The sequence below is a fragment of the Paenibacillus phytohabitans genome (genome assembly GCF_013141775.1).
GTDB lineage: Bacteria > Bacillota > Bacilli > Paenibacillales > Paenibacillaceae > Paenibacillus_AQ > Paenibacillus_AQ phytohabitans.
The window spans coordinates 1-230686 of record NZ_WHOB01000016.1 but is presented as its reverse complement, the minus strand read 5'-3'; the positions used below and the strand labels follow the sequence as shown (position 1 = coordinate 230686).

Annotated in this window: 219 protein-coding genes and 3 riboswitches (1 of these 222 cut by a window edge); of the genes, 169 read left to right on the top strand and 50 right to left on the bottom strand. The window is 51.4% G+C overall.

Annotated features, from left to right (window positions below):
• The 8 genes from GC101_RS02735 to GC101_RS02700 form a co-directional block, all read left to right on the top strand.
• Positions 1-97, top strand: the 3' portion of a protein-coding gene (locus GC101_RS02735; RefSeq protein ID WP_081972130.1) for a nicotinate phosphoribosyltransferase. The gene continues 1355 nt to the left of window position 1, outside the view; only the last 97 of its 1452 coding nucleotides appear in the window; its start codon lies off the left edge, out of view; the stop codon is at positions 95-97.
• 399 nt (positions 98-496) lie between these two features.
• Positions 497-1726 (top strand): family 8 glycosyl hydrolase, encoded by a 1230-nt coding sequence (locus tag GC101_RS02730; RefSeq protein WP_171716000.1) that lies wholly within the window; start codon positions 497-499, stop codon positions 1724-1726.
• Between the two features lie 419 nt (positions 1727-2145).
• Positions 2146-3156, top strand: coding sequence for a 2-oxoacid:acceptor oxidoreductase family protein (locus GC101_RS02725; protein WP_042137960.1), 1011 nt, complete (start codon positions 2146-2148; stop codon positions 3154-3156).
• Between the two features lie 26 nt (positions 3157-3182).
• A complete protein-coding gene (locus tag GC101_RS02720; RefSeq protein ID WP_171715999.1) occupies positions 3183-5489 on the top strand; it encodes a thiamine pyrophosphate-dependent enzyme in 2307 nt (768 codons plus the stop codon).
• 151 nt (positions 5490-5640) lie between these two features.
• Positions 5641-6666 (top strand): ROK family transcriptional regulator, encoded by a 1026-nt coding sequence (locus GC101_RS02715; protein ID WP_171715998.1) that lies wholly within the window; start codon positions 5641-5643, stop codon positions 6664-6666.
• Between the two features lie 12 nt (positions 6667-6678).
• The gene (locus GC101_RS02710) at positions 6679-7887 is read left to right on the top strand and encodes an MFS transporter (RefSeq protein ID WP_171715997.1); all 1209 of its coding nucleotides are present in this window, start codon (positions 6679-6681) and stop codon (positions 7885-7887) included.
• Complete coding sequence (locus tag GC101_RS02705; protein WP_171715996.1) at positions 7887-8486, top strand: DUF1349 domain-containing protein; 600 nt, start codon at positions 7887-7889, stop codon at positions 8484-8486. Before GC101_RS02710 ends, GC101_RS02705 begins: the two co-directional genes overlap by 1 nt.
• A gap of 127 nt (positions 8487-8613) precedes the next feature.
• A complete protein-coding gene (locus GC101_RS02700; RefSeq protein WP_171715995.1) occupies positions 8614-9135 on the top strand; it encodes a hypothetical protein in 522 nt (173 codons plus the stop codon).
• A gap of 128 nt (positions 9136-9263) precedes the next feature.
• On the opposite strand, the gene GC101_RS02695 is transcribed toward GC101_RS02700, so the two are convergent.
• A complete protein-coding gene (locus tag GC101_RS02695) occupies positions 9264-9479 on the bottom strand; it encodes a hypothetical protein (protein ID WP_171715994.1) in 216 nt (71 codons plus the stop codon).
• 115 nt (positions 9480-9594) lie between these two features.
• Positions 9595-10110 carry a MogA/MoaB family molybdenum cofactor biosynthesis protein gene (locus GC101_RS02690; RefSeq protein ID WP_171715993.1) on the bottom strand — a complete coding sequence of 172 codons (516 nt, stop codon included), beginning with the start codon at positions 10108-10110 and terminating at the stop codon, positions 9595-9597.
• Between the two features lie 182 nt (positions 10111-10292).
• Here GC101_RS02690 and GC101_RS02685 point away from each other — a divergent pair, with 182 nt between their 5' ends.
• The 5 genes from GC101_RS02685 (at position 10293) to GC101_RS02665 (ending at position 14343) form a co-directional block, all read left to right on the top strand.
• Positions 10293-11303, top strand: a complete 1011-nt coding sequence (locus GC101_RS02685; protein WP_171715992.1) for a CobW family GTP-binding protein — start codon at positions 10293-10295, stop codon at positions 11301-11303.
• 93 nt (positions 11304-11396) lie between these two features.
• Positions 11397-11744: a four-helix bundle copper-binding protein gene (locus GC101_RS02680; RefSeq protein WP_039304665.1), complete on the top strand. Its 348-nt coding sequence runs from the start codon at positions 11397-11399 to the stop codon at positions 11742-11744.
• Between the two features lie 213 nt (positions 11745-11957).
• Positions 11958-12923: an ATP-binding cassette domain-containing protein gene (locus GC101_RS02675; protein ID WP_171715991.1), complete on the top strand. Its 966-nt coding sequence runs from the start codon at positions 11958-11960 to the stop codon at positions 12921-12923.
• A complete protein-coding gene (locus GC101_RS02670) occupies positions 12920-13630 on the top strand; it encodes a hypothetical protein (protein WP_171715990.1) in 711 nt (236 codons plus the stop codon). Before GC101_RS02675 ends, GC101_RS02670 begins: the two co-directional genes overlap by 4 nt.
• A gap of 248 nt (positions 13631-13878) precedes the next feature.
• Entirely contained in the window at positions 13879-14343 is a 465-nt protein-coding gene (locus tag GC101_RS02665; RefSeq protein ID WP_042137943.1) for a hypothetical protein, read from the top strand.
• An 86-nt stretch (positions 14344-14429) separates the two neighbouring features.
• Here the strand turns inward: GC101_RS02665 and GC101_RS02660 are convergent, their stop codons facing one another.
• The 3 genes from GC101_RS02660 to GC101_RS02650 form a co-directional block, all read right to left on the bottom strand.
• Positions 14430-15686 (bottom strand): winged helix-turn-helix domain-containing protein, encoded by a 1257-nt coding sequence (locus GC101_RS02660; protein ID WP_246354134.1) that lies wholly within the window; start codon positions 15684-15686, stop codon positions 14430-14432.
• A 142-nt stretch (positions 15687-15828) separates the two neighbouring features.
• Positions 15829-17925, bottom strand: coding sequence for an ABC transporter ATP-binding protein (locus GC101_RS02655; RefSeq protein WP_171715988.1), 2097 nt, complete (start codon positions 17923-17925; stop codon positions 15829-15831).
• 68 nt (positions 17926-17993) lie between these two features.
• Positions 17994-19742, bottom strand: a complete 1749-nt coding sequence (locus GC101_RS02650) for an ABC transporter ATP-binding protein (RefSeq protein ID WP_171715987.1) — start codon at positions 19740-19742, stop codon at positions 17994-17996.
• A 480-nt stretch (positions 19743-20222) separates the two neighbouring features.
• Here GC101_RS02650 and GC101_RS02645 point away from each other — a divergent pair, with 480 nt between their 5' ends.
• On the top strand, positions 20223-20540 hold the full coding sequence (locus GC101_RS02645) for a HesB/YadR/YfhF family protein (RefSeq protein WP_171715986.1): 318 nt from the start codon (positions 20223-20225) through the stop codon (positions 20538-20540).
• A gap of 128 nt (positions 20541-20668) precedes the next feature.
• On the opposite strand, the gene GC101_RS02640 is transcribed toward GC101_RS02645, so the two are convergent.
• On the bottom strand, positions 20669-21184 hold the full coding sequence (locus GC101_RS02640) for a hypothetical protein (RefSeq protein WP_039304650.1): 516 nt from the start codon (positions 21182-21184) through the stop codon (positions 20669-20671).
• 120 nt (positions 21185-21304) lie between these two features.
• Here GC101_RS02640 and GC101_RS02635 point away from each other — a divergent pair, with 120 nt between their 5' ends.
• On the top strand, positions 21305-23053 hold the full coding sequence (locus GC101_RS02635; protein WP_343049561.1) for an ABC transporter ATP-binding protein: 1749 nt from the start codon (positions 21305-21307) through the stop codon (positions 23051-23053).
• 109 nt (positions 23054-23162) lie between these two features.
• On the opposite strand, the gene GC101_RS02630 is transcribed toward GC101_RS02635, so the two are convergent.
• On the bottom strand, positions 23163-23606 hold the full coding sequence (locus GC101_RS02630) for a DUF441 domain-containing protein (RefSeq protein ID WP_042236951.1): 444 nt from the start codon (positions 23604-23606) through the stop codon (positions 23163-23165).
• A 20-nt stretch (positions 23607-23626) separates the two neighbouring features.
• Positions 23627-24610 carry a YpdA family putative bacillithiol disulfide reductase gene (locus GC101_RS02625; protein WP_171715985.1) on the bottom strand — a complete coding sequence of 328 codons (984 nt, stop codon included), beginning with the start codon at positions 24608-24610 and terminating at the stop codon, positions 23627-23629.
• 219 nt (positions 24611-24829) lie between these two features.
• On the opposite strand from GC101_RS02625, the gene GC101_RS02620 reads away from it, so the two are divergent.
• From GC101_RS02620 to rsgA, 4 genes are all read left to right on the top strand, one after another.
• The gene (locus GC101_RS02620) at positions 24830-25426 is read left to right on the top strand and encodes a DUF2087 domain-containing protein (RefSeq protein WP_039304641.1); all 597 of its coding nucleotides are present in this window, start codon (positions 24830-24832) and stop codon (positions 25424-25426) included.
• Positions 25427-25546: 120 nt separating this feature from the next.
• On the top strand, positions 25547-26005 hold the full coding sequence (locus tag GC101_RS02615) for a DUF3939 domain-containing protein (RefSeq protein WP_171715984.1): 459 nt from the start codon (positions 25547-25549) through the stop codon (positions 26003-26005).
• Between the two features lie 153 nt (positions 26006-26158).
• Positions 26159-26830 carry an HAD family hydrolase gene (locus GC101_RS02610; RefSeq protein ID WP_171715983.1) on the top strand — a complete coding sequence of 224 codons (672 nt, stop codon included), beginning with the start codon at positions 26159-26161 and terminating at the stop codon, positions 26828-26830.
• Positions 26831-27595: 765 nt separating this feature from the next.
• On the top strand, positions 27596-28687 hold the full coding sequence (gene rsgA / locus GC101_RS02605) for a ribosome small subunit-dependent GTPase A (protein ID WP_171715982.1): 1092 nt from the start codon (positions 27596-27598) through the stop codon (positions 28685-28687).
• A gap of 196 nt (positions 28688-28883) precedes the next feature.
• Here rsgA and GC101_RS02600 read toward each other — a convergent pair whose 3' ends face one another.
• Positions 28884-29510 carry an FMN-dependent NADH-azoreductase gene (locus GC101_RS02600; protein ID WP_039310081.1) on the bottom strand — a complete coding sequence of 209 codons (627 nt, stop codon included), beginning with the start codon at positions 29508-29510 and terminating at the stop codon, positions 28884-28886.
• 329 nt (positions 29511-29839) lie between these two features.
• Here GC101_RS02600 and GC101_RS02595 point away from each other — a divergent pair, with 329 nt between their 5' ends.
• A complete protein-coding gene (locus tag GC101_RS02595) occupies positions 29840-29977 on the top strand; it encodes a hypothetical protein (protein WP_171715981.1) in 138 nt (45 codons plus the stop codon).
• 139 nt (positions 29978-30116) lie between these two features.
• Here the strand turns inward: GC101_RS02595 and GC101_RS02590 are convergent, their stop codons facing one another.
• Complete coding sequence (locus GC101_RS02590; RefSeq protein WP_039310083.1) at positions 30117-30356, bottom strand: hypothetical protein; 240 nt, start codon at positions 30354-30356, stop codon at positions 30117-30119.
• Between the two features lie 181 nt (positions 30357-30537).
• On the opposite strand from GC101_RS02590, the gene GC101_RS02585 reads away from it, so the two are divergent.
• On the top strand, positions 30538-31206 hold the full coding sequence (locus GC101_RS02585; protein WP_171715980.1) for a hypothetical protein: 669 nt from the start codon (positions 30538-30540) through the stop codon (positions 31204-31206).
• Here GC101_RS02585 and GC101_RS02580 read toward each other — a convergent pair.
• A complete protein-coding gene (locus tag GC101_RS02580) occupies positions 31181-32938 on the bottom strand; it encodes an alpha-amylase family glycosyl hydrolase (RefSeq protein ID WP_246354133.1) in 1758 nt (585 codons plus the stop codon). The genes GC101_RS02585 and GC101_RS02580 overlap by 26 nt on opposite strands.
• A 390-nt stretch (positions 32939-33328) precedes the next feature.
• Between GC101_RS02580 and GC101_RS02575 the strand changes: the two genes are divergently transcribed.
• The 7 genes from GC101_RS02575 to GC101_RS02545 all read left to right on the top strand — a co-directional run bounded on the left by GC101_RS02575 (position 33329) and on the right by GC101_RS02545 (position 40940).
• Complete coding sequence (locus tag GC101_RS02575; protein ID WP_171715979.1) at positions 33329-34336, top strand: ABC transporter substrate-binding protein; 1008 nt, start codon at positions 33329-33331, stop codon at positions 34334-34336.
• An 83-nt stretch (positions 34337-34419) separates the two neighbouring features.
• Positions 34420-35199: an ABC transporter ATP-binding protein gene (locus GC101_RS02570; RefSeq protein WP_039310093.1), complete on the top strand. Its 780-nt coding sequence runs from the start codon at positions 34420-34422 to the stop codon at positions 35197-35199.
• 80 nt (positions 35200-35279) lie between these two features.
• A complete protein-coding gene (locus GC101_RS02565) occupies positions 35280-36032 on the top strand; it encodes an ABC transporter permease (protein ID WP_373604804.1) in 753 nt (250 codons plus the stop codon).
• Between the two features lie 94 nt (positions 36033-36126).
• Entirely contained in the window at positions 36127-37116 is a 990-nt protein-coding gene (locus tag GC101_RS02560; protein ID WP_076242991.1) for an aromatic acid exporter family protein, read from the top strand.
• Positions 37117-37331: 215 nt separating this feature from the next.
• On the top strand, positions 37332-38354 hold the full coding sequence (locus GC101_RS02555) for an HD-GYP domain-containing protein (protein WP_171715978.1): 1023 nt from the start codon (positions 37332-37334) through the stop codon (positions 38352-38354).
• A 245-nt stretch (positions 38355-38599) separates the two neighbouring features.
• Complete coding sequence (locus GC101_RS02550; RefSeq protein ID WP_039310097.1) at positions 38600-39157, top strand: outer spore coat protein CotE; 558 nt, start codon at positions 38600-38602, stop codon at positions 39155-39157.
• 232 nt (positions 39158-39389) lie between these two features.
• Positions 39390-40940, top strand: coding sequence for a putative amidoligase domain-containing protein (locus GC101_RS02545; protein WP_171715977.1), 1551 nt, complete (start codon positions 39390-39392; stop codon positions 40938-40940).
• Between the two features lie 548 nt (positions 40941-41488).
• Here GC101_RS02545 and GC101_RS36695 read toward each other — a convergent pair.
• Positions 41489-42286: a GNAT family N-acetyltransferase gene (locus GC101_RS36695; RefSeq protein ID WP_171715976.1), complete on the bottom strand. Its 798-nt coding sequence runs from the start codon at positions 42284-42286 to the stop codon at positions 41489-41491.
• Between the two features lie 265 nt (positions 42287-42551).
• On the opposite strand from GC101_RS36695, the gene mutS reads away from it, so the two are divergent.
• The 15 genes from mutS to glnA all read left to right on the top strand — a co-directional run bounded on the left by mutS (position 42552) and on the right by glnA (position 61058).
• A complete protein-coding gene (mutS, locus tag GC101_RS02535; protein ID WP_171715975.1) occupies positions 42552-45293 on the top strand; it encodes a DNA mismatch repair protein MutS in 2742 nt (913 codons plus the stop codon).
• Between the two features lie 107 nt (positions 45294-45400).
• Positions 45401-47533, top strand: coding sequence for a DNA mismatch repair endonuclease MutL (mutL, locus tag GC101_RS02530; protein WP_171715974.1), 2133 nt, complete (start codon positions 45401-45403; stop codon positions 47531-47533).
• 42 nt (positions 47534-47575) lie between these two features.
• On the top strand, positions 47576-48361 hold the full coding sequence (locus tag GC101_RS02525; protein ID WP_171715973.1) for a class I SAM-dependent methyltransferase: 786 nt from the start codon (positions 47576-47578) through the stop codon (positions 48359-48361).
• Positions 48345-49301 (top strand): tRNA (adenosine(37)-N6)-dimethylallyltransferase MiaA, encoded by a 957-nt coding sequence (gene miaA, locus GC101_RS02520; protein ID WP_171715972.1) that lies wholly within the window; start codon positions 48345-48347, stop codon positions 49299-49301. The genes GC101_RS02525 and miaA overlap by 17 nt, the downstream gene beginning before the upstream one ends.
• 161 nt (positions 49302-49462) lie before the next feature.
• Entirely contained in the window at positions 49463-49615 is a 153-nt protein-coding gene (locus GC101_RS02515; RefSeq protein WP_171715971.1) for a hypothetical protein, read from the top strand.
• A gap of 274 nt (positions 49616-49889) precedes the next feature.
• On the top strand, positions 49890-50129 hold the full coding sequence (hfq, locus tag GC101_RS02510; RefSeq protein ID WP_039299258.1) for an RNA chaperone Hfq: 240 nt from the start codon (positions 49890-49892) through the stop codon (positions 50127-50129).
• A gap of 139 nt (positions 50130-50268) precedes the next feature.
• On the top strand, positions 50269-52908 hold the full coding sequence (locus tag GC101_RS02505; protein ID WP_171715970.1) for a PBP1A family penicillin-binding protein: 2640 nt from the start codon (positions 50269-50271) through the stop codon (positions 52906-52908).
• A gap of 177 nt (positions 52909-53085) precedes the next feature.
• Positions 53086-53640 (top strand): ribonuclease FAU-1 family protein, encoded by a 555-nt coding sequence (locus GC101_RS02500; RefSeq protein ID WP_039299253.1) that lies wholly within the window; start codon positions 53086-53088, stop codon positions 53638-53640.
• A gap of 2 nt (positions 53641-53642) precedes the next feature.
• Positions 53643-54299, top strand: coding sequence for a YdcF family protein (locus GC101_RS02495; RefSeq protein WP_171715969.1), 657 nt, complete (start codon positions 53643-53645; stop codon positions 54297-54299).
• 90 nt (positions 54300-54389) lie between these two features.
• Positions 54390-55361: an AAA family ATPase gene (locus GC101_RS02490; protein WP_171715968.1), complete on the top strand. Its 972-nt coding sequence runs from the start codon at positions 54390-54392 to the stop codon at positions 55359-55361.
• A gap of 35 nt (positions 55362-55396) precedes the next feature.
• Positions 55397-56686, top strand: a complete 1290-nt coding sequence (hflX, locus tag GC101_RS02485) for a GTPase HflX (RefSeq protein ID WP_171715967.1) — start codon at positions 55397-55399, stop codon at positions 56684-56686.
• Positions 56687-56871: 185 nt separating this feature from the next.
• Positions 56872-58125: a methionine gamma-lyase family protein gene (locus tag GC101_RS02480; RefSeq protein ID WP_171715966.1), complete on the top strand. Its 1254-nt coding sequence runs from the start codon at positions 56872-56874 to the stop codon at positions 58123-58125.
• Positions 58126-58474: 349 nt separating this feature from the next.
• The gene (locus GC101_RS02475; RefSeq protein ID WP_171715965.1) at positions 58475-59011 is read left to right on the top strand and encodes a P-loop nucleotide/nucleoside kinase family protein; all 537 of its coding nucleotides are present in this window, start codon (positions 58475-58477) and stop codon (positions 59009-59011) included.
• A 278-nt stretch (positions 59012-59289) separates the two neighbouring features.
• Positions 59290-59700 carry a MerR family transcriptional regulator gene (locus GC101_RS02470; RefSeq protein WP_019910684.1) on the top strand — a complete coding sequence of 137 codons (411 nt, stop codon included), beginning with the start codon at positions 59290-59292 and terminating at the stop codon, positions 59698-59700.
• A gap of 29 nt (positions 59701-59729) precedes the next feature.
• Positions 59730-61058, top strand: coding sequence for a type I glutamate--ammonia ligase (glnA, locus tag GC101_RS02465; RefSeq protein WP_039299225.1), 1329 nt, complete (start codon positions 59730-59732; stop codon positions 61056-61058).
• Positions 61059-61149: 91 nt separating this feature from the next.
• On the opposite strand, the gene GC101_RS36860 is transcribed toward glnA, so the two are convergent.
• Positions 61150-61407 carry a DNA-directed RNA polymerase subunit alpha C-terminal domain-containing protein gene (locus tag GC101_RS36860; protein WP_425497131.1) on the bottom strand — a complete coding sequence of 86 codons (258 nt, stop codon included), beginning with the start codon at positions 61405-61407 and terminating at the stop codon, positions 61150-61152.
• Between the two features lie 552 nt (positions 61408-61959).
• On the opposite strand from GC101_RS36860, the gene GC101_RS02455 reads away from it, so the two are divergent.
• From GC101_RS02455 to GC101_RS02430, 6 genes are all read left to right on the top strand, one after another.
• Positions 61960-62136 carry a hypothetical protein gene (locus GC101_RS02455; protein WP_171715963.1) on the top strand — a complete coding sequence of 59 codons (177 nt, stop codon included), beginning with the start codon at positions 61960-61962 and terminating at the stop codon, positions 62134-62136.
• A gap of 15 nt (positions 62137-62151) precedes the next feature.
• A complete protein-coding gene (locus GC101_RS02450) occupies positions 62152-62511 on the top strand; it encodes a hypothetical protein (protein WP_171715962.1) in 360 nt (119 codons plus the stop codon).
• A 104-nt stretch (positions 62512-62615) separates the two neighbouring features.
• A complete protein-coding gene (locus GC101_RS02445) occupies positions 62616-62840 on the top strand; it encodes a hypothetical protein (RefSeq protein WP_305954185.1) in 225 nt (74 codons plus the stop codon).
• A 53-nt stretch (positions 62841-62893) separates the two neighbouring features.
• Positions 62894-63079 carry a hypothetical protein gene (locus GC101_RS02440; protein WP_039299211.1) on the top strand — a complete coding sequence of 62 codons (186 nt, stop codon included), beginning with the start codon at positions 62894-62896 and terminating at the stop codon, positions 63077-63079.
• An 80-nt stretch (positions 63080-63159) separates the two neighbouring features.
• Positions 63160-63381: a hypothetical protein gene (locus GC101_RS02435; protein ID WP_144026006.1), complete on the top strand. Its 222-nt coding sequence runs from the start codon at positions 63160-63162 to the stop codon at positions 63379-63381.
• A gap of 188 nt (positions 63382-63569) precedes the next feature.
• Positions 63570-64127 carry a hypothetical protein gene (locus GC101_RS02430; RefSeq protein ID WP_171715961.1) on the top strand — a complete coding sequence of 186 codons (558 nt, stop codon included), beginning with the start codon at positions 63570-63572 and terminating at the stop codon, positions 64125-64127.
• An 86-nt stretch (positions 64128-64213) separates the two neighbouring features.
• Here the strand turns inward: GC101_RS02430 and GC101_RS02425 are convergent, their stop codons facing one another.
• On the bottom strand, positions 64214-64552 hold the full coding sequence (locus GC101_RS02425) for a L,D-transpeptidase (protein ID WP_171715960.1): 339 nt from the start codon (positions 64550-64552) through the stop codon (positions 64214-64216).
• A 194-nt stretch (positions 64553-64746) separates the two neighbouring features.
• On the bottom strand, positions 64747-65373 hold the full coding sequence (gene lexA / locus GC101_RS02420; protein ID WP_039299199.1) for a transcriptional repressor LexA: 627 nt from the start codon (positions 65371-65373) through the stop codon (positions 64747-64749).
• 196 nt (positions 65374-65569) lie between these two features.
• Between lexA and GC101_RS02415 the strand changes: the two genes are divergently transcribed.
• The 19 genes from GC101_RS02415 to GC101_RS36690 all read left to right on the top strand — a co-directional run bounded on the left by GC101_RS02415 (position 65570) and on the right by GC101_RS36690 (position 84119).
• Positions 65570-65983 (top strand): LysM peptidoglycan-binding domain-containing protein, encoded by a 414-nt coding sequence (locus GC101_RS02415; RefSeq protein ID WP_042137878.1) that lies wholly within the window; start codon positions 65570-65572, stop codon positions 65981-65983.
• A 110-nt stretch (positions 65984-66093) separates the two neighbouring features.
• Entirely contained in the window at positions 66094-66303 is a 210-nt protein-coding gene (locus GC101_RS02410; protein ID WP_171715959.1) for a DUF896 domain-containing protein, read from the top strand.
• Between the two features lie 47 nt (positions 66304-66350).
• Positions 66351-66878 carry a hypothetical protein gene (locus GC101_RS02405; RefSeq protein ID WP_171715958.1) on the top strand — a complete coding sequence of 176 codons (528 nt, stop codon included), beginning with the start codon at positions 66351-66353 and terminating at the stop codon, positions 66876-66878.
• A 34-nt stretch (positions 66879-66912) separates the two neighbouring features.
• Positions 66913-67698: an HAD family hydrolase gene (locus GC101_RS02400; RefSeq protein ID WP_171715957.1), complete on the top strand. Its 786-nt coding sequence runs from the start codon at positions 66913-66915 to the stop codon at positions 67696-67698.
• Between the two features lie 226 nt (positions 67699-67924).
• Complete coding sequence (locus GC101_RS02395) at positions 67925-68347, top strand: FixH family protein (RefSeq protein WP_171715956.1); 423 nt, start codon at positions 67925-67927, stop codon at positions 68345-68347.
• Positions 68348-68525: 178 nt separating this feature from the next.
• Entirely contained in the window at positions 68526-71903 is a 3378-nt protein-coding gene (gene metH / locus GC101_RS02390) for a methionine synthase (protein ID WP_216626446.1), read from the top strand.
• A 227-nt stretch (positions 71904-72130) separates the two neighbouring features.
• Positions 72131-73081, top strand: coding sequence for a ribonuclease Z (gene rnz / locus GC101_RS02385; RefSeq protein WP_171715954.1), 951 nt, complete (start codon positions 72131-72133; stop codon positions 73079-73081).
• Positions 73082-73375: 294 nt separating this feature from the next.
• Positions 73376-74164, top strand: a complete 789-nt coding sequence (locus tag GC101_RS02380) for a TIGR01457 family HAD-type hydrolase (RefSeq protein ID WP_171715953.1) — start codon at positions 73376-73378, stop codon at positions 74162-74164.
• A gap of 45 nt (positions 74165-74209) precedes the next feature.
• Positions 74210-75025 (top strand): Fpg/Nei family DNA glycosylase, encoded by an 816-nt coding sequence (locus GC101_RS02375; protein ID WP_076243008.1) that lies wholly within the window; start codon positions 74210-74212, stop codon positions 75023-75025.
• The gene (locus GC101_RS02370) at positions 75015-75872 is read left to right on the top strand and encodes a deoxyribonuclease IV (protein ID WP_171715952.1); all 858 of its coding nucleotides are present in this window, start codon (positions 75015-75017) and stop codon (positions 75870-75872) included. Before GC101_RS02375 ends, GC101_RS02370 begins: the two co-directional genes overlap by 11 nt.
• On the top strand, positions 75872-76213 hold the full coding sequence (locus tag GC101_RS02365; protein WP_216626445.1) for a cyclic-phosphate processing receiver domain-containing protein: 342 nt from the start codon (positions 75872-75874) through the stop codon (positions 76211-76213). Before GC101_RS02370 ends, GC101_RS02365 begins: the two co-directional genes overlap by 1 nt.
• Positions 76210-76533, top strand: a complete 324-nt coding sequence (locus GC101_RS02360) for a thioredoxin family protein (RefSeq protein ID WP_171715950.1) — start codon at positions 76210-76212, stop codon at positions 76531-76533. Before GC101_RS02365 ends, GC101_RS02360 begins: the two co-directional genes overlap by 4 nt.
• Complete coding sequence (locus tag GC101_RS02355; protein ID WP_171715949.1) at positions 76533-77315, top strand: ABC transporter ATP-binding protein; 783 nt, start codon at positions 76533-76535, stop codon at positions 77313-77315. Before GC101_RS02360 ends, GC101_RS02355 begins: the two co-directional genes overlap by 1 nt.
• Positions 77316-77347: 32 nt before the next feature.
• Complete coding sequence (locus tag GC101_RS02350; protein WP_171716273.1) at positions 77348-78379, top strand: SAM-dependent methyltransferase; 1032 nt, start codon at positions 77348-77350, stop codon at positions 78377-78379.
• A 117-nt stretch (positions 78380-78496) separates the two neighbouring features.
• Positions 78497-80026 (top strand): serine/threonine-protein kinase, encoded by a 1530-nt coding sequence (locus GC101_RS02345; protein ID WP_171715948.1) that lies wholly within the window; start codon positions 78497-78499, stop codon positions 80024-80026.
• Between the two features lie 145 nt (positions 80027-80171).
• Positions 80172-81728, top strand: coding sequence for an ABC-F family ATP-binding cassette domain-containing protein (locus GC101_RS02340; RefSeq protein WP_171715947.1), 1557 nt, complete (start codon positions 80172-80174; stop codon positions 81726-81728).
• Positions 81729-81842: 114 nt separating this feature from the next.
• Positions 81843-82913 (top strand): ThiF family adenylyltransferase, encoded by a 1071-nt coding sequence (locus GC101_RS02335; protein WP_171715946.1) that lies wholly within the window; start codon positions 81843-81845, stop codon positions 82911-82913.
• Between the two features lie 15 nt (positions 82914-82928).
• Positions 82929-83231: a Dabb family protein gene (locus tag GC101_RS02330; RefSeq protein WP_171715945.1), complete on the top strand. Its 303-nt coding sequence runs from the start codon at positions 82929-82931 to the stop codon at positions 83229-83231.
• Between the two features lie 129 nt (positions 83232-83360).
• On the top strand, positions 83361-84119 hold the full coding sequence (locus GC101_RS36690; RefSeq protein ID WP_171715944.1) for a winged helix-turn-helix domain-containing protein: 759 nt from the start codon (positions 83361-83363) through the stop codon (positions 84117-84119).
• A 103-nt stretch (positions 84120-84222) separates the two neighbouring features.
• Here GC101_RS36690 and GC101_RS02320 read toward each other — a convergent pair whose 3' ends face one another.
• Complete coding sequence (locus tag GC101_RS02320) at positions 84223-84762, bottom strand: C40 family peptidase (RefSeq protein ID WP_171715943.1); 540 nt, start codon at positions 84760-84762, stop codon at positions 84223-84225.
• A gap of 282 nt (positions 84763-85044) precedes the next feature.
• Positions 85045-85686: a thiamine diphosphokinase gene (locus tag GC101_RS02315; protein WP_171715942.1), complete on the bottom strand. Its 642-nt coding sequence runs from the start codon at positions 85684-85686 to the stop codon at positions 85045-85047.
• 168 nt (positions 85687-85854) lie between these two features.
• Between GC101_RS02315 and GC101_RS02310 the strand changes: the two genes are divergently transcribed.
• Positions 85855-86328: a low molecular weight phosphotyrosine protein phosphatase gene (locus GC101_RS02310; RefSeq protein WP_171716272.1), complete on the top strand. Its 474-nt coding sequence runs from the start codon at positions 85855-85857 to the stop codon at positions 86326-86328.
• A 135-nt stretch (positions 86329-86463) separates the two neighbouring features.
• On the opposite strand, the gene GC101_RS02305 is transcribed toward GC101_RS02310, so the two are convergent.
• The gene (locus GC101_RS02305) at positions 86464-87195 is read right to left on the bottom strand and encodes an alpha/beta hydrolase (RefSeq protein WP_042137844.1); all 732 of its coding nucleotides are present in this window, start codon (positions 87193-87195) and stop codon (positions 86464-86466) included.
• Between the two features lie 265 nt (positions 87196-87460).
• Between GC101_RS02305 and pdhA the strand changes: the two genes are divergently transcribed.
• The 7 genes from pdhA to GC101_RS02270 all read left to right on the top strand — a co-directional run bounded on the left by pdhA (position 87461) and on the right by GC101_RS02270 (position 95964).
• Positions 87461-88528, top strand: a complete 1068-nt coding sequence (gene pdhA / locus GC101_RS02300) for a pyruvate dehydrogenase (acetyl-transferring) E1 component subunit alpha (protein ID WP_039299153.1) — start codon at positions 87461-87463, stop codon at positions 88526-88528.
• A gap of 15 nt (positions 88529-88543) precedes the next feature.
• A complete protein-coding gene (locus GC101_RS02295; RefSeq protein ID WP_042137842.1) occupies positions 88544-89521 on the top strand; it encodes an alpha-ketoacid dehydrogenase subunit beta in 978 nt (325 codons plus the stop codon).
• 108 nt (positions 89522-89629) lie between these two features.
• Positions 89630-91282 carry a 2-oxo acid dehydrogenase subunit E2 gene (locus GC101_RS02290; RefSeq protein WP_171715941.1) on the top strand — a complete coding sequence of 551 codons (1653 nt, stop codon included), beginning with the start codon at positions 89630-89632 and terminating at the stop codon, positions 91280-91282.
• A 3-nt stretch (positions 91283-91285) separates the two neighbouring features.
• Complete coding sequence (gene lpdA, locus GC101_RS02285; protein ID WP_039299144.1) at positions 91286-92698, top strand: dihydrolipoyl dehydrogenase; 1413 nt, start codon at positions 91286-91288, stop codon at positions 92696-92698.
• Positions 92699-92904: 206 nt separating this feature from the next.
• On the top strand, positions 92905-93699 hold the full coding sequence (thyA, locus tag GC101_RS02280; protein WP_042137834.1) for a thymidylate synthase: 795 nt from the start codon (positions 92905-92907) through the stop codon (positions 93697-93699).
• 49 nt (positions 93700-93748) lie between these two features.
• The gene (locus GC101_RS02275; RefSeq protein WP_171715940.1) at positions 93749-94240 is read left to right on the top strand and encodes a dihydrofolate reductase; all 492 of its coding nucleotides are present in this window, start codon (positions 93749-93751) and stop codon (positions 94238-94240) included.
• A gap of 236 nt (positions 94241-94476) precedes the next feature.
• On the top strand, positions 94477-95964 hold the full coding sequence (locus GC101_RS02270; RefSeq protein WP_042137832.1) for a glutamate synthase subunit beta: 1488 nt from the start codon (positions 94477-94479) through the stop codon (positions 95962-95964).
• A gap of 119 nt (positions 95965-96083) precedes the next feature.
• Here the strand turns inward: GC101_RS02270 and GC101_RS02265 are convergent, their stop codons facing one another.
• Positions 96084-98084, bottom strand: coding sequence for a methyl-accepting chemotaxis protein (locus GC101_RS02265; RefSeq protein ID WP_171715939.1), 2001 nt, complete (start codon positions 98082-98084; stop codon positions 96084-96086).
• A gap of 580 nt (positions 98085-98664) precedes the next feature.
• Here GC101_RS02265 and GC101_RS02260 point away from each other — a divergent pair.
• On the top strand, positions 98665-100368 hold the full coding sequence (locus GC101_RS02260) for a proline--tRNA ligase (protein WP_171715938.1): 1704 nt from the start codon (positions 98665-98667) through the stop codon (positions 100366-100368).
• 715 nt (positions 100369-101083) lie between these two features.
• On the top strand, positions 101084-103351 hold the full coding sequence (locus GC101_RS02255; RefSeq protein WP_171715937.1) for a type IA DNA topoisomerase: 2268 nt from the start codon (positions 101084-101086) through the stop codon (positions 103349-103351).
• Positions 103352-103428: 77 nt separating this feature from the next.
• Here the strand turns inward: GC101_RS02255 and GC101_RS02250 are convergent, their stop codons facing one another.
• The 3 genes from GC101_RS02250 to GC101_RS02240 form a co-directional block, all read right to left on the bottom strand.
• Positions 103429-104172, bottom strand: coding sequence for a DsbA family protein (locus tag GC101_RS02250; protein WP_171715936.1), 744 nt, complete (start codon positions 104170-104172; stop codon positions 103429-103431).
• 85 nt (positions 104173-104257) lie between these two features.
• Positions 104258-105010, bottom strand: coding sequence for an HAD family hydrolase (locus tag GC101_RS02245; protein ID WP_042137820.1), 753 nt, complete (start codon positions 105008-105010; stop codon positions 104258-104260).
• Positions 105011-105133: 123 nt separating this feature from the next.
• The gene (locus GC101_RS02240; RefSeq protein ID WP_171716271.1) at positions 105134-106051 is read right to left on the bottom strand and encodes an ArsR/SmtB family transcription factor; all 918 of its coding nucleotides are present in this window, start codon (positions 106049-106051) and stop codon (positions 105134-105136) included.
• Positions 106052-106233: 182 nt separating this feature from the next.
• Here GC101_RS02240 and GC101_RS02235 point away from each other — a divergent pair, with 182 nt between their 5' ends.
• The 6 genes from GC101_RS02235 (at position 106234) to GC101_RS02210 (ending at position 112684) form a co-directional block, all read left to right on the top strand.
• Positions 106234-107370 (top strand): MFS transporter, encoded by a 1137-nt coding sequence (locus tag GC101_RS02235; protein WP_171716270.1) that lies wholly within the window; start codon positions 106234-106236, stop codon positions 107368-107370.
• An 89-nt stretch (positions 107371-107459) separates the two neighbouring features.
• Positions 107460-108185 carry a phosphonate ABC transporter ATP-binding protein gene (locus GC101_RS02230; protein WP_039299118.1) on the top strand — a complete coding sequence of 242 codons (726 nt, stop codon included), beginning with the start codon at positions 107460-107462 and terminating at the stop codon, positions 108183-108185.
• 36 nt (positions 108186-108221) lie between these two features.
• Complete coding sequence (locus GC101_RS02225; RefSeq protein ID WP_216626424.1) at positions 108222-109508, top strand: hypothetical protein; 1287 nt, start codon at positions 108222-108224, stop codon at positions 109506-109508.
• Positions 109501-110199, top strand: a complete 699-nt coding sequence (locus tag GC101_RS02220) for a response regulator transcription factor (RefSeq protein WP_039299112.1) — start codon at positions 109501-109503, stop codon at positions 110197-110199. Before GC101_RS02225 ends, GC101_RS02220 begins: the two co-directional genes overlap by 8 nt.
• Positions 110196-111602 (top strand): sensor histidine kinase, encoded by a 1407-nt coding sequence (locus GC101_RS02215; RefSeq protein ID WP_171716269.1) that lies wholly within the window; start codon positions 110196-110198, stop codon positions 111600-111602. The genes GC101_RS02220 and GC101_RS02215 overlap by 4 nt, the downstream gene beginning before the upstream one ends.
• Positions 111599-112684 (top strand): GNAT family N-acetyltransferase, encoded by a 1086-nt coding sequence (locus GC101_RS02210; protein WP_171715935.1) that lies wholly within the window; start codon positions 111599-111601, stop codon positions 112682-112684. The genes GC101_RS02215 and GC101_RS02210 overlap by 4 nt, the downstream gene beginning before the upstream one ends.
• A 92-nt stretch (positions 112685-112776) precedes the next feature.
• Here GC101_RS02210 and GC101_RS02205 read toward each other — a convergent pair whose 3' ends face one another.
• Positions 112777-114000, bottom strand: coding sequence for a glucose-1-phosphate adenylyltransferase (locus GC101_RS02205; RefSeq protein WP_171715934.1), 1224 nt, complete (start codon positions 113998-114000; stop codon positions 112777-112779).
• Between the two features lie 218 nt (positions 114001-114218).
• Here GC101_RS02205 and glgB point away from each other — a divergent pair, with 218 nt between their 5' ends.
• Positions 114219-116138, top strand: coding sequence for a 1,4-alpha-glucan branching protein GlgB (gene glgB, locus GC101_RS02200; RefSeq protein WP_171715933.1), 1920 nt, complete (start codon positions 114219-114221; stop codon positions 116136-116138).
• Between the two features lie 30 nt (positions 116139-116168).
• Positions 116169-117605, top strand: coding sequence for a glycogen synthase GlgA (gene glgA / locus GC101_RS02195; RefSeq protein ID WP_171715932.1), 1437 nt, complete (start codon positions 116169-116171; stop codon positions 117603-117605).
• A gap of 63 nt (positions 117606-117668) precedes the next feature.
• Here the strand turns inward: glgA and GC101_RS02190 are convergent, their stop codons facing one another.
• Together GC101_RS02190 and GC101_RS02185 are read right to left on the bottom strand one after the other, a co-directional pair.
• Complete coding sequence (locus GC101_RS02190) at positions 117669-118040, bottom strand: nuclear transport factor 2-like protein (RefSeq protein ID WP_171715931.1); 372 nt, start codon at positions 118038-118040, stop codon at positions 117669-117671.
• A 161-nt stretch (positions 118041-118201) separates the two neighbouring features.
• The gene (locus GC101_RS02185) at positions 118202-119947 is read right to left on the bottom strand and encodes an alpha-glycosidase (RefSeq protein ID WP_171715930.1); all 1746 of its coding nucleotides are present in this window, start codon (positions 119945-119947) and stop codon (positions 118202-118204) included.
• Positions 119948-120316: 369 nt separating this feature from the next.
• On the opposite strand from GC101_RS02185, the gene GC101_RS02180 reads away from it, so the two are divergent.
• The 4 genes from GC101_RS02180 to GC101_RS02165 all read left to right on the top strand — a co-directional run bounded on the left by GC101_RS02180 (position 120317) and on the right by GC101_RS02165 (position 124292).
• Positions 120317-121132: a transporter substrate-binding domain-containing protein gene (locus GC101_RS02180; RefSeq protein WP_171715929.1), complete on the top strand. Its 816-nt coding sequence runs from the start codon at positions 120317-120319 to the stop codon at positions 121130-121132.
• A 136-nt stretch (positions 121133-121268) separates the two neighbouring features.
• Positions 121269-121928 carry an amino acid ABC transporter permease gene (locus GC101_RS02175; RefSeq protein ID WP_171715928.1) on the top strand — a complete coding sequence of 220 codons (660 nt, stop codon included), beginning with the start codon at positions 121269-121271 and terminating at the stop codon, positions 121926-121928.
• Positions 121915-122637: an amino acid ABC transporter ATP-binding protein gene (locus tag GC101_RS02170; RefSeq protein ID WP_039299084.1), complete on the top strand. Its 723-nt coding sequence runs from the start codon at positions 121915-121917 to the stop codon at positions 122635-122637. The genes GC101_RS02175 and GC101_RS02170 overlap by 14 nt, the downstream gene beginning before the upstream one ends.
• Positions 122638-122765: 128 nt before the next feature.
• The gene (locus GC101_RS02165) at positions 122766-124292 is read left to right on the top strand and encodes a Ppx/GppA phosphatase family protein (protein WP_042137803.1); all 1527 of its coding nucleotides are present in this window, start codon (positions 122766-122768) and stop codon (positions 124290-124292) included.
• Here the strand turns inward: GC101_RS02165 and ppk1 are convergent.
• On the bottom strand, positions 124240-126360 hold the full coding sequence (gene ppk1, locus GC101_RS02160) for a polyphosphate kinase 1 (RefSeq protein ID WP_042137801.1): 2121 nt from the start codon (positions 126358-126360) through the stop codon (positions 124240-124242). The two genes, GC101_RS02165 and ppk1, sit on opposite strands and share 53 nt — an antisense overlap.
• A 391-nt stretch (positions 126361-126751) precedes the next feature.
• Between ppk1 and GC101_RS02155 the strand changes: the two genes are divergently transcribed.
• On the top strand, positions 126752-127429 hold the full coding sequence (locus GC101_RS02155; RefSeq protein WP_039299072.1) for a 3D domain-containing protein: 678 nt from the start codon (positions 126752-126754) through the stop codon (positions 127427-127429).
• A gap of 157 nt (positions 127430-127586) precedes the next feature.
• On the opposite strand, the gene GC101_RS02150 is transcribed toward GC101_RS02155, so the two are convergent.
• On the bottom strand, positions 127587-128447 hold the full coding sequence (locus GC101_RS02150; protein ID WP_171715927.1) for a polysaccharide deacetylase family protein: 861 nt from the start codon (positions 128445-128447) through the stop codon (positions 127587-127589).
• A gap of 193 nt (positions 128448-128640) precedes the next feature.
• On the opposite strand from GC101_RS02150, the gene GC101_RS02145 reads away from it, so the two are divergent.
• From GC101_RS02145 to GC101_RS02105, 9 genes are all read left to right on the top strand, one after another.
• Positions 128641-129681: an NADH:flavin oxidoreductase/NADH oxidase gene (locus GC101_RS02145; RefSeq protein WP_171715926.1), complete on the top strand. Its 1041-nt coding sequence runs from the start codon at positions 128641-128643 to the stop codon at positions 129679-129681.
• 86 nt (positions 129682-129767) lie between these two features.
• Positions 129768-130472: a dihydroorotate dehydrogenase electron transfer subunit gene (locus GC101_RS02140; RefSeq protein ID WP_042137793.1), complete on the top strand. Its 705-nt coding sequence runs from the start codon at positions 129768-129770 to the stop codon at positions 130470-130472.
• Complete coding sequence (locus tag GC101_RS02135; protein WP_042137792.1) at positions 130465-131397, top strand: dihydroorotate dehydrogenase; 933 nt, start codon at positions 130465-130467, stop codon at positions 131395-131397. Before GC101_RS02140 ends, GC101_RS02135 begins: the two co-directional genes overlap by 8 nt.
• A gap of 97 nt (positions 131398-131494) precedes the next feature.
• Positions 131495-131833 (top strand): prenylated flavin chaperone LpdD, encoded by a 339-nt coding sequence (gene lpdD, locus GC101_RS02130; protein ID WP_171715925.1) that lies wholly within the window; start codon positions 131495-131497, stop codon positions 131831-131833.
• A gap of 80 nt (positions 131834-131913) precedes the next feature.
• Positions 131914-132582, top strand: a complete 669-nt coding sequence (locus GC101_RS02125; protein ID WP_171715924.1) for a PspA/IM30 family protein — start codon at positions 131914-131916, stop codon at positions 132580-132582.
• Between the two features lie 126 nt (positions 132583-132708).
• Entirely contained in the window at positions 132709-133119 is a 411-nt protein-coding gene (locus GC101_RS02120; protein ID WP_171715923.1) for a DUF350 domain-containing protein, read from the top strand.
• Positions 133120-133285: 166 nt separating this feature from the next.
• Positions 133286-133792 carry a DUF4178 domain-containing protein gene (locus GC101_RS02115; RefSeq protein WP_039299317.1) on the top strand — a complete coding sequence of 169 codons (507 nt, stop codon included), beginning with the start codon at positions 133286-133288 and terminating at the stop codon, positions 133790-133792.
• Between the two features lie 212 nt (positions 133793-134004).
• On the top strand, positions 134005-135297 hold the full coding sequence (locus tag GC101_RS02110) for a molybdopterin molybdotransferase MoeA (protein WP_171715922.1): 1293 nt from the start codon (positions 134005-134007) through the stop codon (positions 135295-135297).
• 523 nt (positions 135298-135820) lie between these two features.
• Positions 135821-136294, top strand: coding sequence for a hypothetical protein (locus GC101_RS02105; protein WP_171715921.1), 474 nt, complete (start codon positions 135821-135823; stop codon positions 136292-136294).
• 243 nt (positions 136295-136537) lie between these two features.
• Here the strand turns inward: GC101_RS02105 and GC101_RS02100 are convergent, their stop codons facing one another.
• Positions 136538-137416 (bottom strand): pentapeptide repeat-containing protein, encoded by an 879-nt coding sequence (locus tag GC101_RS02100; RefSeq protein WP_171715920.1) that lies wholly within the window; start codon positions 137414-137416, stop codon positions 136538-136540.
• 60 nt (positions 137417-137476) lie between these two features.
• Complete coding sequence (xerS, locus tag GC101_RS02095; protein WP_171716268.1) at positions 137477-138571, bottom strand: tyrosine recombinase XerS; 1095 nt, start codon at positions 138569-138571, stop codon at positions 137477-137479.
• Positions 138572-138741: 170 nt separating this feature from the next.
• Here xerS and GC101_RS02090 point away from each other — a divergent pair, with 170 nt between their 5' ends.
• From GC101_RS02090 to GC101_RS02065, 6 genes are all read left to right on the top strand, one after another.
• Positions 138742-139251: a GNAT family N-acetyltransferase gene (locus tag GC101_RS02090; RefSeq protein WP_039299018.1), complete on the top strand. Its 510-nt coding sequence runs from the start codon at positions 138742-138744 to the stop codon at positions 139249-139251.
• A gap of 105 nt (positions 139252-139356) precedes the next feature.
• A complete protein-coding gene (locus GC101_RS02085; protein ID WP_171715919.1) occupies positions 139357-140409 on the top strand; it encodes a hypothetical protein in 1053 nt (350 codons plus the stop codon).
• Between the two features lie 81 nt (positions 140410-140490).
• Complete coding sequence (locus tag GC101_RS02080; RefSeq protein ID WP_171715918.1) at positions 140491-140892, top strand: RrF2 family transcriptional regulator; 402 nt, start codon at positions 140491-140493, stop codon at positions 140890-140892.
• A gap of 109 nt (positions 140893-141001) precedes the next feature.
• On the top strand, positions 141002-141655 hold the full coding sequence (locus GC101_RS02075) for an MBL fold metallo-hydrolase (protein WP_171715917.1): 654 nt from the start codon (positions 141002-141004) through the stop codon (positions 141653-141655).
• Between the two features lie 24 nt (positions 141656-141679).
• Positions 141680-142786, top strand: coding sequence for an AbrB family transcriptional regulator (locus GC101_RS02070; protein ID WP_171715916.1), 1107 nt, complete (start codon positions 141680-141682; stop codon positions 142784-142786).
• Between the two features lie 348 nt (positions 142787-143134).
• Positions 143135-143226, top strand: a riboswitch (cyclic di-GMP riboswitch).
• 103 nt (positions 143227-143329) lie between these two features.
• Positions 143330-145177: a flagellar assembly protein A gene (locus GC101_RS02065; RefSeq protein ID WP_171715915.1), complete on the top strand. Its 1848-nt coding sequence runs from the start codon at positions 143330-143332 to the stop codon at positions 145175-145177.
• 351 nt (positions 145178-145528) lie between these two features.
• Here the strand turns inward: GC101_RS02065 and GC101_RS02060 are convergent, their stop codons facing one another.
• Positions 145529-146500 carry a Gfo/Idh/MocA family protein gene (locus GC101_RS02060; protein WP_171715914.1) on the bottom strand — a complete coding sequence of 324 codons (972 nt, stop codon included), beginning with the start codon at positions 146498-146500 and terminating at the stop codon, positions 145529-145531.
• A gap of 102 nt (positions 146501-146602) precedes the next feature.
• Between GC101_RS02060 and GC101_RS02055 the strand changes: the two genes are divergently transcribed.
• The gene (locus GC101_RS02055; RefSeq protein ID WP_171715913.1) at positions 146603-147559 is read left to right on the top strand and encodes a helix-turn-helix transcriptional regulator; all 957 of its coding nucleotides are present in this window, start codon (positions 146603-146605) and stop codon (positions 147557-147559) included.
• Positions 147560-147739: 180 nt separating this feature from the next.
• Here the strand turns inward: GC101_RS02055 and GC101_RS02050 are convergent, their stop codons facing one another.
• Entirely contained in the window at positions 147740-148981 is a 1242-nt protein-coding gene (locus GC101_RS02050) for an MDR family MFS transporter (protein ID WP_171715912.1), read from the bottom strand.
• Between the two features lie 142 nt (positions 148982-149123).
• Between GC101_RS02050 and GC101_RS02045 the strand changes: the two genes are divergently transcribed.
• Complete coding sequence (locus tag GC101_RS02045; RefSeq protein WP_171715911.1) at positions 149124-150899, top strand: ABC transporter substrate-binding protein; 1776 nt, start codon at positions 149124-149126, stop codon at positions 150897-150899.
• A gap of 142 nt (positions 150900-151041) precedes the next feature.
• Positions 151042-152028, top strand: a complete 987-nt coding sequence (locus tag GC101_RS02040) for a cation diffusion facilitator family transporter (protein ID WP_171715910.1) — start codon at positions 151042-151044, stop codon at positions 152026-152028.
• A gap of 106 nt (positions 152029-152134) precedes the next feature.
• Here GC101_RS02040 and GC101_RS02035 read toward each other — a convergent pair whose 3' ends face one another.
• Complete coding sequence (locus GC101_RS02035) at positions 152135-152308, bottom strand: hypothetical protein (RefSeq protein WP_171715909.1); 174 nt, start codon at positions 152306-152308, stop codon at positions 152135-152137.
• 353 nt (positions 152309-152661) lie between these two features.
• Between GC101_RS02035 and GC101_RS02030 the strand changes: the two genes are divergently transcribed.
• The gene (locus GC101_RS02030) at positions 152662-153882 is read left to right on the top strand and encodes an aminotransferase class I/II-fold pyridoxal phosphate-dependent enzyme (protein WP_171715908.1); all 1221 of its coding nucleotides are present in this window, start codon (positions 152662-152664) and stop codon (positions 153880-153882) included.
• Between the two features lie 12 nt (positions 153883-153894).
• Here GC101_RS02030 and GC101_RS02025 read toward each other — a convergent pair whose 3' ends face one another.
• Positions 153895-155223, bottom strand: a complete 1329-nt coding sequence (locus tag GC101_RS02025; RefSeq protein WP_171715907.1) for an outer membrane protein assembly factor BamB family protein — start codon at positions 155221-155223, stop codon at positions 153895-153897.
• Positions 155224-155458: 235 nt separating this feature from the next.
• Here GC101_RS02025 and GC101_RS02020 point away from each other — a divergent pair, with 235 nt between their 5' ends.
• On the top strand, positions 155459-155815 hold the full coding sequence (locus GC101_RS02020) for a hypothetical protein (RefSeq protein WP_171715906.1): 357 nt from the start codon (positions 155459-155461) through the stop codon (positions 155813-155815).
• A 127-nt stretch (positions 155816-155942) separates the two neighbouring features.
• On the opposite strand, the gene GC101_RS02015 is transcribed toward GC101_RS02020, so the two are convergent.
• Together GC101_RS02015 and GC101_RS02010 are read right to left on the bottom strand one after the other, a co-directional pair.
• On the bottom strand, positions 155943-156893 hold the full coding sequence (locus tag GC101_RS02015) for an alpha/beta hydrolase (RefSeq protein ID WP_171715905.1): 951 nt from the start codon (positions 156891-156893) through the stop codon (positions 155943-155945).
• 188 nt (positions 156894-157081) lie between these two features.
• Positions 157082-158398 (bottom strand): APC family permease, encoded by a 1317-nt coding sequence (locus GC101_RS02010; protein ID WP_171715904.1) that lies wholly within the window; start codon positions 158396-158398, stop codon positions 157082-157084.
• 117 nt (positions 158399-158515) lie between these two features.
• Here GC101_RS02010 and GC101_RS02005 point away from each other — a divergent pair, with 117 nt between their 5' ends.
• Together GC101_RS02005 and GC101_RS02000 are read left to right on the top strand one after the other, a co-directional pair.
• Positions 158516-159430, top strand: coding sequence for a LysR family transcriptional regulator (locus GC101_RS02005; protein WP_171715903.1), 915 nt, complete (start codon positions 158516-158518; stop codon positions 159428-159430).
• The gene (locus GC101_RS02000) at positions 159427-160359 is read left to right on the top strand and encodes a tyrosine-type recombinase/integrase (RefSeq protein WP_171715902.1); all 933 of its coding nucleotides are present in this window, start codon (positions 159427-159429) and stop codon (positions 160357-160359) included. Before GC101_RS02005 ends, GC101_RS02000 begins: the two co-directional genes overlap by 4 nt.
• 370 nt (positions 160360-160729) lie before the next feature.
• Here GC101_RS02000 and GC101_RS01995 read toward each other — a convergent pair whose 3' ends face one another.
• The gene (locus GC101_RS01995) at positions 160730-161653 is read right to left on the bottom strand and encodes an L-lactate dehydrogenase (RefSeq protein WP_039298976.1); all 924 of its coding nucleotides are present in this window, start codon (positions 161651-161653) and stop codon (positions 160730-160732) included.
• Positions 161654-161920: 267 nt separating this feature from the next.
• Between GC101_RS01995 and bcaP the strand changes: the two genes are divergently transcribed.
• From bcaP to murB, 17 genes are all read left to right on the top strand, one after another.
• Complete coding sequence (bcaP, locus tag GC101_RS01990; RefSeq protein WP_171715901.1) at positions 161921-163306, top strand: branched-chain amino acid transporter BcaP; 1386 nt, start codon at positions 161921-161923, stop codon at positions 163304-163306.
• Positions 163307-163334: 28 nt separating this feature from the next.
• Positions 163335-164627: a WD40/YVTN/BNR-like repeat-containing protein gene (locus GC101_RS01985; protein ID WP_171715900.1), complete on the top strand. Its 1293-nt coding sequence runs from the start codon at positions 163335-163337 to the stop codon at positions 164625-164627.
• Between the two features lie 215 nt (positions 164628-164842).
• Complete coding sequence (locus tag GC101_RS01980) at positions 164843-165019, top strand: hypothetical protein (RefSeq protein WP_171715899.1); 177 nt, start codon at positions 164843-164845, stop codon at positions 165017-165019.
• Positions 165020-165246: 227 nt separating this feature from the next.
• Entirely contained in the window at positions 165247-165639 is a 393-nt protein-coding gene (locus GC101_RS01975; protein ID WP_171715898.1) for a DUF2500 domain-containing protein, read from the top strand.
• A 288-nt stretch (positions 165640-165927) separates the two neighbouring features.
• Positions 165928-166350, top strand: coding sequence for a cell wall hydrolase (locus GC101_RS01970; RefSeq protein ID WP_042137747.1), 423 nt, complete (start codon positions 165928-165930; stop codon positions 166348-166350).
• Positions 166351-166529: 179 nt separating this feature from the next.
• Positions 166530-166943 carry a spore coat protein GerQ gene (gene gerQ, locus GC101_RS01965; RefSeq protein WP_246354154.1) on the top strand — a complete coding sequence of 138 codons (414 nt, stop codon included), beginning with the start codon at positions 166530-166532 and terminating at the stop codon, positions 166941-166943.
• A 313-nt stretch (positions 166944-167256) separates the two neighbouring features.
• Positions 167257-168573 carry a hemolysin family protein gene (locus tag GC101_RS01960; RefSeq protein ID WP_171715897.1) on the top strand — a complete coding sequence of 439 codons (1317 nt, stop codon included), beginning with the start codon at positions 167257-167259 and terminating at the stop codon, positions 168571-168573.
• 203 nt (positions 168574-168776) lie between these two features.
• Entirely contained in the window at positions 168777-170696 is a 1920-nt protein-coding gene (locus GC101_RS01955) for an ATP-binding protein (RefSeq protein WP_171715896.1), read from the top strand.
• Between the two features lie 93 nt (positions 170697-170789).
• Entirely contained in the window at positions 170790-171545 is a 756-nt protein-coding gene (locus GC101_RS01950; RefSeq protein ID WP_171715895.1) for a DsbA family protein, read from the top strand.
• Positions 171542-171976: a disulfide oxidoreductase gene (locus tag GC101_RS01945; RefSeq protein WP_039298958.1), complete on the top strand. Its 435-nt coding sequence runs from the start codon at positions 171542-171544 to the stop codon at positions 171974-171976. Before GC101_RS01950 ends, GC101_RS01945 begins: the two co-directional genes overlap by 4 nt.
• Before the next feature lie 226 nt (positions 171977-172202).
• Positions 172203-172362, top strand: a riboswitch (cyclic di-AMP (ydaO/yuaA leader).
• A 128-nt stretch (positions 172363-172490) separates the two neighbouring features.
• Positions 172491-174308: an APC family permease gene (locus tag GC101_RS01940; protein WP_042137741.1), complete on the top strand. Its 1818-nt coding sequence runs from the start codon at positions 172491-172493 to the stop codon at positions 174306-174308.
• Positions 174309-174506: 198 nt separating this feature from the next.
• Positions 174507-175520: an ABC transporter substrate-binding protein gene (locus GC101_RS01935; RefSeq protein WP_246354132.1), complete on the top strand. Its 1014-nt coding sequence runs from the start codon at positions 174507-174509 to the stop codon at positions 175518-175520.
• Between the two features lie 220 nt (positions 175521-175740).
• Positions 175741-176799, top strand: a complete 1059-nt coding sequence (locus GC101_RS01930) for a FecCD family ABC transporter permease (protein ID WP_171715894.1) — start codon at positions 175741-175743, stop codon at positions 176797-176799.
• The gene (locus GC101_RS01925) at positions 176799-177833 is read left to right on the top strand and encodes a FecCD family ABC transporter permease (RefSeq protein ID WP_171715893.1); all 1035 of its coding nucleotides are present in this window, start codon (positions 176799-176801) and stop codon (positions 177831-177833) included. The genes GC101_RS01930 and GC101_RS01925 overlap by 1 nt, the downstream gene beginning before the upstream one ends.
• A gap of 57 nt (positions 177834-177890) precedes the next feature.
• Complete coding sequence (locus GC101_RS01920) at positions 177891-178697, top strand: ABC transporter ATP-binding protein (protein ID WP_039298947.1); 807 nt, start codon at positions 177891-177893, stop codon at positions 178695-178697.
• Between the two features lie 42 nt (positions 178698-178739).
• The gene (locus GC101_RS01915) at positions 178740-179549 is read left to right on the top strand and encodes a (2Fe-2S)-binding protein (RefSeq protein ID WP_171715892.1); all 810 of its coding nucleotides are present in this window, start codon (positions 178740-178742) and stop codon (positions 179547-179549) included.
• A gap of 169 nt (positions 179550-179718) precedes the next feature.
• Positions 179719-180633, top strand: a complete 915-nt coding sequence (gene murB / locus GC101_RS01910) for a UDP-N-acetylmuramate dehydrogenase (protein ID WP_171715891.1) — start codon at positions 179719-179721, stop codon at positions 180631-180633.
• 137 nt (positions 180634-180770) lie between these two features.
• Here murB and ymzB read toward each other — a convergent pair whose 3' ends face one another.
• Positions 180771-181106, bottom strand: a complete 336-nt coding sequence (gene ymzB / locus GC101_RS01905; RefSeq protein ID WP_171715890.1) for a protein YmzB — start codon at positions 181104-181106, stop codon at positions 180771-180773.
• Positions 181107-181350: 244 nt separating this feature from the next.
• Here ymzB and GC101_RS01900 point away from each other — a divergent pair, with 244 nt between their 5' ends.
• From GC101_RS01900 to GC101_RS01850, 11 genes are all read left to right on the top strand, one after another.
• The gene (locus tag GC101_RS01900) at positions 181351-182091 is read left to right on the top strand and encodes a ZIP family metal transporter (protein WP_171715889.1); all 741 of its coding nucleotides are present in this window, start codon (positions 181351-181353) and stop codon (positions 182089-182091) included.
• Between the two features lie 90 nt (positions 182092-182181).
• Positions 182182-182225, top strand: a riboswitch (PreQ1 riboswitch).
• Positions 182226-182400: 175 nt separating this feature from the next.
• Positions 182401-182901 carry a preQ(1) synthase gene (gene queF, locus GC101_RS01895; RefSeq protein WP_039298937.1) on the top strand — a complete coding sequence of 167 codons (501 nt, stop codon included), beginning with the start codon at positions 182401-182403 and terminating at the stop codon, positions 182899-182901.
• 40 nt (positions 182902-182941) lie between these two features.
• Positions 182942-183604, top strand: a complete 663-nt coding sequence (queC, locus tag GC101_RS01890; protein WP_171715888.1) for a 7-cyano-7-deazaguanine synthase QueC — start codon at positions 182942-182944, stop codon at positions 183602-183604.
• Positions 183604-184086 (top strand): 6-carboxytetrahydropterin synthase QueD, encoded by a 483-nt coding sequence (gene queD / locus GC101_RS01885; RefSeq protein WP_171715887.1) that lies wholly within the window; start codon positions 183604-183606, stop codon positions 184084-184086. The genes queC and queD overlap by 1 nt, the downstream gene beginning before the upstream one ends.
• The gene (queE, locus tag GC101_RS01880) at positions 184079-184801 is read left to right on the top strand and encodes a 7-carboxy-7-deazaguanine synthase QueE (RefSeq protein ID WP_171715886.1); all 723 of its coding nucleotides are present in this window, start codon (positions 184079-184081) and stop codon (positions 184799-184801) included. Before queD ends, queE begins: the two co-directional genes overlap by 8 nt.
• Positions 184802-185017: 216 nt before the next feature.
• Complete coding sequence (locus GC101_RS01875) at positions 185018-185179, top strand: hypothetical protein (RefSeq protein ID WP_167549552.1); 162 nt, start codon at positions 185018-185020, stop codon at positions 185177-185179.
• Between the two features lie 188 nt (positions 185180-185367).
• Positions 185368-185895 (top strand): cysteine hydrolase family protein, encoded by a 528-nt coding sequence (locus tag GC101_RS01870; protein WP_246354131.1) that lies wholly within the window; start codon positions 185368-185370, stop codon positions 185893-185895.
• Positions 185892-186710: a VanW family protein gene (locus GC101_RS01865; RefSeq protein ID WP_171715885.1), complete on the top strand. Its 819-nt coding sequence runs from the start codon at positions 185892-185894 to the stop codon at positions 186708-186710. The genes GC101_RS01870 and GC101_RS01865 overlap by 4 nt, the downstream gene beginning before the upstream one ends.
• Positions 186711-186799: 89 nt before the next feature.
• Positions 186800-187936 carry a zinc-dependent alcohol dehydrogenase gene (locus tag GC101_RS01860; protein WP_171715884.1) on the top strand — a complete coding sequence of 379 codons (1137 nt, stop codon included), beginning with the start codon at positions 186800-186802 and terminating at the stop codon, positions 187934-187936.
• A gap of 157 nt (positions 187937-188093) precedes the next feature.
• The gene (locus tag GC101_RS01855) at positions 188094-189008 is read left to right on the top strand and encodes a DMT family transporter (protein ID WP_171715883.1); all 915 of its coding nucleotides are present in this window, start codon (positions 188094-188096) and stop codon (positions 189006-189008) included.
• Positions 189009-189073: 65 nt separating this feature from the next.
• Positions 189074-189910 (top strand): class I SAM-dependent methyltransferase, encoded by an 837-nt coding sequence (locus GC101_RS01850; RefSeq protein ID WP_171715882.1) that lies wholly within the window; start codon positions 189074-189076, stop codon positions 189908-189910.
• 450 nt (positions 189911-190360) lie between these two features.
• Here GC101_RS01850 and GC101_RS01845 read toward each other — a convergent pair whose 3' ends face one another.
• Positions 190361-191290, bottom strand: a complete 930-nt coding sequence (locus GC101_RS01845; protein WP_171715881.1) for a LysR family transcriptional regulator — start codon at positions 191288-191290, stop codon at positions 190361-190363.
• A 260-nt stretch (positions 191291-191550) separates the two neighbouring features.
• Between GC101_RS01845 and GC101_RS01840 the strand changes: the two genes are divergently transcribed.
• From GC101_RS01840 to GC101_RS01800, 9 genes are all read left to right on the top strand, one after another.
• Complete coding sequence (locus GC101_RS01840; protein ID WP_042137717.1) at positions 191551-192498, top strand: phosphate ABC transporter substrate-binding protein PstS family protein; 948 nt, start codon at positions 191551-191553, stop codon at positions 192496-192498.
• Between the two features lie 99 nt (positions 192499-192597).
• The gene (gene pstC / locus GC101_RS01835; protein WP_171715880.1) at positions 192598-193500 is read left to right on the top strand and encodes a phosphate ABC transporter permease subunit PstC; all 903 of its coding nucleotides are present in this window, start codon (positions 192598-192600) and stop codon (positions 193498-193500) included.
• Positions 193497-194393 (top strand): phosphate ABC transporter permease PstA, encoded by an 897-nt coding sequence (gene pstA, locus GC101_RS01830; RefSeq protein WP_042137714.1) that lies wholly within the window; start codon positions 193497-193499, stop codon positions 194391-194393. The genes pstC and pstA overlap by 4 nt, the downstream gene beginning before the upstream one ends.
• Positions 194394-194488: 95 nt before the next feature.
• Complete coding sequence (pstB, locus tag GC101_RS01825) at positions 194489-195265, top strand: phosphate ABC transporter ATP-binding protein PstB (protein ID WP_039298903.1); 777 nt, start codon at positions 194489-194491, stop codon at positions 195263-195265.
• A 151-nt stretch (positions 195266-195416) separates the two neighbouring features.
• Positions 195417-195626 carry a helix-turn-helix transcriptional regulator gene (locus GC101_RS01820; protein ID WP_343049551.1) on the top strand — a complete coding sequence of 70 codons (210 nt, stop codon included), beginning with the start codon at positions 195417-195419 and terminating at the stop codon, positions 195624-195626.
• The gene (locus GC101_RS01815; protein WP_171715879.1) at positions 195623-196096 is read left to right on the top strand and encodes a DUF6773 family protein; all 474 of its coding nucleotides are present in this window, start codon (positions 195623-195625) and stop codon (positions 196094-196096) included. Before GC101_RS01820 ends, GC101_RS01815 begins: the two co-directional genes overlap by 4 nt.
• Before the next feature lie 133 nt (positions 196097-196229).
• A complete protein-coding gene (locus tag GC101_RS01810) occupies positions 196230-196955 on the top strand; it encodes an MBL fold metallo-hydrolase (protein WP_171715878.1) in 726 nt (241 codons plus the stop codon).
• Entirely contained in the window at positions 196948-197532 is a 585-nt protein-coding gene (locus GC101_RS01805) for a TetR/AcrR family transcriptional regulator (protein ID WP_171715877.1), read from the top strand. The genes GC101_RS01810 and GC101_RS01805 overlap by 8 nt, the downstream gene beginning before the upstream one ends.
• A gap of 24 nt (positions 197533-197556) precedes the next feature.
• On the top strand, positions 197557-198249 hold the full coding sequence (locus tag GC101_RS01800) for an AlkZ-related protein (protein ID WP_171715876.1): 693 nt from the start codon (positions 197557-197559) through the stop codon (positions 198247-198249).
• A 179-nt stretch (positions 198250-198428) separates the two neighbouring features.
• On the opposite strand, the gene GC101_RS01795 is transcribed toward GC101_RS01800, so the two are convergent.
• The 3 genes from GC101_RS01795 to GC101_RS01785 form a co-directional block, all read right to left on the bottom strand.
• A complete protein-coding gene (locus tag GC101_RS01795; protein ID WP_156118649.1) occupies positions 198429-198602 on the bottom strand; it encodes a hypothetical protein in 174 nt (57 codons plus the stop codon).
• 442 nt (positions 198603-199044) lie between these two features.
• Positions 199045-200274 (bottom strand): aminopeptidase, encoded by a 1230-nt coding sequence (locus tag GC101_RS01790; RefSeq protein WP_171715875.1) that lies wholly within the window; start codon positions 200272-200274, stop codon positions 199045-199047.
• A 53-nt stretch (positions 200275-200327) separates the two neighbouring features.
• A complete protein-coding gene (locus tag GC101_RS01785; RefSeq protein ID WP_171715874.1) occupies positions 200328-201566 on the bottom strand; it encodes an aminopeptidase in 1239 nt (412 codons plus the stop codon).
• A gap of 166 nt (positions 201567-201732) precedes the next feature.
• On the opposite strand from GC101_RS01785, the gene GC101_RS01780 reads away from it, so the two are divergent.
• Positions 201733-202014 (top strand): hypothetical protein, encoded by a 282-nt coding sequence (locus tag GC101_RS01780; protein ID WP_039298880.1) that lies wholly within the window; start codon positions 201733-201735, stop codon positions 202012-202014.
• Positions 202015-202147: 133 nt separating this feature from the next.
• On the opposite strand, the gene GC101_RS01775 is transcribed toward GC101_RS01780, so the two are convergent.
• A complete protein-coding gene (locus tag GC101_RS01775; protein WP_042236724.1) occupies positions 202148-203494 on the bottom strand; it encodes a TrkH family potassium uptake protein in 1347 nt (448 codons plus the stop codon).
• A gap of 150 nt (positions 203495-203644) precedes the next feature.
• Here GC101_RS01775 and GC101_RS01770 point away from each other — a divergent pair, with 150 nt between their 5' ends.
• The 3 genes from GC101_RS01770 to GC101_RS01760 are packed head-to-tail and all read left to right on the top strand — an operon-like array spanning position 203645 to position 205032.
• Positions 203645-204004 carry a VOC family protein gene (locus GC101_RS01770; RefSeq protein WP_042137700.1) on the top strand — a complete coding sequence of 120 codons (360 nt, stop codon included), beginning with the start codon at positions 203645-203647 and terminating at the stop codon, positions 204002-204004.
• 58 nt (positions 204005-204062) lie between these two features.
• On the top strand, positions 204063-204497 hold the full coding sequence (locus tag GC101_RS01765) for a GNAT family N-acetyltransferase (protein WP_171715873.1): 435 nt from the start codon (positions 204063-204065) through the stop codon (positions 204495-204497).
• A gap of 16 nt (positions 204498-204513) precedes the next feature.
• Entirely contained in the window at positions 204514-205032 is a 519-nt protein-coding gene (locus tag GC101_RS01760) for a GNAT family N-acetyltransferase (RefSeq protein WP_083442545.1), read from the top strand.
• Positions 205033-205142: 110 nt separating this feature from the next.
• Here GC101_RS01760 and GC101_RS01755 read toward each other — a convergent pair whose 3' ends face one another.
• Positions 205143-206465, bottom strand: coding sequence for a hemolysin family protein (locus GC101_RS01755; RefSeq protein WP_171715872.1), 1323 nt, complete (start codon positions 206463-206465; stop codon positions 205143-205145).
• Positions 206466-206580: 115 nt separating this feature from the next.
• On the opposite strand from GC101_RS01755, the gene GC101_RS01750 reads away from it, so the two are divergent.
• From GC101_RS01750 to GC101_RS01730, 5 genes are all read left to right on the top strand, one after another.
• Complete coding sequence (locus GC101_RS01750) at positions 206581-207342, top strand: DUF1836 domain-containing protein (protein ID WP_171715871.1); 762 nt, start codon at positions 206581-206583, stop codon at positions 207340-207342.
• 82 nt (positions 207343-207424) lie between these two features.
• Complete coding sequence (locus GC101_RS01745; RefSeq protein WP_171716262.1) at positions 207425-208636, top strand: MFS transporter; 1212 nt, start codon at positions 207425-207427, stop codon at positions 208634-208636.
• A gap of 493 nt (positions 208637-209129) precedes the next feature.
• The gene (locus GC101_RS01740) at positions 209130-210761 is read left to right on the top strand and encodes a TerB N-terminal domain-containing protein (protein ID WP_171715870.1); all 1632 of its coding nucleotides are present in this window, start codon (positions 209130-209132) and stop codon (positions 210759-210761) included.
• A gap of 8 nt (positions 210762-210769) precedes the next feature.
• A complete protein-coding gene (locus tag GC101_RS01735; RefSeq protein ID WP_171715869.1) occupies positions 210770-212089 on the top strand; it encodes an ATP-binding protein in 1320 nt (439 codons plus the stop codon).
• Positions 212086-214287 carry a DEAD/DEAH box helicase gene (locus GC101_RS01730; protein WP_171715868.1) on the top strand — a complete coding sequence of 734 codons (2202 nt, stop codon included), beginning with the start codon at positions 212086-212088 and terminating at the stop codon, positions 214285-214287. Before GC101_RS01735 ends, GC101_RS01730 begins: the two co-directional genes overlap by 4 nt.
• Positions 214288-214512: 225 nt before the next feature.
• On the opposite strand, the gene GC101_RS01725 is transcribed toward GC101_RS01730, so the two are convergent.
• Positions 214513-215823 carry an amidohydrolase family protein gene (locus tag GC101_RS01725; protein ID WP_171716261.1) on the bottom strand — a complete coding sequence of 437 codons (1311 nt, stop codon included), beginning with the start codon at positions 215821-215823 and terminating at the stop codon, positions 214513-214515.
• Between the two features lie 165 nt (positions 215824-215988).
• Here GC101_RS01725 and GC101_RS01720 point away from each other — a divergent pair, with 165 nt between their 5' ends.
• From GC101_RS01720 to GC101_RS01690, 8 genes are all read left to right on the top strand, one after another.
• Positions 215989-216420 carry a MarR family winged helix-turn-helix transcriptional regulator gene (locus GC101_RS01720; RefSeq protein ID WP_042137690.1) on the top strand — a complete coding sequence of 144 codons (432 nt, stop codon included), beginning with the start codon at positions 215989-215991 and terminating at the stop codon, positions 216418-216420.
• Between the two features lie 320 nt (positions 216421-216740).
• Positions 216741-216890 (top strand): hypothetical protein, encoded by a 150-nt coding sequence (locus GC101_RS35935; protein WP_246354130.1) that lies wholly within the window; start codon positions 216741-216743, stop codon positions 216888-216890.
• Between the two features lie 23 nt (positions 216891-216913).
• Entirely contained in the window at positions 216914-217081 is a 168-nt protein-coding gene (locus GC101_RS35930) for an N-acetyltransferase (RefSeq protein ID WP_343049584.1), read from the top strand.
• 117 nt (positions 217082-217198) lie between these two features.
• On the top strand, positions 217199-218572 hold the full coding sequence (locus GC101_RS01710) for an extracellular solute-binding protein (protein WP_171715867.1): 1374 nt from the start codon (positions 217199-217201) through the stop codon (positions 218570-218572).
• Between the two features lie 162 nt (positions 218573-218734).
• Entirely contained in the window at positions 218735-219625 is an 891-nt protein-coding gene (locus GC101_RS01705; RefSeq protein WP_039301056.1) for a carbohydrate ABC transporter permease, read from the top strand.
• 18 nt (positions 219626-219643) lie between these two features.
• Positions 219644-220468, top strand: a complete 825-nt coding sequence (locus GC101_RS01700; protein WP_039301053.1) for a carbohydrate ABC transporter permease — start codon at positions 219644-219646, stop codon at positions 220466-220468.
• 93 nt (positions 220469-220561) lie between these two features.
• Positions 220562-222340, top strand: coding sequence for a cache domain-containing sensor histidine kinase (locus GC101_RS01695; protein ID WP_171715866.1), 1779 nt, complete (start codon positions 220562-220564; stop codon positions 222338-222340).
• Positions 222337-223548, top strand: coding sequence for a response regulator (locus GC101_RS01690; protein ID WP_171715865.1), 1212 nt, complete (start codon positions 222337-222339; stop codon positions 223546-223548). Before GC101_RS01695 ends, GC101_RS01690 begins: the two co-directional genes overlap by 4 nt.
• A gap of 61 nt (positions 223549-223609) precedes the next feature.
• Here the strand turns inward: GC101_RS01690 and GC101_RS01685 are convergent, their stop codons facing one another.
• The 4 genes from GC101_RS01685 to GC101_RS01670 form a co-directional block, all read right to left on the bottom strand.
• The gene (locus GC101_RS01685) at positions 223610-223873 is read right to left on the bottom strand and encodes a DUF4190 domain-containing protein (protein ID WP_425497129.1); all 264 of its coding nucleotides are present in this window, start codon (positions 223871-223873) and stop codon (positions 223610-223612) included.
• An 84-nt stretch (positions 223874-223957) separates the two neighbouring features.
• Positions 223958-224782 (bottom strand): GNAT family N-acetyltransferase, encoded by an 825-nt coding sequence (locus GC101_RS01680; protein ID WP_171715864.1) that lies wholly within the window; start codon positions 224780-224782, stop codon positions 223958-223960.
• 1 nt (position 224783) lies between these two features.
• Entirely contained in the window at positions 224784-225560 is a 777-nt protein-coding gene (gene murI / locus GC101_RS01675) for a glutamate racemase (RefSeq protein ID WP_171715863.1), read from the bottom strand.
• 211 nt (positions 225561-225771) lie between these two features.
• Complete coding sequence (locus GC101_RS01670; RefSeq protein WP_179093454.1) at positions 225772-225942, bottom strand: hypothetical protein; 171 nt, start codon at positions 225940-225942, stop codon at positions 225772-225774.
• A gap of 247 nt (positions 225943-226189) precedes the next feature.
• On the opposite strand from GC101_RS01670, the gene GC101_RS01665 reads away from it, so the two are divergent.
• Entirely contained in the window at positions 226190-226642 is a 453-nt protein-coding gene (locus GC101_RS01665) for a GrpB family protein (RefSeq protein WP_246354129.1), read from the top strand.
• Here the strand turns inward: GC101_RS01665 and GC101_RS01660 are convergent.
• Positions 226602-227762 carry a C45 family autoproteolytic acyltransferase/hydrolase gene (locus tag GC101_RS01660; RefSeq protein ID WP_171715862.1) on the bottom strand — a complete coding sequence of 387 codons (1161 nt, stop codon included), beginning with the start codon at positions 227760-227762 and terminating at the stop codon, positions 226602-226604. The two genes, GC101_RS01665 and GC101_RS01660, sit on opposite strands and share 41 nt — an antisense overlap.
• Before the next feature lie 588 nt (positions 227763-228350).
• Between GC101_RS01660 and GC101_RS01655 the strand changes: the two genes are divergently transcribed.
• The gene (locus tag GC101_RS01655) at positions 228351-229787 is read left to right on the top strand and encodes a DNA cytosine methyltransferase (protein WP_425497128.1); all 1437 of its coding nucleotides are present in this window, start codon (positions 228351-228353) and stop codon (positions 229785-229787) included.
• Positions 229788-230280: 493 nt separating this feature from the next.
• Here GC101_RS01655 and GC101_RS01650 read toward each other — a convergent pair whose 3' ends face one another.
• Positions 230281-230565, bottom strand: coding sequence for a phosphatidylinositol kinase (locus GC101_RS01650; protein WP_076243070.1), 285 nt, complete (start codon positions 230563-230565; stop codon positions 230281-230283).
• Between the last annotated feature and the right edge of the window lie 121 nt (positions 230566-230686).

Below are 230686 nucleotides of genomic sequence, written 5' to 3'. Positions count from 1 at the left end.
GCTGAACCCTGAAGTATTCCGCGTGAATCTCAGCGAGCAGCTGTGGAACCGCAAGCAGCAGCTGATTGCGGAGCATATGATGCCGGATGTGGAATAGCCTGATCGCAACAGAAGCATAGACTTATTAATACTTAGCCCTCTCAGTTGGTGGATAATCCACGACCGGGAGGGCTTTTTGCCGGGGCGAGGGCAGAATGGGAAAAGACAGGCAGGCTCATACCCCTGCCCCTGCGTATATCTTCATAGACGCGTAATACGCAGGACCATATGCTCATTGACACGAACTCTCTGGAATAATATATTAAATATGTTCTTAAATACAATTTTTACAGGAATGATATTTTTTTGGGGCTAAAGTTAAAGCGCTTTAACTTTAGCCCGGCAGACAGATGGGCGGATACTCTATGTGAGGGGGTGAACTTTTCCTAAGGCAGTTCGTTTGTGATTGCAATGGATTCGAAGCCATATCCACCAAATCATGAGGAGTGAATGCGTTATGAATAAGCAAGGGAAACGCAAGCTGCACTGGAAAAGTCTGATGCTTCTTTGTCTGGCGCTCTTTATCCTGCCTGCCGGGTCCGCTTTCGCTGCAGTGAATAAACCGTTCCCGCAGCATACGACTTATACGGCCGGAACCATCAAACCGAATAATGTCACGCAGACGGTTATGGATAATGCGGTTAAGACCAAATGGGATGCCTGGAAAGGCGCTTATCTCAAACCGGCAGGAACAGGCAAATATTATGTCAAATATAATTCAGACGGGGAGACCGTCTCCGAAGCGCATGGCTACGGCATGCTGTTCACTGTTCTGATGGCCGGTTACGACACCAATGCGCAGACGTACTATAACGGACTCTACAATTATTACACAGCACATCCAAGCTCCATCAATCCTTATCTGATGTCCTGGAAACAGAACAGCAGCTTCCAGAATATCGAAGGCGAGGATTCCGCAACGGACGGTGATATGGATATTGCGTACTCGCTGCTGTTGGCTCACAGACAATGGGGCAGCAGTGGAACAGTCAACTATCTGCAGGCAGCAACCAGCATCATTAATGCAATCATGGATAATGAGATCAATCAGACCCAGTGGACCATTCGCCTGGGGGACTGGGCAAACAGCGGTTCATACAATACAGCAACCCGTCCTTCCGATTTCATGCTCAGCCATTTGAAGGCCTTCCAGTCCGCTACCGGCGATGCCCGCTGGCAGAATGTAACGGATAAGACCTATACGATTATTAACAGCCTATATACCGGTTATAGCTCTTCCACCGGCCTGTTGCCAGATTTCGTAGTCTACTCCAGTAACACCTATAAACCGGCCGCAGCGAATTTCCTGGAGGATGCCAACGACGGCAATTATAACTACAACTCATGCCGCACACCATGGCGGATTACCACCGATTATTTGCTCACAGGCGATAACCGCGCCTTGTCCCAGCTGAACCAGCTGAACAGCTGGATCAAGACCAAGGTAAGCAGTACTCCGGGCAATATCAAAGACGGCTACAAGCTGAACGGAACCACCTTTGGCAGCTACAACAACGGCGCGTTCTATGCTCCGTTCGGTGTAAGCGCAATGACCTCATCAGGGAACCAGAGCTGGCTGAATTCACTCTGGAGCCATACGTCAGGCAGTGCGGCAGAGGATTATTATGAAGACAGCATCAAGCTGTTCTCCATGATCGTGATGTCCGGCAACTGGTGGACTTACTAAACGGAAGTGATTTTTAATTCACTCCTAAGACGAAACCTAAGGTGTCCATCACCAAGGGTTTCGTCTTTTTTATACCGGGCGCCTGTGACATTTATCATGAAATCTGTGATAAATTTAACATCTTAATTTTTAATTTTATTGCTAAATTAAGGGTGACATTGGTTCCACATCATCCTTGGGAAAACGCGGAATTACACACAATTTTCACAATTTGTCGTTTTTATGGCAGATTACCTTCTATTGAAGTAACGCCGCGCTGTCGCGTATAAAGAAATCCATTGAAATCCATAAAGAATTGTGATTCCCAAAGCGTGGATAATGCAAGATATGTCACTTCGCGGCTTGCAATTTCAAGTTACAATCGTTGAAAAAGTCAAAAGGATGTTATTCTTCTTGACACTAAGAAAGGGGTTATGTCGGTGGTACAATTGCCAAAAGTAAATGAGCTCGGCTTCTTTGAGATTCGTCTCGAATCTATTGGGGGCCTGGGAGCGAACCTTGCCGGTAAAATGCTTGCGGAAGCGGGTGTAGTCGGCGCAGGACTCAATGGCGTCAGTTTTTCATCGTATGGTTCGGAGAAGAAGGGGTCGGCGGTTAAAGCTCATATCCGTTTCTGCGATATGGACACTCATATCCGTGATACCTCCCCGGTAGAGCGTCCGCATGTTGTCGGTGTTTTTCACGAAGCGCTTGCCAAGACCGTTAACGTAACCAGCGGAATTCATGAACACAGTACCGTTCTTGTGAACTCGGCCAAGACGCCGGAAGAACTCAAAGAACTGCTGAAGATGAAGGCCGGTACGATTGCAGTAATCGATGCCACCAGCATCGCACTGAAAGAGAAGAACCGGGTGAACATGGCGATGCTAGGCGCGCTGTTCCGGCTCTGTCCGTTCCTGGATACTGATATTATGAAGGGCGTTATTGAGAAATCGCTCGGCAAGAAATATCCGCAGGCGGTCCAGTCGGCCATTACGACCTTTGACCGTGGTTATAATGAAGTGAAATTCATGCATTTCGAGCTCGCTGCTGGCGATAGCATGCCGGTGTATGTCCGCTCCGATATTTCCGCTCTCGGCTACGAGACTCAGCCGATAGGCGGCACCATCACGAACCCGGGCGGCAGTTTCCTGAAGAACCTCAGCATCTCCCGTTCCGGTATGCTTCCGGTCTATGAGAATGAGTCCTGTATCAATTGCGCACAGTGTGACACGGTATGTCCGGATCAATGCTTCGTCTGGGAAGAGCGGCTGGACCGTAAGGGCCGTTCGCAGATGTTCCTGCTCGGCATTGACTATCAATATTGCAAAGGCTGCCTGAAATGCATCGGCGCCTGCCCGACCTCGGCGCTCTCCAGCACCCGGGAGAAGGAAGGCTATGCGGACAGCCATACCGTGAAGCATACGTTTGATCTGGTTACTCAAGTCTAAATTTCGGAAGAAAGGTGGAATGAATTGTGGCTATTGATTATGAAAAAGAAGTAGGCTCCGCCAAAGTGGAGCAGAAATTCCTATATGAATCCGGCAATGAAATGGCTGCTTATGCCGCCCATCAGATTAACTATCATGTTATGGGGTATTTCCCGATCTCCCCGTCAACGGAGGTTGCCCAGTTCCTCGATACCATGAAAGCCAGCGGACAGCATGATATTATGCTGGTGCCTTCCGACGGCGAGCACAGCTCCGCAGGGATCTGTTATGGCGCTTCGACAGCAGGCGGCCGCGTGTTCAATGCTACCAGCGCGCAAGGGTATATGTTCATGCTGGAGCAGCTGCCTGTACAAGCAGGTACGCGGATGCCTATGGTCATGAACCTGATCTGCCGTTCGATCTCGGGTCCGCTGAATATTCACGGTGACCATTCCGACTTGTATTTCGCCCTTAACACCGGCTGGCCGATTCTGATGTGCCGTGATCCGCAGTCCGTATATGATATGAACCTGATGGCATTGAAGCTTGCGGAGCATGCCAAGGTACGCCTTCCGGTAATGGTTGCTTCTGACGGTTATTTCACGTCCCACCAGAAGCGCCGTGTGCAGGCTTTTGCCCACCGCGAAGATGTTCACAAGTTCGTAGGCGAGCAGCCGCCAGTTGGCTTCACAGATACGCTGGACCGCAATAACCCTGTTACTGTAGGTCCTTATATGAACGAACCGGATTATATCAACAACCGTTATCAGCAGTCGGTAGCCATGTACAATGCCGGTGAAGTGTTTGAAGAGATCGCAGCGGAATTCGCTGTGCTGACAGGCCGCCATTATGGGGTGATTGAGCAGTACCGGATGGAGGATGCCGATGTGGCCGTATTCCTGATGAACTCCGCTTCGGAGATTATCAAGGATGTAGTCGACCAGCTGCGTCTGCAAGGAATCAAAGCGGGAGCGATCTCCCCGAACATGATCCGCCCGTTCCCGCAGAAGCAGATTGCTGAAGCGCTGAAGAACGTCAAAGCCATCACTGTCGGTGACCGTGCGGATTCCGTCGGCGGCCACGGCGGCAACATGGTTAACGAAATCAAGGCTGCACTGTTCACATACGGCAACACGACCACTAAGGTAATCAGCCGCATCTACGGACTAGGCGGTAAAGACTTCTATGCTGAAGACGGCCATCATTTCTTCCAGCTCGCAATGGATGCAGTAGTAGCAGACCGCGTAGAAGTGCCGTTTGATTACTACGGCCACAATCCGGGAGCTCCGGAGAATGCGCCGAAGCGCCTGCTGAAGCCGATGAACTTTGATCTGTTGAAGACCGGCCTGATTACGGTGAACAAGAATGAAGAAACAGGTAAGCTGGCCGTGAAGATTCCGCCGATCCGCTCTCTGATGAAGAAGCCAAGACGCTTGTCTCCGGGACATGGCGCATGTCCGGGCTGTGGTATTTTCTCCGGCCTTGAGCTGTTCTTCAAAGGTATTGAAGGGGATATCGTAGCGCTGTATCACACCGGCTGTGCCATGGTTACAACTACCGGCTATCCTTATTCGTCACATAAATCAACGTTCATCCACAACCTCTTCCAGAACGGTGCAGCTACGCTGTCCGGTGTGGTTGAAATGTTCTGGGAACGCAAACGCCGCGGCGAGCTGGACGGCCTGGGCCTGCAGGATGACTTCACCTTCGTTATGGTAACGGGTGACGGCGGTATGGACATTGGTATGGGTCCGGCGATCGGCGCTGCACTGCGCGGCCACAAGATGATCATCGTGGAATACGATAACGAAGGTTACATGAATACTGGTGCACAGCAGTCCTATTCCACACCGCTCGGACACCGTACTTCGACTTCGAGCATCGGCAAAACCCAGCAGGGTAAGCTGACCCAGCATAAGGATACTGCGCAGATTATGGCTGCGACCAATATTCCTTATGTCTTCACCGGCTGTGAAGCTTACCCGCAGGATCTGCTGAAGAAGGCTGCGAAGGCCCAGTGGTATGCTCAGAATGAAGGTCTCGTCTATGGCAAGATTCTGATCGCCTGTCCGCTTAACTGGATGAGTGAAGACAAAGACGGTACAGATATCGTCTCCCTGGCTGTTGAGTCCTGCTTCTTCCCGCTCTATGAAGTAGAGCAGGGCATGACCAACATCACGTATAACCCGGAAGACAAGGAGAAACGGATCGAAGTCTCCGCCTGGCTGAAGACTATGGGCAAAACCCGCCATCTGCTGAAGCCGGAGAACGAGCCTGCGCTGCGCAGCTTCGAGAATGAGGTACAGCGCCGCTGGAGCCGTCTCAAAGCCAAACATGAGCATCCGGATTTGTAAGGGTTAGCCTAAGCACCACTATAATTAGCAATCGTTCCTATCCGCCCGGCAGAGATTCTCTGCCGGGCTATTCAACATTTTAATAATTTTTTCAAAATAACCATTTATTAAAACACTTTATTAAAGTATTATTATAACGAGGTGAAAGCAGATGCAGAAGATTGGCGGCAATGCGTTAGTCATTCGCGAAGTGAATATGAACCTGGTGCGGCAGGTGCTGAAGGAACACGGGCAGGCAACCAAACGGCAGATTGCCGGAGTTAGCGGCCTTAGTGTCGTTACAGTGGGCACTGTGCTGCAGCTATTGGAAGCGCAGAATGAGGTGCTGGCTGGAGCACAGGTGTCCTCCAGCGGAGGGAGGCCTGCACAGCAATACATATACAATGACGAGTATGCCCTGGCGCTGATTCTGTTCACGCATGAAGAGCAGGATGTGATCTACATTCACAGAACGGTTGTTACGCTGACCGGACGTACACTGTTTGAGGATAATACAGCGGTCTCAGGCGTCGATTTGGCGGCCTTTGAAGCGGTGATTGACAGCTCGCTGCAGATGTACCCCCTGATACAGGCTATCGGTCTGGGCCTGCCGGGTGCGGAAGTAGAAGGCCTAATGGTTGTATCCGATTACGAAGCCTTGCGCGGTGTTCCGGTGGCAGAGCATTTCCGGCAGCGGTACGGCAAACCTGTAGTGATCGAGAACGATGTCAACGCTGCCGTGATTGGCTATTGCCGAAGGATGAAGGAGGAGACAGCTTCAGTTGTCTATTTGTATTTTCCGGACCGCTTCGCTCCGGGAGCCGGCATATTTATAGGAGGCAAGCTGTATAAGGGGAAACGCGGCTTCGCCGGAGAGGTAGCCAACATTCCGCTCGGCATTGCCTGGGGAGATGGCGGACTGATTGCTTCTTTTGAGGCACTTACGGATGCAATTGCCAAGCTGGCGGCTGCTGTCAGCAGTGTGCTGAATCCGGATGTTGTTGTGCTGTACGGCAGCTTCCTGAAGGAAGAGCATCTTCTATCCGTGGAGAAGAAATGCAGCGCCTCGCTGCCTTATCCTGCAATTCCAAGGGTGAGAATGTCAGACGATTTTGCCGCAGATTACATTCAGGGCATGATTGTGCAGACGCTGGGCACTTTGGAACAAAGACTGTATTTGACTAAAATAGAAGGTTAGGCGGGGTACGATATGGCAACGGTATTCTTGATCATTATTTATATGGCATTTATCAGCTTAGGTCTGCCGGACTCCATGCTGGGAGCGGCCTGGCCGATCATGAGGCTGGATTATGGGGCGCCGGTTGAGACAGCAGGACTGCTCTCCATGATTGTAGTTGCGGGGACGATTATTTCTAGTTTAGCCAGCAGTGCCGTGCTGAAACGGCTGGGTACGGGGATGGTTACTTTTATCAGCGTGGCTGTGACGGCTCTGGCCTTGCTCGGCTTCTCTTACTCTTCTTCCGTAGTTTGGCTGGCTGTGCTGGCCTTGCCGCTGGGGCTGGGAGCCGGTTCTATCGATACAGGGCTGAACAATTATGTGGCTACCCACTATAAGGCGCATCATATGAGCTGGCTGCACTGCTTCTGGGGCATCGGGGCGATGCTCGGACCAATTATTATGTCGCGTTATATCGCTGGAGGTGATTCCTGGAGATCGGGATACTTCACTGTCAGCATGATTCAGTTTGCGCTTGTGGTGCTGCTGTTTATCAGTCTGCCGCTATGGAAAAGGGCAGGTAAGAGCAGCAGTCCGCAGGCTGAGAACGTCAGGAACGAGCCAGAGACGGTAATGGCAGCGGAGGCTGCTTCCGGCAATGTGCTGCGGATCAAAGGCGTGAAGCTGGCGATGATTACCTTCCTGTTCTATTGTGGAGTGGAAGCCACGGTAGGACTCTGGGGCAGCAGCTATCTGGTTAATGTCAAGGGTGTCTCAGCAGCAACTGCTGCTGGCTGGGTGTCATTGTATTACGGTGGTATTACGGCCGGGCGGCTGATTACCGGGTTTATTACCTTCCGGTTCAGCAACAAGGAGCTCATCCGCGGCGGGCTGGCAATATCCATGCTGGGTGCGCTGGTGCTGGCTTTACCGCTTCCGGCGGTCTTTTCACTGGTTGCTTTTATCCTGATTGGACTGGGGTCGGCACCGATCTTCCCCTGTATGCTGCATGAGACACCGGCCCGGTTCGGACAAGCGAACTCCCAGAAAATTATGGGCTATCAGATGGCTCTGGCCTATACCGGCGGAGCTTTTCTGCCCCCGCTTCTGGGCTGGGTGGCGGCGCGCAGCAGCTTTATGATTCTTCCGCTGGTGATGATCGGGTATATTATTGTTATGATTCTAAGCTCTGAGCAGATCAACAGTATGATGAAAAAACGGAAAGAAGAGGTGAGCCTGTAATGAGAATAGTAGCGTGGCAGGATGGAGTATGGAGTAACGAACCGGTGTCCAGCAGAGTTGTAGCAGGAGCACTTGTGGCGGAAGCTGCAGAAGGCAGTGATTATTGGCAAAAAACGATGTACGGCTTCCAGCATGACAACGGGCACGCCTTGCTCGCACCCTGGGAGGATGCGGAAGCTATGGAGGTCAGCTTTTCGCTGGACGGGTTCACAGAGCTATATGATCAGGCAGGCATTATGCTGTGGCATAGTGAGGAAGTCTGGATCAAAGCCGGCATTGAGCTGAATGATGGTATTCCGCATGTGGGCGCCGTTGTGACCGATGGCTACTCCGACTGGTCGCTGTCACCTGTTCCGGAATGGACGGGTGAGGTGATCACCCTCCGGGCTTCGCGGATGAAGGATGCCGTAATCCTCAGAGCCAGAACGGAGAATCATCCCTGGAGGACGATCCGGGTCGCCCGTTTTCAGTATGAGACCGGGAAGCAGGCAGGACCCTTCCTGTGTGCCCCCACCCGGCCGGGATTTCAGGTAACCTTTACACGGTGGACTGCTTCAGCTCCTGATACCGATGTGCATACGGACCCGCCGGTACGTTAATCTCCCGGTGCACGGATTCATTCCAGCAATTTGCGGTAAGACAATCGGCTCTTTGCATACTTTTCACGTACTCAGCCATCCTATACCCAACAGGAAGAATCTGAGTGTTTGTGAAGGGGGAATAGTTATGAAGCGCCGATTAGCAGGTATGCTGGCTGCGGTATTGACTGCAGGAACACTGCTCGCAGGCTGCTCCGGGGAGCAGAACAAGAAGGAAGCGGGAAGCTACACGATGCAAGCGTATCAGGACGGGACAATGCTGGCTTACTCGCAGGGGAAAGGGCTGGACGGCCGGTTCCGCAAGGAGATGCGGCAGGCTTTTGCCAATGAACAGCTTGCGCTGACCGATGAGAAGTTCACAGAAGACAACCGCGGAAATACCAGCTACCAGTACCTGATCAACAGCCAGCCCGCGCAGAATATCACGCTGCATGTATTCACCAGCCGCCCTGAGCGGGTGGGCCGGATTACGGATTGGTACGGTGGTATGCAGCTGGCGGAGACGTCCGGGGCGAGAACAGAGGTCTATAACAAGGATAATACTTCTCTGGTGTATACCTCCATGGGCAAAGAGAAGGGGAAGTATTCGAAGAAGGTAAAGGACCTGTTTAGCGGACTTCTGGAGCACTTGGGAACACACGCTCATTAAAAGATAGGCATCCGATCACCATAGGCCATTCATGACCAGCACAAAAAAGGCAGACCAGCCCGCGCGCTTCAATTAGAAACGCGGTGGGCAGGTCTGCCTTTTACAGTTAACGTTATAGTACGAGAGTTCTATCTTCTTCTGCCGCGCATAATTCCGGAAATACCGCACATTTCATCCCGGACGGAATAAGTGTAGATATGCTGCGGGACCGGAACACAGTGATGGCGCCGTACCACTTCAACATGGTGGACTACCTGGACTACCTGGGGATGATAGTAATCTTCATATACGACCTCTGTAGGGTCAGTAACTGTTTGAACAGGGCATTTTGGACAATTTCTCATTACATTCAGCTCCTTCGCGATTGGACTTATGCCAGTATACGCGCTGTACAGGGGCCTGCTTGTTCATTTGTCCATATTCCCGATAAATGGGCGTATGACTATCCGGTACTCCTGATCAGGAACGTTTGTAGATTTCACGCATCACATGCCGCAGTTCGGGAAGGATCAGCCGTTCCATGGCAAGCTTGATTGCACCAGTGGAGCCGGGCATCGAGAATACTGCCGTACTGCCGATCGTGCCGGCAATAGCCCGGCTAAGCATGGCGGCAGAGCCGATATCTTCCGTGAAGCTAAGCAGCCGGAAAATCTCCCCGAAACCCGGAAGCGATTTGTCAAGCAGTGAAGCAACCGCCTCATAAGTCGTATCGCGGGGCGAAATGCCTGTCCCTCCAGTCAGCAGTACGGCTTCAATGCCGGAATGGACGGAGCTTTTGTAGACCAGCTCGCGGATATCCTCATAATCATCCTTGACGATCGTGCGGCCGGTAACAATGTATCCCGCTTCCTCCAGCATATTCTGGATCAGCGGGCCGCCGGTGTCCGTCTCCAGGGTCCGGGTGTCTGAGACCGTAATGATATAACAAGCTACTGAATCGGGGGCTTCACGCCGGTGTTCTTCTACGGAGGTCATGCGAACCAGCTCCTTTTGTCTGTAATGAACGGCTTCTAACCCCCATGATAGGGGATGGAGGAGGCAAAGACAAGTTCGTGCCGGACAGGCAGAAGCGCCGGAAGGGGGCAGCTGTCTTGCACAGAGGCAGGCAATGTAGTACACTCGCTACCATAACTGATTTTTGCGGGGAGCGAGTGAACTTGGAACAGTCATTACCAGTTTATATATTGTCGGGATTCCTCGGCAGCGGCAAGACTACATTACTGCAGCGGCTGCTGGAGCATTGGAAGACGCAAGGCCTCCGGCCGGCGGTCATCATGAATGAGCTTGGCGAGGTCAACTTGGATGGTCTGCTGGTAGAGCAGTCTGTGCCGATGGCCGAGATGCTGGGCGGGTGTATCTGCTGCACAAGCAGGGGCGATTTAAGTACAGAACTGACCACTCTGGTCAAAAAAGAATCACCGGATGTAGTCGTCATTGAAGCGACTGGCGCAGCTAATCCGCTGGAGATTGTCGATGCGGTTACCGAAACCTCGCTGTATCAGCAGGTGGAGCTGAAGGGGCTGATAACAGTCGTTGATGCCGCTCATCTCCTGGAGCTGTACCGTTCCCAGCAGGGGGCTACCTACCGCCTCATGCAGGAGCAGATCCGCTGCGCATCCGTGCTTATTCTGAATAAGACAGACCGGATCAGTGCAGAAGAGGCTGAAGAGATCACGGTTGTGCTGCGCAAATGGAATGCGTATGCAGAGATAATGCCCGCTGTACGCTGTGAGCTGGAGCCGGAAGCCCTGCTCGGCAATATCGGTGGAGTCTATTCGGAAGAACGTGGTGTAACAGAAGAGAATGAGCATAGTGAACAGGATGGAGATGCCAGGCAGATGCATGCTTCGCACGATCATGTGATGGCGTACACGCATTATTTCAAGAATCCCGTGAACAGCGAGGCCTTCGAACGGTTTGTTAAGGAATTGCCGCGTGACGTCTACCGGGCCAAGGGGATTGTATCCTTTAACGATACCTCCAGCCGGTTTCTGTTTCAATATGCCTACAGGGAAGCGGATTTCATGAAAATCACCCCCCAGGGCGAGGTACCTGATGTCGCCGTATTTATCGGTGAACATTTCTCCTCCAGCGAACTGCGCACGGAGCTTCTGCGGCTGGAGAAACGTCTGCTGGCAAGACCGGCTGCCGTCAAAAGAAGCCTGTAATACCTTCCCCTGAAGCCGGGGGATTGGTTCGTTCCTTTTCTTGCAGGTTAATACATAGGCATACCCTATAATAATTGCAGGAGGTTTAAGGCTATGACCCGAATTCAATATCAGGAATGCATTGATGCTTGTATGAAATGTATGGATGCCTGTAACTATAGCTATGTCTCAAGCCTGAAAGAATATGATTTGGCAGCACTAAGGGAGACCATCCAGCTTGACCGCGAATGTGCTGACATGTGTTCTTTCGCTATCCAGGCAATGACCCGGCAGAGCCCGTTCGTGGTGGAGATTCTCCGGTTATGTGCTGATATCTGTGAGCGCTGTGCGGATGCGAGCAGCAGACATGAGCATATACACTGCCAGAAATGCATCGATGCCTGCCGCAGTGCGGCAATGGCCTGCAGACTGGTAAGCGGAGCTGTTGAGGTATACGCATAATACAGATTTAAGCACTTCCTTATATAAAAGCAGGGGCCAGACAGGTGCGGGAATCATTCTGCACGGTTCTGGCTTTTTTGTATCCGATATTCAGTAATCTGCGAAATCCAACAGGAGAAAAGGAGACTTCCGGCGAATGTAGTAAAAAGAGAACTTTGGCTGTGATTCCATGCGGCCTGTGTCCTAGCGTTAATTGAAGGAGGCTTTAAGCGAATGTTCCTTCAGAGTACAGACAGAATTCATATGCCGGAAGATGCGGATGCACCGCCGCTTATTACACTCACCCGGGGAGCCAAGCGGTATCGAGGCCGCCCGGTTCTTCATGACATATCGATGATTGTCCGCCCTGGCACGGCCACGGCGCTCATCGGCCGGAACGGCTCCGGCAAGAGTACACTGCTCTCCATTCTCGCGGGACTGCTGAGGCTGTCCTCCGGTGAACTTACATACGGCCGTCAAGGGCTGACTACGGGTTATGCGCCCGAAGCGTTTCCGGGACTGAAATTAACAGCGGAAGATTATCTGCACGACATGGGCCGTATTGCTGGGCTCTCCAGGGCGGCAGCGGTATCTAGGGTGAGCGAACTTCTGGCTATCTTTAAGCTGGGAGCGTCCCGCAGCCATCCCTTGGCAGGCTTCTCCAAGGGCATGCTGCAGAAGGTCAATCTGATCCAGAGCCTGCTGATCCGTCCGCAGCTTCTGCTGCTGGACGAGCCCATGTCCGGGCTGGATCTTCCGGCGCAGCATATGCTGACCGAACTGCTGCAGGAGCTGAAGTCGGAAGGGACGGCACTGGTCTTCTCCGTGCACGAGCCCCAGACCGTAGAAGCTCTGGCGGATGCCGTGTATGTGCTGCAGGAAGGGCGGATTATCCGGACAATCCACGGAGCAGAGAACCTGCGGACGGTGCCGTCAGTACATATCGTCTACACAGACCTTCCGCCAGTGGAACAACAGGCGGTAATGGCGTTGCCTGGAGTGCTCCATATGCTGCCGGTGCCGGATTCTGCAGGTGCAGCCTGTACAGGATTGACTGTAGAGCAGAAGATGTCGGATACTTGCCTGCAGCAGATTCTTGCCGCAGGCGGTTCAATTATTTCGGTTGAACGTCTCGGGGGCTTAAGCGGTATAACAGAGTGGATGGACCCGAAGGAAGAGAACGGGAGTGGACGCGGGTGAAGGCTCTCATCGGATATTTTTTGCGCAGCTACAGTGTCTCCCAGCGGTATTTCGGTCCGGTTGCCGGCATCATTATAGCCGTGTTAATCTTGTATTCCTATAAGCCTAATCCTGTAATGAACAGCTACTCTGCTACGGCAGTCTTTCTATTTGTAGCCTGCTGCTGGCTGGGGTTAAGCTTTCTGAATCATGAGCATGCGGTACAGAAGCAGGTGGTTATTGTCCAGCTCCGCAGTGCCCGCCGCTACAGTATCGGCGGTATACTTACATTGGGTCTGCTCACCTTGCTGCTGGACCTCTTCATTGTCATCTATCCGGTGTTGACCGGGAGTTTCAATGAACCGGCCGGGCTGGACCGGATCCTGCTTGCTTTTACCGGACATGCTCTACTTGGTATGTTGGGTATTGCGGTCTCCCTGTACCTGCAGTCCTCTTGGGTGTCCAGAACCAGTTACGCCGCCGGCTTGATGCTGATCACCATCATTATGTCCATCAGCGCCAGCAAGGTTGCTGAGCTGGTACCAGGACCTGTTGTTCCGGTCCTGCTGCCGCCCGTATTTCCGGTGATGGATGCAATGATGAATGCGGATACGCTGCCGGTGCCGACCCTGCTTGGCGCCTATGCCCACGCGCTGGTATACATAATATTGCTGACCGGATTCTACATTTACCGCTCCGGCCGCATGGACTATAACAAAATAACATGAGCTGAATCCTTTGAACCTGAAGATTTACAGTTTGGAAAAAGTGACGGAGGAGATATTTGGAACTGTAGGAGCGATAGCGTCCGCCTTTGTCTACGGATTTCCACCGCGAACAGCGGTTAAATTCGAGAAATCTGTAGACGGGCAGCGGCAGGAAGTCCAAATATTCTCTGCAGTAACGGTCATTCCAAAATAGAAATAAAGTTTCAATCTATACAGCTCAAATAAACAGATCAGGAACGGGAGGAAAGATGAAGGATACACAAGTACCGGAGAGTGAACAATCCAAAGAGCTATTTGCTTATTTCGGGCTGGCCGTTTATTATTGCCAGGCGCTGGAGCAGCAATTGACCAATCTGCTGCTGCTGACCAAGCTGTCACAGGGCAAAACGCCAACCGATGCAGAGATATCAGAATTGTATCAACGCAAGCTTAGCAATTCACTCGGCCAGCTCATCAAAGAAATCCAGCATCACTTTCCATTCTCGGAGGAAGAAACGAGCCAGCTGCAGGCGGTATGGAAAGAACGCAACCACATTGTCCATGATTATTTCAAGGAACGGATTCAGGAAACGTTCACACCGGCGGGACGGGCCCATATGATCCGCGAATTGAAGCGGTTCAAGAACAAGGCGAGCAGACTGGAGATTAAGCTGCAGGGCTATTGTACGGAGATGTACAGCAAGCTGGGGCTTGAGGAAGAGCATATCAAGTAATGCCATCCTATCAGTTCATACCAAAGAGACTCACTCTTTATGCAGAAAAACCCTGCGGATAAGAGGAGTCTCTTTACGTTGTGAAGTTATTGTGGAGAGGACAACGCGGATTCCAGCTCCTGCAGCCCGCAGGACTGGACAGTTTCCGGCGTAAACTGGATACCGGACGCTCCGGTTGAGCGGGCAAGTGAAGTGAGGGCCTTGACGAGTGCGGGAAGCATGCCCGGAACAAGCGATTCTCCGGTTTCCCACCACCAGCGGACAATGGTAAGAATTCCGCTCTTCTTATTCATCACTGGTTCAAGCCGGGCGATAAAGCGGTCGCCATATAGAAGGGGAAGTACGTAATAACCGTATTCCCGCTCAAGCACCGGCTTGTATACCTCCCAGCGGTAATGGAAGCCGAAGAGCTGGCGGATCAGCTCTCTGTCCCACAGCAGGTTGTCGAGCGGAGCCAGCGCCGCTGCGAATGTAATCTCTTGTGTGCCAGTGCCTGTATCAGCGGCATCATCCAGCCGCAGTACCGCTTCCAGCTCCGGGGCATCTATTGTCCGCATATACAGCGGGAGCTTGATGCCCTCGACCCGTACCTCGCGGAGCTTATCGCTTAGCAGCAGGCGCTGCACGGCTGCAGTCCGCTCCTTGCTCTTCAGGCCGGAGATTCCGAGCCAGCCGTCCCCGGATTTGTTCCATTGCAGACCGATGCTGCCGATCCGTCTCAGTACATACCAGTCATGGTGCTGATCCATAGTTACATTCGGATCGCTTGCACTGAGCAGTCCGGCCGGCAGCAGCTTAGCCGTAAAGTCATAATAACGGCGGGTATGCACCCGGTGGTGAATAGAGAGCTCTCCCCAGAAATACATGCTCTCCATCGCTGCCCGGGATAGTCTCGCCGGAGCCCAGGACCAGTCGATCTTCTCTTTGCTCTCCAGATCGAGTGAAGAGAGCGGACCCCGCGAGTTCAGCTCCTCACGGACATGGGTGACCATGGCAGCCATGGCTTCATTGTCCTGATGCCTGGCGGCGGCTTCTCTGCGCCTCTGGAAATAAGGCCAGTCCTCTGTGCAGTAGATCGACATATTCTTGTCCCAGCCGTCAATCAGCAGCCTGTCCTTATAGAGCAGCTCCGTGGCCATTTCCGGCCGGAATCCCGGTAGTCTGGCCTGCAGCACAAGCTCATGATTATGTCCGGCGATGCTGAGCGGATCATATTGGATACAGCCCACGTGGCGGACGAACCCGTGGATGCTCATCTTGCCCTCCTTCAGTCCTCCCGTGACCAGCCGCTGGTGACGCAGCAGGAACAGCCGGGCTTGCCGCTTGCTCAGACTATAGGTCATCAAGTCCTTCACCCCATCCGTATGTATTGCTTTCCATTATACGGAACAAATGTTCTGAACTCAAGCGAAAGAACCCCCCTGAAGCTTCTACAGCATCAGGGGGGCTTGTTAATCAGCAGAGAGGCTGGCTGATCCTCAAAGATTAAATCTGCTCCAGTGACGGACGCAGTCCGGCAGCGGAAGTGGAAGAGGTGACAGCGCCGGAGGCAGGTGCCTCCGCACCGTTACCGGCCCCGGCACCCAGCTGAAGCTGATACATGCGGAAGTAACGTCCGCCCAGCGCCATCAGCTCATCATGGCTGCCCCGTTCAACAATCTCGCCCCGGTGCAGCACCAGAATCTGGTCTGCGCTGCGGATGGTGGACAGCCGGTGGGCAATGATGAATGTAGTCCGGCCTTTCTTCAGCACCTCCAGCGCCTGCTGGATGATGCTCTCCGTTTCGGTATCAATGTTGGAGGTCGCTTCATCCAGAATCAGGATCGCCGGATCGAACGACAACGCTCTGGCGAAGGAGATCAGCTGCCGCTGGCCGGCGGACAATGTGCTGCCTTTCTCAATTACCGGTTCGTCGAAGCCTTGCGGCAGATGGGACAGCAATTTGTCAGCCCCTACTTCACGCAGGGCACGCTCTACACGTTCCCGGCTGATGCGTTCATCCCCGAGACTGACATTCGAGGCAATCGTTCCGGTGAAGAGGTAAGGGTCCTGCAGCACAATGCCCATATGGCTGCGCAGCCACTGTTTCGGCAGATCCTTGACCTCCTGGCCGTCAATAGTGATGCTTCCGGTTTGCGGATCATAGAAGCGGAACAGCAGATTGATGATCGAGCTTTTGCCCGAGCCGGTATGACCGACCAGAGCAACAGTCTCACCCGGACGCGCTTCGAAGGAGATATCGCGCAGGACGAAGTCTTTTTTGTAGGCGAAGGATACATCCTTGAAGACAACATCACCTTTATAACGCGGCATCGAACCGTCGGTTACCGGCTCTCCAGGCTCATCCATCAGTGTGAAGACGCGCCCTGCGGATACCATCGAGCTGTCGAGGTTCGCCAGCTGGTTGACCATCCCTGTAATTGGCTGGAACATCCGTCCCAGTACATCGACGAAGGCGTAAAGGACGCCCAGAGAGACGAAGGTTGAACCGTCAAGACTGCCGAAGCCGAAGTACCACAGCACGAGCACGAAGGAGAGACTGCGCAGGGAGTTCACCAGGTTGTGGGACGTGAAGGCATTCAGGTTAAGCATTTTGTTCTGGTATTTCAGATAATCATCATTCAGCTGTTCGAATTCCGCACTACTCTGCTTCTGGCGGCGGAAGATCCGGATAATGGACATCCCTTGAATGGATTCATTGATAATGGCATTGATCTCACTAAGGCGTGAGCGGATGATCGTATTGTATTTCGTTGCAATCTTGCGGTAGAGCACAATCCAGACAATGATAATCGGTACGATGAACAAGCTGACAAGACCCAGCTTGATGTCCAATAGGAAAAGCGCAACATATACACCGGTGATATTAATAATCCCTGTTGCGAAGTTGGACAATACGGCAATGAACAGATCCTTGACCGCTTCCGTATCATTGGTGACCCGGGACACCACCTTGCCCGCAGGCAGATTATCGAAGAAATGCACCGGGAGACGCTGGATATGCGCATACACGTCCGTCCGCAGCTTGCGGATGACCTGGTTAGCTGATGATTGCAGCCAGTAGGTTTTGCCGAACTCCGCAATTATGGAGATGACCAGGAACATGGCGTATAGAGCGACCAGTTTATAAATCCCGGGGAACTCTGGTTTGTAAAATGAAAACAGGTCATCAGCCGACAGTCTGACGGCCGGATAGACCGTCGCCTGGTCGCCATATTGGATGCGCAGGTTCCCGTCCGAGAAACTCCGTTCGCCTTCAGTCTGGGCTACAGCTTCATTAATGAAATAGAAGCTTCTGCCAGCCTGAAGCAGGCGGATCTCCTGGCCTTTGACTTCATCTGCGGCAAACCGGTCACCGCGCTTGTAATAGTTGTTGTTATATTCAGCAGCATCTTCAGGCGAAGCAGTCTCGAAATAAGGCTTCTCAATCGCGAGCAGGTGATTGTCAATCATACTCTTGGCGATGAAAGGCCCCGCCAGCTCAGCCGCTACCCCGATGGTGAGGAGCAGAAGGGCTGCTATGAATGTTTTTTTGGCAGTCAGTGCGTACTGCAGCAGACGTTTGCCTGTACTCTGTGTCAACGGTGACACCTCCTATATTTCAGAACATTAGAATGGATATGATACACGTAAAAACGTATTTTTTGGGGTTATTCATTCGTCAGGTTATTCTCAACCTGCTGACGGTCGAACTGCTCACGGTACCAGCCGTTCAATTCAAGCAGCTCCTGGTGGGTACCCCGCTCCGTAATATGTCCTCCGTCCAGCACCACGATCAGATCGGCGTGTTCAATAGCCGAGAGGCGGTGGGTGGAGATGAGCGTGGTTTTACCGCTGCGCTCTTCACGGATGTTCTCGATGATCTTGGCTTCCGTCCGCGCGTCAACAGCAGACAGTGCATCATCCAGAATCAGAATATCCGGATTAGAGATGAAGGCTCTGGAGATCGAGACCCGCTGCTTCTGTCCTCCGGACAGGGAAACACCGCGTTCGCCAACCATCGTGTCGAGCCCGTCGGACAAGGTGCCGAGGTCATTCTGGAATGCTGCAGCCGTTATAGCCTGCATGATACGCTCATCACTGGCACCGGAATAACCGAACTGGATATTCTCGCGCACCGATTTGGAGAACAGAATCTGCTCCTGCGGTACATAACCCATCCAGCTGTGCAGCTGATCCAGGGCAATCTGCCCGATCGGAACACCTGAGATCAATATCTCACCCTGGCCGGTCGGATATTCATGCAGCAGCTGTTTCAGCAGGGTCGATTTGCCGCTGCCGGTCCGTCCAACTACACCGAGTGTCTGGCCCTGCGACAAGGAAAGGCTGACTCCGCTCAGGTTGTCGATGGTTGAGGTCGGATAGCGGAAGGTCACATCCTTCAGTTCAATAGATGACGGATGTTCTACCGGTGTTGGATGAGGAATATCCTGCACATCAGGTTTGGCATGCAGTGTCTCATCAATCCGCTCCAGCGAGGCGCCGCCGCGCTGCATAATGTTAATCAGCTCGCCGATGGCGAACATCGGCCAGACAATCATGCCGAGATACATATTGAAGGAGACGAGATCTCCAAGTGTGATCTGATTGCGGAAGACCAGATAGATTCCGTAGGTCAGCGCAATAATATAACTGAGGCCTACGCAAAAGCGGATCGTCGGCTCGAAGAAAGCATCGACCCGGGCTACGGCCATATTCTTGCGGTATACATCTTCGGTGATATCAGAGAAACGCTTCTCATCCTGGCGTTCCTGCACATAGGCACGGATAACGCGGATACCGGATACGGATTCGAGCACCTGATCGTTCATGTCACCGAAAGCATCCTGCGCCAGACTGTAGCGGTCGTGAATGGCTTTGCCGTAGAAGACCATAGCTATCGCGATTAGAGGAAGCGGGATAACTGCGGCAAGTGTCAGCTTCCAGCTGACCAGGAACCCCATGGCGAACAGCACTACTGTCAGATAGACTGTCGAATCGACGAGGGTCAGCATACCAAAGCCTACGGTAGCCGATACCGCACGGATATCATTGGTGGCCCGGGCCATCAGATCACCGGTGCGGTTACGTTCGAAGAAAGCCGGTGTCATCGTCATGAGATGATTCATGAAGCGCGAGCGCAGCAGGCGCTCCACCAGGTTTGAACCTCCGAACAGCTTGTGCATCCATATGTAGGTGATCCAGTAAATAATCAGCAGCATGAGCACGATCATGCCAATATATTTCATCAGTGAACCTGCAGTAATGGAGCCGCTGACAATATCGTCAATGGCGTTACCGAGGAGACGGGGAGGCAGCAATTCAAGCACACCTACCACAATTAGCAGTATAAGGCCAATAGCATAGCGCCTTTTTTCCCGGCGGAAGAACCAGCCGAGATCGCGGAGAACGGAGAACAAGGGAAATCCCTTCCTTTCGTGTTGAGAATGTTGTTTGCCGGCTTGGTAAGGAAATTGTGGGGCTTCAGGACAATGGATAACTCTCTCAAAGCATGCAAAAAAGCGTACCATCCGAAAACGGATGATACGCCTGTCATTTACGACTATCATGTCCACGGTGCTTGTCGCAGCACAGAGACATGGAAGAGAATTGCTTAGCCTGAATTCATACGGTACGCGTAACACGCATGATACTCAGGAATTATCCATTACTCGGGCTGCTTCGGTATTCAGTTGTGTGGATTTGCCGACAATAGTTAGGAAATATGCTGGAACAATAGTAAACACCGCGCTCACCCTTTCTTTGATTTGGTAATAACTTGAAGACGCTTCGTTATGTTCCGAGTTTATCATCCCCCTTCAAGAATTGTCAAATGTAATTTTGAACAAATTGCGAATAAGCTGTATGATAAAATAAACTTAATCGGGAGGAGTGGAGAGATGAACATGTTAATTAGCCCGGAAGCTGCCGCCTGGTTCAAGAGAGAGCTGAGCCTCCAGAATGGAGCGTATGTCCGTTTGTTTCCCCGGTATAGCTCAGGGGGAGGACTGCATCCCGGATTCTCGCTGGGAATCGCTACAGAACCGCCGGGCCGTCCCGCTGTTCAGTTCGAGCAGGGAAGCCTTATTTTCTATATGGAAGAGCAGGATCTGTGGTACATGGAGGGGTATAGCCTGTCGATTGTCTATTCGGAGGCTGAGGATGATATCGAATATAAGTATGAGTCTGTGCCGGTCGCCGGAGGGGTAAAGGAATAACCCGGAAGTGAGGAATGCTGCAGGCCCCGTTACGGTGAAAGATGTCAAAATCCCTTGCCAAGTGGCAAGGGATTTTACGTGAGAACGCATAGCGGCTAGGCATTCTGCCTACATCATCAGCTGCGGCTTCAGGGTGAGCTGCGGAAGGTTTCTTCTTCCATCGCGAACTCGAAATCATCAATATCAAACACCTGTACCGGCACTCCGCCTTCGATGATACGCTGAATCAGCTCGAACTGGTCGGTGAGAATCGGTACCTGCTCACGCTGGGAGGCCAGCAGCAGCTCCGTCTCGATTGGATCAAAGGTTTCCCCGTAGGAAGCGTTGTCGAGGCTGTTGATGATGGTAATCTGCGCCTGTCCGCCGAGCAGAATGCCGGAGCTTTTGGCCCACGGGACATTGAGGCAGCGGTTGATCTTCTTGGAATTGAGCGGTTCCTCGAAATAGTTGATCAGCTCGCGGATTCTCAGCTTCACATGCTGGTCATCGTCAGCGTGGCTCATCACCGGCTCATCACTGTCCCGTAGTTCGTACAATTCCATAATAGTAGTGTAAGGCACTATATATTCTACAGGGCTCCGCGGTGCGAGAAGCTGGCCGTAAATCGCCATCATGACGGCTTCCGTCACAAATTGTCTGGGCATCATTATCCTCCTGGATTTCAGGTACTGCGATCGTAACTAATAAAATTATAAAAACACTGCGGAGCGCAAATGTCAACAGTGTCCGGGTAAACCAATTAACGGGAAAGGGCGTAAAAGGCTGTGAAACAATGGAAATCTTATTATACCTTCGTACGGCCTTACATGAAATGGATTGTGCTCACATTAATTATCGGGATGATCAAATTCAGTATTCCGCTGACGCTGCCGATGATTTTGAAGTATGTAGTAGATGATCTGCTGGGCAATCCTGCGTTAACCATTGCTGACCGGGTGTCCAAGCTGATGATCGTGCTCAGCGGCGCATTTGTGCTGTTCGTGATTATCAGAGGTCCGGTAGAGTATTACCGCCAGTATTTTGCCCAGCTGATTACAAGTAAGATCCTCTTCGATATGCGCAATAAGCTGTATGGACATATGCAGCGCCTGTCGCTGCGTTATTACCAGAATACCAAAGTGGGCGAGGCGATCTCCAGATTTATTAACGATGTGGAGCAGTCGAAGAATCTGGTTGAGGTCGGAATGATGAACGTCTGGCTGGACATGTTCACCCTGCTCTTTGCACTCGGGTTCATGTTCTTCCTGAATCCGGTGCTGGCGCTGGTCTCGATTGCGATTCTGCCGTTGTACGGCATTGCTGTGAATACCCTCTATAAGCGGCTTAAGGTGCTCACGAAGGACCGGTCCCAGGCGCTCGCGGTCATTCAGGGCTATCTGCATGAACGGATTCAGGGGATTGCGGTGATCCGCAGCTTCACTATGGAACGGGTGGACCAGCAGCAGTTCAAGGACATTAACGGCCGATTTCTGGAAAAAGCGATGGCGCAAACGCGCTGGAACGCTTTTACCTTCGCTATTATCAATACTTTGACGGATATCGCACCGCTCCTCGTCATTGGATACGGGGGATACCAGGTGATCCAGGGGAATCTGACTCTGGGAACCTTCGTAGCCTTCTTCGGATATCTGGACAGGATGTATGCACCGCTCCGCCGCCTGATTAATTCCTCGACTGTGCTGACCCAGGCTTCTGCTTCGCTGGAGCGGGTGATGGAGCTGATGAATGAGCCTTATGATATCGTAGACGCCCCTGGGGCGAAGCCGCTGCTGGCGCCCGCAGGAGAGATTGAATTCAGCGGAGTATGGTTCAAGTATAACGATGAGAACGAGTGGGTGCTGCGCGATATTAATCTGCGTATTGCTCCGGGGCAGACGGTGGCTTTTGTCGGGATGAGCGGGGGCGGCAAGTCCTCGCTGATCAGCCTGATTCCGCGGTTCTACGATATCAGTGAAGGCAGCCTGCGGATGGACGGGCAGGATATCAGAGGGCTGACCCAGGAGAGTCTGCGCAAGGCAGTGGGCATGGTGCTGCAGGATAACTTCCTGTTCAGCGGCTCCGTGCGGGATAATATTCTGTTCGGCAATCCGCAGGCAGGGGAGCAGGAGGTCATTGCAGCGGCGGTGTCAGCTAATGCCCATGATTTCATCATGCAGCTGCCGGAAGGCTATGATACGGAGGTGGGAGAGCGCGGAGTGAAGCTGTCCGGAGGCCAGAAGCAGAGAGTGGCGATAGCGCGCGTATTCCTGAAGGACCCCAAAGTGCTGATTCTGGACGAAGCCACCTCGGCGCTGGATCTTGAATCAGAGCATCTGATTCAGCAGTCGCTGCAGGCCCTCTCCTCAGAACGGACCACACTGATTGTGGCTCACAGACTGTCTACCATAACCTATGCCGATCAGATTGTTGTGCTGGAGAACGGGGCCGTTACTGAACGCGGAACCCATGAACAGCTGATGGCGCTGGAGGGCAGCTATGCACGCCTGTTCAATGTGCAGCGGCTGGATGGATAACAGGGTCTTCCAAGCGCCAGTAGGGCGCAACTTATTAGGCAGGACAACAACAGGCTGCATACTCACCCGATTAGGTGAAGATGCAGCCTGTTTTATCTTTGCGGCGGGTTCAGATCCGTCCAATCAGCAGGGACAGGATACCAGCGGCAATTAGCGGACCAACCGGGACACCTTTGAAAAAAGCGACGCCGATGACGGTGCCAATCAGCAGCCCGGCCACAATGGTCGGCTGGCTGCCCATAAGCACCGCGCCGCGTCCGCCGAGATAGGCGACGAGTATCCCGATGCCGATTGCGGCCAGAGATTTCCAGTGCAGGAACGATTGCCCGATCGTCTGCAGCGAGATTTTACCGCTGGCCAGCGGTGTCATCACTCCGATGGTGAGGATGATGATGCCGACGGTAAGCCCGTATTTCTCCAGCCAGGGAAAAGCCTGCTGCAGGCCCAGCACCCGGATCAGCAGCAGAACGACCATGGCAATCGTGACCGGAGAATTGCTGCTGATGATCCCCAGTGCGGCCAGACCCAGCAGCAGTAACGAGGTCATATCCATAGCTTAGAAGCACTCCTTCTCTAAGAAAGCCTTTTGCTTATAATATGATCGGCAATCAGTTTGCCGTGACCCCGTCCGCTCTCGATGAATACCTCATTGGCATTCCGTCCGGAGGCGATAACGCCAGCGACATAGATACCGGGAATATTGCTCTCCATCGTAGAAGGATTGAAGGCAGGTTTATCCAGGGAGTCATCCATTAACACACCTGCCGAGGCCAGCAGGGTTCGGCTCGGACGGAAGCCAGTCATGGCAAGGACGAAGTCATTATCAATGATGCGGGTCTCCCCGCTGCCTGCCGTGACGACTGCAGAAGACGGGGTGATTTCCGTTACCCGTGACTCCAGATGGAGCGTAATGTTCCCTTTCTGGACCATGCTCTCAAAAATCGGACGCACCCATGGCTTAATATTCTCCGAAATACTGCTTCCACGGTAGACCATATCCACCTTGGCACCGACCCGGATGAGCTCCAGAGCGGCATCAACCGCCGAGTTGCTTCCCCCGATGACGGCAACCTTCATGCCGGAATACGGATGGGCTTCACCGAAATAATGGGTTACTTTGGATAGCTCTTCCCCGGGAATCCCGATCATATTCGGCTGGTCGAAATAACCGGTTGAAATGACTACATTCGCGGCGCTATGGTGCTGCTCTTCTCCGCGCTTGTTGCGTGTATGTACGATGAAGCTGCCATCCTCCTGCGGCAGAACGGACAGTGCCTCCTCATAGGCGGCGATGTCGAGGCCATGCTGCGCGGCAGCGCGGCGGTAATAGACCAGGGCTTCATGGCGGTATGGCTTGTCGTTCGGGGAGGTGAAGGGCACATCTCCGATTTCAAGCAGCGGGGTTGTACTGAAGAACTGCATATTCGTCGGATACAGATAAATAGAATGGACAATAAAGTTCTTTTCAATGATCAGGCTGGAGAGCCCCTGGCGCTGGCATTCTATAGCTGCAGACAGTCCGCAGGGACCCGCACCGATAATAATTACGTCTTTCATAATAGCTGCATCCTTTCGGGTAAGTATTCTTTTCAGTAAATGGTACCTTATATTTTAGATTTTTGCCATTCCCCGGTGTTTCCAGTAACAAGAGCATTGCTCAAACGTTGAAAAAGGTATATAATTAGATATATATCTAAACGCAATGCAGCAGATAAGATATGTATTTTCATACAACAGCGTTTATGAATGTTCAAATGTCTATAGGAGTGTGTTCCGATGCAGTTAGATAAAATTGTTGCTTACCATAAAGCGTTGTCCGATCCGACCCGGCTGCGGATTCTGCTGCTTTTGTCCAAAGGCGAGGTTCACGGGCATGCGCTGGCCGAGAAGCTGAACCTGTCACAGCCCACCGTTACCCATCATGCCGCCAAACTGCGCGAAGCTGCGCTGATCATGGAGCGCAGAGACAAGAATACCGTATATTTCAAGCTGAATCCTGAGTTTATTCAGGCAGGCTCAGAGGCCTCGCTGAAATTTATTTTTGCCAAGGGGGTGGAAGAGATGGAGGAAGAGTCGCCGGAGAGCAGCCTGAAGGAATCGGTGCTGCGTAATTTTTTTGCCAAGGACGGACGCCTGCGGCAGATTCCCGCACAGTATAAGAAGAAGCTGATCGCCCTGCAGTATATGGTGGAGAAGCTGGAGCCGGGTGTAGTCTATTCCGAAAAAGAGATCAATGAATTCATCAAGCCGTTTCACGAGGATTATGCGACGATCCGCCGGGAGTTCATTATGCATCAATTCATGTACCGGGAGAACGAGAAGTATGAGCTGAATCCGCCGGAGTTGTGGACTCACTGGGAAAATGTCAAATAATGATCTAATAAATGGGGATTTTGTGTGACAAGTTCGAATCTGCTGATTAAATGTTTGAATAACGAATAAAATGGAATTGTAAGCGTTATCTGACATAAACTTCGAAAGGAGACTTTCAGTATGATATTCAAACGCGCCAAAAAAAATATGCCGTCTGTTCATCTCACCGTTACCTTGCCGCAGATCAAGCAGGCTGTTAGGCAATTTGAAGAAGATATGCCTGCGCCGATTAACCGCACTGCTCTGATTATGGAAGATAAAAGTATTGATCTAAACCGGCTTAAACGATATTTGGGCGGGGTCCCGCAACAGAAGTTCTATATGTCCCGCGAAACCTTTGAAATCTTTGAGGAAGCTGACAAGCTGGTACCGTATTATCTCGACATGGTGCAGTCGGCTGTAGATAACTATATCAGTGACACGGGCAAGCTCCCGCTGCTTGAAGATGCCTGGCTGCCAGAAGTTCATTACCGGCTGCTCTCCACGGAACGTTATCTCAAGGAAACGCCGCCGTTCCCGCTTTACATTACGGAAGAGGAAATGATGCTTACGCATCGCGCAGAGCATTTTGAACCTTAAGTGTCCCGGACCTGATCTGAAAATAGAGGCCATCCTGTGAAAGAAGCGTTTGTTCTTCTTAACAGAATGGTCTTTTCTTTGTTCCCTGGTGCATAGTACAATGGATTTCTGATGTGGGATCATTGAAATTGATGAAATAAGGGGAACGAAAGAATGAAGGAAGTACAAGCCTTACTGTTTGACCTCGACAATACGCTGATGGACCGTGATCAGACCTTCCGCAGCTTTAGCATGAAATTCGTGCAGGATTTCCTCGGACACCTGAATGAGGATGAAGCCGGCCGGGTGGTTGAAGATATGATTATCAGAGATGCCGACGGCTACCGTGATAAGGATGGCTTCTTTGCAGAACTAAGCGAAATTCTCCCTTGGCAGACAGAGCGGTCGGCAGAGGACATCCGGAAATACTACGACGAAACCTATATACACCACGGGGCAATCATGAAGCATGCAGTGGAGACACTGGAATATTGCCAAGGCCGCGGCTATCCGCTGGGACTGGTAACGAATGGCAGCAGGGATATTCAATATGGCAAAATTGATCTGCTCGGCCTGCGCCCCTACTTCCGTACTATCGTAATTTCCGGTGAAGTCGGAATCAGCAAACCGGACCCGCAGATTTATCGGCTGGCCTTGGAACGTCTGGGTTCAACGGCAGACCGGACCCTGTTCATAGGGGACCATCCGGTGAATGATATCTGGGGGGCAGTCCGGGCCGGAATGGATACCATCTGGCTGAAGCGTAACCATGCCTGGGATGACTCGCTGAACGTGCAGCCGATTGCCACCATTCATGAGCTGAATGAGCTAGAAGGCATTATTTAATTAGATTATGTTAAAAAATTCAAGAGAGCCTGTTGACAAACAGCTGGCAGCGCGTTTATCATAACAGCATATTAGTTCGGAAGGAGACGATGTCAAATGACAGTTTATACCGTGTTATCAGGATCAGTTGCAACTGTTGTGGATACGTGTCTTCCGGGAACAGCGGCTGTGGAATAAGATTCCCAGCTTAGCAGGTAAGCTCTAACATGCCTTTTAGAGCCGCCGGGAACCGTATCGGTTCCGGCGGCTTTTTTGCGTGCATAGCCAGATGTATATTCATGCGCTTGAATATATCCTGGTCTGCGGCACGCACAGAAACCTGAGGCAACTCTCTTTGTACGAGGGGAGTGCTTCAGCTTTTGGTTTGGATTCCGCCGCCGGAGCCTTTGGGTTCCGGCGGTTTTTTTGTTGAAACAGCAGCCGTTATATGTTGCATGCTGTCAATGATGCTGCTGTGCTAAAAGGATTGGAAGGGGTACAAACTCCCGGAGATATACGTGAATGATTAAGCAGGCTAGTGAAGCTATTGGTTTAGAATTGAATATTTGAGAAATGAGAAGGAGTGACGGAGGGGGATTTTGGGCTGGAGGAGCGGTAGCGTTCGCCTTTAGGTTTGGATTTCCTCCGTGAACACGGTGTTAAATCATGAAATCCAAACCTAACAGCGGCCGGAAGCCCAAATATCCACCGCAGTGGCGACTGATCCTAAAACTCAAAAAGGCAATATTTAAAGCTTAATACGTAACAATAACCAGGAGGAAATGAATGAATATCGAACAGTATGGCTGGAACGATGAATGGAAAAGTAAGTGGACAGATAAGCTGCAGCAGCTCGAGGCCAGGGTACTTGAGCCGGGCCGGATTGTCGGTGATTTCGGCAGCAAGTACCGGGTCATCGCAAGCACGGGAGAGATCTGGGGAGAGTTATCCGGCAAGCTCAGACATACCTTGACCGGGTCCGGTGATTATCCGGCGGTTGGCGACTGGGTGGCTCTGGCCATGCAGGACGGCGGGGAGCATGCCGTGATTCATGGCGTCCTGCCCCGCCGCAGCGTAATTTCGCGCAAGGTGGCAGGGGTTACCCAAGAGGAACAAATCGTTGCCTCCAACGTCGATACCCTGTTCCTGGTCAGCGCCTTGAACGATGATTTCAATGTACGGCGGATGGAGCGGTATCTGATTATGGCCTGGAACAGCGGGGCGAATCCGGTAATTCTGCTGACCAAGGCAGATCTCTGTGCCGATGCGGCGGATAAAATTGCCGAGATGCAGCAGGCGGCTCCCGGGGTAGCTGTACATGCGGTCAGCGCGCTGCTCGGCGATGGGCGGGAGGAGCTGCTGCCCTATATCGGCCGCGGTCAGACCGTGGCCCTGACGGGTTCCTCCGGCTGCGGCAAATCAACGATGGTTAACTGGCTCAGCGGACAGAATCTGCAGCTTACCCAGGATATCCGGGAAGGAGACAGCCGCGGGCGGCATACGACCACACACCGTGAGCTGTTTGTCCTGCCGGACGGCGGCATCATTGTCGATACGCCGGGGATGCGTGAGCTGCAGCTGTGGGAAGATGAGGGAGGCCTGGATCTGGCCTTCGGTGACATCAGCTCGCTCGCGGCAGACTGCCGCTTCAGTGACTGCCGCCATGTGCGGGAGGAAGGCTGCGCGGTGCTTGAGGCAGTAGCAAACGGTGCACTGGATGAGAAACGGCTGCTTAATTACCGCAAGACGCAGAAGGAAGTGCAGTTCCAGAACAGCAAGGAAGTGAAGCAGAAACGTAAAACCGTAGCTGCTTCCTCAAAAAGCACACCTCCGCGTGCCAAAGGCAACAGCTGGCAGCGGGTATTGGAAGAGTATTAACCTCTCCGCGGAGCACAAAAAGAGGCCCTGCAGCTGACGTATCAGCTGCAGGGCCTCTTCCTGTAGGGTCCGGCGGGTGTCCAGGAGGATGCACCGGCGGAGCTATATATAAATAAAAGTCCGGTTGATGTTATAGCAGATGCCTGATAAAAGTGCGGAGCTCTAAAGGTGAAACCGGACTTTTAACGCTGGCGGATTAGAACGATGCAGCTGCAGTTTTTGCCAGTTGCAGACCGGTAGCGATAATTTCAGCGGATTTCTGCGGGTTCTGGTTGTGTCCTTCAACGATAACTTGTGTAGTTTCCTTGAAGCCCCAGAAGTTCAGGTTACCCATGATGAAGTTAACAGCCATTTCAGCACTTGCAGCAGGGCCTTCAGAGTACACGCCGCCTCTGGCGTTCAGTACAGCTGCTTTTTTGCCTGTCAGCAATCCTACAGGACCTTCAGCAGTATACTTGAAGGTTGTGCCGGCCTGGTTCAGGTAATCGATGTAAGTGTGCAGTACGGCCGGAACAGTCATGTTCCAGAGCGGGAAGGCGAATACCACTTTGTCAGCGGCCAGGAACTGGTCCAGATATTTCTTAACAAGAGCGGCGCCGGCAGCTTCTTCAGGAGTTGCCTCGAAGCCTTGTGCTGCTTTGTATACGCCTGTGATCAGCGTGTTATCGTAGTAAGGAAGTTGTTCAGCGAACAAATCCAGTTCAGTAACTTCATCCTGCGGATGGGATTCTTTGTAGCTCGCCAGGAACTCATTATAGAGCTGAACACTTACAGATTGCTCGGCTGGGCGGTTATTTGCTTTGATAAACAGGACATTAGACATTATGATTTCTCCTTAAATATATATTTAATATTAACTATAGATAATATAGCATTTAATAAATTGTTTGTAAATATCCGTCGGATAAAATTTTTATTTTGCCGACACAAACAGGCTGTTTTTTGCACAGATACCATATCTCCTGATGAAGGAATCCAATCGCAGAAGAACCGTCAATATGTAGTAAGACTAATTTTGCAGCTGTTTGCAGCAGTGATATTGGCTGGTTTAAGCCATCCGGGACCCGGTTATATAGGTGTTACAAGGAGACAAGGAAATGATTTCCTCTCCCTACAACGGGATTCTGATCCCATTCCAAAGGAGCGATTGACATGTCCATTGACCGTTTCATTATTAAGAAATTGGACAACTGTCACGAAGAGCATACCCGGCGCAACCTGGTGAAGTTGTTCAAGCTGCGGATTCAAAAGGCCGAGAAAGAAGAGAAACGGAATCTCAGGATTGGCTGAGGCAAAGCATACCCTGATCATACAGTTAACACGCATTATATAAAGAGGGCACATTCCTGGACTGCAGGCGTGTGCTTTTTTGTATGGTGTTCTCCGGGGCTGTATCATGCATATATTCCGGCAAAAAAATATCCCTCTATTAATAGAGGGATAAAGCCAGTGAATCATTTTCACTATAACTGTGCAATATAGCTTCTGAGCCTTTAATTTCGATACTGATTAGAGAATTCAAACATTTCTGCAGGGCGTTTTTTCCCTTTTGAATTTTGAGCTCCAGTGTGCTGTTAAGCAGTCGAAGTACTTTTTGGGTAGGCTGTTTGTTTTCTGTTGTGAAATATACTGGTACAAGCTTGTTCTGAAATGTGATGAGCATTCTCATTTTGAAATCACCTCGCTAAAAGTATTTCATGGTATTGATCTTACCCTGCATTTCTTAATTTTACCTTAAAATTAGCTTATGATAACATAAAGATTGCAAGTTTTATAGTTTTACCGTTTTTTGAAAGCCACTCATTGACAATAAATTTCAGATTTATGGGAATAGGGAAGGATATATGGATGTGAAAACTCAAGATGTAATCTGTTTAGCACAGTTTCTGTTCCCCGGTGAAACAGAGCGGAAAGTGGTGGCGGATATTCTGCAGACAGTCTCTGGCGCAGTAGGGATTTGCAGGGTGAAGTACATGGAAGGCGAAACTTCGCAGGATGTATGCATGCAAATACATAAAGATAAAATAGTTGTTACCGGTATACTGGAAGAAGACCCCTTCGGTTATGAATTGAAGGAGCCTAATGAGATGAAGCGGGCCTGTTATTATCTTTTTAATTGCTTTGAATATGCAGAGACCCGTATGGTGTCTGTTCCGGCACTCTTCCTGTCCAGAAGCAGGTATGAGGAGATTAAACAACAAGCAGGGTCCTGCAGTTTGTGTATGCTGGCTGAGTACCTGGGAGAGGAAACGGGTGATTTGGCCAGTTCAACTGAACTGGCCAAGGTTATGTTAGGCCCGGAAATGACCGGAGAATTGCGGTTATGCTCCCGTGCCGGCAGCGGCTGGAGCCTTCAGCATGCTTCATATTTTGAGAACGCTTCTGGCGGCTGGCTCCTGCGGATGAGCGCCGAGCCCGCGCGGGACTATCTGATCGCCGCTCCGCTCACGAAGGCGGAGCTGTGCTGCGCCTTTTATGAGTGGGTCATGCATTCTACTCCGATTTGTACTCCAGAATAACTGTTGTGTAAGCAGGAAGCGTGAGTCCGCTGCTGCCGAGTGCGGCCTTGCCGCCAACTGACCGGAGGATACCAGCGTATGTAATGCCTCCAGTTCCGCTATGAAGCTGCATCGTCTGTGCCGATCCCGTTAAGTTATGAATAACAAGGACCTGCTGTCCGGCGGTTATCCGTTCATAAGCCATAATTCCCCCGTTCCCGGAAGGGTAATCACGTATGTCCCCGTCTCGCAGGGCCGGCACCTCTTCCCGCAGCTGAATAAGCTCGCGGTAGCGCACCAGCAGTGAATCCCTGCGTTTTTGCTGGCTCTCTACATCGGCCCCGGGATTCGCAGCGTTATTGCTGCCCGGCTCCCACGAAGTCTGACCTGCATCCCCTCCGTCCGGCGTCCATTTCATGGGCTCGCGGATGCCTTCATCCGGCTTCACACCCAGCAGCCCGATCTCTTCCCCATAATAGATAAATGGATTACCCGGCAGGGTCAGCAGCATAGCTGCCGCCATTGCGGCATGATCTGGATGATTCTCGAGCTGGCTCATGACCCTGTTCTGATCATGATTGGTCAGGAAAATCGCATCTGTGAAAGCACCGCCTGAGATTTGCGAATACAGTTTGTATGTCCGTTCCAGGGTGAACGCGGCTCCGCTGTCCTTCTCCGTTTGAGCCGAATGGACCAGCGTTTCAGCAAGCCCGAAGTTAAATCCGGAATTGAAGGCCTGATCTAGATAGGCCCCTACGGATACAGCGGAATTCTCCCAGACCTCACCCACGATATAAGCCTGCGGATTCACCCCGTTCATGGCTGTGCGGAATTCCTGCCACCAGGCTACATTCTTGGCTGTTGTCGCCGTACTTTTGTCCGAAAGAAGATCCTCATAAATATGCTTTGCAGCATCCAGACGGAACCCGTCGACGCCTTGTTCCAGCCAATAGGTACCGATGCTCTTCATTTCCCGGCGGACCTCAGGATTATCGAAGTTGAGATCCGGCATTCCCTCCCAGAAAGTCCCCATATAGTGGCTTCCCCGCAGAGTATGCCACGGACTGCCGCTGCCGGCAGCACTGGTTCCACTGACCGGGCGCTTCTGATCTTCGGCCCAGATATACCAGCTGCGGTATGGGCTGCCTGGATCCCTGGCTGAATCCACAAACCAGGGATGAGCCTTGGACGTATGGTTCACTACCAGATCCATAATTACCTTGATGCCCCGTTTATGTGCCTCCTTGATCAGTGTCTGCATATCTTCGAGTGTTCCATAGTCCGGGTTAATACTCCGGTAATCGGTTACATCATACCCGTGATAGCTGGGCGAGGGGTTAACCGGCATCAGCCATATTCCTCCTACACCGAGATCCTCATGGGTCCCCGGGTCGCCGTCATTCAAATAATCCAGTTTCTCCGTGATCCCCTGCAGATCACCGATACCATCCCCGTCTGAATCGTAGAAGGAGCGGACGAATATTTCATAAAATACGGTGGAAGGCTGCTCGTCTACAGCTGCCTTCGGATTAGCGCCAGGTTGTACAGCGCTGTTGTTCTGTATCCCTGCCCTTGATTGCGGTTCTGTACTGTGAATGGGGGAGGAAGGTTGTGACGATGAGACACCCGCAGCATGATTTCCGCCTGTGCTCTCAGTACTGCTGCAACCGGCCAGCAGCACCGCAGCCAGGCCAGTGATTGCTAAGGCATGCAGCATACGGGTTGTTGGCATAACTGATGAAGAACGAGACATAGGATTAAAACTCCTTTCAGGCATTCAGGATATTTTGCTTCATTAAATATGTAACTTCGTAAGCGCTTTATTGCTATATCTTATTGGAAACTCCACATTAGGTAAAACGTTTGCACAACCTTAATATGGAGAGATACATCCATAGGAGCGGTTTTGGCCAAAGAAATATTGAGTTATCGCTTTAATGCTTTGTTTTAGTCTGTTTTATTACCTGTTATGAGCATTCGATTAATCCCTATCCGGAAAATCGGCCGAAAATATATACAAATCGCTTTTTAGAACGCAGATTTTTTTGTGCAAACGATAGCAATACAGGTCTTTAACCTTTCGGCGGGCAACCGCATATGCATAGAGCAAGGGCGAAAGACCCGGGAAGAAAGGAGAATGAAGATGAATCTCAAGAAAAAACTGTCATTGTCGCTCCTGATGATTGTCACGTGTTTCGCAGTACTCGCCGGGTGTGGCGGTGATTCGGCTGTAGTGAAGGTGAAGATCGGTGAGGTTACCCGATCCGTGTTCTACGCGCCGGAGTATGTGGCGTTGTCCCAGAATTTCTTCAAGGATGAAGGGCTGGATGTCGAGCTGCAGACCATACCGGGCGGGGATAAAACGATGACGGCGCTGCTCTCCGGTGCTATAGATGTAGCGCTGGTCGGTTCGGAAACTTCGATTTATGTGTATCAGCAGGGGGCGGATGACCCTGTGATCAATTTTGCCCAGCTCACGCAGCGGGATGGAACATTCTTATTTGCACGTACACCGGATAGTGCTTTCACATGGGACAAAGTTAAAGGGTCCACTTTCCTGGGTCAAAGGCAAGGCGGCATGCCGCAAATGGCCGGCGCATTTACCCTCCTGAACAAGGGGATTGATACCGCCAGTGATCTGACGCTGATTCAGAATATTGATTTTGCCAATATTGCCGGCGCCTTTGCTTCCGGGACAGGGGATTATGTGCAGCTGTTTGAACCGCAGGCATCGATCTTCGAGAGTGAAGGAAGGGGCCAGGTTGTCGCTTCATTTGGCGTAGAGAGCGGTTATCTCCCTTATACCGTGTTCATGTCCAAGGAGAGCTACATCAGCAAAAACAAAGACACGGTGCAGAAATTCACCAATGCCATCCAGCGTGCACAATTGTGGGTGAAGGATCATAGCGCGGAAGAAATCGCTGATGCGGTTATGCCTTATTTTGATAAAACGGACCGTAATATTGTCGTCTCCGCCATCAGCCGCTATAAGGATCAGGACACCTATGCGGTAAACCCGGTAATTGATGATAAGGAATGGAACAATCTGCTTGACGTGATCAACAACGCCGGTGAGCTGAAGGAACGTGTCCCTTCGGGCAAGATTGTGGATAATACTTTTGCCGAAAAAGCGGAGAGCAGCATTAAGTAAGATGTGGATGCTTACGAAGCGAGTTTTGCTGCAGAGAAGAATCGAAGATGTGATTTTTACGCAAAACTTTTAGGAGGGCTGATATGCTTCCAGTAGTGGAGTTGAAGGAAATCACGCACGCCTATCTGGGAGACCGCGAGGCTTCGCTTGCGATCGAGGATTTCAATCTCAGCGTGGGCCAGGGTGAGTTCGTCAGCCTCGTCGGGCCCAGCGGCTGCGGCAAGACGACGCTGCTGTCGATCATTGCCGGGCTGCTGCGGCCCTCGCGGGGCGAAGTTCTGCTCAGCGGACGCTCTGCGGCTGGGCCGTCTCCTGAAGTAGGCTATATGCTGCAGCAGGATTATCTGTTTCCCTGGAGGAGCATTCAGGATAATGCACTGCTTGGCCTGGAGCTGACCGGAAGGCTGGATGAAGAGTCGCGCAGCAAAACCCTGCAGCTGCTGGCCGATATGGGGCTTGCGGGCAAGGAGCTTGCCTTTCCGGCTCAGCTCTCGGGCGGAATGCGCCAGCGAGTCGCTCTGGTGCGGACGCTGGCGACAGATCCCGGCCTGCTGCTGCTGGATGAACCGTTCTCCGCGCTGGATTACCAGATTAAGCTGCAGCTGGAGGATCTGGTCTCGGAGACGCTGATGCGCCGGGGAACAACGGCTATTCTGGTTACCCACGACCTGTCTGAGGCAATCGCTGTCAGCAGCCGGGTCATTCTGCTCCAGCGGAATCCGGGAAGGATCCGCAGGATTTTTCAGGTTCCGGAAGCCATCCGCAGTACCCCGCCGCTGTATGCGCGGGACTTGCCCGGATTCGCGGAGCTTTTTCATGAAGTGTGGAAGGAAATGGAGCTGGCAGGGAGGGAAGGCGTGTGAAGACGGAATTGCCCGCAGAAGTGGCGGCCTCCCGTGCACTTTGGCTGGAACAAAAGCATGCGGACTACAGGAAGAAGAAGCTGCGCCGCAAGACTCAGGTTCTGATCGTAAGAAGCAGTATCCTGATCCTGTTCTTTGTGCTCTGGGAAGCGGGGGCCAGGCTGGGCTGGATTGATGAACTGCTCTTCAGCTACCCGACGAAAGTGTTCCGGCAAATTTGGGATGACATGGTCAGCGGCAGTCTTTGGCCGCATCTGGGGATGACTGTAGGAGAGACAGTAGTCGGGTTTATTCTCGGAACCCTGCTTGGGACGCTGCTGGCTGTGATCATCTGGTGGTCGCCTTTTCTGTCTGCCGTACTTGATCCTTATATGGTCGTATTCAACAGTATGCCGAAGGTGGCGCTGGGTCCGATCTTCATTGTTATGTTCGGCGCCGGGTTCACCGCGATTGTGGTCACCACGTTATCCATTACGGTGATTATTACCACTCTGGTGGTGTACAACAGCTTTTGCAGTGTGGACCCGAATCTGGTTAAGGTTGTCCGTTCATTCGGCGCTTCCAGAGTACAGGAATTCAACAAGGTGATTCTTCCGGCGTCCTTCCCTACGGTGGTCTCCACGCTGAAGGTGAATGTCGGGATGTCATGGGTCGGAGTCATTGTAGGGGAATTTCTGGTGGCCAAATCGGGGCTGGGTTATCTGATTATCTATGGCTTTCAGGTGTTCAATTTCACGCTCGTCATGTCCAGTCTGCTTATTATCGCCGCGGTGGCTACAGCCATGTATCAGCTGGTTGTATATGTGGAGAAGCTGTTATTGTCGCGGAGGTAGAATAATGTAATATTGTGTCTCCCGGCAAAATCTTGTACCATGACTATATCTTTACCTGAATATTGAAGCTGAACTTTGTAGGAGAGGTATTAACATGGGATTTCGTATTATCAAAACGGCGGCTGCAACTCTGCTGTCCATTCTGCTGGCAGCCGCCGCAGGTATTCCCAATGCGCAAAGCGCGGGACTGCTGGCCATTCTCGGGGTGGAAACAACGCGCAAAAGGAGTCTCCGCACGATCACGGCACGCTTCTTCGCCTCGCTGGTGGGACTCTTTTTGGGCTGTATTCTCTTTTTCACCCTGGGCTTTCATTATTGGGTTCTTGGACTGTATGTACTGTTCGGCTTCCCGCTTATCGTCAAATCCGGCTTCAAAGAGGGGATTGTCACCAGCTCCGTTATTGTGTTCCGTGTTTTTGGACAAGCTGACATTACCGTTCACATCCTGCTGCAGCAGATTGAGCTGCTGATTATCGGCCTGGGTTCGGCCGGACTCGTCAACTTCATCTATATGCCGCAGACCGGAGACATGATTGCCGGTATCCGCAAAGAGGTGGACGGCTATTTCTCGGTTATCTTCCGGCAGATTGCCAGAACCCTGCGTGATCCCGCTTATGTATGGGACGGAAAGGAACTGATCGGAGCCGGTGAAGCGGTGCAGAAGGGTCTGACCGCGGCTTCAAGGGAGATGGAGAATCATGTGATCCATCCGGATGAAGCCTGGAATGTGTACTTCTACATGCGCAAGGAGCAGCTGGAGTCAATCCAGAATATGATGCAGCTTCTCTCTCAGGTATACCGCCAGCTGCCGCATGGTGATATGGTTGCGGAGCTGTTCGATCAGCTTAGCGGCGATGTGCTGGCCGAGGAATATACCGGCCGGACCGAGAAGCTGCTGGATGATCTGCAGCAGGAGTTTCAGCAGATGGAGCTCCCGGATTCCCGTGAGGTATTCGAGATCCGCTCCGCTATTCTGCAGTTATGCCGGGAGCTTGCGCTCTATCTCAAAATTGCCAAACGCTATAAAAGTCCGGTCGATCCGAGACCGGTGAAGGACAAGCTGCCCGCAAAGGGAAATGCTTGAGCAGGAAGGTAAATATGTCTCAGGTATTAACATTACGGTGTGAATTAACGATAAGATATATAAGCACTTAAAGTGAGCTTATCTCTATAGTTATGTTCATTTTCTGTTCGGGACAGAGAAACACATTTCAGGATAAGATTGTAGATGAGGCCGCGAAGCTTCCAATTACAGCAGCGGTTCACTCCGGTGGACGGCTGCACTGGCAGGTGAGGAACATGAACAACAGCAATGAACAATATATCGGCAAACAGCTTGCAGCCAACCTTTTTAATCATAGCGGTGTGTTTGTTCTGCCGGCGATGACCTTATTAAGCGGGGAACATATCCGGCTGATCTCCCAGCACAAGATCCTCCTGGAGCCGCATGATGTCCTTCAGGTGGACAACGCGGCATTCTATCAGCTGGCCGTGGATGACTGCACAGCAGCGATGGAGAGCATTTTTGACCAGCTCCGCTATACCAAGACCAAAAGGCTGCCGATGATAGAGCTCAGAAATGAAGTCATTCCTTTTATCCAGCAGGTAAGTGAGAAGAACGATTTCTACGGAATATTGGCTGCACTGCAGTCCAAGGATGATTATACATACAGGCATAATGTTGCGGTTGGTATTATCTCCACGCTGCTTGGCAAATGGCTGAAGCTGAAGCCGGACGAGCTAAGCATGCTGACCATCGCAGCGACTCTTCATGATATCGGCAAAATTATGATTCCGGCTGAAATTCTCACCAAACCCGGTCCGCTGAGTGAGGAAGAATATGCGCTGATGAAGAAGCATACCACCCTTGGATATGAAATGATCCGGGATACCGTGGGCACCACTCACATGCAGGCGCTTGTTGCGCTGCAGCATCATGAACGGATGGACGGCAGCGGCTACCCCTTCGGGGTACTGGGGCACCGGATTACCGATTTCAGCAAAATTGTCGCGGTGGCGGATATTTTTCATGCGATGACCTCAGACCGCTTCTACCGCACGGCCGCCCCTTTGTATGAGGTGCTCAGGCAGATGGACGATAATGTCTACGGCAAGCTGGACCCTTATATCTGCAGTGTGTTCATCAATAAGCTGATGCAATCGATGATCGGCAATGAGGTACTGCTCACAGACGGACGGATCGGCAAAATCATCATGATTCTGGCCCATGATCCGCTGCGTCCCCTGGTGAATATCGATGACGATTTCATTGATCTGAGCCGTCACAGGCAATTGGGCATTGTGCGTGTAATTCCGCAATAAGCACCGGGTGCAATATCGTAAAACGAAACAAAAGGTAGCGGTTCCCATATTTTGGGGAAGGGCTGCCTTTTGTTTTTTTCGGAAGCGGGACTCATAACTGGCTAATTTCAGCAATAAAATGAAGCAGGAGGCTTAATTAGACTCTCACGAGGGCTTACCCAAATTTATTTCTACTCTAACAATCAACAAATGCCCAGAACGTGCATACACTTGATAGTGAATGATTGTATGGAGGAGGTTCAAAGATGTCATTAAGCCATAAACGTCAAACAAGGGAGATCATTACGAAGGCAATTTGCGGCAAAGGTCGTAAGTTCTCTACCGCAACCCATACCGTGACTCCGCCACATCATCCGACTAGTATTCTGGGGGCTTGGATTATCAACCACCAGTACGAAGCGGTTGCCGCCGGGAACGGAATCGAAGTAATCGGTACTTATGATGTGAACATCTGGTACTCGTACGACAAAAACAAGCAGACCGAGGTTGCCAAGGAAACGGTCTCCTATGTGGAGCTTATTCCATTGTCGTATCTGGACCCGAGACACCGTGCTTCCACGGCACAGGTCTCTGCGGAGGCAACGCAGGAACCCAATTGTGTGGAAGCCGGGGTATCGCCGGGCGGCGGCAGTGTGACGCTCCGGGTGGAACGGGAGTTCGAGGCGGAGCTGGTGGCTGAGACCAAGGTCCGCGTGTATGTCAGCGATCAGAGTGATGATCTGGAAGACAAGGACTATGATTTTGACGGCGAGAGTTTTGATTACGATGATCTGGACCCTGACGCCCTGGATGATGAGCTGTAAGGAAGGAATACGCCGCTGCCTTTCTGTTACTGTGTTGGGTTATGATCCATTATATGATGAGAGGGCAGCGGCGTAGAGGGCGAATGCCCTCTTTTTTTTAAAATATTTTGGGGTTAGATTTCAGCATCAAAAGCCTCATCTGCGTACTGCAGAAGGGCGGGCTATCCGGTTATTAGGGATGATGCAGCTGTACGCGCGGCATGAAGAATTTCGGATGGGCGGTGGCATAAGGATGAACGAAGGGCTTAACTTATTCCTTCAGCTGGCACCGGAGCAGATTATGCGCAGACTCCGGCGCTGCGGGATTGAAGCGGACCCCGGGGCTATCGGCAGACCAGCACGGCGGAAGGATGCAAGAGAGAGTCATACATATTCCCATGGACAAGACCCCGCAAGTTACAGGCAGCACTACCGGGTGGTTATTTTCAATCTGGCTGTGCTGGAGTGCCAGCCTCTGGGTGCAGGGGCGGCTATGAATGCTGCTTTTTTGGGGCCGGTGAGAGGAGAGGGTGGTTATGGTGGAGCGGGTGCCAGAAGTAATAGTGGGGACCGCAATAGAGGAGCGGGAATTTCGGGGCATGACGAGAACAGCTATGAGGGAACGGGTGCCGGAAGTAATAGCGGGAACAGTTATGGCGGAGTGGAAATTGCGGGTCATGATGAGAACAGCTATGAGAGCACGGGTGCCGGAAGTGATAGCGGGAACAGTTATGGCGGAGCGGGTGGCGGAAGTGAGATGCGGGGGGTGGCAGGTGCTGTCCGCGTGACAGCGGTCCGGGCGCTGTACAGCCTGGGGCTGGACAGCGGCGAGGTGGAGCTGCGGGCCATGGGCGGGCGGCGTTATGTGGTGACGGGCATCACTCCGTTGATGCCGGTACCCGGTAAGCCGCTGCCTGAGCCGTACCGGGCAGCCTCGCGGGAGCTGGCCCGTTCCCTTGCCCTTGAGCAGCCAGACCGTGCCGGGCTGCTTATGGGTATGGACCCGGAGTTCCTGCTGCTCCGGGAATCCACGGGCCGCGTCGTGCCGGCGTCGCGGTACCTGCCCATGGACGGCGTCGCGGGCTGCGACGCCGGACCCCCGGGAACGCGAGGCGTGTTCCCGGTGGCTGAGCTGCGCCCTGCGCCGCGCGGGGAACCGCGCGCGCTGCTGGCGCAGCTGATGTCCGCCGCGCGCGAGGCGGACCGGCTCATCGCCGACCGCTCGCTCCGCTGGCGGGCGGGAGGCATGCCGCTGCGGGGCTGGGCCCTCGGCGGCCACCTGCACTTCAGCGGCGTGACGCTGTGCGCGCCGCTGCTGCGCGCGCTCGACAACTATCTCGCGCTGCCCATGCTGCTGCTCGAGGACATCCGGGCTGCGGCCCGGCGTCCCCGCTATGGCGTGCTCGGCGATTTCCGGCGGCAGCCGCATGGCGGCTTCGAATACCGGACGCTGCCGAGCTTCCTGGTATCCCCGGTCATCGCCAAAGGCGCGGTCTGCCTGGCTCACCTGATCGTGAGCCATTATGAAGAGCTGCCGCTGCGCCCGCTCGACCGGGAGAAGCTGCATGCCGCCTTCTACAGCGGCGACAAGCAACCGCTCCGCGAAGCCTGGCCTCCCCTGGAGGCGCAGCTTCGCGCGCTGGGCGGCTACGCAGCTGCCGCCAGCTACATAGATCCTCTGCTGCGCTCTTTAGCCGCGCAGCAGACCTGGGACGAGTCGCGTGATATCCGCGGCTTGTGGTGCGGCAGCGCACCGTCAGTCTCCGGGACGCGCCCGGCCAGGCCGGAAGATACTTTTCAATAGTGCCTGCCTATATAACAGCAGGCAGCCGCCGTTCACGATTCCCCCTCGCCTCCCGGTGCGGGGTGATTTGTGTAGTTGAACAAATTAACAAATAGAGCCCGAACAAGAATCCCAAAGCAGACAAAATATAATTCAAGCAACGATTCGGGAGAGAATCCGGGAAATTGCAATCGTTGTGGGCTAGAGCAAAACATCCATTCTTCACAAACAATTCTTTACCGGCAGAATGGAGACAACTCAGTAAGCGATGTAGACATAAATGTTGTACGTTCTACAACTTTGATTCATGGGCAGCCGGGTGTTTGTGAAGATTGTTGTATAAAATACAAGAATAATCCCGCTAATCCGCTTGGAAAAGGAGAAATCCTGCATTTTATACAACATTATTGGGTTTGGGCCGGTAGGATTAGGAGAATGTTGTATTATGTGCAGGATTATATAGCAAGTTAGCGGATCGCGGTTTTTACAACCTCTACTACATCCATTATCCTTATTGTTCCTTCTAAATCAGCAGCCCCGCGTATTCCCAAGGCCTGGGCTCCGGTTTTCTATATGTATAGCATGGACCATGTCCCGATGTCAGTGAACCCGAGCTTGTTGTAGATTAATCCCGCTTGCGGATTGTTATAGAAAAGACACAGTGACTTGCCTTCTTCCAGTACATCGGCGCTTAGACGGGCGACCACCTGCATGGCTAACCCTTGTCCCCTGTATTCCGGATGGGTCGCTACAGCAATGATCATCGCCGACATGGAGTTTTCTGCCGCAGTGGAAGCCGTTGCAACAACTTTACCCTCTTTTTCCGCGAAATAGGTGCGTCCGGTCTTGCTCTCCAGTGCTTTGTGCAGCGTTTGACGCGAGTCTGCCGAACTGCCTGAGAATTCTTCGATCAGATCCGTAAGGGAACATACCGCCTCCACATCATGGATTGTCGCACTCCAGAAACCGCCCGGGGCAGCAGCCGCAGCACGAATTTGTTCATTCATTTCCTTAAGCTCGGCGAAGAACATCTGCTTCTCGGATTTACAGTCCAGCACCTGGCGGAATTTCTCAATTACCTGTGATGAACCTGAGAGCATTTCGGCTTTCCCGCTCTTTCTTACCAGCTCCGCGAATCCTTCCACGTCAAAAGGACCCTCTGCATAGGGCAAAAAACTTCCATAGAACCGCAGCATCACCGCTTTGAACCGGCCCTCCGGTTCATCCATCTCGCCCCACAGCTCCATGAAATCCTGTTCAAACCCGAAATTCTCCACATCCCCGATGATAAACAAATTGAGTGCAGGGTCTTTGTGCAACAGCGCCATCAGCGGAATGCGGTCAGCTTCATTCAGTTTTCTTATCACGATTTTTCCTCCTTACATAAGATAGAATGTACAATCGTTTTCATAGATCATATTATAGAATATTATGGCTTGAAAATATAAATTCGTTCCAATTGGCTTAACGCCAAAGGAAAAACGCTGTATTACAGCGAGAAAAGCTGCTGCCAGCCGCCGGAAAATCTGCACACCAGGTTTTAGCAGGAGACCGGAAGAGGCTGCGGGTAACTTTGAGAGGGAAGTTTCTGCTATAATAGAGAACAGTATGAAGTAGGCATGGAGGTAGACGATGGCAAACTATACGCCGATGATTCAGCAGTATTTAAAAGTGAAGGAAGGGGCAAAAGACGCTTTCCTTTTCTTTCGTCTGGGCGATTTCTATGAAATGTTCTTTGAGGATGCCTTGCTTGCCTCGAAGGAGCTTGAGATTACACTAACAGGCCGTGATGGCGGGGTCGGCGAAAAGATTCCAATGTGCGGAGTGCCGCATCATGCTGCCGAGGGGTACATACAGCGCCTGATCGAGAAAGGCTACAAGGTCGCTATCTGCGAGCAGCTCGATGATCCTGCGGTGACCAAAGGGATGGTCCGCCGCGATATCGTCCGCGTAGTTACACCGGGCACCGTGATGGACGGCAAAATTATAACGGACAAAAGCAACAATTACCTCGTCTGTGTGACTGAGGAAGATGGCATGACGGCACTGGCTGCCTGCGATTTAACAACAGGTGAGCTGTATGTCACCTCTGTACTCTCCAGCACCGAATGGCTGCGGGATGAGATCGGCATTTATGAGCCGGCAGAGATTATCGGGGACGCGGCTCTCCTGGAGCTGCTGCGCAGTGAAGCTTCCCTGCTGGCTAAGCCAGTAGTTTATACCCCGTGGGACAAGCAGGAGGAAGGACTGGCCCGCCGCCAGTTCGGCGAAGCGGCATGGGTACGGCTGGAGAAGGAGCGCGGCCGCTGTCTGGCGCTGCTGATCTCCTATTTCAGCGAGACCCAGCGCCGGTCACTTGGGCAGCTCACCCAGATTTCGCCTTATGAGCCCGGGAATTATATGATTCTTGATCCGTTCACCCGGCGCAATCTGGAGCTGACCGAAACCGTAAGGGAGCGCTCCAAAAAAGGCTCGCTGCTCTGGCTCCTCGACCGCACCGAAACCTCGATGGGCGGGCGTCTGCTACGCCGGCGGATCGACAAGCCGCTTCTGCAGCGTGCGCCGATTGAACGCCGCCTCGAAGCCGTCGACTATTTGTATAACCAGTTTATCGTGCGTGAGGATTTGCGCGGAGCACTGAAAGAAATCTATGATCTGGAGCGGCTCGTCGGACGGATTGCCTTCGGCAGCGCTAATGGTCGGGATATGAACGCGCTGAAGCTGTCGCTGGCGCAGATTCCGGCGCTGAAGGAGATGTGCCTGACATCCGGTTCGGCCACCCTGCGGGAGATAGGCACGTCCATGGATGAGTGCGCAGAGCTCCGGGAGGATATCGAACGTGCCATTGTTGAGGATGCTCCAGTGTCTGTCCGTGACGGAGGAATTATCCGCGGCGGATATCATGAGCGGCTGGACGAGCTGCGTGAAGCCAGCAGCAGCGGCAAACGCTGGATTGCCGAGCTGGAAGCGAAGGAACGCCAGGCGACGGGCATCAAATCCCTGAAGATCGGCTATAACAAAATCTTCGGCTATTATATTGAAATTACCCGCTCCAATCTGTCTGCACTTCCGGAAGGCAGATATGAACGGAAACAGACGCTGGCCAATGCCGAGCGTTATGTTACCCCGGAGCTGAAGGAGAAGGAAGCACTGATCCTGGAGGCCCAGGACAAAATGACAGACCTGGAGTACAGCCTTTTCACCGAGCTGCGCGAGCGGATTAGCGCCCAGGTTCCCCGGCTGCAGGCGCTTGCCGAGAAGGTGGCCGAGATTGATGTGTATCAATGTCTCGCGGCGGTTAGCGCCGAGCACCGTTTTGTGAAGCCGAAGCTGTCCGACAGCTATGACCTGCGGCTCGAAGGCGGGCGACATCCGGTGGTTGAGGCAGTGCTGAAGGATTCCGCGTTTATTGCGAACGGCAGCACACTCAGCAAGGATGAGGGCAATATCCTGCTGATTACCGGACCGAATATGGCAGGTAAAAGCACGTATATGCGCCAGGTTGCACTCATCTGCATAATGGCCCAGATCGGCTGCTTCGTGCCGGCATCCAGTGCCGAGGTTCCGCTGATTGACCGTATCTTCACGCGGATCGGAGCAGCGGATGACCTGATCGGCGGCCAGAGCACCTTCATGGTGGAGATGGCCGATATTCAGGTCATGACCGAAAAGGCTACGGCCCGCAGCCTGATCATCATTGACGAGCTGGGCCGGGGGACCTCGACCAGTGAAGGTATGGCGATCGCCCAGGCGGTGATTGAATACGTGCATGATACTATCGCCTGCAAAGCACTGGTATCGACGCATTTCCATGAGCTGGCTCATCTGGAGCAGAGTCTGAGCGGACTCCGTAACTATTCCATGGCGGTGCAGGAGAGCGGGGACAAGGTCAACTTCCTGCGCAAGCTTGTGCCGGGAGCGGCGGACAGCAGCTACGGAATTTACTGTGCGAGACTGGCCGGACTGCCGGAAGGCATCATCGACCGCGCGTACGGCCTGCTTCAGAGCATCGAACAGGCATCTCCACCGGGCAGCGTGCCGCTGAACTACGGTACAGGCTATAATGACCGTCCCGGATCTGTGATTCAGGAGAACCGGGCTGTGGCTTCCATGGCTGCGGCTCATCAGGAAGCAGCTGTTTCGCTTGCTTCCCCTACGGAGGAAGAGGAGAATGAGGTTGTACAGCTCTCAATCTTTGGTGAGGACGAGCCGCGCAAGAACCGCAAAGGCGGGGTCGCAGCACCGGCAGCCAAAGAAAATCCGCTTCTGAAAGAGCTGATCTCAGCTGTACAGGGTGCGGATCTGATGAATATGACGCCGCTGCAGGCGATGGGTCTGCTTAATGAACTGAAGATGAAGGCCAGGGAGCTATAAGCCTGAGAGTATATAAGCGAGTGGGCTAATTAAGATTTTGCCGGGCTTATTCAGACATCAATATGAGTTTGCAGCTACATTATTTATAAATTGCGGGGTGAACGAATATGGCCAAGATTCATGTGCTGGACGAGCATATTGCCAACCAGATTGCTGCCGGAGAGGTAGTGGAGCGTCCTGCATCTGTTGTGAAAGAGCTTGTAGAGAACGCGATTGATGCGGGAAGCACACGTATCGAAGTCTCTGTGGAAGAGGGCGGACTGCAGAGCATCCGCGTCAAGGATAATGGCTCCGGCATAGAGCCGGAGGATTGCGAGACGGCCTTTTACCGCCATGCAACGAGCAAAATCGCCAACGGCCGTGATCTGTTCCTGATCACCAGCCTCGGGTTCCGGGGGGAAGCACTGCCGAGTATCGCGGCGGTATCGAAGCTAACCCTGCTGACTGCCAGCGGTGATGACGGGAAGGGACGGCTGCTGGAGATTGAGGGCGGGAAGCTGATCCTGAGTGAGGATGCGCCTTCCGGCCGGGGAAGTGATCTCGCCGTACGGGAATTGTTCTATAATACCCCGGCACGGCTGAAGTATATGAAGAGCATCCAGACGGAGCTAGGCCATATTTCGGATGCGATGTACCGCATGGCGCTGGCACATCCGGATATCTCATTCACCTTGCAGCATAACAGCAATCAGCTGCTGCATACGCTGGGCAACGGCGATCTGTTACAGGTTATTGCCGCCGTATACGGCACCTCCGCCGCCAAGGCGATGCTGCCGGTCGCGGCTGAGGACCCGGATTATAAGATCTCCGGTTATATCAGCCGTCCGGAATGGACGCGTTCGAACCGTAATGCCATAACGACGATTGTCGGCGGACGCTATATCCGCAGCAACGGACTGAATGCCGCGATCATGCGTGCGTATCATACGCTGCTGCCGATTAACCGTTATCCGCTGCTGGTGCTGCAGCTCGACATGCATCCGTCACTGGTCGATGTCAACGTGCATCCGGCTAAGCTGGAGGTCCGTTTCAGCAAGGAGACCGAGCTGTATGCATTCGTGGAGCAGCAGATCCGCAGCCTGCTCATGGGACAGAGTCTGATACCACGTCCAACCAAGGAACTTATCGGGGGAAAGAATAGCAGCTCCTTCATTCAGGAGCAGTTTGCCTTTTCCAAAGGGGCGGTTCCGGGAGCTCCGCAGCAAGGTGCTGAGCCAGCTAACCCTGCGGATGCTTCCGCTGGCCGCGGTCCCGGCCAAGGACTGCCTGCTGATGCTGATGCTCTGCAGGGAGGCAGCAGCCAGCCGCGCCCGGGAGGGAACAGTGCTGCTCAGTTCCCCGGCGGCGCAGCTCCGCTAACCGGCAGCAGTGCTCCGCTGTTCGGCGGTGGGGCCGCTGCCGGGGCTCCGCAGCGCTATCCAAGCGGCGGCAATTCTCTGCCGCCGCAGTCTCAGACCAGGGAGACGGCTGCAGCATACGGCGGCGGTTCCATGCCGCCTGCACCGTACGGGAACGGGACCCCAGCACAGCCGTCATCCCGTCCGCGCGACAGCTACCGCCCGCAGGCAGCTGCGGCTGAACGGGGACAAATGCCAACCGCAGAGGAGTTATACGCCCCTGCGGTTGCTCCTGCCGGAAGCGAAGACACAGGACTCCCGCAATTTCCCGAGCTGAATTATATCGGCCAGCATCACGGAACGTATATTATCGCCCAGAATGACAGCGGGCTGTATCTGATCGACCAGCACGCTGCGCATGAACGGGTGAATTATGAATTTTACTATGAGAAATTCGGCAAGCCGGAAGACGCATCGCAGGAGCTGCTGCTGCCGATCACACTGGAATTCACGCCTTCGGAGAGCAGACAGCTCAGCGAACGGCTGCACTGGTTCCAGCAGGCGGGAGTATTTCTTGAGCATTTCGGCGGACAGACTTTCCTGGTCCGTTCCTTGCCGTACTGGTTCCCGGAAGGTGACGAGAAGGCGGTCATCGAGGAGATGGCGGAGTGGGTGCTGAGCGAACGGTCTATTGACCTCGCCAAGCTGCGCGAGAAATCCTCTATTCTCTGCTCCTGCAAAGCCTCGATCAAGGCTAACCAGAAGCTCACGGAGCTGGAAGTGGAATCGCTGCTCTCCCGGCTTGCAGCCTGCCGCCAGCCTTATACCTGCCCGCATGGACGGCCGATAGTCGTCTCCTTTTCTTCCTATGATCTGGAGAAGCTGTTTAAGCGCGTGATGTAGTGGCAGTACTGTACATTTGAAGAGTGCAAGATCGGAGGCAACATGATTATAACCACGGGCTTTAACCCGATACCGGAAATTGTAGACCGGGCCAGGACTCTGGCTGAGCGCACCGGCTGTCTCTATGCGCCCCGTGCCAAGTTATCCATGGCGAAGCTTGTGGATCAATATGGGGACGAGCAGATTCTGGTTGTTCTGCAGGAGGCGGTCCGGCTGATTACGCCGGAGATGCCGCCTATGGAATTCCATCCCAGCATGGGGTTTGTCCGTGCGAAACGGATCATTAGAGGCGAATCAGACCCCCTGATTGATGCAGCGGGCATGCTGCCCGGCGACAGTGTGCTGGATTGTACGGCGGGTCTCGGGGGAGACTCGCTGCTGTTTGCCGTCACCGGAGGTGAGCATTCCCGGGTTACGGCGCTGGAGAGCTCCCTGCCGCTGTACGCGCTGCTGCTGGAAGGGATGAGCCAATATGTTTCAGGCCAGATTAAGGTGAATGAAGCCTTGCGCCGCATTAATGTCCAGCGGGGTGACCATCTGGAGTATTTGAAGGCTCAGCCGGACAACAGTGTCGATATTGTATATTTCGACCCCATGTTCCGGGTACCGCTGACGGATTCAGCGGCGATCTCACCGCTGCGTAAGTTCGCTAATCCCGCCGCGTTGTCGGCGGAGAGCGTGGCTGAGGCGGTCAGAGTTGCACGCAAGACCGTTGTGCTGAAAGAGAAGGCGCTGAGCGGGGAGTTTGCCCGCCTGGGCTTCACGGAGCTGCTGAGAGCAAGCGCCAAAACATCGTACGGGGTGATCACCATTGACAACAGAGACTAAACGCAAGGTACTCGTGCTGCTCGGTCCGACCGCCGTAGGGAAGACCAGGCTGAGTCTGGAGCTGGCCGGAGCCTTCGGCGCCGAGATCATATCCGGGGATTCCATGCAGGTCTACCGTGGTATGGATATCGGCACGGCGAAGATCACCGAAGCTGAGATGAAGGGGATTCCCCATCATCTGATTGATATTCATGATCCGCTTGATGCCTATTCCACCGCAGAATTTCAGGAGCAGGGCACCCGGCTGATCGAAGAGATCAGCAGCAGGGGCAGGCTGCCTTTTATTGTTGGCGGGACGGGACTGTATATTGAGTCCCTGTGCTACGGATTCCGCTTCTCTGAGGCGGTGGCGGATGAGGCCTTCCGCAGCGAGCAGGATGCTTACGCTGAAGAGCATGGGGCGGAAGCGCTACATGCCCGGCTGGCGGCGGTAGATCCGGCCAGTGCGGAGCGGCTGCATCCCAATGACCGGAGAAGAATTATCCGCGCGCTGGAAATCTATCATCAGACTAACATTCCGCTGTCCGACTCTCTTTCAGGGCAAAAGAAGGAGTCCCCTTATGAGTTGTGCCTCATAGGGCTGACTATGGACCGTAAAAAACTATATAAACGTATTGAAGAACGGATTGATCAGATGCTGGCGGAAGGACTTGTCGCTGAAGTTCAGGGACTGCTTGAGCGCGGCTACAGCAGAAGCCTTGTATCTATGCAGGGACTGGGCTACAAAGAGATCGCCGCCTATCTGGAGGGAGAGTCAACGCTTGAGGAAGCTGTGATCCTGCTGAAGCGCGATACCCGCCGTTTTGCCAAAAGACAGTTATCCTGGTTTCGCCACATGAAAGAAATTCAATGGATCGATGTGGAGGAGAGTCCGGACTATAATGAGATTTTCGCAATAATTCAGCATAAAATTGCGCAAACCTTTGCAAATTCAATATGACCTTTGAGGTTATACTCCATTGAATCCATTCGTTGCTGCACGAACATTGTAGGATGCTTCCAAAGCGTATTCGCGCTTTACCGGAAGCATCTTTTTACATCCCGATTCTTGCCTCTTTTTGCCTAATCTACTGATAACCGGGGGACCCAAATGTTAAAAGAGTGAACAGAGCAGCTGCGCAGAGTGACTATGCGGAAGCTCCACGCGCCACTGCTGAATTAGAGGATATTGTTGTGCCGGATATACCTGTTGAAGCGGGGCCGCAGCCGATGCTGGAGCTATGGAGATTGACCGGAAGGGCTCCGAAGATTTAATATGTAGTGGAGGGAACCATAAATATAACCATTTCAACTAAAGGGGATTGGGAGAAAAAACAACTGAAAAATCAGGGTTTATCTTTTATTAACTTTCAAAGGGTTTTATAAATGAGCTGATTTCATCCATGTGTTAACGTTTTACATACCATATCTCAGCCTGTTTTATTACATTGCTGTGCTTGCAGAATACATGGTATAATAGCAGGAAAGTTTCTCTAAGGTGTTGAATATACTTACGAACAATCTAATTGAACCATTGGGGGTACGTCATATGAACAAGTCCATTAACATCCAAGATACGTTCTTGAACCAGCTGCGCAAAGAGAATATCCCTGCTACAGTATATTTGACTAACGGTTTCCAAATCCGGGGAATTATCAAAGCCTTCGACAACTTTACGATTGTCATCGACAGCGACGGGCGCCAGCAGATGGTGTACAAGCATGCGATTTCCACGTTTACACCACAGCGCAGCGTATCGCTGATGCAGGACAATAATAACGAGATTTAAGATTTTACAGCCTTGAAGCGAAACCTTTTTGTTTATCAATCGTTTGAATAGAGAGTGCGAGAGAGCAACCTGTGAAGGTTGTTCTTTTCATTCGTGACCATAATTCATGATTTTTCCGCTAAGGGAGTCAGGAGGCAACATGTCCAGAGACCAACTAACCAGGAATGGCGGCAATAGAAACAGAGGTAGCAGTACGCCGAATTCCAAAGGGAAACCAAAGAAAAAGAAGAAATTTCTAACTAAGAAACGTGTATTATGGAGTTTGTTTTTTGCAACGGCACTGGCGATTTTTTGTGCGCTGGGCGGCTATTTGTTCATTATGCTGAACGGGCAGAAGCTGCTGGAGGAGAACCAGGGTAAATTGACGGTGAATCCGCCGACGCAGATTTTTGACCGGAATGCGAATCTGATCGGAGAGCTCGCCCTGGAGAAAAGTGATCCGGTGGAATACGAGGATCTTCCCAAGCTGCTGATCACCGCTTTTGTAGCTACCGAGGATAAAAGGTTCTTCGATCACAAAGGTGTGGATTTCTGGTCCATCGGACGGGCGGCGGTGAAGGATATTGCGGCACGCAGCATGGTTGAAGGCGGAAGCACCATCACCCAGCAGCTCGCGAAGAATATCTTCCTGACCCGGGATAAAACCTTCTTCCGCAAAGCGACAGAGGTTTCGATTGCTGTTGCGCTGGAGAATAAGCATACCAAAGAAGAAATCATCACGATGTATTTGAACCGGATACCTTTCGGGGGAACCATTTACGGCATCAAGGCCGCCTCTATCCGTTATTTCGGTGAGAGTAATTTGAACGAGCTGGAGCTGTGGCAAATCGCTACACTGGCTGCCATGCCGAAGGGGCCTTCCCGCTATAATCCGCTGCGTAATCCGGAGCTGTCCAAGGAACGCCGCGCGGTTGTGCTCCAGCTTATGTATGATCAGAAGGCGATCACAAAGGAACAGATGGATGAGGCTAAGGCTGTTGACTATAACTATACGCCTCCTGAGAGCAGCAAGCAGCGTTACCAGGCATTCATTGATTATGCTATCGACGAGGCTGAGGATAAATTCGGTCTAACGGAAGATGATCTGAATATTGGCGGTTACAAAATCTATACAACGATGGATAAGCATGCCCAGGAGACCATTGAGGATGCTTTTGCCGACAGTGATAATTTCGAGAAAAGCGTGGACGATGAGCTGGTACAGGGTTCGATGACGATCATCAACCAGGAGAACGGCAGTATTGTGGCGCTGATGGGCGGACGCAATTATGAGAAAAAAGGCTACAGCCGCGTTGACGGCAGCCGGCGTTCCCCGGGTTCAGCGTTCAAACCGCTGGTTGCCTACGCACCGGCGCTGGAATCCGGTAAATTCACGAATGATTCGAGGCTGAGCAATGAGAAGCAGTGCTTCGGCAAATATTGCCCGAACAATCTGCATGGCTATTCGACAACGATCAGCATGGCGGATGCCTTAACGAAATCAGAGAATATTCCGGCGGTATGGCTGCTGAATGAGATCGGTGTGAACACCGGCTTCCAGTTCGCCAAGAAGCTTGGCATCAATCTGAAGGATGAAGACAAGAACTTGTCGCTTGCCCTCGGCGGAATGAGTGAAGGGACCAATACACTGGAGATGGCCCAGGCCTACAGCGCATTTGCCAATGGCGGAGAGCTGCGGGATGCCTACTCCATTAAGTCGATTGCCGACAGCGATGACAAGACGGTCTATAAGGCCAATACCACCGCAGAACGGGTGATGAGCGAGGACACGGCTTATCAGATGACTGAGATGATGCAGAAGGTCGTACAGGATGGCACGGGTAAAAAAGCCAGAATTAACCGTCCGGTAGCCGGTAAGACAGGAACCACCCAGAGCGGCTACGAAGGAATCAGCTCTAACCGCGATGTCTGGTTCGTCGGTTATACACCGGAATGGACAGCCGCCGTCTGGATGGGCTATGACAAGCCGAGCAAGAAACATCTGCTCAAGAACAGCAGTCCGCTCGCGGCAGCATTCTGGGGCAAGGTCATGGAGGAAGCGCTGGAAGGCGTTCCTGCCAAATCGTTCCCGGTTCCCAAAGGCTCGGCAGAGGTTGAAGCCACACCGACACCTGAGGCGACTCCGGTTGTAACCGGTCTGCAGGCGGCTTATGATGCCTCGACCATGACGGTCAACCTGAGCTGGAATCCGGTTGAAGCTGCAGGGGTGGACTACCGCATATACCGCCGGGAAACCTCAGAAGCAGATTTTACTCAGCTCCTTAACACGAGCACTGGCAGTGTCGGGGATATAAGTGCGATGCCGGGACTGTCTTATGAATATTATGTAACAGCTTATTATCCGGAGCTTGATGTGGAAAGTGAGCCTTCGGATATCGTAACGGTATCCGTGCAGGATGAACTGCAAACGCCGGAACCTGAACCGACACTCGATCCGAACCTGCCTACGGATGACACTGGCAACGGCGGCAACTCCGGAAACGGCGGTATTCCGGGTGATGACGGCTCCGGCAACAACGGGAACGGTAATGGCAATGGTAACGGCAATGGTAACGGAAATGGTAACGGTAACGGTAACGGCAATGGAGGGAGCGGCAATAACGGCGGAACAGTAACACCTCCGCCTGAAATAACACCGCCGCCCGTGCAAAGCACACCGCTGCCTACGCCGGCTCCGGAAGCAACCGCGACTACTGGCGAACCTGTAACGGATCCCGCTACAGATCCGGGCGGCGATCCGAATGCCGGTTTTGTAGAAGGCGTTAATACTACGCAGTAGATAGCAGCGGTTTAATGAAATCCATGGAAACATTGACCCCGGCAGCCCGGGGAGCTCTGCATGTTGCAGAATTCCCGGCTGCCGGGGTTTTCTGGTGACTGGGATCACAGTGATATTTTGAGTGTCTACGCGAAATGTGTTAAGCTGAAGGCACCATTATCTGAGAGGGTTATTCATATGAAACGTAAATTCGGAGACCGGGCCAACTGGCGCCGGATTACGCGCCGCCATTTTGCCTGCCGCTATGTGGAAACCCGGGAATTCAGCGGTTACATTACACTGTATACCATTTACGGGCTGAAGGAGCCGCTGTGGAAGAGCTATGGCAGGCATACATACCGCATTGCGGACAAAGGGTATTCATGGCTGCAGTATTTTCCCAAAGACAGCCACTATATTGTGACGGCCATGTTTGACGAACGGCAGAATATTGTACAATGGTATATCGACACCTGCAAGGTTCAGGGAGTAACAGATCAAGGGGTTCCCTGGTTTGATGATTTGTACCTGGATGTTGTGGTGCTGTGGAACGGTGAAGTGTTCTTGCTGGATGAGGATGAGCTGGAGGAAGCGCTGGAACGGGATGATATAACTGACAGTGACTATAATTTAGCCTGGTCTACAGCGAATACGATACTGCGCAGTATCGATGCTCATGCCTTCCCTTATTTCTCCCTTTCACTGAAGCACCGTGCCGAATTGTTTCATCACGGAGAGTTCAGGAGGAAATAATAATGGAATGGTATGTCTATCAAAGAGGATCATCTCCCATTCGCAGAGTCACCCGGAAGCGCCACTACCGTATGAAGCGCCTGTTGTGGGCTGCACTGATTCTGCTCATCGTTGCTGGACTGATCTGGTGCGCTGTGGCATTTAGCAGAATTAACAGTGCAGAAACAACCGCGCCTATGGTGAAAGCGGATGCAGGTGTAATTCTGGGCATGTCGATGTGGGGGGATGAACCCAGTCCGGGTCTGAAGGAGCGGCTGGATTATGCGCTTGAGCTCTATCGTTCAGGAGCATTCACCCATTTTGTGGTTTCCGGAGGTCTGGATCATCCGGATTACAAGTATACTGAAGCCGAAGGAATGAAGAGGTATCTGGCGGCACACGGTGTTCCGGAGGATGTGATCTATCTGGAGAATCAGTCTACCAGCACCTATGAGAATCTTCTGTTCAGTAAGGCTGTGATGCAGCAGGAGGGCTTGTCTTCTGCAGTTATCATTACGCATGATTTCCATGGCCGCCGTGCGCTGGAGATTGCACGTGAGCTTAAGTTCACGAACCCGGAGCTTGGGGTTACGGAGTCTGAGGTCATGTCGATGTTCAAGTACAAGACACGCGAAATCCTCGCCTATACCAAATGGAAAATGCAGCAGTTATCTTTATAAATCTGCTAATTTCGGAAACTGCTAATAACACCCCCTGTACCGGAATAGACTGTTTAGAGCAAGTCAGCCCTGTATAATGAGGTGAACAAGGTGAACGGACATGTAGCGGCGGCAAGTGGACGGGATGAAGGAAGACCGTCACGGCAGATCAATATTGTGCTGAGGAATCAGGATCCGGCGCCGGTGGCCAGCTCACCCGCAGACAGTGCCAGCGGACCGGCCCCCTCCAGAAATCACAGCCACAGCGGACTGTTCCAGGAACTCAGCCGGGAACTGGACGCGTTAGTAGGTCTGGATAATATCAAAGAGCTAGTTTTTGAGATATATGCCCTGCTGCAGGTAGCGCAGATGCGCAGTGAAGCCGGACTCGCCAGCGGGGGCCAGGCCTATCATATGGTCTTCAAGGGAAATCCCGGCACAGGCAAAACAACCGTAGCGCGGATTGTTGCGAAGCTGTTCCAGCGGATGGGTGTGCTCAGCAAAGGCCATCTCATTGAAGTGGAACGGGCCGATCTGGTGGGCGAATACATCGGGCACACAGCCCAGAAGACGCGGGATCTGGTGAAAAAGGCGCTGGGCGGCATTCTGTTTATCGATGAGGCCTATAGTCTGGCCCGCGGGGGAGATAAGGATTTCGGCAAGGAGGCCATCGACACACTGGTGAAATCCATGGAGGATCACCGGAGTCAATTTGTGTTGATTCTGGCCGGTTATTCCGGAGAAATCGACTATTTTCTGATGAGCAACCCCGGTCTGCCCTCACGGTTTCCGATTCAGGTGGAATTTCCTGACTATACGACCGACCAGCTGCTGCAGATTGCCGAGCTAATGGCCAAAGAACGCGATTATATTCTGATGCCGCAGGCCATACTCAAACTTAAGCAGGCTTTACTGCTTGAAAAAACAGAAAGTCTGCATGCCTTCAGTAACGCAAGGTACGTGCGCAACAGTATTGAGAAGGCGGTGCGCTCGCAGGCAGTACGGCTGCTGAATCAGTATGAAAGCACAAGTCCCGGCAAGCAGGAGCTGATGACCCTGCGGACGGAGGATTTCAAATTGTAAGACATGAATGCATAGAGATAAGGAGCACTTAATTAATGGCAATCACCACACATGATACCCAAACAGATGTTCAGGACCGGGCAATACTCGTCAGTCTGGTCACGGACAAAATCAAACGCACGGGCATTGATCCCGAGCTTTCACTCCAGGAGCTAGTCCAGTTGGCTGAAACGGCCGGGGTGGAGGTGCTCGATGTTATCCGGCAGAATAAGGAAACCCCGGATTCCAAATGGTTCATCGGCAAGGGGAAGGTAGAAGAGCTGCGGATGGCTGCTGACGGTCTGGGTGCCAACACGGCGATCTTCGACCAGGAGCTGTCCGGCGCACAGGTGCGGAATCTGGAGGAGTCGCTGGATCTGAAAATTATTGACCGGACCCAGCTGATCCTTGATATTTTTGCCGGCCGGGCGAAGACCCGGGAAGGCATCATTCAGGTTGAGCTGGCGCAGCTCTCTTATCTGCTTCCGCGTCTGTCCGGACAAGGCAAGAATCTGTCGCGGCTCGGCGGCGGAATCGGTACAAGAGGACCGGGGGAGAGCAAGCTGGAGACCGACCGCCGCCATATACGCGACCGGATAACTGAACTGAAACGGCAGCTTGATGAGGTCATCAAGACACGTGAGCTGCACCGTGAACGCCGCCGTAAGAGCGGTGCTGTCCAGGTGGCCCTCGTTGGCTATACCAATGCCGGTAAATCGACACTGCTGAAGCAGCTTACGGATGCAGATGTGTATATTGAGAACCAGCTGTTTGCGACTCTCGACCCGACTTCACGAGTGCTGCAGCTTCCAGGGGGCAAAGAAGTTGTCCTTACAGATACTGTAGGGTTCATTCAGAACCTCCCGCATGATCTGGTAGCCTCCTTCCGGGCTACACTGGAGGAAGTGAATGAAGCGAATCTGGTGCTGCATGTCGTTGATTCCTCTTCGCCGATGCGTGAAGAGCAGATGGATGTTGTCCAGTCGATTCTGCAGGATCTGGGAGCCGCAGGAAAGCCGCAGATCGTCTTGTTCAACAAAACCGATCTGTGCCAGCCGGAGCAGCTGGAAATGCTTCCTACAGGTCCGGGATTCCTGAAGATCAGTGCTTTTAATCAGGATGACCTGACCCGGATTACGGAGATTATCAGCGATGAACTGGCTGGGGATACCCTGATCTTCCGGATTCCCGGGGACCGGGGAGACCTGTCATCACTGCTCTACCGGGTTGGAGAAGTACTTGAGCAGAATTATGACGGGAATGACGTACTCTATAATGTTCGTCTGAATAAAGAGGACTACGATAAATGGAGCTACAAGCTTGCTGAGTTCATCGAACCACAATAAGTGCAAGTCGGCTTGATAGGTACAGGCATTACAAGTCCCCGCACAGCCTCAGTTTTGCTTCGTATCATTCGGGGCAGGCGCTGCTGTGCGGGGTTTCTCGCTGAAACGGACACGTTCCTCTTGGAATCGCGTAGATGTGTTCAGCTTTGACAAGTAAAAGTAGGGTAAGGAGAGATTGAGGGGAAATGGCAGTATTTGCAGAGGATCTATTACAAGCAGCGGAAGCTGCAGAGCTAGAAATTGAAGTTGCCGTTAAGCGGCTGGATAAAATTGTAGATCATAATCAGTGGAAGGTCATTGAAGCCTTCCAGCGCCAGCATGTCAGTGATTTTCATTTTGCCGGGTCTACGGGATATGCCTACAATGACCGGGGGCGTGAGGTGCTGGATCTGGTCTATGCCGAAGTATTCGGCGCGGAGGCGGCTCTAGTACGCCCGCATTTCGCTTCAGGCACTCATACGATATCAACGGCGCTCTTCGGTGTGCTCCGTCCCGGAGACGAGCTTCTATACATTACAGGACGCCCCTACGATACACTGCATAAGGTGGTTGGCAAGCCCGGCGACGGGACAGGCTCTCTGGCGGACTTTGGCATCGGCTACCGCGAGACTGCACTGACGGCTGACGGTAAAATTGACTGGGACGAGGTTGCTATAGCCGTAAACGATAAAACTAAGGTCATAGGAATCCAGCGTTCCCGCGGTTATGATTGGCGTTCTTCCTTCACTGTTGCTGAGATCGGTGAGATGGTAGCGAAGGTGAAAACACTAAAACCTGATGTAATTGTATTCGTAGACAACTGCTACGGGGAGTTCACCGAGACTCTGGAGCCCCCGCAGGTTGGTGCTGACCTCGTTGCCGGTTCATTGATTAAGAATCCCGGCGGCGGAATTGCCGAGACAGGCGGGTATATCTGCGGCCGGGCAGATCTGGTGGAATTGGCCGCATACCGCTTGACAGCTCCCGGGATAGGCGGAGAAGTCGGTGCCATGCTGGGGACGACGCGTGGACTGTATCAGGGGCTCTTCATGGCTCCGCATACCGTAGGGCAGGCTGTGAAGGGCAGTATTTTCGCTTCCGCTGTATTCCAGCGCTGCGGGTTTACGACCAAGCCGGCCTGGGATGAGCCGCGGACGGATCTGATCCAGGCAGTAGCTTTTGACGGACCTGAGCATCTGATTGCTTTCGTGCAGGGAATTCAGCGTGCAGCGGCAGTAGATAGCCACGTTGTTCCCGAGCCATGGGATATGCCTGGTTATGAGCATCCGGTCATTATGGCGGCAGGGACGTTCATTCAGGGCGGAAGTCTGGAGCTATCTGCGGACGCGCCAATCCGGGAGCCGTACATCGGGTATATGCAGGGCGGACTAACTTACTCTCATGTAAAATACGGGGTACTAATGGCCCTGCAAAGTATGAGAGAACGCAATTTACTTTAATTAATTGTGAACGTACAATAACCGGACACTCAGCAGAGTGCTGTCCGGTTATTTGCATTGGAGGACTGAATTAGAATTTCTCAAATTTATCTACTTTCATAGAAGCCACTTCGCCGCATCTTTTGCAAATTGTCAATGTAAGCTTCGAACCAAAAGAAAAGTAGTTATTTACAGGCCTTACATTAGCGTAGCCCTCCAGTTTTCCTTCAGCAAAAGTGTTATTTCCGCAAGCTTTACAAATGAGATTATTCTGGTTCATAGAAGTCACCTCGTAGTAGTTTTATACTATATCTACGTAGTTTGAGGAGAAGCGTTCCCCTATGCTCAAAATGAAGAGGAGATGAAGTCTATGCTGAATGAAGCGGCAGCTATAGAATATTTAACACAACAAAAAAATGTGAGCAAAGCTCCCGTTGTAGTGATGATGTGCGGTGTGGCTGGCTCGGGGAAAACGACCTTTGCGCTGAAGCTGGAGAAAGCGGGGTTCGTCCGGCTCTCGATCGATGAGGATATTTGGAGTACACATGGCCGTTTTGGTGTAGATTATCCGGAACAGGCTTATGAATCTTTTAAGGAACTGTCGGAAATCAAGCTGCGGGGGGAGCTGGTGAAGCTAATTCAGGATAACCGTCATGTTGTTATTGATTTCAGCTTTTGGCAGCGGCAGAAGCGGGCTGAATATAAGCAGCTGATTAAGCATCTTGGAGGCGAGTGGGCGCTGATACATTTAAAAGTCCATCCGGACGATTTGCGTCAAAGGCTTCTCATCCGGAGCGGGCGTTTTGATGCTAATGCGGCTTTTCCAATCACGGAAGAGATTCTGACCCGGTTTTTGAGCGGATTTGAGAGCCCGGCGGGAGAAGGGGAGCTGGTGATTGAACCTTAGCCGGTTACATTTTCTTTTGAAAAAGGAGTTCCTGAAAAGTTGAAATCGTTCATTGTGCAGGTATGAGTGAAGGTGTTTTGCAGTACGGTACTTTTGCTTGAGGATTGATCTATGTGATATACTGCGGGAAGCCAGGTCCCATGTAGCTGACACTTTGTTCACTTAATCTCTCATTGGCTTAAAGAAATCTTGTGAGAAAAACTCACATACTATTGACACGCCATATAAGGAAATGTACAATGAGATGAGAAAAAGATCATTGGAAGGTTGGATGAGTCATGGGTGATGAAATCCGCAGAAATATGGCATTATTCCCTATAGGAATCGTAATGAAGTTAACCGATCTATCTGCCAGACAAATTCGTTATTATGAACAGCACAGCCTGATCGTACCCGCGCGCACATCCGGCAACCAGCGTTTGTTCTCCTTTAATGATGTTGAACGTCTGCTAGAGATCAAGGCATTGATTGAGAAGGGTGTTAATATTGCCGGCATTAAGCAGGTGATGAATCCTGTCTCGAAGGAATCCGAAGAAGCTACAGTCATTACCCCTGATACAGAGGTTCGGCGTAGAGAGTTATCCGATTCACAGCTTCACCGTCTGCTTAAGCAGGAACTGGTTTCCGGTAAAAGACCGGGACAAGTGTCTCTAATCCAAGGCGAGCTATCCCGGTTTTTTAATAAATAACATAGAGATTTTGAAAGGGAGAGGGTAAAGTGAGCTTTTCTAAAGAGGATATTCTGCGTATTGCCAAGGACGAGAACGTCCGGTTTATTCGCCTGCAATTTACCGATCTGCTCGGAACAATCAAAAATGTGGAAATTCCCGTAAGTCAGCTGGAAAAGGCACTCGACAACAAAATGATGTTCGACGGTTCCTCCATCGAAGGTTATGTCCGGATCGAAGAATCCGATATGTACCTGTATCCGGATCTTAGCACTTGGGTGATTTTCCCTTGGGTGACGGATAGTCGTGTTGCACGTCTGATTTGTGATGTGTATATGCCAGACGGAACACCGTTTGCCGGAGATCCGCGCGGTATCCTCAAACGTTGTCTGCTCGAAGCTGAGGAAATGGGCTTCACTGCTATGAACGTTGGACCTGAACCTGAATTCTTCCTGTTCAGAACAGATGAGAAGGGTAACCCGACCACTGAACTGAACGATCAGGGCGGATATTTCGATTTGGCGCCGATGGATCTTGGGGAGAACTGCCGCCGCGAAATCGTATTGACGCTTGAAGAAATGGGCTTTGAAGTGGAAGCCTCCCACCATGAAGTGGCTTCCGGCCAGCATGAAATTGACTTCAAATACGCCGATGCTATTAAGGCAGCGGACCAGATTCAAACCTTCAAGCTTGTCGTGAAGACGGTAGCCCGTCAGCACGGCCTGCATGCTACTTTTATGCCTAAGCCGCTATTTGGCATGAACGGATCCGGTATGCACGCACACCAATCCTTGTTCAAAGGCAACGAGAACATGTTCTATGACGAGAGTGACACACTGGGTCTGAGCAAAACTGCCCGTTATTACATGGCGGGGATTCTGAAGCACGCACGTGCTTTTGCTGCGATCACAAACCCGACTGTCAACTCATACAAACGTCTGGTGCCTGGTTATGAAGCTCCTTGCTACGTGGCCTGGTCTGCGAGCAACCGCAGCCCAATGATCCGTATTCCGGCTTCCAGAGGGCTTAGCACACGCGTTGAAGTCCGCAACCCGGACCCGGCAGCTAACCCTTACCTTGCACTTGCTGTAATGTTGAAGGCAGGTCTGGACGGAATCAAACGCCAGCTTGATCTTCCGGCTCCAATCGACCGTAACATCTATGTGATGTCTGAGGAAGAGCGGATTGAAGAAGGCATCCCAAGCTTGCCGTCCGATCTGAAGGAAGCCCTGAACGAAATGATCCGCAGCCATGTTATTACCGAAGCTCTGGGTGAACATGCGCTGGCCCACTTCTACGAACTTAAAGAAATTGAATGGGATATTTACCGCACCCAGGTTCACGAATGGGAAAGAGATCAGTACATGACGCTTTACTAGGATACAGCAGCCCTTGGCGCTCTAAGCGTCGGGGGCTTTTTTTTTGGCGTGGGGGGAGTGGTTATAAAAAAAAGAACCTTTAAAAAGGTCCTTAGCGGGAAATCTCAGACAACTGTTTGGTATGGGCCTCTAACAACTCGACGACAATCATTTGCCCCGTGACGCCAAAATTCCTTAAGCAACGCAATTCAGCCAATGAAGCTTTCATCAAATCACCCACGGTGATGTAATTGCTCTCATATAACGAATTAAGAATACGAGAAATGCTTTTAGGGTTTCTGGTCGATCTCTGTCTTAAAGTGTGAATAGGTCGCGGATATAATCTACGGTCAATTTCAATGTAAGACATGAGGGGAAGAATATCTCTAGTGGACAATCTCTTGATGTCTCCCTTCATATATCTGGTAATTATTATAAATATATGAGAAAATATTTCAACCCTTTATTTACAAAATACACATAAAATACAAAAAAATATTATCTAGGATAATAGATACTTAATAGATCCATTAAATTTAAAGCGACTCGCCGGAATAATGGCTGACGGGTTATTTTATCTACATCCCAATGGTTTGCCGGATGGTTTATTTTACATAATGTACCATGTCCTATATACTGGATCATATACACACTAAAGGAACCTTTTGCAGGTAGCTTACAATGGTGATCGCTTTTATGACTAAAGCAAGGCTGAAGTGAAGCATGTGTTTAGAGGGCTTGGGCTTGGGATCTATTGCTGTTACAGCTGATACTGTCCGTGGTCGTTGCGGTGCGGTATTTCCTTGTTAATAAATAAGATACATAGGGGTATGAAATGAGAAATAAATATGTAAGTATCATTGCAATGATCCTATTATTAACGCTAATTTGTTCTCAGGCTGGAGCTGCAGAAGGGGCCGGCATGTCAACTGAAACCAGGGAACGGATTATAGAGCAATATGGGCTGGATTCACCGGTAGCAGGTAGTCCGGACTGGAGCGGAATGGATGTTGGGATAAGCGGGCCGGTTGATGTGCTGGTTATAATCTGCAGGTTTATTGTGAGTCCGTTAGTGTTCGCGATTCAAGAAATATTCTAGCTGGAGGGAATAAGCATGAACCCGCGATATGATGCAACGCAGCCAGAACACAAAGTCCGCAAGAAAACAGCGGCAAAACTGTCTTTTGTAATTATAGTAGTACTAGTTTTACTAGCCGTTATGAATCCGGGCAAAGAGGACTTTGGAGAATATGCTGTGAATCATCTGGAGGAAACACTGGGGGTAGAGCTAGCTGGAGGAATTACCAGTCTGGTCGCTCAGCCTATGGTCGAATCGTTTACAATCCGGGAAAATTACATTCTGTTCTCCACCTTCAGCATACCTGATATTCAAGACGGTAAGACATTTATCGGTGATATTAAGGCAAAGCGCAAATACCTTGGGCTGTTTAAAATCATTTTCATCAAGCTCTAAACTCTAAATAGGGTATACATTTTGTTCCAGAACCCGGTATAATTAAACTGATTTGTGTGCTCTATGAATCCTTATCATTCTTGCTTGTGCACTGAGGAGGAAAGATGTTGAATACTGCGTATAAAGTTCTTTCAAGTGATGCTGATATATTCGCGGCGGCACTTGCCCAGGTGAAGGTCTATGTCGTTCAGCTGATCGAGGGTAAACCTCATGTTATAGCTGATTACGCCGGACCTGTACAGAAATGGACGCCGGAGTATGTATTGCTGGCCGGAATGACCTATAGACGTGACGAATTTGAGTTCCGGGTAAGGCTGCCCAAGAAGTAAAAGCAGGTAAACGCTTCGGGGTAACGAATTAGTAGCTGAGGAGGTGGTCGCAAGTGAGTAAAGTTATTTTTGAGCTTCAGTATGTGAATGGGCAAATTGAAGAGCTAGAATCTGTGTTTGAATCGGCGGCAGAAGCCAGAACCTATCTGACATCCGGTGGGTTGACAGGCTGGATTCCGGCAGGAGGCAAGTATCTTAATCCTGTAAATATTATCTCCATCAAGGTCAAAGAAAGCTAATTATAATATTACTGCCAAATCACACAGTCTCCGAAGCCAATCTTTGCATTTCTTATACTATAAAACGTAGAAGAGGTGTAATGATGACGCAAAGAGAACGAAACAGAATCCGCAGAGCAATTAATGCACTGCTCGCACAAAGAGCAATCCTGCTGGAAAGACTTGAGGAAATTAATGAGAACCTGCGCAGATTTCCAAGCGGTTCACGTGCCAGAAGAGAATTGCTGGCTGCAAGAGCATCCATCCGTGAAGCGATTCGTTTAAACACTATTGCTATCCGGTTGTTGCGCAGCGTGTTGTAGTCAGTAGGCAAAGGATATGAATCCACTCAAAGACATCCTTCCGGGATGTCTTTTTTACTTGCGATTGAGAGTGTGGAAAGGCCGGAGTATAATTGAACGATGAGGAGTATAAGGTTTGAGGCACGTTACATATCAGGATAACATGGTGAACAAGCTGCACAAGAGCTTGATACAGGAAGGTGTGAAGAATGGACGATCAATTACGCCAGCGTTTGGGACTGCCGGAATTACAGGATAGTACACTGTTGGTTAACGCAGATCCGGTGATGGAAGAAAGTTCTAAATGGGATGCAGCCGGAACCACCGTGCTGAATGTCTCCAGAGAAGATGTGGAGAAGGGGCGGCTCGAGAGTTATTTGCGTGAATTTAAGAAATATGAGAAGAAGCGGCTACGGGGCAAAATCATAATTATATTCAATGGGTATGAGCAGGATCGCCGGGAAGTCTATCAGGTACGGGAGATTACGAACTGGGTTGACCGTCTGCTCAAGAATGTGCCTCATCTGTTCTATTTCCTCAGCAGAGACAATTACGCGATGCGGATTGCGTTCTTTTGTCTGTCTGAGGTGGTGGGCCGCTCCGGGATGGAAGTGTCCATCACTAAAGAACAGGGACGCAGGCTGATCGAGAAAGTTACCAAGAGTGCATTGGTCTACGCCAAAAAAAGCAAAGACTCACCTGCGGAACAGTGGAGTCTGGCTGAAAGCATTCTGGACGAGCTTGGTTATGAGCAAACTGTGCAATAATGCTGTAAAGAACCCCTTTGGCGAAAACCCGTCAGAGGGGTTCTTGCGTTCAATATAGGGATTTATAGGCGGCTGCATGACTGCGGCTACTCCCTGATGGTTACACGGGTGCCAATGGGAATGATGGCAGCCAATGCGACCACGTCCTGGTTATACATGCGGATACAGCCGTGGGATACCATGTGGCCGATGGAAGAAGGGTCATTGGTTCCATGAATTCCATAATGCGGCTTGGACAGGCCCATCCAGAAGGCTCCGAACGGTCCGCCCGGGTTGGGCTGCTTGTTAATGATCGTGTACTCACCTACCGGCGAGACGGTCAGCATCCGGCCAATACCAACAGGAAATCCCCTGGTTACGGTGTCATTATCAAGCAGATAAAGTATGCGCTGTGAAAGGTCGACAATAATTCGATAGTTGGGCATGGGATCAGCACTCCTTTGTAACAGGATATGTGCGGATCGCTAAAGCGGTTCGGAGTAAAAAATGCCAAAAAACCAACATAGGAACAAATGTTCCTGTGTTGGTTTTTTGGCATTTTGGGCAAGCGTAACAGGATCTAAAAAGGAAAAAGGCTGCTTCGCGTGATGCGGAGCAGCCTGATTATGGAGGAGAAAGATTAATGAATATCGCGGAATAATCCAATGACTCTGCCCAAAATAGTAACGCGGTTAAGGCGGAGAGGCTCGTAAGCCGGGTTCTCCGGCTGCAGCCGGATATGATCACGTTCTTTGTAAAAGGTCTTAACGGTTGCTTCATCTTCTTCGGTCATCGCAACAACGATGTCACCATTATCTGCGGTTTGCTGTTGGCGGACAATAACATAATCGCCGTTCATAATACCGGCATCAACCATGCTGTCGCCGAGTACAGAAAGCATGAATACCTTGTTATCCCCTACGTAATGAGTAGGAAGCGGGAAGTAATCCTCAATATTCTCTGTAGCGGTAATAGGAACACCAGCAGTAACCTTGCCAATTACAGGGATACGGGTAACCGTCTGGACGAATTGATGTACATTCTCTGAATCTTCCTGTCCGAGCAATTCAATTGCACGCGGTTTCGTAGGATCGCGCCGGATCAGGCCTTTCTTCTCAAGCCGGTCCAGATGACCGTGCACTGTAGAACTGGAGGCCAGGCCAACAGCTTCACCAATTTCCCGTACGGACGGAGGATAACCCTTGCTGCGGACTTCGTTACGTATAAATTCCAGGATCGCCAGCTGGCGACTCGAAATCTTTGACATCGGAATCAACCCCATATACTATGTTTGGGAAAATTATAACATAGAACTGCCGTTCGTACAAACATAAGTTCTAAATTGTGAGAATTATAGCCCGAAAAATAAAGGGAACAGTTGTTCGAAAAAACTATTGATCAAAACACATGTTCGTGTTATATTATTTTCGAAAGTAAGAACAAGTGTTTGGAGGACGATATTTATGTTAAAATACAGTACCTACAATAGTATCTACAATGAGGATATCAAGGTGTCCGCTCCCGGTAATCCATTACCCCATAATCCATTGGCACAATTCAGAGACAAGACCCTTCGCTTGCTGTCTGTACTTACTTCAATATTCCGCCAGGTCAGCTTCATCAAGATATCTCTGATACTATTACTCACGATCTCCGGATTTACAGTAGTCGGCAATGTGTTCGCTGGTTCTGTCACTTTAATGAAGCCTGAGAAACGGATCGTAGTTGAACGCGGAGACACCTTGTGGAGCATTGCCCTCAAGAATAAACCGGATGACATGAGGACTGCTGTATATATAGAAGGGATCAAGAAGTCAAATGGTCTGAAGGACAGCGGAATTAAGGCAGGAGATATACTGTCCGTGCCGGTATATTAACCGATAGAAGCATACTGGTGTTCGACTAAGAGAGCTTTCAGGGGGTAGACCTTGACAAGCTCTTTTTCTCATGGCAAAGTTAGAATGAATTTATAGGGGAGGGGAAAGTATTGAATATTGACGAATTGGTCGCACGGATCAATGAATTGGCACGCAAACATAAGGAAAGCGGCCTGAATGAGGAAGAATTGGCAGAACGCGCCAAACTCCGCGAGATTTATCTGGGCAATATCCGCAGCAATTTCCGGGCCCAGCTTGATACCATTGAGATTGTGGATAATCCGGAGCATGAAGAAGGCAACAACGGACAGAAAGCTTAGTCTGCGGCCTTTTCATAGATAATACAGGATGACTAGGGGGAACTAACATGGCCCGTTCTTGGGAAAGAATGGTTCAACGCAACACCAAGCAAATCAATCAGCAAAGAAAGAAGCAGGGAAAAGAGACGATATATGGGGCGAGCTCTAAAGCTGCTGCAAAGAGCACCGATATTTTCAAAGGCCGGAATATTGTATTCCCTGTCGTATTGCTGTTGCTTGGCATTATGTTCTGGGTAGTCGGTTCCATTGATGAAGCGAAAGGAAGCGGAATACTGGCCAACTGGCTGGGGGTAGTACTGTACTTCCTGCTTGCCGCGCTGCTATTCTTCCGCCGTCCGTTCCTTAAGGTGGAACGCGCCCGTCTGTCTACTATTAAATACAACCGTGAACGCTTTTTGCCAGCAGCTGAAATCGAGAAGATTACCTTGTCGCGCAGTGTAGTTACCATTAAGTATAAAGGCAAGCGCAAGCAGTGGATTTTCTCCAAGCTGATCAACCGGTATGATACCGCCGCTATGGCTGCACGCCTGGATCAATTCGGCAAGAACAACAACATTGAAGTAGTGCACGAATAGTAAGATAGACCAGCATAGGGAGTGGGAGAACGAAATGCCGATTACCGCCGTACTATTTGACCTTGACGATACACTGCTATGGGATGATCGAAGTGTGGAAGAAGCATTCCGCTACGCCTCTGAGGCTGCAGGGGATTCTGTTGATCCGCAGGAGCTTGAACAGGCGGTGCGCAGAGAAGCGCGTGCGCTTTATGAGTCTTACGAGACTTTTCCGTTCACGAAGCTGATCGGGATTAATCCTTTTGAGGCACTATGGGCTAACTTCACAGCTGGAGACCAGCCGGAATTCCGGCAGCTGGAACAGCTTGCTCCGGCCTACCGCACCGAATCCTGGCGCCGCGGACTTGCCTCTCTTGGAGTGGACGATGAAGCGCTGGCGGCACGCCTCGCGGCCAAGTTCGCCTCTGAGCGCCGCAGCCGTCCTTATATATATGAAGAGACGCTTCAGGTGCTGGATGAGCTGCGCGGCAAGGTGAAGCTGCTGCTGTTGACGAATGGCTGTCCTGCACTCCAGCAGGAGAAGCTTGATGGTGTGCCTGAGCTTATTCCTTATTTTGACCATATTGTCATTTCTGGAAGCTTCGGTAAAGGAAAACCGGACAAGACAATCTTCGAGCATGCCCTCGGACTGCTGGATATTACGCCTGAGCAGGGGGTCATGGTCGGAGATAAGCTTACGACTGATATTCTCGGAGGATTGGCCGCAGGTCTAACGACGGTCTGGATCAACCGGACAGCCAAGACTCCTGACCCGGACATTACTCCGGATTATCAGATCAGCCATCTTTCGGAGCTTCTGCCATTGGTACACTCCCTATAACTGAATTAGATGAAGCCGGTATCCTTATAGGATATTGGCTTTTTTGATATCCCTGCGAGGATCTGGACGAATGTAGTTCATGTATATGACTATTCTCATGTGATAGGGCGGTTAACGAAGCTTATTTCCGACAAGTTGAATAAAATGTGTATAATAAGGAAGAAAGCAATCTGACTTTTGCTGTTAACATGAAGATGAATCTATCGATGAACCGGGAGGGCTCCAGATGATTAAGCCAAAGGTACTTAGAGGTCTCATTTGCATTGTCATGGGTATGACGCTTGCCGGCTGTTCAGGGAATGATGAAGAGGATATGTATATGCATGCAGCTGCTGATTCCTCAATGGTGCCTATCAAGGTAGAGCTAAGCTGGAGTCCGGAAGAAGTATCCGTTAACGACAAGGTGATTTTTAAAGCTGTTATTAGTCAGGACGGAGAAGTTGTTGAGGACGCCAAAGAAGTGATTTTCGAAATTGTAGATAGTGCAGAGCCAGGCAAGAGCACTCAGCTGAAAGGGGCAAGTGACGGAGAGGGAGCTTATATAAGTGAACGTGCATTTGAGCAAGCCGGCAGCTATACGGTCACTTCCCATGTGACTGCCCGGACGCAGCACTCTATGCCGTCTAAAGAACTCACGGTACAGCCATGATGAGTTTGTGAGCTGTAGCTATACTGTCAATACAAATAATGCAGGGTGGAAAGGAAGGCTTTCCGAATTCCCTTTATTCTGCTAAACTTACTCTAATGTTTTACTGGGGGGATTGAAAGTGGCCAAATTCACACTTGCAGAAAGCTTGCAGCAACGCATACTGATACTAGACGGAGCCATGGGCACGATGATTCAACAGGTGCCGCTTACCGGCGATGATTTCGGCGGGGATGACCTGGATGGCTGTAATGAAATGCTGGTGCTTACCCGGCCGGAGGTAATTCAGGATATTCATGAGAAATACCTGGAAGCCGGCGCGGATCTGATTGAGACTAACACATTCGGCGCCACCTCTGTGGTGCTTGCAGAATATGATATCCCGCAGCGGGCCCGGGAGATTAACCTGGAGGCTGCCAGACTGGCGCGTAATGCCGCAGATAAATATGATACACCTGATCGCCCGCGGTACGTAATAGGGGCCATGGGGCCGACCACGAAGACGCTCTCCGTAACAGGGGGAGTCACGTTCCAGGAGCTGGTGGACAGCTATGAAGAGCAGGCAGTCGCGTTGATTGACGGCAAAGTAGATGCCCTGCTGCTGGAGACTTCCCAGGACACGCTGAATGTGAAGGCCGGAAGTATAGGTATCCACAATGCCTTCGAGACAAGCGGAATTACACTGCCGGTGATGATCTCGGGTACCATTGAACCGATGGGGACTACGCTTGCGGGGCAGAACATCGAGGCCTTCTACATTTCGCTGGAGCATCTTAAGCCGATCTCTGTCGGATTAAACTGTGCGACCGGACCGGAATTCATGCGCGATCATATCCGTTCGCTGTCGGCCATTTCTTCGGCAGCGGTAAGCTGCTATCCGAATGCCGGGCTCCCGGACGAGAACGGCAACTACCATGAATCTCCGGATTCACTTGCCCGTAAGCTGGCCGGCTTCGCCGAGAAGGGCTGGCTGAACATTGCCGGAGGCTGCTGCGGCACAACCCCTGATCATATCCGGGCGATGGCCGAAGCCCTGTCGGCATATCCGCCGCGCGGGCTGGATGGCATTCATCCGCCGGCACTCTCCGGCATAGAGCCTGTGTACATTGAGAGCGATAACCGTCCTTACATGGTCGGTGAACGGACCAACGTGCTGGGATCGCGGAAGTTCAAGCGGCTGATCGTTGAAGGCAAATATGAGGAAGCTTCAGAGATTGCCCGCGCACAGGTGAAGAGCGGAGCGCAGGTCATTGACGTCTGCGTGCAGGACCCTGACCGTGATGAGACGGAGGATATCAAACGCTTCCTCGAGCTGGTAGTGAAGAAAGTCAAAGTCCCGCTGATGATCGATACCACCGATCCGAAGGTGATTGATCTGGCCCTGCAATATTGCCAGGGTAAGGCGATTATTAACTCCATTAACCTTGAAGATGGTGAAGAGAAATTCGAGCTTGTGACTCCGCTGATTCATAAATACGGGGCTGCGATCGTTGTGGGCACAATTGATGAAACCGGGCAGGCGATCCTGGCTAAGGACAAGCTGGAGGTTGCCAGACGTTCATACGATCTGCTGGTGAACAAATACGGGCTGGCCGCTGAAGATCTGATCTTTGATACCCTTGTATTCCCTGTCGGAACTGGGGACGAGCAATATATCGGTTCTGCAAAAGAGACGATTGACGGTATCCGCCTGATCAAGGAAGCTTTGCCTACCGTTCATACGATTCTGGGCATAAGCAATGTATCGTTTGGACTGCCGGAAGCGGGCCGTGAAGTGCTGAACTCGGTATTTCTCTATGAGTGCACCAAAGCCGGGCTGGATTATGCGATTGTGAATACCGAAAAGGTGGAGCGTTATGCCTCCATTCCGGAAGAAGAACGCAAGCTTGCCGAACAGCTGATTTATAATACGAATGACGATACTTTGTCTGCGTTCGTAGCGGCTTTCCGGGAGAAGAAGGTCGAGAAGAAGGAGAAGATCTCCAATCTCTCGCTGGAAGAACGTCTCGCCTCGTATGTCGTTGAGGGAACCAAGGAAGGACTCATTCCAGACCTGGACGAAGCACTGAAGTTATCCGGTCCGCTTGAGATTATTAATGGTCCGCTGATGGCGGGGATGTCGGAAGTCGGCAGATTGTTCAACAACAATGAATTGATTGTCGCTGAAGTGCTGCAAAGCGCTGAAGTGATGAAGGCCTCGGTCGGTCATCTGGAGCAGTTTATGAAGAAGGATGAGACCTCGGTTAAAGGAAGAATTATGCTCGCAACCGTTAAGGGCGATGTGCATGATATCGGCAAAAACCTTGTGGAGATTATCCTCTCCAATAATGGTTACGAGATCGTCAATCTGGGTATAAAGGTTCCGCCAGAGAATATAATTGAAGCCTTCCGCAAGGAAAAAGCTGACGCCATCGGATTATCCGGCCTCCTGGTGAAGTCGGCGCAGCAGATGGTACTGACGGCGCAGGATCTGCGCGCTGCCGGTATCGATGTGCCGATTATGGTCGGCGGTGCGGCATTAACCCGCAAGTTCACCAAGACCCGTATCCGCCCTGAATATGACGGCCTGGTCCTATACGCCAAGGATGCCATGGACGGCCTGGATATCGCCAACCGGCTGATGAATCCGCTGGAGCGGGGCAAGATTGAGGAAGAGGTACGCCAAGAGGCAGAGGCTGCCGTTGCTGTAGCTCCTCAGCAGCCGCTTCCCGAGCTGACGCGTGCCGTCCGCTCCAAAATTTCAGCCGATGCCCCTGTGTTTACCCCGCCGGATCTGGAGCGTCATGTCCTGCGCAATTATCCGCTTGGACATATTATTCCTTATGTGAACATGCAGATGCTGCTCGGTCATCATCTGGGGCTGCGTGGTTCCGTGGAAGCGCAGCTGGCAGCGGGAGATGCGCGTACAGTGGAATTGAAAGAAACCGTAGACGATATTCTGCATCAGGCGATGCTGGAAGGTACCATTGTTCCACATGCCATGTATCAGTTCTTCCCGGCCCAGTCGAGCGGGAATGATATCCTGATCTATGACCCGCAGAATCCTGCCAATGTGCTGCATACCTTCACCTTCCCGCGGCAGAACGTTGAGCCGTATCTCTGCCTTGCCGACTTCCTGAAGCCGGTGGACAGCGGGGTTATGGATTACGTCGGGTTCCTGGTAGTAACCGCCGGCCATGGTGTACGTGAATTGTCCACGGAGCTTAAGGACCGGGGAGATTATCTCCGTTCCCATGCCCTGCAGGCAGTAGCGTTGGAGGTGGCAGAAGGCCTGGCTGAACGCGTTCACCATATGATGCGGGATACCTGGGGGTTCCCGGATCCGGCGGATATGACGATGAAGCAGAGACACGGGGCGCGTTATCAGGGAATCCGTGTATCCTTTGGCTACCCGGCTTGCCCGGATCTGGAGGATCAAGGGCCGTTATTCAAGCTGCTGTCTCCGGAGGATATCGGAGTTCACCTTACCGAAGGCTTCATGATGGAGCCGGAGGCTTCGGTATCGGCTATGGTATTTGCACATCCTGAAGCACAGTATTTCAATGTGGAGAAGCTGTAAAGTGCCCTGATTAATCATCACCCGTCAGAAGGGCCTGTGCCCGTCATAGCGGAACCTCCCGTCACCGGGAGGTTTTTTGCTGGAAATATAAGAATTTTATATGTAACGTATCCAGCTGATTCTACTTGAAAGATGCTTTCAGCGCCAAAACAGAGTAGAATTCTTTTCATAAGAACCGGCATGATAAAAATAAGATGAGAAGTACGAGAGAAGAGAGGAGGGGCATAATGGAAATTTATTTCTTGGGAACAAATGCCGGGGTACCGACACTGCAGCGGAATGTAACCTCAATCGCCCTCAGGCTGCTTGAAGAACGGCGCACGTTCTGGATGTTCGATTGCGGAGAAGGGACGCAGCATCAGGTTCTCCGTTCACCGCTGCGGCTGGGCAAGCTGGAGAAGCTGTTTATCACCCATTTGCATGGTGACCACTTGTTCGGCCTTCCGGGGCTGCTGTCGAGCCGTGGCTATCAGGGTGGTACATCACCGCTTACAGTGTATGGACCTCCGGGGATCAAAGCTTATCTGGATATTTCACTGTCTGCAAGCCAGTCGCGAATCCCCTACAAGCTTGAGATTATCGAGCACAGCGGCGGGCTGGTGTTTGAGGATGATACGTTCAAGGTTGAGGCGGGACTGCTGGAGCATAGAATTGACAGCTATGGGTACCGGGTAACGGAGAAAGACAGTCCGGGCAACCTCGATGCAGAGCTGCTTAAGAGTTACGGGCTGAAGCCCGGGCCGCTGTATGGCAAGCTGAAGAGAGGCCAAGATATCACAACTGAAGACGGGACTGTAATCCGGGCAGCGGATGTGATCCATGCGCCGAAACGCGGCCGCATTGTTACTATTCTGGGCGATACCCGTCCTTGCGAGGGAACACTGCCGCTGTCACAGGATGCTGATCTGATCATTCATGAGGCTACCTTTGCTCATGACCTGGCCGATATGGCCTATCAGTATCATCACAGTACAGCCCGGCAAGCCGCGGAGCTGGCACGTGAGGCAGGCGGGCGTGAACTGCTGCTGACCCACTTCAGCTCGCGGTACAGCTCACAGGAGGAGCTGATTCCACTGCTGGAAGAGGCGCAGGCCATCTTCCCGAATACACTGCTGGCGGAGGAATTCTGCACCTTCCCGGTCCACCGGAGAGCCGCGGGAAATGCCCCCGGGGAATGAATTATTTTCCGGGAAAGCGCAGGAAATGACAGGGCTGTGCCATAAAAAGCCTGCTGGTACTGCGGTTCGCTATCGTTCGACGAAGTATGTTAAATTTTAAATAGTTGGAGAGCTTTAAGCGTACGAAGCAGTAGAGAAATTGGCGAAACGGAGTAGCGGAAAAGTTAGGATGCCATCAAAAAACTCAATAACAGTGGGCTATAGCGGGAAAGGGGTAGAAAATTGCGAAGATAATTTATAGCATTAACTATTAATGTGATGAATTAAATAAACGGGACTCAAACAGGGGGTATTATGAACAATATAGGTGGTTTGTTAATTGATCTGGACGGAACCTTGTATCACGGCGGCCGGATGATTCCGGATGCAGATCGGTTGATAGCAGCGCTGCGTAGAGCGGCTGTACCGTTCCTGTTTGTCACGAATAACTCTTCACGCACAGCGGCAAGTGTTGCTGCACATCTGCGCGGGATGGGAATTGATGCGAATCCGGAAGAGGTCTGCACCTCATCCCTTGCTGCGGCACGCTACATTGCTGAGGAATCACCGGAAGCAACCGTGGCGATACTTGGAGAAGAGGGACTGGTGCAGGCCTGTGCCGAAGCGGGGTTGACCCTGGTCACGGAGAATCCGCAATATGTTGTCCAGGGCATCGACCGTTCTTTTACATATGAATCGCTGGCCCGGGCCTCGCGCTGGATCCGGGAAGGAGCCAGGTTTGTGCTGACCAACCCGGACCTGATGCTCCCCTCCGATGACGGGGTGATGCCCGGCGCCGGAACCCTTGGAGCTGCAATTGAAGCAGCCAGCGGAGTGTCACCTGTAGTAATCGGCAAACCGGAATCCCATCTGATTACCTATGCGACAACATTGCTGGGGATCACACCTGAGGAAGCGGTTGTAGTCGGAGATAACATGCGTACAGACATTTCTGCCGGTGTAAATGCAGGGTGCCGCACGATACTGGTGCTGACGGGTCTGACCACACACGATAATCTGGAGCACTACCAGACTGTTACGGGAGTTAAGCCGGATGAAATTTGTGCTGATTTAGCTGAACTAATGGTACTGCTCGGTGTATAATGACAAAGGTATGCCTTTTACCAACCTGGAAGGGAAGATGACAATATGCCGGAATTGCCGGAAATGGAGAATTACAGAAAGCTGCTGAGCCAGCATTTAATAAATGTTCCAATTACGGGGGTAACCGTTAACAGAGAAAAAACAATCAATATGGAGACCGCGGATTTCGTGAACGGTCTGGTTGGGGCGCGTGTTGTGTTCGTAGAGCGCCGTGCCAAGCATATCCTTTTCCATCTGCATGACGGCAGAAGACTGCTGCTTCATCTGATGCTGGGCGGACTTTTGTTCTATGGGACAGAGGAAGAGCGTCCGGACCGGACTACTCAGGTTGAACTGGCTTTTGGAGAGCATATCCTTTATTTCATGGGCCTGCGCCTGGGGTATCTGCATCTCCTGTCTGTTAAGGAAAGTGAAGCGGCAATGGGTAAGCTTGGACCGGAGCTGCTGGACCGGAGGATGACGGCTGAACGCTTCGCCGCTCTGCTCAAAGGACGCCGCGGTGCGCTGAAGAGTCTGCTGGTCAACCAGCATGTTATGGCTGGAATCGGCAATTGTTATGCCGACGAGATTGCCTTTGAAGCAAGACTTCTGCCGTCTACGCTCGTTCAGAATCTGTCACCGGAGGCAGTAACCCGGCTGTATGACAGTGTGCGAAAGGTATTGACGGAGGCAACCGAGATTGGCGGTTATATGGAAATGCCGTTCATGACCGGAGATACGGTTACCGGTTCTTACAACGATGCTTGTAAAGTGTATGACCGCGGCGGCGAACCCTGCCTGCGCGGTGGGGGAACGATTATCAAGACAGAGCAGTCCGGACGCAAGGTATTCTATTGCCCGGATTGTCAGCATGACGCTTAATCCCGGTATAGGGGCACATGTCAGCATACGCGGCGGATACGGGCAGGCTGCCCGGTCCGCCAGGGAGAGCGGTGCGTCATGTTTTCAATATTTTCCGAAGAATCCGCGCAGTCTGAAGCTTAAGCCGGTTGACTACCGGGATGCGCATAGCTGTGCCGGTTATTGCCGGGAACAGGGAATGGTCTCCATTGCCCATACCCCTTATCCGACCAATCTGGCCGCAGATTCCGCAGGCAGAGCCGTTATGGCTGCTTCGCTGCGCAATGATCTGGAGATCGCCGAGGCTTGCGGATCACTGGGCATTGTGGTGCATTTTGGCCATTTTGCCGGAATGGAGCCATTACAAGGCTATCAAAATATTATACAATGTATAAATGACACCCTGTCAGGATGGGAAGGCCAGACAAAGCTGCTGATCGAGAACATGGCAGGCAATCACGGCCATGAAGGCATGACGCTGGAAGAGCTGGTCAAAGTCCGTGAACTGAGCCGCTATCCGGAGAAAATCGGCTTCTGCTTCGATACCTGTCATGCCTTTGCATCAGGGATTTGGAATCCGCAGCATACTGATGAGCTGCTGCAGAGGGGAGAAGCACTCGGCTACTGGCCACATCTTGCTGCCGTACATCTGAACGACTCCCTGTTCCCCTGCGGCTCCCGGCGGGACAGACATGCTCAGATCGGGCAAGGCCATATTGGCGTGAAGGCGCTACGGGAGCTGCTGACCTCTGTTCCCCTGCGCAAGGTGGCAGCGATTGCGATGGAAACGGAAAAAGGGCCTGACGGCACTCACAGGGCGGAAATTGCTCTAGTCAGGCATTGGTTTGAAGCGGAGGATGAATCGTGATGAATATATATATGGACGATATGAGAAGACGGCCTTCCGGTTTTGCACTGGCCAGAACCACCGGAGAGTGTCTGCTGATGCTGCGCAGCGGCCCGGTCGATATTCTGTCGCTTGATTATGATATGGGCCCGGAGGATTTCTGCGGCGGTGAAGTGGCCAAAAGGATGGTGCTCGAAGGATTATTCCCGCGGGAAATCTATCTGCACACCTCCAGCCTTGAGGGGCGCAAGGAAATGTACGAAATCTTGTATCCGGCCGTGCCTGCCGGCACACAGCTGCACAATGGCCCGCTTGGGCTGGAGAGGCTGCAGGAAATTGCTGCAGGAGCGGCGGCTGGATGAAGGATATGAATCAGGAAGAACTGATGGAGCTGCTCGGAAGGCCGGGAGAACCTCTTGTAGTGTTCTTGTATACCCCGCTGTGCGGGACCTGCAAGGCCGCACGTCGTATGCTGGAGGTTGCGCAGCATCTGCTGCCGCCCGGACTTCTGATTGCTGAGGGCAACGTAAATATGCTGCCCGGACTTGTAAACACGTACCGTATATCCAGTGTGCCTGCACTGATGGTAGTGCCGGCGGACCGCCGCGCTGAACCGGAAATCTTTTATTCAATGGGCTCGGTAGAACGGGTACTGGATTACATAAGGAGAGTGACCTCATAATGATATCTTTACAACATCTTTCCCTGCGCAGGGAACAAAGCCTGATTCTTGATGATGTATCTCTGGAAATGAAGCAAGGCGAGAACTGGGTAATTCTCGGACGTAACGGCTCCGGTAAAACCACTTTGCTGGAAATGATGACCGGGTACCTGTTTCCAAGCAAGGGTTCTGTTGAAGTGCTGGGCTACAAATTCGGCCAGTGTGATGTACGCGAGGTGCGCAAGGAAATCGGCTATATTGGTCCGTCCCTGATGGAAAAGCTCTCGCTCAGCGATCCCGTATGGGAAGTCGTCGCAACTGGCGCTTATGCCTATTTGCGCTTTTATCAGGCAATCCCGCAAAGTGTGCAGGATCAGGCGCTGAAGCTGCTGGACGATATGAATCTCAGCGAACTGGCGTACCATCCGTTTGGTACCCTGTCCCAGGGGGAACGCAAGAAAGCGATGCTGGCGCGCTGCCTGATAGCCGAGCCCAAGCTGCTGATCATGGACGAGCCTTGCGCCGGCCTTGATCTCTACGAGCGTGAGAAGATGCTGGCCGAGATCGACAAGCTGAAGCAGCGCAATGTGGCTGTAGTGTACGTAACGCATCATGTAGAGGAGATTGTACCGCTCTTCACCCATGTAGCGCTTATCCGTGACGGGAAGCTGGCGGGAGCCGGTCCCAAGGAAGAAGTGCTGACTAGGGAAATGCTGATGGACACTTTCGACATACCTGTTGATGTTGAATGGGATAGCGGCCGTCCCTGGATAAAAATAAGACCTGGAGGCACATCGATTTGAATGATTTTACGCAAGAACCCCTCGAGCCAAACATGGCACCTGATGAGAAAATAATTTCAAGATACATCTGCACCGCGAATCACGGCTTTGCTCCCTATGCACAAGAGGAGCTGCGCCGCTTGTTCGGAGCGGTGAAAAGTACATTGCTGCTGCCGGGTGAAGTGTTCCTGGCAACGCTGGAGGCAGAGCCTGAAGAGGTATCGCGGATGCTGGCACAGAACCTGCCGATCTTCCTGCGGCACATCCAGCCGGTGCAGTTCCAGGACACAGGCGATATGTCTGCTATGGACAGGCTGGCCGTATACTTAAGCCGGCGGACAGAGCTGGAGGGTGAGAAGGTCTCGCTGCATGTCCGCAAGGGCAGCACGTCCTTCTGGGAAGACAGCCCGGGAGAGCTGCGGGAGTGGCTGCAGGGAAGGCTTGACAGTCTGGGTGCAGAATTCACCGTGCAGGATCCGGCATGGGTGGTGTCCGTATATGCAGATGGAGAAGCCCTTTATGCCGGTGTATCCCGGCCGGAAGAGAATCTCTCCAGCTGGAACGGCGGGATGATCCGCTTCCGCAAGGAGGACGGGCAGATCTCACGGGCTAAGTTCAAGCTGATGGAGGCGGAGAAGGAATTCGCCATTCCGTTCTACAGCTTCAAGAATGCGGTGGATATCGGCGCTTCCCCGGGCGGCTGGACCTCGTTCCTGCTGGAACGCGGTCTTAAGGTAACCGCTGTGGATCCGGCCCTGATGCATGAATCGCTGCGTAATTATCCCGGACTCAAGATTCTGCGTAAAAATGCCGGGGAGGTCAAATTCCGCGAGAATGAATTTGATCTGCTGGTCTGCGATATGAGCTGGAGTCCCAAGCTGATGGCGAAGCTGGTCACCGGACTGCTCCATAGTCTGACTCCGGGCGGGACTGCCATTGTCACGGTGAAGCTGATGCATAAGAAGCCGCTGGCAATGATCAAAGAGATTATTGCCATGTTTGAAGGTGAACGGATGCAGATTCAGCGCGCGAAGCAGCTGTTTCACAACCGCGATGAAATAACACTTTATATGATTAAATATTAATTAGGTTCATGGATAAAGGGAAAGCATCCCGCTATCTGCACCGCCGGCTTCATGCCGGTACCAGGTGCTGACGGCGGATGCTTTCCCTTTTTTGTGTGACAATAAGGAGGAAAAAAGATGAATGTAACAGGCAAGCTGACAACCGGACAAATCCTTGGAGGACGTTACTCTATTACCGGACTTATCGGTACAGGAGGAATGAGCCGTGTATATCTGGCAGAGGATTTGCGGCTGCCGGGAAAGGAATGGGCGGTTAAGGAAAGTGTGATACGGGAAGGGGGCGGGCATCGAATTGGAGCTATCCAGGCAGAAGCAGAGCTGCTGATCTCACTGAATCATCCTAAGCTGCCCAGGGTTGGCGATTTCTTCCCGCCGGACCGTGACGGCTATAGTTATCTGGTGATGGATTACATTGAAGGGGTAACCCTTCATCAATCCATGATTGAGCATCCGGCAGCCCTTACGGGAGGGCGGATTATCAGCTATGCCAGGCAGCTGCTGGAGGTCCTGCAATACCTGCACAGCCATCATCCGCCGATCGTATACCGTGACCTGAAGCCCTCCAATATTATGCTGACCGGGCCTTATGAGCTGCTGCTGATTGATTTCGGTATTGCGCGTAAGCTGAGAACCGGATCTGATGAAGATACGGAGAAGCTGGGCACCGCCGGCTTCGCTGCCCCGGAGCAATATGGCAGTGCACAGAGCAGTCCGCTGTCTGACCTGTACGGGCTGGGTGCGCTGCTGCTGTACATGGCTTCCGGCGGACAATTCAGCAGCTGGCAGCCGGGAATGGAACGGAGGCTGCACGGCAGCATTCCGGACCGGTTGATACCGGTAATCCGGCGCCTACTGCGTCATCATCCGGAAGAGCGGTACGGCAGTGCCCAGGAGGTGCTGTCAGCGCTTGAACCGCTTGAAGCCGAAGCCGCAGAGCTGACAGCGCCGGAGCATAAGCCGGATTTACAGGCCGCTTCTGTTAGGCTGCAGTCCCGGCAGACCTTAGTAGTGGCTGTGCTGGGCGTAGCTCCGGGACTGGGGACAACGCATACTTCACTGGCTGTGAGCCATTATTTGTCGCGGACTGGCCACACCGCCTGGGTGGAATGCGCTCCTGATGCGCAAGTATTTAATCGTATTAAAGGAATGGCAGAAGTGCCTGAAAGAAGTGCCATCCATGGTGGAGTGATGCCGGAGCATCCCTTTACCTGGAACAACGTAGATTTCTGGAAGCTTGCGCCTGCTGACGGACTGCCTCAGCGGACGGGGGAGTCGTATTCCTTCGTGGTTCTGGATCTGGGGACAGGCGGTTACGAAGGGGCCCTGGCAGCCTTCACGGCCAGTGGCAGGCCGGTGCTGGTGGCCTCCGGTGCGGATTGGCGGCTGGAGGATACGCTGCACTGGCTGCGCCGCAGCGGTCTCGCCCCTCAGCCGGACTGGCGGATCTGTCTGCCGCTGGCCGGCGGTTCAGCGGCAGCGCTTCTGGCTTCTGCTTTGGGACAGGCCAAAGTGTGCAGTCTGCCGCTTCAGCAGGACCCTTTTCAGCCCAAAGGGAAGCTGGGTCAAGCGGTTGGAGTGATGCTTGGACTGGGAACGGACAAACGATTTTCTGCAAAAAATAGTGGAATATTTCAGAAAAAACGTTGAAATCACTACTTTTTCTGCGTGTTTTGCAGGAATTAGGCTTATTTTCTATTTCGGCGCAGGACATAGGTGTGCTAGAATGGAGTGATGTATGTGCTTAACCCGTTTCGTAATATTTATAATATAGACAGGAGCTTGCGGAGAATTTATGAGTTTACTTACTGTAGAAGACGTTTCCCACAACTTTGGGGACCGGGTATTGTTCAAGGATGTATCTTTCCGCCTGCTGGATGGAGAGCATGTAGGAATTGTTGGAGCTAACGGCGTGGGCAAGTCGACGCTGATGAATATTTTGACCGGTAAATTGTTGAAGGACAGCGGCAAATTAGAGTGGACTCCGCGTGTCCGTTACGGCTATCTCGATCAGCATACCCAGCTTACGGCAGGCAAAACGGTACGCGATGTGCTTAAAGATGCCTTCCTGCCGCTGCTGGAGCTGGAGGCTGAAATGCTGGCCATTACTGATAAAATGGGCGACGCCACTCCCGAAGAGCTGGAATTGCTGCTGGATCAGATGGGCACGATTCAGGAACAGCTGGACATCGGCGACTTTTATATGATTGATGTGAAGGTGGAGGATATGGCGGGTGGCCTCGGCCTGTCGGCAATCGGTCTGGACCGGGACGTAACCAGTCTGAGCGGGGGGCAGCGGACCAAGGTTCTGCTGGCGAAGCTGCTGCTGGAGAAACCGAATGTGTTACTGCTCGATGAGCCTACCAACTATCTCGATGTGGAGCATATTGACTGGCTGACCAATTATCTGAAAAATTATCCGTATGCCTTCATGCTGATCTCCCATGATACGGAATTTATGAATAAAATCGTGGATGTGATCTATCATCTGGAGTTCTCGAAGCTGACCCGCTATACGGCCAACTATGAGAAATTCCTGGAAATGGCGGGGATGAACAAAGCCCAGCACATTGATGCCTATGAGAAGCAGCAGGATTTCATCAAAAAGCAGGAAGATTTCATCCAGCGCAATAAAGCGCGGGCTTCCACATCGGGCCGGGCCAAGAGCCGCGAGAAGCAGCTTGGACGTCTGGAACGGATTGACCGTCCGGAAGAGGCGATGAAGCCGACCTTCCAGTTCAAAGAGAGCCGGGCCAGCGGGAAGACCGTGTTCGAAGGAATTGACTTCGAGATTGGTTATGATCGTCCGCTGCTGCCAAGCAAGCTGAATATGATGATTGAACGCGGAGAGAAGATTGCTATTGTCGGGTACAATGGTGTCGGTAAATCCACGCTGCTCAAAACGATTCTAGGCGTAATCCCGACCTACAGCGGCAAAACCTATCTGGGGGATTACCTGAGTTCAGCGTATTTCCAGCAGGAAATGAAGGCGGAGAATATTACCCCGATTGAAGATGTATGGAATGAATTCTCAAGTCTCACCCAGAATGAAGTACGTGGCCATCTGGCACGCTGCGGACTGAAGAATGAACATATTACCCGTCCGCTTAGCATGCTGAGCGGTGGCGAGCAGGCCAAAGTACGTCTGTGTAAGCTGCTGATGCGTGAGAGCAACTGGATTCTGTTCGATGAGCCTACGAATCACCTTGATATTGTTGCCAAGGCAGAGCTCAAACGGGCGCTGCAGGAATACAAAGGGACGATTCTGCTTGTCTCCCATGAACCGGAATTCTACGAGGACTGGGTAACGAAGGTATGGAATGTGGAGCAGTGGTCTGCTCAGACTGTATAGATGAATTACAACATCCGGGGAGGAGCGCTGCAAGGCGCTGTTTCCCGGATTTTCATAATATAGAGTGATAAACGGAATAAATATTTTCTATTGGATAAAGGGGGCTGTTCAGGAATGGGTCCTAATGACAATGACAAACCGGCTCCGGCATCAGCGGCGGGACGGGACGGAAGGTATTCAAGACAGGTCCGCTTTACTCCGTTCGGGGCTGCGGGTCAGCAGGGACTGGCGCGTTCAAGTGTGCTGATAGTAGGAATGGGCGCACTGGGTACAGGGATTGCCGAGACTTTGGCGCGCTGCGGGGTAGGCCGGCTCATCCTCGTGGACCGCGATTATGTAGAGTGGAGCAATCTGCAGCGTCAGCAGCTGTATACGGAAGAGGATGCCCGTCTGCGGATGCCCAAAGCGGCTGCGGCCAAATCCAGACTCATGGAGATTAACTCGGAAATCGTGCTTGAAGCCCATGTGCTGGATGTGCGTGCAGAGGAGATGGAGAGCCTGCTTCCAGGGGTGGATCTGATTATGGACGGGACGGATAACTTCGACACCCGGCTGATCATGAATGACCTGGCGCAAAAACACGGCATTCCCTGGATCTATGGCGCCTGTGTCGGAAGCTACGGAATTACATACACCATCCTGCCGGGTGAAACGCCCTGTCTGAATTGTCTGCTGGGTACTATCCCGCTGGGCGGGGATACCTGTGATACGGCCGGCATTCTGCCGCAAGCTGTGCAGATGGTTACGGCAAATGGAACAGCTGAGGCGCTGAAGCTGCTCGGCGGGTACAAAGAGAAGCTGCGCGGCAAGCTGCTGACATTCGATATCTGGCAGAGCGAGCAGCAGGAGATTGGCGTCAAGGCGGCGAAAAAGGTAGACTGTCCATCCTGCGGTGAACATCCGGTCTATCCGTATCTGTCGGCAGCTAACACAGAACGCAGTGATGTGCTCTGCGGCCGGGACACGGTGCAGATCCGTCCGGCGCAGCGCCGGAGCCTCAATCTGCAGGAGACTGCCGCCCGCCTCTCCAGGCTGAATAGCGGCAAGGTAGAGAGCAATCCGTATCTGGTTTCCTTTACAGAGGAGCCTTACCGTATGGTTGTGTTTGCCGACGGGAGGGCATTGATTCATGGAACCAGTGATATTGCTGCGGCACGCAGCTTCTATCACCGGTATTTCGGATAACGAAGGAGGGATAAGATGAAGAACGGAACAATCAGGCATATGGCTATTTTTACATTGAAGCATGCCCCGGACTCTGCGGAGACTGCAGCCTTCCTGCGGGACGGAGCGGAGATCCTCAGCGCCATTCCGGTAGTGGAGAATTTCGAGGTGCTGCGCCAGGTCAGTGTGAAATGTGACTTCCAGTATGGCTTCTCGATGGAGTTCGAAGACCAGGCGGCTTATGATGCCTATAATAGCCATCCCGAGCATCAGGCATTTGTTGCCAAACGCTGGGAGGTAGAGGTAGCCGATTTCCAGGAGATTGACTTCGTGAATTAATCGTCCGTAGCCTAAGCAAAGTAAAGCAAAGAGACCATTCCCTGGAATGGTCTCTTTGCTTTACGGGAACTCTAAGCTTCATCTGCGCCGGTACAGCCGGTGCAAAGGTGGAAGGTGGGGGACTTCATTGTGAATGAAATCATTGCCTGGTATGCGCCCGGTCCGGCGCCGGAGGTGCGGGAATCTGAGGCGGAACGCAAGAAACGGGAAGAGGGTCGTGCGGAGCTTGAAGCCGCAATCCGTGAGCTGGGTATGAAGACAGCAACAAGCGGAGATGTAGAGAATCTTCGCTTGCTGCTGTCTGGTCAAGAACCAGTGCTGCTGCTCGCAGAGCTGGGTGAACCCGCAGGCTGGTCAGGCTGGAGGGTAGTGTCAGAAATGCGGGAAGGGGGGATGGTTCTGCCTGTAATGGTGATATCCGGAGGGGATGAAGAGGCGCGTGGTCCGGCAGCTGTATCAGCTTTTGATGCAGGAGGCAATGAATATATGGCGGGGCCTGTACATACCGGTGAGTTCAAATGCAGGGTGCTCAATCTATTGAAGCTTACCGGACGCCGCAGAGGAGCGGCTTCGCTGCTTAAGGTGGATGGCTTATTGCTCGATCCCAGCCGCCGGCAGGTAAGCCGGGACGGAATAGAGCTGAAGATGACCCCCAAGGAATTCGACCTATTGTACTATCTTGCCGTTAATTTGGGTGAAATTTGTCCAAGAGACGAGATTTTACAGCAGGTATGGGGGTATCATTTTCACGCTGACACTAATGTGGTGGATGTCTACATCCGGCATATCCGTATGAAGATAGACAAGGGCCACCGGAATAAACTGATACATACGGTACGCGGAACCGGATATGTACTGCGGGCGCCGGAGAGCGGTGTCACAGGTTAGGGAATACTTAACTGACTCTCCGGCTTTTTTGAGAACCGTGCTATGGACTTGCAACAAATCGTGAATGAAGCACGTTTAGTAAGAGAGGGCTGATCAGATGCGTCTATAGTACGCGGCGTGCTTTCAGGTAGGTTTTTTTCCAGTTGCCCGAATTCAGATCTGAAATCGTTACTCCAGGTGAACCGTAAGTGTGAAGAATTTTGCCGTTGCCTGCATAGACTGCTACATGCGTTACATTCTTGCCTGTTGCCCGGCTTCCGCTGGAGAAGAACACCAAATCGCCGACACGCAGATTGGCCTTGCTCACGGATGATCCGACTTTGGATTGGGCTACGGAAGTACGCGGCAGGTTAACGCCATATTTCTTGAAAATATATTGAGTAAATGAAGAGCAGTCAAAGTATCTTGTAGTAGAAGTGGATGCACCGAACTGGTAGCGCGTACCCAGATATTTTTTGCCGAAGCTGACAATACTTGAGCCGGTTGAAGATGCGGATACGGATTCTGCTGTGACAGCGGAAGAGGATACGGATGCGGCAGCAGCAGGGGCTGTGCCTGCTCCGGTAGCCATTAGGGTGCCGAGCCCGATTGTTGTGCACATTCCAATAGCAATTGCTTGCTTAAACCATTGTTGCTTATTCATGTAGTAATACCTCCCAGGTTTGTGTTTATCTTTCTAGTGTCTTTCTCTGATTCGTAGTATAGCAGGTTATCTATTTCCTAAATTATGGAGTAGAGGCTTCAAATGCAGGCTGGGCCTAGGTTGTAAGCGTTTTATTAAAATCTCATTAAAAGTTACAAAATATTAATATTTAGCTAAGAACAGGCATAGAAAAAAGCCGGGAAACCCTTACTGTGTAAGGAGATTCCCGGCTTTACATTTTTGAAACAAAGGTTACAGTGATGTCTCTAAAAACCTATGTAATTAGTCCTTGCTCTGGATAATTAGCAGGAGTCCGCTCTCAATGGCAACCGTTCCGCTAGCGGCTGTTAGCACATTACTTACGGCCAGAGACTGGCCTAGCTTAAGGGTGGCATTCTCCAGCGGATATTGAAAACCCTGCAGCGTGATTCCCGTAACCTCCGGTGTCAAAGGCAGTAGAGAGACATAGGTATACCCGCGTTCCTCGACTACAGCATGCGAGCCGGTCAGCGTAATATAGTTATTCGCATCCATGATAGAACAGGCGACCTGACGCTGCAGTGCCCGGGTCATCATCTGGATACTGGCCAGTGTATGGTCCATACGGGTTCCGGTTACACCCATAAGGAGAATGGACTCAGGCTGTGTATTCAGGGCAAGATCCAGCGCCATTTCACTGTCCGTCAGGTCCTTGTTGACCGGATCACAGCTGATGGTTTCCTTGCTTCCCGCCTGGATCAGCAGCAGCGCTTCGGGGGAGACGGAATCGAAATCTCCGACGGCAATATCAGGTGTGTATCCGTGATCAATCAGGAAAAGAGCCCCCCGGTCCGCTCCGATAATAAAATCCTCTTCATCTAATAGGTGCAAACCATCCGGTGATAGCTCACCGCCTGCAAATATGACAACACGCCCAGATGGCAATATGATCCCCTCCTTGTTGTGGCTATTAAGTTAGTCACCCTGAACAGTATAATGCAGTTTGAAAAGTTGTACAATTGCTGCCATAACGCTAAAATGAAGACAGATGCATTTCGCTGCAAGAATTATCTGCGGATTGGAAGGCATAAATGGTCACGGGAGGTGAGAGAGATCGTAAACGTGTTATTCGTATGTCTGGGCAATATTTGCCGTTCTCCGATGGCTGAAGCAGTTCTGCGCCACAAAATAGAGCAGCGGCATTTGTTCAGTCAAATCACTGTAGATTCAGCCGGAACCGGAGACTGGCATATCGGCAAGATGCCGCATGAGGGAACAAGAGGGATTCTGGATCTGCATGGAATCAGCTATGAGCACATGACAGCCCGGCTGGTGAGCGGCGAAGATTTTGAGAAATTTCAATATATAATCTGCATGGACAAGTCCAATGGGGACAATGTTCGCAAAATTCCCGGAGGCGAGAAGTCGGAGCTGTTGTTCTTCATGGATCTGCTGCCGGACGAGGAGCTTCGTGAAGTGCCGGACCCGTATTTTACCGGAAATTTCGAGCAGGTATATGATCTGGTGAATGCCGGCTGTGAAGTGCTGCTGGAACGTATTATTACCGAGAAGCTGGAGCAGGCATAGATCCGCAGCTAGGCCGGTTGCCGTCCTTACATTTAAGGACGGGCATCGTATGCCCGCCCAGTACTGAAAGCGCACTCACCTGCACAACATACATAAGTTCGGAAGATGTTCACTTTTTAGGCCTTAAAAGCTGTTTCAGCGGTTGAAGAAATAGAGTAATGATTCCGGTAGCTCTTTTTGCCAGAATCCCCAGAGATGGCGGCCGTCTTTCTCACGGTAGGATACGGTGGCTCCCCTTGACTCCAGCATCGCTTTGGTTTCCCTGTTCATTTCTACGAAATCGTAGATTCCGGTATCAGTCTTGTAGTCTCGCTCCTGCAGACCGACGACCATATTGATCTGAAGCCACGAGAGATCATCTTCCTGTTCCAGCTGCTGCCGGGTTTCGGGGTAATAGGCGCCGGAGAGGCTGAGCACACGGTTGAATAAGGCCGGATAAGCCAGGGCAAGATGCAGGGAGACACTGCCGCCCAGGGAATCGCCGGCGATGATTCGTTCTTCCGGCGTACGCCGTACAGGATAATTATGTTCAATGAAGGGAATAATCTCTTCGGCGAAGCATGCAAGGTACTGCTTGAAGCGGCTGCCAAATGGAGCGTACTCTTCGGTGCGGACAGCTACGTTCACTTCAACACCCACTATAATGAAGGGATCCACATCCTGCTCCAGAATCAGCTGCCCGGCAAGTGTGGCGATCCGGCCGAAGTTGAAGAATTCTTCCCCGTCCTGGCAGTAGACCACCGGATAACTGAGGACTTCGTTATAGCCGGGAGGAAGATAAATGCGCAGCTTGCGTTCCTCCTGCAGGTGCTCGCTCCACAGTGTTTGTTTCACTATTGTACGTTTCAGAAAAACAGGTTCGCTCATTGTCCAATCGTCACCTTTCGTGTCGGATTTTGCATTAGACTAAGTGTTACGTTAAAATTACCCAAGCGGCAAATGTGGGATATATCATTTACTTGAATAATATCCTTCTATCTGTTATAGGATATTCCAAAGCCTGTTATACATACAAAATTTATGGAAACATAAATTTTATGCGTATTTCTTTGACGAAACAGCTACAACAGGTGTATAATAATTCTATAACAGAGACCACTGATATTCAAATTTTTTTATTGAGGTGAAGATAATGACTAGAGTTCCTTATGAAGTGTATACAGAGGACGTTGAAGCCCTTTCGGTACTTTCCCCGGATGGAGAAGTTATCAACAAGGAAATGATGCCTGATCTTACGGATGACCAACTGAAAGAAATTATGTACCGTATGGTATTTACCCGTACTTGGGATGACCGTGCCGTCAACCTGGGCCGTCAAGGCCGTCTCGGCTTCTATGCACCGGTATCCGGTCAGGAAGCTACGATGATCGGCAGCGAGTTCGCTTTGCAGAAGGAAGATTTCGTCTGCCCGGGCTACCGCGATATTCCACAGCTGGTATGGCATGGACTTCCATTATATCAGGCTTTCCTGTATTCCCGCGGACATCAGCACGGCGGACAGATTCCTGAAGGCGTAAATGTACTTATGCCGCAGATCATTATCGGGGCACAGATCCTGCATGCTACCGGTATTGCAATGGGCTTCAAATTGAAGAAACAAGCTAATGTAGCTATTACTTATACAGGTGACGGCGGTTCATCCGAAGGTGACTTCTATGAAGGCCTCAACTATGCAGGTGTCTTCAAACTTCCTGTCATCTTCTTTGTTCAGAACAACGGCTATGCGATTACAACTCCGTTCGCGAAGCAGACGGCAGCTAAATCGATCGCCCACAAAGCGGTTGCAGCAGGTATTCCGGGAATCAAGATCGATGGTATGGACGTGTTCGCGGTAATCTCCGCTGTTCAGCAGGCTGCTGAACGTGCCCGTAAAGGCGAAGGCGCGACATTGATTGAAGCCGTAACTTACCGTTTCCGTCCACATTCCCTGTCCGATGACGCCAGTAAATACCGCTCCAAGGAAGAAGAAGGACAATGGAATGAGAAAGATCCGATTGCCCGTCTTGCCAAGTACCTGGAGAAAAAAGGCCTTTGGACCGAAGAAGACACTCTGCGCGTAAGAGAAGAAGCGAAAGCAACTGTGAACGAGCAGATTAAAAAAGCAGAACAGACCGAAAAAATGACCATTCCCGGCTTGATCGACAGCATGTTCGAGGTAACTCCGAAACATCTTGAAGAACAAAAAGCCGATTTTGAATAAGGGGGATATCAGGCAATGGCACAGATGAATATGAAAGAAGCAATTCGTGACGCAATGCGCGTTGAACTGACTCGTGACCCCAATGTTCTTATCTTCGGAGAGGATGTTGGTAATGTAGGCGGCGTGTTCCGTGTAACGGAAGGGCTGCAAAAGGAATTTGGCGAGGAGCGTGTCTTTGATACTCCGCTGGCTGAATCCGCAATCGGAGGCTTGGCTTTCGGTCTCGGCGTACAGGGCTTCCGCCCGATTGCCGAAATCCAGTTCGTAGGCTTCATCTTCGAAGCACTTGATCAAATCGTCATTCAGGCTGCCCGCCTGCGCTGGCGTTCCGGGGGCAGATATAATGCTCCTGTAGTCTTCCGCACTCCATTCGGCGGCGGCGTAAAAGCAGCCGAACTTCATACCGATTCCCTGGAAGGCCTGATTGCCCAGAGCCCGGGTATCAAGGTTGTTATTCCTTCCAATCCATACGATGCCAAGGGACTGCTGATCGCTTCGATCCGCGACAATGACCCTGTATTCTTCATGGAGCACTTGAACCTGTACCATGCTTTCCGTGCAGAAGTGCCTGAAGGTGAATACACCGTTGAATTGGGTAAAGCTAATGTAGTACGCGAAGGAACTGATGTCTCAATCATCACTTACGGCCTGATGGTACATACTGCTACCAAAGCGGCCGATCAGCTCGAAAAAGACGGCATCAAAGCCGAAATTATCGACTTGCGTACGGTTAGCCCGATTGATATCGATACGATTGTTGCTTCTATTAAGAAGACCAACCGTGCCATTGTAGTCCAAGAAGCACAAAAGAGCTCCGGCGTAGCCGCAGAAGTGATTGCTCAAATTAATGAAAAAGCTCTGCTGCATCTTGAAGCTCCTGTGCTTCGTGTAGCTGGCCCTGATACAATCTTCCCGTTCGCACAAATCGAGGATTCCTGGATTCCTACACCAGCGCGTGTCATTGCGGCAGTCAAGAAAGTAATGGAATTCTAAGAGAAATGACCTTGCCGTCCTTGCAAAAGGGCGGCACCCGTTTCTGCAATACATTGTACTGCTTACAAACTAAGCGTATGCAAACATAACTTTTAGGAGGTTATCAAGGTGGCAAAATTTGAGTACCGGTTCCCTGAGCTGGGCGAAGGTCTGCATGAAGGCGAAATTATCAAAATGCATATCAAAGCCGGCGACAAAGTAACCGATGACGATATCGTAATGGAAGTTCAGAATGACAAGGCAGTAGTAGAGGTTCCTTGTCCGGTTAACGGCACAGTGCTTGAAGTCTTCACCAAAGACGGCCAGGTATGCCGTGTAGGTGAAGTTGTGGCAATTATTGATGCAGAAGGCGAAGTTCCTGAACAGGAAGGCGGCCATCCTGCAGAACAGGCTTCCCAGGAAGCAGATGCAGCTAAGGGCGGAGCAGATACAACATCATCTCCGGCAGCCAGCAGCCCTGCAACAGGCGGAACCAGCAACTTTGAATATAAGTTCCCTGAACTCGGCGAAGGTCTGCATGAAGGGGAAATCATCAAGATGCATATCAAGGTCGGCGACAAAATCACCGATGATGATATCATCATGGAAGTTCAGAATGATAAGGCTGTAGTTGAAGTTCCTTCTCCTGTCAACGGTACAGTGGTAGAAGTGTTCACCAAAGACGGTCAAGTATGCCGTGTAGGCGAAGTAGTGGCCATCATTGCTGCAGAAGGTGATGTTCCTCAGCAGGAAGGCGGCCATGCAGAAGCGTCCGGTGCGCAGGCAGCAGCTCCTTCCCAGGCTCCGGCAGCAACGGCAGCAGCTCCGGCTCCTAACCGTGAAGTGCTGGCAACCCCAAGCGTACGCAAATTTGCCCGTGACAAGAGTGTTGACATCTCTCAGGTAAATGGCTCCGGCAAGAACGGCAAGATCACACTTGAAGATGTGGAATCCTTCCTGAAGGGCGGATCAGCAGCACCTGCGGCATCGGCTCCGGCGGCGGCATCTGCACCTGCAGCAGCAACAGAAGCTCCAAAAGCTAAGGCAGCAGCTGCACCGGCAGCTTCCGGCAATGCAAACCTTGAAGAAGAACGCGTACCATTCAAGGGTATCCGTAAAGCCATTGCCAATGCTATGGTTAAATCGGCATACACAGCACCGCATGTTACCATTATGGACGAAGTGGATGTTACTGAGCTTGTAGCCTTCCGCGCCCGCATGAAGCCTGTAGCGGAGAAGAAAGGCGTGAAGGTAACTTACCTTCCGTTCATCGTGAAGGCACTCGTTGCAGCTTCCCGTCAATTCCCTGCGCTTAACGCTATGATTGATGAAGCAACGAACGAAATTGTCTACAAGAAATACTACAACATCGGTATCGCTACAGATACAGACAACGGTCTGATCGTTCCTGTAATCAAAGACGCTGACCGCAAGAGCATCTGGATGATCGCAAGCGCGATTACAGATCTGGCAGTCCGCGGACGCGACGGCAAACTGGCTCCGAATGAAATGAAAGGCAGCACCATCTCGATCAGCAACATCGGTTCCGCAGGCGGTATGTTCTTCACCCCAATTATCAACTTCCCTGAAGTTGCGATTCTGGGTACAGGACGCATCACTGAGAAGCCGGTTGTTAAGAATGGCGAAATCGTCGCTGCTCCGGTTATGGCCCTGTCCCTGAGCTTTGACCACCGTATTATCGATGGTGCAACCGCTCAGAACTTCATGAATTACATTAAGACCCTGCTTGCAAATCCTGATATGTTAGTTATGGAGGTGTAATAAATGGTAGTCGGAGACGCTTCAATCGAAATCGACACATTGGTAATTGGTGCAGGTCCCGGCGGGTATGTGGCGGCAATCCGTGCCGCCCAGCTCGGCCAAAAGGTAATCATTGTAGATAAATCGGAACTCGGCGGCGTGTGCTTGAACCGCGGCTGTATTCCTTCCAAGGCGCTGATCTCGGCAGCTCATCAATTCGAGGCTGCTCAGCACGGCGAAGTATTCGGTGTTACTGCCGAGAACGTCAAAGTGGACTGGGCCAAAACCCAGGAGTTCAAAAACGGCGTTGTCAAAAGAATGACTTCAGGGGTAACCAGCCTGATGAAAGGCAACAAAATTGAAGTATTCAGCGGTGAAGCTATGTTCATCAGCACAAACGAAGCCCGTTTGTTCAATGATCATGAATCCCCGCGCTACAAATTCAATAACTGCATCATCGCAACGGGCTCCCGTCCGATTGAACTGAAGCCTTTCCCGTTCGGCGGACGCATTCTGTCCTCGACTGAAGCGCTTGATCTGCCGGAAATTCCGAAGAGCATGATTGTTATCGGCGGCGGCTATATCGGAGCAGAGCTTGGCCAGATGTATTCCAAATTCGGCACCAAAGTAACCATCATTGAAGGTCTGGACACTGTTCTGCCTGGCTTTGACAAAGACATGACCCGTCTGGTTGCCAAGAACATGGCGAAGACCGGTATTGAAATTGTGACTAACGCCAAAGCTGAAAGTGCTGTTCAGAACGACAAGGAAGTAACCGTGAAGTACTCCGTGGGCGGCGAGTCCAAAGAAGTGACTGCCGATTACCTGCTGGTAACTGTAGGACGTCGTCCTAACACTGACGGTGAACTGGGTCTGGATCTGATCGGTGTTGAGCTGGACGAACGCGGTCTGGTCAAAGTCGACCACCAGGGACGCACTAATATTCCTAACATCTTTGCCATCGGCGACATCGTTCCCGGTCTTGCTCTGGCACATAAGGCTTCTTACGAAGGTAAAATTGCTGCTGAAGCCATCTCCGGTCACAAATCGGTTGTTGACTACAAAGTTATGCCTGCAGTAGTGTTCACAGATCCTGAATGCTCCAGCGTAGGTCTGACTGAGAAAGAAGCGAAGGACAAGGGCTATGCTGTGAAGAGCGGCAAATTCCCGTTCGCAGGCAACGGCCGTGCCGTTTCCCTGAATGCTCCGGAAGGCTTCATCAAGATTGTGGCTAAGAGCGACAATAATCAGGTGCTCGGCGCGCAAATCGTCGGTATCGAAGCTTCCAACCTGATCGCTGAGCTGGGTCTGGCCATTGAAATGGGCGCTACGCTCGAAGATATCGCCCTGACGATCCACGCGCATCCAACCCTAGGCGAAATCGTCATGGAAGCGGCTGAGCTGGTAGAAGGACACCCGATTCACGTGATTAAATAATACCCTTACGCCTGCACGGGTAAGATCATAAGAGGATGTTTCCAAAGCCATGTTGAATGGTTAGGGAACATCCTTTTTTTGGATAGGGCAGATCTTGTGTAAACGGAGTCGGATTTTGCGTTTTTTCTACAGTTTAGTAAGTTACAAGGACGGTCAGCTCATGGTAAACTGGTATAAGAAAAAAAGAGAGTGGGGTGCGATACTGCTTGCGTAATTACTTGGATTTATTGCAGGATATACTGGACAACGGTACAGCCAAAGGCGACCGGACCGGCACAGGCACAGTGTCTGTATTCGGGCGTCAGCTCCGCTTCGATCTGTCGAAGGGATTTCCGCTGATGACCACCAAACGCATCCATCTGAAATCGGTGGTGCATGAGCTGCTCTGGTTCCTCAAAGGGGATACCAATACTTCTTATCTGAAGGAGAATGGAGTCTCCATCTGGGATGAATGGGCAGATGAGAACGGTGAGCTGGGACCGGTATACGGTTCGCAGTGGCGGGCCTGGGAGAGCAAGGACGGACGTCATATCGATCAGATTGCGAATGTTATTGAGTCGATTAAGCATAATCCGGATTCGCGCCGTCATATCGTCAGTGCCTGGAATGTAGGCGAGATTGAGCAGATGAAGCTACCGCCATGCCATTTTGTGTTTCAGTTCTATGTAGCGGGCGGGAAGCTCTCCTGTATGCTTACCATGCGTTCTGTGGACACGTTCCTGGGGCTTCCTTTTAACATTGCCAGCTACGCGCTGCTCACCCATATGGTGGCCCAGCAGACAGGGCTTGAGGTCGGCGAATTTATCTGGTCAGGCGGCGATGTGCACATATATACAAATCATATGGAGCAAGTGGCCACACAGCTCGCGCGGGAGCCTTACGCATTGCCGAAGCTGAATATCCGCCGGGTGCCTGACAGTATTTTTGATTATACGTTTGAGGATTTCGAGTTTACCGACTATGTCCATCATCCGGGGATCAAAGCGCCGGTTGCTATATAACCCTGTCCGGAAACCTAATCTATGATTTCATGGAAAAGAGGGCATGAATATGAGTATCACCATGATTTGGGCGATGGCTTCGAATGGTGTGATTGGTAAGAATAACGATATGCCCTGGCATTTGCCGCTGGATTTCGCTTATTTCAAAGCAGAGACACTCGGCAAAAGAATGCTGATGGGCCGTAAAACATGGGACTCTCTCGGCGGGAAGCCGCTTAAAGGCCGCACCAGCCTTATTCTGACCCGGGACCACAGCTTTGCGCCAGAAGGTGCGGAGGTTGTACACTCGTTGGAAGAAGCCCTGGCAGAAGGCCGTAAAGAGGATGAGCTGATGGTGATCGGCGGAGCTGAGATCTACAGCCTGATGCTGCCCCATGCAGATAAGCTGCTGGTCACGCGGATTTACGCGGATATTGCGGGCGATACGAAGTTTCCGGACGTCAACTGGAGCCAGTGGAACGAAATCTCAAGTACACAGGGGATTCGCAATGAACAGAATCCTTATGATTACCGTTTTTTTGTATATGAACGCAGGGAGTAACGAAAAAGCGTTTTCTCTGACACAAGATGTGAAATAGTACAAATAATCAGCAGATTAATCCATTACAGTGTGAAAGTATTGAATGCTACTATAATTAAAATTAGAAATGATATTTCACTAGGTAGTATAAAATATGCAGGTTCTTCACCTACGCTGCATTAGATATATTTCTGCCGCAGGTATGTTATAGTGTACTATACATCAACACGAAGAGAACGGATGGGGGAAACGTAAATATGTCTACACCTACTGGATTTATGGAGTATAAGCGCCAGCTCCCAGGGGACCGGGATCCCGAGCAGCGCATCAAGGATTGGGAAGAGTTCCATGAGCATCTGACCGAGGACGAGCTTCGGACCCAGGGTGCCCGCTGTATGGATTGTGGAACACCTTATTGCCATACCGGCATAGATATGAGCGGCGGTACCTCGGGCTGTCCGGTGCATAATCTTATTCCGGAATGGAATAATCTTGTCTACCGGGGATTGTGGAAGGAAGCGCTGGAACGTCTGCATAAGACGAATAATTTTCCGGAATTTACGGGCAGCATCTGTCCTGCACCCTGTGAGGGTTCATGTACCGTCGGCCTGATTGGCCAGCCTGTCACCATTAAGACCATTGAGCTGGCAATTGTAGACAAAGGCTTTGAAGAGGGTTGGGTGGTACCGAACCCTCCGGAGAAACGCACAGGCAAACGGGTTGCCATTGTCGGCTCCGGACCGGCAGGTCTGGCGGCAGCAGCTCAGCTGAACAAAGCTGGCCATACTGTGACGGTCTTTGAGCGCAGTGACCGCATCGGCGGCCTCCTGATGTATGGTATCCCTACCATGAAGCTGGACAAACGTGTCGTGCAGCGCCGTGTGGATCTGCTGGCAGCGGAAGGTATCCAGTTCGTAGTGAATACAGAAATCGGCAAGGATATTCCTGCACAGCAGCTGGTGGATGAATATGATGCCGTTGTACTCTGCGGCGGAGCGACCAAAGCCAGACGCTTCAATGTAGAAGGCAATGAGCTGAATGGCGTAATGTACGCTATGGATTACCTTAACGGTACGATTAAGAGCTATCTGAATTCCAATCTGGAGGATGGTAACTATGTATCGGCTGCCGGCAAGGATGTTATCGTACTTGGCGGCGGGGACACGGGTTCCGACTGCGTGGCTACCTCATTGCGTCACGGTTGTAGCAGCATTACACAGTTCGGTACGCATGATAAGGCGCCGCTGGAGCGCGATCCGATTGCTAACCCATGGCCGCAATTCCCTAATGTCTATACGCTGGATTATGCCCAGCAGGAAGCCAAGGCGGTCTTCGGTGAAGATCCGCGTGAATTCTCCATCATGACTACGAAGTTTGTAGGCGATGAAGAAGGCAACCTCAAGGAGCTGCACACCGTGCAAATCCGCCGTATGGTGGACGAGACCGGACGGAAGATTTACCAGCCGGTTCCGGGAACTGAGGCTGTCTATCCCGCTCAGCTTGCGCTGATCGCGATCGGCTTCGACGGACCGGAGCAGGATATTATTGAAGAGCTCAAGCTGGATACGGACCGCCGCAGTAATGTAAAGGCCCGTTACGGTAAGTTCAACACCAATGTGGATAAAGTATTCGCAGCCGGAGATATGCGCCGTGGACAGAGTCTGGTGGTCTGGGCGATCAACGAAGGCCGTGAAGCGGCACGTGAAGTGGATAGATATCTGATGGGTTCGACCGTACTCGTCTAGATAATAAGACAATGAGTTTTTAGCCTTAATATAATAAAATGCACAAAAAAGCCGTCATCCCAGCATTTGCTGAGTGACGGTTTTTTTGTGTGCTGCTATAGGACTGTAATCCGTGTGAACTAGTCCTCCAGCTTGAAGCGTTCGATCTTAAGCTGCAGTGCTGCGGCCATCTTGGACAGCTCGGTGGAGGAGGAGGAGATTTCCTCCATGGAGGCAAGCTGCTGCTCGGTAGCCGCTGTTACGCTCTGGAATGCATCTGAAGTCGAACGCGAGATGCCGGAAATTTCATGAACAGAAGCAGCAACCTCCTGCGCACCGGCAGACATTTGCTCGGTAATGGCCGAAATGTCATGCAGCTGGCTGTTGATTTTGGTCGTGGAGTGCTCAATACTGATAAACGCTTCCTTAGCTTCGGCTGTAACCTGAATGCCCAAATCTACATCTGCTGCAACTGTATGCCGGATGGCTTCATAGGTCTGATCAATCAGCCGGGTCATCTGCAGCAGGGTATCCTGGATATCTCCGGCGGTATTCTTCGATTGATCCGCCAGCTTCCGTACCTCAGTGGCAACTACAGCGAATCCTCTGCCATGTTCTCCGGCCCGTGCGGCTTCGATTCCGGCGTTCAGCGACAACAGGTTAGTCTGTACGGCAATGGCCGTAATCGCGCTGCTCATAGCCGAGACTTCGGTGTTCAGGCCGTTTAATTGGCCGATCAGCTCCGAAGAGTGGTGGGTGGAGGTACGGATGGCATCCATCTGCCGGCTGACCTGTTCGATCTTGAGGCTGCCGCTAAGCACGTCAGCTTCTGTATTGGCCGAAGAATCTACAATGGTGGCTGCAGCTTCGGCGATTTTTTGGATACCTGAGGACATTTCCTCCATCGCACGCGAAGTCTCAGCCATCGCTGAAGTCTGCGTTTCAGCACCTTCTGACGATTCCTGCACGAGTCCGGTCACATAAGCAGTAGCTTTGGAGTTCTCCTCAGTCGTGGCTGTAAGCTGCTGGCTTGAAGAGGCAAGCTGTGCCGAAGTGTCTGAAATATCAGAAACGATACCGCGCAGAGAACCTACCATCAGATTATAATTCTCCGCCAGCTGGCCGATTTCGTCCGACCGGTTAATGTGAATCTGTTCGTTCAGATACCCTTCGCTCACCCGCTGCGCGGAACGGTTCAGACTGCGGATCGGATTCGTGATGGAGCGGATAATCAGGAACAATAAGGTCATGCTGACGATCAGAGACAAGGCCAGTACAATTGCTCCTGTATTAATAATTGGCTGCGTCGCATCAGAGAATTCCTGGGTCGGAAGAATGCCGACAATCTTGAATCCGGTATTCGCATCGGTTGTATAGTAACCCCGCATATCCATGCCTGAATCCGGATTTGTATAGTCGAGATCTCCGCTTTCATTAACCAGCATCTCCACGACATAGTCTGCTACATCATCACCTGCAGCTTTTACGGGATGAGAGACGAACTTATGATTCCGGTCAACAATATAAAAATAGCCTGTTTCCCCTGGCGTGGTCTTGTTGATTTTCTCACTTAAGGCTTTCAGGTTGAGGCTGGTTGTAATCGCACCCTGGCCATCCTTCAGCGTTTCCGAGATAAAGAGCGTATAGTTGCCGGTTGTTGCTGAGACAAAAGGATCGATGATTGTGATTTTACCGGGATTCAGCAGGGTTGCTTTATACCAGTCTCTGGTGCGCGGATCATATTCCTGCTTCCCGGGATCGGGGGCTTTCATCCAGGCACCCTGATTATTGCCCACCGTTAGGATCTCCAGCTCGGGATGCGCCTTCATGAACAATTCAATCAGCGTACGCGTTTCCGGTGAATTTGCATCAATATCGGAAGAATTAATCTGCTGGCTTAGCAAATCTACATTTCGCATTGCGGCTGAAACATATTCGTTGATTGTACTTGCGACCAGATCCACACTGGAATGTGTGGCATCCTGCATTTTGATCTTCAATTGCTTGTTTGCACTGAAATAGGAGAAAGTACTTACGAGCAGGATGGGGATCACCAGCATAATACTGAATAGGATCATCATTTTTCTTTGCAGCGACCCTGACTTGGATTTTCGTTTAGAACGGTTGACGGATTTGGACATTGGAATGGTTCCCCCTCGGATACATGGAAATCGGCTTTTATATGTGAATGTAGCCGTTTCTTTGAATAACTCTACTCATATATTCGGTTTATCGACACAGTTTTTTCATATCTGAAGACTTATGGAAAAAATATTTAATTGCACTTCGCTTCAATCTATATGAAAGGGGATACATTTAACAAAAAGTAGTAGTTTATCCATTGGATGTTTATCAGTCAGGACTTGACGGTTGCCGAAATATCGTATAGATTAAGTACAATATTTATAGTGTACAAAGCGTTGACCAAGGATCTATGTTTCCGTACCCGCCAGAACAGAGAGGGGATTCACCGGCTGAAAGGTCCCTCAAGTGCGCGTGAAGCATACCCTGCCTTGGAAGCTGCAGCTTATGGGAATATGCATAATGCTGCCGGCCCCGGCCGTTATCCGGATTTAAGGATCGCCAGGCTCTCTGTACGGCGGTTGAACCAGGGTGGTAACACGACGCATTCGTCCCTGACGGATGCGTCTTTTTTGCGTCCTTTTGGAGTTATTAAGCTGGGCACTAAAAATATTTATCGAAAGAAAGAGGCTGATCACTATGCGCCAAACCAATCTATTTGTCACAACTCTCCGCGAAGCCCCTGCTGAAGCAGAAACGATGAGCCACCAGCTGCTGCTGCGCGCCGGATATATCCGCCAGCTGGCGGCAGGAGTGTATACATATATGCCGCTGGGGCGGAGGGTACTCCGCAAGATTGAGAACATTGTCAGGGAAGAGATGGATGCCTCCGGAGCGCAAGAGCTGCTTATGCCTTCTCTGCAGCCCGCAGAGCTCTGGAAAGAATCGTACCGATATGATGTGTACGGTAAGGAGCTTATGAAGCTGCAGGACCGTCATGAACGGGAATTTGTGCTGGGACCTACCCATGAAGAGGTAGTGACGGCACTTGTAAGGGATGAAATTAATTCCTACCGCCGCCTTCCCCTCACGGTGTATCAGATTCAGACGAAGTTCCGCGATGAACGACGTCCGCGTTCAGGGCTGCTGCGGGGCAGGGAGTTCCTTATGAAGGATGCCTACTCTTTTGACACAGGCTGGGAAGGTCTCGATATGAACTATGAGCAGATGTACAATGCCTACGGGCGGATATTTAACCGCTGCGGTCTGACCTACCGGGCAGTGCAGGCCAATGCTGGAGCTATCGGCGGAAAGGGCCAGAATCACGAATTTATGGCTCTGTCAGAGATTGGGGAGGATACGGTTGCAGTCTGTTCCATCTGCGATTATGCCGCAAATCTGGAGCAGGCTGAAGTACGCGGCGGAGCAGCATTCGAGGAGCGGGATTACAGCGGCATTCCTGTTCCTGTAAAGTTCCACACGCCTAATCAGAAGACGATCCAGCAGCTGGAGCAGGAGAGCCGGATTAAACCGCAGGATATTATCAAGACGCTGATCTACACCGGCGGCGGTAAGACCTTTGCTGTATTAGTCAGGGGAGATCATGAGGTTAACGAGCTCAAAGTGCAGAAATATCTGGGCTGCGGTGAAATCGCATTGGCTGAGTATGATAGTGTGCAGGCGGCGGCCGGAGTTGAGAGCGGCTTTGTCGGTCCGGCCGGATTGTCTTTAACCATCCTGGTTGACGCAGCCGTTGCCGGCATGACAGAGGCGGTCACGGGTGCCGGTGAAAAAGATTACCATCTGCGTGGCGTAGTACCTGGCCGCGATTTCACGCTTGCGCATGTTGGGGATTTCCGCAACGCTGCTGCAGGTGATATCTGTCCGGAGTGTGGCGAAGGGAAGCTGGTGTTTCATCAGGGGATTGAGATAGGGCATGTCTTCAAGCTCGGCACAGTCTATAGTGAGAAGCTTGGTGCGACCTTCTTAGATACGGCCGGGCGGAGCCAGCCTATGGTGATGGGCTGCTATGGTATCGGCATTTCGCGGCTCCTGTCATCAGTCGCAGAGCAGAATCATGATGACCAGGGGCTGATCTGGCAGGCGGCCATTGCTCCTTATACGGTTCATATTCTGCTGATGTCCGTGAAGGATGAGGGGCAGCGTGAGGTTGCTGAAGCCTTGTACGCACAGCTCACCGCCATCGGCATTGAGACGCTGCTGGATGACCGGGATGAGCGGGCCGGGGTCAAGTTCAAAGATTCCGGGCTGATCGGTATTCCGGTAGCTCTGGTCGTGGGCAAGGGGGCAGCAGAGCAGAAGGTCGAATATATGGACCGCAGAGCCGGGACCAAAGAAGTGATTGATATCAGTGAGGCTGTGGCGCGGGTGAGTCGGATCTAAGGTTACTTGAGCGGGACATGGTACAAAGGCCGATTAAGGTTTCAATGGAACCTAATCGGCCTGCTGTATCTATCCAATATAAACATCTACCTCTGTACTCCGAAACGCAGCAGGCAGTTCTTCCATAAGCGGATGGGCATTTTCAAAGTAATATTCTTTATCGGTATCCTTTGATATAAAATCCTGCACGAAATACAACATTTCCCTCATAAAATCGGCCACAATGTAAAAATGTTGTATGGAATGCAGCAATTCTCAGGCATTATGTGTCTAATCGGAACAATTCTTGTATTTTGTACAACAATCCGCCTGCACGTCTGGGTATTTACGAATCAGAGCTGCACAACGTACAACATTTTAAATAACTCCGTTTGATTACCCGTAACAAAAACTGCGTCTTTTTAAGGCAACCAGATCGGCATATAAGCCAATGAAGATATAACACCTGATATATATTTATTTCTTCATAGAATTCCTCCGGCAAAAAAATGAATACCCAGCAGCCGCGAATAAATAGTGCGAAATGACATATTTAGGTGTATCTATTGGAATTAGAAAATATTTATTGAACTGGGACTCAACCTGTGAGCTATAACCGCTAATTCCGCGAGTCTGAACTCAGTCTTCAAGTCAATACGTTAAAAAGTGGTGAAGTAATGCTATAATAGACTACTGGACGTATTTTGGAAGAACCATGGGTAAGGAGCGATTATTTTTGAAGACACTCATTATTGCGGAAAAACCGGACATGGGGCGGAATATCGCCGCCGCAATAGAACCGAAGGCCAAAAATTACCGTTCCTATCTGGAAGGGGAGCAGTACATTATCACCTGGGCGATCGGGCATCTGATTGGCCTGGCGGAGCCGGAAGCTTACGACAACAAATATAAAAAGTGGAACATTAATGATCTGCCGATCATTCCGGAGCAGTTCAAGCTGGTGCCGAATGCGCGGACGCTGGATCAGCTGAAGGTGATCGGAGAGCTGGCGAAGCGCAGCGACCTGCTGGTCAATTCCTGTGATGCCGGGCGCGAAGGGCAGCATATTTTCTCGCTAATCCAGCGCCATCTGGAGCTCAGCCAGCCGGTCAAGCGGCTGTGGATTTCTGACCTGACACCGGAAACGATCCGCAAAGGGTTCCAGGAGCTGAAGGACGGATCGGAATACGAGAATCTGACCAAGGCGGCAAGGGCACGCAGTGAAGCGGATTGGCTGATCGGGATGAACGGTTCGCGGGCGTTTACGACCAAGCACAATGTGCTGCTGTCTGTAGGTCGGGTGCAGACTCCCGTGCTTGCGCTGATTTATGACCGTCAGAAGACAATTGAGGCGTTCTCCTCGCTGAAGTTTTTTGAGGTGGAGGGGCATTTCAGCCAGAACGAACTGAACTACAAGGGAATGTGGCAGGGGGACCGGCTCACTGATGGAGCCAAGGCAGAAGCTCTTGCAGCCAAAGTGAAGGGCAAGCCTGCCAGAATTGAATCGTATGAGGTTAAGGAAACCAAGGAATATCCGAACAAGCTGTATGATTTGACGCTGCTGCAGCGTGAGGCGAACGGGAAATATGCATTTTCGGCCAAAAAAACGCTGGATATTGCCCAGGCGCTCTATGAAAAACACAAAGTGATTTCTTATCCGCGTACTAACTCCAACTATGTGACGGAGCAGAACATCCCGGAGATGCACAAGACGCTGTCGGCGCTGCAAGGTACGCAGTACGATGAATGGGTGAAGGGTGCCAACCGCAACCTGGTCCATAAAGGCAATAAGTTTATCTGTAACCCGTCCAAGGTTGAGGATCACCATGCCATTCTGCCGACGAACCGCAAGGCGAACGGACTGAGCGCGGATGAGGCCAAGCTGTACGACCTGATCGTCCGCCGGTTCCTCTCCCAGTTCTATCCGGCTGCTGAATACAAGGTGCATACTGTAATCACCGAAGTGGAGAATGAGAAGTTCAAAACCACGGTCAAGGAGCTGCTCAGCCTGGGCTGGAAGGTGATTTACGGAGACCAGAAGAAGGACAAGTCCAAACCGGCCAAGGGCAAAGGCAAGGAGGATGAGGAGGACGAGGAGGTTGAGGTGAACGAGCCGTTCTCGATCTCAACAACGGATGAGGTGGTCTGCAGTGACGCCATCGTTAAGGAGAAGGATACCCAGCCGCCGAAGCATTACACGGAAGGGACTTTGCTGAAGGCGATGGAAAGCGCAGGCAAGCAGATTGAGGATGAGGAGCTCCGCGATGCCATGAAGGATTCGGGGCTCGGCACTCCGGCGACACGAGCAGCAACCATTGAGCGGCTGAAGAATGTCGGCTACGTGGAGATGCAGGGTAAAAAAATCGCCATCACCCAAAAGGGCCGGACGGCGATTGAGCTGATCCGCGGAGCAGGCGTCGAGCTGCTGACTTCGCCGGAAATGACCGGCCAGTGGGAGCGCCGCCTGAATGAAATCGCCCGCGGCACAGCCGCGGACGGCCAGTTCATGGAGAACGTCAAACGTTTCGCCTCCATGATCGTGGACAAGGTCCGGGTGCAGTCCCGTGCAGCCAAAACCTCCTTCGAAGGCGAAACCCCTTCGCTGAACGCCGGAGCCAAAGGACGCAGTGCGGGAGCTGCGCCGCGCAAAGCTGCGGACCGCAAAGCCGCCGACAAACCGGCTGTGGTAAGAAAACGCAGCGAGCCGGCTGCCGCGAAAGCAGATGATTCCGGGCCGAAGATAATCGGCAGCTGCCCGCGGCCCGGCTGTGGCGGGATGATCTTCATGGGCCGCAAGGGCTACGGCTGCTCCCATTACAAGGAAGGCTGCAAATTCGTGATCTGGAAAGAAAATCACGGCCGCACGCTCACCGACGCCCAGGTAAAAGCATTGATCGAGAAGGGCAAGACCGGCAAGCTGAAGCTGGCTGCCGAAGACGGCTCTCCGCTGGAAGGCAAGCTGGTGCTGACCAACATGGATACAGGACAGCTGGCTGTGGAATAATTCATTAATGAAAAAAGCGCCCCGGCCAGTTTTTCCCGGCCGGGGCGCTTTTTTATATGCTTTTATAGGCTGTGAAGTTACTTAGCTCCTTGTAGTGCGCTGTCAATCGCAGCGCTTAAGCCTTCATAAGAGGAGTCCGGCAGCAGAACACCGTTCACCATGAACTTCGGCGTGCCGTTTACACCGTAAGCGCCGGCGATCTTGAAGTCTTCTTTTACATCGAACATATAAGTATGGTTCTTGACGTCCTGCTCGAACTGTCCGTAATCGATGCCTTCGATGTTATCCTTAACGAATTTCAGGATGAACTTCTGCGTAGCCCAGATCTTGCTCTCATCCCCCTGATTGGCATAGAGCTTGTGGACATATTCCCAGAACTTCTCATTGCTCTGCTTGTATATGGCTTCACCTGCACTGGCGGCAAGATAGGAGTCCCGATCAATGAAGGCAAAGTTCATGAAGTAGAACTGTGCTTTTCCGGTATCCACGTAATCATTGATGAACGTATCCAGATAGGTTGCGGTCCATTTTTTGCAGGCTGGACATTTGAAATCGGCAAACTCAATGACCTTCACCTTAGCATCTTCCTTGCCCAGATGAGGCTGTTTCTCATATTTCAGCCCGTCAACAACGATTGTTCCCTTCACATCTGTGTAATTGGGCAGGCCCTCTAGTTCGGCTGAACCGGATGATTTGCTGCCTGTAGTGATGAAGAACAGTAAAACCACCAAAAGAACCACAATGACTGCAAGCAACATGGGGAGCAGACGTTTGTTACCCGTGGAATTCTTGGAATTCTTAGATTTCATAGGTTTGTTCATTGCCTACCTCCTGCGCGGGATGAAAATCTACTCAAATAGTATAATCATACCCGCAGCAGGCTGCATATGTCATTTGTAACACCAGTTACCCGTGATGCTTGCGCAGAGCAGCCGAACGGATCACCGGCGGTACCTCATGAATTGCTGAAATGGTCATGACCGACTGCTGCATTTCACGCTGAAGCTCAATCAGGTTGTAGAGCCACTCATTCTGCTGCTTCAGATAGATGCTGTTAATGCCGGCAGTCAGCGCGGGAAGCACGTCCGTCCGCAGGGAGTTGCCGATCATCCAGGTTATTTTGCGGTCGAAATTGTAAGTGGTCAGGATATTCTCAAGCGCCTCCACATTCTTATGCTGGCGGATGTAGATCCGGTCATCGAAGTAGGCGTCCAGCTTCATTTGGGCGATTTTGCGCTGCTGGATGGAATCATCTCCGCCGGTGTATAGGTACAGGGAATGACCATCCTGCTTCAAGGTATCAAGGGTTTCCACCATACCCGGGTAGGCTTCAACCTCCTGATCATATACGCTCAGGCCGAGCTTCATCAGCTGCTGCTCCTCGAACGGATCGGTCTTGCGGTTAAATTTGGCGGCAAAATATCGGTATGTGGCAATCAGGGATTTCGGGAAATTATCGCTGGCCAGTCCGCTGGTGCTGACTGTTTCCACATCGATTTCTACCTGCTTGGTGCGGAACTCGCTCATGGTTGGTCCGTAATCACTGAACCAGTCCGACATAAGCTCGAAATACCGGCCTAGAATGAGGTCAAAATATTTGTTGCAGTGCACCAGGGTGTCGTCCAGATCGAAGATTACTTGTTGTGTCAAATATTTCATACTGCTCACTCCTAAATGTTTTGTGAGGAATCCTTCTATGATGTGCGCTTCGAACAAAACCTGCTCCGGAAGCATCCGCCTGGTTGTGTAAGTAAATACGCCTCTGCTGTAAATGTACAATTATTATATACGAATATAGGACTCCAGAAACATCTGAAGTTCAGCTGCGCCATCCGGCCGTATGCTGTAGCGTTCAGTGCCTTCACCGCGCAGATGTACGCGCAGCAGTCCGGCGACCCGCAGACTGAGCAGATGATGCATCAGCATCTCCCGCGACTGGTTCAGCTCGGATTGCATTTCCCAAAGGGTCTTGGGCTCACCCGCCACAAAGCGGAGCAGTCTCAGCCGGGTCGGGTCGGAGAGGGCCTGGGTTAACCGGAGCAGCACGGTAGGCGGCTCCTCTTCATTCTCGGAGGGTACATCGACCGGATATTGTACAAGCATCAGATTCTTATAGAAGCAATAAGTATTGATCGGCCGGTTATGTACCGTAGGAAGCAGCACAATGGTCTTCAGCTCAGGAATATCTTCAATAACAACACCGCCCGAGGCATATTCGATCAGCGGCACCATGTCCATTTTGCTCTCAAGCATTTTTTTCTCGGATGCGTCTTCAATCAGGAGCGGCAGGATTGTGTGTTCTACATGACGGAAATAATGCTCATACCACATCCGCAGCAGCGGGGTATAGCCGTTCTTGATCCGGGCACATTCCTCAAGTGAGAAGTTGTGGAAGAAGGGGGCGGTCCGCACCAGGCAATCCTCCACGGTAGAGGCTTCAAGCTCATTCAGGAACTGCAGTACTTTGGAAGCTTCCCCCCGGCTGTAAGCCCAGGCATAGAGCACATCATAGTCGTCAAAAGGCCACTCGGCAGCCTGCTTCAGCGCGGCCAGCTGCATAGGCGGGAACCGGCCGTCTACATCCCGAACCCAATCGGTGCCGATCTCCAGATTGGAAATCCATTTCTTCGTCACATATAGCATAAAACTGTCCAGCAGTTCATATACGGGTGAAACATCAATTTCGAGTTCATACTTCATCAAGCCGGGTCACCTCCAGAAAATCCGTCACTTCTATATATTATCTCTTGTTTTGAAGAGGGTTGTCCACTATAATGTTCGGTGTTTGCCGCTCTGACGGCAGTTTTGATCACCGCTGAATTACATAGGAGGATTTATTCGTGTCCGATTCCAAATCTATACCGCTTGAGCACAGCAGCAAAATGAATTATATGATTTTGATTACCGTAATTATATTGGCAGGACTTAGCCAGGGGATGCTGCTGCCGGTATTATCCATTCTGCTCGAGCAAAAGGGTGTATCCTCCTCACTGAACGGATTAAATGCCGCAGCGCTATACGTAGGATCCTTCGCAATGACCCTGATTGCAGAGCGGGTACTTGGCGCAATAGGCTTCAAGAAGCTCATTGCCGCAGGCCTCAGTCTGGTGCTGGTGACACTGCTCCTGTTCCCGCTGCTTCCCGGGGTCAAGGTCTGGTTCGTGCTCCGGCTGCTGGTAGGCATAGGTGATTCAGCCATTAACTACGCCGCTCAGCTATGGGTACTGCTGATGTCACCCGCCGAGCACCGCGGACGCAATCTGTCCCTGTATGGAATGTCCTACGGACTGGGCTTCAGCCTGGGACCGCTGGGCATCATCCTGCTGCGCTTCGGCCCGTCCGCGCCGTTTCTGATTACTGCCGGACTGTTTGTGCTTGTCCTGCTGCTCGTAACGGTCAAACTGCCGGATTCCCGTCCGGACCCGATAGACCATAGTGAAGGGCAGGCCAGACGGTTCGGACGAAGCTACAGGCTGGCCTGGTACGCTCTGATCCCGGCACTGCTGTACGGATATATGGAAGCGAGCCTGAACAGTAACTTCCCTGTATACGGACTGCGGATCGGCTTCAGTACGGATCAGATCGCTACGCTACTGCCGTTTGCCGGCATTGGCGGCCTGCTGCTGCAGCTGCCGCTTGGCATATGGAGCGACCGCTATGGCCGCAGAGCCATCCTGATTGCTTCGGGAGTAGGCGGAGGCCTTGCCTTCACACTGCTTCCGCTGGCCGGAGAGCATTTTCTGCTGAATCTGCTGCTCCTGATGATTGCCGGAGGCCTGGTAGGCTCCTTCTTCTCCCTTGGCCTGAGCTATGCCGCAGATATCCTGCCGCGCCATCTGCTTCCGGCGGCGAATGTTGTGTCTTCCTTCCATTATAGCCTCGGAAGTATCGCCGGACCCGGTGTCGGCGGGCTGCTGCTGCAATTCGGATGGGGTGGCAGTGTATTTGCAGTAATGGGTGGTTTATATATTCTCTTCGGACTGACAGGCTTATTATTCTCGCCACGGAAGATAATTTGAGGTAAGATAAGAACGAATGCTCGCATGGAATTTGATCCCGCTTTCAGAGTACACTATAGAGTAGAGTTGAAGACAGGAGAGGCTGAACTATGATTACAGTTGAACATTTGGCCAAAGCGGTCGGGGAAGATAAAGCACCAGTTCTGCAGGATATCGGATTTCAATTAGAACCGGGTGAATTTGTGGTTATTCTGGGAGCCAGCGGAAGCGGGAAATCGACACTTCTGAAATGCCTGGCGCTGCGCGAGAAATGGGATAGAGGGAATTTCCGGGTGGACGGCAGGGACATCATGAAGAGCCCTTTTGCCGGCAAACGCAAAATCCGCCGCGAATGGGCCTATCTGGAGCAGAATGCGGAGCTGAATCCGAACCGTACGGCACTGAAGAACGTGCTGATCGGACAAGCCTCACAGACACCTCTGTGGCGGATGGCTACAGGAATGGTCCGCTCTGATGATTATATGGGGGCGATGGACCAGCTTGATCTGCTGGGTCTGCTGGACAAAGCAAAGATGAAGACGAGCCACCTCAGCGGCGGTGAACGTCAGCGTGTGGCCATCGCCCGCGCATTGGTTCACGGTGCTAAGGTTATACTTGCCGATGAACCTGTTACCGGTCTGGACCCCAAGACTGCGGAGAATGTGCTTGAAACGCTCCGTAAGCTGTGCAAGGAAACCGGATTAACCGTGATTACTGTACTGCCGATTGAACTGGCGGAACGTTTCGCCAGCCGGTTATGGGTACTGGAAGACGGAAGAATCAAACATGATGTGAAGGGGCGCCGGCTGACCTCACAGGAGCGGCTGCATCTGTGAAGCGGCAAGGTGTGCAATAAGGAGAGAGTGATGAAGTTGAATAAACGGTTACTCGGAAGGCTTACAGCAGCCTCTTTGTCCCTGTTTGTAATGTCCGGCTGTACCTTCATCAGCGATCCTGTTTCCCAGATGAAGGTGCCGCAGCTGTCCGCTGACAAAGCTTCGCTGATGACAGCGATTAATTCCTCGCTGAAGCCGCTCGATGCAACGCTGATCCGTCCGGCCAATGATGATGACAGTTCTATTTTTACCGAGGATCTGGACAAAGACGGGATTATGGAGACGCTTGTCTTCTACCAGACGAAGAATGAAGCTGTAGTGATCCACGGGATGATTCTGGAGAAGCATGAGGACACCTGGGTCAAGAAGCTTGTTTTTGACGGTGACGGAACGATGCTGGATTCGGTTGATCTTAGGGATGTGACGGGTGACGGGAAGCTTGATATTGTTACCGGCTATTCGCGCGGGGAAGAAAAGGGTATGGTGGTCTACAGTTATTCCGGCGGAGAGCTGGAAGAAATACTGACGAAGCCTTACACCAAATATATACTGGATGATTTGAACGAGGACGGGATTGCCGACATTACAGTCGTGTATTTCAAACGCAATGAATTCGCCACAATAACTACCTACCAATACAACGACAGCTTCAAGGTGCTTGACGAATTGGATAATCTGGACCCCTATTTCGATAATTATTACAATATTGTCTCAGGAAAAGTGGCGGAGAACAAAGAAGGTATAGTTCTGGATTCTGCTGTGGATTCGCGCTCTGCCTATACAACAATTGTTGTTATGGAGAATAACAAGCTGCGCGTAGCCATTCCGGGGGATGTACGGACCTTCAAGGACCGGAAGATTGTCAGTGAGGATATTGACCTGGATGGAATTATTGAGATCGGAATGCTGGAGCCCCCCTCGGGCTGGGAGTATTTCGACCCTGAGACCATACCGTATTTCAATTCTTATTACAAATGGGACGGAAAAGACGGCTTGACCTTTAGTACTCAGTTGTATAATGATCCCTCGGACCGGTTTACCATTAATTTTTCTCCGGAATGGCATGAGAATGTCACTGTGGATACCAAGTCTGTCCAGGACAAATCGCTTAAATTCATTATGCTCGACACCGGGGAGACTGTCGCTGAGGTATCGTTCTTCTCACCGGCAGAATGGGATAGGGTAAAGAACTCCGGCTGGAAGCTTCTGGGGCGTGATCTGGACAAAATGATCGGCTACCGCGGGGAACTGGAGCAAAACACCATCGGGGGAGAGAACGGAAGAGTCAAATCTTCTATAGAGAGGAAGGGAATCGATGAGTAAAGTACTGATTCTGGAGGATGAAGAATCCATCCGCAGTTTTATTGTGATCAATCTTAAACGCAACGGGTTTGAAGTGCTCGAAGCCGCTGACGGCAATGAGGCCCTGCATAAGCTGACAACGGTTCCGGATATTGATATTGCCCTGCTGGATGTCATGGTGCCCGGCATCGACGGCTTTGAGGTCTGCAGACGCATTAGAGAAACTAACGAGCGGCTCGGCATTATTTTTCTGACAGCCAAAGTTCAGGAGCAGGATAAGGTATATGCACTGTCTGTGGGTGCGGATGATCATGTCAGCAAGCCGTTTAGTCCAACCGAGCTGATTGCCCGTATCCAGTCCCTGCTGCGCCGGGTCAATGTTCACCGTGAGCAGTCGGCCAAAGTCTCATTTCACTCGGGTCCGTTTACGCTGGATCTGATCTCGAAGCAGTTCAAGAAGAGCGGTGAAGCGATTGAGCTTACGCCTACCGAATTTTCGCTGGTGCAATTCTTCCTTGAGAAGGAGAATACGCCGCTCAGCCGCGACTCCCTGCTCGATCATGTGTGGGGTAAGGAGTACATGGGCGATCCCAAAATCGTTGACGTGAATATACGCCGCCTGCGCCAGAAAATCGAAAATAATCCGTCAGAGCCAGAATTCCTGCAGACGGTGTGGGGGCACGGCTACAAATGGAAAGGTCAGGTACAATGATTAAGAAGGGGATGCGCAGACAGATCGTACTGCACTATATTCTTGTAGTCTTTGTGGCGCTTCTCCTCGTGGAGACTATTTTTCTGCTGGCGATCCGGACGTATTATTACGACAGCATCTACAGCAAAATCACCACTCATATCAGTGCGGGGGAGACTTTCGTAAAATATGAATTCTCAGCGGAACGATCGCCGAATCAGCTGCTGAACCTGCTCGACTTCTTCAATCTGGAGTATACCGAACTAGAAGTTCTGACATTGAATGGAGATATCATTACCAGTTCCACCGGATTTCAGCCGGACCGGACCATCACCACCAGTGATGTTCCCGAGGCTGTGGGCGGCAGTGTCGGGCGCTGGGTGGGCCGGCAGGCCGGGACGAATGAGAGTGTAATGGCCGTCTCCAAGATGGTGCAGATCAACTCGCATGAAACTTACATCTTGCGTTACCTGACCTCCATGGAGGGGGTCAACAAGGATCTGCTGAATCTGACGCTGCTCTCCATTGGCATCGGGGCGGCGGTTATGTCGATCGTGGTCTTGTTCAGCTTCGGTCTCGCGAATTCCATTGTTCGGCCGCTCAACAATATCACGGCTGTGTCGGCGCAGATGGCCAAGGGGAAGTTCACCACCCGCATCAAGGGGGATTACCGGTACGAAATCGCCGAACTGGCTTCAACGCTCAATTATATGGCGGAGGAGATTGTCCGCAGTAATCAGATTAAAGATGATTTCATTTCTTCGATCTCCCATGAGCTGAGGACACCGCTGACCAGCATCAAGGGCTGGAGTGAGACTCTCATCTCAGGCGGCTACGATCCGGAGGAAACCAAGCTGGGCATGGGCATCATCTCCAAGGAGAGCGACCGGCTGATCGGGCTGGTGGAAGAGATTCTGGACTTCTCCAAGCTGCAGCAGAACGAAATGAAGCTGTCGATTGCCCAGGTGGATATCAAGGTGCTGCTGCAGGAGACGCTGCTGAATATCTGGGCTAAGGCCGAGAAGAAGCGGATTCACCTGCTGCTGGAATGCGAAGAGACTATCTTCATAAGAGGGGATGCGAACCGGCTGAAGCAGGTATTCCTCAATCTGGTCGACAATGCTGTGAAGTTCTCGCCAGAGGATTCCAGTATCGTCCTGTCCGCTGAACGCCTGTCGAATACGGAGATGGCCGTAATCGTAAGGGATAGCGGGATCGGCATCAGCGAAGCGCATCTGTCCAGAGTGCGGGACCGGTTCTTCCAGGTCGATGCGCTCAACGGCGGAACCGGCCTTGGTCTTGCGATCTCCCAGCAGATTGTAGAGCTTCATAACGGCAAGCTGGAAATGGATAGCGAGCTTGGCAAGGGTACTCAGGTTACCGTTATTTTGCCGCTTGATGATGTGCAGGAGGAGAAGGCATGAATACACAGGAATCAGGGGAATCTTCTTCAGAACAAAGGCCCGAGATGATCCGCGGCGGACGTGAACATTCAGCGGATATTCTGAAGCTCCTCCGTGAAGCGGCAGGCTGGATGGAGAGCAAAGGAATCAACCAGTGGACGCCGGGGCAATTCAGCATCCGCGATGTGGAGGATTATTTGAGCAGCAGAGAGGTTTATCTGGCCATGGAGGGAGCAGCTCTTGCCGGGATGTTCACCCTGCAGTTCAGCGATATCCAGTACTGGGGAGACCGTAATGACGAATCCTACGCCTATCTGCACCGGCTCGCTGTAGCCAAATCCCACCGCGGCATGGGGCTTGGCGGCCAGATGATCCGCTTTGCGTTACGAAGAGCGGAGGAACGGGGTTGTGCGGGTCTCAGGCTGGATACAGTAGCCCATAATATTAAGCTTAACCGTTACTATCAGAGCCTGGGATTTCACTATATGGGTACCCGGGATGTCGGAGCAGGCCGGTTGGTTAATCTGTATGAGTATGAAGCGGAGACCGGCGATCCGGGCAGCGTAATTCTCCGGTATATGGGGGAAGCTGATTACGCTTTAATGAAGGAATGGAGTGTTTCCCCGGAGTATTTGAAGAAGTGGGCAGGTCCATCGTTGTCCTACCCGCTGGATGACCGGCAGCTTGAGCGTTATCTGGACGGAGCCAATCATCCGGCAGAGTCTGGTCTGCTGGTTTATTGTGCGGTGCTGAGAGCTACCGGACAAACGGTTGGACATATTAGCTTATCCGGAATCGACCGTGAGAACGGTTCGGCCAGAATAAGCAGGGTCGTCGTCGACCCCGGGAGCCAAGGGCGGGGAATCGGACTGCAGATGGTTCGTGAAGTCCTGCGTATCGGCTTCGAGGGGCTGCGGCTCCACCGGATATCCCTTGGAGTCTTCGATTTCAACACGGCGGCACAGAAAACCTACGAGACAGCCGGATTTACACGGGAGGGGATTTCGCGTGAGGCCGCTACATTCGGCGGGCGCTATGCCGATTGCATCGAGATGGGCATATTGGACAGGGAGTGGAGGGCAAACCGCCCCTCCGGCAAATGAATAGGAAGAACCTACAAAAGGGATACAGCAGAAGGTCAGATAGACCTTAGCTGTATCCCTTTTATGTAGCAGCCCTTAAGGCTGATAAAAGATTATGAAGGCATCCCTTCCGCGCGCAGACGGCCGGTCTTCTCGTAGACCTCCTGAAGCAGACGGGAAGGCTGGGTACGGATGATTGGCTTGGCTGCTACAATCTCATGCGGGCCGACAACCACGATGTTGTCCGCGCTGCCTTTAATCACAGCGCCGTCTTTGATGACTGCTCCCTCACCGATAATCGCATTCTCAATCAGAACACTGCGGCCGATGCGGACGCCAGGCATAATTACACTCTGCTTGATCTTGCTTAGCTTGCCGATCTCTACACCGCCGAAGATAACGGAACGCTGGAGACTGCCTTCCAACGTGCAGGTTTCGTGCATCAGGCAATCTGTTGGCGGTGCCTGAACCCGTGGTTTATAAGCAGCCAGCTTCGTACGGTAAGCCCGGCTGTACATCGGCCAGCGGGAGTTGTCGAGCTTGAAGCCATTCTCGGACTGCAGCAGATCCATATGTGCCTCCCAGAGGCTGTCAACCGTACCTACATCTCTCCAATACCCGTCAAAGCGGTAGGCGAACAATAGGTCGTTGGCATCCAGCATGGACGGAATGACATCCTTGCCGAAGTCATGGCCGGATTCCGAATTAGCGGCATCCCGCAGCAAATAACCTTTCAGATATTCCCATTCAAACATATAAATACCCATGGAAGCGAGGTTGCTCTTCGGAATCTTTGGCTTTTCGGCAAATTCAGAGATCTGGAGATCGTCATTAACGTTCATCACACCGAACCGGCTGGCTTCATCCCAAGGCACTTCCATGACCGAAATGGTGGCTTTGGCTGCCTTGCCTACATGGTAATCCAGCATTTTACGGTAATCCATATGATAGATATGATCTGCAGACAGGATAAGCACATGCTCCGGATTCTGGCTGTCAATGTATTCTATGTTCTTATAAATGGCATCGGCTGTACCTGAATAGCTGTCTCTGCCTTCAACCCCTGAAGGAAGCAGCTTCACGCCTTTATCGCTGCGGCTGTGCAGTCCCCAAGGTTCGCCTTCCCCAATATGCTGATGCAAGGAATCGGCTTCGTATTGTGTCAGTACTCCAATAGTGTCGATCTTGGAATTTACACAATTGCTGAGTGGAAAATCAATGATTCTATACTGTCCTCCGAAAGGGACTGCAGGCTTAGCCATACTGGAGGTCAAGGGGGCTAATCTGCGGCCTTCCCCGCCAGCCAGGAGCATGGCGATACAATCTTTTTTACTCATTTGTTATCCCTCCCATTTTTTTGTCAATGCTTGTAATATAACCTGCCGGCAAGCGCTTGAAACGACATAGGTGAATTATATTGCTGTGCTTCAAGAAAAATTACATTAATAATTTTCTTTATTCAGAAATCATTGAATTCGCCTGCAAAATTCATTTTCAAAAGGCACATATTGGGGTAATGTAATAGGTGCATCCTATATATTAAGGTGGTGATGATTTGGCCGAAATACCAAAAACAGTGAACCTCCCGTCATCTGAAGATATTTATCTGTTCCATGAGGGCACGAATTATCGCAGCTATACGATGCTTGGCGCGCACATTGCCGTGGAAGAAGGGCAAGCCGGCGTTCGCTTTACCGTGTGGGCTCCTCATGCGGCATATGTAGGACTGGCTGGTGATCATAATGGCTGGGATGGAACATTGGACTCCGACTCGTTATATAAGATACCCGATTCAGGATTTTGGAGTCGTTTTTTTCCGGGTATAGAGCCGGGAACTTTTTACAAATACAGGATTCATGGTGCAGATGGAACAAGCTTCCTCAAGGCTGATCCTTACGCGTTCAAAGCTGAGGTACGTCCGGCCACCGCTTCCGTTGTGGCGAATCTGGACGGTTACCAATGGGGCGACGCCGCGTGGCGCCGGAAGAGCAAAGCACCGTACAATGCGCCAATGAACATTTATGAAATGCACTTCGGGACCTGGCGCCAGAAGGACAATGGAGAACTTTATACTTATAGAGAGATGAGCAGCCTGCTGATCCCGTATCTGACGGAGATGAGTTACACTCATGTGGAGTTTATGCCGCTTGCTGAGCACCCGTATGATTTGTCCTGGGGGTATCAGGGAACCGGTTATTTTGCGGCCACCAGCCGCTTCGGCGAACCGCAGGATCTGATGTACCTGATTGATCAGCTGCATCAAGCCGGCATTGGGGTTATCCTCGATTGGGTTCCGGCCCATTTTGCCAAGGATGCCCACGGCCTGAGAATGTTTGACGGTTCGCCGCTGTATGAATACGCCGATCCTATGCTGGCCGAGAAGCCGGGCTGGGGCACACTATCCTTTGATTTCAGCAAACCGGAGATCATATCGTTCCTGATTTCTAATGCGCTTTTTTGGTTTGAGATGTATCATATTGACGGTATGCGTGTGGATGCCGTAACCAGTATGCTGCGGCTTGATTTCGAGAAGCAGCACCATCAGTACACAAAGAACAAGCACGGGGGCCTTGAGAATCTGGAAGCGATCGCGTTCATCCAGCAGTTGAATACGGCGATTTTCCGGTATTATCCGAAGGCTCTGATGATGGCCGAAGAATCCAGTGCCTGGCCTGGCGTAACCTCACCTGTTCATGAAGGGGGGCTCGGGTTTAATTACAAATGGAACATGGGCTGGATGAATGACACTCTTGGTTACATAGAACATGATTTCGGGGCGCGGCCCTACCATCATAATTTGTTGACCTTCCCGATCGTCTATGCCTACGCCGAGAACTATACATTGCCTCTGTCCCATGATGAAGTGGTACACGGCAAGAAGTCGCTGCTGAACAAAATGCCCGGCTCATACGAGCAGAAGTTCGCCGGTCTGCGGGCATTGCTCGGTTACCAGATTAGTCATCCGGGCAAAAAGCTGTTGTTCATGGGCGGTGAGTTTGGTCAATTCATCGAATGGAAGGATCAGGATCAGCTCGACTGGCTGCTGCTGGATTATGAGGCCCACCGCCGGATGCTCGCTTACACGGCTGCCCTGAATAAGCTCTATCTTACGGAAAAAGCGCTGTGGGAGCTCGACCATGACATGGAGGGCTATCAATGGATTGACGCCGATGACAGCGGCCAGAGTGTTGCCTCCTACATCCGCAGAGGGAAGAGGCCTGTGGATACCTTGCTGATTATTATCAATTTCCAGCCGGTGGAACGGCGTAATTACCGGATCGGTGTCCCGCGTCCGGGGACCTATGAAGAGATATTCAGCTCGGAGACCCGCGAATACGGCGGTTCTGGTCTTCATAATGAACCTGTTAAGAGTGAGAAGAAGGAATGGCATAACCAGCTGAACAGCCTGGAGCTGACCCTTCCGCCGCTTGGATTCCTGGTGCTCAAGAAATCCGGACGCAAAACGATTAAATAAACTATTCATATCTATAAGGGGGAAATCTGGATGAAAGTTCTATTTGCTGCAGCTGAAGCCCATCCATTTATCAAAACAGGCGGGTTAGCCGACGTAATCGGTGCCCTGCCGAAGGCGCTTAAGGCTGCCGGAGTAGATGTTCGGGTAATCCTGCCCAAATACAAGGGGATCGCAGAGAAGTATTCCTCCCAGATGGAGCATGTCGCTGTCCTTGAGGTGCCGATCGGCTGGCGCAATCAATATTGCGGGATTGAACGGATTGTCTTTGAGGGAGTTCCTGTATACTTTATCGATAATGAGTATTACTTCGGACGTGACGGCATCTATGGGTATATGGATGACGGCGAACGTTTCGCTTTCTATAACCGCGCTGTGCTTGAATGCCTGCCGGCGATTAACTTCCAGCCTGATGTCCTGCATTGCCATGACTGGCATGCCGCGGTAATTCCGCTGCTGCTGCAGGCGCACTACCGTCACAACCCGTTCTACAGTGAGATGCGTACGGTGTTCACCATACATAATCTCCTGTACCAGGGGGTATTCCCGTATTCGGTACTGGGCGAGCTGCTCGGTCTCGGCGACAGCTATTTCCCTGGCGTAGAATATTACGGGAACGTGAACTATATGAAGGGCGGAATTGTCTACAGTGATCATGTGACCACGGTTAGTCCTACCTATGCCGATGAAATCCGTACACCTTATTATGGATATGGCCTGGACGGCCTGCTGACATCGCGTTCAGATGCACTAAGCGGGATTGTCAACGGGATTGATACCAAGAGCTACAATCCGGCCAGTGATCCGTCTATTTTCACCCGTTACCGTTCCAATCTGGTCAAGAAAGCTGAGAATAAGCTGGGACTCCAGCAGGAACTCGGCTTGCCTGTAGCTCCTTATATTCCAATGGTAGCTATGGTTACCCGTCTCGTGGATTCCAAAGGACTGGATCTGCTGACCCGGGTTCTCGATGAGCTGCTCTACTATGACGATATTCAGTTTGTCCTGCTGGGCACCGGTGATGAGGTCTACGAACGCTGGTTCCGCGAGGCACAGTGGCGTTATCCGACCAAGCTGTCTTCACAGATTCTGTTCAATGATGCCTTGTCCCGCAAAATATATGCGGCCAGCGACCTGTTCCTGATGCCGTCCAAATTCGAGCCTTGCGGCATCAGCCAGCTGCTGGCTTTGCGTTATGGCAGTATTCCTGTAGTGCGTGAGACCGGCGGACTTAACGATACCGTTCATGCGTACAACGAGGAGACCGGAGAGGGCAACGGCTTCACCTTCAAGGACTATAATGCCCATGATATGATGCACACGCTCCGCCGGGCCGTATCGTTCTACCACAAGCCGGAGCACTGGAAAAAAGTAGCGAAAAACGCATTCACGGGTGATTACAGCTGGAATGTATCCGCGCAGCAGTATATTGATATTTATAACAAGATTTCGGATAAAGTTACGGAGTAGAAGAACTATTGTATAGAAAAGGCATTCCCCGATCATGGTGATGGGAGGAATGCCTTTTTTTAGTTATGCATAGGGATAATAATGTGGAGTTTTAGATTGGAACTCTTTTACATTCACCATCAGGTTCTCCGTATTAAATTCAATTAAGGAGACCCCGTCAAAGGCTCCAACTTCTGATTCAAACTCGCATTCGAAGTACCATTCCACTGCAGTCATGCTGCCCTGGTGAATAAATTGTTTGGTCTTCCAGCTCAAAACCGTACCTCGTATATTCCAGTCGTCAAACCATTTTGTTATTGTGGCTAATCCGTGATATTCAGGTCCGTAACATTCTGTATAGGTGATGTTTAGGTCGAAGATTTGGCTTAATATTGAATTGTTTTTATGAATCCAAGACTGGAAATACTTTTCAATGACTTGCTCACGTTCAATCATAATGTCCCCCCTGTTATTGTTGCTATAAGTGTACTACAGAATATCTATCACCCATATGAGATTCTCTATCTAACCGAGTCAAAAAAGGTGATGCTCCAGGCAGCCGATTCTCAGCTTCTGGGACACCACCTTTTATTGTTTAGAGTTATCTGTTAGTTACCTCAGCTTAAATTCCGGTACAATATCCGGTACCCATACGGATCAAGGGATACATTCATCATTCCGCCCTCCGGAACCACAGCTTCTCCCGTCAGTGCATCCAGCCAGTCATCGGTTTCCATCGGGTGGCTGAGCGTGCGGGGCTGCGGCGAATTATTCATCCAGACGGTGAAATGGATCCGCTCATCTGCACGCTCATAGACGATGCACGGGTCATTCTCACAGGCCTGGAGAATCCGGAAGCGGCCTTCCCGGAGCGCCTTATGTTCCTTGCGCAGTGCGATCATCATCCGGTAGAAATCATACAGCTCACGGTCCTGCTTCGTTTCATCCCATTCCATACATTTGCGGCAGTCCGGATCTTCACCCCCGGTCAGGCCGATTTCGTCCCCGTAATAGATGCAGGGAGTGCCCATGAACGTGAACAGGAAGACGACAGTCAGCTTCAATTTGCGTTTATCCTCCCCCAGGACGGTGAGCAGGCGGGGGGTATCATGGCTGCCGAGCAGATTGAAGACAACCTCGTTCGTCTGCTGCGGATAACGCATGAGCAGGCTGCCGATCCGGTGGCCGAAGGTGATGCCGTCCATCCCGCCGTTGAAGAATTCCAGCACCGCCCCCGAGAAGGGGTAGTTCATTACCGAATCAAACTGGTCACCGAGCAGCCAGGTTAAGGAATCACTCCATACCTCGCCGACGATATAGGCATCCGGGTTTGCGGCTTTGACCACTTTGCGGAAATCACGCCAGAAGTGATGATCGACCTCATTCGCCACATCCAGCCGCCAGCCGTCTACCCGGATCTCCTTGATCCAGTACTCTGCAACTTCCAGCAGGTAGGACTTCACTTCATGATTGGCGGTGTTGAACTTCGGCATATTGCCATAGAAGCCGAACGTATCGTACGTGGGGATACCGTCAACAATCTCAGCCGGAAAAGAATTCATATGGAACCAGTCTCGGTAGACGGAGAATTCACCTTTTTCCAGAACATCCTGAAATGGCGGGAATTTGTCGCTGCAGTGGTTGAACACGGCGTCCAGCATGACACGGATGCCGCGTTTGTGGCATTCTTCTACGACCTTCTTCAGCAGCTCATTATCGCCGAAATGAGGGTCGACTTTTTTATAATCCACGATGTCGTATTTATGGTTGGAGGGGGAGACGAACAGCGGCGTGAAGTAGACGGCATTAATACCCAGCTCCTGCAGATCATCCAGATGATCCAGCACACCCTGAAGGTCACCGCCAAAGAAATTATCGAGCTTCGGTTTGCCGCCCCACGGTTCTGTGCCTTCCGGATCATTCAAAGGATTGCCGTTCGCGAACCGCTCGGTCATGATCTGATAGAACACCGCATCCTTGGCCCAGGTGGGTACTTTGAATAAGTCAATTCCGTGTATATAAGGAAACTCATAGAAGTGGTTGGGCGGCTGCGGACATTCGGTCCGGATGCCGTTGTCGAGCAGATACACCGTCTCCGAACCCTTGCTGACGCGAAAAGTATAGCTGAGGCGCTTGTATTTGGGACGGACTGCCGCTTCCCAGTAGTCGAATTTATCGTCAGAGGCAGCTTTTTCCATAATGATGTCGTAAGAGGTATGCTGCCAATCGTACTTGTCGCCAGTAAGTGCAACTACGTAGTCCACATCATCACGTTTGGTACGCACCCGCAGATGTATGGTAGTGGCATCGTAGGCATAAGCCCATTTATCGCGGGGAACATGGTACATCGCTTCCAGCAGCATGACTTCACCTCCTAAAAGTTTTGTGAGCAACTGCTTCCCGATTACGCTACGCAAAACTCGCTTCGAAAGCATACGCTTAAGTTTTGTGAGCCTATTCACCTTATCCGTTAAATAACGCCTACAGCGGCATCTGAACCAGCCCGGTTATTCCGGCGGCAAATGGAGATAGTAAATAGTATATACCTCTTTTCATAGGATGTGCAAAATGGGGGAATAGCAGACCCGGCCAACAGCCTGCAATTAATTCATGAATTTAACAGGCTTTGTCACAAATTTGTCTTTGCATATTCATGCGGAGTGATTTATAATAAATCGGTCAATGGGACTACTTAGAGAAATGAACATAAAGAGAATAGGGGAGACAGACAAATGAACAAATGGGGTAAACTTTCAATGGGACTGCTGCTGGCAGCGGGACTGCTGGCCGGATGCGGCTCTAATAACAACGAGAATAATACCGCAGCAAGCGGAAATACGAATACGGGAACTGAAGCCAAGACGCTGATTCTGGGAACCAGCGCGGATTTCCCTCCGTATGAATTCCACAAAATGGTGGACGGCCAGGATACCATCGTAGGTTTCGATATTGAGATTGCCAAGGATATCGCTGCTGATATGGGTGCGAAGCTTGAGATTAAGGATCTGCCGTTTGATTCCCTGCTGAACGAACTGTCGAGCGGAAGAGTAGATATGGTGATCTCCGGACTCAGTCCGACACCAGAACGTGCTGAAGCTGTGGGTTTGTCCGATATCTACTATAAGGCGGAGCAGGCTGTCGTTGTGCGTGAAGCGGATAAAGATAAATTTGCAACGATGGATTCCTTGAAGGGGATCAAGCTGGGCGTTCAGACCGGTTCGATCCAGGAAGATATCGCCAAAGGCATTGAAGGCGCACAGCTGACCTCTCTCGGCAAAATCTCTGAAATCGTACTTCAGCTGCAGTCGAACCGCGTAGAAGCTGCTATTATGGAAGGACCTGTTGCCAAGTCCTTTGTGAAGAATGTTAAGGGACTCGCGATTACCGATGCCAAACCGGAAGTTGAAGATGACGGCTATGTAATCGGTGTGAAGAAGGACAACACAGAATTGCTGGACCAAGTGAATAAGACATTGACCCGCCTGAACTCGGAAGGCAAGATTGATGAGTATGTAGCGGCAGCAAGCGAGCTTGCTGAGAGCAAATAGAACGCGGACCCGTGCACACGGTTAGCCCTGAATTAAGTACAACCCGCAGCCTGCTGCGGGACAATGCTCTACTTTGCAGAAAATGGCGGTGATCCGCTGTTTTCTATTTTTTTGAGAACAGGAGGATTGAAAGGCAATGAGTGTATTTGAACTTGCTTATGATTACCGCAATTTTTTCCTATCCGGTCTGAAGTACACACTGCTGCTCGCGGTGATGGGCGTATTCTTCGGCTTCGTGCTGGGTATCGCGGTTTCGCTGCTGCGGATGTCCAAATGGAGAATTCTGCGCTTTATCGCCACCGCCTGGGTGGAGTTTCTACGCGGGACGCCGATGCTGGTGCAGCTGTTTCTGATCCACTATGGCCTGCCGGAGTTCGGTATTTCGCTGTCCCCGATCCAGTCGGGTGCGATTACGCTAACGATTAACAGCTCGGCTTATCTGGCGGAGATTTTCCGTGCCGGAATTCAAGGGGTGGACCGCGGTCAGATGGAAGCAGCACGCTCGCTCGGGATGAAGCAGGGGATGACCATGCGTTACATCATTCTGCCGCAGGCGCTGAAGAATGTGCTGCCCGCGATCGGAAATGAATTTATTACCATTATTAAAGAGTCTTCCATTGTATCGATGATTGGGGTGGCTGATCTGCTGTTTGAAGCCAGATCCATTACTTCGATCACCTATGAAGGACTTAGCCCGCTGATCGTGATTGCCGCCATGTATTTTGTGCTGACCTTCACGTTATCCAAGCTGCTGGGCATTCTGGAACGGAGGCTGAATACGGATGATCGAGGTTAAGAACCTGCAGAAGAGCTTTGGCAAGCTGGAGATCCTCAAGGGGATTGATCTGAATATTCACAAGGGCGAGGTTGTTGTAGTGATCGGTCCCAGCGGCTCGGGCAAAAGCACCTTCCTGCGTTGTCTGAACCTGCTGGAGCAGCCAACCGGCGGTGAGATTTCGTTTGAAGGACAATCGATTACAGCCAAAAAGCATGATATCAACGTAACCCGCGAGAAAATGGGGATGGTATTCCAGCAGTTCAATCTGTTCCCGCATAAGTCTGTGCTGCAGAACATTATGCTCGCGCCATTGAAGGTGCGGAAACAGCAAGCTTCCGAAGCGGAAAAAATCGCCACGGAGCTGCTCCGCACCGTCGGCCTTGAGGACAAGCGGGATGCGTATCCGGCCCAGCTCTCCGGCGGACAGAAGCAGCGGATCGCGATTGCCCGGGCGCTGGCGATGCAGCCGCATGTGATGCTGTTCGATGAGCCTACATCGGCGCTTGACCCGGAGATGGTCGGTGAGGTGCTGGAGGTTATGAAACAGCTGGCAGTAGACGGTATGACGATGGTCATTGTGACGCATGAAATGGGCTTTGCCCGTGAAGTCGGCGACCGGATCCTGTTCATGGATGGCGGGGTTATCGTAGAGCAGGGGACCCCGGCAGAGGTGTTCGGCAATCCCAAACACGCCCGTACCCGTGATTTCTTGAGCAAAGTTTTATAAAATTCCTGGAACGGCCGCTGAAAATTCCTTCAGCGGCCGTTTTTGTGAGGGAATTAAATTTTGGCGGAGCGTGAAATGGGTGATATAGTATACAAATGATCAATCTACTTGAAAGGGAGTACATACAGATGAGAGATGATCTTTGCCGGATAGGCATTATTGATATTGGTTCCAACTCCATACGGCTTGTAATTTATGATACGACGCAGGCAGGCGGCTACAAAATTATTAAGGAATGCAAATACTCTGCCCGTCTGAGTGAGAAAATTACCAAGGAAGGCAGACTGGAGAAGAAGGATATGGATACGATTATTCCTGTCCTCCACCAGTTCAAAGAGATTTGTGATGATTTCGAAGTGGATAATATCCGCGCAGGAGCTACCGCCGCAATCCGCAACGCAGCCAACTCCGCCGAGATTATAAGCTATCTGTCTGAAGCGTCATCCATCCGGATTGAAGTAATCAGCGGGCATCAGGAGGCTTATTTCGGATTTCTCGGGGTCATCAATGCCTTTGATATTCAGGACGGCTTCGTCATTGACATCGGAGGCGGAAGCACGGAGGTCACCTTGTTCCGCGGACGGCGTTATCAGCACAGCATCTCTTTCCCGTTCGGTGCAGTCAATACGAATCTGATGTTCAGCCAGGGCGGCAACTGGAACGCTGATCAGGTCCGTAAGCTGCAGCTATACGTTACCGGCAGGCTGGTAGAGCATGATTGGCTCACTACGGGCAACGGGCTTCCGTTATATGGACTCGGCGGAACGCTGCGTTCACTCGGCAAGCTGGACCAGAAGAACCGGGAATATTCGCTGCCGAACTCCCATGGCTACGTGCTGGAAGGGGAGACCATAGAGAAGTTCATGGAGACATTGCCAGCGACTCCATATGAGAAGCGCAAGGATCTGGATGGTTTATCTAAAAGCCGGGGAGATATCATCGTGTCCGGTCTGGTTATTTTCCATACGGTGTACCATTATATCGGGGCCAGCCGTGCTGTGATCAGCGGGGAAGGCTTGCGTGAGGGCATGCTGCATGATCTGCTGAAGCCGGAGCAGCCGGTCCGTGACAGCGCGCTGGAGTACAGTCTGGACACCATTATCCGCTTTGATATCCGTACCTCCAAGCGGCATCTGGATCATATCTATAAGCTGGCACTCGGCCTGCTGGGGGCTTTTGAGAGGGAAGGTGACCGGGAGGAGCATGAGATGCTGATCTACGTGGCGATTATGCTGCACCGTACCGGCTCCAACATTAATTATTATCAGTCCAAGCGGCATACCCGCTACTGGCTGATGAATTCCCCGATCCGCGGCCTGACCCACCGGCAGCTGATTCTAAGTGCGTACATTGCTTCCTACAGCACCAAAAGCCGGAAGCAGAAATTGTCCCAGATGCATAAGGACATTTTGCTGGCTTCCGACGAAGAGTGGATTCATAAGCTGGGTACGCTGGTGCAGTTAAGCATTGCTCTCGACAGCACTGAGATCGGCATTGTCAGCGGGGTCAACGCCCGGCTGCATAACAATACGCTGGATCTGGAGCTGCAGGGCGGACAAGTTCTTATCGGGCTGGAGGACATTGAGAATGCGCTCAAAGCCTTCAGGAATGCTTGGTCGGTGAAGGTAAAGCTCGGCTTCCCTTCCAGCGGGTAACATTCATAGCAGCGAACTGGCTCCGGAACGGGGCCTTTTTGTCGTCCGCCCGTTCGTAATACCCGTTAGGCTGCAGGAAGCTGGATTTCACATTATCCATCAGCGACAGGTCCAGTATTTTGACGATCTGCTTGCGGATGCTGCTGTCCTTCACCGGACACATCAGTTCAATCCGCCGCGTCAGGTTCCGGGTCATCCAGTCCGCACTAGACAGATAGACCTCCGGTTTGCCGCCGTTCTCGAAATAATAGATGCGTGAATGCTCCAGGAAACGGTCAACAATGCTGCGGACTGTAATCCGTTCGCTTAATCCTTCAATGCCCGGACGCAGACAGCAGACACCGCGTACAATCAAATCAATCGATACACCGGCCTGTGCTGCGCTGTACAGGTTGTCGATGACCTCCTGATTGGACAGGGAGTTCATCTTGGCGATGATCCGTGCCGGTCTGCCGGCAGCAGCATGCTCTGCTTCGCGTAGGATCAGCTTCTGAAGCGACAGGCTCATGTTGGTCGGTGCCACAATGAAGGAGTTCCAATTATAGTTGGCAGAATAACCGGTCATCTGGTTGAACAGCTCCGAGGCATCCAGGCCGATCTCATGATTGGCGGTGAACAGGCTAAGGTCTGTATACGCCTTGGCCGTGCTGTCATTATAGTTACCTGTCCCTACATGCACATAACGGCGCAGCTCAGGGCCTTCCTGGCGTACAATCAGCGTGACCTTGGCATGGGTTTTGAGACCTACAAGGCCATAGACTACGTGGCAGCCCGACTGCTCCAGCTTACGTGCCCAGGCAATGTTACGTTCCTCATCAAATCGGGCTTTCAGCTCCACAACTACCGTAACCTGCTTACCTGATTCGGCGGCATTGGCCAGGGCGGTGATCAGCGGGGAGTTCCCGCTGACCCGGTACAGGGTCATTTTGATCGCCATAACCTGCTCATCTTCGGAGGCCTGAATGATGAAGTCCGTCATAGCATCGAAGGATTCATACGGATGATAGACCAGCACATCACGTTCGCCAAGTACCTCGAAGAAGTCCTCATTCTCCTCGAATTCCGCCGGATAGAGCGGCTCGATCGGTGCATGATGCAGGTAGCTGAAGCCCTTGACGCTGCCGGCGAACCCCCGCAGGAAGCTGAGATCTAGCGGTCCCTCAATTTCAAACACGAAATCCTCAAGCTCGAATTCGGCCTGCAACTGCTCCAGGGCATAAGGGTGAATCCCCTTCTGTACTTCAAGACGGGCAGGGACGCCGCGGCGGCGTTTGCGCAGCTCTTTCTCAATCTCCTCCAGCAGATCCTCTGCGCCTTCCTCATCAATGGTCAGATCGGAATTGCGGGTCAAGCGGAATTCACTGACAGCTACAGGATCATACCCGCTGAACAAGGTCTGGATATGCTGGCGGATCACATCTTCAATGAAGACAAACTGCCGTTTCTTACTGTTGGAGCGGTGGGGCAGCGGGATACAGCGCGGCAGATTCGACGGAATCTGCAGGATTGCGAAATAAGGCTCTTCTTCCTGGCTGTTCTTGCGTGTGAGTACTACTGCCAGATAGATGAACTGGCTGTGCACAAGCGGAAACGGACGGCTCTGATCCACGGCCATCGGCGTTAAGACTGGATAGATGATATCACGGTAATATTGCTCAATGGATTGCTCCTGGGCATGCGTGAGGTCCTTGTAATCGACGAACACAATCCCTTCCTTGTGCAGACTCCGGGAAATGTCCTTGAAGGTACGGTATTGGTCGGCGATGATTTTGGTGACCCGTTTGATCAGACGCTTGTACAGGCCGGAGGGGGTGTAGCCGGTGAAATCCTTTTTGGTATAACCCGCCCGGATCTGATCCTGAATGCCCGCTACCCGGACACTGATGAATTCATCCAGATTGCTGGACACAATCGCCAGGAATTTGGCTCGCTCCATAAGCGGGTTCTCCGGATCCTGTGCTTCGGCAAGGACGCGGCGGTTGAATTCAATCCAGCTTAAATCGCGGTTCAGATAGGCTGTTGCGGGACTGGTGTGGTTGTTTTTTTTCTCTTCTGCATTCACGTTCATTGACCCTCCAAGTTATGCTTCAGTCTCTACATTATCTATCGTATTCTATCATTCTACTATTTGCCAAAGGGAGAAATGTTAAAACTGTGTAAAATTTTCGCGGAAACTTAAAAAAGATTGCCGAAGCCACGATAATTCTAACGATAAATATTAAGAATATGTAATAATTAACCCGATGAAAACGCTGTATATAGGCAAAATATTTCCAAACGTAACAAAAACATAGCCACTGGTTACAAAGTTGTGATATATTCATAACTGTTAGTTTACAAAGCGCCGCAATTCCAGAGACCTGGCAACAAAAAAGTACATAGGTCCAGCGTTATCTTGGCGTCACTGGCGGAGCTTATCCGTTATATCCTGGACGCCCACTAATGAAGGAGGCTATTTAATGAAAATCAAGTTCGGAGCCATCACAGCCCTGGCTGCTGTACTGGGACTCGGCACATTGCTCCAAGCCGCCCCTGTTCAAGCTGACAGCGTACATATCGCTGGAGAAGCAACTACCTTTTATACGCTGTCCAATCATTATGACATCAGCGTAGAAGAACTCATGAGCGCAAATCCGCAGATTTCTGCAAGCAACATCTATCCGGGTCTTAAGCTTGCCATTCCCGGCACTGTTCAGGCCAAAACGGTAGCAGTCACAGAATCGGCAGCCGCCGCAGTTGTAACTAACGCAGACTTGTCAGCACTGAGTGTGGAGCCTGCATCAAACACCGTTCAAGCCTGGGGCAAAGCTTATACTTATGCCAAATCCATACAGGTAAAGGCTTCGGCCTATTCCTCTGCTGCCAGTGAGAATGGTAAATGGGGAGCGGTTGATTATTTCGGCAATGCGCTTAAGCTGGGAACGATTGCAGTCGACCCTAGTGTCATTCCGCTGGGTACCAAGGTTCTCGTTACCGGATATTCTCATCCGGGTCTCCCGAAGCAGGCATTCCTGGCGACCGCCACTGACATGGGGAGCGCGATCAAGGGCAACCGGATTGACATCTTCATTCCCGGCAGCCAGAGCTTTGTAGCCGATTTCGGCTATCAATATGTACAGTTGTATATTATTCAATAACCCGATAAATGTATAGCTGCACCATTTACCAAAGGAAACAAAACCCGGCCGTTCTCCGGCAGGTTTTGTTTCCTTTTTTAATTTATAAAAGGCTTCAAGCTATAATTTATCCCTCGGCTTCTATTTGATATACTGGCTCACCGGTGCATCAGCCGGTTCATTTGCTTTTGCTGACTTCGAACATTTGCGGAACAGTCACGAAGCTATACCCGCGTTTGCGCATAATGCTGATGACTTCCGGAAGCGCCTGTATGGTACCCTGCAGATTGCTGCCCCGGCCGCCGCCGCCGTGCTGGAGTATAATTGCGCCTTTTCCGGCCCTGGAGAGGATGTTGTTCCGCACCTGGGTCTTGGATAAGCCTCTCCAGTCCAGGGAGTCGACGTTCCAGTTCACCAGCTTGTAGCCGTGGGCTCTGGCCCATTTCAGCTGCTGCTCACTGATGTCACCGTACGGGGGACGGATCAGCCGCGGTTTGTAGCCCGCAAGAGCCTGGATAATATTCTCGGTACGGATAATCTGGGTGCGGAATTCATTCATCCCCAGCTTGCCGAATTCGGGATGATTGTAGGAGTGGTTGCCGATCGCATGGCCTTCCCGGATGATCCGCGCAACCAGACCGGGATGTTTCTCGGCACGGCTGCCGACCACGAAAAAGGTGGCCTTGACATTATATTTATGGAGTACATCCAGCAGCTGCGGGGTAAAGCGCGGATCAGGCACATCGTCAAAGGTCAGGGCAATGATCTTGCGCCGCGGACCCTGGGTCTTGATCGTATCCGGGTATTTGCGCAGCAGCTGGCTTAGAGAAAGTCCTTTATTTCTTTTGTGGCGCCGGGCTGAAGACTGGGAGGCGGTGGAGCCGGCCGGAACAGCAGGATCTTCTTCCATAGAGACATTCGGCCCGGCGGAGGCTGGAGCGGATACAGAAGCAGACGCAGCAATCGGGAAGATGCTGGGCAGGATCACTATTATTATGAAGATAAGGAGCAAAACGCGGCGGATTCTTGCCAACTTCATGGGTTACGCCTCCTCTGATCACACAGCTGGATATTTTGAAATACAAGGGTTGTTATTCCCAGCCTTTGCGAATTTATGCTGTCAGCATGTGAATCACCTAAAGATTTAACCTGTCCGTAAATACGTGTATACTTAATGAATACGGGGGTAAGCCCGCCAAATGATGAGAGAAACGGGAAGGATGGAGACAAGAATGACAGATTTGTTTGCACCTTATGAACTGAAGGCCCTCACTTTGAAGAACCGGGTGGTTATGCCGCCGATGTGCCAATACGCAGTTGAGAAGCAGGATGGGATTCCGACGGACTGGCACTTTGTGCATTATGTCAGCCGCGCTGTCGGCGGTACCGGATTTATCATCGTAGAGATGAGCGGGATTCATCCGGATGGAAGAATTACCAATCAGGATACGGGGATCTGGGAGGACGGGCAGATTGCGGCGTTTAAGCGGATAACAGAGGCTGTTCATGCCCAGGGTGCCAAAATCGCCATCCAGCTGGGACATGCCGGCCGTAAGGCGGTGGATGCCAATCCCCCGGTTGCGCCTTCAGCGATCCCGTTTGATGCACATTCCCAAACGCCCCGTGCGCTGACGCGGGACGGGATTGCAGAGATGATCGGGGCATACCGGGATGCTGCCCGCCGGGCGGTCGAGGCCGGATTTGATACCGTTGAGCTGCATGGAGCCCACGGGTACCTGATCCACCAGTTCCATTCCCCGCTATCCAATGTCAGGGGTGACGAGTACGGCAGCGATCCCGCGCTGTTCGGTGAGCAGGTAGTGGAGGCGGTGCGTGAAGTGCTGCCGGCTGAGATGCCGCTTCTAATGAGAGTTTCCGCTAAGGAATATGTAGAAGGCGGATATAATGAAGCTTACGCACTGGAGTTCTGCCGCCGCTACAAAGCTGCAGGAGTAGACATGTTCCATGTATCATCCGGCGGGGAAGGCCCGATCGGCTCTAATGGAGGTCCTAATGCAGGACCGGCATATCAGGTAGAGCTTGCTGAGTACATACGCAGCGGATTGCAGGTACCGGTGATAGCTGTCGGCCGTCTGGAATCCTACGGGGAGGCCCAGGCGGTAATTACCGAAGCGAGGGCCGAACTTGTGGCTGTCGGCCGGGGGATGCTCAGTGATCCGTACTGGGCTTTGCATGCGGAAGAAGCGCTCGGAGGGGTACATCAGGACAATTTGCCTAAACCTTATATGCGCGGGATTTGGAACAAGAAATAGAAGGCTGTGATTGTGAAGTATGTCACAGATTTTAAGCTCCTTCTAAGGCATGGTTAATAAGATTAAATTTGAAGGAGCTTGATAACGTGGCGACGGTGATAAGTAACGAGCGGCTTGGAGACGGAGTATACCACCTGGTGGTTGAAGGAGGTAACGGCGGTGCTATGGGTCAATTCTACATGCTGCGGGCATGGGGAGCCTATCCGCTGCTGTCCAGACCGCTTAGCATACATCAGGTGAATGACAGCGGTGTTGATTTTTTGTATCACGTAGTAGGGGAAGGCACGGAGATTCTTGCCGGACTGAAGCCGGGCGACAAGCTTGAACTCGAAGGGCCATTCGGCACCGGCTTTCCGCATGTGGAAGGTAAGGTGGCGTTAGTAGGCGGGGGCATTGGAATTGCTCCGCTCTATTACTGCGCCCAGGAGCTTCCGGAGAGTGACATCTACCTCGGCTTCAGCCGGGAACCTTTCCGTACCGAAGCCTTCCGTCCACTTGCTGCCGAACTGACCGTCGATGTGGGCGGCCACATTCTAGACAGCGTGGATTTCACGGCCTATGATCATATATTTGTCTGCGGTCCCCATCCCATGCTGAAGGCGGCACAGCTCAAGGGCATAGCTGCGGAAACAGCCGGCAAGCGTCCTGACGTATATCTGTCGCTGGAGAACCGCATGGCCTGCGGCATCGGTGCCTGTCTCGTCTGCAGTGTATCCTGCAAGGATGGACAACGGAAGGCCTGCGCGGACGGACCCGTCTTCCTGGCTGGGGAGGTGCTGTTCCATGATTAATACAACTGCTACTATTGCCGGTGTTCATTTCAAGAACCCGATTGTTATGGCTTCGGGCACGTTTGGCTTCGGCCGTGAATATGGCAAGCTCTATGATGTATCCCTGCTTGGCGGAATCTCCGGCAAAGGGCTGACGCTCCATGCCAAAGCGGGAAATCCCGGTGTACGCGTGTATGAGACAGCTTCGGGTATGCTGAACAGTGTAGGACTCGAGAATCCGGGAGTGGAAGCCTTCCTGGCCAAGGAGCTCCCATACTGGGAGACACTGGATACGGCGCGTATCGTGAATCTGGGCGGCAACACACTGGCTGATTACGTGCTCGGCGCCGAGCTGATCCAGCGCGATGCGGATGCCCGCCTGCTTACAGGCAAACCGGCAGTGGATATGATCGAGCTGAACATCTCTTGTCCGAATGTGAAGGAAGGCGGCATCGCCTTCGGCGTGAAGACTCCGGCAGCGCTTGAGGTTGTCCGGGCAGTTAGAGCAGCAACCCGTCTTCCGCTGGCCGTGAAGCTGTCGCCGAACGCCGAGGATATCGCAGAGATGGCTGAGATGTGTGAGGCTGAGGGAGCGGATGCCGTCTCACTGATCAATACGATCTCAGGAATGAAGATTGATGTGCGCCGCCGCCGCAGTGTATTTAATAATCTGTATGCCGGTCTGTCTGGACCTGCCATTAAGCCTGTAGCCTTGCGGATGGTGCATCAGGTATCCAAACGAGTATCCATTCCGGTTATCGGGATGGGCGGCATCACCTCAGCTACCGATATTATTGAATTCATTATGGCCGGGGCAGCCGTCATTCAAGTGGGAACGTACAACTTCATGAATTTACGGGCCGGCAGTACGCTTGTCGAAGAACTGCAGCAGTTTATGGCTGAAGAGAATATCAGCTCGCTGGATGAAATCCGCGGTATTGTATAGCTGGAAGGCTGATCCTGCGATTCTGCATAACTTTTTTGCACAGCCTGAGAGATCTTCACTTGCCATGGTTAATATAATGGGTAGGGGGAATTCTGTTATGACATCCGATCAGCCGCATCCTGATGACATTGAGCTGTCTGAAATCACGGTTGGCCGTGACCTGCTGCTGCTAATTACCGGAGGTGTCCGTCATATCGGTGCGGCAAGCACCGCTTATATGGATGGTGACACTGCCAGGGTCATTACTTCGGCGGTACCGCATCATAAGGAGCATACGATCAGCGAATCGGTTGCACTCCGGGCAGCAGCAGCGCTGAACCGGACAGTCACGGTTGTGATGGGAATTCATTATGACAATCTGACCAAAGAGGGCATTATGGAAGTCGTAAATATTGTGAATACCAAAGTGGACCAATATTTATTGCAGAAGGTTTAACAATTTTTGAAACGATAGTGGCACTCCCTGCGTAAAAGATACCAAATGAGCAACTAACTTTTATTTTGGAGGAATGAACCATGTCTATATTTAAAAGATTGCGTGATCTGACCATGTCCAATGTGAATGCGATTATTGATAAAGCGGAAGACCCGGTCAAAATGACCGACCAATACATTCGTGATATGACCGAGGATCTGGAAGATGCGGAGAAAGCGGTAGCTGCCCAGATCGCTATTGAGAAGAAGTTCAAGCAACTGTACGAAGAGCAGGAAGCACTGGTGAACAAGCGTAACCAGCAGGCACACGCTGCCGCACAAGCCGGTAATGCAGATCTGGCCCGCCGTGCATTGGAAGAGAAGAAATCGGCTGAAGCCAAGCTCGTAGAGTACAAGACCAGCTTCGACCAGAACAAGGCTTCAGCGGACAATCTCCGCGGCAAGCTAGAAGAAATGCGCAAGCAGCTTACACAGATGAAGAACAAACGTGAGACCCTTGTTGCCCGTTACAACGCAGCGAAGGCGCAGACTGAAATCAACAAAGCCATGAGCGGATTCAGCTCCGATTCGGCTTCCGCCGGTCTCAAACGGATGGAAGACAAGATGCTTCAGGCAGAAGCGCAGGCAGAAGCCAGCAACGAGATGAGCTCCGGCAACAAATCGCTGGATGATGAATTCGAGAAGCTGGGTAAAGACCAGGCGGTTGAGAATGAGCTGGCTGCATTGATGAAGCAGTACGACAAACAATAATATATTGGCATAAGCCGGAGTTCAGGCGGTTGTCCACAGGCGAAGGGGAGACAGAACTAGCGGTTTCTCCTTCGCCTTATCTTTGTCTTACATGGAAGGTAATCTGAACAAGCGGGGGCTAAAGCAATGGATTTCCATACCCTGGTGTCCATGGTAGTGTGGACGGTCAGCGGCGCAGTACTGCTGTGTGTGCTGATGTTCGTGGATTCGCTGTTTACCCGTTATGATGATTTGGAAGAACTCAAAGCAGGCAATATGGCAGTCACTACGCGCTTTGTGCTGAAGCTGGGGGCTCAGGGCTATATTTTATCGTCATCCATTGCTGCGGCTAGCCGGCTTGGGGAAGCGCTTGTTGTCTCTATTGTATCTTTTGTACTGTTGTTCGTTCTGGAAAAATCAGCCGAGCTGCTGCTGGGCAGGGTGGGCAAGCTTGATCTCGATCATGGCACTCAGCTGGGCAAAGTCGGCTACGGTCTGCTTGCAGGCATTCTGCATGTAATCGGGGCTTTAATTATTGCTGCATTTATTCGTGGATAACATACTTACTCTGACACAACGAAGCGGATGCTTTCGAAGCGAGTTTTGCGAAGAAAAATCGACGTAGTGTATGCTAACAAAACTAAGCGGATGCTTTCGAAGCGAGTTTTGCGAAGAAAAATCGACGTAGTGTATGCTAACAAAACTTTTAGGAGGATTGATGGCTTTGGGTTTATGGAAAAGGATCGGTAATATGTTCTCGAAGCCGGAGGCGCCCGCTGCGCCCAAAAGCATGCTCGACCTGTCTCCCGGAGATATTTGCGAAGTATCTTTGGTAACCTACGAAGTAACAGGCCGGACGAAGACCAGCGGCCGCAATGCTGCTGTATTGACGCTTCGCGACGGAAGCCAGATTTCCTATCTGTATATTGAAGAACGGGAACAGCTGCAATACAGATTATATCATCCGATCGACGGGCGTCTGGATAGCCCTTCCGAGGTACCGGCTACCCTGGAGCTGGATGACTGTACCTTTTATCTGGAGGAAGAATACGAGGGGTATGCAGCAGTTACAGGACAGACTCCATACATGAATGGCGGAGAACAGCATGTCTGGCAGTACCAGTCGGATGATTCGCGGCTGCTGCGCGTAGAATGGCAGAATGGCCGGTTCATGCTCTATGAAGGTGAAACTGTCATTCCGGCTGATGTCAGAGTGATTCGTGCGTCTTAAGGTTAACATGGAGCAGAAGAGATCAGTCTGCTAACAACTGAAGCGTATTGAGATTAAGGGATGCAACTGCCTGCTACAGGCCGTATGCGTCCCTTTTTGCGTGTGAGCCAGCCCGGAGCTGAATTTCCCTTTGTAGTGCTGCATGTTAAAATAGGGCGTAGCTCAGCAGATGCAGGAAACTGCCAACTTAACAAGGAGGATGGACTACTTCCATGGCTAACCCAGAGAACCATAACAAGGAATATACCAATGATAAATTTCAGCGCTCGGCGCTTCAGGTGACAGAGGCTCAGGTTCGGCTGACAGCATATGCAATCCCCCTTACGGATGAAGAGGTTCCTTTGAATCAAAGCTGCGGGCGCTATCTGGCCCAGTCCGTTCATGCACCGCATCCTTTTCCGGCATTTGACCGCTCAAGTATGGACGGCTATGCAGTTATCGCAGCAGATACAGCATCGGCTGGCGATAACAGCGTGGTGTGGCTTGAGGTGGTCGATGTTATTCCCTGCGGCGCAGTAGCGTCAAGAGAGATTTCGAAGGGGACTGCTGCGCGGATCATGACCGGAGCGCAGGTTCCGGATGGCGCGGACACTGTAATTATGTTGGAAGCCACAGAGAGCCGGATGGAAGATGGTGTTACTTATGTGGGCATTCGCAAGCCGCAAGCGGCGGGACTTCATATTTCGCCGTGCGGCCTGGAGCTGGGGACAGGAGAACTGGTGCTGCCTGAGGGGAAAATAATCGGTGCCGGTGATATCGCTGCACTGGCTGCGCTGGGGGTCGCGAATGTTCCCGTGCATCGCAGACCTAAGGTAGCAATCTTCGCCACCGGGACTGAACTGCTTGAGGTGGACGAGCCGCTGGCTCCGGGCAAAATCCGCAACAGCAACTCTCCTATGCTGGAGGCGCTTGTACGGGAGGCAGGCGGAGAACCCGTAATGCTTGGTGCGATTGTTGATGATCTGGAGCTTGCCCGGAGTAAAGTGCAGATGGCACTGGAGAGCTATGATCTTGTAATTACAACCGGCGGTGTGTCCGTCGGAGATTATGACATTATGGGTGATCTGATCCGCGAGCAAAGCGGCGAAATGCTGTTTAACAAAGTAACTATGCGACCGGGCAGTGTTACAACAGCAGCGGTACGTGGAGGAACTATTCTGCTGGCCTTATCAGGCAACCCGGGAGCCTGCTTTGTAGGGTTCCAGCTGTTCGCCCGGCCTGTCATCGGGTTGATGCAGGGGGCGGCGCAGCCTTTTTTGCCGGAATGGACTGCTGCGCTTGGCGTGGATTATAAGCGGGTAAACTCCTTCACCCGGTATGTCCGGGCCCGGCTGGAGATCCGGGAGGGCGTTCTCTATGCATATCCAGCCGGCGTTGACGAATCCTCCGTGACGGTTACGATCAAAGACAGCGATTGCCTCATCGTCATTCCGCCGGATAGCGGGCAGATGACTTCCGGGGATAAGGTAACCGTACTTAAGCTGCCGGGGGAGATCCGGGGGTGAATAGTGGAGGAGACGGGAACCTCAACAGAAGCGCATATCAGCTTTGAAAGGAAAGGTTAAGGAACTGTGCAGAAGCAAGTAGAGCAAGTAGAGCCCGGGCGCGAACCCGGACGCGCGAACCTGAACCCGGACCCGAACCCGGACGCGGACGCGCGAACCCGAACCTGGGCGAAACCTCATAGATGGGTGCTCATCAGCATGGACAAGCGTATGGCCATGCTGAGCATGTCATTTTGTGAGGAAATGTAAGGGGAATACTGGGGTTTAACAACTTATGAGTGCTGATAAAACGTAGGCGCTTAATGTATTTTAACGTTTGATGACTTATTATTGCTTGATGTTTGGTTTAATAATTTATTTAATATTTTCACCATATGAAAAATTCATAATAGAAAAGTGACTAATGGTAGTGCATGAGATGCTGTAGTGCATGGAATGATGCTTAAGTTTGCTTAAGATTCATATCGTAGCGGCTTAAATGTTGTGCAACTCGGACCCCAAGATATCGGGGTGTTCAGAGAGATTGTTGTATGAAATACAAGAATTGGTTCGCTCAACGGCTTGGGGGAGGAGAATTGATGCATTTTGTACAACAATTCTCGATTATAGCCGGAATCATAAGGGGATTGTTGTATTTTGTGCAAGATTTGGCAAAGTAATCAGTCTTCCTCACACATCACGGGTTGAAAACGTAAAATCTTGCCCCAACAGACCAAAAGGTCCAATACTTACTGTGGTGAAGGCTAAAATTGATGTGAATATTTTTAATTCTGAGATGGATAACAACGTTATTGTTTCTAATATTACAACATATGAAAAATTCACAATAGAAAATCAAAAAAAGTTAAAGCAACCTGCCAGCAGGATCATCCCATCGTGCTCCTATTTTCATAATGCGCCTCCCGAAAGACGGGTTACAAGGGAAAGCCCTAAGTTCTCAGAATACTTAATGAATATCAAAAAGAAACCCGGATCAACTACGATCCGGGTTTCTTGATTATCTAAGCTCAGAAGCAGAAATATGCTTCAAACCGCTGCTTTGTCGCGTAGAGCCCAAATCAGGCATAAGGATACCCATGATCATCCGCATGCAGCTGGAAAAGGGAGAATCAGGTGTACAAATGCGCTTGTACCTGAAGATATGGTACAGACAGTCTGAAAACCTCAATCAACACACAAATACGCCAGTAACTAGCCAGCTGTTGATATAAAACAAGCATCAGAGCAGCCTAACTTAGTCTCAACCTTTGTCCACTGACCAGTGCTCAGGATGCGTAAGCGATCCCGGCAGCTTGGTAGCCGAATTTCCCTTAGCGGCTTGCAGCTGCGCTTGGGTAAGGAAGAGGCTGTCCCGCAGATCGGCGCCGCTCAGATTCGTGTCACGGAGGTCAGCGCCGATCAGGTCGGCATGCCGCAGATCCGCACCGCTGAGGTCAGCGGCGATCAGATAAGCGCCGCGTAAGCTGACACATCGGAGTTCGGCCTTACGCAGCTTGGCGCCGATCAGATCTGCCCCGCGGCCGTAGTTTTTCTGCCGCTTGGGAGCGGGTTCCAGCTGCGCCCGCGCGGCATTGCGTGCCAATTCGCTGGCGCGCAGCAGCAGTTCGTTGACTTCAGCGCGCTGAACTGGCACATCTAGCGTCAGGAGTTCTTCCGGGCTGAGTGTAGTCAGGTTCAAGGTTCGTTCAATCATCAGCATAAGAGAATCATGCAGAATATCAGCGCCGGGGAATGCTATCGCCTCCCGCAGATACCATAGCAGCTCATGAAGCTGGCGCATCACCAGGAAGACCTCGAACATCTGCCCAGCGATTTCAGGGGCCTGCTGCCAGTCACGGCCTCCATAGGTCAGATTAGAGACCTTCTGCCCGGCTCCGAAGCAGTCATACACTGTGCAGCCCCGGAAGCCTTTCTCCCGCAGTTCCGTGTGAATTCCGCAGCGGAAGTCATCCCGCAGATTGGGGCAGGGCTGTCCGGCATTCTTATCAATAGCGAAGTCGGACGAAGCGGCAAAAGGGAGCGCCGCGCAGCACAGGCCGAAGCAGTCCAGGCAGTCAGAGTGCAGCTCAAGCAGTCCAGTGTCCTGAGTTTCAGTCCAATTTAAATAATTTTCAATCAAAGGAATAATACCTCCACATAATTAATGAGACTCTGCCCTGAGCATTCCGCAAATGTCAGACTATTGGGAAGATTCACTCTCCAGACGGCGTTCAATAGCTTCTGACATTGTTTTGTCCGTGAGATGGGCATAGATTTCGGTGGTTTCAGTTGAAGCATGTCCGAGCTGTTCCTTCGTCCTGTAAATATCATTTTGCAGATAATAGTCGGTTGCGAAGGAGTGCCGCAGCTTGTGTACAGTCAGATAAGGTTTGCCGAACCGCTTGGCGTATTTGATAATCATTTCTTGAATCGCCCGCTTGGTCATCCGTTTGCCCTCAGTGCTGCCATTTGGCAGGGTGATGAAGAGCGCTTTCTCCCGTTTGGGAGTCTTGTATCTGGACTGGCGGAGGCTGAGGTACAAGCTGAGATCGTCCTTGGCCTGCTCGCGGAAATAGACCGGGGTCTTGAAGGTTTCGTCATTGTGACCCTTGCGGAAAACATAGAGCAGCTTGTTGTTCACATCCAGATCATCCACATTGAGATTGACTACCTCGGATACGCGCAGGCCGGAGTTCAGAATCAGACTGGCAATACAGGCATCCCGCTCACGGTTCAGCTGAAAAGAATAATAAGCCTGCTTGTTGGCTTCTACATCCTTGCCATAACCCTCGTAGATATAGCCTACGAATTCCAGCAACTCCTCATCCTCCAGAATTTTGCCCTTCAGCTTGGCGGCCGTATCCTTCGGTTTGTGAATCCGTTTGATCTCCACCTTGGCCATAATATTACGCTTAAGCAGCGGATAAAAGTTCTCATCCTCCGCAATCTGGCTTAAATAGTGGAAAAGGGAGCGAAGCGCGGACAGCTTGCGGGACACGGTAACGCGTGTGTTGGCACTCTCAGCCCGAGTAGTCAGATGCAGGCGGTAGCCGACGATGCTGTCCATATGCAGGGTCTCTAGATCGAGCAGCGTAATTTCAGTATTGCTCGCAGCTGCGGATAGACCTTCACCGCGCAGCCAGCCGAAAAAGGATTCATAATCACGGATATACTCCAGCAGAGTGGAGGGGGACAGATCCGGACGCTTATAATCGATGAACTGCTGCACGAACCAGGGCATCTGCGGCAGACGCTGGTCGAGGTTTTTCCGGTCGGTGTTTTTTTGAATACTGATAGGAATCACCTTCTTTATAGTTTGCCGGAAGCCGAAAGGGCTGTCATTCTATCTTAACATGTTTTTAGCATTTTATGGCTTGAATCTGTGCCCGGGCTGGCAGTGCCCTTGCTCCTGATGTAACAAAGTTATATGATGTGAAGTAAACGAAAACGGCAGAGGTGAACCTGATGGAACTTGGAATCGAGCTGGTTCCTAAAGAGCAGAAGCAGATTATAAGCAGATTAATGCAGTTCTATTTGTATGATTTTACGCGGTACCTGGAGCTGCAGGTGGACCGGGACGGATTGTTTCCGTCTTATCCCGGGCTGGAGGCCTACTGGAACAGCGGTCTAAACAAGTTCGCCTACTTATTCACGGTAGACGGCAATATCGCCGGCTTTGCGCTTGTAGACCGGCTACTACGTGATCCGGAGGGACAGTTCTATATGACAGAGTTTTTTGTGATGCAGAAATACCGCCGCAGCGGCGTAGGAACCTGGGCTGCACACCGGCTGTTCGATATGTTCCCCGGCGACTGGAAGGTCTCGCAGATCCGTGCGAATACGCCTGCGCGTAACTTCTGGCACCGGGTGATCGGTTCCTATACAGGAGGGGAGTTCCAGGAGAGGTTCAACTCCCGGCAAGGCAATCCCAGCCAATACTTCAGCACATTAAATACTAATAGGATTAAGAAATAAATGCGGAATTCCTGAACATGAATTGACTGGTTAATCACATACATTTACCTGAATGGCGCGCAACTTTAAGGTGCTTCCAGCGTCTGGTAAATGAGGTGATCACAAATGTCCATGTGTAAAAGTGCACTCGGAGCGGGCTGCATTACAATGGTATTAGCGCTCAGCACAGGCTGCGGCAACGGGGCAGAGATTAATTCGTCCGGTGCCGTGGGGTTGGCACAGCCGTCCGCAACGACAGCTGCAACAGCTGCAGTATCCGTTACTCCAACTCCATCTCCAGCCCATGCTACCCCGGCAGTAATCCAAACAGAACCGCCTGCGGTCAAATCAGTCGCGCTGATTCCGGCAGTACCGGATTACAGCGAGAGCGGCAGAGGATATGAGATTAAGGGAGAGGTTGTCCAAGCAGCGTTCTCCGCAGATCAGACATTACCACTGGGGCTGTTCATGCCTGAAACGATGGTGCGGTTTGAACAGGACGGGAGGTCCGCCTGGGGCACACCGGATAAACAGAATTATATTACTTTGATGAAACTTGATGCAGCGGATGCGGCAGCTGGTGATGGAGAATTTGGGCCAGGCAATGATCTGGTGCTGCTGAAATATAAGGAATACCTCGGAAGCAAAGTAGAAGAAAGCACAGTAAAAGGAAGCCAGACGGCCGAAGCATTCAAATTCACGGCCAAAGATCAGGCTTACAGGGCGGAAATCCATATACAGGATGGACAACGTACAACTTTGCTTCCTGTGTTCATTGATATGCTTAGAGATGTTGAATATATGAAGAAGCAACCGCCCATCACTCCGGGTGTGTTCTTAACAGCGCCGGATGTAGGAAGTGATCCCGGGAAAAAGCAGGCGCTGCAGGAAACGATGGACTGTCTTGAAGCCTGGGCGGCAGGGGACAAGGAGAAGTTCGCGGCTACTATGCACTCCCCGCAGCTGAATGAAGCTCTGCAGTTTTTCCTGGACAATAAGAACGTCTACCGTTTCTATGAGTTGACCCTGACAGGCATCCCTGTTGAAGGAACCAAGCGGGCCGGATTCTGGGTCAGGTATACGCGGATGACCTCAGAGGGCTATATTGTAGACGGAGGGAATGAGATTTCTCTGCTCAAGAACAAGCAGGGCGAGTGGAAGATTGCCAACATAGATTAGCCGTGAGAAGAAGATTGTACGCAGATAATAAGTGTGCTATAATTTGCACATTAACACCGCAAAGAGGAGTCAATACTTCCTATGGCAGAGCTCAAACGATTTGGTTATGGATTGCAGGCGTTAGTCGTGCTGGCTTCAACAGCAGGACAGTACTCCAGTGTGGAGATTGCGGAACAGATCCGCTGCGAGCCGACTGCACTGCGCAAAATTCTGTCCCGGCTTACAGAAGCCGGTTATATCGAAGTACGCCAAGGCCGTGGCGGGGGCTATACACTGGCTAAACCACCCGGAGAGATTACTCTGGCAGAAGTGTATTTGTCCATGCACGATGATGTGCCTATGCTGGACGGCATGCTGGATACTACCGGCAATCATTTGTTTGGACAGAAGGTCCGCCAGTCGTTCGATCAGATTATGACGGATATCCGTTATCAAGTGGAACATGTGCTGAAATCCTATACGATTGCTGACTTAGTGGAGTGACGTGAGAGTTCCGGGAGCCAGTTTCAACAGCTGGTTTTTTTTGCGATAAAGTGTGCTGATAAATGCACATTTAACGGTTTGATCATTTTATTTTGGAGGAGAGAAAATAATGAAAATTCACTGGTTTGGACACTCCGCTTTTCAGCTCATATCACAGCAGGGGACGGTAATTCTGATTGATCCCTACGGGAAATTCCTTGGTTACCGGATGCCTAAAGTTAAGGCGGATATTGTAGCCGTTACCCATGATCATAAGGACCACAGTCAGATTCAAGTGGCTGAAGGTCCCTATGAACTGATCAACCAGCCCGGGCATTTCAGTGTGCGGGGAGTGGAGATTCAAGGGGTAGCCACGTATCACGATAATGTGGAAGGGGCAAAAAGGGGCAATAATATCATCTTCGTGTTCACGGTAGACGGACTCCGGATTTGCCATGCCGGTGATCTCGGCCATGCTTTGAATGCCCGGCAGTTGGAGCAGATTGGCAGGGTTGACGTGCTTATGACCCCTGTCGGCGGAAAAGCGACGCTTGATGGTACAGGTGCGGCAGCCGTAATGAAGCAATTGCAGCCGGCGGTTGCCATACCTATGCATTACAGCACCAAAGCGCTGGGGTTGCTTGGCCGGTTGTTTTTTGCCAAAGCGGATAAGTTCTTGCAGGCTGCAGGGCAGCCTGTTAACGTAGTAGAAGAGCTGGTCATTACCAGCGAGACTCTGGCCGGACAACGTGGTGTATATACTCTTCAATATGAACCAAGCTGAATGGGCTGGAAAAGAGGATTATGAATGTCAAACCAATCTGTGACTCGGCGTAAGCCCTTATATGTCCTGATTACCCTGATTACCGCTTTGGCTGGAGGGGCGATCTTTATGCTGCTGCATCTGCCGCTGCCCTGGCTGCTTGGCCCGATGATTGCTGTTCTGATAGGCTCCAACCTGCGGAAACAAGTGTATACCTGGCCCGGGCAAATACGGAATACCGGTATGATTATCGTCGGTTATACCATTGGTCTCTCCCTGACAGGTTCTGCACTGAATCAAATCGCTTTCCAGCTGCCCTCCATGCTGCTGATGACCACGTTACTGCTGCTGTTCTGCGCGGGTATTGCAGTAATTGTATCTAAGGTATCGGGGACTAACTACAAGACTATCCTGCTGGGAAGCATCCCCGGGGGGTTAACCCAGATGCTGGTGCTGGCCGAAGAGTCAGAGGATATCAATCTTACGGTTGTTACGGTCATTCAAGTGGTCCGGCTGATGATGATTATTATCTGTGTGCCGCTGCTGATCTACAGTCCGCTGTTTGCCAGCCACGCTGGCGGGGGAGAGAATACACCTCTTCTGGTTGAATCTGCGGCCGGGTGGGGAGGGCTTTTCCCGAATATCTTTTATTTTGGCGTCGCTTGTACGGTATGCGGAATTGTAGGCCAAAAGATTAGATTTCCCACCGCGTATCTCCTCGGTCCGGCTATTATTACGGCAATTCTGCAGATCAGCGGTCTTCAGGGTCCCGCGCTTCCGGATATTTTAATCAATGCCGCGCAGCTGATGATTGGCGTATATGTCGGATTGCTGCTCGATCCGCGTAAGCTGAACAATAAACTGCTGACCCTGTCGCTGGCTGTAGGCAGCGGGGCAGTGCTGATTGCCGGAGCGTATGGCCTCAGCCTGCTGTTCGCTTATCTGGATTCGGTATCATCGGCAACCGCGCTGCTCAGTCTTGCTCCCGGAGGGATGGATCAGATGAGCCTGATCGCGCATGAGGTAGGGGCGGATTTGCCAACGGTGGCCGGGTACCAGCTGTTCCGGACGTTTTTCATCTTTTTTGCGGTTCCACCGTTGTTTAAATTGATTTTCCGGGAGAAGAAAAGTAAAAAAGCAGCCATGAGTTAACATATTTAATGTTATGTTAACCAATATGCAGGCTAATGATAACAGTCAACTCATACAAAAATAGAGGCTTTTCTGAACCGGTAAGATTTCATTTAAAATAAAGCTTGGGGTGGCCACTGGGCCATCCCGGTTTTTTTGTCTTGTGGTGGAGAGAGGAGGGAGTGACCAAAGATTCATTTGGGGGAGAAATTTATGTTGGATAATTTTATAATATGTATTGTAAATTAGTGACTATAGTACTAGAATTAAGCTTGCAAAAGTTTATATATTTAAAAGTTCAGATGTTAACACTCTTTTTTGTCGAAATACGTCAGGTAAATCGCCTGATATTGGCTAAATCAATGATCCATTTTATAACGGCAAACTATTTGAAAAGATAGGACGCAAAGCAATGGGCCTAAAGATGTAGAATACACATCAATGGTTGCCAAGCTACCAAGAAGAGCAAAAGCCAAGGGATATTCTTTTAAGGATAACCTATCTCTCACCGCAGGATGCTCTTATGTCAAATGACACTGATTACACAAAAAAGGAGCTAACAGAATGCCACACCGTATGTCCGAGAAATATTTGAATGAATTGATTGATCAACTTGAGATTGAAGAAGCATCGCCTGCGGATAACCTGTCTCTTTCCGTGCAGGCAAGTGACAAACATGACAGAAATGGAATTATTATTGTTCAAAACAACCAATTATTCATTACCCCGCCGCTACCCGGCGGCAAACCGGCAATTCTCTCGGCGGTATCCCCCGTAGTCCTTAAGGTCAATAATGTGCAGGTTACAGGTCCTGTGCAGGTTGAGTCTGCTGACTCAATTACCTGGTTCATACAGGAACCTCCCCCTTTTGAGATCACTGTCTCCGAGGATAGGCTTAAAGCTTTTTTCACCCTTCATCATGTAAATCAATACGCCTGGAATCTGGTCAATTCCCCTGCAACCGGTAATCTCATTCTAAAGGCCGAAATTGATACCTCGATTCTGCTGTCAACACTTAGTATCGAACAGATTATTGCCGATTTCGAGAAAAGACGGATTAGCCATAACTTGAATATTCCTATGCTGTATGTTGAATTGAATAATCCGACGTATCAGCCGTTATGTGTCGTGGAGGGCAGGCCGCCTATCCCGGGGACGGATGCGAAGCTGGATCTGTTTTTTGCCGAGAATATTGAGAATGCTTTCAATGAAAGTGAAGGCTCAGTTGATTTCAGGAACCATTTGCGTATTCCTTCAGCGAAGCAAGGCGATGTTATTGCCCGCAAGCATCTTCCAAGTGAGGGGATCCCCGGTTATGATGTTTACGGCAGTATTTTGCCCGCTGCGCCTCCCCAAGATATCAAAGTAGTGGCCAAAGAGCATACCCTACTCCTGCCAAACTATGAAATTACAGCCCTCAAGGAGGGCAGACCAAGGATGACAGGCAACAAAGTCAAGTATTTCGATATCTCGACAGCCTACATTGTTCCGGGGAATGTGAATATTCAAACCGGCAATATCGTATTTTCAGGTGATGTCATCGTTTACCAGGACGTTGAAGATAATATGATTATTGAGTCCTTGGGAAATGTCTATATTTACGGGAATGTCTACAATTCTACCATTACAGCAACGGGGAGCATTCTTGTCAGGGGCAATGTGGTTAACAGCCAGTTGTATTCCGGTTACTTCGGAGTGATGTATAACCGTCTGTACAACCTCTCCAGACAGCTGCTCGAAGAAGGTAATCTGCTGCGGGATGCAGCTAATCTGCTTGCCGAGAAGGTGGAATCACGTCATCAGACGGTGAAGTACGGACAGGTTATTCTTTTGCTGATGGAGAGTAAATATAAGAAGATTCCAGATCTGATCCGGGATTTGCAAGCCGTGTTTGCCAACATTAAGCTTACCTATCATCATGACAATGAACAGCTGAAGAGGATGCTTGATGTTTTTTTGCGCCCGACACAATTTATTGATTTCTTTAGTGATGCTGTATTGGCTTCTTTTTTGAAATTACTGAAGGATTTGTATTCCGGAGTAGCCCGGATGCAGGAGGTGAAGGTGCGGGTGGATATTCCACAATGCCATAAAAGTATCATCAAATCCAACGGGGATATCTACATTCACAAGGATGGGATTCTGCAAAGTGAGCTATTATCCTCAGGAGATATCACCTTCTTAATGAAAGATGCCGTCTGCCGCGGATCGCAGCTGGAAGCAGCAGGTACCCTAACCACTCAAATAGTAGGAGGCGAATCAAGCGCCAATTCCTCACTAAAAGCAGGCCGCAAGATCATTATCCGCAAAATGTATGCAGGCAGAGTGACGGTGGGACGGTATTCTGAAGAGATCATCGAACCTGTGGAGGATATGATTTATACACCGCAGTCGCTACAGCGGCTGCGGTGAGCAACCAATCCGGCACCAGAACAAAGAACAAATACCCTTCCAGGCCGGGCTTGGAGGGGTATTTATTCTCGTCAGGAACATCGAGGTGAAAGAAAGGAGACATAAACAATATTATGTTAACCCCTCATCCAATCATCCGTCAACCATCGCTCCACCATCATCCAATAGTTACCCCAACCGTTATAAAAATACAACATATGAAAAATTCATAATAACAAGACCACAAAATTAACTCGTCCTATCTACTTCACACACCCACAACATTTTACTGTACCTGCCTACAATAAAACGGAAAAAGAAGCAAATATCATTAACGGCAGCAGAAATCAACTAAATTTATCGCGATTTTTCTCAATTTAACGCCACTACGTTCGAATCACAATTAGCCCCTTTTAGCTGATCCGTCAGCATAAACGCTATCTCCAAGGACTTCAGTGCATGCTGTATGGAAAGGATCGAATCTGTTCCGTCCTGCAGACACTGTAGGGCATGGCGTAAGCTTTTTTCATAAGGATTGTTAGGGGGCAAAGGAATGTTCTCTTGGCCTTCAGAGGAATATACGGTTAAACTGGCCTCTATATCTCCGTTCGCATAACTGACCTCGTGGAACACCAGCTTCGCCTGCTCGAAATAAGCTTCATAACTGACCGTAAAAGGATAAGAATCCGGCATCTGCGAAGAGACAATCAGCTGGGCGCTCACCTCAGGCTGAAGGAAGGAGGCATGCACCAGTGCTTGGCCGTCTTTACCTCCAGAGGTACCCCAGACCGCAGAAGGCGCAGGTGAATCCAGCAGCCAATCGATGAAATCCAGTTCATGGATCATCAGATTAGCCGCAATGGCAGAGAGGCCGAGATCCCCCCAGAGCGGAGCGGTTTCCCGGCGCAGGGTGACTTGCAGCAGCTTGCCGTATGTAGCGTCTTGAACCGTCTTATATAAATACTCATAAGCATAATCGAATTTGATGAATTGGTTGACCAGAATTCTGCGGCCGTATTGTTGTTCCGCCAGGAGCATTTCCTGTGCATCTTCCAACTTCTGTGCCACCGGCGTTTCGCTAAATACATGTTTCCCGCTTCTCAGCGCCTCCACAGCGTAAGTCTTATGCAGCGCAGAGGGCAGGCAGATATCCACAATATCGATTGTTGGATCAGACATAATGTCCTCTATAGACATCGTGATCTCTACTCCAAGCTCTTCTTTCAGCTTCAGCAGCTTAGCTTCATTCCGTCCAAAGACAACTACACGGTCTATGCATTCCATTTGCTTCAATAGCGATGCATGATAAGCTCCAAAACCTGTTCCCAATATGCCAATATTCATTTACAGCAGCTCCTTAGATTTGATACATTCATCATAACGTTCGATTGTTGACAACAGAGTGGCAAGAATAGATTGTTGAACTTATAGGTTAGGGGGATTATAATGCGGCTGCACCGCTTGATTGCGATTCTTTTATTGGTTGAATCCCGGGGCAGGATGAAGGCAGCTGCTCTGGCAGAAGCCCTGGAAACGTCTGTCCGCTCCATCTATAGGGATATCGATGTGCTGGCTGAATCGGGAATTCCTCTCGTGACAACAACCGGGCCGAACGGTGGAATTTCCCTGATGGAGGGGTATACGGTGAATCTGCGGCGGCTCCACGGTGAAGAGGTAGTTCAGCTCTTTTTAACGGGGATGGGGATGCCTGCAGGCGGTTCGGGCGAGACCGGTCTTCTGCTCCAAAATGCTCTGCTGAAGCTGGAAGCAAGTCTGCCCGCTCCCTATCAGGAGGATATCCGTACCGCGCAGAGCCGTTTTCTGTTCGATGATACACCGTGGTGGAGTGATCGGGCGGTAGTGCCATATCTGGAGACGCTGCGCACTGCGGTGTGGCGGGGGCGAAGGATTGAGGTGCAGTACCGCAAAGTGAATGGAGAGCTCTCCTGCCGGAAGCTGCATCCATATGGACTTGTTGTCAAGCAGGGCGATTGGTATCTGGCCGCTTATTGCGAAGGCGCAGAGGCTGTTCGTACGTTTAAATGCGAGCGGTTTGCCGCGGTGTCGTTAATAGAGGGGACCTATACTATCCCAGAACACTTCTCCCTGCAGGAATACTGGAAGGAAGGAGAGCTTGCCTTCATTAATGCCAACAAAGCACGGGAAATCTACCCCGTAATCATCCGCACGCCTGTGCAAAATCAGGGTATCTGTAAGAGGTTAGAAGTTATGAATATGGAACCAGAGGGTGAATTCCAGATCATCACTGCGAATATGTACGACTATGAGACTGCGTGTGAGAAGGTGCTGCCCTTGCTTGTCCAAGCTGAAATTATGGAACCGGCAGAGCTTCGGGAATACATTAGCAGTCAGGTGCGTATATGGAATAAAATGTATTGGTGAGATTGATATTGTCGAGATAGGGAAACATAATTAATATTATGTTAACTAATTGAAGGCGAGTGGTTGTTAAGCAATAGTTCGCGAGTGAATTTATGGCAGAGTGTTATTGTTATAGAGCCAGGTAGTCAAAATAATCCCCAGACCTAAGCTTCTCAGCCAAGTCTGGGGATTAGTGATGTCTTAGGCACTTATGTTAGCCTTATTGCCAGCTTCGGCAAGCTCTCTGCTCCGGAGCCTTTTGTGCGCCGTAATCAGGAAAGGAAGGCCAAGAGCCGTTGTCAAAGCCAGCGGGACGAATACAGCCGGACCATTCGCCGTGCCGAATTGATCAAGCAGCAGTCCTCCGAGAATCGGAGCCATTACATTGCCTAGATTATTGAAGCCGATCGTACCGAAATAAGTACCTTTCCACTCCGGCCGGGCAATCCGGTCTATCAGCATATCCATCATCGTGAAGAGCAGGACTTCCCCGACTGTGAACAGCACGACACTGAACATAATCAGCGCGACTCCGCCAGGCATGCCAAACAGCAGCAGACTGAGAGCGACACAGCAATTTCCCAGGATCAGAGGAATGATTGGCGGGAATTTACTCGCTGTGCGGACGATCGGGTATTGCACCACCAGCACCGTTATCGCATTCAGAGACAGCATGTAGGAGAAGAGCTGTCTGCCATTACTGAAATGGGGGTTGTTCGCCAGATATTGCGCCAGTGTTGAACTGAAGTGCCCATATCCCAGCACGCAGAAGATCGTACCGAGCAGAACGGGCAGGAAGACCTTGTCCCTTCCGGTGGTAGACAGCGCTTCAAGCAGCTTCGGTGTCCGGGCTTCGCCATGAACCGGCAGGCTGGCACGGTGTACAGAGAATTGCAGGAACAGTACAAGTCCATAGGCGATATAGACGATCCCGGCGATCATGAACGGGAATGTGGATTTGGCTGAGCCCAGCTGCAGGCCAATGATCGGCCCGAAGACCACACCCAGATTGACCGCTGCATACCGCAGATTGAAGACCAGCAGCTTGTGATCCGGCGGTGTAATATCCGAGAGTAAAGCCCGCGAGGTCGGTTCGAATACTGCACGGCATAGCCCATTTAGCGTATTGACGAGGAAAAAGACCCATAAATGCTGCGCGGCTGAGAAGCCGAAGAATACGCAGGCCCAGCCGAACACGGAGACCAGCATAACGATTTTGCGGCCGATCACGTCAGATATGTAACCGCCGTAGAAGCTGATCAGAACACCCGCCAGAGAGCTGACGGCTACCGTAAATCCTGTTTGGGTGGCAGTAGCGCCCAGGACTTGTGTCAGGTAAATCGATAGAAAAGGGATACTCATGGAGGTGACCAGCCGGCCGAACATCGTTCCGATGATAATGGTCCAAGCCAGAGGATGAATGTGCCGCAGATGCTGTTTCATAGAATCAGATGTCTCCTAATCGGGTGATTGAATTTGACGAATGCTTCTTGATGCTGTATTAAGTATAATTGTATAGATAAAAGGATGAAATAAAAGTGTAAGGATTTCATGTGACTTTTCACCTTTAAAGGAGCCTGGATATATGGACAATAGCAGCATGAATTATCTCTGTTTGGCCGCGGCTTTAGACCCGGCTTTCAGTATACAGCAGCCCATTCCGGTCACTATTGAGCAACTAACCGGCATCTTGTGCTGCACGCCGCGCAATGTAAAGTTTATTCTGCGGAAGCTTGAGGAACAGCAATTGATTACATGGATACCCGGAAGAGGCAGAGGGAATTATTCGCAGCTGACGTTCCTGCGCAGTGTGGACGAGGTGCTGGAGGAGAAGTTTCAGGACATGGTCCATAAAGGCCGGATTAAACCGGCGATCGAGTTAATTGGCCAATATCAGGTGAACGAGCCGCTTAAGGAACGTCTGCTGGCAGTACTCGACAAACAAATGGGCTTCTGGAGTGAGCCGGACTCCATATCCGGGCAGGAGGTGCTGCGGATTTCCCGTAACCGCCCGATGGAGAAGCTGGACCCGGCGATGGTGTACACAGCTTTTGAAACCTATTTGCTGGGGCATATTTGCAGTACATTAATTACCTATGATGCAGAGAATGGCAGCTTTCTGCCTGGGCTGGCGCATACTTGGGAGGCCAATCCGGACAGTACAAGTTACCTGTTCTATTTGCGTAAGGGGGTAAGGTTTCATCACGGACGGGGGATGACTTCACGGGATGTCAAAGAGACCTTGCAGCGTCTGACCGATCTGAATAGTCCGGCGATCAGCCATTTTAAGGATATCTGTCATGTCGAGCTGGAAAGTGATTATCGTATCCGGTTTGACCTCGTGCAGCCCAATACCTTTTTTCTGCATCTGTTCAGTTCAATCTATATGTCTATTCTGCCTTATGATGTGGATTTCGCCGCTAATCCGGTAGGGACGGGGCCATATCAGGTACTGGATCTGAATGAGGATGTACTGGTGCTAGGCGCATATGACCTCTATTACGGAATCCGCCCGCTGCTGGACCGGGTGGAAATCTGGTATTTACCGCATTTGGGATCGAGTGTCCGCCAGTATCAGCTTACGGATGCCGGGCACAACCCGCTTCCTCCCGGGGAAGAGCAGGGCCATAGCATTGATTACCCGGCCTTGGGTTGCCGCTATATCCTGTTTAACTTTAGAAGAGAAGGACTTCACCATCAGCAGGCTGTACGGCAAGCGTTACGGATATTGTACAATCAGCCGGCCATGATCCGGGAGCTCGGGGGCAACCGGATTATGCCGGCGGACAGCTTTTTACCCTGGAAGAGTAATCAGCAGGAGTTCAGAGAGCCATTGCTTGAGGAAGCAAAAGCGCTGCTTCAGGCTGGCGGCTATGGGGGAGAAGTGCTGACGATTGCCTACCGGAGCCGGAAGGAGGATCAGGAGGAGGCTTTATGGCTGCAGGAACGTGGCGGGAGGATCGGACTTAAGCTCCAGCTGCATCCTTTGACCGAATACGATCTCGCAGATATCATGGGCTATGCTGACTTGCTGATTGCCGAAGAGGTGCTGGAGGATGACTGGCAGTGGGGGATGATCAATTATTTCCGCAATGAGTCGAACTATCTGCATGATCTGCTGCTGGATCGTCAGAAATCAAAGCTGCAGCGGTTACTGGAGCATTTCTCCCGTCTGCCTGCTGAAGAGCGGGCGGAGCTGCTGGATCTGGCGGAAGACCAATTGCGCGACAACTGCTGGGTGCTCTATGGATGCCATATGAACAAAAAAGCGCAGCTTAGCCAAAACCTGTTTGGACTGCAGACCGGCTCTTTCGGATTTCTGGATATTTCGAAGCTATGGGTTAAATCGGGATTCCAGTAATTCGACCTCCATCTCACCGCAGCTGATAGAAAATTGCCGCATGGGGTATATAGATACATAGACCACGGCGGGAGCCGTACGAAATCAGCTGCGCAGGCGTTTGCCGGATTTCGGTATATGAGCTTAAGGAGGCTGCCGGATAATGGAGCAGACAAACGAAAGCATAAGAAGCTTAATCAAAAAGGGCAATAAATCCTCAGGCTCGGCTGCTATCGGCAATACAGGGATTGCCATCGTTAAGGGAATCGCTTTTGCACTGACAGGCAGCGGTTCAATGTTTGCCACAATGATGCATTCGATTGCCGACGCTGTGAATCAGATGTTTGTATTTACAGGCAGTGTGCTGGCTGAGAAAAAACCGACACGCCGCTTCCCGGACGGTTTCGGACGGGTGATTAATCTGTTCTGCATGGTGGCCGTAATTGTTGTAACCATCATGGCGTACGAGACAATGCATGAAGGCTTCCATCTGCTGAAGCATCCGGCAACGGATTCGCAAGGCTACTGGATCAATGTGCTGGTACTTGTGCTGTCGATCGCGGCAGACGGATTCGTCTGGGTTAAGGCGATGAACGAGGTGCTGCATGAATCAAGGGTTGAGGCCAAGGGGCTGGGCAAGTTCACGGCTTCCCTCAAAAATGTAAAAAGAGCCGCCCCGCCTACCCGGCTTGTCTACTATGAGGATCTGGTCGCAACCAGCGGCGGGCTGCTCGCCATGATTGCCATTCTGGTTACCGCTTTTACAAACTTCAAGCTGCTGGATGGTGTGAGCAGTATTCTGATTGCCTTCATGATGATCGGGGTGGCCTTCCGTGTAGGCTACGACAACATGGTCGGGTTGATCGGTGTGGCTGCACCGCCGGAGATTGAGGAGCGGGTGGCAAAGATTATTTTTGATGACCCTTGGGTGACGGATATTTATCAGATGCGGATTCTGCAGGAGGGGCGTTATTATCACGTCGAAGGACTCATTGAGCTGAAGCGGGGATTGACACTCGCCGATGCCGACGACATTAAGTTCAAGGTAAGGGACAAGCTGCTTGCAGACCCGCATATTTCGGATGTGACGCTCGGCATACTCGAGGATAATGGAATTCAGAACTGGGTACCGCAGCATGAGCTGCAATGAGTCTCTGCTTAAGCTGGAACAGGAGAGAGGGTTAACTTGAAGAAACGGCTGCTGCCCCTAGGGGACAAGCAAGCCGTTTCTTTGTGCAGGCGAAGCTGGGTTTACCTCAGACCGCCGCCTGCTGCTTGCCGTCACATTTCTTGCAGACGGTGAGCTTATCGCCCGTCGGACTTTTGCCGAAATACAACAGCTTGATACGGGTGCTCCCGCAGATCGGGCAGGTACCTCTTGCTCTGGAAGGGGTGCGCCAGAGTGCTTTGCCGCGCTTGTTTTTGGCCATGATACGTCCCACCTTTGTAATGTATACCCATATCCTATGCCCAGAGGGAACTTACGGTTCGGCCGGAGCTGAAATCATTTGAAGGGAAAGGGCGTCCGTTGAAAAAGGAGCTAAATTGGCCGAAATATGCCCCGAAAAAACAGCGTATAACATAAATTATACGCTGTTTCGGTTCTGAGAGACTTTTATATGAGTTCTGGCACTAGTGATCAGCTCAAATAGAGTCAATTTAGTAGAATAATAATATATTAATGTAATATAATCCCATTCTCGAAATTTGCTCAGGCTTTCATGGTTTCTGCGCTCTGAACGCATGCTATAATAATTGGAAAACAAATGCTGGAGGTATTGTATTGGTACATAGCAGCCCGAAACATAAATGGAGATCGGACAAGCTGTCTCATCTGGGGTCGTCAATTTTTGCTGAGGTGGCCGCCTGGAAGGCGGAAGCACGAAAATCTGGACTGGAGGTCATTGATCTCGGGATTGGCAGTCCGGACCGGGCGCCTCTGTCTGAGATCCGTCATGCCTTAAGCGAAGCTGTGCTACGGGAGGATAGTTATTCCTATCCGGCTTCCAAAGGAAGCGATGCGTTCCGCAAGCAGGCTGCCAAATGGATGAAGTGGCGTTTCGACGCTGAAGTGGACCCCAATGAAGAAATCGTAGCCCTGATGGGTTCGCAGGACGGACTGGCACATCTCGCACTAGCGGTCTGCAATCCTGGGGATCTGGCGATTGTGCCGGACCCAGGCTATCCGATCTATTCAGGATCACTGGCTATAGCCGGCGTTAGAGCCTTGCCGCTGCCGCTGCTGGAAGAGAATGCGTTCCGGCCCGATCTGGAGAGCATCCCTGATGAGGTATGGCGTGAAGCGGTATTTATATTACTCAGCTTTCCCGGCAATCCGATATCTGTCACGGTAGATCTGGCTTATATGGAGCGGTTAGTGGAGCTTGCTCTTAAATGGGACGTGCTGATCATTCATGACCTGGCCTATTCGGAGATGGGCTTCGATGGCTACCGGCCCGTCAGTATCCTTCAGGTCCCTGGAGCGCTGGATACGGCGGTTGAATTTCATTCCTTCTCCAAAAGCTTCAATATGGCCGGCTGCCGCATCGGCTTCATGACGGGCAATGCTCAGGCCGTTGGGGCACTGCGGGAGCTGAAGAGCAATGTGGATTACGGTGTCTTCGATCCCATCCAGGAAGCGGCAGTCGCAGCGCTGGAGCAGGCGATGACTTCCGGACCGGAGCAGGGAGTGGCTGCGCTGTATGAACGCCGCAGGAATGTTTTTGTGGAAGCCTTGGCACATGAAGGCTGGAGTGTGCCATTGCCGGAAGCAACGATGTTTATCTGGGCGAGGCTGCCGGAGACCTATGGGGTGAACGGTGAAGCGGGAAGATCACAGAGCTTCGCTCATGAACTGTTACTGAAGACCGGGGTAGCGGTGATTCCCGGAAGTGCTTTTGGGAGTCAGGGAGAGGGTTACGCCCGGATAGCGCTGGTTGAGGATGAAGAGCGGCTTCTGGAAGCCGCCCGGAGGATAGGGGAGTTTCTGCGTACGAACGTTTAAACTTCGCGTATGTTACTGATATTCTTGTGGCAGGGCAACGGCTAAGATATGGTGTTCAGTAGGAATCAGTGCGGTTCCATGATCGATGGTTATATTGCCGAAGTATGGATACTTTGAACCGCTGTTGATCATCCCCAGCAGTGCGCCGGTATCGGAATGGTTAATCGAGATATAGCCATTCTTGTAAATGGCGAATACAGCCTTGCCAACGTGCTGCAGGTGCTCCACCTTGTCTGCCGGATGATCGAACGCAACGACATTGCCGTTCGCAAGATTGATTCCGCTAATCTGTGTCTCATGCTGGAAGAAGGCCATTCCGTCCGCGGGACCGGCCAGCCAGTTGCCGAAGCTAGCATAGCTTGTGGGGGCCGTATCGGTATCCGCTCCACGCTTAAAGCGCGTAAGAGTATATCCATCCTGGTCGAGATTGCCGTCTGCCGTATAAACATAAGAGTTCTGGATGGAGGTAGCGGCACTCCCCAATCTGGAGATGTCGTCCAGCAGATTATAGTTTTCCCGGCCGGAAATCTTGCCTGTAGCGGGATTCAGTTGTACCAGAGTCAGCTGGTAACCCGGCACGGCCGTTGCCGTATTCCCCGCTGCAGTCTTTGCCTGCTCACGGAGTAATAGTTGTCCATTCTGATAAGTCACATAACTATATAACCCCTCAATTCTCCACAGCCGCTTCCCGGTAGCCGGATCAAGGCCGTAGAATTGGGTGCGGATGTTATCGACCGTGCTGGAAACGACGAACACACCTGAATAATCTCCATAAACGGTCCCCGCATACATAGGAATATTCTTATTCTCCCATAGTTTCTTTCCGGAAACCGGGTTATAGGCCGCGACAACGCCGTACTCATTGGCAAAATAGACTTTTCCGTTAATCAGGCGGGCCTGTGCCCCAATCTCTATAGGCCGCTCCGACACCTTAACCTTCCAGATCAGCTTTCCGGTGGCAGCGGACACTTTGACGAGCTGTTCCTGATTGTCGATGAAGAATACGGAGTTATTCGTGACGATTTGCGGATGCTCCCCCTGTTTATAGGACCACTGAACTTTGCCGGAGGGTATATTTTTGGCGTAGAGCGTCTTGTTGCTGTCTGAGTAGTAGAGAATTCCATTCATAATAGGCGGCTTGCTGTCATACATGCCCATGCCATCCGTGGCTACTTGCCACTTCAGGGGCAGCAGCAGATCTTTGGAGACCGCAGGGACTGCATTGTTCGCGGAAGCAGCGTATGCTGTACCCGGCAAGAGGTCAGTTGAAGAGAGAGCGGTGAGGGATGAGAGCAGGGAAAGGGCGAGTATGCTGGTGAGGATGGGTTTCATTGGCGGCATCTGAGTCATCTCCTTGATGTGTCTTGTTCTAAATAGTAAGACGCCGGGAGGAAGGATTGGTTGCTAAAATAAGGAAGACAATATTGTAACCGGAGGTAAAGCCACAACTATAACTATAATCATAACTATAATCATAACTATAACGTAACATAATATACATTATGTTAACTAGGTAATTCGCTGAGCGGTATTTAGGGTAATAAGGAGCAACTACAGTTATCAGGAGGTTGCCTTTATGGGATTCAATTTCGGAGGCTTTGGCGATAAAATACAAGGATTAGTGGATACGTTCAAAGAGGGCGGAGTCGGTGAGCTGCTGCAAAAGCTTCCGCTAGATCAGCTGCCTGTCGATCAATTGCTGGAGAAGCTGCCGCTGGATCAACTGTTGTCGGGTTCTTTTCTGCAAAAGTTCACACCGTTCGAATCATTGACGGAGCTTCTGCAAAGCGGGGGATTCTCTGCCGGATCAGCAGAGGAGCTGAAGTCGCTGCCGCAGGATCAGCTGAACGAGCGTGTCACGAAAACTACCTCCTTCAGCTCACTGAAGGACATGCTGGTCAAAGCGGCAGAGTTCTATTCGCAGCGGAAGTAGCGCATTTATCTCCATCATTTGACCAGCGGGAACCAGTCTAATTCAATAAAACAGCGGCAGCTCCGGATGTATATCATCCATGGCTGCCGCTGTTTTCATTATGTGATTTCGTATTTTAACGTAATCTTTATTGCTTGAGCCAGGCCGTTGCCAGCAGCAGGGCCCCTTTTTTGGCATGGGTCTCTGCCAGGGCGTTAAGCATCACGAAGTCGTGGATGATGCCCTGGAACCGCACTGCCGTAACCGGCACTCCTGCTTCGCGGAGTTTGGCGGCGTAGGCTTCGCCCTCATCCCGCAGCACATCTGCTTCGCCGGTGATGATTAAGGCTTCCGGCAGACCGCTCAGCTGCTCCAGGCTGGCCCGCAGCGGGGACGCGGTTATCTGTGCCCGCTCCTCCGGATCAGTGGTATATTGATCCCAGAACCATTTCATGCCGGTGCGCTGCAGGAAATATCCTTCGGCGAACAGGTGATATGATTCTGTATCGAAGGCAGCATCGGTTACCGGATAGAACAGCAGCTGCTTGGAGATTGCCGGGCCGCTACGTTCCTTGGCCATCAGTGTGATGGCCGCAGTCATATTGCCGCCAACGCTGTCTCCGGCAACGCTAAGCTTGGACGCATCCAGCCCGTAAGTGGAGCCTTCTTGGGCAATCCATTCCAGTACAGCGTAGATTTCTTCAATGGCTGTAGGGTATTTGGCTTCGGGAGAGAGGCTGTACTCCGGGAAAACGACGGCAGCTTCGGCACCGACGGCCAGCTCGCGGATTAAGCGGTCATGCGTATGGCTGTTGCCGAATACCCAGCCGGCTCCATGAATATAGAGTATGACCGGGAGTGAAGTAGAAGCGGAGCCGATAGGACGGACAATTCGTACCTTCACCTCACCACCAGGTCCGCCGGATACCGTCAGATCCTGGATATCGGCTTCGGGCTTGAATATTTCACTGGATTGGACTGTATTTACCGTTTCGCGGCCTTTCTCAGGCCCAAGGTCGGGCAGAAAGGGAGGCTCGGAGTTGTCATCAGCGAATTTCTGGGCTGCGGGCTCGAGAACAATCTTCTTGTCTTCTGGCATGGTTTACAGTCTCCTTCTTAGATCTGATTTAGGTCAGGCTCTCCTTCATCCATAACCATCTGACACTTTTCTGAAACGTAAAGCGAACGGAAGCTCTGGTCAAGGGCTGGAAACTCCGCCGCTTATATATAGATAAACAGGCTGCATCCTCAAATAAGGAGGAGTGCAGCCTGTTTCTTATAAGCGCCCTATAATGCGCGCCGGGAAATCTTTTCAGCATCACTGGCTACAGGAATATTTCCTGCACGTTTACGTCCCTGTCTTAAATAATCCACCAGAACAAACAACAGTGTAATCAGCAGTGGATACATGATCGCCCAGCCTGTAAACGGAAACACGGCTACCGTAGCGGCAAAAGAAATCCAGCTGATCGTTACGCCTGCCCGGCTGCCCCGCAAGAGGCGGATTCCTGCAGCACAACCGCCAATATAGGTGAGGATGAAGGTGGCATTGGGAAATTTAATCAGTGTCGTAATCGAGAGCAGGCCGCTGCCGTAGAGCGATAATACTGCTGTGAAGCAGAGGGTCAGGAAGCCGATCGCTCCCACAGGTGTCTGATAGCGGTCTGATAAGCGGCCCATCCATTTCGGGGCATATCCCTGCCGTGACAAGGCATAAGCTACGCGTGAAGCAGCGCTTGAATAGGCGATGATCGTCGCCGTACAGATGAAAAGTCCGGTGAGTCCGGCAATGAATCCGCCCCAGGCTCCCAGCGGCTGGCTGATGATCCAGACCAGTGAAGAGTCGGCTCCTCCGCGGAGATAGCTCTGCGTACCGACTGTAGCGAGTGCCGAGAGGAAATAGAGGACTCCGACAATGACCGCAGCGATGGTCACACCCTTGACCGCAGCGCGCTGCGGGTCCTTGAATTCTTCAGACAGATGTGAGACGGCCTCCCAGCCGATGAAGCACCAGAAGAGAATCGCTGCCGCCTGCCCGACACTCATCCAGCCATGCGGAACAAACGGTGTGAAGTGGATACTCTCCATTCTTGGCAGAGCCGCAGCAAATGAGAAGACCAGTACAGCAACAATCGCGATCACAACGGCGATTTGTACTTTTCCGGCCACTTTCATACCGATCACGTTGATAATCAGGCCAATGGCCAGCATCCCTGCAGCGATGGCAATTCTGGCCGGATCGCCCCAGCCCATGGCGGCTGTCATATAACCCGCTCCGGTGAGTGCAGCGACAGGACCGCCAATCGGCACGGACATGAGGAAGAACCAGCCGACCAGTGCGCCTGCCTTAGGGCCGAAGGCCAGGGTGACGAAATGGGATACCCCGCCGGCATTAGGGAATTTGGCCGAGAGCAGACCCATGGACAGCGCAAGCGGGAGAATCAGCAGGGTCATGAATCCCCAGGCCAGCAGCGAAGCGGGTCCAGCCATCTCCGCTGCCAGTCCGGGTACGATTAACACACCTGAGCCGAGGACGGCTCCTATGTACAGGGCAATAGCCTGCGGCATCCCGATATTCCGTTGTAATGATTTATTTTCCTTCATATAAATAGTCCCGCTTTCCTTGTATTTAAATATAGAGTATCAGATAATAGATCCATTGGAAAAACGGAATTATCGAATGGAATCCATTCGAATAACCGATAGGTTGAAGGAGGTACTATGGAGTCTAAGCATCTGTTCACCTTTCTCGTTGTAGTTGAGACCGGCAGCTTTACCCGTGCAGCCCAGAAGCTTGATTACGCCCAGTCCAGCATTACCGCACAGATTCAGGCGCTGGAGGCAGAACTGGAGCAGCCCCTGTTTGACCGGATCAGCAAAAAGATCATTCTCACCGATGCCGGCCGCCGTCTCCTGCCGTATGCCCAGGAAATCTCCAAGATGCACACGATGGCCGAGAACGCGCTGCGGTCGGAGACGGAAATATCCGGTTCGCTGCGGATTGGTGCACCTGAATCTTTGGCGGCCTTCCGCCTCCCGGGAATTATCAAGGAATTCCGTAGCCGGCATCCGCAGGTGCAGATTACGCTGAAGCCGGGAGCCTGCTGGGAGCTGACGGAATTCGTCCGCTCAGGTGAGCTTGATCTGGCCTTTCTTCTCCAACCGGAGACGGAGTATAAGGAGATGTACTGTGACACGCTGATCCATGAAGCGATGACGCTGGTCGCTCCGCTCGATCACCCGCTGCTGGAATTGGAAGAAGTTGAACCGCAGCATCTTAAAAATGTAACGATTCTGCATACGGAAACAGGCTGCACCTACCGTACCTTATTTGAGCGCCATCTGAACAGCTATGGAGTGTTCCCCGATCCGAATCTGGAGTTCTGGAGCATTGAAGCGATCAAGCAATGCGTAATGGCAGGACTCGGTATCTCGTTCCTACCGATGATTACGGTCCGCAGGGAATTGGCGGAAGGCAAGCTGGGCCGGTTGAACTGGAATGATGAATCCCAGCGGGTGGCGACCCAAATTGCCTATCACAGCAAAAAGTGGAAATCCCCAGCGTTAAGTGAGTTTCTTGGAACGGTGCAGAAGCATGCTGTAATGTGGAGAGAAGAGGAGGAGCACGGGGCATGAATGAGCCGGAGCATGAATATGAAGAAGAGCTGGATGCCTTTCTGATCTGGATGAAGGACGCCGGCTACACAGCATATACACAGAAATCTTATCTTGCTGATGCACGGGAATTTCTAGGCAGTCTGAACGGGCGGGAGCTGGGTACTGTTAAAAAGCTGCAGGTTGTCTCCTATCTGACTTCTGTGCGGGAACGCGGGGTAAGTGATGCGACACGTAACCGTAAGCATGCCTCAATAAGCTGCCTCTTCAAGGCACTGACGGAGCTGGAGCTGCTGAATATCAACCCGGCCGCCGGAATCAAGAAGTCCAAAACCGAAAAAAACCGCGAGCCCGTCTATCTGGATGAACAAGACCTGCAGCGGTTTCTGTCAGCGGTAGACGGCAAGTACAGAAGCCGCAATCTAGCTGTTTTTTTGCTGATGTCGTATATGGGGCTGCGGGTAGGGGAAGTACATACGCTGAATCAGAGTGATTATAATGTAGAGAGACGTTCACTGCGTGTCTTCGGCAAAGGACGCAAATGGCGCAATGTGCCGGTTCCTGAGGATATTGCCCCGTATCTTGACCAGGCGCTGACGGACCGTCTTAATCCTTGGCACAGCAAGGAGGAGGCGATGTTCATCTCGCAAAAAGGCCGCCGGCTCTCCATCCGCGGCATCCAAGGGATTGCTGCGGATACATTCAGCCGCTTCCAGAGTGAGGTGCCTTCGTCCCAGCGCCGGCCGTACTCCAGCCATAAGCTGCGGCACTCCTTTGCCACCATGCTGCTGCGCAAAGGAGCGGATCTGCGCACGGTGCAGGAGCTGCTGGGCCATTCCTCGATCCAGACGACCACTGTATACACACATATTACGAGCCGTGAGAAGGAAGAAGCTATGTCCAGACTGCAGATCGGTATGCCGTATAAGACAGGCAGCGGTGACTCGTGAACCTGGAGCTAACAGCGTCAATACACACTATGAACTTTTGTTCAAAACATAACGCATAAATCACACGGAATGTGCATTTTTATAATGACAACACCGCCGTGAATTGCTAACATGATAAGGGGTTATTATTCAGGGTAGAAGGCGGAGAGGGACAAGCCTCGAAGTCGTAGACACAACGATTAGACCATGGATGAAAGAAATTGATAAGCTGGACAGCAATTCTGACTTTAATCGGTTAACGCGTCTTCGCGCGTCTGATGGTAAGGCGGGCTGGAGAAGAAGCAGAGTCTGAATCTTGAATCTCTTCCTTTAAGTAAAAATAGCCGCCAATCCCCTGTGGGTTGGCGGCAGGCTTGTCCATGCGCGGAGACTATAGCTCCAGCTTGGCAATCTCACTTTTGAGCTTATCGGCGGATTGCTGGAACAGAAGCTGTTCTTCGTCACTGAGCGGAAGATCAAGTACTTCACGCACGCCGGAACGGTCTACTACACACGGAGCGCCGAGGAATACATCTGACACGCCGTTGTAGTTGTTCAGCAGTGTGGATACATTCAGGACGGAGCCTTCATTGTTCAGAATGGACGCAACAATCCGGTCCAGTGCCAGTGCGATGGCATAGGAGGTAGAACCCTTGGCATCTATGATCTCGTAGGCGGCATTCTTGGTGTCCTCGAAGATCTCATCACGTTCTGCTTCATCGAAGCCCAGATCAATTCCCGCGACATTGGCGAGACTCCAGACCGGCAGCTCGGAATCGCCATGTTCACCGATGATTTGTCCATGAATACTGCGCGGATCGATTTCCTTATGAAGCCCAATCAGGTAACGGAAGCGGGCGCTGTCCAGTACAGTACCGGAACCGATAACCCGTCTGCGGTCGAAGCCGCTGATCTTCAAGGTGGCATACGACAGAATATCGACCGGATTTGTGGCAATCAGCAGGATAGCGTGATGATTGTATTTCGTGATTTTTTGGATGATATCTTTGAAGATCGAGATGTTCTTGCGCAGCAGGTCGATCCGGGTTTCACCAGGCTTCTGGGAGGCTCCGGCAGTGACGATGATGATGTCGGCTTCCTTGCAGTCCTCATAGGTGCCGGCCCAGAGCTTCACACCGCCGACAAATGGCATGCCATGGTTCATATCCAGCGCTTCACCAAGCGCCTTCTGATGGTTAACATCGATGAGTACTAGTTCGGGCATGCGCTTACGCAGCAGCAGCGTATAGGCCGTCGTGGTTCCGACTGCACCGGTGCCGATCACTACGACACGATTGGGCTTAAATGGGGCCATTGTTAGATCTCCTCCAGCTTTCGAATTTTGAAATATAAGGGTGTATAAGTTAAACACCATCATTCATCCTTATATTTCTCGCTGAAACGGTACCGTCCTATAGAAGGAAGGCAGAGCCGTTTCCACTTGCGGTCCAATCTTATCCATCATAATCTCTAGGGATAGTGTTTTCAAGCTGTCCGCTTTTAATCCATTACCCCAAAACGGGCATGCTAACAATGTATTTCTTATTATCCACTCAACCACTTGACAGGAGCGAATTTCAGAATGGATTTATTCCGCAAAAAACCGCTGGCTATTCCCCAGAATACCGGAGCGGAGAAACTTAGCAAGACACTGGGTGCAATGGATCTGACCATGCTCGGTGTAGGGGCCATTATCGGCACCGGAATTTTTGTAATGACGGGAGTGGCTGCTGCGGAGCATGCCGGACCGGGACTTGTGCTGTCCTTCATCATCGCCGGCTTTGCCTGTGTGTTATCCGCACTGTGTTACTCCGAATTTGCTTCCACACTGCCCGTATCGGGCAGCGCTTATGCATACAGCTATGTCGCCTTCGGGGAACTGCTGGCCTGGATTCTCGGATGGGATCTGGTGCTAGAATACGGTGTAGCCGCAGCGGCGGTAAGCAGCGGGTGGTCCGGTTATTTTCAGGGACTGCTGGAAGGCTTCGGCATTCATTTGCCCACCGCTTTGTCAGGGGCGTATAATGCAGATAAAGGAACCATTATTAATTTACCCGCAGTGGTCATTATCCTGCTGATCTCTTACCTGCTGACACGCGGGGTCAAGGAGACCGCCCGTTTCAATGCAGTGATGGTTGTGATCAAAATCTCGGTGGTGCTGCTGTTTATCGTCACCGGTATATTCTATGTGAAGCCGGAGAACTGGACGCCATTCCTGCCGTTTGGTTTCCATGGTGTAGTGAATGGTGCGGCAACCGTATTTTTTGCCTATATCGGATTTGATGCCATTTCGACTGCTGCCGAAGAAGTGAAGCGTCCGCAGCGTGATCTGCCGATCGGTATTATCTCGTCGCTTGCGATCTGTACCGTGCTCTATATCGCTGTATCCTTGGTACTTACGGGGATCGTGCCTTATCAGAACCTCAATGTAAGTGATCCGGTATCGTTCGCCCTGCGGTTCGTTGACCAGAATATGATCGCCGGTCTGATCTCTGTAGGTGCCATTGCCGGGATGACTACCGTGCTGCTGGTAATGCTGTTCGGACAGACCCGTCTGCTGTTTGCCATTTCCCGTGACGGATTGCTGCCGCAGAGCTTGTCCAAGGTCAGCCCGAAAACACATACGCCGGTGCGCAGCACATGGATGGTCGGCGGACTGATTGCCGTTCTTACCGGCTTCGTCCCGCTTGACCGGCTGGCCAATCTGACCAGTATCGGAACCTTATTCGCCTTCCTGGTGGTTTCACTGGGTGTTATTGTGCTCCGCCGTACGAAAACGGATCTCAGAAGAGGCTTCAAGGTTCCTTGGGTTCCGTTCATTCCGCTCCTTAGTGCGGCAGCCTGCGGTTATCTAATGTATAATCTGGGAAGAGAAACCTGGATGGGCTTCCTGATCTGGCTTGCAGTAGGACTGCTAATCTATGGTCTGTACGGATACAAACGCAGTAATTTAAATACGAAGAAATAACGGATTAACGGGAAGAGGAGAGAGAGCATTGTCATCCACAGCTTCAGGTTACAAGGTTCTGAGAAGGGTGCTGCTGCTTCTCCTGACCTTACTTATTCTCTCGGCTTGTTCTTCTGCTCCCGCTCCCGAGCCTTCCCAGCCCCCGCAGCCGACGGAAGCGCCGGAAGAAGGGCAGATGATTACGGTCATCACACCGGATGCCAAGAACGTCGATAATGAGAATGCCCCGAAATATCAGATTCAGACCCGGCTGACAGACTTCAGGCTGCTTAACCCGTCAGCGGGAATAGCCTGGGGTGTCACCAAAAATGAGCTGCGCATGTATATGACCCTTGATAACGGCAAAACCTGGGCCAATATCTCGCCGGCTACGACTGTGCAGTTTCTGAGCAACCCGGTGTATGGCAAAGAGATTTTCTTCACCGATCCCAGCAACGGCTGGATTATACGAAGCTCTTTCGGCACGACCGAGACCGTGGTGCTGCGCACAACAGATGGGGGACATACCTGGAAAGTTTCTGCTTTTCCTGACACCAACACCTTGTCCTCGTTCTACTTCAGTTCACCGTCCCATGGCTGGCTGATGACTTCCTGGGATGCCAGCTCCACCAAAGAGAGCAAAGCCTTGTATGCTACGCAGGACGGCGGGGCAACCTGGGCCCTGGTCATGCAGAATGAGCAGTATAATCCGAATCTGCCTAACAATACAATTCCGCTGCCGGGCGTTACGACCGGAATGATATTTAAGGACGGGAGCCGCGGATTCGTAACGCTTCAGACCGGGGCGCTGCCTAAGGTCTATGTCACCAAAGACGGCGGGGCAACCTGGGCGGCAGGCTCTGAATTTCTGGTCAACGAGAGCTTTGGAGGCTGTGACCGGGTCATTGCCGGTGAACCTGAATTCTTCGGTACGGATCATACAAGCGGATGGCTGTCTGTAGGTTGTCAAAAAGAAAAAGAGGCCAGCATGACCTACAACGGCTATTTCACTGCAAACGGGGGAGAGAACTGGAAGTTTATCAGCTTCAGCCGGCCGGCGTTGACGGGAATTAACCGGCATGTGGCACCTGAATTCCTCAGCTCGCAGGCGGGCTGGTCTTTAGAGGGGAACCTGCTGTACAAGACGATGAATCAGGGACAGACCTGGACGGCACTTCCGGCCAGCAGTGTACTGCAGTCCAAGCTGCTGGAATACCCGGAAGTAGTGAAGCTGCAATTCATCTCGGATGATGTAGGCTGGCTGCTGATCCAGAAAGAAGAGGACCGCAGATCTATCCTGCTGCAGACTACGAATGGCGGAGTGAGCTGGCGGGTTATGTAAAGGTAATTAAGAGGTTGTCCGCATTGGCGGGCAGCCTTTTCTTTTTGATAATACGGCCGCAAAGCCCTCTTAATATAAGGAAAAAACTTATTTAAAATTTTCTTTAAAAATGTGAAAAAAATCACATGACAAACTTTCACTCCTGTGATATATTTAACACATAGAGAACAAGTTCATTTTTTCACAAACTTTCATCCCGAATAGGAGAGATTATTATGAAAACATTTGAAACGGATTATATGACAAGAAACCTGCTGCAATTGTGCTACAACTGTGACGATGCTCACCTGTGTGAAACGGAAGAACAATGCAGAGCTTGCTGGGCGGACAACGGTATGCTGCCGGAAGAAACAAGCGAAACCAGACAATTGCTAGATCTCGTACATGCTTAATGTGACCGCCTCTCTTGGTATAATGAAGACCATTTAGGTTCCCGGATATAGGGGGATTTAGGTGGTCTTTTTGGCGTGCTGTCATCACCCCAAGTGAAGATTCTCTCGGAGCAGCCGGGGTTGTTACACATTTGTTATGCTGTCTTCAAGGGAAGAGGCATATACATGTAGAGAAGACCTGCAAAGGGCAGGGAATCTAACCAGATGGGAACAAGGGGGAAGAGAACATGGGAACGGGACCGGATCCATCCTGGATGTTTGATTTTACAGGAACGGTATTGCCGATATTCCTCGCTGTAGTCGTGGGGATTATCGCTGTGTCTGCAGGCAGAGGACTGCTTCAGTGGAGCCGGAACAATAATGCCCCCCTGCAGTCCATACCCGCCCGCATTGTCAGCAAGCGCAGCGAAGTCCGCCAGCAGCATGCACAGGATGAGAGCAGCCGCACCAGCACAACCTACTACCTGACGTATGAAGCGGAGGATGGTGTCCGCAGAGAGTTCAAGGTGGATGGCCAAGAATATGGCATGAGTGCTGAAGGGGACAGAGGGGTGCTGACATATCAGGGTACAAGATATCATGGCTTTCAGCGGCGCCCGCATTACTCCACAGCGGAATAGTGAACAGGCTTGTTCATGGATAGTGTGATGTTTATTTGAAAAGTGTTCAGCAGCCCCCTTGTAACCGTCAGCGGTGCAAGGGGGTATTTGGGTTGTGCTTGCCTCGGCTCAAAGGCAGGTTTTTCATGGTATACAAGGTATTGCTGCAGACCGCAGGAAATTGGGCGGGGACTGTCACCACTTAGGCGAATGCACATACAATACAGCGAGCAGTAAAGAACAACGGATGCTTGGCGTTACAGCTTTGTTCCATAACTGTCAATGAAGTGATTACAAGGAGGAGAACGCGTGGCCGTCATCAAAACGAATTCGGAGGATGTAAGGGTGCTTGCGCGGCTGATGCGGGCCGAGGCCGAAGAGGATGGGGAGTCAGGCATGCTGATGGTCGGTAATGTCGGGGTCAACCGGATTCTCGGCAACTGTCTGGACTTCAACAACATCCGCAGTGTGAATGATATGGTGTACCAGAGCCCGGGCGGCTTTGAAGCCCCGCAGAAGGGGTACTTCTATCAGCGTGCACGGGAGGCCGACATTCGTCTGGCAAAACGCGCTATCGCCGGGGAAAGAACCTGGCCAGCATCAAATGCACTGTGGTTCTTCCGGCCTGTCGGGGCTTGTCCGGCCAACTGGTATAACCAGCAGAACACCGGCCGCTACAAGGCACACTGCTTCTTCACTCCGACCCAGGTGGATTGCCCGTCATTATTCTAGGTACGCTTAAGTGAATGCTAATTCAAATTCAAGGAGGTTATTCGTAAATGATCGTTCAACCCTATCGTCCCGTTAATTATATGATGGGCAGCAACCCAGCAGGTGGCATGAGCAACATGAACAACATGAACAACATGAACAACATGAACGGCATGGGCCCGATGAATACTATGGGTGCCATGAGCAACAAGGGGAACATTGGAAACATGGGCACCATGGGTACCATGGGTACTATGAGCAGCATGCCGCCGCAGGTCACCAGCGGCAGCCCCATGACGCCTGCCGGAACCGTGGTCTCAACAACTGCACCGGTGTTCGAACAGTCTTATGTGGAGAACATCTTCCGCCTCAACCTTGGCAAGGTCGGCACCTTCTACTTCACCTACGAGAACAACAAAGACTGGAACGCCAAGGTCTATACCGGTGTGCTTGAAGCTGCCGGCCGCGACCATCTGATTATCAGCGACCGGGCGACCGGACAACGGGTTGTGCTGCTGATGGTGAATTTCGATTATGCCACCTTTGAAGAGCCGCTTGTCTATCAATATCCGGGAGTTATCGGAAATCCGGCGGTTGTACGGAGCTGCCGATAAGCTTTCTGGCCATTTATCCATAGAATAACGCAAAAACGGCTGTCCACCTTTGTTTAAAGGCGGTCAGCCGTTTCTTTTGCTACCGTACGCACATATGCTGTATTTTTCGAGGGGACACGCATGCTTGCTGTTTCACCTAATATATTTATATAATAAAAGTATTATTTATAATCCGTGATTTATGTACTGGAGATGAAGGCATTGGGAAATTGATACGGAAAGGAACAGCTGGCATGATCCAGTCTGACATTTTGAACAAACGAAGGAGGTGGGCCTATCCGCCCGCACAGGAAACGGCGGATAGGAGTATAAATTGAGCGACCCTTTACCCGGTATATTAAATGTAGGTCTTATTATTTTGATTGTGCTGCTTAACGGTTTTTTTGTTTCGGTTGAGTATGCAATGGTGAAGGTGCGCAGCGGGCGCATTGATTCACTGATTGAGGAAGGCAGCAAGCGAGCCCCTGCAGCAAGAAAGATCGTTCATAATCTGGATGGTTATCTGTCGGCCTGTCAGCTTGGCATAACACTTGCCTCGCTTGCGCTAGGCTGGCTAGGAGAACCGGCGATTGCTACGATTGTAGGGCCGGTTATTACGAACCTCGGCTTCGGAGAAACAACTGTTTTTGTGGTTTCGCTTATCATTGCTTTTATGTTCATCACTGTTCTGCATATTGTACTGGGCGAGCTTGCCCCGAAGACCATTGCGGTGAATAAAGCGGAGGCAGTACTTCTGCTTGCTGCAGGTCCGATGAATGTCTTTTACCGGATCATGTATCCCTTCATCTGGGTGGTTAACGGCCTGGCACGCGGGCTGCTGCGTATCTTCCGTCTGACGCCGGCATCGGAGCTGGCTACAGCCCATACGGAGGAAGAAATACGCATTCTGATGCAGGAGAGCAACAAAAGCGGATTGATCGACAACACGGAAATGACCCTGGTGGATAATATCTTCGAATTTGCCGACACGATGGCCAGGGAGATTATGATTCCGCGCACGGAAATGATCTGTCTTAACACGCATCTGGAGACGGACGAGAATCTTGAAATTGCCTTTGACGGAATGAGAACCCGTTATCCGGTCTGCGACGGAGACAAGGACCATATTCTCGGCTTCATTCATATCAAGGATATGATCCGTGATAATGCGCCCAAGTATAACGAATTGATCCGTCCGATATTAACTGTACCGGAATCGATTCAGATTAGCAGCCTCCTCAAGGTCATGCAGCGTGCCAAGACCCAAATCGCTATCCTGATTGATGAGTATGGCGGTACCTCGGGAATGGTTACTCTGGAGGATATTATGGAAGAGATTGTCGGAGAGATTCAGGATGAGTTCGACGAGGAACGTCCCGGTATCGAGAAGCTGGGGGAGGATGAGTTCTCTATCGACGGCCTGATGCTGATCGAGGAGATCAATGATACGCTCGGAATCCATATGGAGACGGATGATTACGATACGATAGGCGGCTGGCTGTATTCCAAGCTGGAGGTCAATCCTCCGCAAAAAGGCCAGACGGTGGAGTTTGACAATCATTTATTCGTGGTAGAAGAGACGGACAATAAGCGGATTTCCCGGATTAAGCTGCTGAAGGTGCAGTTTTTGACGGAGGAAGCCGGAGCTTAATTACAAGAAGACAAGAGCATGGCGCTGTTACAGCGCTGTGCTTTTTTTTGCATTCAGGGGCTCCGGTTTTTGCAGCGCTCTCCTTAGGCAAAAACTGCTTGTCCCATGAGGCAACATCCACGATTCGACTGGATTCACCAAGGGTAAGGTAGTGTAAATAGGTGCAGTGCAATATTGTGAAATCAAGAAAGGGGAGAGGACCTATGGAGCATCATCCGAATCATTACAATGATCTGCTTGTCCTCTTATCTGTTGCTATAGCATTTCTATCGTGCTTCACAGCCCTGGATCTGGCGGAACGGCTTCTCCGTGGCCGCAAGGGGAATCTCTATATTCTGCTTATCTCTGTAGTGCTGGGCACAGGGATGTGGAGTATGCATTTTATCGGAATGCGGGCGATGGATATGGGAGTTCCGGTATCGTATGATCTGCTGCTGCTTGTATTCTCGCTCATCATTCCTGTGGCCGCTTCATATATGCTGTTCGTGATGCTTGGTAACCCCCATACCCGCAGCCGTATCTATTTGGGTCTTGGCGGCATGCTATTCAGCAGCGGAATCCTGATCATGCATTTCAGCGGCATTCTGGCGATGAAGCTCTCGGCAACGTATGAACAAGGGTTCTTTTCCATTATCCTGTCCATCCTGTTCGCCCTGATTGTGCCAGTCATTACCGCATCCTACGACCCGAAATGGCTGGCGAATGCCTACAACATGCTCAGTGTCAAAAAACTGCTGCTCGTGTTAACCCTGACCGGTGCGTTCACAGGTATACATTATTCTGCAATGGCCGGCGCTTCCTTCACAGTAGTAGACTCATTCTTGTATACAGGGCGCGCTCCGCTCTTGGATGATTCACTACTGGGCATCATTCTGGGCGGCTCCTTCTTGTTCATTGTGACGATTGTGCTTGGCCTGCTCTATAGGGACCGGCAGCATGTGCTCCGCTTTGCAGCGTTTAATGAGCAGCGTTATATGGCCTTGTTCGAGCATAGCCCGGATATGGTGCTGTGTATTGATCCGGCCCTTAAGAAGATCATCAGTGCCAATCCTGCCCTGCGGTATACCACCGGATATGGAAGAGAAGAACTGGGGGAATTCAAGAACATCCTGTACAGTGACAGGGATGAAGCCGCGGTCAAGGAAGCTGTGCGCAATGCCTCCCAAGGGAAGTCCTCCAAGCTGGAGCTGAAGGTTATCACCAGGGACGGCCAGCAGATGATCTGCAGCGTAACGGTATTTCCATTGCTTCATAATAAGGAACAGCTGGTCTATATCGTTGCCGAGGATGTCACTGCCCTGATGCAGTACCAGCATGAACTGATTCAGGCCCGGGATGCGGCAGAGAGTGCTGCCAGGATGAAAAGCGAGTTTCTGGCGACGATGAGCCATGAAATCCGCACGCCGCTGAACGGAATTATCGGCATCAATCAGCTGCTGGCCGAAGAGATCAGCAAACCCGAGCATCTGGAGCTGCTGAAGCTGCAGAGTACCAGCAGCCAGGCATTGCTTCATGTAATGAGTGATGTTCTCGATATATCCCGCCTGGAAGCAGATGGTCTCGTGTTGAACCAGGAGCCGTTTCAGCTGACTGTGCTGCTGCAGGAGTGTATGGAGCTGTTCGAAGTGATCACCAGAGACAAGCAATTGTCGTTTGTGCTGTCGGTAGAAGAGGGGCTTCCCGGCAAGTTCGTGGGAGACATTGCGCGGATCCGTCAGATCCTGGTTAATTTAATCGGCAATGCGGTGAAATTCACTCCTTCAGGAGCGGTTACAGTTACTGTTGAATCCTGCGGCCTGATGGGAGCCTCTCAGACGCTGCAATTCAAAGTGCAGGATACGGGCATTGGCATTCCGCCGGATAAGCTGCAGCTGCTGTTCCAATCCTTTTCCCAGGTGGATGCTTCCCACACACGTAAATATCCCGGTACTGGTCTGGGTTTGGCCATTTGCAAGAAGCTGGTGGAGCTTATGCAGGGAGAAATATGGGCGGAACCGGCGCCGGGCGGCGGGACCCAGTTCTTTTTCAGAATTGTGCTACAGTCGCTGGATTCATCGCCGGACCTGATTTACAACCAAGAAAATGAAGACAGCGGAGTGCCTCCGGCAACAAAAGCTGTATAATGTAGGGTTTGCCAAGGAGAGAACTTTAATTATATAATTTTAAAGTAACTTATCTTTTATCACGACAGTCCTATGGACAGAAAGGAACTCTCTTTGAGCAAATCAAAAAAGAACAATGTCGCGCTTCCCCAGATGAGCAAGCAGGAGAAACGCCGGGCAGAGCAGGAGCAGCAGAAGCAGAAAACGAGAATTCTGATCGTGAGTACAGTGGCTTTAGTTGTTATTATTTTTGTAGGATTATTCATGCTGGCCTCGAAGGACGACTCAACCACAGGATCTGCTGCGGCTCCCGTTGACTTCAATTACAGTGAAATGGCACGGCTGGGCAAAGAAGATGCACCCGTCAAAATCGTTGAATTCGGCGATTACAAATGTCCGGCTTGCGCCCAGTTCACCGGGGTGATTAAACCGCAAATCGTTCAGGAGTATGTTAATCAGGATAAAGCAGCCTTTTACTTCGTCAACCTGGCCTTTATCGGTACGGATTCGAGAACAGCCTCACTTGCGGCACTCTCCGTGTACCATCAGAATCAAGAGGCCTTCTGGAAATTCTTCGATGCTATCTATGCTAACCAGGGTGAAGAAAAGGTAGAGTGGGCAACCCCGGACTTCCTGGTAAGTCTGGCACAACAATTAGAACTGCCCATTGACTTCGACCTGCTGCGTAAGGATATTGAAGACAAGACCTACGAAAGCGAACTGGAGAGAGATATCCAGCTTGGCACAGACACCGGCGTAACCAACACGCCATCACTGTATGTCAATGGAGTCAAGGTGAATGAACCTTTTAATATGGAAGAAATTGATGCTCAAATCCAGGTAGCTGCGGAAGCTGTGGCTGCACAATGAATAAATTCTCTGCATTCTGCCGCCGGAATTGTCTCTACTTGGCCTGGTTCGTCTCGGTTGTTGCTGTAGCAGGCAGTCTGTATCTCAGTGAAGTGCTGAAATATGAGCCCTGCAAGCTATGCTGGTTTCAGCGGATATTTATGTACCCGCAGCTGATTTTGCTCGGAATCGCCACTTACCGGGGGGATAAGCGCATTATCCCTTATGTCCTTCCCTTAAGTTTGATTGGCGGAAGCATTTCGATCTATCATTACGCGGAGCAGAAAATTCCGGCACTCAGCAAGGTGCTTCCATGTACAATTGGTGTGCCGTGTAACACGGATTATCTGAATTATTTCGGATTCATCACCATCCCGCTGCTGGCACTCATTGCGTTCGCATTAATCACAATTCTGCTATGGACAGGGCGTAAAGAGGATGCAGGTGAGTAAGAAGCCGTCAGGCAGAATGAAGAGTATATATTTCCCTTAAATTGAGTGTAAATTATTAAGCAGAAATGCTGTAAAATCACGCGATAAAGGGATAATGAAAGAGAATGAAAGATCAAGACATACCGGATCATGGATTTGGTTGTTTTGGTTGTTTTTCATTCTTTTTTCATTTGTTTCAACGCTTTACGGAAGAGGCATTGTAGATTATTATTAGTCCTTGTGAGAAGTTGAATATGCGCTGAATTTTCCGGAAGGAAAAACGGGGGAACCAAACTTGGCCGAGTGCCAACGGGGTGAATCGGAAGCGGGTCAGCAGACTCGAAAACCGTAGGGCTACCACAGCCCGAATCCGCCAGCTAACCTCGTAAGCAATAGTGGGATAATGACCATGCACTCAAGGCATGCGGATCATTTCCGTATGCTTATTTTTGTGCCTGCATTTATGAAATCCACTTATGAAAACAGCGCGCGGTACTGCCGTTTCAACTTAACAAAGAGAGGAACTGTTACTACAATGGTAAGCAAGGTAAAACGACTATTGATCGGGCGTCCGATGAAGTCGAACGAACTCGATCATGAAAAGTTATCCAAGGTGAAAGCACTGGCTGTCCTGTCTTCTGATGCGCTCTCGTCTGTAGCCTACGGAACAGAACAAATCCTAATCGTACTTGTGGCCGCAGGTTTCACAGCTATCTGGTACTCATTGCCAATTGCATTAGCCGTATTGGGCCTGCTGGCCATCTTAATCCTGTCTTATCGGCAGACCATTTTTGCTTATCCGCAGGGCGGGGGCGCCTACATTGTTGCCAAAACCAATCTAGGGGTTCATACCGGCTTGCTTGCCGGCGGCTCTTTGCTGGTCGATTATATTCTAACGGTGGCGGTAAGCGCCTCGGCGGGAACAGATGCAATTACATCAGCGTTCCCGGGGCTTCATAATCATAGTGTACTCATAGCGGTTACTGTCATTCTGCTCTTAACGATTGTCAATCTGCGGGGTGTTACTGAATCAGCTTCATTCATAGCCATTCCGGTATATCTGTTCGTCGTCTCCATCTTTGTACTGATTATCGCGGGAGTCTTCAAATATGCAACCGGCGGTGCTCATGCCCAGGTTCCTGAGATCGGCTCAGCGGTATCAAATGTCAGTATGTTCCTTCTGCTTAAGGCCTTCAGCTCCGGCTGTTCGGCACTGACCGGGGTAGAAGCGGTCTCCAATGCGATCCCTAACTTCAAAGCACCGGCTGAGAAAAATGCGGCTAAAACGCTGATGCTGATGGGGCTGATTCTCGGAGCTATGTTCACAGGGATTACGCTTCTGGCTTATTGGTACGGCATCATGCCGGATGAGAAAGCAACGGTTGTGTCGCAGATTACCGAGTCTACCTTTGGCCGCGGCGGTTTGTACTTCTTCATCCAAGGCATCACCGCAGTAATCTTGTTCCTGGCGGCGAATACAGCGTATTCGGCCTTCCCGCTGCTGGCGTTCATGTTCGCCAAGGACAAATATTTACCCCACGCCTTCATGGTGCGCGGAGACCGGCTGGGATTCTCCAACGGCATTATTTTCCTCGGCGTAATGTCGGCTGTGCTTGTAGCTGCTTTTCACGGAAATACCGAAGGGTTGATTCCATTATACGCCGTTGGGGTATTCATTCCGTTTACCCTCTCACAGCTTGGCATGATGGTCCAGTGGTACAGAACTAAGCCTAAGGGCTGGCAGAGCAAATTCGCTGTGAATACAGTAGGCATGCTCACAACCTTAACCATAACACTCATCTTCATTATTACTAAATTCTCGAGTGTATGGATGGCCTTCATCTTCCTGCCGCTTGTAATCATCGTGTTCCACCGGATTCACCGCCATTATATGAATATTGCCGATCAGCTGCGCATTTGTCCGGCTACGGATAAACCTTGTATTAAAGGAAGTACAGTAGTGGTTCCCGTTGCCGGTGTTACCCGTGCGGTGCTGCATTCGATCAGCTATGCGAAGTCATTGACTGAGAATGTAGTGGCTGTATATGTCGGATTCGATGAAGAAGAGATTCACAAAATGGAACAGAAGTGGGAAGAGTGGAACCCTGGGGTGCGCCTGATTGTACTCCGCTCGCGTTACCGCAGCATCATCCGCCCGCTGGTGAAATTCATCGATACGGTGGAGTGGAAAACCGCTTCTACAGACCATATTACTGTACTCATTCCGCAATTTGTTACGAAGCATTGGTGGCAGGCGATTCTGCATAATCAGACCAGCTTGTTCATCCGTTCTTATCTGATGAATCAGAAGGATATCGTTATAGCAACTGTACCGTATCATTTGCACAAATAGACATACCCTTTATATGTAAAACGGCTGTTTCCGCAGGTTGCGGGGACAGCCGTTTTTTGTTAAGCGCAGGGTGAGTGTACATGGAACCAGATAATTTAGTTGACAGAGAGAATGAGAATCAATATCATCAGTTTATGTGAGGCAAAGGCAGCAGTAACCTTTGACCAATAATGAATGTACTTACAGGAGGGGTAGTTAATGTTTTCGTTCAACCTACAAAGATCAGGAAGCATGAAGCTGGCTATGGCCGGACTCATGACCACAACGTTGTTACTATCCGCGTGCGGAAATAACAATGCAGCCAATAATGAAGCTGCGGCAACTACAGCACCTGCAGCAACTACCGAAGCTACAACTGCACCTGCTGAAACAGCGGTAGAGCAAACAGTAACAGATGCCATGGGACATAAAGTCACTATCCCTGCGAACCCGCAGCGTGTGCTGGCTTCTTATCTGGAAGATTATCTGGTCGCACTTGGCGTGACCCCGGTTGCCCAATGGTCCGTTACAAACGGTACTATGGAATACCTCGCAGCTGAGCTTAAAGATATTCCAACCATCAGCTATGACCTTCCACTGGAAGCCGTAACAAGCTTCGCACCGGACTTCACCATTGTACAGTCGGAAGGTACTGTTCAGAACGGCCTGTATGACCAGCTGAACAAAATTGCACCTACTTATGTACTCGGCGACGAAGTCAGCAAGGACTGGCGCAAATCGCTGCTCAAGATCGGCGAGCTGTTGAACAAAACGCCTGAAGCTGAAGCAGCAATTACAGCGTACGATCAAAAAGCTGCTGATGCAAAAGCCAAAATCTCTGCTGCCATCGGCGATGAGTCCGTTGCCATTCTCTGGCTAGTCTCCAAGAGCTTCTTCATTGTAGACGAAACCCGCAGCAGCGGAGCGGTATTGTATGGAGATCTTGGACTGAAGCTCCCGAATCTGGTTACCGAAATTCCTGCTGAGTCCAGAGCAACGTGGAATCCGATTTCACTTGAGAAATTGTCTGAGCTGACTGCAGATCATATCATCCTTGTGAACAGTGACGGGGCGGATGCTGCTGAAGTTACGGATGGCGCGATCTGGAAGGGGATTCCGGCTGTTAAGGCGGGGAATGTTCATGAGTTTGGCAGAGCAACCAGCTGGCTGTACAGCGGTCCTATAGCTAACTCCAAAACAATTGATGATGCTCTGAGCAGTCTTGTAAAATAAGCAGCGTTCAAAATGCCGGTGATCAGCCTTTGCCGGTAGCGAGTGTGCAGGTCCTTGTATCCCCGGATACGATGATCTGCACCTTTTTTTAAATGGAGCGATAGATGAGGGCGTCCAGCATAGATTACGCGTTATCTGCTTGTACAATATTCATATATTTGCGATAATGAGAATGATAATCAATTAGAAGCAAGTAATAATCCTGTTAAGGAGACGGCTTATGGTTTCATCCACACGTTCTAACCTCAATCCTTCTAAGGCCGCAGAGGATAAACCCATCAAGTCGCGGCCAGTGGCTGCAGCCACCATTCTGGTGCTGGGGAGTGCTGCGATCGTCTTCGGCCTGATGTTGTCTGTATCGTTAGGAGCGGCAGATATCCGGCTGGCTACTGTATGGGAAGCTGTCTTTCGCTTCAATCCGGAGCTGTCGCAGCATCAGGTCATCCGGGAGCTGCGGATCCCCCGGGCTTTGGCCGGTGCGCTGGTGGGTGCATGTTTTGCTGTTGCCGGCGCGATCATGCAGGGGATGACCCGGAATCCGCTGGCGGATTCCGGGCTGCTGGGACTCAACGCCGGAGCTGGTGCCGGCCTGGCATTGGCTTTCGCCTTTGCGCCTTCGCTGTCTTTCATGTATATCATGATCTACTGCTTCATTGGAGCGGCTGCGGCATCACTCTTAGTCTTCGGCATCGGTTCGTTGTCCCATAGCGGGCTGACACCGCTACGCCTCACCTTAGCGGGTGCTGCGGTCAGTGCCATGCTGCTGGCGGTCAGCCAAGGCATCGCCATTCTGTATCACCTCTCCCAGGATATCGCGTTCTGGATGGCAGGCGGGATTGGCGGAGCGAACTGGACACAGCTTAAGATTATGTCCCCCTGGGTTGCAGGTGCGCTTATCGGGTCGCTGGTGCTCTCGCGTTCCATCACGCTGTTAAGCCTGGGAAGGGATGTTGCCGCAGGACTGGGGCAGCGCACACGGCTGGTACAGACTGCAGGGATGATCATTGTGGTCATTCTTGCCGGAGCGGCGGTCTCGACGGTGGGGCCGATTGCTTTTGTCGGATTAATGATTCCGCATATTACCCGTTATCTGGTGGGGGTGGATTACCGCTGGATCATTCCTTGCTCGGCAGTACTCGGGAGCGTGCTGATCCTCTTTGCCGATATTGCTGCGAGAATGATTAATGCGCCTTATGAAACACCGATAGGTGCCCTGATTGCAGTATTCGGCGTACCGTTCTTCATCTATCTGGCCAGCAAGCGCAAGGGGGAGCTGTAATGAACAGGACCCTGTCTGTACCCTCAGTGAAATCGCGCCGCACCAGAGAAGCCGGTATTCTAACGCTGCTTGCTGCACTTATCGTCATTATTTTTATTGTCAGTATGAATACCGGCTTCATGCGCTTATCACCACTTGATGTTCTACATACTCTGCTCGGTGAAGGAACCAAACAGCAGAAGCTGATTCTGTTTGATTTCCGGCTGCCGCGTATAGTGATCTCACTGCTCATCGGGGCGGGTTTCGCAGTATCCGGATCTATTCTGCAAGGCTTGTCGCGCAATGCTCTTGCTGAACCCTCTACCTTAGGGATCAACGCCGGAGCGGGATTCGCAGTGCTGATCTTCATTTCATTTGTCCCGGCAACCACAGCGGGGCCCATCTTTGTTCTTCCGCTGCTGGCGCTGGCAGGTGCCGCGCTTACGGCCACGCTGATCTATTTTCTCTCCTACCGGAGAGCCGACGGACTCTCGCCGACACGGCTGATTCTGATCGGTATTGCCGTAGGTGCCGGCATTTACGCTTTTCAGCTGATCCTGTCGTTAAGACTGGACCCGCAGAATTATCAGTTCGTAGCCATCTGGCTGGCCGGCAAAATCTGGGGCGGAGACTGGCGGTTCGTGCTGGCACTGCTCCCCTGGATATTGATTCTGCTGCCGTTCGCGTTCTACAAAGCCCGGGTGCTTAACGTACTGAACCTGGGAGATGAAACCTCCAAGGGACTTGGGCTGCCGCTGGAGCGGGAACGTCTTCTGCTCTTGGCTGCTGCTGTGGCTCTCGCAGGCGCCTGCGTCTCGGTCAGCGGAGGCATCGGCTTCGTCGGACTGATTGCACCGCATCTCGCCCGCAGACTTGTAGGCCCGCGTCATCAGATCATGCTGCCTGCAGCCGCTTTGATAGGCGCGCTGCTGCTGCTCACCGCAGACAGCATCGGGCGCTGGATTCTGCAGCCAACAGAGATACCTACAGGTATCGTGGTGGCGATCATCGGCGCCCCGTACTTTTTATATCTTTTGGCAAAATCTAAGGCTTAACAGAGGCATTCATAAGCGAATTATCATGAAAAATTAAAATTCTAAGGAGTGAGTATCATGTCGGAACGTTTGAATACAGAACAGCTGAGTATCGGATACGCAGAGGCGATGATTGTAAAGGGGCTGAACCTGTCACTTCCGACAGGGAAGATTACAGCGCTGGTTGGAGCAAACGGCTCAGGTAAATCGACCATTCTGAAGACGATGGCACGCATCATGAAGCCGAAGAGCGGCAGCGTCATGCTCGACGGCAAATCCATTCATAACCTGTCCACCAAAGAGGTGGCCAAGCAGCTGGCGATTCTGCCGCAGAATCCTACTGCGCCTGACGGTCTGACTGTATCCGAGCTTGTGGGTTACGGCCGCTACCCGCATCAGAAGGGCTTCGGCACCATGACGCCTGAAGACCGCAGCATCATTGCTAATGCAATCGAAGTTACCGGTATGACGGAGTTCCATGACCGTCCGATTGACCGGCTCTCCGGCGGACAGCGTCAGCGGGCCTGGATTGCCATGGCTTTGGCGCAGCAGACAGATATTCTGTTCCTTGACGAACCGACGACATTCCTGGATATGGCCCATCAGCTGGAGGTGCTGCAGCTGCTGCAGAAGCTGAATGAAGAAGAAGGCCGGACGATTATCATGGTGGTACATGATTTGAACCATGCATCCCGTTATGCACAGCATATGGTAGCGATCAAATCCGGCAATGTGATTAGTGAAGGGGCGCCGGTTGATGTAATGACACCGGTAGTTCTGCGCGAGGTATTCGGCATTGAAGCCGATATTGTGCCTGATCCGCGTACCGGAGTGCCGCTGTGCCTTCCTTACGAGCTGGCTGCGTACAAGGCAGCTGGACTATAAGCGCGAGCTGTGCAGGCTAGTGGAGCGGAGAGGGGCAGTGCAATGAACGAACTATTGATTAAGGAATTCACCACTAAGTTTGACCTGCATCCTGCGGTACCGGAGGGAACTCTGCACTCCTTCGCCGCAGCTGAACTGGTGCATGAGCAGGGGATGAGGGCATTTGTAGACACTTATGGGCCGTTAATGAAAGCACTGGACGATAAAGCGGTTGCTGCATATTTCGGCGGCTATCTGTCCAATCTGGCGCTTGCGGTTCAGTATTCAGTCACAGGATTCTCCTTCGTTCCTGAGCTCAGCCTAGCGAATCTGGGGATTCATCTCATTCCGGCAGACGGATATTGCCGGATTGCCTTCTCCCTTCACGCGTGGAAGACTGAGCAGGCTCCTGAGGAACAGCAGAGCAGGGACGCGTGGCGAAATGATGTATTTGCCCGCTTTTATCAAGAGACTGCAGGGCCGCTGGTACGCTGTATTTCACAGGTGAGCGGTTTATCACTTGGTGAGATATGGGGACAGATGCCGTCCAAATTCAATTATTATGTGGAGTCCTTTGCAGCCGGAATGACCGATCCTGCAGTGCTTAAGCGGATTGAAGCAGATTACAGCTATCTGAAAGATGAACTGCCTGCTGAAGTATTCCAGATGCCCCGGAATCCGTTTCATGTGAAGGTACGGAGAATTGAATCGCTCGTTGACCAGGAGCAGACTGTACAGATGCGCAACCGCTGCTGTATGTACTACCGGACAGAAGGCGGCCGTCTATGTTATACCTGCCCCCGGATGAAAGAAGAGGAACGTGCAGCAAGAAGGGAAGAATTCCGTTCAGAGCGTGCTGCGGCCGGGAGTTAGGTTATAAACGGGAATGATGAAACATAATAATGCTGTATGCAGCTTCCAAACAGGCTCCTGTCATTGACAAGGGAGCCTGTTCGTTGTTAAAGTTGTGGTTGCCGCGATGCACAGTTGAGGCAGGCAGATGATCACGGTCATCATTTTCATAGAGTTAGGAGCATGAAGTATGAATATCGACAACATATATAAGGACCTGCAGCAGCTGGTCACAGCAGGCTCGCTGAAGCGCCACGAGAGTCTTAAGCATCTGGTGTATACCCGGATGGGCGGGGAAGCGGATATTTGGGCTGCTCCGGCAACCTACGATGAAATTCAGAGAATATCTACATATGCGCATGATCATGATATTCCGCTTACTGTACTCGGAAACGGCTCGAATGTCATCATCCGGGACGGGGGCATCCGCGGTATTGTGCTTCAGACCTCCGACATGACGGAAATGGGCATCCGGGACGGACTGCTCTACGCGCAGTGCGGGGCGAAGATTATTGATGCTTCAAGGTATGCGCTGGAGCAGGAGCTGACGGGTCTGGAGTTCGCCTGCGGCATTCCCGGAACGGTAGGCGGGGCGCTGTATATGAATGCCGGAGCTTACGGCGGTGAGGTTAAGGACGTGCTGCAAAGTGCACTTGTGATCGACAAGGACGGACAGCTTATTACTATGCAGGGTGACCAGCTTCAGTGGGGATACCGCAAAAGTATCTTTGCCAGCGGAGAGTATATTGTGCTGGAGGCCAGATTTGCGCTTCAGCCGGGTGATCCTGCTGCGATCAAGTCCTCCATGGATGAGCTGACCTATCTCCGCGAATCCAAACAGCCGCTGGAATATCCTTCCTGCGGCAGCGTGTTCAAGCGGCCGCCGGGCCGCTATGCCGGCCAGCTGATTCAGGAGAGCGGCCTGCAGGGAACCCGCATCGGCGGAGCGGAGGTATCGCGCAAGCATGCCGGATTCATCGTCAATGCGGATAATGCGACAGCCAGTGACTACATCGGACTGATTCAGCATGTGCGTTCAACGGTGAAGGATAAATTCGATGTCGAGCTGGAGACGGAAGTTGAGATTCTCGGGGAAGAAGCATAAATCAGCTTATAAATTCTTGTATCTGAATCAATAGACGTGTGTAAGGCCATGGGTGTGTTTCACCCATGGCCTGTATGTGTCTCAAGTAGAGGGGAAATAAACATGACGCGCACAACTTTCCTGTAATACTAGATCATTCAGCTTAAGGCTAAGGAATATTTCGCTCTGTCCGTCTCCAGCTCGACATTATCCTCAGCTACTGTATTCAGCTTCAGCCCGCTGACCGCGATCTCATAATTAGGCTGCGGAAGCGGCACAAGCTCACCGTCTGCATTGAGTGTATTTCCCGTTCCCCGCAGAATCAGTGCACTGCCCAGGTATTCATCAAGGACATCTTCAGCATTGCGGTAGTCTACGGTGTCCAGATTAAAGTGAACTGTATCCAGATCATCCAGCTCCTGCTTCTTGATCACCAGGGTTGGATGCTCCTGCGCCTCCAGCCAATCGATAAGCTTCTGTACGTTTTGTTCCATATAGGATCCCATCCTTTGGTTAGTAAGAGATTGATAATTCTAAGTTACCCTTTTCCGGGCAAATGAATCCATCGTATTTATTAATGATATTAATGATTAACATCATAAATAAAAATATAAGCGTAAAAGAATAGATCCCGAATAGGTGCACGCCGGAAGATGCATTGTTTGCCGTTGCCCATTAGGGTGTAAACTACATCTATGCATTTCTATTAACAATACATAAACGGGGAAGGTGAGCATAATGTGGGGTGCATTGATGTGGGGCGCCATTTCCGGCTCAGCTGTATTACTCGGGGCGTTGCTCGCTCTGTTCCTGTCCATTCCCACCAAGCTGATCGGCTTCATTATGGCTTTCGGGACAGGCGTACTTATCGGAGCAGCTGCTTATGAACTGCTGGAGGATTCCGCGAGTGACGGCGGGCTGACCCCGACGATCATCGGTTTTACCGCAGGAGCGTTGGTGTTCACGCTGTTTGACTGGTATATCTCGCGAAAAGGCGGAGCCGGCCGCAAACGCTCAGCCAGAGCATCAGGGAAGACGGAAGCTAAAGGCGGGAGCGGCATGGCTATTTTTGCCGGAACGGTACTGGATGCTATTCCTGAGTCGATCATGATCGGGGCCAGTCTGATTGCCGGCCAAGGTGTAAGTCTGCTGCTGGTTATCGCTATTTTTATCAGCAATATTCCGGAAGGGCTGTCGAGCACGGCCGGGCTGAAGCAGGACGGCTACGGCAAAAGAAAAATTATGCTGCTCTGGCTCGGCGTACTGGTAATCTCCACCCTGGCTTCAGGTGCTGGCTATACATTTATGGACCATGCAAGCGGGTATACGGAGGCGATGATTGCTTCTTTTGCCGGGGGCGGGATTATCACGATGGTCTCCTCCAGCATGATGCCTGAAGCCTATGAGGACGGCGGACCGCTAACGGGATTCATCGCTGCGATGGGGCTGCTGTGCTCGCTGATTCTGGATCAGCTGTGAGGGTTGTCAAGCCTCCGGCAATCATGGTATAGTTCAAGACGCACCCTATGTATAGTCATAAGCACAAAGAAGGAATCTGCGCGCGCAAGCGCAGGAGAGGTTCGCAAACTCCCTCTATAAAAAACTAAGACCGCTACAGGCATGAGCAGCTTTCCGGATATCCGGGAGCTTAAAGAGTACGGGCATTTGCCTGTACTTATTTCTTGTTATGCCGCGCGTGTCTCATCTTAGTAGAGCCAGGTTTTCGAAATCTCGTTCTTCTTTCCAGTTCAGGCCGTGAGCCTAGGGAAAAGAGAGGGGTTTTTTGTCATGTCAGAAGGCAGACTGAAAGAGGAAATGCAGGAGGTTACCCTGCTGGGGAATCAAGGCACGAAGTATAATTTCGGCTATGCTCCGGAAATTCTGGAGGCGTTCGATAACAAGCATCCCGGCCGTGATTATTTTGTCAAATTCAACTGCCCGGAGTTCACCAGCCTGTGTCCCGTTACCGGACAGCCGGATTTCGGCGTGATGTATATCTCGTATATTCCAGATATCAAAATGGTTGAATCCAAATCCCTGAAGCTCTATCTGTTCAGCTTCCGCAATCACGGGGATTTCCATGAAGACTGTGTCAACATTATTATGAATGATCTGATCTCGCTGATGGAGCCCCGCTACATTGAGGTCTGGGGCAAGTTCACGCCGCGCGGCGGCATTTCCATCGATCCTTACTGCAACTGGGGGCGTCCGGGAACGAAATATGAGGCCATGGCCGAGCACCGGCTGATGAACCACGACCTGTATCCCGAGAAAGTGGATAACCGTTAATCCCTCAGCACACAGAACAATAAGGAGGAGAGAACTTACAATGAATAAAAAAGCACTGGTCGTCTTCAGCGGCGGCCAAGACAGCACCACCTGTCTGGTATGGGCTTTGCAGCAGTTCCAGGAGGTTCAGGTTGTTACTTTTAATTATAATCAGCGGCACGCCGCTGAGATTGAGGTTGCCAAGGAGATTGCCGCTAAGTTTGGGGTGAAGCAGCATATTCTCGATCTGGGACTGCTGAATCAGCTGGCCCCGAACGCGCTAACCCGGGATGATATCGAAATCGCTGCCGGGGAGGGAGAGGAGCTTCCGAGTACATTTGTAGATGGGCGGAACCTGCTGTTCCTGTCCTTTGCAGCGATTCTGGCCAAACAGCTGGGCTATAGCCATATCATCACCGGTGTCTGTCAGACGGACTTCAGCGGATATCCGGATTGCCGGGATGTGTTCGTGAAATCACTGAATGTCACACTCAATCTGTCGATGGATTATGAGTTCGTGATTCATACCCCGCTGATGTGGCTGGACAAAAAAGAAACCTGGAAAATGGCCGACGAGCTTGGCTATTTCGACTATATCCGTGAGCAGACGCTTACCTGCTACAACGGGATTATCGGCAGCGGCTGCGGCACCTGTCCGGCATGTCTGCTGCGCCAGCGCGGCCTTGAGCAATATGAGGCGGAGCGCCAGGAGGCTGGACTATAATGCTGGGCGAAGTATCTGTCTGCAAAATCTTTACCTTCGACGCCGCCCATCAGCTGATCGGGCACAAGGGGAAATGCAGTAATCTGCACGGGCATACGTATAAGCTTGAGGTTGTACTGAAGGGCGTTCCGTCCGTGGAGCACGGCCAGTCGGATGAGGGGTTTGTTGTCGATTTCAGCGACATCAAAGCGACCGTGAAGCAGCTTGTAATCGACCGGCTGGATCATGCTTTTCTGGCCATGGGTAATGAGCCTGTACTGAAGACACTTAAGGCAACCGGCTCGAAGGTAGCACTGCTGTCGTTCCGTACGACGGCGGAGAACATGTCAGCATACATCGCTTATGAACTGAAGCGGGCTTCTCTGCCGGTCTATTCGGTCAAGCTGTGGGAGACTCCGACCTCCTGGGCGGAGGTGCTGGCGGCAGACATTCCGGAAGCGGGGCCGTCTTACCGTCTGTACGGAGGCTGTGACCATGAGTAAAATACCGGTTATCGAAATGTTCGGCCCGACGATTCAGGGGGAAGGGGCGGTCATTGGTGTCAAAACGATGTTCGTCCGCACCTACGGCTGCGATTACCGCTGCGGCTGGTGTGATTCCGCCTTCACCTGGGATGGTTCGGCGAAAGATAAAGTAACCCCGATGGAACCGCAGGAGATTCTCGCCGGGCTGCTTGAACTGGCGGGAGATAACTTTAATTGCGTAACCATCTCCGGGGGCAATCCGGCGCTAATCGGGGAAGCCATGGGTGAATTCATCACCCTGCTCCACGAACGCGGTATCCAGGCGGCCATCGAGACACAGGGCAGCCGCTGGCAGGATTGGTTCAGTGATGTCGATGTGCTGACGATCAGCCCCAAGCCGCCAAGCTCCGGGATGAAGACGGATTGGGACAAGCTGGATGAGATTATGCTTAGAGTCGGCAGTAACGGCAAGGCTGCCCATAGCCTGAAGGTGGTTGTTTTTAGCCAGGAGGATTATGAATATGCCCGGAAGGTACATTTCAGGTACCCGGAGGTCCCGCTGTTCCTTCAGCCGGGGAATGATAATGTCACCGAGGAAGGCGACATTTCAGGCCGCCTGCTGGGCCGGCTGGAATGGCTGTTTAATCTGGTAATTGCCGACCCGCAGATGAACAAGGCGCGGGTGCTGCCGCAGCTTCACGCACTCATCTGGCATAATAAGCGGGGCAAGTAAGGCTTGCACATTGTATATTGAATGAAGACCGGACCTCTGCGATGCGGAGGTCCGGTCTTTGTGTTATAGTCCCCCGGTCCGCCTGCTCTTCCTTCGGGGTGCCGGTACCCAATACCTTTTAATGTAATTATTAGGATTAATGTAACAAGCGGAGGTGCATCACCCATTACAGGCGTAATATACTTGATGGATGATCATGTATGAGGGGGAATTGAAATGGAGAACGGATACTACGCAGGCTGGGGAACGCTGGCACTGATTAATGCGGGAATTGCCCAGGGGAAAAACCGGAGCGGATTAAACTGGTTTCTGCTGTCATTGCTGCTGGGACCGCTGGCTACCTTTATCCTGGTGATCTCGGATAAGCTACCAGAGTGAATTATCAGTTATAATATTAGGGAGTATTAGTGCTTAAACGCAATGGTTACAGCATACTTCTGTCGGCAGCGCCTGATTTCCTAAATGATCTGCGATCCGCATGGATAAGTGATCCGGACGGCAATCCGGTCCAGCTGGTATGCAGGAGAAAGTCTGCAGCAGGAGAATAACAGTCCGGGGAGGGATTTATGATGTCAACCGCATTACTGATCATTGATGTTCAAGAGGCGATGTTTGCTTATCCTGATATGAAGCTGTATGACGAAGAAGGGGTTCTGGAACGGATCAGCTCGCTGCTGGACAAGGCCCGCTTAGCCGGGGTTCCGGTGATTTACATCCAGCATACCGAAGAAGAGGGGGGATTTGTGAAGGGGATCCCTACCTGGGAGATCAGCAGCCGCATTGCACCGCAGGCAGGGGAGAAGGTTATCGAGAAGACAACTCCGGATTCCTTCCATCTCACCGGGCTTCAGGAAGAGCTTGAACGGCTTGGAGTGACGGAGCTGGTTATCTGCGGGATGCAGACGGATTACTGTGTGAATGCGACCAGCAGACGCGCACATAGCCTTGGGTATTCCAGCGTACTGGTCAAGGATGCACATAGTACCTTCGATGATAACCATCTCACAGGTGAAGAAATCGTGAAGCAGCATAATGATGCGCTTGGCTCCGGAATTGCTGCGCTGCGCTCGGAGCAGGAAGTAACCTTCCGATGAATCCGGTAATTACCGCAATGAAGCCGATCCGCCGCTCCAGGCTGAGATTATTTGCCGGCAAGCGCTTTTTTATCTGGAAAAGATATTGGAAATGGATCACAGCACGTGGCAGGCTCGCCAAGGAACTTCGCCCGGAAGCTCTGCCTTATGAGGCGGCCAGCCATGCCACACCTCTGCTTCGGAGCCTGCGTAATGTCGATATGCAGCTGCAGTATAATAAAATAACGAATTTGCGCCTGGCTGTTGCCAAGCTTGACGGACTGGTCATCCGTCCCGGCGAGACGTTCTCCTATTGGCGGAGTATCGGCAAGCCGACCCGCAGGAAGGGTTATCTGGATGGAATGGTTCTGCATTATGGCGGTTTCCGGTCCGGAACGGGAGGCGGACTCTGCCAATTGTCGAATCTGATCTACTGGATGGCGCTGCATACACCGCTCACGGTTACTGAACGGCACCGGCACAGCTATGATGTTTTTCCCGATGAGCAGCGGACACAGCCTTTTGGCAGCGGGGCCACCTGTTCCTATAACTATCTGGATTTACAGCTTAGAAATGATACGGAGTACACCTACCAGCTGAAGCTTTACCTGGATGAAACCCATCTGCACGGGGAGTGGCGTTGTGACAGCCGGCAGCTCTACAATTATGAGGTCTATGAAGACGGCCATGTGATCAGCCTGGAGCCGTGGGGAGGATATGTACGAAGTAACGCTATCCGCCGCAGGGTGCTTACGCTTACAGGAGAGCTGGCGGGTGATGAGGCTGTCGCCGAGAACCATGCGCTGATGATGTATTCTCCGCTGCTGCACGGATAAAGCCGGAGGATTTGGGGTTATAACATAGTGTAGCGTGAATTTACAGCCTGCTATGTCCATACCTTACTTCTGAAGGAGTGACGCTCAACATGAAGGCAGTAACCTATCAGGGCAAGAAGAAAGTCGAGGTTAAGGAAGTCGCTGATGCGCGGCTTGAAAAGAAGGATGATATCATTGTCCGCATTACCTCAACCGCCATTTGCGGATCGGATCTGCATATCTATAATGGCGAAATCCCCGGCATGCATGATGATTACATTATCGGCCATGAGCCTATGGGAATTGTTGAAGATGTGGGACCGGAGGTTACCAAGGTCAAGAAGGGTGACCGTGTCATTATCCCTTTTAATGTAGCCTGCGGGCAATGCTTCTTCTGCCAGCACGAGATGGAGAGCCAATGTGACCACGCGAATGAAGCCAAGGATACCGGCGGCTATCTGGGCTATTCGGATACTTACGGCGGCTTCGCCGGAGGGCAGGCCGAGCTGCTGCGTGTACCGTACGGCAACTTCGGCCCCTTTGTCGTTCCAGAGGATGCTGAAATGGAAGACGAGAAGCTGCTGTTCCTCTCGGACATTGTACCTACCGCCTGGTGGGGAGTTGAGAATGCCGGCGTGAAGCCCGGAGATACCGTAATTGTGCTCGGATGCGGGCCGGTGGGTCTGCTGACACAGAAATTCGCCTGGATGAAAGGCGCATCCCGTGTCATTGCCGTCGATCATATCCCATACCGGCTGCAGCATGCGAAGCTGACGAATAACGTGGAAATTTTTAATTTTGAGAAAATTAAAGAGTTCGAGAAGCACATGAAGGAGATTACGCGCGGCGGTGCCGATGTGGTCATTGATTGTGTAGGTCTCGACGCCAAGAAGACGGTTGTAGAAAAGGTAGAAACAGCCTTGATGCTGCAGGGCGGTTCACTAGGGGCGTTCCGTACCGCATCAGAGGTGGTCCGCAAATTCGGTACGATTCAGCTTGTAGGGGTGTATGGGCTGAACTATAATATGTTCCCGCTCGGTCATCTGTTTGAGCGCAATATTACGCTGAAGATGGGACAGGCTCCGGTCATTCATTATATGCCGGCGCTCTACAAGATGATTAAGGAGAATAAGTTCGATCCCACAGATATCATCACCCACCGGCTGCCGATCAGCCGAGCGGAGCATGGGTACCAGGTATTTCAGGAGAAGGAAGAGGACTGCATCAAGGTTGTGCTTAAGCCATAGATAGAGTTGCTTATCAGCATTGGTATAGCTCGTATGAGGCATGGAACCCGCTGAAAGACGGATTCTATGTCTCTTTTAATGAAAAATGCTGCTTTTTTCTGCAATTTGCGTTAAATTAACATAATGAGTCTTACAAAACACGAAGGGGCGACTACGTATGAATCCCAAAAAACCGCCCGTTCCCGTTCCGCTGCTGATGGTGATCGGAATTGTGGCCATATCCTTTTCTTCTATCTTCATTAAATGGTCGTCTGCTCCGGTGTCGGTTCAGGGGATGTACCGGCTGCTGTTCACCTCACTGCTGATGCTGCCGTTCGCCCGCCGCTATAGCGGAGCAGCTTGGGCGCTGCGCCTGAAAGACTGGTTGCTGCTGGGCGCTTCCGGTGTTATGCTGGCCCTTCATTTTCTGCTCTGGATGGGCTCGCTGAATTACACGTCAGTGGCCAGCTCGACGATGATCATGGCTCTGGAGCCGTTATTCATTATGCTCGGTGCGTACATACTGTATAAAGAGCGAAACAGCGCCTCAGCTATGCTGGGTATGGCTATTGCAATCTTTGGGGTTGTCTTTATCGGCTGGGGCGATATCGGACTGTCCGCCGAGAACCTGAAGGGTGACATGCTGTCGGTTGGCGGAACCGTAGCAGTAGCCGCACATTTGCTGATCGGTCAGAAGCTGGTGGCGCGTATGCCTTCCTATTTGTACAGCCTGATTGTATTCATCTCTGCGGCCATCGTATTTGCTGTTTACAATCTGGTAACAAGTACACCTTTCTTCGCTTATCCGGCCCGGGAATGGGGCATCTTTGTCCTGCTGGCGGTGGTGCCAACCGTATTCGGCCATATTCTGTTTAATTGGCTGCTGCAGTATGCATCTGCGACTACAGTATCGATGAATATTCTGGGAGAGCCTGTCGGCGCGAGCATTCTTGCTTTCCTGCTGCTGGGTGAACAGCTGAGCGGTTTACAATGGGCAGGAGGCGTGCTGGTCATGGCCGGCCTTGGAGTCTATCTGTATTCCGGACGCAGGAAGGCGCTTAAGCTTCAGGAAGCTATGCCTAATGCGTCATAATGCGTTAGAACGGTGGAGCGAGGACATTTTTTTCACAGAACATATATAAAGGGGTAACGAATGGAATGAATGAACAAGATCAGAACGAACCTTCAGGTCTAAACGGCGGGGCTGCTCCTTCCAGTGAAGAGTTGTGGAATGAGGATACCTATGCGGCATGGACAAGCCGGTTCGGATCACCAGCCGAGGCAGCAGAGAAGCTGGCCAAAGATCCGGCAGGGAAGCTGTTCCCGCTGAATGCTTATATGGGCGATGTGCAGGGCCGTAAGATTATGAACCTGATGGGTTCGAACGGCATGAAGGCAGTAGCGCTCGGGCTGATGGGGGCGGAGGTGACGGTTGCTGATTTCTCGGAGGCGAATGGGCGTTATGCTACTGAACTGGCGCAGGAAGCCGGAGTGAAGCTGGATTATATCGTCTCAGATGTGCTGGGACTGCCTGAAGCTGTGCTGGACGGCTCGTATGACCTTGTGTTTGCGGAAATGGGAATTGTCCACTATTTCACCGACCTGGCTCCGTTTATGACTACGGCATACCGGCTGCTGGCACCCGGCGGGAAGTTCGTACTGCGGGATTTCCACCCGGTAACGACCAAGCTAATCTCCTCCAAGGGTTCAACCGCCAAGGTGCGCAAGCATAAAGTGAGCGGTGATTATTTCGATACGGCACTGGAAGAGAAGCAGGTGTCTTACTCCAAGTATATGCCTTCTTCCGAAAAAGCAGCGGGGGCAGACAGACCTAATGTAGTCTACTGGCGGCGCTGGACACTCGGCGAGATTGTAACGGCTGCTGCGGCCAGCGGGCTTGTTATTCAGGAGCTGGTGGAAGAGCCCAACCTGTCGTCGGATGTATATGACAAGGGGATTCCCAAGACCTTCACTTTGGTGGCGGGAAAAAGATAATAAACGAAGTGGAAACGGCTTTGCCGTCCTTTTAAAGAAAGCAAAGCCGTTTCAGCGGGAAATAGCAGTAATTTAAAGTGTGAAACCTAAGAAGTCATATAAACGGTATCTCTTGAAGCGCGGTTACGTCGTGTGCTAAGGGATACCTTTTTTGTTATGTAAATGTAAATAAAGCGCACTGTAGACATAAGTGTTGTACGTTTTACAACTTTGATGTATGGATAGCCAGGTGTTTAGAAGGATTGTTGTATGAAATACAAGAATAATCCTGCTCAGCCGCTTGGAAAAGGTGAAATGCTGCCTTTTTTACAACAATTTTAGTTTCGGGTCAATATAATGAGGGAATTGTTGTATTATGGGCAGGAGTTTATATAAAGTTACCAGTTTCCTGCTCAGGAATGCAGATAATCTGGAAATTCCTGCGATGACATCCGCCGCCCGGAAGTCCAGCTATTCACTGGGTACCGGATCTTCGCGCTGGTCCTCCTCCTGTAAGCCGCCACCACCTGCCATTCCGGCAAAAGCCTTCTGTAACGGGGAGAGGGTGTAGTCTTTGCGCCAGGCCAGCACAAATGCACCATCGCCGGGATGAAGTCCCGGCAGCGGGGCATAGGCCAGACTTCCGGCCGCCACCTCGGCCTCAATCCCTGATTTGGAGAATACTCCGACCATCCCGCCGCCGCTAATCATACGTTTGACCGCCTCCGGCGAGCCGAGTACGGCATGGTTCCACACTTTCACATGATTGAGCTGCGTCCACTTGTCGGAGATTCCGCGCAGGAAGGAGGCGGCTTCATGCTGCACCCAGGGTTCTCTTGCTGCCGTTTCTACCGTAATTTCCTGCGCTCCGGCAAAAGGATGGCCGGGCGCAAAAACCAGCACCGTTTCATCTCTGGCAATCACTTGAGTATGGAAGGAATCATCCTGTCCGTCCGCGCTGTGCAGCACGGCCAGCTGTATCTCCCGGCTCCGCAGACGCTCCCTGACAGCATCATCCGGCAGTATGGACAGGAACACATCAATTCCATCATGCAGGCCAGTGAATTGGGACAGCAGTTTAGGCAAAAGATAATTACCGGGGATGTCGCTTGCTGTAAGCTCCAGATTCCCCGAGGCCAGAGAGGTAAACTGCTTAACTGTCCGCTCAGCTTCTGCCGTCAGCGATACAATCCGCACAGCATATTGATACAAGGCGCGTCCGGCATCGGTCAGCAGCACCCGGCCGCTCCGGAACTGGAACAGTGAAGCGCCAAGCTCACTCTCGAGACTCTTCATATGGAAGGAAACGGTCGGCTGCTTAAGCCCCATCTCGGCGGCTACGTCCGTTACCTTTTTATATTTTTCAATCAGGACTACGATTTGTAATTTCACAAGATTCATGCTGATTCCTCCGGTTTGATGGCGATAAATTAACGATTGTTGCTTATATATAGATTATATCTATGGAATTATTCAAAATCTATTATAACTTTTATCTTCCGCTTTACAAACTCAGTACTTTTACATAACGAACGAGCCCTAGAATAAGAAGAGTCAGAAGAGAAGCTGACATGAGCACAGACAATGCTTCCAAAGTGAGTTTTGTACGAAGCAGACCAATGAAGCAGACACTCACAAAACCTTTAGGAGGAAAAAAAACAATGCAATTCAGAAAATCTTGGATCATGGCTTTGGCTTTAACAAGCGTAGTAGCACTTTCGGCATGTGGCAACGGGGGAAATAATGCGGCAACCAATAACGGAGGCAATGCAGCTGCAACAAATACACAAAACAGCAGCGGCGCCGAACTAAGCGGATCTATCCTGGCTTCGGGCTCCACAGCACTTCAGCCGCTCGTAGAGCAGGCAGCAGAGAAATTCATGGATGCCAATGCAGGCGTGGATATTCAGGTTCAAGGCGGCGGAAGCGGAACAGGCTTGACACAAGTAGCTGAGAAGCAAGTGGATATCGGTAACTCCGACGTATTCGCAGAAGAGAAATTGAAAGATGCTGATGCTGAGAAAGCGGCAGCACTCGTTGATCATCAGGTAGCCGTTGTAGCTATCGCAGCAGTAAGCAATCCGGATGCAGGCGTAGATACACTGACTAAGCAGCAGCTGGTTGACATCTTCACTGGCAAAATCAAGAACTGGAGCGAAGTCGGCGGCGCTGACCAGGCGATTCAGATCATCAACCGTCCTGCAAGCTCAGGTACACGCGCAACCTTCGAGAGCTTCGCGCTTGGCACCAAAACGGATGATCTTCCAGGATCTATTCAAGAGGATTCCTCCGGTACTGTTAAGAAAATTATCGGCGAAACACCGGGAGCTATCGGTTACCTGGCTTTGTCCTACCTGGATGATTCCGTTAAAACCTTGAGCTATGACGGTGTTGAACCTTCTGTAGACAACGTAATTTCCGGTAAATATCCGGTATGGGCTTACGAGCACATGTACACTAACGGTGAGCCGAATGAAACAGTAAAAGCATTCCTGGACTTCATGATGACTGACGAAGTACAGACAGGTGACGTAGTAGAGCTTGGTTACATCCCGGCTTCGCAGATGCAGGTATCCCGCGATGTAGCAGGAACTGTAACAACTAAGTAAGTACTACAGATTCATTCACAGGTATCATCCATTAGAACTTCATGTGATTAGAGGCGGATTTCTTCTGCCTCTCTTTTCACTTTAGAAAGAGGGAGCATCTTGAGGGTAAAACCAAAGAAATCGCGGTTTGAAAAACATCATATAGAGAATTTTATCGGACGCGCTTATATGTCCTTTTGTGTACTGCTATTGATTGTAATCATTGTATCGATGGTTTATTTTGTAGCCTCTAAAGGAATTGCGAACTTTGTAAGCGGTGAGGTTAAGGTTTCCGATTTCCTGTTCGGCACGAAGTGGTCGCCTGAAGCGGATACGCCTTCTTATGGAGCTTTTCCGTTTATAGCCGGGTCCTTCCTGGTAACCCTGCTTGCCGCGCTTATCGCAAGTCCGCTTAGCATCTGCGCCGCATTATTTATGACTGAAATCGTCCCTGGCTGGGGCAAAAAACTGCTGCAGCCCGTTATCGAGCTGTTGTCAGGTATTCCGTCTGTCGTATACGGATTCGTTGGCTTAAGTGTCATAGTGCCTTTTCTGCGGAATACATTGCCCGGACAGGGCATCGGGGTTGCTGCAGGCGCGCTAGTACTGTCGGTGATGATCCTGCCGACCATTACCAGCGTGGCTGCAGACGCGCTTGCTTCTTTGCCGCAAAACTTGAAAGAATCCTCCTTTGCGCTCGGTGCCACTCGCTGGCAGACGATCTCCCGTGTCATTCTCCCGACGACCTTCCCGGCTATTATGACAGGGGTGGTACTGGGGATGGCACGTGCATTCGGTGAAGCACTTGCTGTACAGATGGTTATCGGTAATGCACCTTTTGTGCCGCGTTCGCTGTTCGAATCCGCGTCCACGCTGACCAGTGTTATTACGCTGGGTATGGGGAACACGACGATGGGTTCACCGCAGAACAACGCGCTATGGAGCATGGCTCTCGTGCTTATGCTGATGACATTTGTATTCGTATTGCTTGTTAGAATGCTCGAAAGGAGAAATAAAATTTGAAGCCGAGAACAGCAGACAAAATTGCCACTGCTATCATTGTAACGTTCGCTTTGCTTATCGTAGCTATTCTGGTTGGCCTGCTTGGATATATCCTCATCCGCGGGATGAGTCATATCAGCTGGGACTTCCTGACATCGGCACCACAGAAGATCCGTGCAGGAGGCGGTGTAGGACCTCAGCTCTTCAACTCCCTGTTCCTGCTGGTACTGACCCTGATTATTACTATACCGCTGGGGCTTGGAGCGGGGATCTTCATGGCAGAATATGCCCGTCCGGGCAGACTGACTAACTTCATCCGTCTGGTTGTGGAAGTGTTATCTTCCTTCCCGTCCATCATCGTCGGTCTGTTCGGTCTCCTATTGATCGTCAATACCTTCAATCTCGGATTCTCCCTGATCTCGGGAGCACTCGCGCTTACCTTCTTCAACCTTCCGCTGATGGTTCGTATCACCGAGCAGGCTTTCCGCACGGTACCTAAGCAGCAGAAGGAAGCAGGCTTCGCGCTTGGTTTATCCAAGTGGAAGATTGTGACTTCGGTACTGCTCCCGGTAGCTCTGCCAACAATCATTACGGGAACGATCCTGTCCGCCGGACGCGTCTTCGGTGAAGCGGCGGCATTGATGTTCACGGCGGGGATGAGCAGTCCGCGTCTGGACTTCAGCAACTGGAATCCGCTTAGTCCTTCTTCACCGCTTAACCCGTTCCGTCCGGCAGAAACACTGGCGGTTCATATCTGGAAGGTCAACAGCGAAGGTCTGGCGCCGGATGCGCTGCAGATCGCAGCAGGTGCTTCGGCAGTGCTGGTGCTGACCGTATTAATCTTCAACCTGGCTGCCCGTTACTTCGGCAGATTCATCTACCGCAAGCTTACCGCTTCCAAGAGAATGAACTAGGCTAATAAGACAAACAGAGTTTACGCTTTCGAAGCGAGTTTTGCGTAGAAGACTCAGAAAGCGGATGCTGACCAAACTTTTAGGAGGAGTAAGAGATGGGCATAGCGGAACCGGTGGTACGCGAATCATTTCAAACTGAGGATCTGAGTATTTTTTATGGCACTTATGAGGCGGTTAAAGGAATTAGTCTTCCCTTCGCCCAGAATACAGTAACAGCATTGATCGGCCCTTCCGGCTGCGGGAAATCAACCTTTCTCCGTTCTCTTAACCGGATGAATGATGATATCTCCGGCTCGACTACCAAGGGCAGCATCTGGATTGACGGTATAGATATCAATGCTTCCGGAACAGATGTCATTAAGCTGCGGCAAAAAATCGGCATGGTCTGGCAGAAGCCGAACCCTTTTTACAAATCCATCTATGACAATATTGCCTTTGGTCCTAAGTATCATGGAATTAAGGGCAAAAAAGCACTGGATGAAATCGTGGAGAGCAGCCTGCGCCGCGCCGCCCTGTGGGATGAGGTCAAAGACCGTTTGAAGGACTCTGCACTGGCATTGTCCGGAGGACAGCAGCAGCGTCTGTGTATTGCCCGGGCATTGTCGGTTAACCCGCAGATCCTACTGCTTGATGAGCCGGCTTCAGCACTTGATCCTGTATCGACAGGCAAGGTGGAGGAGCTGATTAAGGAACTGAAGGAAGAGCTGCGGATCGTAATTGTTACCCATAACATGCAGCAGGCAGCACGGATCTCGGATTATACAGCCTACTTCTATCTGGGCTCGCTTGTGGAATATGACAAGACAGAGAAGGTCTTCAGCAATCCGGAGAATCAGATGACCCAGGAATATATTATGGGCCGTTTCGGCTGACGGACAGGCATTACAATAGTTTCAGGAGCCATATGCACCATTCCTTGCGGATGGTGTTTATTTTATATCCTAAATGCAATATATAATGTACATAATGGTTGATATAGATTACAATGTAGTAGAAATACATATCATTCCAGGAGGATTCCGGGTGGGTGAGCATAAGAACATCAGATTGAAGCTGGCGCGGGTGCAGAAAGACCTGTCGCAGGAGCAGCTGGCAGAGGCGGTAGGGGTAACGAGACAGACCATCGGTCTGATCGAAGCGGGGAATTATAATCCGACGATCCGATTGTGTATTGCCATTTGCAGAGTGCTGGGTACAACGCTTAACGATATTTTCTGGGAGGAAGAAGAATGAAGCATCGGGGAATCAAGGATGAACGGATCATTACCGAGTTTCAAAAGCTTAATTCGCATGGATTCACGATTTGTTTTGCAGGACTGATGATCAGCCTCGCGGTGAAAGTGTTTGTACTGAATTGGGATATGAAATTATGGTTGGATACCTTTCTGATTTTGATGGCAGCTTGTTTATATGTCGTTATTCGAGGAATCCGGGCAGGACTCTATCAGCTGCCGCCTAAGGAGGGGGAGGTGAAGCGGTTCAAGAAAATGAATCTTATTGGCGGATTGCTCAGTTCTGTGGTGTGGGGTGCACTTATGTTCAGCTATGATCTGTTGGACAGCAATCAAGCGGATCTATCCAAAAGCATCATGAGTACCGTGGCTGGAACGGTTGTATTCTTCTGCGGGATTACCGCGCTGCAGTGGCTAATGATGAAGCGGTCCAATAAAAATGCCGACAAAACGCTGGACTCGGAGAACTAGGAAGAATCTGCAATCGGCGGGGATTTAACCCTCGTTTTTTCAGTACATATGTAGAAAATACAGGTGCCACTTGTAAAACTAATCATATTAGTTTATTATTTAACTAATCACATTAGTTTCGAGGAGGGTCCTTATGAGAGTAACTCAAGAAGGGTATCTGCACCAGCTAACCTGGCTGCCGCGCTTATTTCCCGTTAACTGTTATCTGGTCGAAGAAGAAGAGGAGCTTACTCTAATAGATGCAGGCATGCCATATAGTTTACAAGGTATTCTACAACAGTCCGCCAGGCTTCAGAAGCCGCTTACCCGGATCGTGCTAACCCATGGCCATATGGATCATGTCGGGGCGCTGGATGCGCTCAAGAAGCTTGTTCCTGGGGCCAAGGTCTATATCTCGGAACGGGATGCGGCGCTGCTGGCCGGTGACCGCTCGCTAAGAGCAGGTGAGCTTCAGACGCCGATTAAGGGCAGTGTACCTGATAAGATAGCAACGAAGCCCGATGTGCTGCTGTACGAAGGGGATACCATCGGTTCATTGACGGCCATAAGTACGCCCGGGCATACTCCGGGATCTATGTCTTTCCGGGATCAGCGCAGTGGCGCACTGATTGTAGGGGATGCGTTCCAGACCTTCCGGGCGACCGCTGTGTCCGGCAAGAAGGTACCATTGTTTCCTTTTCCGGCTATAGCAACATGGAGTCTGGAGCAGGCACTGGGCAGTGCCTATAAGCTGATTGATCTAGCCCCTTCAGTGCTGGCTGTAGGACACGGAAATCTGGTGAGGCACCCGGTAGAAGCCATGAGATATGCGGCAGCAGAGGCGGGCAGGATATTGAATGGAGGGAAAGTACATGGCTAGAGCTGGTTTGGACACACATACTCTTGTGCTGGCAGCAGCAGAGCTGGCTGACGCACAGGGTGTTCAGGAGGTGACGCTGGCCGCACTGGCGGCCAAGCTGGGCGTTCGCCCGCCGTCGTTGTATAATCACATTAACGGACTCGCGGGTCTGCGGACACTGCTGGCGATTCATGGGCTGGAGCAGCTCTATGACGCCATGTCAGCGGCAGCGGAAGGCGCACGGGGCGAACAGGCCGTTCATGCGCTGAGTCAGGCTTACATCGGATTTGCCAGGCAACATCCGGGGCTGTACGAAACAACATTGAGAGCACCTGAGGAGGGAGATACCGCTCTGGAGGCTGCGGGCGGGAAGGTCCTGTCACTGATTATTCAAGTCCTGTCCTGCTTTGGGCTGGATGAGGAAGGGAACCTGCACGCTGTCCGGGGATTGCGCAGCATACTGCACGGGTTCTCTGCCCTTGAGAATCAAGGCGGCTTCGGAATGCCGCTGGACTTGAATGTCAGTCTTACGCGGCTGATCCGCGCTTATATTGCCGGAATCCGCTGCATGGGTGAGGGAGCAGATGAGCTTGAATGAATTTACACCGAGGAGGCGGAATGAGTGGGTAGTGTAGAGAGCCAAGAGAGTATTACAACATTTGAGGAGATGGCTGAGGTTGTGGCCAAGCTGGGGATCGTACCACTGGCCCCGTTGATCCCTGGGCATCCTTCTGTGAACGGGCTGACCCTGGCGGAGAACTGGCATACCGGTTCCGAGCTGGACCCCTGGGGCTGGCGGGTGAGATTTCCGGGAGAAGGATTGGCCGGTTACGGAAAGTTTATCAAGAAAAAAGCCGTTCTGGTATCCCGTGAGTGGCTTCCCGCTTATCTGGCGGCGGCAGGAAGTCCGCGTTCCCTGGAGGAGCGGTTTGACAGCGGTCTTGCTACCAGAGAAGCGCTAACGTTATTGCAGATTATCCGGGAGCACGAAGGCATAGAGACACGCCAGCTCCGTTCTATGGCTGATATGAAGGCCAAAGAGAAGAAAACGGCTTTTGACAACGCCGTAACCGAGCTTCAGGGCACTCTGGATATTGTAATCTCCGGAGTTAAGCAACAGCTGAATGCGGACGGTGAGCCGAACGGGTGGAACAGTACCTCTTTTGAAACCTCGGGCCACTGGATGAATGAAGCGGGAATTGAATCTTTTGAAGGAACGAGAGAAGAGGCGGTGGCGTGGCTGCGTTCGAGAATGGACGGGAGCTGGACGCCGGAAGCGATAGCCTGGATCAGCAAAGCGTTAGGCTGGAAATAAGCATATTATGGTAGTCCTCGAGATTAGCGGGGACTACTTTTTTTGTATAGCCGTAGTTGCCAGATTAGAGAGAGGCTGATTCTAGAACCCCTGTCTGCAAAATAAAACGGCTAATCCATTTCCCGCAGGAACAGACCGGCCGTAAGCGCTTACGGGAAAACGTATATATTGAAGCAGCCTTATAGCATAGGGGCGAGGTATGCAATCAAAAAGTACAAGAACCCGAACAGCAGCATGATATAGGCTGTGTACTTGATTGCATCGGAGGCTACGATACTTAAGTCTTTGGGAGCCTGGACTTCCAGTCGTTCCGGTTCAGTCGAATCCACTTCTTGGTTAAAAGATTCTTTCATCAGGATTCCCTCCTAAGTGTTTGGTAAGCATAAACTTCCAGCATCACTTCGCAATTCTGGCATCAGAAGCTTCGAGGCAACTTTGGATGCGGGACTTGTAAATACCATCCTTAATTGTATTGTGACATATTTGTGAATTAAATTCAACAATATTGTGAATATTCTTTGAACATATCTTCAAATTTGGGCTATTGGAGGAATGAACAAGAAGGAAACTAACGATTCTAGTTCCAAGCTGTACGATGGGAGCACACCCTACCAAGGTTACTTAGCGGAATCTGAGTCGGAAAATTCTCGATACACTAACTCCATAGCTCTCTTATACAAAAAGACCCCGCCATTCTCCCATAAGGGGAACGGCGGGGCCACCACAATTCATTAACAAACGTCAAACCACAATCCTCAAGCTACAATCCTCAAGCGACAATCTACAAACAAAAGCTTAAGCCCAATCTCCGTTACGGAAGATTGGATCAACAGAGCCGTCATCGGCAATCCCGTCGATGCTCATCTCCGGGGAACCCATCATAAAGTCTACATGTGTCAGACTCTGGTTCATGCCTCTTTCAGCGAGCTGTTCCTTAGTCATATTAATGCCGTCCTGCAGCGTGAAAGCATAAGCAGCACCCAGCGCAAGGTGACAGGAAGCATTCTCGTCATACAGCGTGGTGTAGTAGAGAATGCCGCTCTCCGAGATCGGAGAGTGGAAAGGAACCAAGGCCACTTCGCCGAAGTAGGCCGCGCCTTCATCCATAGCCAGCAGGGAAGCCAAGGCCTCCTGGCCGACCTCTGCGGTAAAGTCTGTGACCTTGCCGTTCTCCAGGGTCAAGGTGAAACGGTCGATAATGTTGCCGCCGTAGCTAAGCGGCTTGGTGCTGCTGACTTTGCCGTTAGCACCGGACTTCAGCGGGGCTGTGAACACTTCCTCGGTCGGAATGTTGGCCAGGAAGGACATGCCGCGGCTGTTCACCGCACCGGCCTGACACCAGATATGGCCTTCAGGCAGCTCGATCGTCAGATCCGTTCCCGGTGCTGTGTAGTGAAGCTTGCGGTACTTCTTGGCGTTCAGCAGATCGCAGCGCTGCTTGAGGCCGCCCAGATGGCTGCTCCAGGCTGCAACCGGGTTCTCCTGGTCTGCGCGCACAGCTTTGAAGATTGCATCCCATAGCAGTTCAATCTGCTGCTCAGGCGCAGCGTCCGGGAATACCTTGGCGGCCCATGAAGGAGAAGGGAAGGCGATGCCGCTCCAGCTGACATGGTTAGCCATCATCATCTCCCGGTAAGGAGCCATGGCCTGGCCGGCAGTCTTCTGGTTATCAGAGATCCGGCTTGGTTCTACCCCGCTCAGCAAGTCCGGATTAGCCGAGATAATGGTCAGGAACGCAGCGCCATTACGCGCGAGATCCTCCAGCTCATCCGCCTGCCATTTGGGCGGCTCGAGGAAGCTCTCGGATGGAGCGAGATCATAACGTGTCCGTGTAACGAATTCATCGGTATAATTAACCTTTACCAGCTTTGCTCCTGCTTCATAGGCTTGGCGTACAATGAGCCGTACCAGCTCTGCGGAGACGATATCCGCATTGACTACAAGCGTTTGACCGGGCTGAATGTTGACTCCGATCTTTACAGCGAGCAGGGCGTAATTTTCGAGCTTTTGCTTGAAATCCAGCATGATTTCAGCTCCTTTCACTATCTTCTATTTTGTAATATGGAGTAGAAAAGGCATTAAAATGCCCAGTTGCCCTTCAGGAATACAGGCTCACGCGTACCGTCAGCCGTGATACCATAAATATCCATCTCTGCTGAGCCGATCATGAAATCGACATGGGTTACGCTGGTATTGAGGCCATGGGCGATCAGCTCATCCTGGTTCATTTCTTTGCCGCCTTCGAGGCAGAAGGCATATGCAGTGCCGATCGCCAGATGGTTGGACGCATTCTCGTCAAACAAGGTGTTGAAGTACAGGATGTTGGAATCAGAGATCGGCGAGTTGTGCGGCACGAGTGCGACTTCACCCAGGTACTTGGCGCCTTCATCGAGACTGATCAGATATTCCAGGGCTTCCTGGCCTTGCTCGGCGCTTACGCTGGTAATCCGGCCCTGTTCAAAGGTAATCGAAAAGCCGTCAATAATATTCCCGCCGTAGCTGAGCGGCTTCGTGCTTCTGACAGTACCGTTAACGCCGGTTTTCTTCGGAGCCGTGAACACTTCTTCAGTTGGCATGTTGGCGACAAAAGAATGACCTTTAGCATTGATGCTGTCGCCCTGCGCCCAAATATGGCCTTCAGGCAGCTCAATACTAAGGTCGGTTCCAGGTGCTATGTAATGCAGGCTTTTGTATTTCTTCGCATTGAGAACATCCGCTTTCTGCTCCAGTGTATCCAGATGCTCCTGCCATGCGGCTACAGGGTCTTCGCGGTCCAGGCGTACGGTGTGGAAGATTGCCTCCCAGAGTTTATCTACGCGCTCTTCTTCAGGCACGTCAGGGAATACCTTGTCTGCCCAAGGCTGGGACGGGATGGCTACAATGCTCCAGCTGACTTTATCGGACATCTGCATTTCGCGGTATTTCGTAAGTGCAGCCCCCCGGGTCTTCTGGAAATTGGCGATCCGCTCAGGATCAATACCTTTGAGTGCGTCCGGATTCTCGGCAATAACGTTCAGAAATGCAGCGCCGTTCTCGGCGAATTCGGTCACTTCACCCGCGTACCAGGTTGGAGCCTTGGTGAACACTTCCGGTGCGGCATGCTCGAACTGCTGGCGCGTAATGAACTCGTCACTCCAGTTAACCTTGACCTGGCTTGCGCCGATGGCATATGCTTTGGCGGTAATCAGGTGGACGAACTCGGCTGCGGAAATCGGAGCGTTCACGACCAGGATTTGCCCCGGCTGAACATTTACACCGATCTGCACAGCCAGATCAGCATATTTACTTAGCTTGGATTGAAGCTCTGTTTGAGTCATTGCGATTTCCTCCATTACCATAATTTTAGCTCGGAATAAGCATTGTACTAAATTATTAACCGCCGGATGAAAAAAGTCAATTACAGCGCAAAAGGAAAGGAATTGCTTACATATCAATGTTATACTGAATATTGTGGGCATGATCAGATGAAAGGAAGGAAAGAGTATGAACCTAGAAATCACCAAAGCAGAAATGAAACGCGTAGAGGATAGAAGTTTTGTCGGGAGAACGGTGTTTACACTGGAGAATCACAGCTCCCCTTATGAGATCACTTTCTTCAGTTCACGGGGAACCGAATGGGATTACAGCCTGAGCTTCGCCGGTGAACCGGGAAGTGAAGAGCAGTTCCTTGAGGTGGATGCCCTGCTGGAGAATGATGACGATGTATACAATCAGCTGCTGGACGCGGCACTCGACACTCAGGAGATTCCGGAAGAAGAAGCCTAAGATCCTTCCCGGATAGCCTTGTCATACAATAGACTTTCTATGTACAAGCTGTTATTAAAAAATGCGACTCCGTTCCGGCAGAATAATCTTGCCGCACAGGGTCGCATTTCACATTTCACAGGTAACGCAGAGTTTAGCCGATGGTAATATTGCCTTCAGGGTACCGGTAGAGTTCCTTACTATTCTTCGGTTTGAGTGCATAAGCAAGTGTAAGCGGTCCTGTCCGGCCGACAAACATAAGAATAATCACCAGCACCTTACCGATTGTTGTCAGCTCTGTAGTCAGTCCCATTGTTATACCGGATGTACCGAAAGCGGAGACTGCCTCGAACAGCACGGTCAGAAAATCCGCACTCTCCGTCACCGACAGCAGCATGGTCGAGATGACCACCAGCATCAGTGACAGCAGAGTCATGGTAATCGCCCTGTAGACATTCTCCTTCGAGATCCGGTGGCGGAACATCACGATATCTTCTTTGCCCCGGAGCTTGGCATAGGCTGTGCTGGCCAGAATTGCAAAGGTGGTAATCTTAATCCCGCCGCCGGTGGAGCCGGGAGCTGCTCCGATAAACATCAGCAGAATCATCAGGAATTGCGTGGATTCACGCAGCAGCGGGATCTCGATCGTCGTCACCCCGCCGGAGCGTGGCGTAATCGCCTGCAGGAAGGAAGCCATAATCTTACCTCCGGCATGCAGCGGCTTCAGCGTGGAATTCAGCTCCAGCCAGAAGAAAATAGCCGCGCCAATCACAATGAGAGCAGCAGAAGTGGCAAGGACTACCTTGGAATGGAGAGTCAGCCGCTTACGTTTCGGAAAGTCGATTACATCAGATAATACAATAAAGCCGATACCGCCGAGGAAAATCAGCAGCATGGAGGTAATATTCACAATCGGATCTTCAACATAGCGGGTTAAACCGCTGAAGGGCCCGTGAACATCCCCGAACAGATCAAATCCGGCATTGTTGAAGATGGATATACTATGGAATACTCCGTAATACGCTGCTTTGCCAAAAGGCATGTCCATCATAAATCTTGCGGCAAGAAGAATGGCCCCGGTCAGCTGAATCACCAGCGAGTAGATCAGCACCCGGCGGATCAGCTTCACAATTCCCTGCATGGAATTCTGATTCATGGATTCCTGCAGCAGCAGGCGCTCCTTCAGTGAGATCCGCTTGTTCAGCACCAGCGTGATCAGCGTCGCCATCGTAACGAACCCGAGACCGCCGAACTGGAATAGCACGAGCAGTACAATCTGTCCAAAAGCCGTCAGCTGCGTTCCTGTGTCAATGACAGCAAGCCCGGTTACACAGGTCGCTGAGGTAGCCATGAACAGTGCATCAATGAAAGAGATTCTTCCGCCGGTAGAAGCAGCAGGGAGACACAGAAGCAGGGTGCCGGCCGCGATTAGTATTACAAAGCCCAGTGATAGTATTTTGGGCGGCGTCAGCCTGAGATACCCAAAGGATAGGTTAGCCAAGTCTCATTCTCCTGACATCTGGATAGGATCTGACAAGATTATAGCATAACTTATATTCCCGTCACCAAAGAGGCAGGAAATTGACATATTTTATCGAAATGATTAAAGGCTCCACCTACTACTGTACTTTTAGAGGAGGCTCTACTTGCTGTGACAAGTCCCATACGGAATCAGGTTGGCGCTGTCTTCATCCCGGTTAGTGATATCGAAAGGTCCAAAAACTGGTATTGCAGCTTGCTTGGACTGCCGCTTGACGGTGAAATTTTGTTCGGGCATCTGTATGACGTGCCGATGCAGGGTCCGGGAATCGTGCTCGACAGCAGAATTTTTACAGCCGAGGCTGTGCTGAAGGTGCCTTCCTTCCATCTGCTTACCGACGATATTGATGCTGCCTATGATTATGTCAAAGCTACCGGAGCTGAAATTCTCACAGATATTGAACATGATCACTGGTTTAATTTCAAAGATCCGGACGGGAATGTGCTGATGATTTGCCGTTCAACCAACTAATTAATCGCATTAACTATATTAATTAATGTTGTTAATTATAATACAGGGAGTATTGCGAATGATAAGAGAAGCCACACCGGAGGATGCCTCCGGCTTAGAGAAGCTGTACCGGATTCTATTGCCGGAGCACACGGATATCCAAGTATCGCCGCAAAGAATCAGCCAAATTGCCAGTAATCCGGACAGCCTGCTGATCGTATACGAAGAAGACGGGGAGGTAGCGGGTACGTTACATCTGCACTTGTGCATGGATGCGCTTTGCGGTGACCGCCCGTTCGGAGTCATAGAGCGTGTTGTAACTGACCCGCAGCTGCGCGGCAAGGGAATTGGAGCCTCACTGATGCAATTTGCAGAAGAGGCAGCAGCGGCCAGAGGCGCCCTTAAGGTAATGCTGTCCAGCAAGAGCTGCCGCACGGATGCCCACCGCTTCTACGAGCGCCTGGGGTACGACGGAGAGGGAAGCAAGCTTTTCAAAAAATACATACCGGTCTAAATGCAGGAGGAATGTAATGGATATCATACTGAGGGAACTGATTCCTGAAGACGCCGCCGCACTCTTAAGTCTGCAGCACCGGCTGGATCAGGAAACTTCGTATATGCTGCTTGCACCCGGAGAGAGGCAGACCGGAATTCCGCAGGTGGAAGAAATGATCGCAAGCTTCGGGAATGCTCAAACCTCTATCCTGATCGGAGCCGAAGCTGACGGTGAGCTGGCGGGATACCTGTCAGTCAGGGGAGGAAGCGTCAGCCGCAATAAACACAGTGCCTATATAGTCATCGGCATCCTGAAGCAATATCAGGGCATGGGAATCGGCAGTGCATTGTTCCACGAGATGGACTTGTGGGCGAACCGGAGCGGCATTGTGCGTCTGGAGCTTACAGTAATGAAGCATAATGAGCGGGCTGTTGCGCTGTATACGAGGTATGGTTTTGAGATTGAAGGCGTGAAGAAAAAGTCGCTGCTGGTGGATGGAGAATGGGTAGACGAATATTATATGAGTAAAATATTTAACCCCGCCTCTATATAGTTAATGGTATTAATTATAGGCGTGATTACTTTAGTACTCGCCAAATTATGCAAGAAAGGCGCTTCCCTGAGGAAGCGCCTTTCTGTATTACTGCAGCGTATCTATCCGCTTTAGTCGCTGTGTACTGCGGAATCTTCGGTGACCGGAAGATCAATCTTGATCTCAACCTTACGGATACGGTGGCGGTTCATCTCACGCACAGTCAGAGTGACATGCTCATACACATGGCTTTTGCCGACAACCGGTTCTTCCAGGTGACTATACAGCCATCCGCCGATCGTAGTCACTTCGTCGTCGTGGAAATCAAGACCTGTAAGATCTTTGATCTCCAGCAGAGACACATTGCCGTCAAACAGATAATGGGTCTCGCTCAGCATCTCCACATTTCTGCGTTCGTCCCCGTCGAATTCGTCGCGGATCTCACCGACAATCTCTTCCAGGATGTCTTCGATCGTAATGAGGCCGGAGGTTCCGCCGTATTCATCCAGCAGCAGGGCGATATGCACACGCTCCTTCTGCATACGGGTCAGCAGCGTCTTCACCGGCGTTACTTCCGATACGGTTAGAATCGGCAGAATCAGGCTTTTGAAATCAAAATCAGGGTTGTTGTCATATTGCAGGTACAGCTGCTTGGTATTAATCATACCGATGATATTGTCTTTGCTGCCGTCTGCTACAGGGAAACGCGTATACTGCTCCTTGCGGATAATAGCGATATTCTCCAGCAGCGAATGGTCGGTGAACAGACATACCATATCTGTCCGGGGAACCATGATTTCTTTGGCCAGCATTTCATCAAAGGTGAAGATCCGGTTCACATAACCGTATTCCGCTTTGTTGATTTTGCCGCTCTCATAGCTCTCGGACAAGATCAGGCGGATCTCGTCTTCACTGTGGGCATCGCCATGTTCACTGGCCGGCTTCATTCCGAACATTCGGACGAGCAGGTTGGCGGAACCGTTCATGATCCAAATCAAAGGGTACAATACTCTGTAGAACCAAATAATCAGCGGTGCGGTAATCTGACCGATTTTCTCCGGAATGTTTATAGCGGCCGTCTTCGGTGCAAGTTCACCGACAACGACATGCAGGAATGTGGCGATAATGAAGGCCAATGCAAAAGCAATAGGCTCGCTAACGCTGTGACTCAGGTTCGTAAGGTCGAACAATGGCATCAGCAGCTGCTCAAATGCAGGCTCTGCCAACGCCCCGATCCCGAGTGCAGTAATGGTGATTCCAAGCTGGCAAGCAGACAGATATCCGTCGAGGTTAGCAGATACCCGCTGTACCGCTAGCGCATTCTTCTTCCCGTCGAGTACCATCTGACTGACCTGGCTTCCTCTTAATCTCACTACTGCAAACTCCGTTGCTACAAAAAATGCGGTTAAAATAATCAAAATTGCCACGAGCGTCAAACTAAGTCCTATACCCATATAATCTTTACCATCCCTTTCGTCCCTAAAATAGGTTATACTCATATTATGAGTTCATATGAACCTATTGTACGAACTTTTCAATGAAATATCAAATGGTGGAGGGTTGCCATCTATGGAAGCATTTACACTTAGCCGGATAGAGATGTCCGGACTATTACTGTCTCTAAGCGAAAACTCGGAGCGGAAGCCGCTCCATATTCTTCAGGAAGCCTGGACCAAATTCCACCGTGAAGAGGTGCGGGAGGGGACGTCACTGCCGGCTTTTCTCTCTACGGACATTCCCCCGATTCTGCAGAAATTGATCAAAGGCAGCGGTATCAAGGGGTTATCCCTTGGTGAGATCGCCTCGCTCGGCAGTCTGATTGAGTATTCCACATTATCTGTTACGGCTATGCAGAACTGGGTAAAGCGTGACTTCAAGGAATATCTCGGGGCGCCGCGCGAAGGGAAGAAGTATTCCATTAATCAGGCTGCGCTTCTATTTATAATTGATGATCTCAAGGCAGCACTCGATTTCGAGAGCATCCGCCAGCTCTTCCGTATGCTGTTCCTGGCGCCTGAGCGTGATGATGACGACCTGGTCGAGCCGGCACAGCTGTATCACGGGTATGCAGAGCTGTTCGAGGAGATTAAGACCCGTTCCCCGGTGCAGGGGCAGGCTCAGTCTGGTAACCCCAAAGAGTATTTGCTGAAATCCGACAGTGCGCTCAAATCGGCGATGGACGGAATGATGAAGCGGCTCAGCCATCTGACCAGATCACAGCGGGATGCCGTGCAGAATATGCTCCTGATCGCCGCCATATCGGTTCAGACCTGTTATTTTCAGGCGATGGCCCGGCAATATTTCAATGCGGTGTTATTCCTTGATTTTTGAACCGTCCGATTCTAGAATGTGTAAGTGAAACTAGTCTTACTCCGAGACTTAGCGGGAATCAGGGAAGAGGGTGCTTGTTATGATGAATCAAATGTCGCTGCTGCAGAATCCGAAGCAAAGAAAACTGCTCTTCAGTGCAGGACTCAGCTGGATGTTCGACGCGATGGATGTGGGGATGATATCTTTTGTGGTGGCTGCGCTGGCCAAGGAATGGTCGCTGGGACCGGAGAAGATCGGATATTTAACCAGTATCAACTCGGTGGGGATGGCTGTGGGAGCGGCTGCGGCCGGGATTCTCGCGGACCGGTTCGGCCGCAAATCCGTATTGCTGTGGACGCTGCTGATCTTCTCGATAGCAAGCGGCCTGTCAGCATTCGCCGCAGGGTATGTAATGCTGTGTGTGCTGCGCTTCATTGCCGGCTTCGGGCTGGGCGGTGAATTGCCGGTTGCCTCGACACTGGTGTCCGAGAGCATGCCGGTCAAAGAAAGAGGACGGGCCGTCGTACTGCTGGAGAGCTTCTGGGCGCTTGGCTGGATTCTGTCCGCGCTGATCGCTTATTTCGTTATTCCGGATTACGGCTGGCGGATTGCCTTCGCGATTGGCGCAGTCCCGGCGCTCTATGCGCTCTACCTGCGTAAGGCGATTGATGACTCGCCGAAGTTCGCCGAGATCATGAAGGCTCCGGTATCCCTGCGGAACCGGATAACGGCAGTCTGGTCTGCGGAATACCGCCGTTCGACGATTATGCTGTGGATTCTGTGGTTTACGGTTGTTTTCTCCTACTACGGTATGTTCTTGTGGCTGCCGACAGTTATGGTGCTTAAGGGCTTCAGTCTGGTCAAAAGCTTCGAGTATGTGCTGATCATGACGCTCGCCCAGCTTCCGGGATATTTCACTGCCGCTTATTTCATCGAGAAATTCGGCCGGAAGTTCGTGCTCGTGATCTATCTGCTGCTGACAGCGGTCAGCGCGGCCTGGTTCGGGAATTCCACGACCGAAGGCATGCTGATGGCCGCCGGGATCTGCCTGTCCTTCTTCAACCTGGGGGCATGGGGCGGGATGTATGCTTATACACCGGAGCTATATCCGACTACCATCCGTTCGACGGGTGCCGGACTTGCGACCTCTTTCGGACGTATCGGGGGCATTATTGCACCTACACTGGTCGGCGTGATGGTGGGGAATTCGGTCGCGATCAGCACGATCTTCATGCTGTTCTTCGTAACGATTATCATTGGTGCGCTGGCCGTGCTGTTCCTGGGGAAGGAAACGAAGGGTACAGAGCTGCTCTAAGCATAATTGGAACAATCATCAGGAGTTATACTCCAACAAAGGCCAGCCGGAGCTTCCGGCTGGCCTTTGTTGTGGCTTTAGCCAGTTGAGTACGTGAAATGCGCAATACAAAAAATCACCCGCATAGCGGGTGGAGGGAAGCCTCCGCTATTGCAGCCCACAGGGGGAATATAGTATATTCTTAAGGAAGACACAAACGAACGTTCTCATTGTCCGGCAATGTGCGGTGACAGACACTCTAATCTAGGATCTTGAGGGGCCAGTCTCTCAAGGTCTTTTTTGAAATATACGCCAGCATGGATATGTTTACGCCTGCCGAAACGGCGGTTGCCATCCCTTATAGCGAGGAGAAGCCGTTTCTGACTATTGCTTGGGAAATTCAGGGAGTCTAGGGGCGGCTGTTCAGTACAGGACTGGAGACCGCTGCATCACCTCATAAGGCATATGGTATAATGGTAAAAATTATTATGGCACACTAATGGAGCGGGTAAGTATGGCTAAAGACAGGCAGGGCCTGCATTTCACGGAGCTGGTCTGGGAGAGCACGGAGCAGAATATGGCGATTCCGCCACGGAGTTCTGCAGAAGCGGTTATACCGAAGCCTCCGGAAGGTCCGGGCAAGAAGAAAACGTCCCAATATGATACAGTACAGCTCCAGTTATGGGATATGGAAGAGACGCAGGAGCCGGTAACCACTACGGAAAGCCAGTTTGTCCAGCGGGCCCGGGAGCTTGCGGATCATAAGGAGCCTGCGGCTTTATTTGTTCCCTTTAAGAGCTATTGGCCGACTTACGGCCATATGACAGGTGCGCAGAGCCGGTGGTATTTCTTCTGGCGGGATGAAGTCCGGCAAGGGAGATACCCGAAGACCGATCTCTCCTATATTTTTCTGCATATATATGAGCTGATTAACGGCGTGGGCTGGGATGAGCCGCAGGATGGCTGCCGTCAGCTCGGCTTGCTCTGGGAAGCCTACCGTGACAAGTATAAACGTCTGGATCAATACCTTGGCGGATGGATTGCAGATTTCTCATTCGTGCATAAGCTGGATATCCCGCTCTCGGAGATTGTTATCCGTACACGCGGGCTTGCCGGGGACTTGGCTGAGCTTGAGCTTGTCCGCTGCCTGTCTGCTGCCCCGGAGCAGCTTAGCATCGAGGTGCTGAGTATGATGTCGGATTATGATATCAGCAAATCGAAATTCTATACAGCCGAAGGTAAAGCTGCTGCGGAAAAGTACATCCCCCAAGTAGTGGCACTAATAGATACGTATGTCGCGCGGAAGCACGGCTCGAATCTGATCACGATGTTCCCGCCCGGTCCGCCGGTTGTCCGTGAGCGGTATTTGTTCCGCAGCGCAGTATATGATATCTCACTCTATGGCTACTCTGTTCTTATACCTGTCGTACGAATCAGCAAATCGCCGCCGCTGCGCAGCCTGATTACACGCTTATTCCGGCTGACCGAGAACAAACTGCGGGCACTTATGGGTTATCGCGGACGGCTCAAGGATGTCAAGGTTGATGCCGACATGGAGGACTTGGTGACCAGGTTCCTGCAGCGTGAATTCCGCAAGGCGGAGCAGGAGGAGAAGGGTCCGGCAGTTGTGATTGATCAGCGGAAGCTGGAACAGCTGAAGAATGACTCCGAGGTGGTGCGTTCGCTGCTCACGGTGGAGGAAGCGCTGGAGAAGGATGATGAAACGGATTGGGATAATGAGGCAGTGGATGAAGATGAACCTGGAAGTGCCTCGTTTGCGGCTGGTTCCAGGTCAGAAGAGCCAGCGGTTAGAGAAAGTGACGAAGAGAAGCTGGACATTATTGTTGAAGAACCCGTCGTGCAAGGACAAGCAGATTCTCCGCTGCCAACTATTAATGCCGAAGCGGACAGCTGGACGTCCTTCGCTTCTGAACTGAGTCTGCTGCAGCGGGATGTGCTGCTTGCGCTGGCAGAGGATGACGGCCTGGTGAAGGTGAACCGGCTGGCAGCGGGCGGCGGGACCATGGCAGAGCTGCTGTTTGATGAGATTAATGAACTTGCTATGGATAGTCTGGGGGATCTCGTCATCGACGGTGAAGAGCTGACCGAAGAATGTATATCCATGCTGCACTATATAAAGAGGTGAAATCAGGAATGAACCCACTCAAAATACCGAAGCGGATGACCACCGCGCTCGTCAACTCGCTGACAGCGGGAGTTGTGCCGCGTATCGGTCTTGAATATATTGCCGTCGGCCGCCGGCCGGAGGTTGAAGCCATTCTCCGCGATATGGATAATATCGCCGAGGGCGGAGCCGCCTTCAAGCTGATTACGGGCAAATTCGGCAGCGGCAAAAGCTTCCTGCTGCAGATTATCCGCAATTACGCGATGGACCGGGACTTCGTGGTCGCGGATGCCGACCTGTCGCCGGAGCGCCGTCTCGTGGGTACGAAGGGGCAGGGGCTTGCCACCTACCGCGAGCTGATGAGCCATCTGTCGACCCGGACGCGCCCCGATGGCGGGGCACTGGAGATTATGTTGCAGAAGTGGATTATGTCTCTGCAGCAGGCAGTCATGCAAGAGAAGGGCTATGGGCCGGATGCGCTGGAGCTTGGTGAAGAAGTGGAGCAGAGGATCTATGCGGTAGCCTCCGAGATGCGCGGGCTTGTGCATGGCTTCGACTTCGCGAAGGTGCTGGCCTCTTACTGGAACGGGCATAAGCTGGCCGATGACGCACTGAAGCAGGATTCGCTGCGCTGGCTGCGCGGCGAGTTCGCGACCCGCACGGAAGCGCGCAAGGCGCTGGGGGTGGGCGTCATTATCGATGACGACAACTGGTATGACTATATGAAGCTCTGGGCTGAATTCACCGGGGCCATCGGCTATAAGGGGTTGCTGCTGTTCATCGATGAGGGAGTCAACCTCTACAAGATAACCAACAGCATCTCCCGCCAGAGCAATTATGAGAAGCTGCTGACCATGTTCAACGATACGATGCAGGGCAAGGCAGAACGGCTGGGGATCTTCGTCGGCGGCACACCGCAGTTCGTTGAAGACCACCGGCGCGGCTTATTCAGCTATGAGGCGCTGCGTTCCCGGCTGGTAGCCGGGCGGTATGCCGGTGCCGGACTGAATAACTTCACCGGGCCGATCATTGCGCTGGACATGCTCTCCCATGAGGAGATTCTGATTCTGCTGCAGAAGCTGCGGGACATTCACGCGCTGCACTACGGGTATGAAGCCAGACTGACGCAGGAGCAGCTGGTGCATTTCATGGAAGAGGCTGTGAACCGGCTGGGGGCAGAGGAGCTGCTTACCGCGCGTGAGGTCGTGCGTGACTTCATGGATCTGCTGCATACGCTGAACCAGCATCCGGAAATGTCGTTCGAGAAGCTGGTCGGGGAGCGGACTCCGCGGCCTGCCGAGACCGGGCAGAATGAACTGGACGGATTCCTGGCGGAGTTTGACCTATGAGTGATAACCCGTTCTACCGGCTGGCTCCGTTCATTAAAGAATTCATCTACAAGAACCGCTGGGATACGCTGCGAGAGGCCCAGGTAGATGCCTGCCGTGTGCTGTTTGACACGCCGCATCATCTGCTTATCGCTTCCGGGACCGCTTCGGGTAAGACAGAGGCGGCTTTTTTCCCCGCGCTTACGGAGCTGTATGAGCGTCCGTCCGCATCTGTAGGTATTCTGTATATCGCTCCGCTGAAGGCGCTGATCAATGATCAGTTTACCCGGTTAAATGATTTGCTCCGCGAAGGGAATATTCCGGTCTGGCACTGGCATGGCGATGTGCCGCAGGCGGATAAGACGAAGCTGATGCAAAATCCTTCCGGGGTGCTGCAGATTACACCGGAATCACTGGAAGGCCTGCTGATGAACCGCCCGAATGCCATCCCGGCGCTATTCCATGATCTGCGCTTCATCGTTATCGATGAAGTGCATGCCTTCATGGGGGCGGACCGCGGCATTCAGGTGCTGAGCCAGCTGGCCCGGATCTCGCGTATGGCCGGCTGTCATCCGCGGCGGGTGGGTCTGTCCGCAACGCTGAGCGACTACGCCTCCGTCACGGAGTGGCTGGCGGCGGGCACGCGGGAGAGCGTGGAGGTTAGTGCACCGCAGGGCGGGCGCAAGCTGCGCCTTAGCGTGGAGCACTTTTCTTTCCCGGATGCGCGGAATGAGGAAGAAGCCGAACACCTGGAGCGGGCGCGACAGGCTTATTACGGCTTCATCTACGACCATACGCATGTGAAGAAGGCCTTGATCTTCACGAACAGCCGCACGGACGCCGAGGAGGCGATACTGGAGATGCGGCGAATTGCCGCTAAGCGCGGCGAGCGGGATGTCTTCCATGTGCATCATGGAAGCATCTCCGCGATGCTGCGCGAGGAGACAGAGGCCGCGCTCCGCCAGGGTGCGGGGCCGGCTGTGGCTGCAGCGACGCTGACGCTGGAGCTGGGGATTGACCTGGGCGAGCTGGAGCGGGTGCTGCAGCTTGGCGCGCCTTACAGCTGCGCGAGCTTCGTGCAGCGGCTGGGCCGCTCGGGCAGGCGCGGGGACGCCGCCTCCGAGATGATCTTCGTCACGCCCGAGGAGGAGGACGAGGAGGCGCAGCTGCCTGCGCGGATGCCGTGGACGCTGCTGCGGGCCATTGCCGTAATCGAGCTGTACGTACGCGAGAAATGGGTCGAGCCGCTGGTCGTGCGCCAGCTGCCGGTCGGGCTGCTGTACCATCAGACGATGAGCATTCTCAAGAGCATGGGCGAGGCGGAGCCGGAGGATCTGAAGGAGGCGGTGCTGAGCCTGCCGTCCTTCCGCAGTATTGATCCCGCTGATTATGACGCCTTCATGGAATACATGCAGGGCATGGGCCATATTGAGAAGATGGATGAGGGCAGTCTGCTGATCGGGATGGCGGGGGAGAAGATCGTCAACAACTTCCGTTTCTATGCGGTATTCAAAGACGATGAAGAGCATGTTGTCTATAACGGCACCGAGGAAATCGGTTCAATTACTACAGTGCCGCCGCCGGGCTACTGCTTCACCCTGGCCGGCAAGCTGTGGAAGGTGGAAGAGGTCGACAACCGCCACAAAGCGGTCTATGTCAAAGGATCACGCGGCAAGGTAGACACCTTATGGCTTGGAGCCGGAGGGGATGTCCACACCCGGATCATGACGAAGATCCGCGAAGTGCTCGGATCGACAGCCTTGTATCCGTATCTTGCGCCAAGCGCGGCCGCCAGACTGGAGCGGGCCCGCAGGCTTGCCAAAGAGAGCGGACTCTTGACGCGTTCTGTCCTGCCTGCCGGAGGAGACTCCATGTTCATCCTTCCATGGGCGGGCAGCCGGCAGTTCCGTACGCTGGAGCGTCTGCTGAAGAACAATCTGAAGGGACCGCTCGGTCTGCGGTCCGTCGTGCCGATGGAACCTTATTATATGGTTGTCGCCGGCAAGGCGGATGCAGAGACGCTGGAGGAAGAGATCATTGCCGAAACCGCCGCAGCTGCGGATGCTATTTCCCTGCTCGGACCGGATGAGGCGCCTTACCTCGGCAAATACGATGAATTCATTCCGCATGATCTGCTGCGCAAAGCTTTTTCGCTCGACGGGCTGGATGTTCCGGGATTGCTCAGCGTGATTAAACAGTGGAAGCAGCCGCCAGCATAATTGATATAGTAATATATAACAAGAAGCAGCCGATTCTAACGTGATCGGCTGCTTCTTTTGAATAATTAGTGGCGAAAAATAATGCTTGCTTTCAACGGGATGCTCCAATGAAACTCATGGACCCAACGATCAGAATGTTTTAAATGTTTGTAGGGCGGCCGTGTAATTATTTCGTTTACAATAAGTAATCGCTCTGACAACATAGTACGGAGATATTGGCTCTGATTAATATCGTTGTTGCACACCTTTGAACCACACGGATTTGATCGACAAGGTATCCGAGATGTTGGTTGTCGGATCACCGGTTACTAAAATAAGGTCAGCGCGTGCGCCTTCGGCAATACGACCGCGATCGTTAAGACCAAAGCAACGGGCCGGTTTCGCGGTAGCTGACTGAAGCGCTTCTATCGGAGTGAACCCGGCCTTCACCAGCAATTGCATTTCATGATGGACGCTGGCTCCATGAGCAAGGCCGCCAAGATTCGGAACAGGAACCGGCGCGACATCCGTCCCTACCAGAATATCAACTCCGGCACGGTGAAGGTCCATCACATTTTTAAAGCTGTTCTCCATATTGCCTTGCGGAAACGTATTGAAGCTTGAGTTCAAGATATCGATCCAATCCGAACTTAACTTGGAATGAACACGCGGATCATTCGCCAATTCTGATGCCGGATTTCCAAGGATAGATGAATTCAACACCAAGCATGGTGTAACAAAAGCGCCTGAAGCCGCTATGGACATTACTAACCCGGACGTATTCTCGGGTCTGTCGATAAACAAGTGGCCCAAACCGTCGACTCCAAAATCGATGGCCTCTTGCGATGAAAGAGCCGTCAATACGTGGGCGATGACCAGCTTATCGAACTTGTGGGCTTCAGTCACGGCTGTTTTTAGAATCTCCTCGCTTAGTACAGGCAGGCCAGGCGCACCCATGACCGTTCCTTCTTCAATCATGATCTTAATATAGTCGGCGCCATTCTCCACTTGGGTATGCACATGTTTAATCGCTTCTTCCACCGTTGTCACTTGCGGTATTTCTTCGTGATCGTGAGCGTATGCAGCCAACATCGATTCCCGGTCTTCCTCCGATAACTTCTCTAGTTCCTTTAATATGAATTCCGGTATTTCATCTCCATCTGGCAATAATTCATCTGGGTGTCCGCCCGGAGCGGTGATCGCTGTGCCAGCAGAACGGACGTCTGCGACGTCATTTACATTTTTCAACTGAATCTCGCGCCCTCTTTTTGTAAAATCGCCGTTCATTTCGAGTTCTGTTGTCACGCCGAATTTTAGTGCATCTCGTAATCCGCCGATCGAGGTGTGGACATGTGCATCAATGAAACCAGGCATTAGAGTCGCATTTTCTCCATCGATAATCGTTGCACCAGCCGGAAGGTCTCCGCCCACTGAAATTATGGACTCCCCCTTAACGACAATATGTCTTGGCGCAATCAATTGATTTCCATCAAAAATACGTATATTTGTAATTGCCGTAACTTGTTCTAACGCAGCATTTTGTGTGACCTTATCCATCTCCATATGAATTCCTCCCAAGTGTTTGTAATTTGAACAATTCGAAGTATAACTATTAGTTAACTAACTGTCAATAATCTAATTATTCTTTTGACAAGCCTATAGGATCACTGTATAGTTTATTTGCTTACAGTTAGATTCCTAACAATCACAGGGGGGAAGATCATGGAATCCCGAAAGGATACGCCTTATCTGGATTTGTTTCAGATTATCGGTCTTAAGTTAAAGAAAAGAGCGGACGAAAGTATAAAAGAGCAGGGGTTAAACGCTCAACAAGGAAAAGTAATCGATTATATTTACCAGAACCAAAATAATCATATTATTCAAAAGGACCTTGCCGATAGGTTTCATCTACGTGGGGCCAGCATTACAAGCATGCTTCAAGGTCTAGAGCAAAAAGGGTTCATCGAGCGCAAAATCCCGGCCAATAATGAACGGCAAAAAAATATATATGTATTGCCAAAAGCGATTGAACTGATTGCAGACTTTCAAGACTCATTCCAAAGGGTGGAGGAAGAAATCGTTCAAGTCCTTACCGAGGAGGAGAAGCAAATCTTGAAGGAAATATTGATCAAAATTAATGAAAGATTATCATAAAGGAAAAAACCTACTCGACGGCTGCTTTCAATGAAATACCGAAACAAGGGATTAGTTATTACAGGATAAAATCATTGAACTCCATAACGGGGTAACTATAGCTTAACAATCATTTAACCGAGGTTGCCGGTATGAGACGGCAGCCCCGGTTAGCTATGGGCAGACGTTGAAGTGAGTGGATAGGATATCCTTGGAAGAATTGCTTTGCAAGGGAAGATGAAAGGGTGAGGATTCTATGGAAGTGAATGTGTTAGAGCGTTTACAAATCCAATAATCTTAAACTTTAGGGGTTAGATATAGAAATGGAGGGGAGACCGAAGATGGATTCTGTTGCAAATGTACGGCTGGCATCCTTAACCGATGCTGAAGATCTTTCCAGACTAAATCAGGAATTTAACGGTGGTGCACCAAGACCCGCAGCTAAGATAATTGAACATTTGAATATAAATCATTTACTGAACTCTACGTAGAAGAAGCCGCTCGAAGAAAAGGAATTGCAATTGCCATTATTTCTTGCCTGGAAGAAAATTTTAGAGAACGCGGAGTGAAAAGTATAAAGGTACTGACAGGTAGAAGCAACACTGCTGCAATCAGAACCTATGAACAGTGCAGCTATGTTAAAGACGATGAACAGATGTTAGAGAAAAGGTTGGACGATTAGGCTGCTTAAGTGCAGTATACCTAGAAAAAACAAACCTTTATTCTGTAGTTCCCACCTTGTTGGAAGCGCTTCACTGGATGATAATAAGCATATCACGAACACAGGGGGCATCAATTAATGGTCAACAGAAAAATGAAGCAATCCGCTACCATCGCTTTCACCGCAGTTATGGCGTTAAGCCTTGCAGCATGCGGCAATTCGAACAACAATACAAACGACGGCGCCAAGAACAACGCCGCACCGAGTGCAGCTGACAGCGGAAACGCCGCAGCAACAACTGCTCCGAGCGACAAGAAAGTAACAATTACCTTCCAGAATATCTATCCTGACCCTGCAACACCGGCTTACAAAATGATCAACGAGCTGAGCGAGCAGTATCAGAAAGACCATCCGAATGTAACGATTGAACTGGATACGCTGAACACGGACCAGCAGAAGGTGAAGCTCAAAACACAGGCTGCTTCCAAAGAAGTACCGGACATTACCATCGTTAACCCGGCTGCACAGATGAAGCCTTTCGTAGATGCAGGATTGTTCGCACCGCTGAATGATATGCTCGAACAGAACGGCCTGAAAGACACTTATCAGGAAGGCCTGCTCGATTACTACAGCTTCGACAACAATGTGTATGCGCTTCCTGACGGCAACAACATCGAAGTCGTGTACTACAACAAAGACCTGTTCGCACAGGCAGGAATTGCTGCTCCTCCGACAACCTTTGAAGAATTGCTCCAGGATGTCAAAATCCTGAAAGATAAGGGAATTACCCCACTGGCTATCGGTGAAAAAGATTCCTGGACCGGCTCGTTCCTGTTCATGAACATCCTGCTCCGCACCAACGGCGGCCCTGGATTCCTGCAGGATGTGCTTGACGGCAAGAAAACCTTCGAAGATCCTGCATTCGTAGAAGCTGTAGAAGCATTCCAGCAACTGGTTCAAGCGGGTGCATTCCCGGATGGAGCTACTTCCATTGATGCCAATGCCGGCGGTAACATCTTCAAAACAGGTAAAGCAGCAATGTGGTCGATCGGATCTTGGGAAACAGGCGCAATTGACGCATCCCCTGTAGCCGGTAAAGTTGGAGCCTTCCAGTTCCCTACAGTAAACGGCAAGGGTGACCCTAACGAATTCATGCTTGCACCAGGCAGCGCATTTGCCGTATCTGCAAACAGCGAACACCTGCAAGAAACCAAAGACTTCCTGAACTACTTCGCTTCCGAATATCCTAAGAAACAGTTTGAACTGAAAAATGCTGTAGGTATCGGTCAAAAGGTAGACGGCGACCTCAAAGCTGCCGGTTACTCTGATCTGGCTGTAAACATTGCCGGCCTGTTCAACCAAGTTAAAGGCGGCGACCTGGCGTTCGATAACACGATGAACCCTGCAACAGCTCAAGTTCACCTCAGCAGCATTCAGAACCTGTTCGTTCAGAAAATGGATTCCGCTGCGGTAGCGAAAGAGCACCAGGCTGCATTTGAAGCCAACAAATAAGCATTAAGCAATACGCTACAGGCAACCGTAAAGCTGTCCTTCTCGATGCGAAGCAAGCTGATCCAGGCTTCTTCGCATCGAGTTTATCATGAAGATTTTCAATGTGAATATCGTGAATATCGTAAATAGACAAAGAATCTGCTTGTTTAGGAGGCGGGAAAGATGAAAGTACTTAAGGTGCCAGCACGCACAATAGCCGTCTTCATACTGCCATGTCTGCTCTTGTACGTGTGCCTTGTGTTTGTTCCCATACTGGTATCATTATATACGGGCTTATTGAAGTGGGACGGTCTTACTACTGCGGAGTTTATTGGTTTAGGCAATTTCAAAGATATGTTCTTCAATGATCCTGTGTTCTGGCCTTCCGTACGAAGAACGCTGCTGTATGCAGTGGCTTCCATGCTGGAAATTCCACTATGCTTAGGAATGGCTATCCTGCTTAACCGTTATCTGAAGAAAGCCAACACACTAGTGTCGATCTACTTCACACCGGTTATCCTGTCGGTTGTTATCATTGGACAACTCTGGAAGACCATCTACAACCCTACTTCCATGGGGGGCATGCTGAATGGCGTGCTGGTGTCACTGGGTCTTGACAGCTGGACTCACAACTGGCTCACCGAGCCGAACATCGCTATGTATTCCCTTTATCTGGTATCACTCTGGCAGTTCTTCGGCTACCATCTGCTGATCCAGTATACCGGAGTGCAGAATATTCCTGATGAGCTATATGAAGCGGCCAAAATTGACGGAGCAGACGGTTTCAAAGCGGATCGTTATATTACCCTCCCGCTGATTGTTCCGATCTTCAAAATATCGATTATCCTGGCGTTTATCGGCTCCCTGCAGGCCTTCGATCTGGTCATGGTCATGACAGGCGGCGGTCCGGCGCATGCGACGGATGTCATCTCAACCCATATGTATAACAGTTCCTTCATGTCCTTCAAGTATGGATACGGCAGTGCGATCGCAACGTTCCTGGTTGTTGTCTGTCTCATCTTTACCGGAGTGATCAATACCATCTTCAATAAACTTGAGAAAAAATACAACTAGGAAAGGAGTGCGCGAATCATGCGTAAATTTAAAAAAGGAATCGTGTATCTTCTTTTTGCAATCCCTGTGGTCACCCAGCTGTACCCGCTGTTATGGCTGCTGCTATACTCACTCAAGACCAACGAAGAAATCATGGACGGCAGCTTCTTTTCTTTTCCCAAAAAAATTCAATGGCATAACTACTATGAAGCTTACACCTCCGGGAGTTATCTGAAGTATCTGTCCAACAGCGTATTCGTTACTGCGTTTACAATGATCTGTGTCATCCTGCTGGCTTCGATGGCAGCTTATGCGATCTCGCGGTTCCGCTGGAAATACGGCAATCTCGTGATGACCATCTTCCTGATGGGGATGATGATTCCGATGCAGGCTACACTGTTGCCGCTGATGATTATTTTCAAAAATATGCATATCCTGAATACTCACTGGTCGCTGATTCTGCCTTACGTCGCATTCTCCACGCCAATCGCCGTATTCATCTTAAGCGGATTCATGAGAGCTATCCCGCATGAGATAGAAGAGTCAGCGTTCATCGACGGAGCGAGTGTGTACCGGATCTTCCGCAGCATTATTCTTCCGGTGTCTGTACCGCCGGTAATGACGGTATGTATCCTGACCTTCATCAACATCTGGAACGAGTACATCCTGGCGGCAACGTTCATCTCGTCCGAGAAGCTCAAAACCCTGCCATTCGGGGTCTACACCTTCGTCAGCCAGTATTCGGTCAACTACGGCAACATCGGGGCATTCCTCGTTATGGGTGCGCTGCCGGTTATCCTGATCTACTTCTTCCTGTCCAACCAGATTACAAAAGGCATGGTGGCAGGGGCTGTCAAAGGCTGATCTGCAGAATTATGAATTCACGCGTTGCATATAAAATTGGGTTAGATTTATAATAGGAAACGGCAGGACAGGGTGTTGAAAGGAGAGAGTCCTATGAAGAGCGGCTTTCATTCCATCCATCATCGGTTGTTCTTGCTGTTTCTTTTTTGCATGTCCAGTATTCTGCTTATTGTCAGCTTGCTGTACTATAACCGGACTACGGATCAGCTGCATGAGAAGATCAGTGATTTGTCGCAAAAAAACGTCGCCCAGACCGCAGGATTGTTCACACTCCTCTACAAGGGCTATGATGCATTGTCCAAATCGCTCAGCAATAACTTCGAGATGATTCGTCTGATTAATGAGAAAACCGATGAGCCGGCGGTGGCTTATATCAATGAGCAGACCGTGACGAATATTATCGGCTCGATTTTTTATTCACGGGATGACCTGGTGGGCATTCATGTGATTACAGACAGAGGGAAGATTTATAATTACGGGAATTATATGAACGTGGTCGATCCGGATTACGCCGATGAAGACTGGTATCACCAGCTGCAGGCCTCGTCAGGTAAAATGGTCTGGCTGGGGGTGTACCAGCATTCCCTGATCGATCAGGTGGAGGACAGCCCGGTGTTCGCCTTCGGCCGGCAGATCTATGATCTGAATGAGCATAAGCCGATCGGGATCGTGCTGTATGAGACGAATCCCCAGCCGGTTCTGGACGCCTTGGAGAATCTGAAGCTCGGTGAGCACAGTCAGGTATACCTGATGTCCCCGGATGGACGGTTTGTCACTTCTGCAACAGATCCGACGCCGGACGTCTCCAATCTGCCTATGCTGCCGACTTCGCAGAATGTGATGGTTGAGCAGCAAAGCGACCGGCTGGTTGTAGCCTCCAAGCTGTCATTCTCCGGCTGGTGGGTGATGAGTATAACCCCGGACAAGGATTTGAATGTAGAGCTGATTGAGATGAAGCGTTATTTGCTGATTGTCATTTCGGCGCTGATTATTGTCTCCACGCTGATTGCCTCGATCGTATCTCAGACCATCTCCTCGCCGCTGAAGAAGCTGATCCGGGAGATGAGGCAGGTAGAGGTCGGTAACTTCCGCGGAATGGTCAATGTCTCCTCCTATCAGGAGATTAATATTCTCGTGGCTTCGTTCAACCGGATGGTCCGGCGGATCGAGGAGCTGATTGAACGCGTGAAGCTCTCGTCCGTCAGTGAGAAGAATGCCGAGCTGCATGCGCTGCAGTCCCAGGTTAATCCGCATTTCCTGTACAATACACTCGATATGATCTACTGGATGCTGGATGAGGAAGGCAATGAGCAGCTGGGTGAGCTGGTCCTGTCCCTGTCCTCAATGTTCCGTTACAGCAGCCAGTGGGAGGATGGGGCCGAAGTGAGCCTGCGCGAAGAGCTGGAGCAGATTGGCCATTATCTGAAGATTATCTCGATCCGGCTGGAAGGGCGGCTGCAGATTATTACAGAAATCGATGAACGCTGGCTGGACATCCGTGTTCCCAAAATGACGGTCCAGCCTGTAATTGAAAACGCCGTCAAGCACGGTCTGGAATCACTGGGCCGCCAAGGAATTCTGAAGGTATATACCAGAGAAGAAGGTTCCGTTCTTAGACTGATTGTGGAAGATAACGGAAACGGAATGAATGAGGAGCAGCTGAAACGGCTGCAGGACTCGCTGAATGGGGACGCTCCTAGTCCCAGTCCCAAGGAGAGCGGCAAAAGCGGCATCGGCCTGCAGAACCTGCACCGCCGGCTGCAGTTCATGTTCGGGGAGTGTTATGGCCTGCAGATTCAGAGTTTCCCCGGAGCAGGGACACAGGTTGCCATCGTGCTGCCGATTTCAGTGGAAGGAGAACAGACTACGTGAATATTCTTATTGCCGATGATGAACGGGTCATACGTGAAGGCATCAAGCGCACCATCGGGCAGATTAGCCCGGAGCATCAGGTATTCGTGGCCGCCCGGGCGGAAGAAGCGGTTAAAATCATGGAAGAACAGCGCATCCACATTGTGCTGACCGATATTCTCATGCCGGGAATGAACGGCCTCGAATTCATGAAGATTTCGAAGCGCCGGTATCCCTATGTGAAATGGATTGTCATCTCTGCCCACAGCGAATTCTCCTATGCGCAGGAAGCGGTCCGGCTGGGTGCGAGAGACTATCTGCTTAAGCCGATCGGCAAAACAAAGCTGACGGAGCTTATTGATAGCCTAACAACGGAAATCCAGCAGGACAACAATATCTCGCGGCAAGGCGAGCGGCTGAAGGCCAGTCTGAGATTCCTCCGCGAGGGGGTATTCCAGCGGCTGGCCTCGGGGCTGGATATCGGGAATCTGGATATTGAGCCTTTTATTGAAGATTACAACCACTTCTATCTGGTAATGATCCAGCTGGACCCGGGTGACAAAAGTGTCCGCCTGGAGCACTTCATCGTCGAGAATGTGCTGTCTGAGCTGATCGACCAGCATGGACGGGGATTCGTTGTCAGCTATGACCGGCAGAGTCTGCTGGGCCTTATTACGCCGGGTGAGAACGTCCGGGTGGAGCATTTCCAGGAAGAGGTTAAGGCTCATTTGACGCATTACTTGAAGATTCCTTTCCAGATTATCCACTCCGGGCTCAGCTACGACTTCAACACCGTGCCGCAGGTTGTGAAGCGGATGCGGGAGGCATCGGCCTCCCAGGCGCTTGAACTGGAGCCGATGAAAGGCAGCGGGGAGAAGGCCATTGATGTTGCTCTGCACTATATCAAGGAGCATTTCTACGAGGATCTGTCGCTGGAGAAAATGGCTTCGGTGGTGTTCCTGAATCCTGCGTACTTCAGCCAGCTGTTCAAGCAGAAGACGGGGCAGGGCTACAAGGAATATGTAACCTCCCTGCGGCTGGAGCAGGCCAAGCTGCTGCTGCTCAATCCCAAGCTGAAGCTCGCCGATATTGCTGAACGGGTGGGTTATCAGGACATGCGCCACTTCACGCAAATGTTCCGTAAGAAATATCAGCTTACACCGACGGAATACCGTCAGCAGGAGAGCATCAACATTCTCATGAGCAAGGGTACGCCGCCGCAACAATAAAAGGAAGCTGATGCCGGTTATCGAAACCGGTGTCAGCTTCCTATTATTGTTTTTTCACCATTTAAAAGCTGTTTAAATTGTTGAAATAATTCACCGTGCCGGTGTCAATATTACCAAACATCACGAGTGCAAGAACAAACAGGAGGATGAGTACAGCGTAAATGATGGTGCCGACAATCCCGCAGACCAGCCCGGCAATCGCCAGCCCCCGGCCTTGTTCATAACGGAGACGGATCTCCTTGAAGGCGAGTGCAGCCAGAACGATCGCAATAATCCCGAAGATAAGTCCGATATAAGGAACTACGATGGAGAGAATGCCGAGCACCAGTGCTGCGATCGCTTTGCCGTTCGTCCGCTCCTGGCGGGGCGGCGGGGGAAACTGCTGGTAAAATTCCTGGTCTTATAACCGTTAATAGTTAATCCAGTGCTCAAGCTTCACTGCTGGGGTAAGCCCAATCGATTCAGCCAGGCGGATGGAGGCGTGATTGTCTTCAAGTACCTGATACCTCGGAATATATCCCCTTTGCAGAGTATGGTATAACGCTGTGCGGACCACGCGCTGCGCAAGTCCGTTTTTTCTTGCGGCAGCAGCCGTATGTACAGCTCCAATCTCCCAGACAGACTCCTCATTGCGGAACACCATACAAGTGCTGATAGGCACGTCTCCCTCGAACAATGCTACAGAGAAAGCCCCCTCCTGAAAATATTGACTGATTTCCCCCTGTGAATAGTCGTTGGACATCCATAACGGCAGCAGCCGTTCATCTATTGCTTCACTTACGATGCATGCCCCGTCCGCGATGAAGGTTTGGCCTTCGGCCGTAGAATAGGAATAGAGACTGCGGACTTTATGCAGTGTGAAATATGGCTCCAGCGCCTGGCGGTACGCATCCTCCTGCAGCTTAAATACGAGCCTTGCGTCCCTTGGCAGCAGCTTCAGCAGGGCGGGGAAGACCTCCGGGCTGCTGTAGTCCATTAGCACAACGGTGTCGGCCTCAGGATAGGTCCGGTGATCGTAGGGGAAGGTCACGGCAGGCATCATCAATAACACTCCCCAGTGATCCTGCTGTTCGATTAGCGTACTGTCAATCTGAGTGTGATAGGCGGTCAGCATTTTGAGCAGCGTTATATTCTTCAGGGGTCTACGGCGTAATCTCCCCATGACCGCTTCATAGTGGCTCAAGTCATACACTTCCTTTTCTCCGGTAATCATCAGCAGCTGATCGTAATTCAATTCACAGTTCATCCAGAAGTTTAAACAGGCGATGGTAATTGCCTAATGTGCAGGTATCCTCAACTTTCACACCAGACTTGAAAAAGATGATATCGCCAGTACCTTGGTTAACCTGACCTTTGTGTTCGAGGATACGTTTCAGATGTCTGGCTGTTCCAATACTTCCTGAGATGAAATCGACGTCTTCAGGGAAAACCTTCTTAAGACTATTCTCAAAATAAGGAAAATGAGTACATCCGAGTACCACCGTGCCGTACTGCTGCAAATTAAACCGGGACAATTCTTGATTCAAGTAGGGGATGATCTTCTTTTCATCAAATTCAAAGCTTTCAGCGAACTGCACCAGTCCGGGAAGAGGTAAACTGTTCACAATTTCCCCATGATCTATACGGTGAACTAAATCATGATACTTCTTCTCCTGCAGCGTAAGTCTCGTGGCTAGCACCAGAACCTTTTTCTGTTTTCCTTCGGATTGTTCAATGGCAGGCTTCACTGCCGGTTCGATGCCCAGGATAGGAAAGTCATACCGGCTTCGGAGCTCCTCAATCACGATACTGGTGGCAGTGTTACAAGCAATGACCAAAGCTTTTATATTGAGTTTAGCAATGAAATCTACAGCATTTAGAATGTACTCACTAACTTCTTCTTTTGTTTTCTCTCCATAAGGAACATGTGCAGTGTCTGCGTAAAAGAGGTAATCTTCTTGCGGCAGAAATTTCAGTGCCTGATGAAGCACCGTTAACCCGCCTATTCCGGAGTCAAAAAATCCTATTCGCATATTTCCACTCTTCCCGTGATTATTAGAATGATTGTATTATTCTATCACTACATTAACTTTATAACTACATTGCCCGTTCAGATTCACACACTCTAATTCATATATGAATTCTGATTCCCGGCTGTGCTTGAGTTCTGGAATTTCATCGGAAAACATAAAAAAGGCCGGACTTCCGCCAATGTTTTCATCAGCGAAGCCCGGTCCTTTACATTCAGCTTTCGTTCTTGGTCACGCCATTTAAGCTTGGCACATAATCTTCGGCTTTATCCGGATTTACCATCTGGGGGATTTCGGTGATGCTGGAGTGATTCTGCTGGTTGTTCTTTTTATCGGCACGGTTATCAGCACGGTCATGCTTCGGATCTGCACTGTTCTTGGGCACACTGTTCACCTCCATATCTGATGGATAGTATGAGATAGCGGTTTGCATTTTATCCCGGCAGACTTAAACGTTACATAGAATACTTAGCAGGCAGGCGCCTTCCCCCGTTGACAGGTGCGCTATAATATATTTACTAAAAACTGTTCTCACCAAGGAGGGGAAGATCATCGCTGAGAAAACAAAAGTTGTTGAAGTTGTTCCCTACGACCCGGCCTGGAAGGCAGAATACGCCAGAATTGAAGCGCGGATGCTGGAGATCGCGGGAGATCTGATCATCGCGGCTGAGCATGTGGGCAGTACCTCCATCGAGGGGTTATCGGCCAAACCTGTTATCGATATCGATCTGGTGATGGAGAGCTATGAGAAGCTGCCGGAGATCATCCGGAGATTACAGCAGTACGGTTATGAGCATCAGGGCAATTTGGGGATTGAGGGCAGGGAAGCCTTCCGGAGCGTGAAGGAGGACGGATTTATGAAGTACCACCTTTACGTATGTCCGAAGGACGGGAAGGGATATCGTGAGCATATCGTTTTCCGCGATTATCTGCGTAGCAGCCCGTCTGCCCGTGAGGAGTATCAGGCGGTCAAGCAGCGGCTTGCGAAAGAATACCGTTATGATATCGACTCATATTGTGAGGGGAAGACAGAGATCGTGCACTCTATTCTGCAGAAGGCAGCTGATCCCAGAATCCGGCTGTAGATGGGCGGTTAGGCAGAACGGCGTGATATTCGCGGACTCCGGCCGGGTCGTTGAACCCAAAGGTTCTCCAGCTGTTCAGCTGCGGGGAACCGAAGCAGATGTGCGCCTCGCGGGCCGAGTTATCACAGACTATAGACCATAACGTTCCGAAGCCCTCACTGTAATGATGACAGCAGACTCCCTTAGGGTATTCTGTGCCTGCGATGGCTTGCATGGCTGCCACGGGGCTTTGGAGGGCAACTTCGTCCGTAAATGCCGACCGTAGCGCTTCATACCTTGTCCTCGAATTCTCCATCACCTGCAGATTATGAGCCTGCATGGATGGAAGGGTATAATGGTTGGCTGATAGGACAAGCTGGTTGCAGTTCCCGCCAGCCGCTGCCGGATAATATTGGATCTCTTTATGCGTACCGGCAGTTTCAACGAGGGCGATCTCGCCTTTGGCGTCCGAGATCAGGAAATTCCGGTAGTCGGAGACTGGCATGCTGCGCATCAGCAGCACCGCTTCTTCCGCAGTGGTGCAGTTGTCGAGCAAGGCGCGGACCACTCCCGGAAAAATAAAACCTTCCCCGGTCATCTCCGGCCGGATTCTCCCCGATGTAGTTGTTACAGTAAGTCCAGCATCATTCATTCCGTCATAACGGCCGAACAGCTGGAGCGCAAAGCCGATATGTGCAGGTTTACCCTTCACCCGGGTGGTGCTAAGCAGCAGCTGATTATAAGGCTCATCCTCCCAGCCAAAATCATAATTACGCATGTGACAGATATGCCCGCCGTTATCCGAACCTGTCCGGTATGCAGCCTGTGTACAGTGACCGGATGGCTGGAAGTAGGAGTAATAGAACACAACCTGGACGGGTTCGATACCGGTCTCGTCGGCGAAGCCTTTGATTTCTTCGTTCATGCCGGGGCAATATTTCTCGAAGCTCTCCATCACTTTATCTGCCGCAGACGGCAGAAGCGGGGAAGCCCCCATGAATGGAGAGGATAAGAATGAGATAAGCTCGGAATTGTGCTTGTAATGAGCGCCTAATGCACGGCCGACCTCATAATGTGTACCCTCCGTAACGATATGGGAATATTGTGCGCTCCTGCGTTGAATAGGGGGATTAGCTTCCATTGTATAAGTACCTTCTCTCGTTTACTCTCTGCGCAGAGTAGGTCCATTATAACGGGCGAGCTCTTCAGTCGGCAAAGTCCGTTCCGGCCGAAATACCCGCATGGGCTGCTATACAGGGAAGCGCAATCATTATAGGGTCTTATTTTCTTGGACGGAGTAGGAAATACTTGTATTATTGTCATTTTTAAGGTAACTTATTGATATAACTTCCGGATTAACTTTTGCCGGAGGCGCAGTTCCAATAACGGTATATGCAAGCCGAAGAGGAGCATTCCCCCAATGCTCCTTTTTGCGTGGGAAAACCCTTGAAAGGCGCGGTTCTTCGGGCTTTCCGAGGGTTTTATTATTGGAGAAATCACATGAAAATCACAAGAGTGTGGATGTATTCATTTTCAACAGGTCACCGAATTGTATATTGAGTTTATTTACATCATCCTGCTTCATCTTCTTCGTGACATGTAAATAGATCTTCGTAGTTGTTTTTGCATCATCGTGTCCGACCCGTTTCATAATATTGGCGATAAAATTATACGGGGGCTTGCTTGGGTTGCAGTACGGTGGGCGGCGACAGTCCGGCCCCCGGTGATCATGCTCGAAAATGTAGAGGAGTTTAAAACCTGGGGTCCACTGCTCAAAGACGGATACCCGGACCCGGATCGCAAAGGCCGGACGTTCAATTCTTTCGTCAACGCTCTGCGCAGGCAGGGTTACCGGGTGGACTGGCGGGAGTTGCGGGCCTGCGATTACGGCGCACCGACGATCCGCAAGCGGCTGTTCCTGGTGGCTCGCTGCGATGGCCGCCCGATAGTCTGGCCGGAGCCCACACACGGAGCACCGGACAGTCCGGAAGTACTGGTGGGTAAGCGGCTGCCATGGCGGACGGCAGCGGAGATTATTGACTGGTCGATTCCCTGTCCGAGCATCTTCGACTGGAAGAAACCACTGGCGGAAAATACTCAGCGCCGAATCGCCCGAGGCATTCAGCGCTTCGTGATCGATAACCCACGGCCGTTCGTAGTCCGGATCGGCCAGACCGGATTTGGCGGCGACCGACTGCAATATGAGATCGACAAGCCTCTCACGACCGTCACAACCAAGACCGAACACCTACTGGTTACACCGGTGCAGGGAGTCAATACGACAGGGCACCCCGGCAGCTCACCGGAAGAACCATTGCGAACCATCACGACAGGCAATCATCACATGCTTCTTAGCCCGACACTGATTGAGATCGGCTACTGCGAAGGTCCGGGACAAAGCCCGCGTGCACCTGGGCTGCAGAAGCCACTGGGCACGGTAGTATCCGGCGGCCGGAAACATGCTCTGGTTGCTGCATTCCTCGCTAAGCATTACGGCGGCAATAACACCGGAACGGAGGCAGACCTGCAGAGGCCTTTACCGACTGTAACAACCGTTGATCACAATGCACTTGTTACAGCTCACGTTGTTCGGCACTTCGGGGAGTCGGTCGGCAGCCCTGCGGATGCACCACTGGGCACCGTTACCGCCGGGGGCGGCGGAAAGAGCAGGCTGGTCACTTCCCATTTGGTCAAGCTGCGCGGCACCAACATAGGCCAGCCTATGGATGATCCACTCCAAACGATAACGGCGGGCGGATTGCACTTCGGCGAGGTACGGGCATTCTTACTCAAATATTACGGTAGCGCCGATAACGGCCAGCAGCTGGGCGAGCCCCTGCACACCGTAACCACCAAGGACCGATTCGGCTTGGTTACGGTTGAGGGCGTGGATTACCAGATCGTAGATATAGGCATGCGCATGTTGGAGCCGCATGAGCTGTTCGCGGCGCAAGGCTTCCCGTCCAACTACATCATTGATGTGGACGCGGACGGTGAGTGGTATTCCAAGAGTGCGCAGGTTGCTCGCTGTGGTAACGCCGTCCCGCCGCCGTTCGCAGCTGCGCTGGTTAGGGCGAACCTGCCGGAACTGTATATCGGAGCTGGGCGGGCACTGTCACTGGAGAGATACAAGCCTGCTGCGGGGCAGATGGAGTTCAGCCTGTGACACAGCTTTCCGCCGCCGACAGCCGAGAAATCCGGGACTTGCTGAAGATGGCCCGTGATTATGTCGGGTTTGCTGAATACTAAGGGAAGCCAAGCATCCTGAAGGCTGAGAGAATTGAGAAGCAGACTGACGAACAGCTGCGGAAATTCATTTTTGAAAGAGACTATCCGGGTTATAAATGGCGGTCAAGGGAGTGGAAGTCATGAAAGCGCAGTGTAAAAATTGTAACTTCTGCAAGCAGCACGGCAGGATGCAGACGCAACAGAATCGCCTAGGTCGTAAGAAATACTTTTGCGAACATCCGGACGCAAATAAGGCAACGTACAATACTTTCGTTGGATTTGGCAATATGGACTACAGCAGCCCGCTGGTTATAAAAACAGCAAAGCGCTGGTGTCCATTGATTACTCAGATGCCAACGGCGAGCAAATAGGAGAAGTTATTTTAGTCCCAGGGAGGGAACAGATAGCGCCCCTCCCACCAGTGATTTGAATTAAATAAAAAATGGAAGCAAATACAAAGCGGTAATGGCACCAAATGGTATACGTCGCGGATAAAAGCGGCGGCGAGGATAGAAGCCTGGATAGTATCCAAATTGTCTGTAAGTTGATGCGTTAGCAGGCATTCCGTTCATCATTTCGTTTGAGGGTATAGCAAGTGTAACGTAATCCTGATCAATATGAGCGATAAACCCGTCATGAGTCTGACCGTCATTTGTAGTCATGCCAACATATTTATTCACATTGTTCCAGGCGAGCGATTGATAATTTGTTTCCATGAGTAGCCTCCTCAAATAATATCTCGACAACAGTCTATGGACTACAACCTATGGTGATCACGGCATATGCCTATATTCAAAGATATTTGGATTAATTAAGTCCACTTTAAGGAGAGAACCT

Bases quoted from the DNA above. Each gene is read 5' to 3' on its own strand.
- GC101_RS01815 (WP_171715879.1), top strand. From the start codon at position 195,623: ATGAAGCATCGGGGAATCAAGGATGAACGGATCATTACCGAGTTTCAA.
- GC101_RS01660 (WP_171715862.1), bottom strand. From the start codon at position 227,762: ATGGAAGCTAATCCCCCTATTCAACGCAGGAGCGCACAATATTCCCAT.
- mutL (WP_171715974.1), top strand. From the start codon at position 45,401: ATGGCCAAGATTCATGTGCTGGACGAGCATATTGCCAACCAGATTGCT.
- GC101_RS01725 (WP_171716261.1), bottom strand. From the start codon at position 215,823: ATGGATAAGGTCACACAAAATGCTGCGTTAGAACAAGTTACGGCAATT.
- GC101_RS02015 (WP_171715905.1), bottom strand. From the start codon at position 156,893: ATGCCAGAAGACAAGAAGATTGTTCTCGAGCCCGCAGCCCAGAAATTC.
- GC101_RS02075 (WP_171715917.1), top strand. From the start codon at position 141,002: ATGAAAATTCACTGGTTTGGACACTCCGCTTTTCAGCTCATATCACAG.
- GC101_RS02470 (WP_019910684.1), top strand. From the start codon at position 59,290: ATGGGTGATGAAATCCGCAGAAATATGGCATTATTCCCTATAGGAATC.
- GC101_RS02055 (WP_171715913.1), top strand. From the start codon at position 146,603: ATGCGGCTGCACCGCTTGATTGCGATTCTTTTATTGGTTGAATCCCGG.
- GC101_RS02330 (WP_171715945.1), top strand. From the start codon at position 82,929: ATGAAGAACGGAACAATCAGGCATATGGCTATTTTTACATTGAAGCAT.
- pdhA (WP_039299153.1), top strand. From the start codon at position 87,461: ATGACTAGAGTTCCTTATGAAGTGTATACAGAGGACGTTGAAGCCCTT.
- GC101_RS02680 (WP_039304665.1), top strand. From the start codon at position 11,397: ATGACCCGAATTCAATATCAGGAATGCATTGATGCTTGTATGAAATGT.
- GC101_RS02050 (WP_171715912.1), bottom strand. From the start codon at position 148,981: ATGAAACAGCATCTGCGGCACATTCATCCTCTGGCTTGGACCATTATC.
- ppk1 (WP_042137801.1), bottom strand. From the start codon at position 126,360: ATGAACGTGAATGCAGAAGAGAAAAAAAACAACCACACCAGTCCCGCA.
- GC101_RS02355 (WP_171715949.1), top strand. From the start codon at position 76,533: ATGATATCTTTACAACATCTTTCCCTGCGCAGGGAACAAAGCCTGATT.
- ymzB (WP_171715890.1), bottom strand. From the start codon at position 181,106: ATGGAACAAAACGTACAGAAGCTTATCGATTGGCTGGAGGCGCAGGAG.
- GC101_RS02570 (WP_039310093.1), top strand. From the start codon at position 34,420: ATGCTTCCAGTAGTGGAGTTGAAGGAAATCACGCACGCCTATCTGGGA.
- hflX (WP_171715967.1), top strand. From the start codon at position 55,397: ATGGCAATCACCACACATGATACCCAAACAGATGTTCAGGACCGGGCA.
- GC101_RS02695 (WP_171715994.1), bottom strand. From the start codon at position 9,479: ATGAGAAATTGTCCAAAATGCCCTGTTCAAACAGTTACTGACCCTACA.
- murI (WP_171715863.1), bottom strand. From the start codon at position 225,560: ATGCGAATAGGATTTTTTGACTCCGGAATAGGCGGGTTAACGGTGCTT.
- GC101_RS02375 (WP_076243008.1), top strand. From the start codon at position 74,210: ATGCCGGAATTGCCGGAAATGGAGAATTACAGAAAGCTGCTGAGCCAG.
- GC101_RS02505 (WP_171715970.1), top strand. From the start codon at position 50,269: ATGTCCAGAGACCAACTAACCAGGAATGGCGGCAATAGAAACAGAGGT.
- GC101_RS02395 (WP_171715956.1), top strand. From the start codon at position 67,925: ATGATTAAGCCAAAGGTACTTAGAGGTCTCATTTGCATTGTCATGGGT.
- GC101_RS01740 (WP_171715870.1), top strand. From the start codon at position 209,130: ATGGCTAAAGACAGGCAGGGCCTGCATTTCACGGAGCTGGTCTGGGAG.
- GC101_RS02090 (WP_039299018.1), top strand. From the start codon at position 138,742: ATGGAACTTGGAATCGAGCTGGTTCCTAAAGAGCAGAAGCAGATTATA.
- GC101_RS02305 (WP_042137844.1), bottom strand. From the start codon at position 87,195: ATGAGCGAACCTGTTTTTCTGAAACGTACAATAGTGAAACAAACACTG.
- GC101_RS02135 (WP_042137792.1), top strand. From the start codon at position 130,465: ATGATTAATACAACTGCTACTATTGCCGGTGTTCATTTCAAGAACCCG.
- GC101_RS02080 (WP_171715918.1), top strand. From the start codon at position 140,491: ATGGCAGAGCTCAAACGATTTGGTTATGGATTGCAGGCGTTAGTCGTG.
- GC101_RS02360 (WP_171715950.1), top strand. From the start codon at position 76,210: ATGAAGGATATGAATCAGGAAGAACTGATGGAGCTGCTCGGAAGGCCG.
- GC101_RS01720 (WP_042137690.1), top strand. From the start codon at position 215,989: ATGGAATCCCGAAAGGATACGCCTTATCTGGATTTGTTTCAGATTATC.
- GC101_RS02450 (WP_171715962.1), top strand. From the start codon at position 62,152: ATGAACCCGCGATATGATGCAACGCAGCCAGAACACAAAGTCCGCAAG.
- GC101_RS02660 (WP_246354134.1), bottom strand. From the start codon at position 15,686: ATGACCTATAGTCTGAGCAAGCGGCAAGCCCGGCTGTTCCTGCTGCGT.
- GC101_RS02205 (WP_171715934.1), bottom strand. From the start codon at position 114,000: ATGAGTAAAAAAGATTGTATCGCCATGCTCCTGGCTGGCGGGGAAGGC.
- GC101_RS02350 (WP_171716273.1), top strand. From the start codon at position 77,348: ATGGCACCTGATGAGAAAATAATTTCAAGATACATCTGCACCGCGAAT.
- GC101_RS01745 (WP_171716262.1), top strand. From the start codon at position 207,425: ATGAATCAAATGTCGCTGCTGCAGAATCCGAAGCAAAGAAAACTGCTC.
- GC101_RS02275 (WP_171715940.1), top strand. From the start codon at position 93,749: ATGAGTATCACCATGATTTGGGCGATGGCTTCGAATGGTGTGATTGGT.
- GC101_RS02710 (WP_171715997.1), top strand. From the start codon at position 6,679: ATGGCAACGGTATTCTTGATCATTATTTATATGGCATTTATCAGCTTA.
- lpdD (WP_171715925.1), top strand. From the start codon at position 131,495: ATGACATCCGATCAGCCGCATCCTGATGACATTGAGCTGTCTGAAATC.
- GC101_RS02335 (WP_171715946.1), top strand. From the start codon at position 81,843: ATGGGTCCTAATGACAATGACAAACCGGCTCCGGCATCAGCGGCGGGA.
- GC101_RS01750 (WP_171715871.1), top strand. From the start codon at position 206,581: ATGGAAGCATTTACACTTAGCCGGATAGAGATGTCCGGACTATTACTG.
- GC101_RS01930 (WP_171715894.1), top strand. From the start codon at position 175,741: ATGGTTTCATCCACACGTTCTAACCTCAATCCTTCTAAGGCCGCAGAG.
- GC101_RS02025 (WP_171715907.1), bottom strand. From the start codon at position 155,223: ATGCCGCCAATGAAACCCATCCTCACCAGCATACTCGCCCTTTCCCTG.
- GC101_RS01860 (WP_171715884.1), top strand. From the start codon at position 186,800: ATGAAGGCAGTAACCTATCAGGGCAAGAAGAAAGTCGAGGTTAAGGAA.
- GC101_RS02435 (WP_144026006.1), top strand. From the start codon at position 63,160: ATGATGACGCAAAGAGAACGAAACAGAATCCGCAGAGCAATTAATGCA.
- GC101_RS01705 (WP_039301056.1), top strand. From the start codon at position 218,735: ATGAAAGTACTTAAGGTGCCAGCACGCACAATAGCCGTCTTCATACTG.
- GC101_RS01730 (WP_171715868.1), top strand. From the start codon at position 212,086: ATGAGTGATAACCCGTTCTACCGGCTGGCTCCGTTCATTAAAGAATTC.
- GC101_RS02170 (WP_039299084.1), top strand. From the start codon at position 121,915: ATGATCGAGGTTAAGAACCTGCAGAAGAGCTTTGGCAAGCTGGAGATC.
- GC101_RS01920 (WP_039298947.1), top strand. From the start codon at position 177,891: ATGTCGGAACGTTTGAATACAGAACAGCTGAGTATCGGATACGCAGAG.
- GC101_RS02265 (WP_171715939.1), bottom strand. From the start codon at position 98,084: ATGTCCAAATCCGTCAACCGTTCTAAACGAAAATCCAAGTCAGGGTCG.
- GC101_RS01855 (WP_171715883.1), top strand. From the start codon at position 188,094: ATGAATCCCAAAAAACCGCCCGTTCCCGTTCCGCTGCTGATGGTGATC.
- GC101_RS02575 (WP_171715979.1), top strand. From the start codon at position 33,329: ATGAATCTCAAGAAAAAACTGTCATTGTCGCTCCTGATGATTGTCACG.
- GC101_RS02590 (WP_039310083.1), bottom strand. From the start codon at position 30,356: ATGAGAATGCTCATCACATTTCAGAACAAGCTTGTACCAGTATATTTC.
- GC101_RS02125 (WP_171715924.1), top strand. From the start codon at position 131,914: ATGTCTATATTTAAAAGATTGCGTGATCTGACCATGTCCAATGTGAAT.
- GC101_RS02700 (WP_171715995.1), top strand. From the start codon at position 8,614: ATGAAGCGCCGATTAGCAGGTATGCTGGCTGCGGTATTGACTGCAGGA.
- GC101_RS02405 (WP_171715958.1), top strand. From the start codon at position 66,351: ATGGCCCGTTCTTGGGAAAGAATGGTTCAACGCAACACCAAGCAAATC.
- GC101_RS02060 (WP_171715914.1), bottom strand. From the start codon at position 146,500: ATGAATATTGGCATATTGGGAACAGGTTTTGGAGCTTATCATGCATCG.
- GC101_RS02260 (WP_171715938.1), top strand. From the start codon at position 98,665: ATGCGCCAAACCAATCTATTTGTCACAACTCTCCGCGAAGCCCCTGCT.
- GC101_RS01790 (WP_171715875.1), bottom strand. From the start codon at position 200,274: ATGCTGGATTTCAAGCAAAAGCTCGAAAATTACGCCCTGCTCGCTGTA.
- GC101_RS02250 (WP_171715936.1), bottom strand. From the start codon at position 104,172: ATGAACAAACCTATGAAATCTAAGAATTCCAAGAATTCCACGGGTAAC.
- GC101_RS02185 (WP_171715930.1), bottom strand. From the start codon at position 119,947: ATGCTGCTGGAAGCGATGTACCATGTTCCCCGCGATAAATGGGCTTAT.
- GC101_RS02415 (WP_042137878.1), top strand. From the start codon at position 65,570: ATGTTAAAATACAGTACCTACAATAGTATCTACAATGAGGATATCAAG.
- GC101_RS35935 (WP_246354130.1), top strand. From the start codon at position 216,741: ATGGATTCTGTTGCAAATGTACGGCTGGCATCCTTAACCGATGCTGAA.
- GC101_RS01780 (WP_039298880.1), top strand. From the start codon at position 201,733: ATGAACCTAGAAATCACCAAAGCAGAAATGAAACGCGTAGAGGATAGA.
- GC101_RS02675 (WP_171715991.1), top strand. From the start codon at position 11,958: ATGTTCCTTCAGAGTACAGACAGAATTCATATGCCGGAAGATGCGGAT.
- GC101_RS02645 (WP_171715986.1), top strand. From the start codon at position 20,223: ATGAACATGTTAATTAGCCCGGAAGCTGCCGCCTGGTTCAAGAGAGAG.
- GC101_RS02455 (WP_171715963.1), top strand. From the start codon at position 61,960: ATGTCAACTGAAACCAGGGAACGGATTATAGAGCAATATGGGCTGGAT.
- GC101_RS02145 (WP_171715926.1), top strand. From the start codon at position 128,641: ATGACAGATTTGTTTGCACCTTATGAACTGAAGGCCCTCACTTTGAAG.
- GC101_RS02245 (WP_042137820.1), bottom strand. From the start codon at position 105,010: ATGAAATATTTGACACAACAAGTAATCTTCGATCTGGACGACACCCTG.
- GC101_RS02070 (WP_171715916.1), top strand. From the start codon at position 141,680: ATGTCAAACCAATCTGTGACTCGGCGTAAGCCCTTATATGTCCTGATT.
- GC101_RS01655 (WP_425497128.1), top strand. From the start codon at position 228,351: ATGCTCGAAAATGTAGAGGAGTTTAAAACCTGGGGTCCACTGCTCAAA.
- GC101_RS02215 (WP_171716269.1), top strand. From the start codon at position 110,196: ATGATTAAGAAGGGGATGCGCAGACAGATCGTACTGCACTATATTCTT.
- GC101_RS02235 (WP_171716270.1), top strand. From the start codon at position 106,234: ATGAATTATATGATTTTGATTACCGTAATTATATTGGCAGGACTTAGC.
- GC101_RS02560 (WP_076242991.1), top strand. From the start codon at position 36,127: ATGGGATTTCGTATTATCAAAACGGCGGCTGCAACTCTGCTGTCCATT.
- GC101_RS02430 (WP_171715961.1), top strand. From the start codon at position 63,570: ATGGACGATCAATTACGCCAGCGTTTGGGACTGCCGGAATTACAGGAT.
- GC101_RS01870 (WP_246354131.1), top strand. From the start codon at position 185,368: ATGATGTCAACCGCATTACTGATCATTGATGTTCAAGAGGCGATGTTT.
- GC101_RS02180 (WP_171715929.1), top strand. From the start codon at position 120,317: ATGAACAAATGGGGTAAACTTTCAATGGGACTGCTGCTGGCAGCGGGA.
- GC101_RS02155 (WP_039299072.1), top strand. From the start codon at position 126,752: ATGAAAATCAAGTTCGGAGCCATCACAGCCCTGGCTGCTGTACTGGGA.
- GC101_RS02705 (WP_171715996.1), top strand. From the start codon at position 7,887: ATGAGAATAGTAGCGTGGCAGGATGGAGTATGGAGTAACGAACCGGTG.
- GC101_RS02270 (WP_042137832.1), top strand. From the start codon at position 94,477: ATGTCTACACCTACTGGATTTATGGAGTATAAGCGCCAGCTCCCAGGG.
- GC101_RS02690 (WP_171715993.1), bottom strand. From the start codon at position 10,110: ATGACCTCCGTAGAAGAACACCGGCGTGAAGCCCCCGATTCAGTAGCT.
- GC101_RS02620 (WP_039304641.1), top strand. From the start codon at position 24,830: ATGCAGTTAGATAAAATTGTTGCTTACCATAAAGCGTTGTCCGATCCG.
- GC101_RS02475 (WP_171715965.1), top strand. From the start codon at position 58,475: ATGCTGAATGAAGCGGCAGCTATAGAATATTTAACACAACAAAAAAAT.
- GC101_RS01900 (WP_171715889.1), top strand. From the start codon at position 181,351: ATGTGGGGTGCATTGATGTGGGGCGCCATTTCCGGCTCAGCTGTATTA.
- GC101_RS01665 (WP_246354129.1), top strand. From the start codon at position 226,190: ATGCTGGAGATCGCGGGAGATCTGATCATCGCGGCTGAGCATGTGGGC.
- GC101_RS01805 (WP_171715877.1), top strand. From the start codon at position 196,948: ATGGCTAGAGCTGGTTTGGACACACATACTCTTGTGCTGGCAGCAGCA.
- GC101_RS02730 (WP_171716000.1), top strand. From the start codon at position 497: ATGAATAAGCAAGGGAAACGCAAGCTGCACTGGAAAAGTCTGATGCTT.
- GC101_RS01875 (WP_167549552.1), top strand. From the start codon at position 185,018: ATGGAGAACGGATACTACGCAGGCTGGGGAACGCTGGCACTGATTAAT.
- GC101_RS02495 (WP_171715969.1), top strand. From the start codon at position 53,643: ATGGAATGGTATGTCTATCAAAGAGGATCATCTCCCATTCGCAGAGTC.
- GC101_RS02190 (WP_171715931.1), bottom strand. From the start codon at position 118,040: ATGATTGAACGTGAGCAAGTCATTGAAAAGTATTTCCAGTCTTGGATT.
- GC101_RS02715 (WP_171715998.1), top strand. From the start codon at position 5,641: ATGCAGAAGATTGGCGGCAATGCGTTAGTCATTCGCGAAGTGAATATG.
- GC101_RS02065 (WP_171715915.1), top strand. From the start codon at position 143,330: ATGCCACACCGTATGTCCGAGAAATATTTGAATGAATTGATTGATCAA.
- pstB (WP_039298903.1), top strand. From the start codon at position 194,489: ATGGGCATAGCGGAACCGGTGGTACGCGAATCATTTCAAACTGAGGAT.
- GC101_RS02295 (WP_042137842.1), top strand. From the start codon at position 88,544: ATGGCACAGATGAATATGAAAGAAGCAATTCGTGACGCAATGCGCGTT.
- lpdA (WP_039299144.1), top strand. From the start codon at position 91,286: ATGGTAGTCGGAGACGCTTCAATCGAAATCGACACATTGGTAATTGGT.
- GC101_RS02545 (WP_171715977.1), top strand. From the start codon at position 39,390: ATGAACGAAGGGCTTAACTTATTCCTTCAGCTGGCACCGGAGCAGATT.
- murB (WP_171715891.1), top strand. From the start codon at position 179,719: ATGAATATCGACAACATATATAAGGACCTGCAGCAGCTGGTCACAGCA.
- GC101_RS02500 (WP_039299253.1), top strand. From the start codon at position 53,086: ATGAAACGTAAATTCGGAGACCGGGCCAACTGGCGCCGGATTACGCGC.
- queC (WP_171715888.1), top strand. From the start codon at position 182,942: ATGAATAAAAAAGCACTGGTCGTCTTCAGCGGCGGCCAAGACAGCACC.
- GC101_RS01765 (WP_171715873.1), top strand. From the start codon at position 204,063: ATGATAAGAGAAGCCACACCGGAGGATGCCTCCGGCTTAGAGAAGCTG.
- queF (WP_039298937.1), top strand. From the start codon at position 182,401: ATGTCAGAAGGCAGACTGAAAGAGGAAATGCAGGAGGTTACCCTGCTG.
- GC101_RS02555 (WP_171715978.1), top strand. From the start codon at position 37,332: ATGAACAACAGCAATGAACAATATATCGGCAAACAGCTTGCAGCCAAC.
- GC101_RS01650 (WP_076243070.1), bottom strand. From the start codon at position 230,565: ATGGAAACAAATTATCAATCGCTCGCCTGGAACAATGTGAATAAATAT.
- GC101_RS02210 (WP_171715935.1), top strand. From the start codon at position 111,599: ATGAATACACAGGAATCAGGGGAATCTTCTTCAGAACAAAGGCCCGAG.
- GC101_RS01925 (WP_171715893.1), top strand. From the start codon at position 176,799: ATGAACAGGACCCTGTCTGTACCCTCAGTGAAATCGCGCCGCACCAGA.
- GC101_RS02340 (WP_171715947.1), top strand. From the start codon at position 80,172: ATGAGTTTACTTACTGTAGAAGACGTTTCCCACAACTTTGGGGACCGG.
- GC101_RS01755 (WP_171715872.1), bottom strand. From the start codon at position 206,465: ATGGGTATAGGACTTAGTTTGACGCTCGTGGCAATTTTGATTATTTTA.
- GC101_RS01995 (WP_039298976.1), bottom strand. From the start codon at position 161,653: ATGGCCCCATTTAAGCCCAATCGTGTCGTAGTGATCGGCACCGGTGCA.
- GC101_RS01850 (WP_171715882.1), top strand. From the start codon at position 189,074: ATGAATGAACAAGATCAGAACGAACCTTCAGGTCTAAACGGCGGGGCT.
- GC101_RS02010 (WP_171715904.1), bottom strand. From the start codon at position 158,398: ATGAAGGAAAATAAATCATTACAACGGAATATCGGGATGCCGCAGGCT.
- GC101_RS02320 (WP_171715943.1), bottom strand. From the start codon at position 84,762: ATGAATAAGCAACAATGGTTTAAGCAAGCAATTGCTATTGGAATGTGC.
- GC101_RS02595 (WP_171715981.1), top strand. From the start codon at position 29,840: ATGTCCATTGACCGTTTCATTATTAAGAAATTGGACAACTGTCACGAA.
- GC101_RS02610 (WP_171715983.1), top strand. From the start codon at position 26,159: ATGAAGGAAGTACAAGCCTTACTGTTTGACCTCGACAATACGCTGATG.
- GC101_RS01975 (WP_171715898.1), top strand. From the start codon at position 165,247: ATGGGAACGGGACCGGATCCATCCTGGATGTTTGATTTTACAGGAACG.
- GC101_RS02000 (WP_171715902.1), top strand. From the start codon at position 159,427: ATGAATGAGCCGGAGCATGAATATGAAGAAGAGCTGGATGCCTTTCTG.
- GC101_RS02480 (WP_171715966.1), top strand. From the start codon at position 56,872: ATGGCAGTATTTGCAGAGGATCTATTACAAGCAGCGGAAGCTGCAGAG.
- GC101_RS02445 (WP_305954185.1), top strand. From the start codon at position 62,616: ATGTTGAATACTGCGTATAAAGTTCTTTCAAGTGATGCTGATATATTC.
- GC101_RS02345 (WP_171715948.1), top strand. From the start codon at position 78,497: ATGAATGTAACAGGCAAGCTGACAACCGGACAAATCCTTGGAGGACGT.
- GC101_RS02035 (WP_171715909.1), bottom strand. From the start codon at position 152,308: ATGGCCAAAAACAAGCGCGGCAAAGCACTCTGGCGCACCCCTTCCAGA.
- GC101_RS02550 (WP_039310097.1), top strand. From the start codon at position 38,600: ATGTCATTAAGCCATAAACGTCAAACAAGGGAGATCATTACGAAGGCA.
- GC101_RS02040 (WP_171715910.1), top strand. From the start codon at position 151,042: ATGGAGCAGACAAACGAAAGCATAAGAAGCTTAATCAAAAAGGGCAAT.
- queE (WP_171715886.1), top strand. From the start codon at position 184,079: ATGAGTAAAATACCGGTTATCGAAATGTTCGGCCCGACGATTCAGGGG.
- gerQ (WP_246354154.1), top strand. From the start codon at position 166,530: ATGAGCAACAAGGGGAACATTGGAAACATGGGCACCATGGGTACCATG.
- rsgA (WP_171715982.1), top strand. From the start codon at position 27,596: ATGAATATCGAACAGTATGGCTGGAACGATGAATGGAAAAGTAAGTGG.
- GC101_RS01785 (WP_171715874.1), bottom strand. From the start codon at position 201,566: ATGACTCAAACAGAGCTTCAATCCAAGCTAAGTAAATATGCTGATCTG.
- GC101_RS02425 (WP_171715960.1), bottom strand. From the start codon at position 64,552: ATGCCCAACTATCGAATTATTGTCGACCTTTCACAGCGCATACTTTAT.
- GC101_RS02240 (WP_171716271.1), bottom strand. From the start codon at position 106,051: ATGAAGTATGAACTCGAAATTGATGTTTCACCCGTATATGAACTGCTG.
- GC101_RS01695 (WP_171715866.1), top strand. From the start codon at position 220,562: ATGAAGAGCGGCTTTCATTCCATCCATCATCGGTTGTTCTTGCTGTTT.
- lexA (WP_039299199.1), bottom strand. From the start codon at position 65,373: ATGTCAAAGATTTCGAGTCGCCAGCTGGCGATCCTGGAATTTATACGT.
- GC101_RS02640 (WP_039304650.1), bottom strand. From the start codon at position 21,184: ATGCCCAGACAATTTGTGACGGAAGCCGTCATGATGGCGATTTACGGC.
- GC101_RS02085 (WP_171715919.1), top strand. From the start codon at position 139,357: ATGTCCATGTGTAAAAGTGCACTCGGAGCGGGCTGCATTACAATGGTA.
- GC101_RS02630 (WP_042236951.1), bottom strand. From the start codon at position 23,606: ATGGATATGACCTCGTTACTGCTGCTGGGTCTGGCCGCACTGGGGATC.
- GC101_RS01865 (WP_171715885.1), top strand. From the start codon at position 185,892: ATGAATCCGGTAATTACCGCAATGAAGCCGATCCGCCGCTCCAGGCTG.
- GC101_RS01795 (WP_156118649.1), bottom strand. From the start codon at position 198,602: ATGAAAGAATCTTTTAACCAAGAAGTGGATTCGACTGAACCGGAACGA.
- GC101_RS01810 (WP_171715878.1), top strand. From the start codon at position 196,230: ATGAGAGTAACTCAAGAAGGGTATCTGCACCAGCTAACCTGGCTGCCG.
- GC101_RS02580 (WP_246354133.1), bottom strand. From the start codon at position 32,938: ATGTCTCGTTCTTCATCAGTTATGCCAACAACCCGTATGCTGCATGCC.
- GC101_RS01700 (WP_039301053.1), top strand. From the start codon at position 219,644: ATGCGTAAATTTAAAAAAGGAATCGTGTATCTTCTTTTTGCAATCCCT.
- GC101_RS01915 (WP_171715892.1), top strand. From the start codon at position 178,740: ATGAACGAACTATTGATTAAGGAATTCACCACTAAGTTTGACCTGCAT.
- hfq (WP_039299258.1), top strand. From the start codon at position 49,890: ATGAACAAGTCCATTAACATCCAAGATACGTTCTTGAACCAGCTGCGC.
- GC101_RS02400 (WP_171715957.1), top strand. From the start codon at position 66,913: ATGCCGATTACCGCCGTACTATTTGACCTTGACGATACACTGCTATGG.
- GC101_RS01735 (WP_171715869.1), top strand. From the start codon at position 210,770: ATGAACCCACTCAAAATACCGAAGCGGATGACCACCGCGCTCGTCAAC.
- glgA (WP_171715932.1), top strand. From the start codon at position 116,169: ATGAAAGTTCTATTTGCTGCAGCTGAAGCCCATCCATTTATCAAAACA.
- queD (WP_171715887.1), top strand. From the start codon at position 183,604: ATGCTGGGCGAAGTATCTGTCTGCAAAATCTTTACCTTCGACGCCGCC.
- GC101_RS02005 (WP_171715903.1), top strand. From the start codon at position 158,516: ATGGAGTCTAAGCATCTGTTCACCTTTCTCGTTGTAGTTGAGACCGGC.
- GC101_RS02165 (WP_042137803.1), top strand. From the start codon at position 122,766: ATGAGAGATGATCTTTGCCGGATAGGCATTATTGATATTGGTTCCAAC.
- GC101_RS02220 (WP_039299112.1), top strand. From the start codon at position 109,501: ATGAGTAAAGTACTGATTCTGGAGGATGAAGAATCCATCCGCAGTTTT.
- GC101_RS02525 (WP_171715973.1), top strand. From the start codon at position 47,576: ATGATTATAACCACGGGCTTTAACCCGATACCGGAAATTGTAGACCGG.
- mutS (WP_171715975.1), top strand. From the start codon at position 42,552: ATGGCAAACTATACGCCGATGATTCAGCAGTATTTAAAAGTGAAGGAA.
- GC101_RS02020 (WP_171715906.1), top strand. From the start codon at position 155,459: ATGGGATTCAATTTCGGAGGCTTTGGCGATAAAATACAAGGATTAGTG.
- GC101_RS02045 (WP_171715911.1), top strand. From the start codon at position 149,124: ATGGACAATAGCAGCATGAATTATCTCTGTTTGGCCGCGGCTTTAGAC.
- GC101_RS02150 (WP_171715927.1), bottom strand. From the start codon at position 128,447: ATGAAGTTGGCAAGAATCCGCCGCGTTTTGCTCCTTATCTTCATAATA.
- GC101_RS02600 (WP_039310081.1), bottom strand. From the start codon at position 29,510: ATGTCTAATGTCCTGTTTATCAAAGCAAATAACCGCCCAGCCGAGCAA.
- GC101_RS01840 (WP_042137717.1), top strand. From the start codon at position 191,551: ATGCAATTCAGAAAATCTTGGATCATGGCTTTGGCTTTAACAAGCGTA.
- GC101_RS02365 (WP_216626445.1), top strand. From the start codon at position 75,872: ATGAATATATATATGGACGATATGAGAAGACGGCCTTCCGGTTTTGCA.
- GC101_RS02615 (WP_171715984.1), top strand. From the start codon at position 25,547: ATGATATTCAAACGCGCCAAAAAAAATATGCCGTCTGTTCATCTCACC.
- rnz (WP_171715954.1), top strand. From the start codon at position 72,131: ATGGAAATTTATTTCTTGGGAACAAATGCCGGGGTACCGACACTGCAG.
- GC101_RS02625 (WP_171715985.1), bottom strand. From the start codon at position 24,610: ATGAAAGACGTAATTATTATCGGTGCGGGTCCCTGCGGACTGTCTGCA.
- GC101_RS02110 (WP_171715922.1), top strand. From the start codon at position 134,005: ATGGCTAACCCAGAGAACCATAACAAGGAATATACCAATGATAAATTT.
- GC101_RS01955 (WP_171715896.1), top strand. From the start codon at position 168,777: ATGGAGCATCATCCGAATCATTACAATGATCTGCTTGTCCTCTTATCT.
- GC101_RS01845 (WP_171715881.1), bottom strand. From the start codon at position 191,290: ATGAATCTTGTGAAATTACAAATCGTAGTCCTGATTGAAAAATATAAA.
- GC101_RS01935 (WP_246354132.1), top strand. From the start codon at position 174,507: ATGTTTTCGTTCAACCTACAAAGATCAGGAAGCATGAAGCTGGCTATG.
- GC101_RS36860 (WP_425497131.1), bottom strand. From the start codon at position 61,407: ATGTCTTACATTGAAATTGACCGTAGATTATATCCGCGACCTATTCAC.
- GC101_RS02230 (WP_039299118.1), top strand. From the start codon at position 107,460: ATGATTACAGTTGAACATTTGGCCAAAGCGGTCGGGGAAGATAAAGCA.
- GC101_RS01945 (WP_039298958.1), top strand. From the start codon at position 171,542: ATGAATAAATTCTCTGCATTCTGCCGCCGGAATTGTCTCTACTTGGCC.
- GC101_RS01980 (WP_171715899.1), top strand. From the start codon at position 164,843: ATGAAAACATTTGAAACGGATTATATGACAAGAAACCTGCTGCAATTG.
- GC101_RS01760 (WP_083442545.1), top strand. From the start codon at position 204,514: ATGGATATCATACTGAGGGAACTGATTCCTGAAGACGCCGCCGCACTC.
- metH (WP_216626446.1), top strand. From the start codon at position 68,526: ATGGGCACGATGATTCAACAGGTGCCGCTTACCGGCGATGATTTCGGC.
- GC101_RS02175 (WP_171715928.1), top strand. From the start codon at position 121,269: ATGAGTGTATTTGAACTTGCTTATGATTACCGCAATTTTTTCCTATCC.
- GC101_RS01940 (WP_042137741.1), top strand. From the start codon at position 172,491: ATGGTAAGCAAGGTAAAACGACTATTGATCGGGCGTCCGATGAAGTCG.
- bcaP (WP_171715901.1), top strand. From the start codon at position 161,921: ATGGATTTATTCCGCAAAAAACCGCTGGCTATTCCCCAGAATACCGGA.
- GC101_RS02370 (WP_171715952.1), top strand. From the start codon at position 75,015: ATGACGCTTAATCCCGGTATAGGGGCACATGTCAGCATACGCGGCGGA.
- GC101_RS01710 (WP_171715867.1), top strand. From the start codon at position 217,199: ATGGTCAACAGAAAAATGAAGCAATCCGCTACCATCGCTTTCACCGCA.
- GC101_RS02665 (WP_042137943.1), top strand. From the start codon at position 13,879: ATGAAGGATACACAAGTACCGGAGAGTGAACAATCCAAAGAGCTATTT.
- GC101_RS02120 (WP_171715923.1), top strand. From the start codon at position 132,709: ATGGATTTCCATACCCTGGTGTCCATGGTAGTGTGGACGGTCAGCGGC.
- GC101_RS02380 (WP_171715953.1), top strand. From the start codon at position 73,376: ATGAACAATATAGGTGGTTTGTTAATTGATCTGGACGGAACCTTGTAT.